Consider the following 230,155-nt stretch of genomic DNA (forward strand, 5'->3'; position numbering starts at 1 on the left):
TGCTCGTGCTCGACGACGCCACGAGCGCCGTCGACCCGCGCGTCGAGCAGGCGATCCTGCGTGGGCTCTCCGAGCAGGGCAGCCGCGCCACCACGGTCCTCATGGTCGCCTACCGGATGAGCTCGGTGGCGCTCGCCGACACGGTGGTGCACCTCGCCGACGGCGGCGTCGCCGCGGTCGGCTCCCACGACGACCTCATGGCCCGGGACCCCGGCTACCGCGAGCTCGCCACTGCCTACCAGGCCGAGGCGGAACGCCGCGAGCAGGCCGCGGACCAGGCCGGCAACGACGACGCGCTGCAGGAGGCTGCCCGATGAGCACCACGACGGCGGAGCCCGGGAAGGTCTCGGAGGACGAGCTCGACGCCAACGGCGCCCGCATCGAGTCGGTGAGCAGCCTCGGGGTGCTCGCGACGCTGCGGCGCGGCATCCAGCTCTCCCCTCAGATGCTGGACGGGGCGTGGATCACGCTCGGCCTGGCGGTGCTCGCGGCGGGCGGCAAGGTCGTGGTGCCGCTCGCGGTGCAGAGCACCATCGACGACGGCATCCTCGCCTCGGGCGGGCCGGACGCGGGACGCGTGGTCACGCTCGCGGTGCTCGCCGCGGTGGGCCTCGTGCTCGCCGGGGTGTGCGCGGCGCTGGTCAACGTGCGCCTGTTCCGCGCCACGGAGGCCGGGCTGGCGACGCTGCGCACCCGCGCGTTCCGGCACGTGCACGACCTGTCGACGCTCACGCAGAACACGGAGCGGCGCGGGGCGCTGGTCGCACGCGTGACGAACGACGTCGACACGATCTCGCTGTTCGTGCAGTGGGGCGGGATCATGCTGCTGGTCAGCATCCTGCAGATCCTCGTCGCCACGGCGCTGATGGCCTGGTACTCGCCCGTGCTGACGGTCGTGGTGTGGGTGTGCTTCGTGCCGATGTTCCTGTTCATGCGGGTGGGGCAGCGCAAGGTGAACGCCGCCTACACCCTGGTGCGCGAGCGGGTGGGCGCGATGCTCGGGGCGATCAGCGAGTCCGTCGTCGGCGCCGAGACGGTCCGCGCGTACGGCGTGTCCGAGCGGACCGGGCGGCGCGTCTCCCAGGCCGTCGAGGCGACCCGGCGGGCGCAGCGGCGCTCGATGGAGCTCGTCGCGCTCGTGTTCTCGTCGGGTGTGCTCGTCGCCAACCTGGTGCTGGCCGTCGTGGTCGTGCTGGGCGCGTGGCTCGGCATCGGCGGCGCGCTCACGGCCGGCGAGGTCGTCGCGTTCCTGTTCCTCGTGCAGCTGTTCACCGGCCCGGTGCAGATGGGCACGGAGATCCTCAACGAGATGCAGAACGCGGTGGCGGGCTGGCGCCGCGTCATCGCCGTCGTCGAGACGCCGGTCGAGGTGACCGAGGCGCCGGACGCCGTGGACCTGCCGCGCGGCCCGGCCCGCGTGACGCTCCGCGACGTGCGGTTCGCCTACCCGGGCGGGCCCGACGTGCTGCACGGCGTGTCGCTCGACCTGCCGCCGCGCACCAAGGTCGCCGTCGTCGGGCAGACCGGCTCCGGGAAGACGACGATCGCCAAGCTGGTGACGCGGCTCATGGACCCGGTCGGCGGGGCGGTCGAGCTCGACGGGACCGACCTGCGGCAGGTGTCGTTCGCGTCGCTGCGCGAACGGGTGGTCCTCGTGCCGCAGGAGGGGTTCCTGTTCGACGGGACGGTGCTGGAGAACGCCGCGTACGGGCTGCGCCCGGCGGCGGGCGTGTCCGGTGACGACCCCGCGGCGGTCCGCGCCGTCGTCACCGAGGCGTTCCAGGAGCTGGGGCTGTCCGACTGGGTCCGGACGCTGCCGGACGGGCTCGACACCCGCACCGGGCAGCGCGGCGAGGCGCTCAGCGCGGGCGAACGGCAGCTCGTCGCGATCGCGCGGGCGTTCCTCGCGGCCCCCGACCTGCTGGTCCTGGACGAGGCGACGTCGGCGGTCGACCCGGCGGCCGAGGTGCGGATCGCCCGCGCCCTCGACTCCCTGACGGCGGGCCGCTCGACCATCACGATCGCACACCGGCTCTCCACGGCCGAGGCGGCGGACCTGGTGGTCGTCGTGGACGACGGCGAGATCGTCGAGACGGGCCCGCACGCCCGGCTGGTCGCGGCGGGCGGCACCTACGCCCGCATGCACGCCAGCTGGGTCTCCCAGACGAGGTGACCGGCGGCGGGCCGGTCCCGTGGACCCCTGCTCGGTGTCAGCGGATCTCCAGGGACGCGGCCCGCATCTCGTCCTTGACCTGGCCGATCGTCAGGTCGCCGAAGTGGAACACGCTCGCCGCCAGGACGGCGTCCGCGCCGCCGCGCGCCGCCGCGACGAAGTCCGCCGGCGTGCCCGCCCCGCCCGAGGCGATCAGCGGGACGCGGACCCGCTCGCGCACGTCGGCCAGCATCTCCAGGTCGAAGCCCGACGCCGTGCCGTCGGCGTCCATCGAGTTCAGCAGGATCTCCCCCGCGCCCAGGGCCGCCGCCCGCTCGGCCCACTCCACGGCGTCGGTCCCGGTGCCCTCGCGCCCGCCGTGCGTGGTGACCTCGTAGCCCGACGGGGTCGTGGTCGCGCCGGTGACGCGGCGTGCGTCCACGCTCAGCACGAGGACCTGCGAGCCGAACCGCTGCGCGATCTCGGAGATCAGCCCGGGCCGCGCGATGGCCGCGGTGTTCACCCCGACCTTGTCCGCCCCGGCTCGCAGGAGCCGGTCGACGTCGTCGGCGGACCGGACGCCACCGCCCACCGTGAGCGGCACGAACACCTGCTCCGCGGTGCGCCGCACCACGTCCAGGGTCGTGTCGCGGCCCGCGGCGGACGCCGAGACGTCGAGGAACGTCAGCTCGTCCGCGCCCTCCGCGTCGTACCGGGCGGCGAGCTCGACCGGGTCGCCGGCGTCGCGCAGGTGCTGGAAGTTGACCCCCTTGACGACGCGTCCGGCGTCGACGTCGAGGCACGGGATCACGCGGATCGCGACAGACATCTTCATTCCCTACTTCTCGTCGGGCTGACCGTCCTGGACGGGCCGGTGCGCGTCCAGGATGTCGATCACGTACACCAGCGTCTCGCCGGCCAGCGGATTCTCCGTGCCCGCGTACGCCATGTCGGGCGGGACCACCAGCATCACCTGCGAGCCGACGGGCTGCTGGACCAGCCCGGCGTCCCAGCCCTCGATCAGCGCCCCGATCCCGACCTGCGCCGAGCGCGGCGGGGCGTCCTCCTCCCAGGTGGACTCCACCACCTTGCCGTCCGACCAGGTCACGGCGTGCAGCTCGACCGTGACGACCTGCCCCTCGCGCACCTGCGGCCCCCTGCCCTGGACGAGCGGCACGACCTCCAGGTCACCCGGCGGGTCCCCCCGCGGGACCTTCACGGTGGGCTCGCCGAGCTCGTCCCGGGTCACCTGCGGCAGGCCCGCGGGCGGGTCCGGCAGCTCGGTACCCTCCGCGTGCGTCGGCAGCACGTCGACCACGAGGAGCACCGGCACCTCCTCGCCGCCGGCCGTGTCCGCCTCCATCAGCATCACCCGGGCGCCGACCCGCTTGCCGCGGAGCGCCTCGAACAGATGGTTGCCGAGCGAGCTCTCCGCCATGCGGTAGGGCGCGGGCGCGCTGCGGAACGTGTTCTGCAGCTCGCTCCCGTCGCGGCCGTCCTCCGCGTAGACGTTCAGCAGCACCGGGCCGTCCCGCTCGAGCCGCTCGCCGGTGCCCGGCCACACGGTCCGCGTGGCCGGGCGCAGCACGCCGAACGGCTTCTCGTACTTCAGCCGCGGCGGCTGCCCCTGCGGTCCGTCGATGTCGAGCGGCGCCTGCGAGGCGGTCCCGGTCGGCGACGGGCCGACCTCGATCGGCAGGGAGGCCGGCGCGCACCCGGCGAGGACGGCGAGCCCGGCGGACGCGAGGACGGCGAGCAGACGGCGGGGCACCCGCCGATGGTATCCGGAAGCTCGGGCTACATGGACTCGATGAGGCGTTCCACCCGCTCGTCGACGTTGCGGAACGGGTCCTTGCACAGCACGGTGCGCTGCGCCTGGTCGTTGAGCTTCAGATGTACCCAGTCGACCGTGTAGTCGCGGCGGGCGTCCTGCGCGGCCCGCACGAAGTCGCCGCGCAGCTTCGCGCGCGTCGTCTGCGGCGGGACCGCCGTCGACTCGAAGATCTCCAGGTCGGTCGTGACGCGCTCCACCATGCCGCGCGCGGCGAGCAGGTTGTACAGGCCCTCGGTCCGGGAGATGTCGTGGTATGCCAGGTCGAGGCGCGCGATCCGCGGGTCGTCCAGCTCCAGGCCGTGCTTGGCCTGGTAGCGCTCGATGAGGCGCAGCTTGATCACCCAGTCCAGCTCGCGGTCCACCAGCGACAGGTCACCGCTCTCCAGCGCCCGCAGGCCCCGCTCCCACAGGTCGAGCACCTGCTTGACCACCGGTGTCGGGTCGGCGTGGCTCTCCACGAAGTCCCGCACCCGCTCGTAGTACTCGGTCTGGATCTCGACGGCGGTCATGGACCGGCCGTTGGCGAGCGTGACCGGGTGCTTGCCGGTGCGGTCGTGGCTGATCTCGCGGATCGCCCGGATCGGGTTCTCCAGGCTGAGGTCCCGCATCGGCAGGCCTGCCTCGACGAGCCGCAGCACCAGGTCGGTGGTCCCGACCTTGAGCATCGTCGTCGGCTCCGCCATCGACGAGTCGCCCACGATGACATGCAGCCGGCGGTAGTGCTCGGCGTCGGCGTGCGGCTCGTCGCGGGTGTTGATGATCGGCCGCGACCGGGTGGTCGCCGACGAGACGGCCTCCCAGATGTGGTCGGCCCGCTGCGACAGGCAGAACACGGCCCCGCGCGGCGTGGCCAGCACCTTGCCCGCGCCCACCAGGACCTGCCGGGTGATCAGGAAGGGCACCAGCACGTCGCTCAGCCGGGCGAAGTCGCCGCCGCGGCGCACGAGGTAGTTCTCGTGGCAGCCGTAGGAGTTGCCGGCCGAGTCCGTGTTGTTCTTGAACAGGTGGATCCGGCCGGGCAGGTCCTCGTGCTCGAGGCGCTGCTGCGCGTCCGCGACCAGCCCTTCCAGGATGCGTTCGCCGCCCCGGTCGTAGGCGACCAGCTGCCGCACGTCGTCGCACTCGGCCGTCGCGTACTCCGGGTGCGACCCGACGTCGAGATACAGCCGCGAGCCGTTGCGCAGGAACACGTTGGAGCTGCGTCCCCACGCCACGACCTTGCGGAACAGGTAGCGGGCGACCTCGTCGGCCGAGAGGCCGCGCCCGTCCTCGGCGGCGCAGGTGACGCCGTACTCGGTCTCCAGTCCGAAGATCCTGCGATCCATGGCGGTCCCTCCCTCATCGGTGCGTGCGGTGGTCGGTGGGTGGCGGCTGGAACGCGATCAGTCCTGGGGCGGCTCCTCGGACGGTCCGTCGCGCGGCGGTTCGGGGGTCCCGTCCTCCGCGTCCGGCTTCCCGGCGGACGGCGGCTGCTCGGACGGCGGCTGCTCGGGCGTCGGCTCGGGCGTCGGCTGCTCGGGCTCCGTCGGTTCGGTGGCCTGCGGTGTCGCGGTCCCGCCCGCGTCCCCGGAGCTGCCGTCCCCCGTGTCGCCGTTCTTCACGTCGCCGTCCGGCGTGCCGTCGCCCTCCGCGTCGTCCTTCGCGCCCTCGCCCTCCGCGTCGTCCTTCGCGCCCTCGTCCTTCGCGTCGTCCGGCGTGCCTCCGTCCGGCGCCTCGGCCAGCAGGTCGGCCAGAGTCTGCTTCGGCAGGCGGCGGAACGCGCGGCGCGGGCGCGCCCGCTCCAGGACCGCCACCTCGAGCTGGCCCGGCTCGATGGTCCGTGCCGTGGCGCCGTCGGACGACCCGAGGACCTTCACCGCGAGCCGCAGCGCCTCCCCGAGCGGCATGTCCGCGCGCCAGCCCTCGCCCACCTTGCGGCCGAGCTGCTCGGCCTGGCCGCCCATGACGACATGGCCGTGCTCGTCCGCGACGGTGCCGTCGTAGGTGAGCCGGTAGATCTGGTCGTCCTCCGCGGTCCGGCCGACCTCGGCGACGACGAGCTCCACCTCCAGCGGCTTGGACTCGGTGATGAACACGTTGCCGAGGATCTGCGCGTACGCGTTCGCCAGCCCGCGGGCCGTGACGTCCGAGCGGTCGTACGTGTAGCCGCGCAGGTCGGCGTACCGCACGCCGGCGACGCGCAGGTTCTCGAACTCGTTGTACTTGCCGACGGCCGCGAACCCGATGCGGTCGTAGATCTCGGAGATCTTGTGCAGCGCGCGGGACGGGTTCTCGGTGGCGAAGGCGATCCCGTCGTCGTACGCGAGGACGACGACGGACCGCCCGCGGGCGATCCCCTTGCGGGCGAAGTCCGCCCGGTCCTTCATGAGCTGCTCGGGCGAGACGTAGAAGGGCATGTTCATGCGAGGTACCCCCGTTCGCGCCGCTGGGCGACGATCTGCTCGGCGACGGCGGCGACGTCGTCGTCGGGCAGCCGCGAGTAGCCGTCCGCGGTGACCGTGGACACGACGGGGAAGATCCTGCGCACCGTGTCGGGGCCGCCCGTGGCGGAGTCGTCGTCGGCCGCGTCGTACAGCGCCTCGACGGCGACGGCGACCGCGCCGGCCGCCCCCAGGTCGGGCCGCCACAGCTTCTTCAGGGCACCGCGGGCGAACAGCGAGCCCGAGCCGATGCCGTGGTGCTCCTGCTCCTCGTAGCAGCCTCCGGTCGGGTCGTACGAGAAGATCCGGCCCTTGCCCCGCTCCAGGTCGTACCCCGCGAACAGCGGCACGACCGTCAGGCCCTGCATCGCCATCGGGAGGTTGCCCCGCAGCATCGTGGCCAGTCGGTTCGCCTTGCCCTCGAGGGACAGGAGAGAGCCCTCGATCTTCTCGTAGTGCTCGAGCTCGAGCTGGTAGAGCTTGACCAGCTCGATGCCGATCCCGGCCGCACCGGCGATCCCCACCGCGGAGTACTCGTCGGCGGGGAACACCTTCTCGATGGACCGGCTGGCGATCATCGGCCCGGACGTCGCACGCCGGTCACCGGCCATGACGACGCCGCCGCCGGCACGCCCGCCGTCACCGGGCGACCCGTCGCCGAACGTCACCGCCACGATCGTGGTGGCGTGCGGCGTCAGGTCGCCCCGGTGCCCGACGCCGTGATCCGGCGCACCGTACGCGCCGGGGCGGCCGACCAGGCTCACGCCCGGCATGCGGTCGGGCGCGTGCTCGGCGAGGAACTCGAAGAACGATGACGATCCCGGGCGCATGAACGCGTCCGGGAGTCCGTGACCGCGGCCGGCCGGGCCGCCTCCGAAGCCGTCCAACTACTGGCCACCCTTCTGCACGAAGCCACGGACGAACGACTCGGCGTTCGTCTCGAGCACGTCGTCGATCTCGTCCAGCAGCTCGTCGACCTCGTCGTCGCGCTGCTGCGACTGCCCCGCGGGGGCCGGGGCGTCTGCGGCGTCGTCGTCGGGGGTGCGGTCCTCGTGTGACGGATTGATACGTTCCTGACCGGCCATGATCGCCTCCTGGTATTACTCACGGCTGCCGCTGCTCTCGCCAGCCTAGGACCTTACGAGCACTTTGCGAATTATCCCTCGCCGGAAAGTCTCCGCAAAAGAGTCATGGCATCGGGACTTGCTTCCAGCAACGGCCCGACGATCGCCTCTGTTCCCCGCGCCGGATCCAGCATCGGGACCCGCTGCAGCGTCTGCCGGCCCCCGACGTCGAAGATCACCGAGTCCCAGCTCGCCGCCGAGACCTGGTCGCCGTAGCGCGCCATCACCTCGCCGCGGAAGTACGCGCGCGTGTCGACGGGCGGGTGGGCGACGGCGCGCGCCACCGAGCGCTCGTCGACGATCCGCTCGACGGCGCCCTTGGCCAGCAGCCGGTGGTAGATCCCGCGCTCCGGCCGCACGTCCGACCACTGCAGGTCCATGGCGTGCAGGCGGGGATGGTCCCAGGCCAGCCCGTCGCGCCGACGCAGGCCCTCCAGCAGCCGCAGCTTCGCGATCCACTCCACCTCGCGCGCGCAGGACGCCCGGTCCGTCGCCAGCCGCTCCAGCAGCGACGTCCAGCGCTCCAGCACCGCGTCGGAGTCCGGGTCGCTGCCCAGTGCCTTGAGCGACCGCGTGACCACGTCGGCGCACTCCCCCTGGATCTCCAGCGCCGTCATGGTCCGGCCGTCGGCCAGGTCCAGCGGCTCCGCCAGGTCCAGGTCGCGCGAGACCTGCTGGACCGCGGCCACCGGGTCCGCCAGCCGGAGGGCGCCGAGCTGCTTGCGGGCGTCCACACCGGCCTCACCGAGCTCGGTCAGGTGCTCCAGCACCCACAGGACCAGCGACGTCGTCCCCGTCTTGAGGTAGGTGGGCACCTCCATGCAGTTCGCGTCGCCGAGGATGAGGTGCAGGCGGCGCCAGCGCTGCCGGTCCGCGTGCGGCTCGTCGCGGGTGTTCACGATCGGCCGGCGCAGCGTCGTCTCCAGGCCGATCTCGGCCTCGATGTAGTCCGCACGCTGGGAGAGCTGGTAGCCGGCCTGCCCGCCCGTCGCGCCGAGGCCCACCCGGCCCGACCCGGTGAACACCTGCCGGGTCACGAGGAACGGCGTGATGAGCTCGGACAGCGTCGCGAACGACAGCGACCGGTCCACCAGGTAGTTCTCGTGGGTGCCGTAGCTGGCGCCCTTGCCGTCCACGTTGTTCTTGTACAGCACCGTCTCGCTGCCCGGGACGCCGGCCAGCGCGCGGACCGCAGCGAGCATGACCCGCTCCCCCGCGACGTCCCACCGCACGAGGTCCACCGGGTTGGTGACCTCGGGCGACGAGTACTCCGGGTGCGCGTGGTCCACGTAGAGCCGCGCCCCGTTGGTGAGGATGACGTTGGCCGCGCTCGGGTCGTCGTACTCCTCGGTGGCCGGGCGCTCCACGTCCTGCGGCGGCGAGCCGTGCCCGCCGCGCACCATCGGGATCTGCCCCGTGCCGGGCCGGCCACCGCCGACGACCGGCACCTGGCCGGTGCTCGGGCCCGACGGCGCCGGGAGCGCCGGGTCGTTCGTGATCATCGACGGGTGGGCGGAGGCCTGCTCGAGCCGGAACCCGCGGGCGTCCTGCAGCGGGTCCTCGTCGTCGTAGTCCCAGCGCGCCCTGCTGTGGGCGGCGGCGTCCCGGTCCGCGAGGGCCCGGTACGTCGTCACCACCTGGCTCGACAGCAGCATCGGGTTCGCCAGCGGACGACCCGGCTGCAGCACTCCGTACTCGGTCTCGATTCCCATCACGCGACGCACGCTCACATCACCCACACTATGTTGTCCGGAGCCGCCGGGTTCAGCCCTGCGGGCGCTCGCACCTCGCGTCCTCGGTCCTCGCCACGGGCCCGGGGGCCCGGGACCGGTCGGGTCGTTCTCCGACCGGCCCGGTCCCGGGTCACCGCGAACCTCACCACCGAGCCTCGTATCCCCAGGTCAGAGATATTGGCCGGTGTTCTGGACCGTGTCGATGGTGCGGGGTGCCGCGCCCTCGCCCTTCTTCTGGACGATGGTGCGGATGAAGACGATGCGCTCGCCCTTCTTCCCGCTGATCCGCGCCCAGTCGTCGGGGTTGGTGGTGTTGGGCAGGTCCTCGTTCTCCTGGAACTCGTCGACGCACGCGGACAGCAGGTGGTCGACCCGGATGCCCTTCTGACCGGTGGACAGGAAGTCCTTGATCGCGTTCTTCTTCGCCCGGTCCACGACGTTCTCGATCATGGCGCCGGAGTTGAAGTCCTTGAAGAACAGGGTCTCCTTGTCCCCGGACGCGTACGTGACCTCGAGGAACTGGTTCTCCTCGTCCTCGGAGTACATGCGCTCCACGACCGAGGTGATCATCCCGTCGAGCACCGCGGCCGTGTTGCCCGCGTACTCGGCGACGTCCTCGGCGTGGATGGGCAGGTCCTGGGTGAGGTACTTCGCGAAGATCTCCTTGGCCCCCTCGGCGTCCGGCCGCTCGATCTTGATCTTCACGTCGAGCCGGCCCGGGCGGAGGATCGCCGGGTCGATCATGTCCTCACGGTTGGACGCGCCGATGACGATGACGTTGTCGAGCCGCTCGACGCCGTCGATCTCCGCGAGGAGCTGCGGCACGATCGTGGTCTCGACGTCGGACGACAGCCCCGTGCCACGGGTGCGGAACAGGGACTCCATCTCGTCGAAGAACACGACGACCGGCATACCCTGGGAGGCCTTCTCCCGGGCGCGGGCGAAGATGAGACGGATGTGTCGCTCCGTCTCGCCCACGTACTTGTTGAGCAGCTCCGGGCCCTTGACGTTGAGGAAGAAGCTCTTCGCCGCCGGGTCGCCACCGCTGGCCTTCGCGACCATCCCGGCCAGGGAGTGCGCCACCGCCTTCGCGATGAGGGTCTTGCCGCAGCCGGGCGGGCCGTACAGCAGGACGCCCTTGGGCGGGCGCAGCCCGTGCTCCCGGAACAGGTCCGGGTGCGCGAAGGGCAGCTCCACGGCGTCGCGGATGGCCTCGATCTGCGGGCCGAGCCCGCCGATGTCGGCGTAGTCGATGTCCGGGACCTCCTCGAGGACGAGCTCCTCGACCTCGGACTTGGGCACCACCTCGAAGACGAAGCCGCTGCGGGTGTCCACGGTGAGCGAGTCACCGACCCGGAGCGGCTCGTCGGCGACGGAGCCGGCCAGGCGCACCACGCGCTCCTCGTCGGCACGGCCGACGACGAGCACCCGGTCGGCGCCGAGCAGCTCCTTGACGGTGACGAGCTCGCCGGTGGTCTCGTAGTCCCCGGCGGCCACCACCGTCATCGCCTCGTTGAGCTTGACCTCCTGGCCCGGGCTCAGCCGGGTCACGTCCAGGCTCGGGCTGGCCGCCACGTGCATCTTGCGGCCCGACGAGGAGATGTCCACGGATCCGTCGGAGTGCGCCCCCAGGAAGGTGGCGTACGTGCCCGGCGGCTTGGCCAGGTCGTCCAGCTGCTTCTTCAACTCGACGATCTGGTCGCGAGCGGCTCGGAGCGCCTCGGCAAGGCGCTCGTTCTTTGCGGAGAGGAGGGCAATCTGACGCTCGTAGTCGCGATTCGGCATCGATCCGTTATCGGGAAGGTTGTATCCACCTGAGTTCTCGGTCATGGCTTCCCCTCTCGGTAGGGCCCGGAAGGCGACCCTACGACGCGAACCGCCTCCGAGAACAGCACTGTAGGCGCAGTGTCTGACACTCCGGGAGGTAGAACGCCCGTCCGAGACGGCGCAGGTACCTGATCGTTACGCGCCGTTCACGTGGCGCGTGGTCCCGGGCGTACGTCCGCGAAAGAGGTGTTCGCTCTTGGCGGACCCGGCGCCGTCTCAGCCCGTGGGAAGCCCCTTCACCCTCCACCCCGGCCCGGCCCGGCCCGGCCCGGCGGCGCCGGGTCACTCCTCGGGCTTGCCGACCTCGCGGCGCACGCGCCGGATCTTCTTGGCGGAGACCTCTCGCTCGCCGAGCACGTCGTCGGTCCACTCGTCCGCCCACCCGGCGTCGACGGCCTGGTCCGCGGCCGCGCCGTCCGCCGTCGCGCGCACCGTCTTGGCGCCCTTGGCGGGGCGGCGCCGGCGCTCGGGCGGGGCGACGCCGTCGGCCAGGCGCCGCGCGGTGATGAGGAAGCCGGTGTGACCGACCATCCGGTGCTGCGGGCGCACCGCGAGGCCCTCCAGGTGCCAGCCACGCACGATGGTCTCGAACGCGGACGGCTCCGCGAACCGGCCCCCGGCCCGCAGGTCCTCGGCGGTGCGGGACAGCTGCGTGGCCGTCGCGACGTAGCAGATCAGCACGCCGCCGGGCACGAGCGCGTCGGCGACGACGTCGAGGTTCTCCCACGGGGCGAGCATGTCCAGCACGACCCGGTCCACGGTGCCGGGCCCGGCGACGTCGGGCAGGCGCTCGGCGAGGTCGCCCGTGTGCAGGTGCCACGCCGGGTGCGGACCACCGAAGAACGTCTCGACGTTGCCGCTCGCGATCGCGGCGAAGTCCTCGCGCCGCTCGATCGAGTGCAGCTCGCCCGTGTCGCCGACCGCCCGGAGCAGCGAGAGCGTGAGGCCGCCCGACCCGACGCCCGCCTCCACCACCCGGGCCCCCGGGAAGATGTCCGCCATGGTGACGATCTGGCCCGCGTCCTTCGGGTAGACGACGGCGGCCCCGCGCGGCATCGACAGCACGTAGTCGTTCAGCAGCGGGCGCAGCGCCAGGTACTCGACCTCGGCGGTGTTCGTGACGACCCAGCCCTCGGGCCTGCCGAGGAGCTCCTCGTGCTTGAAGTAGCCCTTGTGGGTGTGGAACGTGGCACCGGGCTTGAGGGTGATGGTGTGCATCCGCCCCTTGGGGTCGGTCAGCTGCACCTTGTCGCCCTCGCGGAACGGGCCACGACGCACGTCGGCGCCGGTCGCCGTGGGGCGGTTCTGGTCGGGGCCGCCGGGCTGCGCGGCACGCTCGTGGGTCGGAGAAGTCACGACGGACCATCCTACGTGCGCGCGGCAGGCAGGGCCCGCGGGCTCGGGCGACAGCAGGCCCGGGTCCGTCGCGATCGACGCCACCGCGGCCCTACGCCTTGCGGACCGCCCTCGCCACCGAGGCCAGGTCGAGGACACCGGTCACCCGGTCACCGTCGACCACCGGGACCAGGCGGGCGCCGCCCGACGACGCGGCCAGGTGCCGCAGCAGGTCCTGGCCGGCGACGTCAGGGCCGACGGAGCTCCTGGGCACGAACGGCACGGCGACGGCGTCGACCTGGGTCCGCTCGCGCGCCTCGGGCGGGACCGACTCCACGGCGTCGTCGTCGAGGACCGCCAGCGGCACGTCGTCGTGGCCCACGACGACGACGCGCGGCGCCACCCGACCCGGCTCGGCGGACGGCCGGACGGCGAGCGCGGCCGCCACGGTGGAGCCGATCGGGACGGTCACGACCTGGGCGGCGAGGCTCCCGGCCCGCAGCGAGGCGACGGCCTCGCGCCGCCGGCCGGCGGCGATGGCGCTGCTCGCACCGGCCCAGAGGAAGGCGGCCACGAGCACCGACCACAGCACCCTGTTGAGGTCCGGCCGCAACCCGTCGAGGAACGGGACGACCAGTGCCCAGACGAGGACGCCGACCGCGATGAGACGTCCGGTCCAGCCGGCGACGATCGTGCCCCGGCTGCGGGACCCGGTGACGGCCCAGACGACGGCCTCGAGGATCTGGCCGCCGTCCAGCGGAAGGCCGGGCAGCAGGTTGAAGACGCCGACGAACGCGTTGGAGAACGCGCCGGCGAACAGGAGGAGGGCGGGGACGTCGAGCCCGTCGGCGGACCGGGCGAGGAACGCGAACCAGAGGCCGCCCGCGAGCACGATGTTGGTCAGCGGCCCGACGACGGCGACCAGGATGCCGTCCAGCGGCCGGGCAAGACCTCCGGAGTAGGCGGTGTGGCCGCCCCAGAGCGTGATGGCGAGCTCGTGGACCTCCTGCCCGCGGGCGCGGGCGACGAGCGCGTGGGCCACCTCGTGCAGGAACACGGACCCGAACAGCATGAGCACGAACGCCGCGGCCACGAGGTAGGCGGTGGCGCCGAGGTCCGGCATCTGGCTCTGGGCGACCGGGGCGAAGACGAGGGTGAGCACCGCCGCGGCGACGAACCAGGAGGGCGTCACGATGACGGGCGCGCCCGCGATGCGCCCGAGCGTCCAGCCACGGGAGCGCGGGGGTGCGGGGCGTGCCGGTGGCGTGGTGTTCACCGGCACAGCGTATCCGCCGGTGCGGGCCGCATCGCGACCGGACGACGCGCCTGTGGACAACCGGTCGTTGTCAGTGTCTCCCCCTAGGGTTGGCGCCATGACCGTGATCGCACCTCCGTCCCGCCCGCCGGCGCTGTCCCCGTCCCGTGCGAGCGACTTCCTGCAGTGCCCGCTGCTGTTCCGGCTACGGACCGTGGACCGGCTGCCGGAACCGGCGTCGTCGGCGGCGACGCGCGGGACGCTGGTGCACTCGGTGCTGGAACGGCTGTACGACGCGCCGCTGGGCGAGCGCACGCCCGCGGCCGCGCAGGCGCTGCTGCCCGTCGAGTGGGAGAAGCTGCGGGAGACCGACCCGCGCGTGAAGGAGCTGTTCGCACCGGGCGGCGACGCCGAGTCGGAGGGCCTGGACAACTGGCTCGACGGCGCGGGCCGTCTGGTGAGCACCTACTTCACGCTGGAGGACCCGAACCGCCTGGAGCCGGCGGAACGGGAGCTGAAGGTGGAGACGCGGCTGCCGGACGGGCCGCTGCTGCGCGGCATCGTGGACCGCCTCGACGTGAGGCCCGACGACGGCGCGCTGCGGGTCGTGGACTACAAGACGGGCCGCTCCCCCAAGCCCCGTTTCGAGGAGAAGGTGCTCTTCCAGCTGCGCTTCTACGGGCTCGTGCTGTGGCGGGAGCGCGGCGTGGTGCCGAAGCTGCTGCAGCTGGTCTACCTGGGCGACGGGCAGATCCTGCGCGCGGAGCCCACGCGGGAACAGCTCGAGGGCGCCGAGCGCAAGGTGCGCTGGGTCTGGTCCGAGATCGAGAAGGCGGCCCGCAGCGAGACGTGGGAGCCCCGGCCCAGCAAGCTGTGCGACTGGTGCGCGCACCGGTCGGTGTGCCCGGCTTTCGGGGGCACCCCGCCGGAGATCCCGGAGGGCGCGGTCGAGCTACGGCTCGGGATCTCGTAGGCCCGCGGGCCGTCCCGCTCTCGCCGGCAGGATCGGGCGCTCCGGTGCGACGGTGACCGTAGGCCGGAAGGTGCGCAGCGTGGCCCACGTCGCGCCGAGCACGCCGCACACGCCCAGGAAGCCCGCCATGGCCGCGAGCGGCACGGGCTCCGCGTAGAGTCCTGGCTCCGCCGGCGTGGTCAGCTCGGCGACGAGCCAGCTGACGAGATCACCCGTCGCGACCGCGGCCCACAGCGGCACGAGCAGCCGTGGCCGCCGCGCGAGCCCGGCGGCCACGCCGAGGAGCACGGGGAGCACGACGGGGAGCAGATATCTCGGGTACATCCCGCCGCCCTCGGCGGCGTACAGCACCTGCGCAGAGGCGGAGACGACGACGGCCGTCCACGGCAGCAGGGCGACCAGCCACCGGTCAGCCGGACGCTCTCGGTCGTCGTGGACCGGCGTGCCCCCACGGCGGCGACGGTGCGTCAGCAGGGCGACGACCAGCGGGGTCCAGACGAGGAGGGTCGCCGTGACCACCAGGGTCGTCGCCGAGTAGGGCGTGGTCGGGGGGACACGGCCTGCCCACCAGAAGAAGTCGGGCAGGCGGGCCCAGGTGACCGGGTCGAGCACGACCTGCCACACGGGCCGCACGACGCGGTCCTGGTTCGCGAGCGCCCAGTCGAAGTGGGACCCCTGGAAGTTCCCGGTGAGGGCCAGGTTGCGTGCGTAGAACCAGCCGGAGGCGGCCAGCGCCGTCGCCGGCCCACCGAGCGCCAGCGCCACGACCGGAGCCCACCCTCCCCGCCGCTGCGCGGCCCGCACGGTCCCGGCCGCCACGACGAACGCCCCCACGACGACGGCGACGAGCGCCGCGGACAGCCGGGACAGCGAGCAGGCCGCCGCCAGCAGGCACAGGACGACGACGAGCCGCGCGGCGAGGCCACGCCGGATCGCCGTCGCGCCCACGCCGAACATCGTGGTCACGCAGAGGGTGGCGACCAGGTCGTTGAAGGCTGTCCCTCCCGCGTGGGCGACGACGGCCGCCAGGCCGGCCAGCAGGGCCACGAGCTGCGGCAGCACGCTCCCCGGGCGGCAGATCCGGCCTGCGCTCCACCAGGCCGCGAGCACGAGCCCGCCGGCCAGCAGGAGGTTCACCGTGCGGGCGGCGTACACCGCGGCCACGGGGTGACCGGCGTCGGCGAGCGGTCCGACGAGCCAGGAGACGAGCAGGTAGAACAACGGCGGGTGCTGGGCGGTCCACTGCACGGGGGCCAGGCGAGCGCCGTCGGGCCGGAGCCGGAGGCCCTCCTCGAAGACGGGGAGCCCGCCGTGCCACACCTGGTAGGCGTAGTCCACGTGCACCGGCTCGTCGCCGGTGGCATAAGGCGGGTCGGTGAGCAGGACGGTCAGCGACAGCAGGACCGCGGACACGACCGCCGCGCCGACCGCCGCGCGGTGCGGGTCCGCCAGGAGCCGGACGAGGGAGCGGGTCACGGGAGCCGGATCAGGTCGGCGTCGGCGATGTTGCGGAGCCGTTCCCGGCCGTGCCGTGTCAGCAGCAGCACCGTCATCAGGATCGCGACGGACATGGCTCCCACCATGATGAACAGGTAGGCACCGTGCAGCGACGAGTCCAGCGGCGCTACCAGGCCGGTGAGCACCACGACCGCGACGACCGCCGTCGTGCCGGCGCGCGACAGCCTGAGCGGCGCCAGGAAGGGGATCAGCCAGAGGAAGTACCACAGGTGCACCACGGGACTGAGCAGCAGCATGGCGCCGACGAGCAGCGCGGCTCCCCGGACCCCGTCCGCCGCGTCCCCGGTCGGCCGGCGCAGGGCGGTCCATCCGGCGAACGCGAGCAGGGCGACCATGGCGAGCTGCCGGAGCAGGTCCCGGAACAGGTCCGGCTCCAACCCGGTCCAGAGCGTCCCGGCCATCCAGTCGAGGGTGCGGCCGACGACGGTCGGCGGCGAGAGCAGGGTGTCGATGCTGGCCGGGACGCCCAGCGCCGAGACCCAGCCGACGCCGAGACCCCACAGGACGCCGCTTCCGACCAGGGTCCCGATCGAGACCGCGGCGACCAGCAGCAGGCGGTGCAACCGGTCGACGAGGAGCGCGCCGGCGCGGAGCGTGACCAGGACGACCACCACGCAGATCAGTCCGCCGGGCAGCTTCACGGCCGCGGCCAGGCCACCGAGCACGGCTCCGGGGACCCAGCCGTGCTCGACGGCGGCCACCAGCGCGGCGGCCATCAGGCCCACCATCAGCAGGTCGTTGTGCAGACCTCCGACGCCGTTGGCCATCATCAGCGGCGAGACGAGCACGAGGGCGGAGGCCAGGGCCGGGTTGACGCCCGTCCAACCGGCCATCCTCGGCACCGCCCAGGCCAGCAGAGCCAGTCCGGCGAGAGCCACGATCCGGTGTCCCACCACGAGCACCCACGGGTTGCCGGTCAGGCCGGCGCCGAGGTCGCCCACGATCAGCGGCAGGGGACCGTACGGCGCGGGCGTCTCCATCCAGCGGGGGTCGACGGCCTCCGCGACCGGTCCGGCGAGCGCCCCCGGGCCGTACTCGTACGGCGACAGCCCGACCTGGACGAGCATCCCCTGCGCGGCATACGACCAGCCGTCGCGGGAGAAGAGCGGCGGGGCCACCAGCAGCGGCAGGGACCACAGCACCGTGGCCCGGCGGACGAGCGCGAGCGCCGCGGCCCGCTGCGCTCCTTCGGCACCGGCGACCGCCCGGCACAACGCCAGCCAAGCGCCGGCGAGCAGGCCCAGTCCGAGCAGCACGACGCCGAGGCCCGCCATCCTGCCCGCGGTGTGCGCGCGCAGGGAGGCCAGCGGCTCGCCCGCCAGGATCGCCGCGGAGTCGGGCAGTGCGGAGACCACCAGCCCTCCGAGCAGGACCAGCACGCTTCCGACGACGCCACGGGTCAGCACGCTCGAAAGATATGGCCGGGCCGGTACGCGGTGCCGACGTGCGCACGAACAGCACGACAATCCTGCGTGTCCGGACCGAGAACACGCTGTGATCCGGGCGGTGACGCCGCCATGCCGTGGCGGTCGGGGCGGACACCGGTCAGGGCCTGCGGGCCGACGTCAGTAGCGGTCGACGACCTCGCCGGCGGCGATGCGGGAGATGAGGTCCAGGCCGACACCGTCGAGCGAGCGGAGACGGCTCAGGCCGGGACGCTCCTCGACCGGGACGACCGCCTCGACGCCGAGCGTGCGGGCGCCGCTCGCGAGCGCGGACCGGATGCCGACGGGCGAGTCCTCGATGGCGACGCAGTCCTCGGGCGCGACGCCGAGCCGCGCGGCGGCGGTACGGTACGGCTCCGGGTGGGGCTTGCCGTGCGTGACCTCGTCGCCGGGGACAATGGTCGCGAACGTGCCGTCCGGCGCGCCGTCGGCGACGCCCTCGGCCAGCTCGCGGTAGGACATCGTCACGATCGCGCAGGGCACGCCCGCCTCGTTCAGGGCGGCGAGCAGCGGCAGCACGCCCGGCCGCCACGGCACCTCCTGCGCGACCCGGGCCCGCACCCGGGCCCCGAGCCAGTCGACGATGTCCGCCGGCGCCATCGGCACGCCCGCGTCCCGCAGGATCCCCGCGCTGACGAGGAGCTGCTGCCCTACGAGCCGCATCGCGTCCTCGTGCGTCCAGGTGACGCCGTGAGCCCGGGTGAGCTCCTGCTCGGCGGCGATCCAGCAGGGCTCGGTGTCCACGAGGGTCCCGTCCATGTCGAACAGGACGGCCTTCGGCAGCGAGAGTGCCGGACGGTCGCGTCGACCTGCGGACTCATGGCCAGTGACGGTGTTCAGGGTGACTCCCACAGCTCGCGTGCGTCGATCGATGTGCGTCAGGAGCGTACTTGACCATCCGGCACCGGCACGTGACGCCCGGGCGACGAGCAGGTGTCCGTGCCGGCGGCCGGCGGACCAGCCGGACCGCCTCCGACGTGCCGCGGCTGCTGGGCGCACGTCGGGCTGGACTCCTTGGACAGCACGGACGGACTGCTGGCACGAGTGGGTGGGGAAGGCACCGACACCCCACGGCACGGTTGAATGGGACCCGACATGACGACCTACTTCACGTCCGACATGCACTTCGGGCACCTCAACATCATCCGCTTCTGCGACCGCCCGTTCGACGGGGTCGGGCAGATGAACGCGCGCCTCGCAGAGCTCTGGAACGACACCGTGTCCGAGCAGGACACGGTCTGGGTGCTCGGCGACGTCGCCCTCGGCGCCCTCGACGACTCCCTGTCCTGGATCGGCCGGCTGGCCGGGCACAAGATCCTGGTGCCGGGCAACCACGACCGCTGTTGGTCCGGCGACCGCAGCCTGCGCAAGGGATCCGACGAGGGCCGCGCCGCCCGCCGCGAGCAGGCCCGCGCCCGCTACCTGGGGGCAGGCTTCGCCGAGATCCTCGACGAGCCCGGCCGCTTCCCGGTCGCCGGCCACGCCGCCGCGGTCTCCCACTTCCCGTTCACCGGTGACTCCCACGGCGCGGACCGCTACGTCGAGCACCGCCCCGCCGACGACGGCGGCTGGGTGCTGCACGGTCACGTGCACGACACGTGGCGGCAGCGGGACCGGCAGCTCAACGTCGGCGTCGACGCGTGGGCCGGGCGCCCGGTCGCGGCCGAGACGCTCGCCGCGATGGTCGACGACGGCCCGCGCGACCTGGAGCCGCTCCCCTGGACGCGCCCCACGGGCCAAGCGATCGCGCGGGTAGGCACGAGCGTGAGGTAGGGGCGAGTGCTCAGGTAGGCGCCAGGGGGCGCTCCCCACGCCCCTACGTGAGCACTCGCCCCTACCTCGCCGTCGTCCCCTACCCGCGGGCTAGGGACGCATCTGCTCGGAGGACGCCTCCGCGCGGGCCGCCTCGAGCGTCCGCAGGAGCTCGTCCGACCGTTCGGAGTGCTCCTGGAAGCGGGTCGGGTTCCCGCGCGCCAGCCGGGAGCGGATCCGGGCCGCGCGCCGCGCCCCGGCGAGCGCCGCCTCGACGTCCCCGGCGCCGGCGCGCGCGACGGCGAGGTTCGTCAGCGCGAGCGCGAGGTCCGGCTCGTACGTCTCGGGCTGCGCCGCGGCGAGGTCGTCGAGCACGTCCGCGGCCTCCTGCGCGGCGGCGGTCGCGGCGTCGTACCGCCCGACGTCCGCGTACGTCCCCGCGAGGTTCGTCAGCGAGACGCCCAGCACCGGCAGGTGCTGGTGCCCCCCGCGTTCGGTCAGCCGCCGGCTGGCGCCCACCGCCTCCTCCGCCGGGTCGACGGCGTCCGGCGTGCGGTCGTTCTCCGCGAGCCGCGAGGAGAGGTTCGACAGCGACTTCACCAGGCCGGGCAGGTGCCGTTCGGGATGGACGGCCGCGAGCTCGCGGAGGATGCCGGTGGCCTCGTCCTCCGCCGCGAGCGCCTCGGAGACGTTCCCGAGGGCCGAGTGCGTGACTCCGAGGTTGGACAGGGAGGCGGCCAGGTCCGGCAGGTGCCGGTCCGGGTTCGACGCCGCGAGCCGGCGGCGGATCGCGACGGCCTCCCGCTCGCGCTCCAGGCCCAGGCGGCGCCGGCCGAGCTGCGCGTTCAGGATGCCGAGGTTCGACAGCGTCTGGGCGACGAACGGCAGGTAGCCGTCGTGCTGGTCGGCGAGGCCGCGGCGCAGCTCGAGCGCCTCGGCGGTGGCGCGGGCGGCCTCCGCGAGCCTGCCCAGCTCGCTCAGGCGCGCCCCGAGGTAGGACAGGGCGCTGGCCAGGTCGGGGGTGTAGCGGTAGGGGTCGTGCCGCACGAGCTCCCGGCAGGTCGCCACCGACTCCAGCGTGCACCGGTGGGCCTCGTCGGCGGCGCCCAGCTCGGCGTGCCGCTTGCCGAGGTTCCACAGCCCCTTGGCGAGCAGCGGGCGGATCTGCGCCGGTTCGTCGTCGGACACGGTGCGGGCCAGCTCGACGCCCTCGTCCGACGCCGCCAGCGCGTCCTGCGCCTGCCCGAGCTCGGAGAGCGTGCTGCCGATGTTCATCGCGGACTGCGCGAGCGCCGGCCGGTACCGGACGGGGTCCGCGGCGGCGAGCCCGCGGTACGCCCCGGCGCCGGCGAGCTCGTCCTCGAGCGCCTCGTCGAGGCGTCCGCGGAACCACAGCAGGGTGCCCCGCAGCGCGCGGGCCGCGGCGACGGCGGGTGCGCGAGCAGGGCTCGGGGCGGTGGCTCCTGGGGCGGCGGGGCCGGGCACGGTGGGGGTCGCGGTAGCGTCCGCCGGGGTGCCGGCGAGGAGCCGCAGGGCCGCGTCCGTGGCGTCGAGGGCCCGGGCGTAGTCGGCGTCGTACTTGAGGGCGTCGGCCATGACGAGGTGGGCCGCGGCCTGCCGGTCCGGGTCGTCGTCGAGCAGCGCGACGGCCCGCTCGGCGAGCGCCACCCGCGCACGCATGAAGGTGCCGGCCAGGTAGTGCGGGTGGCAGGCGAACGTCTCGAGCACGGCGGCCTCGTCGGGGAGCTGCGCGGTCACGCGGGCGTAGGCGTCGGCCACCGCGTCGCCCGACTCGTGCCGCATGCCCGACGACGCGACCTTCGCCAGCAGCCGGGCCGCACGGACCGCCTGCCCCGGGCTCAGGCCGGTCGTGGTCCGCTCGGCGAACCGCGGGGCCTGGGCGAGCGCGCGCTCGACCATCCGCTCGCCGGCCTGCGGGGACGACGCCGGTCCCGGCGCGCCGGTGCCGTCCTCGGTACCCAGGAGCATCGCCGTGACGAGATCGAGGCCGGCCGCGCCGACACCCGTGCCCGCGCCCGGGACGGCGTCGGTCACGGGTCGTTCCGGGGCGTCCGTCGGCTCGTCGACTGGGAGCTCGCGGACCGGCGAGGCGCAGAGCAGGTCGCGCAGGGCGGGCGCGCCGTGCTCCAGGCGGTCCCGCCAGACCGTCGTACCGCGGGCGAGCAGGAGGGCGCGGGTCCGGTCGTGGCCCTGCCGTGCGATGCCGAGGAGGAGCGCGCGCAGTGCGGGGAAGGTGTCGGCGTCGTCGACCACCAGGAGGCGGCGGTCGGCCGGCGCCTCGAGGGCCGCGCGGGCGTCCTCGTCCGTCCGGACGTGCAGCACCGTCCAGCGGCGGCGGGCCAGGCGCCGCCCGAGCTCGTGCGCGAGCCGCGTCTTGCCGACGCCCGCGGGCCCGGTGATCAACCGCACCGCGACAGGGCTCCGCGACCTCGTCCAGCGGAGCAGGTCCCGGAGCTCCGCACGGTGTGCGGCGGACCGGGGTTCCTGCCGGGGGGCCACCCAGGCCGCCCAGAGACGCGGGATCCGTGTGCGCTGCACAAGGGGGCGAAGGTCCACCACGTCAGTGAAGCGGACAATCACGGTCCCTGCCAGAAATGGGGCGATAAGCAGCAGTTGCGCGAAACCGCGTCATCTGGCAGCACGCTCGCCGGCCTGCAGCACGATCTCGGTGACGCCGGGTAGCGTTCTCGTACCGGCGAGGGTTCGGGAGCAGCGAGAAGAGGAGAGACCTGTGTCCGAGATCGACGAAGGACGTGGCGCGGGAGTCCCGCAGAGCGATGCGGCGGGAGTCGACGGAGCCGCGTTCCTGTCCGACCGGCCCGGCAGGTTCGACCTGGACGGCGACGGCGTGCCCGACGTGGAGACCGCCGACACCAACGGCGACGGCGTCGTCGACGCCCAGTTCGAGGACTATGACGGCGACGGCGTGCCGGACCTCGAGATGTACGACACCAGCGGCGACGGCAAGCCGGACTTCGTCCACGACGTGGCGGGCGGCGTCGAGTCGATCTCTCTCGACACGGACGGCGACGGCGAGGAAGACGTGCGCGACACGTTCCCGGCCTGAGGATCTGCCCGCGGGGCCCGTCCGGCTCGAACGCCTCTGCCACGGACTCGGCCGCGGGGGCGTGGACCAAGGAGGGCGCGGGGACGGTCAGGGTGCCGACCCTTCGGCTACCCGACCTCCTCACCGCCCTGCCCCCTACCAGCGAGAACACTCTTCTCCAGCCTCTGCACCAGCTCGCCCAGCGCCTGCCGCTCCCCCGGCACCAGATCGGCCACCAGCTCTTCCTCGTGCGCCAGCAGCCCTCGCACCGCCCGCGCCACCGTCTCGTGCCCGCGCTCCGTCAGCGTCACCGCGACCGCCCGCCGCGACGCCGCCGACGACTCCCGCGTCACCAGCCCCTCCCGCTCCGCCCGGCCCACCCGCTGCGAGATCGCGCCCGCGGTCACCAGGCACCGTTCCGCCAGCTCGCGCGTGGTGAGCGTCCACGGCTCGCCGGACCGGCGCAGGGTGCTGAGCAGGTCGAGCGTCGCCGGGTCGATCCCGAGGCGGTGCAGGGTCCGACGGCGTTCGTCGGCGAGCAGCTTCGCCACCCGCCACAGCGGCGTGATCACACCGATCGAGGACGTCGGCACGCCGGGCAACTCGCGGTCCCAGGCCGCGGCGATGTCCGCGGCGGGCACCGCGCCCGTGCCGTCGAAGGGGTACTCGGCCACGTCGACCTCCTGTACGTTTAGATCTAAATCTACCAGGAGGAGCATCCATGCCCCGTCTTGTCCTCGTCACCGGCGGCTCCGGCGGCATCGGCCGCGCCGTCGCCGCGCGGTTCGTCGCGGGCGGTGACGACGTCGTCATCACCGGACGCGACGCCGGCCGCCTCCGGGCGGCCGCCGAGGCCACCGGCGCCCGGCCGGTCCCGTGCGACGTGTCCCGGCCGGACGACGTCGCCGGCCTGGTCACGACGCTCGGCCCGATCGCCGTCGTCGTCGCCGTGGCCGGCGGCAACACCGACTTCGACGACAGCCCGCGCGACGCGCCCGGCGACACCGCACCGCCCGCACGCCTCGCCCGGACGGCCGCCGCCTGGCGGGCCAACCTCGAGGCGAACCTGATCAGCACGGTGCTCACCGTCGAGGGCGCGCTGCCGGCCATGGTCGACGGCGGCTCGATCGTCACGGTCGGGTCCATCGGCGCCGAGTACGCCGGCGGCTCCTACGGCGTGGCGAAGGCCGCCGTCCAGGCGTGGACGGCCGGGCTGTCCGCCCGGGTCGGCCCGCTGGGCCTGACGGCCAACTGCATCGCGCCGGGCTTCGTCGACCACACCGACTACTTCCGCGGCCACCTCTCCGACGAGCGCCGCGAGCGCCTGGTCGCCGCCACTCACGACGCGCGCGCCGGCGTGCCCGCCGACGTCGCGGGCCTGGCCTGGTTCCTCGCCTCCCCGGACTCCCGCCACGTCACGGGCCAGACTCTCGGTCTCAACGGCGGGGCGCACACGACCCGCTGACCCTCAGTCCGGGTCGGGGCGGCGCGTCCGCGCGCGGCCCCGCGGCTCGCCGTCCCCGCGGGGCTCGCCGTCCCCGCGGACCCCGGCGGGCGGCTCGGCGGCCGACCGGAGGCGGTGCGCCAGCACCTCGCAGCGTTCTGCGAGCCCGGCGGGCTCCAGCACCACGAAGGCGTGCCCCAGCAGCGGGACGTGCAGCAGCAACAGGTCCAGGTCGTGCCACGTCCATCCGCGTCGCGAGCTCGGGCCCGATCCAGGCGGGCTCCGGCGACCACACGATCGACTTCGGGTTCCCGGAGCCGACGCCGGCGCCGCTGACGACGATCGCGTGGCGGCTCGGGCACGTCGTCGTCGGGGTGCTGGCGGTCCGCAACGCGGCGCACTTCGGCGCCCCCGCGGCGTCGTACGAGTCCTGGGACTACGCAGGCGACGCCGCCACCGCGCTCGACCAGCTCGACGTGCAGGTCGACGCGTGGCTGGCAGGGGTCCGTGCGCTCGGCGACGATGGTCTCGCACGCCCGGTGGGCGACGCCGAGCCGTTCCCGGACGCACCGATGACGGAGCTGGTGCTGCACATCGACCGCGAGCTGATCCACCACCTGTCCGAGGTCTGCCTGCTGCGCGACCTCTACCTGCACACCCGCTCGCACCCGGACGGAGCATCACGATGAGCAAGGATTTCCAGGTCACCTTCGACGCGCACGACCCACGGAGCCTGTCGGCCTTCTGGCGGGAAGCGCTCGGCTACGTCCACCCGGGGCCGCCCGGCGTCGAGCTCGCGCCGGGCGACGACCCGCTCGCCGCCTGGGACGACTTCCTGGAGCGCGAGAACGTCCCGCCGGAGCTGCGCAACAGCGCCTCCGCCCTGGAGGACCCCGAGGGAGTCCGCCCGCGGATCTTCTTCCAGCAGGTCCCCGAGGACAAGGTCGCCAAGAACCGTCTCCACCTCGACATACGGACGTCGTCCGACCTCCGGGGCGACGAGCGGATGGCGGCGCTGGAGACCGAGTGCGAGCGCCTGGTCGCCCTGGGCGCCGGCCGCCTGCGCCGCTTCGAGCCGGACCTGCCGACGAGCATCGGGTTCATCGTGATGCAAGATCCGGAGGGGAACGAGTTCTGCCTCGACTGATGCGCCGGGACGCGGCGGGCAGTGGCATGGCCCCTGCCCGCCGCCCCACGCCCGGTCAGGTGGACCCGACCGGGCGGCCGGGTTCAGGATCGCTTGCGCAGCGCCCGGGCGGCCGCGATGACGATGATCGCGCCGAGGATGGCGAAGAGCCAGGTGGACAGCGACCAGAACTCGTTGAAGCCGATGCCGAACAGGACGCCGCCGATCCAGCCGCCGAGCATGGCTCCCAGCACGCCCAGCAGCAGCGTCATGAGGAAGCCACCCGGCTGCTTGCCGGGCAGGATGAAGCGGGCGATCACACCTGCGACCAGACCCAGGATGAGAAAAGCGAGGATGCCCATGGTGTTCCTCCGTCAGTCGTCGGTCGTTGCTCGGGTACACGGAAGCACCGATTCCGCACGACGGACGAAAACGTTACCCGATCGAGTCCGGATTGGGATGTATTCCCTACCACTGATTGACATCAGGAACCACTCGACGGTACTGGCCGCCGTCCGGGCCGGAGCGATCCGCGGGAAGGCCCCGATGTAGACCGGATGTAGGGCCCGCGTAGCCGCTCCGTGCACGCTCGGTCGTGGAAGTCCCACACCGAGCGAAGGAGCAGCGATGGAACGGACGAGGAATCGCGTCGGCACGGTCTTCGCGGCCGTCCTGGCCCTGGTCGGCAGCCTGCTGGTCGGCACGGTCGGCGCTGCGCCGGCACAGGCCGCCGCGGCCCGCAACGGCGTCTGCGAGAGCGGCGAGATCTGCTTCTACTACAACAGCGGCAACGCGGGGTCCATCTCGGACCACGCGGCCAAGGACCTCGGCAACTACGGCACCGACCCCGCCACCTGCTATGTCTTCCGCACGTCGGGCCGGGCCGGGTACAACCAGTGCATCAAGAACAACGTCGCCTCCGTGTGGAACCGCACGGGCAAGAAGGTGCGGGTCCACTACAACTCGTCCTTCGGCGGGACGTACGACGCCGTCGGCGCCGGGGCGAAGCGCAACCTCAAGGCTGCCGTCAAGAACAACAACGCCTCGCACGACGTGGCGCCCTTCCGTTCGTCGGGCGCGTGCAAGAACGTCTTCGGCAACCCCCGGTCCTGCGCCGGGGCGGTCAGCTGGGCCAAGGGCAAGCTCGGCGCCACCGGCTGGGGCGGCTACTGCGACCGGTTCATGGCCAACGCCTACGGGTGGTCCAACAGCGGCTCGCACACCGCCTACATCCACTGGACCCAGGTACCCTCCACGCACAAGCACGGCGGTGACCGGACGGTCCCGGCGGGCGGCCTGGCCTTCTTCAGCGGGGGCAGCAGCGGCGCCGGGCACGTGATGATCTCGATCGGGGGCGGCGAGTTCGCCTCCAACGACATCGACGGCTACAACAAGATCTCCAGGGCGACCATCGCGGAGGTCGAGAACGAGTGGGGACAGCACTACCTCGGCTGGGCCCAGCCCTGGTTCAAGGTGAACCACTGACCCGTGCCGTACCCAGCGCACCGCCCGTACCGACCGTCCCGAGCAGCGCGTGGCAGCGGGCCTCACCGTCCCAGAGGCCGATCCGGTGGAAGATCGCGGCGGCCTCCGTGAGGGCGTCGGTGGCCCGCCCGGTGTCCGCGTCGTCCAGCAGGATGGGACCCCAGCTCAGGAGCGTCGAGGCCGTGCAGTGTTCGTCGTCGAGGCCGCGGAACAGCGCGACGGCGTGCCCGAGGTCCGCCGCCGCCGCGGCGGACCTGCCCAGGCCGTGCTCGAGCAGGCCGAGGTCCCGCAGCGTGACCGCCTCCCGGTGCCGGTCACCGCTCGTCCGCGCGAGCCGGAGCGCCTCGTCGTACCAGGGTCGTGCCTCGGCAGGCCGGCCCTGGGCCACGAGCACCCGCCCGACCGCGCCACGCAGCAGGGCCTCCCGGGGCTCGTCGCCCGCGTCGACGACCGGGCCGAGGGCACGGTGCAGGCATGCGGCCGCCTCCGAGAGCCGGCCGCGGAACCGGTGCACCGTGGCCAGGCCCGCCACGGACATCGCGGCGCCGAGGCGGTGGTCCTGCGACTCGTACGCCCGGAGGGCGGCCCGCAGCTGCTCGGTGGCAGCGTCGAGCTCGTCGGCGTAGATCATCACCTGGCCGAGCCCGCGCAGGAGCGCGCCCCGCGCCGTCGGGCCCACGCCGGGCAGGCTCAGCATGAGCCGGGCACCGGTCCGCCAGTCGTCGTAGAGCGCCTTCTGGTCGTACAGGGGCGCCAGGGAGCCGACGAGCCGGGGGCCGGATCCGGCCAGCTCCCACGTGCGGGCGAGCCGCACGGCGTCGAGCAGCGCGTGCCGCTCGGCGGCGAGCCACGCGGGCGCGTCGCGGACGGCGAGCTCCGCGGGCCCGACGACGGCGCCGACGGCGTCCTGCACGGGCGCGGACGCCGGCGCGGCTGGCTCCCGCCCCAGCGGGTCGAACAGGCTCGGCGGCTGCCCCTCCCGCGCCCGGTCCGCGAGCAGTCCCCAGCCGCGCACCACCCGGTCCGCCGCGGGCCGGCACACCGCCGCGCCACGGCTCGTCGCGCGCTCGCGCGCGTGCACCCGGATCAGGTCGTGCATGCGGTAGCGGGCCTGGCCGACGGCGTCGTACCGGACCAGCTGGACCAGGCCGGCGTCCAGCAGGAGGTCCATGACGGGCTCGTGCTCCGCGGAGTCCACGAGGGCGCCGAGCACCCATCCGGGCTGGTCGTTCGGTCCCAGGAGCCCGAGCAGGTCGAAGGCGAGGGCCGCGTCCGGGGGCAGCGACCGGATCGAGAGGTCGACGCTGGCCCGCACGTCGAGGGCGCCGAGGCTCAGCTCGGCGAGGCGCCGTGACTCGTCCGTCAGCCGGGCGAGCATCTGCCGCAGGGGCCACGACGGCCGGCTGAGCAGCTTCCCGCCGGCGATCCGTACGGACAGGGGCAGGTAGCCGCACAGCCGCACGATCCCGCCGGCCTCCGCCGGCTCCCTCTCCACGCGAGCCCGGCCGACGATCTTCGCCAGGAGCGTCTCGGCGTCCTCGGGCTCCAGCGCGCCGAGCTGCAGGTGCCGGGCGCCGGGCAGGTCGGTGAGCCCGTTCCGGCTCGTGACGACGACGGCCGACTCCCCGTTCGGCGGCAGGAGCGCCTGCACCTGCCCGGCGTGCGCGGCGTCGTCGAGCACGAGCAGCGTGCGCCGCTCGGAGACCATGGACCGGAACAGCGCAGCGCGGGCCTCGACGGAGTCGGGCAGCGGGTGCCCGAACCGGCCGAGGCCGTGCAGCAGGGTGGCGAGCAGCTCGCCCGGCTCCCGCGGGGCGGGCGACGTGCCACCGAGGTCGAGGTGAAGCTGGGCGTCCGGGTACCGGTGCCCGACCAGGCGGGCGAGACGGAGCACGAGCGTCGACTTCCCGGTGCCGGGCGCGCCGCTCACGACGACGACGGCGGGCGCGTCGGCGCAGTCGTGCTCGTCGACGAAGCCCGCCAGGGCGGCGAGCTCGGCCGTCCGCCCGGCGAAGTCCGGGACGCCCGGCGGCAGCTGGCGGACGGGGCTCGCCGCCGCGGGCGCCGGACGGCCGGCGTCGGGCAGGTTCCGGTCCAGGATCTGCTGGTGGACGGCGCGGGTGGCGTGGCTCGGGTCTGCCCCGAGCTCGTCGGCCAGCGTGCGGCGGAGGCGGTCGTACTCGAGCAGCGCCTCCGCCGTGCGGCCGCTGCGGTGCAGCGCGACCAGCAGCTGGCGGCGCAGGTGCTCGCGGAACGGGTTCCGGCGCGCGTGGTCCTGGAGCTCGTCGACGACCGCCTCGTGCTCGCCGCGCTCGATCCGCGCCTGCAGCAGGTGCTCGACGGCCGTCATCCGCAGGTCCTCGAGGCGGACCGCCAGCGCCTGGGCGGCGGCGCCCGGCGACGCGCCGTCGAACGGCTCCCCGCGCCACAGCGCGAGGGCGTCGGTCAGCAGCTCGCGCGCCTCGGCGAGCCGGCCGGTGCGGAAAGTGTCCAGCCCCGAGCGCACCCCCGCCTCGAAGCGCAGGGCGTCGACACCGGCGTCGCCCGCCGAGAGCAGGTAGCCGGCGCCGCGGCGGGGGATGACGTCCGCACCGCCCAGCAGGCGCCGGAGCTTGCTGACATACCCGTAGACCTGGGTCGGCGCCGAGTCCGGCGCGTGGTGGGACCAGACGTCGTCGATGAGCTCGTCCACGGTCACCGGGTGCGGCGCGCGGGCGACGAGGCTGCCCAGGACCGACCGGCTCTTGCCCGTCACCGGGTACCAGGCCTCGCCGTCACTGATCTCCGGCGAACCGAGGATCCTGACCCGCATCGTGAGCATGCAGCACGCCCCCCAGCCGAGGGCCGGACCCCGGCACGACTTGATGGCGGAACTCGACCCTGGTCGGGGTCGAGACACACAGTGGCCAGCGCCGTCCAGGAAGTCAAGGGGAGATCTACCCGGGGTCGTGCGCCGTCACCGCGACGGCCGGCCGCGAGCCGTCGGGCCGCGGCCGGCCGCGCGCCCTCACGCCTCGGCGGGCACCTGCGCGACGCCCCGGGGCAGGACCTTGGCCGAGCCGAGCCGCGCCCACCCGACGAACGCGGCGAGCACGCCGAGGATGAGGACCACGGGGACGGCGGCGCCGTTGCCGACGGACATCTCGGCGACCGCCGCCCCGATCATCGTGGCCATGAGACCGAACGCCGCGACCGGCGTGAGGACCGGCAGGATCCGGGTCGCGGCGGGCAGGATCAGGCCCAGCGCGCCCAGCACCTCGGCCCAGCCCGCGATGTACATCAGTACCCCGGGCACCTCCGACATCTCCCCGAGCGCGGCCGGTGACGACATGGCCTTCGACCCACCGATGAACAGGAACGCGAGCGCCAGCAGTGCCGAGACGATCCACACAGCGATCTTCATGAGAATACCTTCCTGTAGGGCGTGCACACCTGGTGTTCCGCGCACTCCGGTGTGCGGGCACGGTCACCGGACCGCATGGGAGAAGTCAAGCAGTGATTCCGGTGGATTACTCCAGATTAGTACCACTAAGGCCGGAAATCATCGGCGGCCGGCGACCCAGGAGTGCGGCTCAGTCCACGGGCTCCAGCAGGAACAGCGGGATCTGCCGGTCCGTCTTCTTCTGGTACTCGCCGTACGTCGACCAGGTCGCCACGGCGTGCTCCCACCACTCGGCCCGCTCGTCGCCCGACAGCTCGCGCGCCGTGTACTCCTTGCGCACCGGCCCGTCCTGCAGCTCCACCTCCGGGTGCGCCCGGAGGTTGTACACCCAGACCGGGTTCTTCGGCGCGCCGCCCAGCGACCCGACGGCGAGGTACGCGCCGTCCCGCTCCACGCGCATCACGGGCGTCTTGCGGAGCTTGCCGGTCTTCGCGCCGCGGTTCGTGATCACGACGATCGGGTCGCTGCCGCCCCGCAGGGTGTTGGCCTCGGTGCCGTTCGATCCTTCGAAGGCCTCCACCTGGTCACGGACCCACCCCGCCGTGCTCGGAACATATTCGTCCTGTCGTTCGTTCATAACTGTTCCCAACGGCCCGAGACCACCGTTATTCCAGACCTGGCGTGGCCTCCGTGCCCGCCCGGGCCGGCAGGACAGACCCCGCCACGCCACGGGCGAACTCCCGCCGCACCTCCTGACGGAACCCATAAGGTGGTGGAATGACCGACGCGCAGTCCGAGCCGCACGAGCAGGCCCCCACCCCCCCGCGAACGGCCCGCAAGACCGTGCTCCTGGCCGCCTTCGAAGGTTGGAACGACGCGGGCGGAGCCGCCACCAGCGCGCTCACCCACCTGTCCGAGGTCTGGGAGGCGGAAAAGGTCGCCGAGCTCGATCCGGACGAGTTCCACGACTTCCAGGTGAACCGTCCCATGGTCGCGTTCGACGACGACGGCAAGCAGTTCATCACGTGGCCGACGACGTCGGTCTGGGTGGCCCGCCTGCCGGAGCGCACGGTCGTCCTGGTGCACGGCATCGAGCCGTCCATGCGGTGGCGCAAGTACTGCTCGGAGCTGCTCGGCATCGCGGCGGACCTGGGGGTCGAGTCGTTCGTGACGCTGGGCGCGCTGCTGGCGGACGTACCGCACACCCGGCCGATCCCGATGACCGCGACGTCGGACAGCACGGGCGTGCAGGCGGTGCTCGACATCGAGCCCAACACCTACACGGGCCCCACCGGCATCGTCGGCGTGATGCAGCACGAGGCCGCCGAGCGCGGCCTGCAGTCGGTGTCGCTGTGGGCGGCGGTGCCGCACTACGTGGCGAACCCGCCCTCCCCCAAGGCGACGCTCGCGATCCTGACGCGCATCGAGGAGCTGCTCGGCGAGTCCGTCGACATGCGCGACCTGCCCGACGACGCCGCCGCCTGGCAGCAGGGCGTCGACGAGCTCGCCAGCGAGGACACGGAGATCTCCGAGTACGTCGCCCAGCTGGAGGAGGCGAAGGACACCGCGGAGCTGCCCGAGGCGTCCGGCGACGCGATCGCCCGCGAGTTCGAGCGGTACCTGCGCCGCCGCGACATCGGCGGCAAGGACGGCAGGGACCAGGGCGGTCCTGGGGGTCCCGGCGGTCCTGGGGGTCCCGGCGGTCCTGGGGGCCCCGGCGGCCCCGGCGGTCCCGGGCCGGGCTGAGCTGCCCGCTCCGGGCTGCGCGCGCGAGGCGGCTGCGCTACCCGAAGAGCCAGGGCGCCGCGGCCCGCAGGGCGGCGTCCAGGTCGGGCCCCAGCGTCTGGACGTAGGTCCCGGTCATGTGGTCGGCGTCGCGGTAGGCGAGCACGTTGCCGACGACCACGTCGCAAGTCTCCGGCCCGCAGATCGAGTCCGTGAGGTCGACGTGCGTGATGCCCGTCGTGGCGGGCGCGTACCCGGGAGCGTCCGCGGGGAACGCGTCACCGAAGAGGTCGGCCCGCGGCACCGCGCAGGCCGCCGTCGCCTCGTCCCTCGGCCGGCCGTGCTGCTGCGCCAGGCAGCCGGGGACCTCCTGCTCGAAGCGCGGGGTGTCGCGCACGCCGATCACCGGGATCCCGGCGGCCGCCATCTTCTCCCACGCGGCCTCCTGCTCGGGGACGACGAAGTCCGGGCCGTCGGTCGAGGTCCGCGTGCTCTCCACGACGACGGCGTCGGGCCGGTCGGCCAGCACCCGGTCGAGCGCGGCGGCCGACCAGCCGACGCAGTACCGGTGGGAGGCCTCCGGCCCGACCGTGAGGCGACAGCCGTGCTTGAACATCGCCGTCATCTCCCAGCCCGCGCCGTCGGCCACCTGGACCCAGGCGTCGCCCCAGTGCTGGGTGTGGGATCCGCCGACCAGGTAGACGCGCCGGGTGGGCGCGCCCTGCTCGGGCGTGGCCATCACGCAGGTGACGACCTGGATCCCTGTGTTGTCGGAGTTGGCGCAGTCGGTCACGTGGCGCCCGTCCCGGCCCGCGATCCGCGTGGACGGCCGGAACGGGACGTCCGCGGGGCCGGCGGTGTCCGGGGCCGGCGTCGCGGACCGCAGGACGGCCGCGCCGGGATGGTCGGGCGACGGCGCGCGCAGCGCCACCAGCTCGGCGGCCTCCCGCTGCTCGATCCCTTCGGCGCTCGCCCACACGCCGCCGGCGAGCACGAGCGACAGCGCGCCGAGCACGGCACCGGCCGCGAGCCGGCGGTGCGGCACCGGCGGGCGGGCCGGCGGTGCGGGCCGGGCCGCCCAGCGCTCGACCGGCCGCGCGACCCACCGCACCGTCGCCCAGGCGAGCAGGACCGACACGAGCACGACGGCCGCGCCGTCGAGCACGCCCGCGCGGGGCCGGCCGGCGACGGCCAGCCACGCGATCAGCAGCGGCCAGTGCCACAGGTAGAGCGCGTACGAGACGGTCGCCAGCCAGCGCGGCACCGGGTTGTCCAGCACGCGGCTCAGGACGCCGAGCCGGGCGGTGCCCGCCGGACCGTCACCGGCGCCCGCCGAGGCGGCCTCGGCCGCGAGGAGCACCAGCAGCGCGCCCGCGACGGGGAAGAGCGTGGCGGGACCCGGGAAGAGCCGCCCGCCGTCGAACACGAACCCGCAGACGACGACCGCGGTCACGCCCGCCCACCCGGCGGCGGCGCGCAGCGGCGGGGCCATCCAGGCCCGTGCCGTGGCGAGCGCCAGCAGCCCGCCCGCGCCGATCTCCCAGACCCGCGCGAACGTGTGGAAGTAGGCGACCGGCTGGTCGACGGCGGCAAGCCGGACAGCGAAGGCGAACGACGCGGCGGTGACGAGCCCGAGGACCGTGGCGAACAGCCGCTCGGCGGTGATCGCGCGGCCCCGCACCCGGCGCACCCGCGCGGCGAGCGCCGCGCACCCGAGCGCGACCACGGGGAGCGCGGCGAGGTACTGCACCTGGACGGCGAGCGACCAGAAGTGCTGGAGCGGGCTCGCCTCCGGCCCGGCCGCGCCGTAGGCGAGCTCGGCGTCGATGAGCCGCCAGTTCTCCCAGCTTGTCGCCGACGCCGCCGCCTCGCGCAGCATGCTCTCCCAGCGGCCCGGCGGGAGCAGGGCGAGCGTGCCGGCGACCACGGCGAGCAGGACGGCCAGGGCCGTCGGGGCGAGCCGGGTCAGGTCGCGCGACCAGGCGCCGGGCACGGTGAGCCGCCCCGCCGTGGCACGGCGGAGCACGGCGCGCGTGGTGAGGAACCCGGAGATGACGAGGAACACGTCCACCCCGCCGGACACCCGCCCGGCCCCGAACACGTGGAACAGCACGACGAGGGTCAGCGCGACCCCGCGCAGCCCGTCGACCTCCCCGATCCGCCCGTGAGGGCTCGACGACGACGGGAGCGCCGCGCTCTTCGCCACCGCCCGGGTCAGAGACGGACGCCCAGGAGGGCGTTGACCGCACGGGAGAGGACGCCGGGAGCGCCCTCCTCGTCGGCGGTCGTGTCACGGCCCGGGACCAGGGCGTCCCGCGACCACGCGTCCACCGCGGCGAGCGCGGACGGGGCGTCGAGGTCGTCGGCCAGGGCGGCGCGCACGGCGGCCAGGGTGCCGTCGACGGCCGGGCCGCCGTTGCCGGAGACTGCCGAGCGCCACAGCTCCAGGCGCTCGGCGCCCGCGGCCAGGTCGGCGTCCGTCCACTCCCAGGCGGCGCGGTAGTGGTGGGCCAGGAGCGCGAGGCGGACCGCCATCGGGTCGGCGCCCTCCTCGCGGAGCCGGGAGACGAGCACCAGGTTCCCGCGGGACTTGCTCATCTTCTCGCCCTGGTAGGCGACCAGGGCCGCGTGCACGTGGGCACCGGCGACCGGCTCGCCGAGGGCGCGCAGGTGAGAGGTCGACATCTCGTGGTGCGGGAAGACGAGGTCCGCTCCCCCACCCTGGACGTCGAACGTGCCGCCGCCGGGCGGGGCGACGGCGAGGCCGAGCCCGTCGCGGGCGATGACCGTGCACTCGACGTGCCAGCCGGGCCGGCCGGGACCGAGCGGCCCGCCGTCCCAGGCGGGCTCCCCGGGGCGCTCGGCGCGCCACAGCAGCGGGTCGAGCGGGTCGCGCTTGCCAGGGCGGTCCGGGTCGCCGCCACGCTCGGCGAACAGGGTGCTCATCGTCGCGCGGTCGAGGCCGGAGACGTGGCCGAAGCCGGCATCGGCCGAGACGTCGGCGTAGACGTCGTCGCCGGTCACGCCGTCGTCGACGGGCGGGACGCGGTAGGCGGCGCCGGACTCCAGCATCGCGGCCACGGCCACGGCGACGTCGGGGACCGCCTCGACCGCACCCGTGTACACGTCCGGCGGGACGACGCCGAGCGCCGTCATGTCCTCGGCGAACAGAGCCTCCTGGTCGCGAGCGAGGTCCCGCCAGTCCACACCCGTGGCGGCGGCGCGCTCGAGCAGCGGGTCGTCGACGTCGGTCACGTTGGAGACGTACGTGACCCGCTTGCCGGCGTCGCGCCAGGCGCGGACCAGCAGGTCGAAGGCCACGTACGTGTTCGCGTGACCGATGTGCGTCGCGTCGTACGGGGTGATTCCGCAGACGTAGAGCCCGGCAGCTCCTCCGGGCGCGGCCTCGACGAGGGCGCCGGCCGAGGTGTCGTGCACCTGGACCTTGTCGGAGCTGCCGGGGATCTCGGGGATCTGCGGGCGGGGCCAGGAATGCACCCGCACAGCCTAGACGGTGTCAGAGGGTCGGCCTCACGCGGATGATCTTGCGGCGGAGCCACACGCGGCGCTCGCCGCCCATGTAGAGACGGGTCCTGGCGAGCTCCCAGCGGCCGTACTCGGCCTCGTCGGTGAGCAGCTTGCGAGCGTCGGGCACGCTCGTCGATCGGTCGATGGTCACGACCCGGTACTCGTACTGACCGTGCTTGCGCCACGTGGAGCCGTCACTCGCCATGCGTCACCGTCCCCGTCACAGCCGATAATTCGTCCGTCCATTGTGGCCGATCCCGCGCCGGGATCAAGCCCTCCGCCCCCGCGGGTCGCCCGGCCGCAGCAACGATTGCTCCTGACCGATACCGCAGGCCAGCGCACGGCAGTACAGTTCAATGCATGACCGTTGACCCGCGCGCCGCACTCGACCGCCTCGTGGCCGCACTCGAGGCCCACTACAACGCGGTCGCCACGAGACGGAGCGACGACGACCCTGCCGTCGACGACGCCTACGACGTGCTCGCCGACGCCTACGAGGTGTACGAGGACGCCATCGCCACGCAGTTCGGTGAGGTCACGCCCTTCTACCTCGCCGAGGACGTCGACGAGGACGACGACTCCGACGAGGACGAGGACGACGAGGACGACGACCTCGACTTCGACTTCGAGGACGAGCTCGCGGACGTCGACGACCCGGCCCCGGCCGAGCCGGCCCGCTGACACGGGTCCGGCCCGGACGGCTCGGTCACGACCCGGGAAGGGCCCCGGAAGCCGACTCCAGGTGGGCGCGGACGAACCAGTGGAACTGCTCGAGGTCGCGCAGGTGGCCGATGAGCAGGTCGTTGGTGACGTCGTCCAGGCCGGCCGTCTGGTCGGCCGCCTTGCGGTGGAAGGTGATCACCGACTCGTAGACGCCGTCGAGCGCGTCCAGGTGCTCGATCGCCGGGGCGCGCCCCAGCTTGTAGTCCTCCCACGTGCGGGCGGCCACGAGAGCACCCGGCGTGCCGACCGGGGCGACCCCGAGCGTCGCGATGCGCTCGGCGATCTCGTCCACCATCGTGCGCACCGCGTCGACCTGCGGGTCCAGCATCTCGTGGACGCCGATGAAGTGCGGCCCCACCACGTTCCAGTGCACGTGCTTGAGGGTGAGGTGCAGGTCGTTCAGGGCGTGCAGCCGGTCCTGGAGGATCTCGGCGACCTTGGCGCCCTCCTCGGGGGTGAGGGACGGGACGGTGTAACGGGGCAGCTTTGAGGACATCGCAGGTTCTCCCTTCCGATCATCCCGGCGGACCGGCTGGAGCCGGTCCGTGTCGGGTCCCTCCATCCTCACGCGCCGGGCCGCTGATGACCAGCCCGCTCGCCGACGCGGCGCCGATCACCAGCGTTCGGGGTAGCCGATCGGTGGGGCGGAGACGTCGTCCAGGGCGGCCAGCACCTCGGCCGGGAGGGTCAGGTCCGTCGCGGCGAGGCTCGTGCGCAGCTGCGCCGGGGTGCGCGCGCCGACGATCGCCGAGGCGACCTGGTCGCGCTCCAGCAGCCAGGAGAGCGCCACCTGAGCGGGGGCGCGGCCCAGGCCGTCCGCCGCGATGCCGACGGCGTCGACCACCGACGCCGCCTCGCCCTCCAGGTACGGCTGCACGAAGCCCGCGAGATGGTTCGACGCCGCGCGCGAGTCGGCGGGCGTGCCGTGCCGGTACTTGCCGGTGAGCACGCCGCGCCCCAGCGGCGACCAGGCCAGCAGGCCCATGCCGAGCGCGTCGGCGGCGGGCAGCGCCTCGCGCTCCGCGCCCCGCTGCACCAGGGAGTACTCGAGGCAGAGCGCGGGCAGGCCGATGTCGTCGCCGAGCAGCGAGGCAGCCCGCGCGGCCGCCCAGCCCGGGTGGTTGGACAGGCCGGCGTAGCGGGCCCGGCCGGACGTGACGGCCAGCCGGAGCGCCGAGCAGGTCTCGGCCAGCGGGGTGGCGCCGTCCGGGCAGGCCACGAGGAACAGGTCCACGTGGTCGGTGCCCATCCGCCGCAGCGACGCGTCGAGGGAGTCCAGGAGGACGCCCCGCGAGGCGTCGCGCCGCGTGCCGCCCTTCGTCGCGAGCACGACGTCGTCGCGCGCCACCTTCCCGGACAGGAGGGTGCCGATGACGTTCTCGGCGTCGCCCTCGCCGTAGGCGGCCGCGGTGTCGATCAGGGTGCCGCCGGCATCGAGGAAGTCGCGCGCCTGCTCGGCGGCGTCGAGCTCGTCGGTGTCGCGGCCCCAGGTCATCGTGCCCAGGCCGAGCTCGGAGACACGCAGCCCCGAGGCTCCCACCCTGCGGTGTTCCATGCTGGCAGGCTACCCGGCAGCGGGTAGGGTTACCGCCCGTGACGTCGTGGCAAGCCATCTTCCTGGGCCTCATCCAGGGTCTGACCGAGTTCCTCCCGATCTCCTCGAGCGCGCACCTGCGCATCACCAGCGAGCTGATCGGCGCCGGAGACGCCGGAGCGGCGTTCACCGCGATCACGCAGCTCGGCACCGAGACCGCCGTCGTCATCTACTACCGGCGGAAGATCGGGCAGATCCTCGTCGCCTGGTACCGCGCGCTGGCGGGGGCGAACGGGCCGGGCTGGCGGGCCCGCCTGGGGCTCGGCCCGGCGGCCGGGTCGGTCGACGTGCGGCACGCGCGGCCCGGCCTCAGCGTCGGCAACCCGGACGCGGCGATGGGCTGGTACATCATCCTCGGCTCGGTCCCCATCGTGGTGCTCGGCCTGCTGTTCCAGGACCAGATCGAGACGAGCCTGCGCAACCTGTGGCTCACCGTGGCCATGCTCGCCGGGTTCGGCGTGGTCATCCTCTGGGCCGACCGCACGGCCCGCCAGGAGCGCGAGCTCGAGTCGCTCACGCCGCGCAGCGCGATCACCTACGGGATCGCTCAGTCCCTCGCGCTCGTCCCGGGCGTCTCGCGCTCCGGCGGCACGATCGCCGCGGGCCTGTTCATGGGCTTCAAGCGCGGCGCGGCCGCGGACTACTCGTTCCTGCTGGCGCTGCCCGCCGTGTTCGGGTCCGGGTTCTACCAGCTGCTGAAGACCGTGGGCGAGCCGATCCCGGAGGGCGCACCGGGCTGGACGGAGACCATCATCGCGACGATCGTCGCGGGCGTGGTCGGCTACTTCGTCATCGTGGCGTTCCTGAAGATCGTCAAGAAGTATTCGTTCGCACCGTTCGTGTACTACCGCTTCGTGCTGGCCGCGGTGGTCGCGGGCCTGCTCGTCACGGGAACGCTCGACGCGAACGGCGGCGTCGGCGTCTGACCTGCGGCGCCCGCGGGCCCGCTGACGGGCCCGCGGGCGACCGTCAGCAGGTCGCCAGCAGACGGTCCAGGACCCGCGTGCCGAACTCAAGAGCATCCGTGGGGACGCGCTCGTCGACGCCGTGGAACATGCCCGCGAAGTCGAGGTCCGCGGGAAGCCGCAGCGGGGCGAAGCCGTAGCCGGTGATGCCGAGGCGGGACATCCACTTGTTGTCGGTGCCGCCCGAGAGCGTGTACGGCAGGACGGTCGCGCCGGCGTCCTCGGCCGAGATCGCGTCCACCATGGCGTCCACGAGGGACCCCGTGAACGGCACCTCGAGGGACCGGTCCTGGTGGATCGGCTCGACCCGCACGCCCGGCCCGGCCAGCTCCCGCAGCGTCTCGATGCCCTCGGCCTCGTGGCCGGGCAGCAGCCGCACGTCGATCGCCGCCGACGCCGAGCCCGGGATGACGTTCGCCTTGTACCCGGCCTCCAGCTGGGTCGGGTTGGACGTGTTGCGCACGGTGGCACCCACGAACTTGGCCGCCGGACCGAGCGCGGCGACCAGCTCGTCCACCATGGCCGGGTCCTCGGCGAAGCGGGCGACGTCGTACGGCAGGCCGGTGAGGTCCGCGACGCCGCGCAGCAGCGCGTCCACCGTCGGCGTGGGCGTGTAGGGCCAGGAGTACTTCCCGATCCGGGCGACGGCGTCGGCGAGCGCCGTGACCGCGTTGTCGTGGTTGACCTGGGAGCCGTGGCCGGCGCGGCCGTCGGCGAGCAGCCGCATCCAGGACAGGCTCTTCTCGGCGGTCTGCAGCAGGTAGGCACGGTGGCCGCCGACGTCGACGGAGAACCCGCCGACCTCGCTGACCGCCTCGGTCGCGCCCTCGAAGAGCTCGGCGTGCTCGGCGGTCAGGTAGCCGGCGCCGAGCCTGCCGCCGTTCTCCTCGTCGGCGAAGAAGGCGACGACGACGTCGCGGGCGGGCTTACGGCCCTCGCGCGCCATCTGCCGCACGACCGACAGGATCATGGCGTCCATGTCCTTCATGTCGACGGCGCCGCGGCCCCAGATGAGGCTGCCCTCGGGCTCGTGGGTGAGCTCGGCCGCGAACGGGTCGACGCTCCAGTCGGCGGCGGCCGCGGGCACGACGTCGAGGTGGCCGTGCAGCACGAGCGCGGGCCGGGTGCGGTCGGCCCCCTCCAGGCGGACGACGACGGACGCGCGCCCCGGCTCGGACTCGAAGAGCTCCGGCTCCAGGCCCACCTCGGTCAGCAGCTCCATGACGTACTCGGCTGCGGCCCGCTCCCCCGGCCCCTCACCCGTCCCGTAGTTCGACGTGTCGAACCGGATGAGGTCGCGGCAGATGCGGACCACCTCGTCCTGGGCAGCGAGAACGGGAGGGGCGGAGGGGGCGGTGTGCGGGGTCTCGGTCACGTCGCACACGCTACCCGCCGCGTCGACGAGCTCCCCAGCGGCACCCTCCTGCCGGGGGCGGTGCTGCGTCAGGCGTCCAGGCCGAGGCGTGCGAGCAGTGGCGCGATCCGCGGGTCGCGGCCGACCAGGTCGCGGAAGGAACGGCTCGGGTCCTGGGAGCCGCCGCGCGCCAGCAGCCGTCGCCGGAACGTCTCACCGTTCTCGCGGGTCAGGCCGCCCTGCTCGCCATACCACTCGACGGTGTCGGCGTCGAGCACCTGGGACCAGACGTAGGAGTAGTACGCGGCCGAGTAGCCCCCGCCGAAGACGTGGTTGAAGTAGGTGGTGCGGTACCGGGGCGGCACGGGCGCGAAGTCCACGCCGGCCGCCGCGAGCGCGGCGGCCTCGAAGCCGGCGACGTCGTCGGGCGAGGTGGGCACGTCCTCGGGGGCGAGCTGGTGCCACGCCTGGTCGAGCAGGGCGGCGCCGAGGTACTCGGTGGTGGAGAAGCCCTCGCCCCACTGGCGCGACGCGAGCATCGTGTCGATCCAGCGGGCAGGCATCGGCTCGCCGGTCTCGTGGTGCACGGCGAAGCCGGCGAGGATCTCCGGGTCCCACGCCCACATCTCGTTGACCTGGGAGGGGAACTCGACGAAGTCGCGCGGCACGTTCGTGCCGGACTGCGACGGGTAGCGCACGTCGGACAGCAGGCCGTGCAGCGCGTGCCCGAACTCGTGGAACATCGTGGTGACCTCGTCCCAGGAGAGCAGGGTGGGCTCCCCGGCGGGCGCCCGGACGATGTTGAGGTTGTTCACGACGACGGCCCGCTGGCCGAGCAGGTGGTTCTGGTCGACGAGGTTGTTCATCCAGGCGCCGCCGCGCTTGGACGCGCGCGTGAACCAGTCGGCGACGAACAGGCCCAGCCCGTGGTCCCGCTCCCCCGGCTCCGGGTGGTCGAACACCTCGAAGACGCGCACGTCCGGGTGGCAGCCGACGAGGTCGTCGCGCTCCGTGAAGGACAGTCCGAACAGCAGGTTCGCAGCGCGGAACACGCCGTCGTGCGCGACCCGCTCGAGCTCCAGGTACGGGCGCAGGAGCGCGTCGTCGAGCGCGAAGCGGTCCTTGCGCACCGCCTCGGCGTGGTACGACCAGTCCGCGGCCGCGACAGGCCCGCCGGCGAGCGCCTCGAGGTCGGCGTGCTCGGTGCGGGCGTTGGCGACGGCGGGCGGGGCGAGGCGCCCGAGCATGTCGGCGACGTTCCGGGTGGTGCCTGCGGTGGCGTCCGCGGCGACGTAGGCGGCGTGGTGCTCGTAGCCGAGGAGACGGGCGCGCTCGGCGCGGAGGCGGACCGTCTCCAGGAGGGTGGCACGGGTGTCGTGCTCGGTGCCGTCGGCGCCGCGGGCCTCGGCGGCGGCCTGGACGCGGGCGCGCACGTCGGCCCGGGCGAGGGAGGCCAGGACGTGCTGGTGGGTGAACAGCTGCATCTCGAGCAGCCAGCCGTCCTGCCCGCGGGACTCGGCGGCGGCCCTCGCACCGGCCCGGGCGCGCGCGGGCAGGCCGTCGAGCTCGGCCTCGTCGGTGATCAGGACGCTCGCGGCGTTGGCGCCGGCCAGGAGCTTGCGGCCGAACTCGGCCTGGAGGGTGGTGAGGCGGGCGTTGAGGGCGCGCAGGGTGGCCTGGTCGGCCTCGGACAGCTCGATGCCCGAGCGGCGGATGCGGGTGAGCAGCTGCTCCAGGAGGTAGGCGGTGTCGGGTTCGAGGGTGAGGACGCCGGCGTCCGCCTGCTCCTGGATGGCCCTGGCGCGTGCGTAGAGGCGGGCGTCCAGGTAGATGGCGTCCTCGTGCGCGGCGAGCTGCGGGGCGAGGCGTGCCTCGATCTCTTCCAGGCCGGGTGTGGCGTCGGCGGCCAGCTGGTTCCCGAAGACGCGCAGCGCCCTGCCCAGGAGCGCGCCGCTGCGTTCGAGCGCCTCGAGGGTGTTCTCGACGGTGGGTGGTGCGGGGCTGGTGACGATGGCCTCGACCTCGGCCCGCTGGGCGGCCATGCCGTCCACGACCGCAGGCTCGTGGTGCTCCTCGCGGATCGCGGTGTAGTCGGGCAGCTCGTACGGGAGCGTGGACGGTACGGAGTGTGGGTTGGCGAGGGTCGTCATGCGGCCCATTCTCACCCGCGGCGCCGCCCGGGACGCACGACGTCGCCCGGGCGGGACGGCAGTCCCTAGGATGGGTCCGTGGATCCGCTGCGACTCGTCGGCCTCTGGGACTTCCGCCGCGAGGTGCGCGACCATCTCGACGGCGCGGAGTACGTCGCCGTCGGCGAGGCGGCGTTCGACGCCGAGGACGACGACCGGATCCGCTGGGCCGAGCACGGCACGCTGCACGGCGCGGGGCGGACCACCCGGGTGAGCCGCACCCTGTTCCTCGTGCGTGGCACGGCCGGCTGGCGGGTGACCTTCGAGGACGGCCGGGACTTCCATTCCTGGACCGGCGGCGAGGTGGAGCACCCGTGCGGACGTGACCTCTACGACGGCCACATCGACACCCCGGCGGACGCCGACGCCCCCTGGACGGTCCGGTGGCGGGTGACGGGCCCGACCAAGGACTACACGATGACCTCTCGCTACGCCCGCCCTCCGGCCGACCGGTGAGGGCACGCGCCCCACGGTCGGCCGGACCGACGGCGGTCGGTCAGGCGGGTCAGAACCCTGCCGTGATCCTCGTGAACTCGAGGTCCTCCTGGTCGATGCCGCTGCAGTCGGACACGGCGCCACCGCCCGGGCACGGCCGGTCGCGGTTGACCGCCCAGTACGCGAAGCGGGTCACGCCCTGCGCGCTCGCCCAGTCGCGGATCTCGCTCCACTGCGCGGGCGTCGTCGTCTCGCCGACGTCGGACGTCCCGTTCATGCCCGAGATGCCCGCGTGGCTCCACGCCTCCTCGTCGGTCCAGCCGTTCGCGGCCCGGAGCTGGTCCTTGAGGCCCTCGGTCGCGGCCTTCGTGTCGGCCGCCATGTCGGAGCCGCCGAAGTCGAACGGCATGATGGTGTAGTTGTCGATCGGCGTGCCGAGCTCGGCGGCCCGCTCGATGAGGCGGGACCCGGCGCCGCCGGGTCCGGTGGTGGTCGTCGGGATCGTGACGACGGCACCCACGTCCGGGTTGTTCTCCTTGACGATCGAGATGCCCTGCAGGATGCGGTCCTGCACGGCGTAGTCCTCGAGCTCGTCGGTGTTCTCGATGTCGAAGTCGACGACGTCGACCTGGTGCGCGTCGATCACCTGCTGCACGGCGCCGGCGAACTCCTCGGGGCTCGAGCAGTTCGGGCCGAGCTTGTTGCCCTGCCACCCGCCGAACGACACCTGCACCTGGCCGCCCGCGGCGTGGATGGCGTCGATGGTCTGCTCGTCCACGCCGCCGTCGAGGGGGCGCTGGCCGTCCCAGGCGGGGGCGCAGCCGCCCGACGAGAGGATGAACGCCATGGTGAACGCCTCGATGCCGGTCTCGCTCATGACGGAGGTCGCGTCCTGCGGGTTGCCCCAGCCGAGGAACAGGTAGGGCGCGGCCGGCATCTTCTCCGTGACGGCCTGCGTGTCCTCGGCGGCGGCGCCGGCCTCGTCCGCGGTCGCGCCGATGACGCCGCTCGCCGCGATGCCACCGGTCAGGAGGACCGCAGCCGCAGCGCTGGCGACGGCGACCCGTCGTGATCTGATCTTCATGATGAGTTCTCTCCCAGCCCAGACAAGTTCGTAGCGAGAACGTATCCAGCGGGTGAATTCTCACGCATCAGGGGTACCACGTACCCGCAGCACCCGGCACCCGGCACCCGGTCAGCTCTCGCGCAGACCGCCGTCGCGGTCCAGGCGCAGCTCCCGGGTCAGGGCCAGCCGGTCCAGGAACGCGCGGTCGTGACTCACCACCAGCAGCGTCCCCCGGTAGGCGGACAGCGCCTCCACCAGGCGGTCCGTACTGGCGACGTCGAGGTTGTTGGTGGGCTCGTCCAGGACGAGGAGCTGGGCCGGCGGGTCCGCGAGCAGCAGGCGGGCGAGCGCGACCCGGAACCGCTCCCCGCCCGAGAGCGTCGCCACCGTCCGGTGCACCGCGGCGCCCCGGACGAGGAAGCGCGCCAGGCGGTTGCGCAGCTCGCCCGGCGGCACGTCCGGCGCACCCTCGCGGACGGCGTCGAGCACGGTCGCGGCGTCGTCCAGCACGTCGAGCCGCTGCGGCAGGTAGGCGGCCCGGTCGGTCAGGAGCGTGCCGGACGCCGCCGGGAGACCGGCGGGGACGGCACCGTCCGGGGCCGCGTCCGGACCGCGCAGCAGCCGCTCCAGGAGCGTCGTCTTGCCCGCTCCGTTCGGGCCGGTCAGCGCCACGCGCTCCGGGCCCTGGAGCACGTGCTCCCGGCCGTCCGCGCCGGTCAGCACGGCGATCCGGCGCCCGGCCGGAACGCCCGGGTCCGGCAGGTCGACGGCGATCCGGTCGTCGTCCCGCACCGCCCGCTCCGCCGCGTCCACCGCGGCCCGCGCCTCGGCGACGTGCGCGTCCGCCAGGCCGCGCCGCGCGCCCTGCGACCGCTCCGCCGAGTTCTTCCGCTCCCGGACGACCGCCGGGACGTACCGGCGGCTCGCGCGGTCCTTGCGCGCCTGCCGCTCGCTGTGCGCCACCTTCTCCTCCAGCGCGACCCGCTGCCGCTTCTCCCGCCGCAGCGTCTGCTCCGCGGCGCGCAGCGCCTGCTCGGCCGCCTCCTGCTGCACGTCCAGCCAGGCGCGGTACTCGCTGTACGGGCCGCCGAAGGTCGTCAGGGAGCCCGACCGCAGCTCCGCCGTCTCGTCCATCAGCTCCAGCAGCGCCAGGTCGTGCGACACGACCACCAGCGCCCCGCGCCAGCCGCGCACCAGGTCGTAGAGGCGCTCCCGGGCCTCACCGTCGAGGTTGTTGGTGGGTTCGTCGAGCAGCGCGACGTCCGCCCCGCGCAGCCGCAGGCCGGCGACCGCCGTGAGCATCGCCTCCCCGCCGGACAGCGTGCCGACGGTCCGGTCCAGGCCCGTGGGCAGGCCGGACGCCGCCAGCGCGGCGACAGCCCGTTCCTCCACGTCCCAGCCGTCGCCGACGACGTCGAAGAGCTCGGCGCGCACGTCCCCACCGGTGATCGCACGGACGGCGTCCACGGTGGAGCGCACGCCGAGCACGTCGGCGACGGTCGCGCCGACGTCGAGAGTGAGGCGCTGCGGCAGGTAGTCGGCGGTGCCGGCGACGGCGGCAGAGCCGGACACGGGACGCAGCCGCCCGGCGACGAGCCGCAGCAGCGTGGACTTGCCCGCGCCGTTGAGGCCGGTCAGCCCGGTGCGGCCGCGGCCGAAGGCGCCGGACACCCGGTCGAGCGCGACGGCGCCGTCGGGCCAGGCAAAGGTGAGGTCGCGCAGGACGACGGCAGGGTTCGAGACGGAGGAAGGCATGGCGAGGACTCCTGGGTGGCGTGCGGAACGCCGACGCCGGGAGCCCTTCCGTCCCGAGCCGGGCTCGGACGAGGGCAGGCGTCAGCGCGGGTCGGCTGCTACCTGGAGATCCGTCATCGCCATCCTTCACGTCACCCGTCTCACACGCGGACCTGCCCGCCGGGACCGCGGACAGCCTGCCATGCGCTCCGCAGGCCTGCAAGCTCGTTTCCGGGCCGGCGCCCCCGGTCAGACGGTGCCGGACTCCAGCATCGGTCCCGGCGACGACGGGTAGCCGGTCATCCAGAACGCGAAGATCCCGAAGAACATGAGGTACGCGACGAAGGCCAGCGCGACGAGGATCCCGAACGCGATCGACACCCAGCCCAGCACGATGCCCGCCGTCGCCAGCGTGCCGTTGTCCGCCTGCGCCGCGGCCACCGCGCGCCGGGCCTGGTGGCCGAGGATCACGGCGGGAACTCCCGCGAGGGGCCCGAACCCCGCCGCGACGCCGATGCAGCCGAAGATCAGCGAGAGGATCGCCAGGTCGTTCTTCGGCGGCCTCGGGTAGACGTAGACCGGCTGCGGAGGCTGCTCGTACGGTGACGGCTGCTGGTACTGCTGCTGCGGCGGCGGGGTTCCGCCCGGTGCGGGCTCAGGGTCGACCATGGACCCACGGTAGGCACCCCCGGGCCGTTTCGCCGGGCGGCGCGCGCACCCGGCTCTCGGATCAGGCCGCCCAGGCGATGTAGCCGTCGGGGCGCACGAGCATCGTGGTCGCGTCGCCGTCCGTGCGCCGGCCGACGACGGCGGCCTCCGCCCAGCTCGCGTACTGGGAGCCCGCGGGCGGGCCCGCCGGGGCGGCGCCCGCGCCCGGACCGTCGTCCCCCTGGACCAGGACGAAGCCGCCCGACCGGAGCGCCGCGTAGAGGCGCGTCGTGCCGCCGTCCTGCGCGGCGAGGGGGACGTCCGGCGCACGGCCGCCGACCAGCCGGTGCGCCCCGGGCGGGCGCCCGTACCGGATCCCGATGCCCGAGACCATCCCCATCATGCGGTAGCGGGCCGGTGGCACGTTCCCGGCGACACCCACGATGAGCACACCGAGGGTGCGCGCGAGAAGGCCCTTTCCCCGCGCCGCCCGGACCAGCGCGCCGCTGGCGCGCAGGACCATCCTGCCGACGGGGTGTCGCTCGGACTCGTACGAGTCGAGGAGCTTCTCGGCGGCCGGGCCCCGGGTGTGCCCCGACACCACCTGCGCCAGCTTCCAGGACAGGTTCGCCGCGTCCTGGAGGCCCGTGTTCATGCCCTGCCCGCCGGCGGGCGAGTGCACGTGCGCGGCGTCGCCCGCCACGAACACGCGGCCCACTCGGTAGTGCGGCGCCTGCCGCTCGTCCGAGTGGAACCGGGAGGTCCAGCGGGCCTCGATCATGCCGAGGTCGGAGCCGAGGGCCGCGCGCATGATGTCGCGCACCTCCTCCACGTCGAGCGGGGCGTCCTCCGGCACGTCGGTGCCGTAGCGCCAGCCGATGACCCGGTGGTAGCCGTCGCCGAACGGGGCGATGAAGCAGAAGGCGTCGTCCCGCACGGCGACCGTGATGACGTCCGACGGCGGCTCCGCGAGCCGCACGTCCGCCAGGACCATCGACCTGATCACGGCCCGGCCGGGGAACGGGAGACCGACGAGGTCGCGGACCGCCGAGTGGTGCCCGTCGCAGCCGACGACGTAGCGCGCGCGCAGCGACTCCGCGCCGTCGGGGCCGGTGAGCCGCAGGGTGACGCCGTCCTCGTCCTGGTCGAGGCTCTCGAGCTCGGTGCCGTGGGCGAAGGTGACGCCCTCGGCCTCGGCCCGTTCCAGCAGGACGCGCTCCACCTCGTACTGCGGGACCGCCAGGACCTGCGGGTACCGGGTGGGCAGGACGCCCAGGTCCAGCGTGAAGCGGTTGAGCAGCCGCAGGTTCTGGACCGACCGGCCCCCCGCGATGATCTCCTCGGCGACCCCGCGGGCGTCGAGCTGCTCCAGCGCCCGGGCGTGCACCGCGAACGCCCGCGACAGGTTGCTGATCCGCCGGGGGCGCCGCTCGACGAGCGTGGTGCGCACCCCGGCGGCAGCCAGGTCCCCGGCGAGCAGCAGCCCCGTGGGACCGGCACCGACGACCACGATCTCCGCCTCAGTGTCCACCATGGGGCACATGATGCCGGGTCGCAGGGCCGGCCGGAAGAGGACTGCTACGTCAGTACGTCGAGTACGACGCGTCGCCCTGGCTCACGGCAAGAGAGAAGACGACGACGTAGAAGACGATGAGCAGCACGCTCAGGCCGGTGCCGATCCAGCCGGTGATCACGCCGGCGAGTGCCATACCGTCGTTGTCCGCCTCACCCTCGCGCACCGCCCGACGGGCCTTGGCGCCCACCACGACCGCCGGGATACCGGCGAAGAAGCCGCACATGACGATGCTGACGATACCGAGCACCATCGCCCACACGCCGAGGCTGTTCTTGGGGTACGGCTGCCCCATGTACTGCCCCTGGTAGGCCGGAGCCGCCGGGTACGGGCTCGCACCCTGCTGCTGGTACGGCGAGGCCGGCTGCTGAGCCGGGGCACCGCCCGTCTCGTAGGGCGACGGAGGCTGCTGCTCGTTCGGCTGCTGGCCGTACGGGGACTGCGGATCGGGGCCAGGGTGATCTGTCGACATTCTTTTGGTGACCTTTCGCATTGATTGTCGGACCAATCCTACCGAGCCCGATACCTCTCGGCCGAAAACCCCGCCCGCGCAGAAGCACGCCGGGCGCCGGGCGCCGTCAGCTGAACCCTCCGTCGGCGGTCATCAGCGCGATGAAGACGACGAAGATCACGAACGAGGCCACACCGACCCACCCCGTCACCACGCCCGCCGTCCCCAGGTTGGCGTTGTCCGCCTCCCCGTCGAGCTGCGCCTGGCGCGCCCTCATCCCCAGGACGATCGCCGGGATGCCGATGAAACCGCCCAGGCCGCAGCACGCCACCAGCGAGGTCGAGCTGATGATGCCCAGCACCAGGGACCACACGGCCAGGCTGTTCCTCGGGAACGGGTGGACGCCGTACGGGCCCGGCTGGGCCGGGTACGGCTGCTGGTAAGGCTGCTGCTGGTAGGGCGACCCCTGGTAGGGCTGCGGGCCGTAGGGCGACTGCCGCGCGGGCGGGCCGTAGGTGGACGGGCCGTAGGCGGGCCGCCCGTACGGCGAGGCCGGCGGAGCCGGGCTGCCACCGGGCTGGTAGGGCGGCGGGACCTGGGTGTCGCCGGGCCGGTAGGGCGACGCCGGCTCGGGACCGGTCTGCTCAGGACCGGTCTGCTCGGGCGCTCCGGCCGGCGGCATCGGCTGCGTGAGCTCGGCCGGCGGTATCGGCTGCGTGGGCTCGTTCGACGGCGTCGCGTCGTGGCCGGGATCGTTCGTCGCCATGGTGGCAATGACCTCGTTGAATGTCGTTCTGATCCTGCTGGATGGCTGCGCGGCGTCAGTAGTTCGTGTCGGCCGTCTCCCAGACCGCCGGGTCGCCCAGGGTGCCGGCCGCTCCGAGGCCCAGGGCCCCGAGCCCGAAGATCACCGGGAGCACCACCAGGAAGATCAGTGCCAGGAGGCCCAGGCCGATGTTGATCCAGCCCAGAATGAGGCCGGCCGTCGCCGAGCCCGGGTTGTTCGCCTGCCCCTCGAGGACGGCCCGCCTGCTGGCATACCCGGTCCATACGGCGACGACGCCGAGGATCACCGGGCAGACGATCCAGCTGAGGATGCCCGTCACGAGCGACCAGGTGCCCAGGTCGTTCTTGGGCAGCGCCTGGACGTACACGGCGGGAACGGGAACCTGTCCGGGCACCGGTACACCGGGGTACGAGCCCGGCGCGGGCCGGCCTGCGTACGGTCCTGGCGCGGGCTGGCCCGCCCCGCTCGCGGGTCCGCCGGGCAGGGGCCCGCTACCGTACGGGCCCGGCACCTCACCACCCGCAGGAGGCGACGGCAGGTTCGGGTCGTTGCTCGACATGTGAGCCCTTTCTGGGTGCGGATGGCTGCGCCGAGCCTAGCGGTCCCCCGCTCCGGCACGGGCACTCACCCGCGCACCCGTCCCGGGCGCCCGCCGCCGGCCCGCAGGGTCAGTAGTCCGTGTCCATCGTGGCCCACATCGACGGGTCGTTCATGATGTCCTGGAACCCCGGGTTGTTCACCGCGGCGCTCAGCGCGACCGTGACGATGATGATCGCGACCACCGTGAGGACCAGCGACGCCCAGCCGAGGATGATGCCCGCGAGACCCATCCCACCGTTGTCGGCCTGCCCCTCGCGCACCGCACGGCGGGTCATGTGGCCGGTGACGATCGCCCCGATGCTCGCGATGACCGGGCAGATGACAAAGCTCGCGATACCCAGCACGAGCGACCAGACGCCCAGGCCGTTCTTCGGGTACACCTGTGCGTACTGCATTCCCCCGGGAGCACCCGGATAGGGCGAGGCAGGTGGCGGAGGCGTCTGGTACGGGGTGCCCGGCGGCGGGGCCCCGCCCGTCTGGTACGGCGACGGCGGGGGCGCCTGCCCGGGCTGCGGTTCACGGCCCGAGGGCTGCGGCGGCGTGCCGGGCTGCGGCGGGTCCTGGCCCGGTCGGTCACCACCCGTCGGCGGGTCGTACGGATTCGGCGATCCCGGTTCGTTGGTCGACATGCGCGACAGCCTCTCGCTCGCAGGGTTCCGGCAGTTCCGACCTTAACCAGCATCAACGCACTCGGCCCGGCGAATCGCCGCTGTCAGTCCTCCCGCCGCCAGGTCTCCACCTCGTGGATCACCCGGAACCCGGGCACGACCGCACGACCCGCAGGCCGCTGTCCAGCGTCCGCAGGAATGGGTGGCCGAGGCCGGAGGGTGTCCGGCGGGGTCCGTCGCGGGGCTGGCCCGCCGCGGACACCGCCGGACAGCGGCGTCACCGCGCGACGGCCACCGGTTCCGCCGCCGGTGAGGCGCTCTCGCTCGGCTCCGGCGCCGCGTCGACGCCGGCCTCCTCGCGCTGCGCGGGAGTGATCGGCGCGGGCGCGTCCGTGAGCGGGTCGTAGCCGCCGCCGGACTTCGGGAAGGCGATGACGTCGCGGATGGACGGTGCCCCGGCGAGCAGGCCGGCGATGCGGTCCCAGCCGAACGCGATACCGCCGTGCGGCGGGGCGCCGAACTTGAACGCCTCGAGCAGGAAGCCGAACTTCTCCTGCGCCTCCTCGGGGGCGATGCCCATGACGTCGAACACGCGCTCCTGCACGTCCCGGCGGTGGATACGGATCGAGCCGCCGCCGATCTCGTTGCCGTTGCACACGATGTCGTAGGCGTAGGCGAGGGCCGCACCCGGGTCCTGCTCGAAGGAGTCGAGCCACTCGGGCTTCGGCGACGTGAACGCGTGGTGCACGGCGGTCCAGGCCGAGTGGCCGAGGTCGACGTCGTCGTCCTCGCCGGTGGGCTTGAACAGCGGAGCGTCCACGACCCACACGAAGGACCACGTGCTCTCGTCGAGGTCGCCGGTCCGCTGGGCGATCTCCAGGCGCGCCGCGCCGAGCAGGGCGCGCGAGTCAGCGGTCCTGCCCGCCGCGAAGAACACGGCGTCGCCCGGCTGCGCGCCGGTCACCTCGGCGAGGCCCGCGCGCTCGGACTCGGACAGGTTCTTGCCGACGGGTCCGCCGAGCTCACCCTCCGCCGAGAACGTGACGTAGGCGAGGCCCTTGGCGCCCCGCTGCTTGGCCCACTCCTGCCAGGCGTCGAACTGGCGCCGCGGCTGCGCGGCACCGCCCTTCATCACCACGGCGCCGACGTACTCGGACTGGAACACCCGGAACGGCGTGCTCGCGAAGTAGTCGGTGAGCTCGACGATCGGGTTGCCGAACCGCAGGTCCGGCTTGTCCGTGCCGTACAGGCGCATCGCGTCGGCGTAGGTCATGCGCTCGATCGGGCGCGGGATCGCGACGTCGACGAGCTGCCAGATCTCGGCGAGCAGCTCCTCGGTCAGGGCGATGACGTCGTCCTGCTCGACGAAGCTCATCTCCACGTCGAGCTGCGTGAACTCGGGCTGACGGTCCGCGCGGAAGTCCTCGTCGCGGTAGCAGCGCGCGATCTGGTAGTAGCGCTCCAGGCCGCCGACCATGAGCAGCTGCTTGAACAGCTGCGGCGACTGCGGCAGCGCGTACCAGGAGCCTGGCGCGAGGCGCGCAGGGACCAGGAAGTCGCGTGCGCCCTCGGGCGTCGAGCGGGTCAGCGTCGGCGTCTCGACCTCGGTGAAGTCGTGCGCTTCCAGCACGCGCCGCGCGGCCCGGCTGACCTGGGCACGGAGCTTCAGCGCGTGCGCCTGCGACGGGCGGCGCATGTCCAGGTAGCGGTGCTTGAGCCGCGCCTCCTCGCCGATCTGCTCCGTGTCCGCGAGCGCCGTCGAGACCTGGAACGGCAGGGCCGCGGACTCGTTGAGGGTGACGACGGCGGTGGCCACGACCTCGATCTCGCCGGTGGCGAGGTTCGGGTTGGCGTTGCCCTCGGGGCGCTGCCCGACCTGCCCGGTCACCTGCAGCACGAACTCCGACCGCAGCGGGTGGGCGACCTCTTCGTCGCGGATGACGACCTGGGCGATGCCCGACGCGTCGCGCAGGTCGATGAAGGCCACTCCCCCGTGATCACGCCGGCGATCGACCCAGCCCGTGAGGGTGACGGTCTGACCGATGTGCTCGGCCCGCAATGAGCCGGCCGTGTGAGTGCGGAGCACGGAGAGAGTCCTTTCGTACGGAGGTCGGGGTGCCGCCGACCCGTTCTGAACCGTCTCGGACGATGGTTCGGGCGCACTTGCGGCACGTGGGGGCGAGTCTAGTCGCTGCGGCCGACACAGACCTTCCTCTCTCCACAGCCCCCGGTCCCCGGCGCGGACCTCAGGAAAGCACGGCCGGCGTCCACGGCTGCCCGGGCCCGATCACCTCGTGCGGCGACGGCGCCGGCGGAGGTTGCGCCACACCATCACGCCGGCGAGCACCACGGCCAGCAGCCCGAGCGGTGGCGCGGGGACGACCTGCCCGGTGGTCTCGCCCATCACGGTGAACAGGACCGCCACCGTCACGTAGAGCATGAGCGCGACGAGGGGCCAGCCGACGACGGGCAGCACCGCCCGCCCGATGCGCGCGCCGATGCCCGGGCGGCGCCTGCGTACCGGCTGCGGCCGCGGGACCTCGTCCGGGTCGCGGGTGGCCCGGACGACGAGGTGCGGCGGAACCCGGGAGTCGACCTGACGAGCCACGTTCTCGGGCGTCAGCCCGCGGAAGTGCGTGGGCTCCACCGCGACGCGGAACCCGTCCAGGCCGATCAGCCCGCGGCCGCCGTCCGCGTAGGCGATCATCACGGCGGTCTCGGCGAAGCGCACGGTGACGGCGCCGTACGGTGTCACGAGCGACACGCCGTCGGACCCCAGCCGGAGCCTCGCCTCGCTGTCCGACGCGTGGTAGGTGGTGCCCCCGACGGGCGCCGTGGACCACTGTGGCACGGACACCATGCCGGCCCAGTCGGCGTCGCGGCCGGGCACCTGCAGGAGCGCGTCCTCCCAGACCTGGCGGGCCACCCGGCGCACGTCGTCGGCCGTCACCGCCTCGATCTCGGCGAGGTACTGGTCGGGGCGGAGGCTCGGGCGGCCGAGGAGGAGGTCCACGGCCGCGCCGGGCAGCGTCCGCGCGCCGACGTCGGGGCCGTCGCACTGCTTGCGCGCCTGCTCCTTCGCGTTCTCCAGCTCCGCGGGGTCGATGCTCCCGAGCCGGAGCCGGGCGAGGGTGTCGACCATGCCGCCGACGACGGCGCTCTGCTTGTCGGGCAGCGCGTCGGCGGACAGCGTGACGACCGCGGACCGCGCGTCCCGGACCGTGTAGTCGGCGTCGGGCCGGTACGAGTAGCCGCCCTCCTGCCGCAGCTCCCGGAACAGGGCTCGGCCCGCGACGTGCACGAAGAGGCGCGCAGCCGTGGTCCGCGGTACGACGGCGTCCAGCATGACGCCGCCCTCGGCACCGCGGAAGTAGGCCGGTGTCCCGTCGGGGAGCGCGGAGGACGGCGCGGGCACCGGGTGGCGCTGCCCTGCCGGGAGCCGCAGATCGAGCCCGGCCGGGAGGTCGCCGACGGTGAGGAAGACGACCGCGTTGTCGCGGTTGAAGCGGCTGTGCGCCCACCGCCGCACGTCGTCGGTGCTCAGTCGGTCCAGCCCGAGCTCCCGGTACCCGGACAGACCGTAGGTCGAGGCGCCGTACCGCTCGATCCGCATGCGCCCGGCGACGGCGCCGCGGTGGCCCGCCTCCTCGGTGCGGAGGATCTCCTTCTCGGTCTCGATCCGGTGCGACGGGAGGTCCCGCAGGGCCGCGCAGACCCCGTTGAGGTACGCGACCACCTCCTCGAGGGTGCCGGTGGCGTGGAACATGGTGGTGGTGTCGTTGGTGACACCGTTGTGGTGGGTGTCGGTGAGGTTCTGGTCGAACAGGGCGAGGTGCTCCACGAGGTGCGTCAGACCACGTGTCGCGAGGGTCTCGTCCGCCTGCCCGACGCGGAACACCAGCCCGCCGGTCACCTGGTTCTCCCGCCACGGGGCGTACAGCACGGGGACGCCGTCCGCGGCGCCGGTGGAGACGGGGTGCGTGGCGCTCGGCAGCGCGGTCGACGACGGCGCTGTCATGGGGCCGGCGGCCTCCACACGCATCGCTCCGGTCCCAGCGGAAGTGCTCATCCTCGTCCCTCCGCCCGAAACGCCGCGGCGCGGTGCTTCCGGTACTCCAGCGCCGCGTCGCCGGTGTAGCCCCAGCAGCCTTCGGCCGGGCTCTCGCCCAGCGCCCGGAAGTGCGGTGCCGCCAGCGCGGGCATCCCGGCGAGGGCGAACGCCATCGCCAGGTCCGAGTGCACGGTGGCCGTGTAGGGCCCGGGCACGTGGTCCGGGTGCCAGACCGTGAGCGTCGCGATGTTCCTCAGGTCGTCCAGCACCGCCGGCTGGCGCAGATACCGCCTGCCGCCGCGGCGATCGCCCCACACCCAGTGCTCGAGGTGCAGGGTCACGCCCACGGCCGGGCTCAGCGTCCCGGGCGGCGCGCCGTCCCGGCACTCGGCGGCGAACGCGTGGGCGGCGTCCCACGAGCCGCCCCACTTGGGGCAGACCTGCTGCAGGAACTCGGCCTGCGCCGGGTAGCACCACGGGTCCAGCGCGCGGACCCGGTCGTAGCGCCTCCGTGCCTCGGCCGTGCCCAGCTCCAGGCCGCGCGCGATGGTGATCCGGGTCTCCCAGGCGGGAAGGTACTCCGGGTGGCGCGCGCAGGTCTCGATGAGATGCCCCTCGGCGCGGCGCAGCAGCGCGTGGAACTGCGTGAGCTGCCGCTCCGACACGTGCGCCGCGTCGTACGCGGACCGGATCCGCCAGCCCTCGGCGACGTAGCACCTGCCCAGCAGGGCCTGCGGGACCGGCGTGCCGCGCCGGCCCGCCACGTACCGGGCCAGCCGGTCCGCCAGTCCGGTGACGTCGCCGAGGCCCCGCACGGCGAAGAGCAGCTCGTCGCCCCGCAGCGCCTCCAGCGCGGTGGAGAGGCCGGCGAAGTCGTACGACCTGGCCCTCGCCCGGAGGTCTGCCAGCCGGGGCACCAGCGCCCACGGGTCGAACAGTGCGCCGGACAGCGCCGGCGAGCTCATGGGCCACCGCTTCCCTCGACGGCCCGCACCAGGGGCCCCGCCTCCCAGAGACTCATGTTTCCACCATCCGAAGACACCACATCGGCACGACCGGGTGCCGTACCCGAACGCGCAGAACGTAGCAGGGCGGGGAGCCCCGATCTGTCGTCCTGGCGTCCAGGCGAGAGCTTTCACCCGCCACGGACCAAGGTTCACCCGCAGCACCGGGCGGCTCGTGCCCACGGCGTACGCTGCCTCCATGCCTCGCACCATCGCCACGAACACCAAGGTCACCCGCGATGAGCTCGTCGACGTGCTGCGCACCCGGCGCAACGGCGTCCTCGTCACCACCCGCTCCGACGGACGCCCTCAGCTGTCCCCCGTGACGTTCGGGGTCGACGGCGAGGGCCGCGTCGTCGTCTCCACCTACCCCGACCGCGCCAAGGCGGTGAACCTGCGGCGCCGGCCCGAGGTCTCGTTCCTCGCGCTCGGCGACGCGTTCGACGACGCCTGGGTGCAGGTCGACGGCACCGCGGAGGTGCTGGACATCCCGGAGTCCGTCGAGCCGCTCGTCGACTACTTCCGCGCCGCCGCCGGCAAGGAGCACCCCGACTGGGACGAGTACCGCGAGGCCATGGTGCAGCAGAACAAGTCCCTCGTCCGCATCACGATCGACCGCTGGAGCCCGGTCGCCACGGGCGGCTTCCCGGCCCACCTCGCGGAGAGCTGACCCGGGCGGACGAGCCGCAGCGTCCTTGCCACCGCCGCATCCCCCGCCGCATCGCCGAGCCGTAGGAGGCCCGCCTTGGAGCTGTACGCCGACGTCGTCGCCCAGTACACCGAGTTCGCCGAGTACGCCGCCACGGCCGGCTCCCCCTGCTTCGAGCAGTGGGCGCGCGCGGTGGCCGCCGACGAGGAGGTCCTGCGATGGATCTCCGCCCTCCCCGGCATCAAGAAGCAGCCCAACCTCGTGTTCGCCGCCGCCCGGTTCCACGGCGTCGCGGCGCCCGGCCCGTACGAGACGCTGCGCGCGGCGCTGCTGGACGACGACGGGACGGTCCGCGCCACGATCCTGGAGCGCGCCACCCAGACGAACGAGGCCGGGCGCCTCGCGACGCTCGCACCGGTGTTCGTCCGGCTGTCGATCGAGGCCGGGCGCCGTCCCCTCGCGCTCGTCGAGGCCGGAGCGAGCGCGGGGTTGTGCCTCTACCCGGACCGGTGGGGGTACGACTGGACGGCGCCGCGATCCCGCGCGCCACGTCCCGCCGTCGTCGGCCCCGAGCCGCGGCTGACCTGCCCCGTGACCGGGGACCTCACGCTCCCGACCGCCCTGCCCGAGGTCGCCTGGCGCGGCGGCCTCGACCTGAACCCGCTGGACGCGCGCGACAAGGACCAGATGGCCTGGCTCGAGACGCTCGTCTGGCCCGAGCACGACGACCGGCGTGCGATCCTGCGGCACGCCGTCGAGATCGCCCGGACCGACCCGCCGCACCTGGAGCGGGGTGACCTCCTCGCGGACCTGCCGCTCCTGGTGGCCGACGCGTCGCAGCACGGCGAGGTCGTGGTGTTCCACAGCGCCGTCCTCGCGTACCTTCCCGCCGAGGACCGGGAGCGGTTCGCCACGATGATGCGACGCCTGGTGGCCGACGGCGCCTGCCGCTGGGTGAGCAACGAGGGACTGAACGTCGTCCCGAGCGTCCTGGACAGCGCCCCGGAGCCCCCGGACAGCACGACCTTCGCCCTGGCGGTCGACGGCCGTGCGGTGGCCTGGTCCCACCCGCACGGCCGCTCGATGCGCTGGTTCGGCTGACAGGGCCGGCCGGCGCCGCCGGGCCGGGCCCGGCGGCGCGCGGTCACCCCACCACCGTGAAGCCTGCCGTGAGCTGGTCCTCCCGGCGGGACGAGCTGCCCACGCGGAGCTCGAAGTCGCCGGGCTCGACGACGCGGTGGCCGGCCGCGTCCACGATCGTGCAGTCCGCGGCCGGGAGCTCCAGGGCCACGGTCAGCTCCGCACCGGGCGCCACCATGACCTGCCGGAACGTCTTGAGCTCCTGGTCCGCCCAGCTCACCGACGTGACCAGGTCGCTCACGTACGCCTGCACGGTCTCCAGGGCGGGGCGCGCGCCCGTGTTCCGCAACGTCACCTCGGCGCGCACCACGCCGTCCGGCGAGACCAGCGGCTCGGGCACCCGCAGGCCGTCGTACTCGACCGTCGTGTAGCTGAGCCCTTCGCCGAACGCGTGCGCGGGCCGCTGCGTGAGGTCCGCGTACCGGTCGCCGTGCTGGCCCCGCACCTGGTTGTAGTAGGTGGGCTGCTGCCCCACGTGACGGGCGAACGAGATCGGGAGGCGCCCCGACGGCTCGATCTCGCCGAGCAGGAGCTCCGCGAGCGCCCGGCCGCCCTGCATGCCCGGGTTCGCGGCCCACACCAGCGCGGCGGCGTCGTCCACGACCGACGGCAGGACCTGCGGCTTCGACGCCAGGAGCACCACGATCAGCGGTGTCCCGGTCGCGGCGACGGCCTCCAGCAGCGCGGTCTGCCCGCCGAGGAGCTCGAGGGTCGCGGTGGACCTGCCCTCGCCGACGAGCTCGATGCGGTCCCCCACGACGGCCACGACGTAGTCGGCGTCGCGGGCGGCGGCGACGGCCTCGGCGAGCTGCGCCTCGGCGACGGGCGCCGAGGTCACGACCGGCGGGCGCGGCTGCCCGTCGGGGAAGGTGTCGCCCTCGGGGTCGGGGGCGAGCTCCAGGATCTCGGCGCCGCGGGCGTACGTGACCTCCCAGTCGCCGGGCGTCCGCTCGCGCAGGCCGTCCAGGACGGTGGTGATCGTGTCACGGGGGTGCCCGTCGGGGATCCAGCCGGCCTGCCCGGAGTCGCCGGCCCAGTCGCCGAGCTGGGTCTGGGCGTCGTCGGCCAGGGGTCCGACGACGGCGATCCGCCGTGCGGGAGCGGTCCCACCGGCAGGCGCCGGTGCGGGAGCCGCCGGCGTCGTACCCGGGACCGCTGAGCCCGACGGTGCGAGGCCCGACGGCAGCGGCAGCGTGCCGTCGTTCCGGAGCAGCACCAGCGACCGCCGGGTGACCTCCAGGTTCAGCGCGGTGTGCTCGGGGGCGCCGACGACGGCCGCGATGCGCTCCGGCGCGGGCCGCCGCCGGTCCTCGAACAGCCCGAGCTCGAACTTCAGGGTGAGGATGTGCCGGACGGCCGGGTCGAGCTCGTGCTCGTCGAGGCGGCCCTCCGCGATGGCGGCGAGCGCCCCCTCGTAGAAGCCGGGCGTGGTCATCACCATGTCGTTCCCGGCGCGGACCGCCGCGGTGGCCGCGGCCGTGAGGTCGGGCTGGACCTGCTGCTCCCAGACCATGCGGCCCACGTTGTCCCAGTCGGTGACGAGGGTGCCGGTGTAGCCCCACTCGCCGCGCAGCACCTCGGACAGCAGCCAGTCGTTGACGGTGATGGGGACGCCGTCGATGGTCTGGTAGCCGAGCATGAAGGTGCGGCAGCCCTCGCGGGCGACGCGCTCGAACGGCGGCAGGTGCCAGCTGCGCAGCTTCCGGCGGGACAGGTCCGCCTCGGAGGCGTCGCGGCCGCCCTGCGTCTCGGAGTACCCGGCGAAGTGCTTGGCGGCGGCCAGGATGGCGGTGGGGTCGTCGAGGCCGTCGCCCTGGTAGCCGCGCACGGCGGCCGAGGCGAGCTCGCCGATGAGGTACGGGTCCTCGCCGAACGTCTCGTCGATGCGTCCCCAGCGCAGGTCGCGCCCGATACAGAGCACCGGGGAGAACGTCCAGTGGATGCCGGTCGCGCTGACCTCGACGGCGGTGGCACGCGCCATCCGCTCCACCAGCCCGGGGTCCCAGCTCGCGGCCATCCCGAGCTGGGTCGGGAAGATCGTCGCCCCCTCGAAGAAGGAGTGCCCGTGGATGCAGTCCTCCGCGACCAGCAGCGGGATCCGCAGCCGGGTGCGGTCGGTCAGCTCGTGCGCGGCGCGCACCCGTTCGGGCGAGGCGTGCAGGATCGAGCCGGCGTTGCGCCGCAGCACGTGGTCGTCGAGATCGTCCCGCGCGTCGAGCTGCAGCATCTGCCCGGCCTTCTCCTCGGGCGTCATGCGGGCTATCAGGTCCTCGACCCTGTCCGCGACCGGCAGAGCCGTGTCGAGGTAGGGCAGATCGATGACGCTAGTCACGCAGGGCTCCTCTTCGTTCGCTTCTTCAGCCGCTTCCGGAACCGGGCGCGCTCGCCCGCCGATCGCAGGCGTGGGTTGACGTACTCGTCGATGCCGAAGCTGATCAGGCTCAGTGCGGCGCCGAGCACCGCGATCGCGAGACCCGCGGGCACGTACCACCACCAGAACTCCGGGAACGCGCCGTTCTGCTGGGCCCAGTACAAGATTGTCCCCCAGTTCAGGTTGGTGATGGGGATGACGCCGATGAACGCGAGCGTGGTCAGCCCGAGCACCGCGGCGGTGACCGTGCCGACGAAGCTGGACGCGATCACGGCGGTGAGGTTGGGCAGCATCTCGACGGTGATGATCCGCCACAGCGGTTCCCCGTTGGCACGGGCGGCCTGCACGAAGTCCCGGGTCCGCAGCGACATGGTCTGCGCGCGCAGCACGCGCGCCCCCCAGGCCCAGCCGGTGATCGCCAGCACGGCGGAGATGAGGAACAGGCTCGGGTCGTCGTACTGCGAGGCCACGATGATCATCAGCGGCAGCGCGGGCAGCACGAGGAACACGTTGGACAGCGCGGACAGCGACTCGCCGCGCCAGCCGCCGAGGAACCCCGCGCTGACACCGATGATCACCGAGACGATCGTGGCCAGCACGCCCGCCGTGAGGCCCACGAGGAGCACGCCCCGCGTGCCGTAGGCGATCTGGCTGAAGATGTCCTCCCCGAGGTGGGTCGTGCCGAGCCAGTGCACTGCCGACGGCGGCTGCTTGAGCGCCGTGAAGTCCTTCTCCAGCGGGCCGTACGGCGCGATGACGTCGGCGAGCGCGGCGAGCAGCGCGAACAGGCCGAGGATGACGAGGCCCGTCACGGACTTGCGGTTGGTCAGCATGTCAGGACTCCCCCTGCCGGGTTCGCGGGTCGAGCACGGCGTAGGCGACGTCGGCCAGGAGGTTGGCGACGAGCACCGTCAAGGTGATGACCAGGAACAGGCCCTGCATCAGCGGGTAGTCCTTGGCCGTGGTGGCATCGAGCAGCAGCTTGCCGACGCCGGGGTAGGAGAACACGAGCTCCATGACGAGCGTGCCGCCGACGATGAAGCCGAGCGCGAGCGCGAAGCTGGACAGCTGCGGCAGCACCGCGTTGCGGGCCGCGTAGGCGAACACGACGCGGCGCCGGCTCAGGCCCTTGGCCTGCGCGACGGTCACGTAGTCCTCGTCCAGGACGGTGATCATCATGTTCCGCATCCCGAGCACCCAGCCGCCGAGGGAGGCGAGCACCACGGTCAGGGCGGGCAGCGTCCCGTGCACGATGACGTCCCCGACGAACTCGAGGCTCAGGTTCGGTGCCGTGCCCTTGGAGTAGGCGTGCGACGCCGGCAGCCAGCCGAGCCCGGTGGCGAAGATCGCGATGGCGATCAGGCCCATCCAGAAGTACGGGACCGCGGAGAAGAACGTCGCGACGGGGACGACGACGTCGCCGCGCCCGCCACGGAACCAGCCGACGAGCGTGCCCAGCGTCGTGCCGACGAGGAAGCTCAGCACGGTGGCGATGCCCACGAGCCCGACCGTCCAGGGCAGGGCGGAGCCGATCACCTCGGCGACCGGGGCGAGACCGTGGGAGAAGGAGCGGCCCAGGTCCCCGCTGAACAGCAGGACCCAGTAGTCGCCGTACTGCTGGGCGAGCGACCTGTCGGTGTCCAGGCCGAACAGGGTGCTCAGGGCGTCGGCCGCCTCCGGGCTGATCTGTCCCTGGTGCTTGGCCAGGTAGGCCTGGACCGGGTCGCCCTTGAGCATCCGCGGCAGGAAGAAGTTGATGGTGATGGCGGCCCAGGCAGTGAACAGGTAGAACGCCGCGCGGCGCAGGAGGAGTCTCACGAGCGGCTCCCGGTGGTCTGAGGTTCGCGACCGCCGCCGAAGTGCCGGTCGGGATCGGGTGAGGCGTCCCGCAGCGCTCGCGTGTACTCGTGCTGCGGGTCGAGGATGACGTCGTCGGCCGGGCCGCGCTCCACCACCTTGCCGTGGTGCAGCACGAGGATCTCGTCGCTGAAGTGGCGGGCCGTGGCCAGGTCGTGCGTGATGTACAGGACCCCGAGCCCGTCGGCCTCCTGCAGCTCGGCCAGCAGGTTGAGGACGCCGAGCCGGATCGACACGTCGAGCATGGAGACCGGTTCGTCGGCCACGAGCAGCGCCGGCCGGGACGCGAGCGCCCGGGCGATGGCGATGCGCTGGCGCTGCCCGCCGGACAGCTCGTGCGGCCGGCGGGTCGCGAGCTCCGGCTCCAGCCGGACGCGCTCCAGCAGGCGCGTGACCTCCGCGTCGACCTCGTCGCGGGGCACCACGCGGTCCAGCAGCAGCGGCCGCGCGACGTGGTGGTGCACCGTGTGGTACGGGTTGAGAGAGGCGAACGGGTCCTGGAACACCATCCGCACCTGCTGGCGGTAGGAGCGCAGGGCCTTGCCGCGGCGCGGGATCGGGGCGCCGTCGAGCAGCACCCGTCCCGACGTCTCCCGTTCCAGCTGCGTGATGATCTTCGCGATCGTGGACTTGCCGCTGCCGCTCTGCCCGACGAGCGCGACGGTGCGCCCGGACGAGATCGAGACGTCGACGTCGTCGAGGGCGAGCAGGTGGCCGGCGCCGCGTACGCGGTACCGCTTGGTCACCCCGGCCAGCTCGAGCGTGGTCATACCGTCGCCCCCTTCCGGACGAAGTCGCCGCGCGTGCCCGTGAGGCTCGGGAACGAGCCCAGCAGGCGCCGGGTGTACTCGTGCTGCGGACGGTGGTAGAGGTCGGCCGCCTCGCCGACCTCCACCACCTTCCCGGCACGCATGACCGCGATGCGGTCACTGATCTCGAGCAGGAGCGGCAGGTCGTGCGTGATGAAGACGACGGAGAACCCGAGCTCCTCGCGCAGGCGGGAGATCTCCTGCAGGATCTCCCGCTGCACCAGCACGTCCAGGGCGGTGGTCGGCTCGTCCATGACCAGCAGGCGCGGCCGCAGGGCGAGCGCCATCGCGATCATGACGCGCTGGCGCATGCCGCCGGACAGCTCGTGCGGGTAGGACCTCAGCCGGTCCTTGCCCACGCCGACCATGTCCAGCAGCGCCCCGCAGGTCTCGGTGCGCTCCGCCCTGCGCATCCCGGGCCGGTGCCTCGTGAACACGTCGGCGAGCTGGCTGCCGACCGTGAGCACGGGGTTGAGCGAGTTCATCGCGCCCTGGAACACCATGGCGACCTGGTCCCAGCGCAACCGGTCCATCTCCGGGGGCGGCAGGGTGGTCAGGTCGACGTCGGCGCCGTCGACGTCGTGCAGCAGCACCTCCCCCGCGGTGATCACCGCGGGGGGTCTCAGCAGCCGCTGCACGGCGTACGCCAGGGTGGACTTGCCGCAGCCGGACTCTCCGGCGAGGCCGAGCACCTCTCCCTGACCGACCGTCAGGGAGACGTCGCGCACGGCCTCGACCGGGGGGTCGACGTCGTAGGTCACGCTGAGGCCGGACACCGTCAGCACGGGTTCGCTGGTCACGCACACACTCCTGTCGCTCGAGGCCGGCGTTTCCGCGTCAGCCGGCCGGCTGCAGCGAGGTGAGGACCAGCACGGCCGACGGCTGCGTCGGGTCCGGGCTGGTGTACGGGTCCTCCTCGCCGGGCCAGCCGACGTAGCTGCGCGTGTTGTACTCGCCGATGAACGGGCGGTTGCCCACGGGCATGACGGGCACCTCCTCGACGAAGACCTCCTGGACCGCGTTCAGCGCCTCGGCTCGGGCCTCGTCGTCCGTGGCCGTGAGGTACTCGTCGAGCGCGTCGGTGGCCTCCGGGCTGTCGAAGCGGCCGAAGTTGTAGTCCGCGGCCTCGCCGGCCGGCTTGAGCCAGCGAGCGTCCATCGTGTCGCTGTACAGGTCGTACGGCGTGGCACCGGTGTCGGTCCAGTGCAGGATCGCCTGGAAGTCGCCCTCGCCCTTGGCCGCCCACCAGGTGTCGTCGTCCGGGGTGTCGATGGTCGCCTCGACACCGAGCTCCTTGGCGGCGTCCGCGATCAGGCTGATGCCCGTCACGTAGTCGCTCCAGCCCTGCGGCACGCTGAGCTCGAACGTCACGTCCTCGCCGTCGGGGTCGACCAGCGCGTCGCCGACGCCCTCGTAGCCGGCGTCCTCGAGCACCTGCCGGGCGCCCTCGACGTCGACGGCGTACTCCTGGCCGGCGAACTCCTCGGCGATGTACTCGTCACCGACCGGGGTGGGCAGCCCGGTCACCGACGTCAGCGCCGGCACGCCGCCCTCGCGGGCGATCTCGGCGTGCTTGTCGCGGTCGATGACCATGTTCATGGCCTGCCGGAAGGCGACGTCGTCGAACGGCTTCTCCTGCGTGTTGACGAACATGGCGTCGATGCCGAGACCGGCCGCCGCCCAGTAGACGTTGTCCTCGTCCTTGTCGACGTAGGCCGACTGCACGTTCGGGATGAACGCCTGCGCCCAGTCCGCCTCGCCGTTGGCCAGGGCCGTGGTCAGCGCGGTGTTGTCGTTGTACGAGACGTAGTAGAGCGTGGGCGCGGCGAGCTCGCCGCCCCAGTAGTCGTCGCGCGCCGAGAGCTCCACTGACTGCGAGGTGAACTCGGTCAGGGTGTAGGGCCCGGTGCCGACGGGCTCCGGGTTCTCGAACGTGGTCGGGTCCTCGACGTCGGCCCACACGTGCTCGGGGACGATGTGCCGGTGCAGCACCTTGTCCTGCTTGGCGTACATCGACGACTCGAACTCGATCGTCACCTGGTCGCCCTCGGACGTGACGTCGGCGATGCCGAGCGCGCCGGTGTCCAGCGCGGGCGTCTCGCGGAGCAGACCGAAGGTGAACGCGATGTCCTCGGCGCCGAACTCCTCGCCGTCGTTCCAGGTCACGCCGTCACGGGCGGTGACGGTGAGCGAGGTGTAGTCGCCGTTCCACTCGAGCTCGGAGGCGAGCCAGGGAGTGACGTCGTCGGAGGGGTCGACCATGTTGACGAACGCGAGCGGCTCGAGGATCGCGTTGACGTAGCCGAGCGTCAGGGCGGACGAGTCGCCGACCCACGGGTTGTTGGACTCGGTGGTGATCGCACCGTCGGGCTTGGCGATCGTCAGTGATCCGTCGCCGGAGGCTGCGGTGGCGCCGTCGCCGGAGCTACCGCCGGCGCAGGCGCTGAGCAGTAGGGCGGCGGCGAGCGTCGCGGCACCTGCCGCGACGGAGTACGAGGCCTTGCGCCTCGGTCGGGACGTCGGTGTCACGTCAGTACTCCTCGTCATCGAGTGGCTGTTGCGGAGAACTTACTACACTGTAAGTAACTTTGTGAAATACTGAGGGGGTGAAGATCTCCCGAGAGCCGGGGCGTGCCACCGCATACACTCGACGACGTACCACAACGATGCAGGACAGAGGTGTGAACACCCCGCGATGAACTCGACGACGCGACAGCCGCGACGCTCCCGGCCGGAGACCCTGGCCCGGCGTGAACGGATTCTCCAGGCGGCCATGGCGACCTTCGGCGCCCGTGGCTACAACAAGGGACCGCTCACGGAGATCGCGGACCAGGTCGGGATGACCCACGCCGGCGTGCTGCACCACTTCGGGTCCAAGGACCAGCTCCTGCTCGAGGTGCTCCGGTACCGCGACGAGAGCGACGTCAAGGACCTCGCGGGCCAGCACATCCCCGACGGGATCGACCTGTTCCGGCACCTCGTGCGCACGGCGCTGCTCAACGCGCAGCGGGCCGGGCTGGTGCAGGCGTACGTCGTACTCTCCGCGGAGTCCGTCACGGAGGGGCACCCCGCCCGCGACTGGTTCGTCGGACGCTACCGCACGCTGCGGCGCGAGGCCGGCGAGGCGTTCCGCGTGGTCTGCGAGGAGCGCGGCATCGACGAGCCCGACACGGTGAGCCGCGCCGCCACCTCCATCCTCGCCGTGATGGACGGCCTCCAGGTCCAGTGGCTCCTCGACCCGGAGCAGGTCGACCTCGCCGAGGCCAGCGCGTTCGCCATCGAGGCGATCGTCGCCCAGGTCCTCGACCCGCGCGAGGTCCTCTGACCCCGACGTGACGTCCGCCGGGGCGGCGGGCCGGACGACCGGCCCGCCGCCCCGGCGGACGTGCGACACGACGAGAGTCACGGGTCGATCAGGTCGTAGTCCTCGTCCATGACCGCGCCGCGGTGCGGCTTGTACAGGTCGTAGCCGCGCGGGTTGCACTGCAGACCGCCGTTGATGCAGTGCTCCACCAGGCGGCTCAGCACCTCCGGCTCCCAGGCGTTGACGAAGTCGTAGTGCCACGACTGGTCCGGCCCGCTCACCAGCTCGACGTCGGACATGTCACCGCTGGCCGGCCACGCGATCTTGAACTCCAGCATGGGTACCGCCACGGGATGGCTCATCGGGCACTGCCCGGAGACGGGATAGGCCATGTGGTCCGCCTCGGCGGGGGTCAGGTGCACCCCGTCCCAGCAGCTCGGAGCCTGGTACCGGATGTTCAGCTCCGTGCCCGGCGCGCAGTACGCGGGGATCTCCCAGTTGTTGGACAGGTCCCCGCACTCGAAACCTTCCACGGCGCCCGGCGCGTCACGGAACTCGTCGGGTGTGGCCATCATGTCGCCGGCGATGAACTGCAGGCCCTCCGGGAACGGCACGACCTGCGTGTAGTCCTCGATCCCGGACTTGTAGTACACGGTCATCGGGATGTCCGGCACGACGGGCTCGCCGGCCTTCGTCAGCGTCGGGAACCAGTACGCCGACCGGTCGTGCGGCACCGTGCAGGTGGTGTCCGGGTTGGCGTGCAGGCTGTCCGGCGTCGTGAACGCGTCCGTGGACTCGTTCCCGATGAACGTGTGCAGGTGCGAGCGCCCCGGCTCGCCGGGGAACACGATCGGGTCGTCCGGGCCGAGGTGCGAGAACTCGCAGTTCGCCTGGAACTCGTGGTGCGTCACCTCGTCGTCCGGGAACTCGGGCGGGTCCGCGGGCTCGCCCGGCTCGCCGTCGCCGAACACCTGGAGCTCCCACAGGGAGTAGCCGTACTGCGTCGCCCGCTCGGTACCGACGAGCTGCACGTACCGGCCCGAGGCCGCGATGTCGAACGACTGGTCGCCGCCCGTGCCGCCAGTGACGTCCGCGACGGTGGTCCACTCGCTGCCGTCGTCGGACACCTGGAGCGTGAACGCCGCGCCGTACGCGCCCTCCCAGGACAGGTCCACGCGGTCGAGCGGGTAGGACGCGCCGAGGTCGACGCGGATCCACTCGTCGTCGGACGGGTCGCTGGCCCAGCGGGTGCCCGCGTCGCCGTCGACGGCGAAGCGGGGCCCCAGGTTGTCCGCCTCCGAGCTGGAGGACGCGGTCAGTGCGCCCTGAGAGAGCAGCGTCCCGGGTTCGGCGGACGCGCCCGTGCCGGCCGCGACGACCGCGGTCCCGACGATCAGGGAGCCGACGGCGGCCCCGGCGAGCATTCTTTTCAAGGGTGATCTCATGGTTCTCCTCCGTGCCTCGTTGCGATGGAGCAGCTGTGTTCTCGCCGACGACATGTCGTCAGCTCTGGTAGATGCCGAGCTCGAACAGCGAGTAGCCCCAGTCCGTGCCCCGCTCGGTGAAGTTCAGCCGCACGTACCGGCCGGTCCCAGAGACGTCGAGGCCGTCCACCGCGCCGTCCCCGTCCGTCACGGTGCGGACCGTGGTCCACGAGCTGCCGTCGTCGGACACCTGCACCTCGTACCCGACGCCGTAGGCGGCCTCCCACACCAGCTGCAGATGGTCGAACGACCGCACCGACCCGAGGTCGACCCGGAACCACGCGGTCGGGCCCCACTCGCTCGCCCAGCGGGTCGTCGTGTCCCCGTCGACCGCCTGGCCCGGCGTGAAGTTCCCGTTGTAGGGGTCGAACGACGACGCCGTCACCTCGGCGCCCAGCGCGATGTTCTCGCCGTCGACCTCGGGGGCGACCACGCGGAACGACCGCGTCTCGACCCCGACGTTGCCCTGGCCGTCCTCGGCGAAGACGTAGACCTTCCACACCCCGAGCCGGTCCGGCGCCGCGACCCGGTACGTGCCCGGCGAGGTCTCAGTGAAGTCCGCCCGGGCGGTACCGCCCGATCCGTCGACGTACTTGCTGTTCAGCATGACCACCGGGGTGATGGGGTCGCCGTCTGGGTCGCTCATGTCCACCGTGACGGTGAACTCGTCGCCGGCGGTGACCGCCGTCGAGCCCTCCACGTCCATCGCCGTGATCTCCGGCGGCGTGTTCAGCGCCGAGGTGTCCACGCCCCACGTCCGGGCGATCGAGTAGTAGCCCAGCCGCTTGTTGTCACCGGGGATCACGTTGAACCACACGCCACCGAAGTCGCCCTCGATGCCGTAGTGGAAGAACGTCGCGCCCAGCGACACGCCGTCGTGCTCGCGCAGGCACTGCCAGGAACCGACGTAGGCGGCCCCCTTGTCCAGGTCCGTGGGCTCGTCCGGGACCCCGTTGACGTCGTCGGGCACCTCCCACTCGCCGGGCGCACCACCCTCCGTCAGCAGGTACGGGCGGTCGTAGCCGCCGGACTCCCAGCTCTCGCGGATGTTGCACACGTCGCCGTACGCGTTGACCGACAGCAGGTCGAGGTCCGGCGCGTTCCGCTCGAGGTACGGCCACGCGCCGACCCATGCGTCCGTGCTGGTCGTCGGGTGGTTCGGGTCCGCGGCGTGGACCGCCACGCTTACCTCGTTCACGAATGCCGCGTAGGCGTCCCGCACCTCTTCCAGTTCCGTGCCGGAGAAGCAGTCCCCCAGCCCGAGGATCGACTCGTTGCCGATGTTCCACAGGAGGACGCCCGGGTGGTCCTTGTACACGTCGACCCAGTGCAGGATGTCCGCCCTGGCCTCGGACTTGTACGCGTCGTCCGAGCGGTAGTCGACGCAGCCGCCCGAGCCCGGGCCGCCGCCCGGCAGCAGCCAGAACCCCATGACGACGCGCACGTCGTGCGCGGCCGCCGAGTCCAGCAGCTGCCGTGTGTCGTCTCCCGTGCCCCACGTGCGGATCGTGTTCGCGTTCATCGCGGCCAGCGTCGGCATGTAGTGGTCGGCCGTGTCGAACGACGGGCCCCAGGTGAAGCCGCGCACCGTGTACGGCTGTCCGTCCACCGCGAGGTCCCAGCTCCCGTTCCCGCCGGTCACCTCGACCGTGCTCGGGCCGCTGTCCGGGACCGGCACGTTCGGGTGGCCCGGGTCGACGAAGTCGGGATCGCCGGTCCCGCCGTCGCCGTCGCCCGGGTCGGACCCGTCGGAGACGCCGAAGACCCGCATCTCCCACAGCGACGTCCCGTACGCACCGTTCCGCTCCGTGGAGCGCATGCGCACGTACCGGCCGGAGCCGGTCACGTCGATCACGTCGTCACCGCCGTCCCCGGCGTCGGTGGCCGCGAGCGTGGTCCACATCGACCCGTCGTCCGAGACCTGGATGGAGTACGACGTCGAGTACGCCGCCTCCCAGTCCAGCTCGACCCGGTCCAGGTCGGCGACGTGGCCCAGGTCCACCTGCAGCCACTGCGGGTCGCTGAACTCGCTCGACCAGCGGGTGCCGGGGTCGCCGTCGAAGGCGGCGGCGGCCGGCGTGTAGTCGGGGTTCTCCGACGACGACGCCGTGGCGGACCGCCCCTCCGACAACAGCTCGGGTGCGCTCTGCGCGGGTGCCGCGGCGGTGAGGAACGCCCCGGTGAGCAGGACCGTCAGGCCTGCGGCGGACCACCGGGTGCGGCGGTCTCGGCCGGCGGCGGTGCCGGCGCGTGTGATGGTCATGGTTGCTCCATCTCCTAGGGCCCCGCACGCGCGCAGGACAGGGTTCGTCGTCGAGCCGATACCTCGTCGCTCCGGTGCGGCGAGATGTGGGAGAGCGCTCTTACCGGTCCCGAGTCTGCAAGGGGTTCGAGGCGCGCGTCAAGGGGGTGTCCCATCAAGTTCCGCCCGGCGGGGATTGGCTTTGGATGTGCTAGATGCGCTTTCGTGACGTTTTCTGCCGACCGGCGGGTGCGGTGTAGCGCCGAGAGTCTCGCCGAAAACCCCTGTCCGGCGCGCCCTCCGACTCCTTGGGCAAACGCTCTCACCCTGTTATCGTCGAGCCGTGACAGACGATCTGCGGCGGCCCGTGCCGACGCTCGAGGACGTGGCCAAGGTAGCGGGCGTGTCCCGCGCCACCGTCTCGCGCGTCATCAACGGCAAGCGCAAGGTCGCCCCGGCGGTGCAGGAGACCGTCCTGGAGGCCATCGCCGAGACGGGGTACGTCCCCAACCGCGCGGCACGGTCGCTCGTGACCCGCAGGACGGGCATGGCGGCCGTCGTCGTCTCCGGTTCCGCCGACGCCCCCGGCGAGGAGGCGGAACCGGCCCGGGTGCTCTCCGACCCGTTCTTCGGGCGGGTCGTGGGCGGGTTCGTGCGGTCGCTGCGCCGGCACGACGTACACCCCGTGCTCCTGTTCGCCGACACCCCCGAGGCCGAGGACCAGACAGTCTCCTACCTGCGACTCGGCAACGTCGACGGGACGCTGCTCGTCTCCACGCACGGCGACGACCCTCTCCCCGGGCGGCTGGTGGACGCCGGACGCCCCGTCGTGATGTTCGCCCGGCCCGCCCGGCCGATCCCGGTCAGCTACGTCGACCTGGCCAACGCCGACGGCGGACGCCTGGCCGCCCGGCACCTGCTCGACCACGGCTGCCGCTCCCCCGGCGTCATCTCCGGCCCGGTGGACGTGCCCGCGGCGCGCGACCGTACCGACGGCTTCCGCGACCTCGCCGCGCGCCGCGGCCACGCGTACGTCCCGAGCGTGGTCGGCGACTTCACGTTCACCGGCGGCGAGGCGGCCACCGCGCAGCTCCTGGCGGACGCGCCCGACGTCGACGGGATCTTCGTCTCGAACGACCTCATGGCCCAGGGCGCGCTCCACCTGCTGCGCACCCGCGGACGGCGGGTGCCCGAGGACGTGGCGGTCGTCGGCTTCGACGACAGCCCCGTCGCGACCCAGACCCGGCCGCACCTCACGACCGTCCGTCAGCCGGCCGAGCGGATGGCCGAGCAGATGGTGGACCTGCTCGTCGAGCGCATGGACGCGCCGGACCAGCCCGTCCGGTCGGTCATCTTCGACCCGGAGCTGGTGGTCCGGGACTCGGCCTGACGGCAACGTGCGGGCGCGGCAGCGGCCGGGCCGGGCACGGGTCAAGCCGAGTCGCGCACGACGAGCTCCGGGGCGAAGGTCACCACCTCGCCGGGCCCGGCGTCGTCGGACCCGCCGTTCTCGCGGGCGTCCAGGCCCCGCAGCAGGAGGTCGGCCATCGTCTCTGCCATGTCCTCGACCGGCTGGCGGACCGTCGTGAGCGGCGGGTGCGCCTGGGCGGCGGCGCTGGAGTCGTCGAAGCCCACCACGGCGACGTCCTCGGGCACGCGGCGCCCGGCGTACTGGAGGACCGTGCTGACACCGTCGGCCATCAGGTCGTTCCCCGCGAACACGCCGTCGACGTCGGGCACCTCGGCGAGCAGCTTCCGGGCGGCGGACTCCCCGCCCGGCCGCGTGAAGTCGGCGTCGGCGACCACCGGGCGGTCGAGCCCCGCCGCCGCGACCGCGCCGACGAAGGCGTCGAGCCGGGCGCGCATGAACGGCGCGTCGGTCGGGCCGGTCACGACGGCGAGCCGGACGCGGCCGGACGCCAGGAGGTGCTCGGCGGCCAGCCGTCCGCCGGCCGCCTGGTCCAGGTCGACCGCGGGGACGCCGTCGGGCATCGCGCCGCCCGGCACGCGCGCCGACAGCACCACGGGAGCACCCAGCCCCACCAGCCGGGCCGGCAGGGGGTCGTCGGCGCTGGAGGTGATGAGCAGCACGCCGTCCACGTGGCCCTGGCGCACGTACCGCACGACCTGGTCGTGGGCGGGCGGGTCGGCGGGCACGATCGCCAGGTGGATGTCCCGGGGCCGCAGCGCCCGTTGCGCGCCCGCCGTCACCCGGCCGAGGTACGGGTCGGTGAAGATGCGCTCCAGGAAGGGCAGGGGCGAGCGGTGGCCCGGCGGTTCGGACACCACCAGGGCCACCGACCCGGTACGCCGCGTCACGAGCGAGCGGGCGGCGAGGTTGGGGACGTAGCCGGTCTGCTCGATGGCGCGCCGGACGGCGTCGACGATCGCCGGGTCGACCGTCGTCACGCCGTTGATCACGCGCGAGACGGTCGCCCGGGACACTCCGGCCACGGACGCGACGACCTCGAGCGTGGGCCGCGGGGACGCTGACGACATGCGCCAGTTATACCCGCACCGCCCGCGCCGTGGCCGGACGCGTCCGCGCCGGGTGCGTCACTGGTAGACGCGGACGTAGTCCACGACCATCTCCGACGGGAACGGCGTGCTGCCGTCGGGCGGGCCGGGCCAGTCGCCGCCCACCGCCAGGTTGAGGATCAGGTAGAACTCGTGGTCGTAGATCCAGGGCCCGCGGGTGGACTCCACCACCGACTTCTCGGCGTAGAAGACCTCCGTGTCGTCCATGAGGTAGCGGATCCCCTCGCTGTCCCACTCGGCGGCGAACGTGTGGAAGCCGTCCGAGATCTTCGACCCGTCGGGCAGCTCGTAGCTGCCGCCGTACCCGCCCGCGCCGTTGTACGCCGGGGCGTGCAGCGTGGAGTGGGCCTCGTACGGCTCCTGGCCGATGAACTCCATGATGTCGACCTCACCGTTGTACGGCCACGGGCGGCCCTCCAGGAAGTCCGTGCCCATCATCCAGAACGCCGGCCAGAACCCCCGGCCCTCCGGCACCTTGAGGCGCGCCTCGAACCTGCCGTACTGCGCGTGGAACTTGTTCGAGGTGTTCATCCGGTGCGACGTGTACGACTGGCCCTGGTACGTCTCCTGGCGCGCCTCGATGACGAAGTGGCCGTCGCCGTCGTGCGAGCCGTTGCCCTGCTCCGTGTAGTACTGCAGCTCGTTGTTGTTGGGCAGGCCGGGGTCGATGGTCCACCTCGAGCCGTCCGCCGGGGTCCCGGCGGCACCGTCGAACTCGTCGCCCCACACGAGCTCGAGGTCGTCGAAGTCCGGGTCGGCGGGCTCCGCCGGCGGCTGCTGCGGCGCGCCGCCCGAGCCGTACACCTGGAACTCCCAGAGCGAGTAGCCGTACGGGCCGCTGCGGGTGTTCATGTGCACGCGGACGTGCCGGCCGTCGGCGTCGAGCGGGATGGTCTCCTTGAAGCCGCCGCCCGTCGTGGTGGAGTAGACGCTGGTCCAGGTGCTGCCGTCGTCGGACACCTCGATGTCGTACCCCGTCGCGTACGCGGGGTCCCACTGCAGCACGACGTCGCTGATGTGCGCCGCGGCACCCAGGTCGACGGCGATCCAGCCCTCGTCGGTCCAGCCGGTCTCCTCGTCCGTGGCCCAGCGGCTGGCCGGGTCCAGGTCGAAGGCACGCGCGGGCGTGCACTCCCAGCAGCTGGCGTCGTGCTGCGCGCTGGAGGCGGTGCCCGTCCTGCCGTAGGACAGGAGGGTGCCCTCCACGTCGGCGGGCGGCGGCGCGTCGTCGTCCGGCCCGAACACCTGGAGCTCCCACAGGGAGATCCCGTACGGGGTGGCGCGCTCGGTGGCCACGAGCCGGACGAAGCGGCCGGAACCCTCGACGTCGAGGTCCTCGTCACCGCCCGTCGAGGAGGTGGTCGAGTAGATCTCGGACCAGCCGGCGCCGTCGTCGGACACCTCGATCCGGTAGCCGGAGGCGTAGGCGGCCTCCCAGGCGAGGCTGACGGACTCGATGTCCCGGACGCTACCCAGGTCGACACTGATCCACTGGCCGTCGGACCAGCTGCTCGCCCAGCGCGTGCCGGGGTCGCCGTCGACGGCGGCGGCTCCGGTGCTCCAGTCGAACTCGTCGCTGGAGGTGGTGACGGGACGTTGCTGGGACAGGGGTTCGGCCGCTGCCAGGGCCGGTGGCACGGTGATCGCCCCCGTGACGAGTGCCGCGGCCGCTGCGGTGGCCGCGAGCAGGCGAGTTGTTCGCCGCATGACGTGCTCCTTCGAACGTCGGTCGGGTGGTGGGAGATGCTCAGAGAGCGCTCTCTCACCATCACCCTGGCGGAGCCGGACGATCTGCGTCAAGGGTTTCGGAGAAGTTCGCTGACAGGCGAGTAAGTAATCGCGCGGGTAGGAGACGACGGCGAGGTAGGGGCGAGTGCCCACGTAGGGGCGTGGGGAGCACCCCCTGGCGCCTACCTGAGCACTCGCTCCTACCTCGCGGTCGTGCCTACCCGCATGATCTCCAAGCAATCGGGGCGGAGGGCGGCCCGCGCTCAGAAGAGCGCCTGCTGGCCTGCCGGCACCTCCCGCGGCCCCGCAGCCGCCGAGGCCGGCGGGCGCGGGACGCCGGCGTCCCGCGCGGCGGGCAGGGAACCCGCCGGATAGGCACCCTCGTCGCCCCGCGCGCGCCGGTCACCGCCCGCCCCTCCGCCCGTGTCGCCGGCGTCGGACCGGAAGGCGGCGCGGCCGAGCCCGCGCTCGTCGAGGAGCGGCTCGACGCGCCCCCGGAGCCAGTCACGATAGGCGCGGTGCGCGTACGCGCGCTCCCCGAACACGCGCCGGTATCCGGCCGCGTGCTCGGGGAAGTCGCGGTCCAGCCACTCCAGGTACCACTCGCGGGCACCCGTGCGCAGGTGCAGGGGCAGCACAGTGACCCCGGTCGCACCGGCCTCCGCGACGGCGTCGAGCAGGCGGGCGAGGTGGTCGCGCGAGTCCGTGAGCCAGGGCAGCACCGGCGCGACCATCACCCCGCACGGCAGCCCGGCCTCCCGCACGGCCCGGACCAGCGCGAGCCGGGCGCGTGGCGTCGGCGTGCCGGGCTCGACCCGCTGCTGCAGCTCTTCGTCGGCGAACGCGAGCGAGATGCCGAGCCCGACGTCGACCCGCCGCGCCACCTCCGCGAGCAGCGGCAGGTCGCGGCGCAGCAGCGTGCCCTTGGTCAGGATCGAGAACGGCGTGCCGGAGTCCGCGAGCGCCGAGATGATCCCGGGCATGAGCCGGTACCTGCCCTCTGCGCGCTGGTAGGGGTCGGTGTTGGTGCCGAGCGCGACGGGCTCGCGGCTCCAGGAGGGCTTGGCGAGCTCCGCGCGCAGGACCTCGTCGGCGTTGACCTTGACGACCACCTGCGAGTCGAAGTCCGCGCCGGCGTCGAGGTCGAGGTAGGTGTGCGAGCCGCGGGCGTAGCAGTTGTGGCTGACGACGCCGTTCGCGACGAAGTCACCGGACCCCGTGGTGATGTCGACGAGCTCGCGCGCGTGCCCGAGGTCCTCGACCGCGGCGACGATCCGGCCGGGGGCCGTGCGCGCGAGGCGGCCGACGACGTCGACCGCACCCCGGCGCCCGACCCCGGGCCCCGGGCCGACGAGCCCGTCCCCGGGACGCAGCACCGGCCGTGCCGCGGTGCCGGCGGGCGGCTCCTGCGGCGCGTGCGCGACGTATCGCCAGCCGTCCTCGGTCAGGAGCCGGTGGTCGCCGCTCGCGACGAGGACGCTGCCGTCGGCCGTCGTGACCTGGTAGGCGTGCTTCACGGTGCGCCACACGTCCCGCACCTCGGTCTCGACGAGGACGCGGCGGCCGGCGTCGTGCAGCGTGCCGACGACGCGGTCGCCCGGCACGAGGGCGCCGAGGGGGCGTGACGTGCCGTCACCGAGCAGCACCGGCGTGGCCGGGCTCAGGCAGTAGCGGCAGGCGTGACTGCAGCCCCGGTACGGGTTGACGGTCCAGCGGAACGGCATCTGCGACGCGGCGGGAACCTTGGTCAGCGCGCTCCTGGCCAGGACCTCGTGGAACGTGACGCCGTCGAACTCGGGGGCGCGGACCGTGCGGACGAGACCCGTGGCCCGCAGCGCGGGCAGCCCGAGGCCCGGCAGCGCGCCGTCGTCCGTCGTGAGCTCTTGGCCTTCCCATCGCACCCCCTGATTCGAACACATGTTCTCTTGGTGCGCAACTCGTCTATTTGATCGCGTGGCATACGGCAGGGGTGATGGACATTTGGTATGTGAAGAACTGGACTATTTTCCATATTCACCCCCTAGGCTTCCCGGAACAACCCAGAGTCCGGTCGCGGTGCCCTCGTCCGCGGGGAACCACGACCGGGCGTCATCTTCTCCTGGAGGAAGCATGGCTCACCGCAACAAGACCGCGCGGCGGATCACCGCCGTCGCAGCCGGCCTCGCGCTCACCGGTGCCGGGGCGGTCGCGGCCCACGCGGCCACGTCCGCACCCGAGGGCGGGATCGTCGGCGCGAACGCGTCCGGTGCGATCGAGAACTCGTACATCGTCGTCCTCGAGGACGGGACGATGGCGACCTCCGAGGTCGACGGCAAGGCCGAGGGACTGGCCGGGAAGTTCGGCGGCTCCGTGCAGAACACCTACTCCACGGTGGTCAACGGCTTCGAGACGACGATGTCCGAGGGCGAGGCGAAGCAGCTCGCCGCCGACCCGGCCGTCGCGTACGTCGAGCAGAACGCCGAGGTCTCGATCGCGGACACGCAGGCGCCGACCCCGTCCTGGGGCATCGACCGGCTCGACCAGGACACGCTGCCCCTGGACGACTCCTACACGTACTCGAGCTCCGGCGCGGGCGTGACGGCGTACGTCGTCGACACGGGCATCCTCACCACCCACACGGACTTCGGCGGCCGCGCGGTGAGCGGTCTGGACGCGGTCGACGGCGACGACGACGCCACCGACTGCAACGGCCACGGCACCCACGTGGCCGGCACGGTCGGCGGCACCGAGCACGGCGTCGCCAAGGACGTCGACCTGGTCGCCGTGCGCGTGCTGGACTGCAACGGCTCCGGCACCACCGCCGGCGTCGTCGAGGGCATCGAGTTCGTCGCCGAGGACCACGCCGACGGCACCCCGGCCGTGGCCAACATGTCGCTGGGCGGCGGCTTCTCCCAGGCGCTGAACGACGCGGTCGCGGCCGCCGTCGCCGACGGCGTGCCCTTCGCCGTGGCCGCGGGCAACGAGTCGCAGGACGCCTGCAACACCTCGCCGGCGAGCGAGCCGTCGGCCCTCACGGTCGGCGCCACCGAGGAGACCGACGACATGTCGTACTTCTCGAACTTCGGCGAGTGCCTCGACCTCTTCGCCCCGGGCACCGGCATCACGTCGGCCTGGATCGACTCCGACGACTCGACGAACACGATCTCGGGCACCTCGATGGCCAGCCCCCACGTGGCCGGCGCGGCCGCGCTCGTGCTCGGCGCCGATCCCGCGGCCACGCCGGACGAGGTCGCCGAGACGCTCGTGAGCGGCGGCGTCGCCGACGCCATCCCCGACGCGGGCACCGGCTCGCCGAACGTGCTGCTGAACGTGAGCGGCATCTGACCCGGGCTCTCCCGGCTCCCGGGCGGCGGAGCCGCCCATGAGGCCAGGACGGCGGCGCGGGACCCTGGACCGGGTCCTGCGCCGCCGTCCTGCTGCCTGCTCCGCCGCCTACTGCGCGGGCGCCTCGGCGGGCACCACGCGCGGGTGCAGATCCCCGGACGGCGGGCTCCAGGTCGCGGCGTCCGCGTCGACCTGGTCGCCCGAGCGGAGGTCCTTGACCGAACCCACCAGGGCGCCGGGGACGGGCGACCCCGTGGCGCCGTCGCCGCCCGCTCCCCCGTCCTCGCCCGGGAACCAGACGAACGGGATCCCGCGCCGGTCCGCGTACTTGATCTGCTTGCCGAACTTCGCGGCGGCGGGCGCCACCTCGCAGGGGATGCCACGGGCCCGCAGGGCGGCGGCCGCGGCGTCCGACACGTGCCGCGTCCCCTCCGCCGTGACGGCGACGAGCACCGCCGTCGGCACCGCGCGGGTCGCGGCGACGAGACCGCCGGACAGCAGCCGCGACACGAGCCGGCTGACGCCGACCGACAGGCCGACGCCCGGGTACGTGTTCTTCCCGTCCGACGCCAGCGTGTCGTACCGGCCGCCGGAGCAGACCGAGCCGAGCTGCTCGTGCCCCACCAGCACCGTCTCGTAGACGGAACCGGTGTAGTAGTCGAGACCGCGGGCGATCTTCAGGTCGGCGACGACGACGCCCGGCGCGCGCTCCGCCGCCGCCACGACGAGCGCCTCGAGCTCACCGAGCCCCGTCTCCAGGAGCTCCGTCACCGCGCCGTACGACTCCGCCAGCGTGCGCACCTCGGCGACCACGGACGCGTCCGAGCCGCTGATGCCCGCGAGCGCCAGGCAGGCCTTGGCCTGGTCCTCGCTCGCACCGCACTCGTCGACCAGGAGCGCGGCGACCTTCTCGGGGCCGATCTTGTCGAGCTTGTCGATCTGCCGCAGGACGCCTTCGACGTCCCTCAGGCCGATGCCGCGGTAGAAGCCCTCGGCGACCTTGCGGTTGTTGACGAGGATGCGCACGGGAGGCAGGCCGATGCCGCGCAGCGCGCCGAACGCCTCCGCCATGACGAGCGGGACCTCGACCTCGTAGTGGTAGGGCAGCTCCCCGGCGCCGACGACGTCGATGTCGGCCTGGACGAACTCACGGAAGCGGCCGTCCTGGGGACGCTCGCCGCGCCACACCTTCTGGATCTGGTAGCGCTTGAAGGGGAACGCGAGCCGGCCGGCGTTCTCCAGGACGTAGCGGGCGAACGGCACGGTGAGGTCGAAGTGCAGGCCGAGCTGCTTGTCGCGCCCGGCGACGTCGGACTCCTCCTGGAGCCGGGAGAGCACGTAGACCTCCTTGGAGGTCTCGCCCTTGCGCAGCAGCTGGTCGAGCGGCTCCACGGCCCGGGTCTCGATACCGGCGAACCCGTGCAGCTCGAAGGTGTGACGCAGCACCTCGAGCACGTGCTGCTCGACGATGCGACCTTGCGGGAGCCATTCGGGGAAACCGGAGAGAGGTGCGATACGGGCCATGCGTCAGATCTTCCCACGGGCGTCCGACATCCGGCCCGCTCTTTCCACCGGCGGGCGGCGGGCGGCACGGGGCCGCGGGCGGGACCCGGCACGGACCCGGCCGGTTCGGCTCGCCCGGCGCGGCCCAGGCAGAATGTCCTGGCCCGCGATGCCTACACTGTCCCCGCACGGACTGCAACGGCCCACGGTCCCACGACGGCTCGAACGATCCGGCGGTTCGTGCCACCGAGAGCAGCGATGTGGAGAGGAGCCCGGCGACGGTGTCGACCAGCAAGCAGCGTCAGCGTGCCCAGCAGGCGAAGAAGGAGCAGGCGAAGCGGGAGGAGCGCCGGGCCGCCGCGAGGGCGCGCCGCCAGCGGCTCACCGCACTGATCGCCGGCGTCGCCGCGCTGGCCCTGGTGGCGACGTTCGTGGTCGCCGCGCTGGTGGGCTCGGACCCGGGCGACGCCGCCGCGGAGGCCGGGCAGTGCGAGCCGGGCAGCACCGACGCCCGCGAGGACCACGAGCTGCCCGGCGTCGACGTCGCCGAGGACCGCACCTGGACCGTCACGCTGAGCATGTGCGCCACTGGCGCCGAGCAGGACGTCACGCTCGAGCTCGACGGCGCCGCGGCACCGCAGGCCGTGGCCAGCTTCGTGGCCCTCGCCCAGGACGGCTACTTCGACGGGACCGGCTGCCACCGGCTCACCACGTCGGGCATCTTCGTCCTGCAGTGCGGCGACCCGACGGCCACCGGCACGGGCAGCCCGGGCTACCAGTTCGGACCCATCGAGAACGCCCCGGACGACGACGTCTACCCCGCCGGAACCGTCGCGATGGCGCGGCAGGGTGGCGACGGCGAGTCCATGGGCTCCCAGTTCTTCCTCGTGTACGAGGACTCCCAGATCCAGTCGGACGAAGCCGGCGGGTACACGGTCTTCGGAGAGATCACATCCGGCCTGGACGTCGTCCAGGCAGTCGCGGACGAGGGCGTGGCCGATGCAGGCGCCACGGACGGCGCACCTGCCGGCCCCGTCACCATCGAAGGAGTTGAGACCCAGTGAGCGAGAGCAACGAGCAGGGAAGCGGACCCGTCGAGGACGTGGCCGCCACCGAGCCCGCGGCCGAGACTCCCGAGACCCCCGCGGCCGAGACCGACTCGACGCCGGACGCCGCAGCCGAACCGGCCGAGGCCACGACCGCCCCGGCCGACGACGCCGGAGCCCTCGCGGACGCAGCGCCGGCGGACGGGGCGAGCGCGGACGATTCCGCGCCGGCCGTGGACGAGGCGACCACCGCCGCGGAGGACGAGGCGACGCCGCCCACCGGGACGGCTGCGCAGGAGCCGGTCACCGAACCGGTCACCGATACGGCTCCGGCCACCGGCACGGCTGCCGAGGAGCAGGTCGCCGAGGACGCCGCGGCCCACGAGCCCGCAGCCGACGACACCGCCCGGGCAGCGGCCGACGAGACCACCGGGCCCGCGGCCCCGGAGACGACCGGGGCAGCCCCGGAAACGGCGGCCGGACCCGCCCCCGAGGAGGACGAGTCCGGGAACGCGGAGCCCGAAGCGGTGAAGCCCGCCGAGACGGCTCCGGCCGCGGCAGAGCCCGCCGCTGCAGAGCCCGCCGCTGCAGAGGAGAAGCCCGCGGCCGGGCCCGCGGTGCCGAAGCCGTCGGCGATCCCGTCGCCCGCGGCGCTGGCCAGGCCCCGGCCGCCGAAGCCCGGCGCCCCGCACGCGGCGGGCCCCGCGGCCGCCGCGCAGTCCACGCCCACGGCCCCCGTGACGCCCGTCGTCCCGGTGCCCGACGACGCCGCGGCGTCCGCCGAGGCGGAGAAGCACGGTCGCGTGGCCGACGACGGCACGGTGTACGTCGTGGAGAAGTCGGGCGAGCGGGCCGTCGGCCAGTTCCCGGGGGTCGGCACGTCCGAGGCGCTGAGCCTCTACGTGCGGCGCTACCTCGACCTCGTCGCCAAGGTGTCGCTGTTCGAGGCGCGGCTCGACGGCGCCGACCTGTCGGTCAAGGAGATCGACCAGACGCTCACCAAGCTGGCGGACGAGACGGCCGAGCCGGCCGCCGTCGGCGACCTGGACGGGCTGCGGTCCCGCGTGGAGGGCCTCAAGGGCCGTGCGGCCGAGCGTCGCTCCGCCCTGGAGGCCGAGCGCGCCGCCGCGAAGGCGGAGGCCGTCACGGCGCGCGAGTCCATCGTCGAGGCCGCCGAGAAGATCGCCGCCACCGACCCGGCCAAGATGCAGTGGCGCCCCGCCGGCGAGGAGCTGCGGGCCCTCCTGGACCGCTGGAAGACGGCGCAGCGCGGCGGCCCGCGCATCGACCGCGGCACGGAGGAGTCGCTCTGGAAGCGGTTCAGCCACGCCCGCACCGCGTTCGACCGCGAGCGCCGACACTTCTTCGCCGACCTGGAGCAGCGCAACAAGGAGGCCAAGTCCGCCAAGGAGCTGCTGGTGTCGGAGGCGGAGGCGCTGTCCGAGAGCACCGACTGGGGCTACACCGCGGGCGCGTACCGCGACCTGATGTCCCGGTGGAAGGCCGCGGGCCGCGCGTCCCGCAAGGACGACGACGCGCTGTGGGCCCGGTTCCGGGCGGCGCAGGACAAGTTCTTCCAGGCGCGGGACCAGGTCAACGCGGAGCTCGACGCCGAGTACGGGGAGAACCTGAAGGTCAAGGAGACCCTGCTCACCGAGGCGGAGAAGCTGGTGCCGGTCAAGGACCTGGCGGCCGCGAAGAAGACGCTGCGCAGCATCCAGGACCGCTGGGACGAGGCCGGCAAGGTACCGCGCCGCGACATCCAGCGCGTCGAGACCCGGATGCGGGCCGTGGAGAACGCCGTGCGGGACGCCGAGCAGAACCAGTGGCGCCGCAGCAACCCCGAGACGCGTGCCCGGGCCGAGGGCGCGGCCGCGCAGCTCGAGTCGGCGATCGCGGAGCTGGAGTCGGACCTCGAGGCCGCCCGGGCCAAGGGCGACGACCGGAAGGCCACCGAGCTGGAGAGCGCCCTGGCCGCGCGCAGGTCGTGGCTGGAGCAGGTCGTCAAGGCCGCGGAGGACAGCAAGGCCTGACGCGCCGCGGCCGCGACGCCTGAGACGTCCGGCCGCAGCGCAGCACCGGGACGCGGCCCCGGCACCCCTGTGGACAGCGGGTGCCGGGGCCGCGTCGTGCCTAGGCTGAGGCGGTGCGCCTCGCCCAGCTCCTCGACCCCCGCCCCGCGTCCGTGCCGCTGGTGGTGACGCCGTCCGGTGTGGGCGGCCCCGCGGCCTGGCAGGACCTGCTGCGGCGCGGCGCGCTCGTCCCCTTGCGCGAGACGCCGCTGGGCGCCACCGACACGGCGGCCGTCGCCGCCGGCACGCGGGTGACGCCGACGCACCGCGCGCTCGCCGTCGCCACGCGCGCGGGCGGTGCGCTGCCGGCACGCGCCGTCGTCGCGGGCGCCTCGGCGGCCTGGGTGTACACGGGGCTGCGCGCGGGCGTCGCCGCGCCGCGCCTGGACGACGGAGCCGGGTCGCTCGAGCTCGCGCACGACGCCGGGGTGCACCGGCCCGCCGGCCCGGTGGGTGCGGTGGTGCGCTGCTCCCCCGGCCTGCCGCGTGACACGGTCCGTCTCGGTGGCGTCCCGGTCACGACGCCGGGGCGCACCGCCGCCGACGTCGCCTGCCGGCTCCCGTTCGAGCACGCCGTCCCGGTGCTGCTGGCGCTGGCGGCGGGGAGCCGTGACCTCGGTCCGGTGGACCTCGGCCGTGTGGCACGGGCCCTGGAGGTCCGTCGGCGCGTCGTCGGGCGCCCGGCCGCCCGCCGGGCCCTGGCGGCGGCGCGGGGCCGCCGTCTTGCGGGGTGAGCGGGATCCGCGACGCGGGCAGGACCACGCGGGCTGCACCCGGCCGGTCAGCGCGCGCGGTCCCTGTCGCGGCTCGGCTGGACCCGTTTCGGCTCGCCGGGCTGCTTCGGGTACTCGGGCGGGTACGGGAGGTCGCCCAGGCCCTCGGCCTCGTCGCGGTCGGCGAGGTCGAGCGCGGGGCGCAGGTCGCAGTCCAGGGCCGGGTCGCGATCGGCCCGCAGCGGCGCGAACAGGTCCCCCACCGCGGCGAGCCGGCCCGGCGCCGTCCGCACGTCGAAGTCGTCCGGGTGCACCTGGTCCACCTCGTCCCAGGTGAGCGGCATGGAGACGGTGGCGCGGGCGTTGGCGCGGACGGACCAGGCGGACGCGATGGTGCGGTCTCGCGCCATCTGGTTGTAGTCCACGAACACCTTCTCGCCGCGCTCCTCCTTCCACCACCTGGTGGTGACCTGCTCCGGCAGGCGCCGCTCCAGCTCGCGCCCGACGGCGATCGTGGCGCGGCGGGCCTGCGTGAACGTCCACTCGGGGGCGAGCGGCACGAAGACGTGCAGCCCGCGGCCGCCCGACGTCTTCGGGTAGCCGGTCATGCCCAGCTCGCTGAGCAGGTCCCGCAGGTGCGGCGCGACGGCTGCCGCGTCGTCGTAGTCGGTGCCGGGCTGCGGGTCGAGGTCGATCCGAAGCTGGTCGACGCGCTCGGTGGCGTCGTCGTCCGGGCCGCGGCGGACCGGCCACGGGTGGAACGTGAGGGTGCCGATCTGTGCCGCCCACGCGGCCACGGCGGGTTCGGTGGGACAGACCTCGTCCGCGGTGCGGCCCGACGGGAACGCGATCCGCGCGGTCTCGACCCAGTCCGGGGCGCCCTTCGGGATGCGCTTCTGGTAGAAGGCGTCACCGTGGCTGTCGGCGCGCGTGGCCATCACCGCGTCCGCCGACCAGCCCTTCGGCCAGCGTTCCAGCGTGGTGGGCCGGTGCAGGAGGGCGCCGGTGATGCCTTCCGCGACCGACACGAAGTACTGCACGACGTCGAGCTTGGTCAGCGCCGGCCCGGCGGCGGACCCGGGGAACACGACCCGGTCCGGCGACGACACGCGCACGGAGCGCCCGGCGACGTCGATCTCGACCGGCTCGGCCTTCTTGGCGGGAGGCATGTGCCCAAGGTACGCCGGGACGCCGACATCGACGACGCGGAGCTCAGGCGGTGGTGCCCGGCGCACCCGGCAGCAGCTCGCCCAGGTCGAAGCCGACGGGCTCGGCCAGCTGCTCGTAGGTGCACGACGACGGTTCACGATCCGGCCGCCAGCGCTTGAACTGGGTGGTGTGCCGGAACCGGGTGCCCTCCATGTGGTCGTAGCCGACCTCCAGCACCCGCTCGGGCCGCAGCGGCGTGAACGACAGGTCCTTCCCGCCGGTCCAGCGCGACACCGCGCCCGGCAGCCGGTCCGCCGCCTCGGCGGCGGGCTGCGCCTTCGCGGGGTCCGCCCAGCCGCTCCACGGGTGCTCGTCGGCAGCCGGCGTGCCCGGCTCGACCACCAGGTCCGCCAGCTCCTCGACGAGCGCGGCCCGTCGCGCCTCCGGGAACGACGCCGACACCCCCACGAACTGCAAGGCCCCCGGCCCCGTCTCGGAGGTGCCGGCGGACGGCCCCACGCCGTCGTACAGGCCCAGGAGGAGGGAGCCCAGGAGCGGGCGCGCGGGCGTCGAGGTCTTGTGCAGGCGGTATCCGGCCAGGACGACGTCGGCGGTGCGGGAGTGCTTGATCTTCGCCATGGCGCGCTTGTTCGGCTGGTAGGTGCCGTCCAGCGGCTTGGCCACCAGGCCGTCGAGCCCGGCGCCCTCGAAGACGTCGAACCAGCCTGCCGCGACCGTGGCGTCGAGGGTGCGCGGCGTGGCGAAGACGAGCGGGCCGCTCAGGGCGAGGCCGTCCAGGACCTCCAGGCGGTCCGCGAGCGGACGGTCCAGCAGGGCGTCGTCGCCGAGCGCGAGCACGTCGAACACGACCAGCGCGGCGGGCGTCGTCCCGGCGAGCACGGCCACGCGCGACGCGGCCGGGTGGATGCGCTGGGACAGCAGGTCGAAGCTCAGGTGGGACCGCCCCGCGGCGCCGCCGTCGTCGGGCACCTGCGCGATGACGATCTCGCCGTCGACCACGCACCGCTCGGGGAGCGCCTCGCGGACGGCGTCGACGACGTCCGGGAAGTAGCGCTCCATCGGCTTGCCGGTGCGGGAGCCGATGTGCACCTGGTCACCGTCGCGGTACACGATCGCGCGGAACCCGTCCCACTTCGGTTCGTAGACGTACGACGGCGGTGCGGGCGGCTCGGCCTGGGCGGGCAGCCTCGCCGCGCTCTTGGCGAGCATCGGCCGGACCGGGGGCGACACCGGCAGGTTCAGCTTCTCGGCGGACATGCCCTCAGCATCCCGCACGCCGCGGCCTTCCGCCGGGAACGACGTGCCCGGGGCCCCGGTGCGAGGCGGCGGGTCAGACCGGGAGCTGGGGGCGTTCGACCGGCTTCGTGCCGGTGATGCGGTGCACGTCGAAGACGCCCTCGACCTTGCGGACCGCCGCCAGGACCTGGGTGAGGTGGCCCGGCTCCGCCATCTCGAAGATGAAGCGGGACACCGCCAGACGGTCGCTGGACGTGGAGACGAACGCGGACAGGATGTTCACGTGGTAGTCGGACAGGACGCGCGTCACGTCCGACAGCAGCCGCGACCGGTCCAGCGCCTCCACCTGGATCTGGACCAGGAACATCGTGTTCGCACCGGCGGTCCACTCCACCTCGACCAGCCGCTCGGGCTGCTTACGCAGCCCGTCCAGGTTCACGCAGTCCGCGCGGTGCACGCTCACGCCCTGGCCGCGGGTCACGAAACCGACGATCTCGTCCCCCGGCACCGGCGTGCAGCACTTCGCCAGCTTGATCCACACGTCCGCCGTGTCCGAGCCCTTGAGCACGACGCCCGGATCGCCGGAACGCACCCGCTTGGGCGTGCGATTCCCGCCGCCGGGGCGCGCGGCCTCGGCGACGTCCTCCGTGGCGCCCTCGTCCCCGCCCAGGGCCTTGACGAGCTTGGACACCACGTGGGCCGCGGAGACGTGCCCCTCGCCCACCGCCGCGTAGAGCGCGGACACGTCGGGGTAGCGCATCTCGTCCGCGAGCCCGACGAGCGTCTCGTGCGTCATGAGCCGCTGGATCGGCAGGCCCTGCTTGCGCATCGCCTTGGCGATCGACTCCTTGCCGGTCTCGATCGCCTCCTCGCGGCGTTCCTTGGTGAACCAGGCGCGGATCTTGTTGCGGGCGCGCGGCGACTTCACGAACGCCAGCCAGTCGTGGCTCGGGCCGGCCGTCTCCGACTTGGACGTGAGGACCGCGACGACGTCGCCGTTCTCCAGCGTCGAGTCCAGCGGCACCAGGCGACCGTTCACGCGGGCACCCATGGTGCGGTGCCCCACCTCGGTGTGCACGGCATACGCGAAGTCGACCGGCGTCGCGCCCGCCGGGAGCGGCATGACGTCGCCCTTGGGCGTGAAGACGTAGACCTCGTCGCCGCCGATCTCGAAGCGCAGCGAGTCGAGGAACTCCGACGGGTCCGCCGTCTCCTTCTGCCAGTCCACGAGCTGGCGCAGCCACGCCATGTCCTGGGCGTGGGTGTCTTCCTTGACCTGGCCGCCGCCGTTGCGGTCCTTGTACTTCCAGTGCGCCGCGACGCCGTACTCGGCGCGGCGGTGCATGTCGTGCGTGCGGATCTGGATCTCCACGGGCTTGCCGCCCGGGCCGATCACCGTGGTGTGCAGCGACTGGTACATGTTGAACTTCGGCATCGCGATGTAGTCCTTGAACCGGCCGGGGACCGGGTTCCACCGCGCGTGCATCGCGCCGAGCGCCGCGTAGCAGTCGCGCACCGTGTCCACCAGGATGCGCGTGCCCACCAGGTCGTAGATCTCCGCGAAGTCGTGGCCGCGCACGATCATCTTCTGGTAGATCGAGTAGTAGTGCTTGGGCCGGCCCATCACCGACGCCTTGATCTTCGCCGAGCGCAGGTCGGACTCGATCTGCCCCCGGACCACGCCCAGGTACTCCTCGCGGGCCGGTGCGCGCTCGGAGACCAGGTGCACGATCTCGTCGTACACCTTGGGGTACAGGTTCTGGAAGGAGAGGTCCTCCAGCTCCCACTTGATCGTGTTCATCCCGAGGCGGTGCGCCAGCGGGGCGTAGATCTCGAGGGTCTCCCGCGCCTTCTTCTCCGCCTTGTGCGGCGGCACGTACTTCCAGGTGCGCGCGTTGTGCAGGCGGTCCGACAGTTTGATGACCAGCACGCGGATGTCCTTGGCCATCGCCACGACCATCTTGCGGACCGTCTCTGCCTGCGCGGCGTCGCCGTACTTCACCTTGTCGAGCTTGGTCACGCCGTCCACGAGCAGCGCGACGTCGTCGCCGAAGTCCTTGCGGAGCTCCTCCAGCGCGTAGTCCGTGTCCTCGACGGTGTCGTGCAGCAGGGCAGCGGCGATCGTGGTGCCCTCGAAGCCGAGCTCCGCCAGGATCGTGGAGACCGCCACCGGGTGCGTGATGTACGGGTCGCCGCTCTTGCGCATCTGCCCGCGGTGCGCGCCCTCTGCGGTGACGTAGGCGCGCTCGACCAGCGTCAGGTCGGCGCGCGGGTGGTTGCTACGGATGACCTGCAGCAACGGCTCGATCGCGGCAGGCGTGGACGAGCCGGCGCGGACCCCGAACCGGGCCAGCCGGTTCCGCAGGCCGGGCACCGGCGTGGGCGTCGAGGCTGACGCGGGCGCCGGCGAGACGTCGTTCTCGGCCATGTGCGTGCCTCCTAACGCCGGCGGGAATGGCTCAGTCTAACGGCCGTGGGGGTCTGACCCGGCCCTACGCCTCTCGCTGCGCGACGGACCCGACCCGCAGCAGAGTAGTCACCTCGTGGCCGTCGAGCCTCTCGCGGCCGTGAAGCGCGGCGAGCTCGAGCAGGAAGGCCAGGCCGGCGACCACGCCGCCGCTGAGCCGCACCAAGGACGCGGCGGCGGCGGCCGTGCCGCCGGTGGCCAGGACATCGTCTACGAGAAGAACACGCGCACCCGCCTCGAGTGTTCCCGACCGCAGCTCGATCGCCGCCGAGCCGTACTCCAGGTCGTAGTCGACCCGCTCGACCGGCGGCGGCAGCTTCCCCGCCTTGCGCAGCGGCACGAACCCGACGCCGAGCTTCGTGGCCAGCGGTGCCCCGAACAGGAACCCGCGGGCCTCGATGCCGGCCACCAGGTCGATCTCGCCGAGCGACCCCGCCGCGGCCACGAACCCGTCCACCACGTCGGCCAGGCCCGCCGCGTCCGCCAGCAGCGGGGTGATGTCGCGGAAGAGGATGCCCTCCTCCGGGTAGTCGGGAACGTCGCGGATCAGGGAGCGCACGCGCGCCGCCCTCCCCGGTTCGAGTCCGGGGAGGGCGGCGGGTGCGATGTCGTCGGTCACGGGAGGTGAGCCTACCTGCCGGGTCCCGGCGGGACCCGGCGTGCCGGACCTCAGCGGCGCTTGCGCCGCGGCTGCGCCGAGTGGCCCTGGTGGCCTCCCGGGATCAGCTGAGCGGTGCCGGCGGCCGCGGCGGCCATGGCGGCCTCCGAGGTGCCCTCGTCCACGAGGTTCTGGCGGGCGGCCAGCACCTTGGCCGTGTGCGCCTTGATCTTCGGGTCACCCTGCCGGAACGTGACGTCCAGCGGAGGCGCCAGGAAGATCGACGACGCGGCGCCGACGATGATGCCGACGAACAAGGACAGTGCCAGGTCCTTCAACGTGCCCGCCCCGAGCAGGAACGCGCCCACGAAGAGGATGCCGGCCACCGGCAGCAGGGCGACCACCGAGGTGTTGATGGACCGGACGAACGTCTGGTTCACCGCGAGGTTGGCCCGCTCGGCGTACGTGCTGCGCGTCTGGTCCAGGATCGACGCCGTGTTCTCACGCACCTTGTCGAACACCACGACCTTGTCGTAGAGCGAGAAGCCGAGGATCGTGAGGAACCCGATGATGGTCGACGGCGTGACCTCCCAGCCGATCACCGCGTACACGCCGGCGGAGACCAGCAGGTCGAGGACGACCGCGACGATCCCGGCCAGCGCCATGCGCCAGGCCCGGAAGTACAGCGCCATGAAGGCCGCCGCCGCCGCGATGAACACGAGCGTGCCGTACAGCGCCTTCATCGAGACGCTCTCTCCCCAGGTGGGGCCGATGAAGCCGGACGTCACCTCGCTGGCGGGCACGCCGTAGGCGTCGGCCAGCGCGTCCCGCACGCCGTTCAGCTCGCCGTCGTCGGTGAGCTCGGCGGTTTGCACGCGCATCGCGCCGGAACCGACCTGGGTGACGAACACCTCCTGGTCGGGCGCGACCGAGTGCACCGCGTCGATGCCCGTGTCCTCGTCGGTGGTCGCCGCGTTGGAGACGACGAACTCCGAGCCTCCGCGGAAGTCGATGCCGAGCTGCAGCCCGAGCAGCGCGATGATCGCGACCGACAGCGCCGCGAAGACGGCGACGATCGAGAACCAGATCCCGCGCTTCTGCATGATCGGGTAGGACCGCTGGCCCGTGTACAGGTCATTGCCCCACTGGGCGAAGTTGAACGCCATCAGAGCTGCTCCTCGTTCTTCGCGGCCTCCGAGGCCTTGCGCTCGGCGGCGCGCCGCTCCGCGATCGTCATCCTGCGGCCGTCAGCCGTCCGGAACGCTTCCGACGAGTTCGCGGCGGGCGGCGCGCTCTGCGGCTGCGCACCCGCGTAGGCAGGCGTGCGCTCGGCACCCTTGCGGGCCTCCTCGACGTCGTCCGACGGCGCGCTGCGCGCACCTGGCTGCCACTCGACCCGTCCGGCGCCCTTGTAGCGCGGGCCGGAGGAGATGTCGAGCCGGTCCGCGGACAGGCCCGACGCCTTGTGGCCGTTGCGGAAGAACGGGATCCGCTCGAGCAGCTCCATCACGGGGTGCGTGAACCAGATCACGACGAGGACGTCGATCACGGTGGTCAGCCCCAGCGTGAACGCGAAGCCGCGCACGCCGCCGACGGTCATGAAGTACAGGATGATCGCCGAGAGCAGGTTGACGGACTTCGCGGCGTAGATCGTGCGACGCGCACGGATCCACCCGCGCTGCACGGCCAGGCGCAGGGAGCGCCCGTCACGCAGCTCGTCCCTGACACGTTCGAAGTACACGATGAACGAGTCCGCCGTGAAGCCGATGGCGACGATCAGACCCGCGACGCCGGGCAGCGACAGGCGGTAGTCCATGCCCCACGACAGGAGCGCGATCGTCACGTACGTCATACCACCGGCGACGACGAGCGAGGCGATGGTCAGCAGGCCGAGCGCGCGGTACTGGAACAGCGAGTAGACGACCACGAGGATCAGGCCGATGAGGCCGGCGAAGAGCCCGCGCTGCAGCTGCTCGGTACCGAGCGTCGCGGAGATCTGGTTCTGCGACTGCACGTCGAAGGTGAGCGGCAGCGAACCGAAGCTCAGCTGGTTGGCCAGCGTCGCGGCCGAGTCTCGGGTGAACGTGCCGGAGATCTCTGCCTGACCGTTCGAGATGATGACGCCCGAGCTGAGCGAAGGAGCCGAGACGACCAGTCCGTCGAGCGTGATCGCGAACTGGTTCTGCGGGGACTGGAGGGCCTGCAGGCGCTCCGTGGTCTCGCGGAACTCCGCGGTGCCCTGGTCGTTGAACGTCAGGTTCACGACCCAGTCGCCCGTCTGCGTGCCGTTCGGGCCGACACCCAGGCCCGAGCTGGCGCCGCTCAGCTCCGTCCCTTCGACCTCGACCGGACCGAGGATGTACTTGGCGACACCCGTCTGGTCGCAGGTGACCAGCGGCAGGTCCGGGTCGCCGCTGCTGCCGCCCTCGAGGTTCTTCGGGTCCGTGCAGTCGAGCTGATCGGCCAGCTCCTGCACGGACGGCGTGATCTGGGCGAGGTCGCTCGCGTCGGTCGGGTCGATGTCCGCGTACTCCGCCGCGATCTTCTTCTGCAGCGCCTCGTCGGAACCCGACGCGGCGTCCGCGTCGGCGTTCTCGCCGTCCGCGTTGTTCTCGCCGTCCGCGTTCTCGGAGCCGGCATCGTCGCCGGACTCCTGCTCCGCGGCGGCGCTGGGATCGGGGGTCGCACGCGGGTCCGCCACGGTCAGCACCGGGCGGAACTTCATCTGCGCGGCCTTGGAGATCAGCGCGATCGTCTCGTCGTCCACCTCGCCGGGGATCTCGACGATGATCTGCCGGTCGCCCTGGACCGCGATGTCCGCCTCGGTGACACCGTTCGCGTCCACGCGCTGGCGGATCACGCCGACGGCCTCTTCCATGGCTTCCGGCGTGATGTCCGAGCCGTCGCTGGTGACGGCCTGGAGCACGATCTGGGTGCCACCCTGCAGGTCGAGGGCAAGGCCCGGGGCGAAGCTCGCCCCACCGGGATTGTCGCTGGAGCGCGCATCGAGCTGTGATCCGGCCACGAGCGCTGCGAAAGGCAGCAGCAACGTGAAGATCGTCATCAGGACGATCGTCCGGACCGGCCGCGAGCGCCGGTTGTCAGTCGCCAACTTGTCGTCTCTTCTCGGGTTGCGCGCCGCTCAGGCGGCGCGGGTTCGGCGCCGCTGCTGACTCACGCCCGCAGCGGCGCGGCCGTCACTTGCCGTCGGTGTCGTCGTCCTTGCGGCCCTGCTGGTCGCGGTACTCGCGCTGGGCGGAGTCGAGACCGGAGATGTCGTCCGGGACGTCGATCACGTCGGGGGCGATGGTACTGCCAGAACCTTCGGGCTCGGTGATCTCGGACTCGTCCGTGTCGTCCGGATCCTCGGCGACCGGCGTCGCGAACTGGGCCGGGACCTCCTTGACGGCCGGCATGACCCAGTCGGTCACGTGGCCGTCCGACGACTCGATGCGCACGATCTGCCGGTCGCTGTCGACGGCGACGACGACCCCGATCATCCCGGACTGGGTCATGACCTCGACGCCGGGCTGCAGGCTCTCGCGGAACTGGGCGGCGGCGCGCTGCTGCTTCCGGCTGCGGCTGGTCGTGAAGAAGAGCATCGCTCCGAGCGCGACGATGAGGATCAGGAATAAGGGGTCCACGATGGTCCAGTCAGTTCGGGGGCACGGTGTACCGCAACAGTCTAGGCGCCGAAGAGCGTGTCCGTCGTCGTCCCTGTGGACGACGTCGCACCGCCCGGCTGCGCCGGGGCTCCCGAGGGCTGCGGCGGGGTGAGGCCGAGGTGCTCCCAGGCCGACGGGGTGGCGACCCGGCCGCGGGGCGTGCGGGCGATGAGGCCCTCGCGCACCAGGTAGGGCTCCGCGACCGTCTCGACGGTGTCGGACTCCTCTCCCACGGTCGCCGCGAGCGTGGTGAGCCCGACGGGGCCGCCGCCGAACCGGGTGCACAGCGCCGTGAGCACCGAACGGTCCAGGCGGTCCAGGCCGATGGCGTCCACCTGGTACACCTGCAGGGCCGCCCGGGCGGCGTGCAGGTCGAGCGTGCCGTCGCCGCGCACCTGCGCCCAGTCCCGCACGCGGCGCAGCAGGCGGTTCGCGACGCGGGGCGTGCCGCGCGAGCGCCCGGCGATCTCGGCGGCGGCGTCGTACGCGACGCCGACCCCGAGCAGGCCCGAGGAGCGCAGGAGCACCTGCTCGAGCTCGTCCGGGGAGTAGAAGTCCATGTGGCCGGTGAACCCGAACCGGTCCCGCAGGGGCGCGGGCAGCAGCCCGGACCGCGTCGTCGCGCCGACGACCGTGAACGGCGGCAGCGCGAGCGGGATGGCCGAGGCGCCCGGGCCCTTGCCCACCACGATGTCCACGCGGAAGTCCTCCATCGCCGAGTACAGCAGCTCCTCGGCGGGCCGGGCGAGGCGGTGGATCTCGTCGATGAACAGCACCTCACCCTCCTCCAGGGAGGAGAGCACGGCCGCCAGGTCCCCGGCGTGCTGGATCGCCGGACCGGAGGTGATCCGCAGGTTCGAACCGATCTCGGCCGCGATGATCATGGCCAGGGTGGTCTTGCCCAGCCCGGGCGGCCCGGACAGCAGCACGTGGTCGGGCACGTTCCCCCGCGCCACGGCGGCGCGCAGCATGAGCGAGAGCTGTTCGCGCACCACGGGCTGTCCCACGAACTCCTCGAGCCGTCGGGGCCGCAGCGCCGCCTCGGCTGCCCGCTCGACGTCGTCGGCCATCATGCCGACGAGGCGCGTCTCGCCGTCTCCCGCGGTGTCCGGGACCGCCTCACCCACGGCTGCCCCCGAGCACGCGCAGCGCCGCGCGCAGCGTGGTGGCGACGTCCGCCGGGTCGACGACGTCGGCCCCCGCCTCCGCGAGCACCTTCGCCACGGCGTCCTCCGCCGCCTTGGCGGGCCAGCCCAGCCCGGTCAGCGCCTCCACGACCTGCCCGGTCCCTGCCCCGGCAGCGTCCGGCCCTGGCCCCGGGCCGGCGGCGGACGGTGCGCCCGCGATCGACGCGGACGGCGGGCCGAGCCGGTCGCCCAGCTCCAGGAGGATGCGCTGGGCACCCTTCCTGCCGATCCCGGGGACTCTCGTGAGCGCGGCGGTGTCCTCCGCGGCGACGGCGCGGCGCAGCACCTCGGGCGGGTGCACGGCGAGCATCGCGAGGGCCAGGCGCGGGCCGACGCCGCTGACGGTCTGCACGATCTCGAACACGTCGCGCTCGTCGGCGTCGGCGAAGCCGTACAGGGTCATGGAGTCCTCGCGCACCACCATGCTGGTGGCGACCCGCGTCTCCTCCCCCGCCCGCAGGCCGGCGAGCGTGCCGGGCGTGGCGTGCACCAGGTAGCCGACGCCGCCGACGTCGAGCACGGCGCGGTCCAGGGTCACGTGCTGGACGACCCCCGTCAGCGATGCGATCACGCCCTGCTCCTTCCGCGGTGGCTCGGTGATCGAGCGGGCCGGGCACGACCCGTCGAACGTCCGTGCGATCTTAGCGCGAGGTACCGGCACGAGCCTCGCATCAGCCGCTGCGGCGTGCCGCCTTCTCCGCGGCCGCCCAGGCGCGCTGCGCCGGGGTCAGCTCGTGCCGCTCCCCGCCCTGCAGAGCACCGGCGGGGCGCCACAGGTGACAGACGGCGAGCGCGAGCGCGTCCGCGGCGTCGGCGGGCCTCGGCGGTTCGTCGAGCCGCAGGATGCTGGTGACCATCTTCGTGACCTGCGCCTTGCCGGCGCGGCCGGAGCCGGTCACGGCGGCCTTGACCTCGCTCGGCGTGTGCAGGGCGACGGGCACGCCGCGGCGTGCGGCGGCGAGCATCGCCAGGCCGGCGACCTGGGCCGTGCCCATGACGGAGGACACGTTGTGCTGGGCGAAGACGCGTTCGACGGCGACGACGTCGGGCACGTGCTCCTCGAGCCACACGTCGAGCCCCTCGGCGATCCGCAGGAGCCGCAGGTCGACCGGCTGACCGGGTTCGGACCGGATCACGCCGACGCCGGCCATCGCGGCGCGCCGCCCGGGGAGGGAGTCGACGACACCGATGCCGCACCTGGTCAGGCCGGGATCCACTCCGAGTACGCGCACTCCCTCACGATCTCACGAACGTCCCGGGGCGCCGGGCACGCGCGCCGCACGGACGTGCCGCACCAACGTGCCGCGGCCCGCCGCGGGGCACCCGGGTGCGGGGCCGTGCGGCGGGCTCGGGCGGCCGTCACTCCTGCGCGTCGAGCGCCTCCATGACGTCGTCGCTCGCGTCGAAGTTGGCGTAGACGTTCTGCACGTCGTCGCTGTCCTCGAGGGCGTCGATGAGCCGGGTGATCTTCCGCGCACCCTCCACCTCGACCTCGACCTGCATCGACGGGTGCCACACCACGTCGGCGGAGTCGTAGTCGATACCGGCCTCCTGGATGGCCGAGCGCACCGGCACGAGGTCCGTCGCCTCGGACATGACCTCGATGACCTCGCCCAGGTCCGTGACCTCCTCGGCGCCCGCCTCCAGCGCGGCCTCCATGACCTCGTCCTCGCCCACGCCGTCGGACTTGGGCACGACGATGAGCCCCTTGCGCGAGAACAGGTAGGAGACCGAGCCCGGGTCGGCGAGCGAGCCGCCGTTGCGGTTGAAGGCGGTGCGGACCTCGGCCGCGGCGCGGTTCTTGTTGTCGGTGAGGCACTCGACCAGGACGGCGATCCCGTCGTTGCCGTACCCCTCGTACAGGATCGTCTGGTAGTCGACGGCGTCGGCGCCCTCGCCGGAGCCGCGCTTGACCGCGCGATCGATGTTGTCGTTCGGGACCGAGGTCTTCTTCGCCTTCTGGATGGCGTCGAAGAGCGTCGGGTTCCCGGCGGGGTCACCACCGCCGGTGCGTGCCGCGACCTCGATGTTCTTGATGAGCTTCGCGAAGAGCTTGCCACGCTTGGCGTCGATCGCCGCCTTCTTGTGCTTGGTCGTGGCCCACTTGGAGTGACCTGACATGTACCTGTTAACTCCTTCGCGAATCTTCGATGATGCGGGCGAACAGGCCGTGCACGCGCGCGTCCCCCGTGATCTCCGGGTGGAAGGCGGTGGCGAGCAGCGGGCCCTGCCGTGCTGCGACGATCTTACCGGCGGCCGCCACCTCGCGGCCCGCCGTGTCGGTGGCGGGGATCCGGGCGAGCACCTCGACGCCGGCACCGGCCTCCTCGATCCACGGCGCGCGGATGAACGCGGTCCGCACGGGGCCACCGCCCTCACCGTCCGAGACCCCCGCCAGCTCCAGGTCGGTCTCGAACGAGTCGACCTGCCGCCCGAACGCGTTGCGCCGTACGACGACGTCCATGCCGCCGAGCGTCTGCTGGTCCGCAGTCCCACCGATGATGCGGTCCGCGAGCAGGATCATGCCCGCGCACGACCCGTACACGGGCAGCCCTTCCTTGATCAGGGCGCGCAGCGGCTCGGCGAGACCGAAGAGGTGCAGCAGCTTGTCGATCGTGGTGGACTCCCCGCCCGGGACGACCAGCCCGTCCACCGCCTCGAGCTCGGTGGTACGACGGACGGGGACGGCACGGGCTCCCACGGTCTCGAGCGCCGCGGCGTGCTCGCGGACGTCGCCCTGCAGGGCGAGGACTCCGACGGTCAGGGTGCGTGTCACGGGAGTCGATCCTATGACGCCTCCGCCGCCCCGCCCTCCTCGATGTCCACCAGCACGTCCAGGGTCCGGGCGAGCGTGCCGCGCAGCCCGCGCTCCCGCGCGACCATCTCGACGCTCTCGTCGCGCAGGGCGAACGCCTCCCGCACCGCCGCGGTGGCCGCCTCGGCACGGCCCAGGCGCCGCAGCACGGTCGCGAGGTTCGTCAGCGCGACGGCGAGGCTGTCCTGGTGGTGCGGCCGCTTCGAGCGCGCCAGGTCCCGCAGCATGCTCACCGCCTCGGTGGCCGGGGCGACGGCGTCGAGCGGCATCCCCACCTCCGTCAGCCGCACGCCCAGACGGGAGAGCGACCGGGCCAGGTCCTCCTCGTAGCGGCCGGGCACACGGCTCGCGAGCTCCCGCCGCAGGCCGACCGCCTCCTCCTCCAGCGGCAGCGCCTCGGCGAACCGGCCGAGCCGCGCGTACGTGACCGCCAGGTTGGAGCAGGAGGTCGCGAGCATGTCGCGGTACCGCTGCGGGGTCTCGTCGGCCAACTCGCGGCGGATCCGCACGGACTCCTCCTCGAGCCCGGCCGCCTCGGCGGCCCGGCCCTGCTCCGACAGCAGGGAACCGAGCCCCGCCAGCGACCACGCGACCAGCCACCGCATCCCGACCGGGTCCTGGCGGGCGAACCGGCGACGGATCGCTAGCGCCTCGCGCGCGGCGGCGACGGCCTCGGCCGGGCGGTCGAGCTGCGCGGCCGCGTCGCTGAGGTTGGACAGCGCGAACGCCAGGTACTGCTCGTGCTCACCAGGACGCCGCAGCGTGAGCCGCCGCCGGATCTCCACCGACTCGCGCAGCCCGTCGATCACCTCGGTCGCCCGTCCGAGCTCGACCTGCCCCACCGTGTTCGCCAGCACGAGCGCGAGCATCGCCTCGTGCGCGGCAGGGTCCCGCAGCACCAGCCGGCGCAGCGTCGCCACCGACGCCGTGTGGCACACCTCCACCTGCTCGGGGCGGCCCAGGAAGTCGTACGCGACCGCCATCCCGTTCAGGGCGCCGGCGAGCACAGGGTCCGTCCACACCCGCTCCTCGGCGGGCGCGGCCCGGCACGCGGCTGCGACCTGCTCGGAGATCTGGAGCGACTCGGTGTACCGCCCCTTGCCGAACATCACCGCCGCGACGACGGTGCGGGCCCCGAGCAGCGGCGCACGATAGCGGTCCGGGTCGCGCCGGGCCAGCTCGCTCCACGCGTCGACGGCGACCGCGGGCGACGGGGGCACGTCGTCGTACCGTTCCGGCGCGCCCAGCGCCCGCGCCAGCGTCGCGATCGCGTCCGCCTGCTCCGGCGTCGCCGTCCCGTCTGCCCCGTACGGGCCGACGAGGGCGGTCAGCCGCTCCGCGAGCCCCACTGCCACGTCCCGCGGCAGCGGCCGGCGGCCGAACAGGCGCAGGACCTGGGCCAGCACCGCCGCGTCGTCGGGCAGGGCGTGGGCGACGCGTTCGAGCAGCACCGTCGCGAGGCGGCCGGCCTCGGGCACTCCCGGGTCGTCGACGTCGAGCCGGAGCGCGAAGAGCGCGACCCGGAACGCCTGCCGGGCGTCCAAGCCCGCGGTGCACGCCCGGACCTGGGCGGGGTCCGCGGCGAGCGTCCGCGCGACGTGCAGCTCGCCGAGCCGCCGCGGCAGGCCGGCGGGCCCCTGCCCGCGCAGCATCGCACCCGCGACCGCCTCGTCCGACGCGGTCCACGACTCGCGCTCCAGGGCGAGCAGCGCCCCGACCCCCCGCGACACGTCCGCGACGCCGCCGCGCAGGTGCGCCACCAGGGCAGCGGTGTGGACGTCCAGCACGGGAGCGGGCCCGGGCGCCTCACGCACCTCGGGCAGGGGGGTGCCCAGGGTGCGCCGCCTGCCCGTGTACCGGGCGAACGCGCGCACCGCGACCGACACCATCGTCTCGGCGGGCACCTGCGGCGGCGCGAGATGCACCTGCGACGTCGGCACCGGCTCCGGGCCGGCCCACAGGTCGCAGGCCCAGCGCAGCCTGGTCCACCACTCCCGTCCGGTGCGGCACAGCAGGACCACCCGCAGCCGCGTCTCGCCGGCGGCGAGGACTCCCAGCTGCTCGGACAGGTGCGGGTGCGCCCCGGCGTCGTCGACCACCACGAGCACGCGGCGGCCGTGGCAGGCGGCCGCGACCTCGGCGGGAGTGTCGTCCGGCTCGGGCCACACGCACGTCCAGCCGCGCCGGCGCATCCGGGCGGCGAGCTCGACGGCGAGCCGGGACTTGCCCGCCCCGCCCGCACCGGTGATGCAGCGCACCTGGATCCGAGGCCGCTCCCGGCACCAGGAGTGGAGCTCCTCGAGCTCGGCGTCGCGCCCCGTCAGCGGCACGACGCGGAGCGCCGGGTCGAGCAGCCCGGCCGCCGAGAGCTTCGCGCGGCGTGCGCGCAGGCGGCTGTCGGAACGGGAAGGACGCCACATGGTCACATTGAAGCCCATGAACGTCCTGTTCGCGCTGTGGTGGTGTGGCATCTGCGTGATCCGTGCCTCGGCAGCTCCAGGGCGATGTCCGCAAGCACGCGCACGGGCACGCAACGGCACGCCGGCTGCGCGCCACGACCTGCCTCAGACGCACAGGGCGACCACGGCCACGGTGTAGGTGAGCTGGTTCGACTCCGCCGACGCCCAGGTGGTGCCCGGGAACTCCCGTTGCGCCACGACCCAGAACGTGCCGCCGGAGATCGGCGAGGTCGTGGTGAACTGCGTGCCGGTCACCACCTCGGTGCTCGACCCGCCCGGGCCGTGGTGCACGACATAGCTCGTGGCACCGTCGACAGCGGCCCACTGGAACGTGACCGTGAGGACCCCGAGGGCCCCGCAGGTCGCGGTCGTCGCCGGGACGGCCCCTGTCCCGAGCGTCCCGGACCGGACCGTGCCCTGGTCGGTCCACCAGGCCCACGCGGGCACGGTGCCGGCGCCGAGCAGCAGCACGGCCAGCAGCACCGCCCCGGCCCGGAGCCGCGCGCCCCTCACGGCGCGCCCGCCTGCCGCGCCGTCAGCGCGAACGCGACGCTGGTGCTCTGGCCCTGCACGCTGCTCGGGGCGTCACCGTCCAGGCCCAGCTCCACGCACAGGCTCAGCGTGCCGTCCGCCGGGATCGTCACGTCCGTGAGGAACGGTGCCGGCGTGACCGTGACCGGCTGCCTCGTCACCACGGCCGTCCCCGAACAGGTGCCCCTGCGCAGCCCGTCCACCGTCGTGTTGGTGGGCAGGCCGTCACGAGTCACGGACAGCAGCAGGTCGGGACCCAGTCCTGCCGACGCCGCCACGGCCGTGCCGCTCACCGTCAGGTCCGCCGTGCCCGCGGCGCGCAGCACCACCGCCCGCGCCACGCTCTCCCCCGGAAAGGTCCCGGACAGCGTGAGCGTCGAGTGCGTCCATGTGCCGCCGGCCCCCACCAAGAACTGCTCCGACTCCGTCTCCCCGCCGGTCAGGTCCATGCTGCCCGATGCCATCGGGGGCGCCTGCGCCGTCGTCGTCGCGGTCCACCACGCCCAGGCCACGCCCCCGCTCGCGCAGAACGCGAGGACGAGCAGCGCCACGAGACCGACCCGGTACCGCGCCTCAACCACGACGCCTCCGCATCGCCACGCCCGCCAGCACGGCGGCCGCGGCCAGGAGCAGCAGCGGGAGCACGGTCGGACCGGTCGGCGCCAGCGACCCGTCGCACTCCGCCGCCTCCGGCGGCGCGCACGCACCGGACCCTCCTGGGCCCGGCACCGCGCCCGTACCGCCCGTGCCCGGAGGCCGGCCCGGATCCAACGCGGCCAGCTCGGTCAGCGTCACCAGCACGTCCAGCGGCACCCGCTCACCCTGCACCGCGTTCGTCGCCCCCGCCGCGAACGCCACCTCGACGCTCACCGGCACCACCTCGCCGGGCGCCAGGACGACCGGGGCCGGACGGGCGCCCGGGTCCCAGGGGGCGTCCCCGAACCGGGTGCGGAAAGACAGCTCTCCGGCCAGCTCCTCCGCCCCCGCACGCGGCCCCGGCTCCACCAGCACGTGCGCCTGCCCGCGCGCCCGGGAACCCGACTCGTTGCGCACGTAGAAGGTCGCCACCGACACGTCGCCCGGGACCCAGCGCAGGTCCTGGCCGAACAGTGGCGAGACGCTCTCCCGGGTCCACGTCTCGCCGTCGAGGCTCAGCCCCACCGCCGGCGCGGTCGCACCCGCCTCCGGCACGCGCTCCGCTGCCGACGCCGCCCGAGCCTGGAGCCCGGCCACCGTCACCACCCCGGCCAGCACGACCACGAGCGCCAGGCCCACCGCTGCCGGACCCGGTCCCGCGCCAGGCCCGGGAGCCGGCGCCGAACGCTTCACCGCGGCGGGCGCCGGTGCGCCGCCCGCCGGTTCGGCGCCGCCCGGCGCGCCGCCCGCCTCCTTCGGCTCCGCGCCGGGCTGCCGGCGCTCGCGGACCACCAGGACGACCTGCCGGGCCGCGTAGGCGAGCAGCAGCAGGACGAGCACGCCGACGACGAGGTCTCGCTGGCCACCGGTCAGCACGGCGCCGGCGCGCCCCAGGTAAGGCACGGAGTACCAGAGACTGCCCTGCAGCTGGACCGCGCGGACGGGGCGGACGTCGGCGGCGTCGTTGGCGTCCCCCCGGGTCACGAACGTGGGCTCGCCGGAGGTGGCCGAGCCCACGCCGACCACGCGGTGCGTGGCCACCGCCGGCTCGCCCGAGCGGAGCTGGTAGGTGACGACGTCGCCGATCCGGATGTTCGCCGGGGCCACGGGGCGCACGACGACGAGCGTCCCGGCGGGCAGCGCCGGCGCCATCGAGTCGCTCAGCACCACGTACGGGGTGGCGCCCGTCAGGCGGGGCAGAAGCACCCCGGCGACGAGAGCCGCTCCGCCGACCACGATCACGATCACCGCGACGACGCGCCCCACGAAGCGGAGCACGGTGCGCATGTCAGACTTCGGGCTCCGAGTGCGCCTGCGTCAGGGTGACCGTCACGGACGCGAGCGCGGCGACGAGCTGCTCCACCGTCGACTGGGACGCGTTCGTCGCCCCCGGCCCGTCGAACGCGACGCCCAGGTTCACCTCGACGGTGTCGCCGGCCGCGATCGGCGCGGGGAGCGTGGGCTCGGCGTCGTTCACCGTGAAGGTCGGTTCGTCGAGCGTGAGCTCGGCCGTCAGGGCGTTGTCCGCCTCCCAGGCAGGCGCACCCACCTCCACGGCGCCGAGGGCCAGGTGCTGCCCCTCGCCGCCGATCGTGTAGACGCACTCGAGGGTGACGGTGTCGCCGGGCACGATCGCACTGCCCCCGGTCAGCGGCGTGCCGTCGTCGAGCGTCCACTCGTCGTCGCACACCGAGCTGGTCACCGAGAAGCTGCCGGCGACGATGTCCGGTCCCTCGGCGGTGCCCTCCGCGGTCCAGAACGCTAGCGTGCCCGCCCCGCCGAGCAGGAGCACGGCGGCCCCGCCCGTGGCGATCGCTGCCTTCGTGAGTCTCTGCATGGTCCCCGAGCCCCCTGTTTCTCGTTGTCCTGCAGATTTCACAGTAGGCGGGATGACCGCCTCCCGCACGACGACGCCGTCGCCCGGGCGCCGCACCGCCACACCGGCGACGGTAATGTCCGTCCCGTCCGCCCGCCGGAGCGCCGACGCCGTTCGCAAGCCCGGAAGAGAATGTCCTTTACTCGCGCCCGGATCGCACGGTGACGGCGTCCTTGCGTGCTCCGTCCTTGGGCAGCTGACCCTCGATGTCGGCAAGCACGCGCACCGAGCGCGCAAGGTCGTCCCCGAACCGCCGCTGGTCCACGGCGGCGAGCCGGTCCCGGATCCGCACCGCCTCCCGCGCGGACGCCGCGGCCGAGACGTGCCGCCGCTGCTCCGCGAGCGCCACGGAGAGCGCGGTCAGCGCCGAGGCAAGGCCTGGCAGGTGCTTCTCCGGGTACTCCTTGCGGAGCTCGCGCAGCGCGCCGACCGCCTCGTGCAGGGGTCCGACAGCCTCCTGGGACCGGCCGAGGTCCGTGAGCGTCGCGCCGAGGTTGGCCAGCGCGGTCGCCAGGTCGGGGAGGTACTGCGTGCGGTCGTCCCGGGCCAGCCGACGCACGAGGGACACGGCCTCCTGCGTGGGGCCGACGGCGTCCTCGGTCCGTCCCATGTCGGAGTACCGCACGCCCAGGTTCGACAACGACCGGGCGAGGTACTGCCGGTGATGTCCCGCGGACTGCTCGGCCAGGTCGCGGCGGATCTCCACCGCCTCCTGCTCCAGCCGCAGGGCGTCGCCGAACCTCCCGAGCCGGGAGTACGTGACACCGAGGTTCGAGCACGACGTCCCGAGCTGCTCGCTGTAGCGGTCGGGAGACGCCTCGGTGAGCTCGCGACGGATCGAGAGCGCCTCCTCCTCGAGCGCCAGCGCCTCGTGCGGGCGCCCCTGCTCGGACAGCAGCAGGCCGACGCCGGACAGCGACCACGCGAGCTCGAAGCGCAGCCCCGGGGCACCCCCCTTGCCCACCGCGGACGCCGCTCGCACCGCGCGCCGGCGCAGCGCGAGCGCCTCCTGGCCGGCGGCCAGGGCCTCGGCGCCCTGGCCCAGCGCGGCGAGCGCGTGGCTGAGGTTCGACAGGCTGTACGCCAGGTGCCGCTCGAAGGCGTCCGGTCGCTTGCGGGCCAGCCGCCGCCTGATCGCAGCGGACTCGCGCAGGCCCGCCAGCGCCTCGGCCGGCCTGCCCTGGTTCACCCGGATCAAGAGGTTCGACTGGACGAGCGCGAGCGTCTCCTCGTACGCCACGGGATCCTGGCCGACCAGGCCGCGGAGCAGCTCGACCGCGCGGTCGTGGTACCAGCGGGTCGCGTCCACCCGGCCCGGCCGGCCGGTGGTCACCTCGAGCATGTACATGCCCCACGCCAGGTCCGGCTCCGTCCACAGGGCCTCGGCCTCCGGGACGGCGCTCCACGCGGTCACGCACTCGTCCACGAGCGCGGCCACCTCCCGGGACCTGCCCACCTTCGCCGACGTGACGGCCAGGTCGCGCTTCGCGCGCCAGAGCCCGACCCGGCAGCGCACCGGGTCGCGGTCCGCGAGCCGGCGCCACATCGCCTCGGCCAGCGCGGCGGGCTCACGGGCCTCGTCCCAGCGGCCCGCCTCGTCCAGCGCACGTGACCAGGCGCCGAGCGCCTCGGCCTCGCTCGTCGTGTCGCGGTGGCCGACGGGCCGGGCGTCCGCGGCGGGCCCGTCGTCGGCTCCTGCTGCGGACGGCACCGCCGCAGCCCCCTTCTCAGCCCTGGCCTGCGTCTCGGCGATCACCCGCACGAGCCGGGACGCCAGGTTCACCGCCTGCGCCACGGGGACCGGGCGCCGGGCGAACATCCGCAGGACCCGTTCCAGGTACTCCGGGTCGTCCGGCAGCTGGGGCATCACCCGCTCCAGGATCGCAGCGGTCAGCCGGCCCGCCCCGGTCACCGCCGGGGTGTCGATGTCCAGGCGGAACGCGAAGCGCGCGGCCGCGACCGCCTCGTCGGGCGTGAGCTGCGCGGTGCAGACCTCGGTCATCCCGGGTGCGGCGGTCAGCGTCCGCGCCACGTGCAGCTCGGCGAGCCGGTCGGGCAGCCCGCGCGGGTCACCGCAGAGCAGAGCCCGGGCGACCACCGCGTCCGTGTCCTCCCACCGGTCCCGCTCGTGGTCCAGGAGCGCACCGGGGCCCCGGACGACGTCGACCACGGCCGCGGCACCGTCCGTGTCCTCTCGGGCCAGGACCGCCAGGACCGCGGCGTGCACGTCGCCGAAGCGCGGCGGCTCCGCGTCGCCGGGCAGGTCGCCGATCATCAGGTCGGGAGTCTCCTTCCCGAGCCGGGCCGCGAACGCCGAGGCGGCGGAGTGGACCGTCCGGTCCAGGTCCTGGCCCGGCGGCCCGACGTGGGCGATCGTCGTCGGCGCCGACGACGGGTCCTCCGCCCACAGCGCGCTCGCCCAGCGCAGTCTCGTCCACCAGTGCCGGCCGGTCCTCGCGAGCAGCAGCACGCGCAGCCGGCTGACGTCCGCGCCGCGGAGCGCGCCGAGCTGGTCGGGGAGCCGAGGGAACGACCCGGCGTCGTCGACGACGACGAGCGTCCGGGCGCCGCGGCACGCCTCGGCCAGGTCGCGGGGGTCGTCGGCGGGGTCGAGCCGGACCGTGCGCCAGCGGCGCCGGGCCAGGCGGGAGCTCAGCTCCACGCCGAGCCGGGACTTGCCGCTGCCGCCCATACCGGTCAGGAGCCGGACCCGCACCGGGTCGGTACCTCCCGCCCAGGTGCCGAGCTCGGCCATCTCGGCGTCACGCCCGGCGAACGGCACGATCCGCAGCGCCGGATCGAGGAGGCGCACGGGACCTCCGTCGGGCAGCGAGGATCTCACCACCGACGACCTGCGGCCGTTCCAGCCATCTCGCCCGCGCACGCGCAACACGGGGGCAAGTCAACCGCAACCGGTGCACTCAGCACCAGGACATGCAGGTAACAACCGTGCGACGTGGGGGCGGAAGGGGACGGCACGGAGGAATCCGGCGCGGGCCGGGTCAGTCGTCCTGCCGGCCCAGATCACGAGTCGTGCCGTCCCAGCCGGCGGCGAGGACGTCGAGCACCTCCGGCAGCTCCGGCGGGAACACCTCCAGCGGCTGGCCGCGCAGCTCCGCGGCCGACAGCCACGCCAGGTCGTCCAGCACCTCACGCTCGACGTCCGTCCAGCCCGCGCGGTCCGGCGTGTGCCCACCGGTCAGGCGGGCGAGGAAGAACACCTCGTGCTGCCGGCAGGTCTCCGCGAAGAAGTCGAAGATGCCGGTGCGGGTGAGCACGGGACCGACCAGTTCGCCGGCCGACAGCGTCAGGCCCGCCTCTTCCCGGACCTCTCGCACCGCTGCCTCGACCGCCGTCTCCCCCATGTCGATGCCACCGCCCAGCGTGAACCACCAGGAACGTTCCGGCTGGTCCACGTCGTGGCCGCGCACCAGAAGCGCGCGGCCCTCCTCGTCCAGCAGGATCACGCGCGCCGCATCGCGCTCGCGGAGGCCGTCCGGCGCGGTGCGCCAGTCCGGGCCCAGAGAGCGGGTCAGACCGTCAGAGCTCATGGGGCACATCTTTCCAGGCGCGCGGGCGCCGGAACCTGCGCCCGGCCCCGCGACAGATACCGACTGATTGCGACATCACGCCAGATGAGCCGTCGGCTCGGTGTCGACGGCGGGCAAGTCACTGTTCTAGGGAAGGAGCCCCTTCTCGTAGGCCCAGGAGAACAGGCTCTCCCCGGAATCCACGGGAAGGTACATGTCCGTGGCAAGCAGGTCGTCGACGATCTGAGCCGCAACCGCGCGGTCACGATCCAGCAGAGCCTTGTACGCCTCGACAACGATCCAGAGCGTGTCGATCGTGGGGACCCCCAGACGATCCGCCTGCGCGACTCCCGCACGGTCGTCGAGTACCGCGATCAGGCCTCGGTGGTGGGCACAGGCAACGACCGCGCTCTCGCCGAGGTGTTGGAGCGGCCTGCCACCGAGCTGTGCCTTGATCTCGAGCTGGGTCCATGCCTCACCCTCGGTCAGCACGACCGTCGTCGCCCAGGCCACAGACTCCACCGGTACGATGTCCGGGTAGTTCTGGCACCCAGCCTCGATCTCCGATACGACCTCGCCTGGAACGAGCACGATCCCATCCGGCGCGAGTCGCGGGATGAGGTCGGCATGCCCTGCCCGGTGAAGGTGCGTGTACGTGCTCGTGTCCATGACCCAGCGCGTCGGCCCGGTCATGCGTGGCCCTCGAACGACCTCCGAAGGTCTTCGCGCGATCCGCCCACCATCGACGGCAGATCGTCGATGGTCAACGTCCCTCGCAGCAACTCGACCGCACGGTCGGCGGTCAGTCGACCGTCGGCGAAGCCGTTTACACAAGCAGATGCCAACTGCGGTGAGACGGACGGGACGGCCAGGTCCTCCAACCAGTTGAGACCAAGTCGGAGGTAGTCGCCGGCTCGTGGCTCGTTGACGCTCAACTCTTCCCGCTGCTCGTGCGTGATCAAGTCAAGGTTGCGAAGCTGTCCGATCGCCGCGGACCAGCTCACCTGGAACTCAGCTGCGACGAAGAGCGCTCGATCGCGAACCGGACGCGCATCGTGCTCGTTCCACACCCACGCGACTCCAGACCTTGGGGCCAGAAGATGGATCGCCAGGGCGTTGAGGAGCTTCTCGCTCTCCAAGGGGGCTTGGGCATCATAGGCGTCACCCGTGAGCCAGTGCGCGAGTTCATGGGCAAGAGTCATCCGGCGGCGCCCGGATGGCATGTCGCCGTTGATGACTGCGGCCCCGAGAGACTCCCCTCCCACTTCGACCTCCACGCATCCACCATCAGGGCCGCCTGGCCCGAGTGGCGCCACGAATGTGAACAGACCAAGTCTTTCAGCGAACGAGCCGATGTCCAGTACCGGCCCAGAGTCCAGGCCAAGCTGACGCCGGACGCTCTCCGCCATGCGTTCCGCCTGAACGTATGTTCGCGGGGTCCGCGCACCGTTCGCGCGCCCCGGCGAATGCAGAACCTTGAGCTCGACCAAGATCCGCAGGTCGGCAGCGAACTGCTCGATCTCAACATCCAGCACGTCGGTCGTGTCATGCGCAGAGCCCGATCCGCGCGTGTCTGTCCGTCGGCTGATGACAGACGGGAGCGCTGGTGCCACGAAGTATGAAAGTGGTCTCTGCACCGCCTCAGCAACCGCAACGAGTTCCTGGACGCTGAGGTTGCGCTCACCGCTCTCGAGCCTGCTGATTGCAGTCCTGTCCAGGTCAACTTTTCGGGCGAGACCATCCTGCGTCATTCTTGCAAGCTCTCTCGCTCGCGCCAGTCTCTGGCCGAGCAACACCTTGTCCATGTGTGTGATTTTCACACACCGAGCACTGCGGCGTCGACACCATGCCAGGACGGATCGGACCTCTCGAGGCCCCGACCCGCGACTCGTAGGGGTGTTCCGGGCTGCCGCCGTCAACGGGCGGCAGATCAGTTCCCTACTCTGCGACCGTAGCCGGGGTGAACCCAACTTCCGTCAGGACCTCGATGGCAGCTCCGCCGTCGCCATACACGACGGTCCCGCTCGCCCAATCCAGCTCGACGTCGTCCAGCAGCGAAAACGCTCCAGACGCCAGAGGCGCCGAGGCCCCGGCGGAACCTCGACCCCTCCGACATCTACGCTGCGCAGCCACCGGCTACCAGCCGCGCTCAGCCAGCCGCACCGGCTCCGGCTCCTCCTCGACGTTGATACCGACCATCGCCTCGCCGAGCCCTCGCGAGACCTTCGCGACCACGTCGGCGTCGTCGTAGAACGTGGTGGCCTGCACGATCGCCTTGGCGCGCGTGGCCGGGTCGCCGGACTTGAAGATGCCGGAGCCGACGAACACACCCTCGGCGCCGAGCTGCATCATCATCGCCGCGTCGGCCGGGGTGGCGATACCGCCCGCGGTGAACAGCACGACCGGCAGCTTGCCCTCGCGCGCGACCTCCGCGACCAGCTCGTACGGGGCCTGCAGCTCCTTGGCCGCGACGAACAGCTCGTCCTCGGGCAGCGAGGAGAGCTTGCGCAGCTGCTGACGGATCTGCCGCATGTGCGTGGTCGCGTTCGACACGTCACCCGTGCCGGCCTCGCCCTTGGAGCGGATCATCGCCGCGCCCTCGGTGATGCGGCGCAGCGCCTCGCCCAGGTTGGTCGCGCCGCACACGAACGGCACGGTGAAGCCCCACTTGTCGATGTGGTTCGTGTAGTCCGCGGGGGTGAGCACCTCGGACTCGTCGACGTAGTCGACGCCGAGCGACTGCAGCACCTGCGCCTCCACGAAGTGCCCGATGCGCGCCTTCGCCATCACCGGGATGGAGACGGCCTCGATGATGCCGTCGATCATGTCCGGGTCGCTCATACGGCTCACGCCGCCCTGCGCCCGGATGTCCGCCGGGACGCGCTCCAGGGCCATCACGGCCACGGCGCCGGCGTCCTCGGCGATCTTCGCCTGGTCGGGCGTGACGACGTCCATGATGACGCCGCCCTTGAGCATCTCGGCCATGCCGCGCTTCACGCGCGCGGTACCCACCTGGCCCACGCCAGCGCCCGTCGTCGTCTCGTCAGCCACCACTACCTCGCTCGTCCGGTCCGTACGGACGCCGGTCCGGCGTCCTGTCCTTCCGATCCTACGCGGCGGGTCCGACACCTCGGTCCAGGCCTTCCGGCATCCGGTCGTCCAGCTCCACGGTGCGCGGCACGGGCGCGCGTCCTGCCAGGTACGCGGCGCGCACGTACCAGCGGCGGCGCATCCGCCGCGCCTGGGCCACCGCCTCGTTGTGGAACCTGCGGGCGAGCGTCGCCCGGTACCAGGCCGCCGCGAGGGCGGCCGCCTGCTCCGCGGCCGGCCCGTCCCACAGCTCCGCGACCTCGGCCGCACCGCCCAGGGCCTCGCGCAGCACCGCGCTCAGGTTGCTCTCGGCGTCCTCCCGCGCGCCCGGCAGCCCGTCCATGGTGAGCGGCCGCGCGCCGGTCTCCCCCGGGCCCGCGTCGTCCAGCGCCACGTAGGCGGCGTCGGCCACCACGAGGGCCGACGCCGGATCCATCCCGCCCGACGACGCCAGGTCCACCGCCGCCCACGCGCGGCGCACGAGCTGCGCGTCCAGCGCGCCCCGCGACCCCGTGACCTTGCGGTGCAGCCGATCCAGGCGAGAGGCCACCCGCCAGGCCGCCCACGCCACGACGGCGGCGGCGGCCACGAGCGACCAGGACGCGATCTCCGACCAGGTCATCGCCGCCCCCGCCGGACCCTGCCGAGCACGTCGCGCACGCTGCCGCCCAGGGCCGCGAAGGGAGTGCGGGCGCCGGCCACGTCGCCCGCCGACAGCACCGTCTCGTAGACCGCCAGCACCTGCCCGGTCACCACCGACCAGTCGTACCGGCCCGCCGCAGCGCGGGCCCGCGCACGGTACCGGGCGCACCGCCCCGGGTCGTCCACCAGCGCGAGCACCTCGGCCGCGAGCGCGTCCGGGTCGCCGGTGGCGAAGAGCGCTCCCGCCGCGCCGTCGGCCAGGACGCGCCGGAACGCGCCGAGCCCGCTGGCCACGACGACCGACCCGGCGCTCATGGCCTCGACCAGGACGATGCCGAACGACTCGCCGCCGGTCTGCGGCGCGACGTACAGGTCGGCGGAGGCGAGCAGGGAGGCCTTCTCGCCGTCGGTGACGCGGCCGAGCAGCTCGACGGCGCCGGCCCGGTCCCCCAGGGCGTCGCGCACGCGGTCGGGAACGGCCGTGCCGCTGCCCGCGACGAGGAAGCGGGTGCGGGGCAGCCGGTCGAGGACCACCCCGGCGGCGGCGAGCAGGACGTCCAGGCCCTTGCGGGGTTCGTCGAGCCGGCCGAGGAACGCGACGGTGGGTGCGCCGGTGGCGCCCTGCCAGGCGGGGCGCCGCGGCGCGGTCGCGAAGTCGCGCGTGTAGACCCCGTTCGGGATGACGACGGCGTCGCCGCCGAGGTGGTCGACGACGGTGCGGCGCGCGTCCTCCGACACGGCGATGCGCGCGGCGATCTTCTCGAGGCCGGGCCCGGCCAGCGGGAACGCGGCCTGCAGCGTTCGGGAGCGCGGCATCGAGGTGTGGAAGGTGGCGACGACGGGCGCCTCGGCATGGCGCAGCGCCAGCATGGCGACCGACGGTGTCATGGGCTCGTGCAGGTGGACGACGTCGAACCCGCCCTCGGCGAGCCAGCGCCGCACGAGGCGGGCGGTCCTGGGCCCGAACGTGAGCCGGGCGACCGACCCGTTGTAGCGGACCGGCACGGCCCGGCCTGCAGGGACGACGAACTCCGGTACGGGCGTGGTCTCGGACGCGGGAGCCAGGACGGACACGTCGTGCCCGGCGGCGCGCAGCGCCCGGGCGAGGTCGCGCACGTGGAACTGGACGCCGCCGGGGACGTCGAACGAGTAGGGGCACACGAGCCCGACGCGGAGCGTGCGGCTGCGGGTGCCGCGGCGCTGGGTGGGACGCAGGTCGAGGCGGCGGCGCCGGTCAGGCACGCGCGGTCCGGTCGCCGAGGTCCTCGGTGAAGACCCGCTGCAGCATGTGCCAGTCGGCGGTGTGCTCGGCGATGCTGCGGCCGACCACGTCGACCCAGCTCTGGGTGAGGATCCGCACGCGCTCCGCGCGGGGCAGGGTGCGGTCGGGGACGACGACGGCTTCGTGGAAGGTGATGACGATGCCCCAGGGCCCGCCCGCGGCCCGGCGCCGGGCGCCGCAGAGGCGCTCGTAGTGGATGCCGACGGGCAGCAGCGGCACGTCGGCGTCCAGCGCGAGCGCGGCCGGCCCGACGGCGACACGTGCCGGGTGCCCGAGCAGGTCGACCTCGATGCCGCGGAAGGTGAGGTCACGGTCCGCCAGCAGGGGCACGACGCGGTCGCCGGCTCGGGCGCCGGCGACGAGGGCGTCGAACACGCCGTCGTCCCCGAGGCCGAGCGCGGTGATGCCGATCGACCGGCGGAAGTCGACGAACAGGTCGAAGAGGTCGGCGGGGCGCAGCTTCTCGGCCACGGTCAGCACCGGCGCGAGGTGCGAGGAGCCCCAGGCCCCGGCCAGGTCCCAGTTGCCCAGGTGGCCGAGCGCGAGCGCGACCGCGCCGCGCCGCTCGGACGGGGTCCCGGGCCCGTCGAGGTCGAGGTGCGGACGCAGGTTCTCCTCGTACCCGACCGCGCGGACGCGGGCGGCCAGCCGCTCCGGGCCGAGGGCGTGCAGGCTGAACGCCTCGCGGAAGTACCGCATGTAGGAGCGCATCCCGGCGCGGGCCAGCCGGCGCACGTCCGCCTGGTCGAGGTCCGGGCGGACGCGCGCGTAGTTGGCCTCGAGCCGCCGCACGCCGTGGGTGCGGCGCAGCCAGGTGACGTCGGCGACGACGGCGAACAGCGCGCGCAGCAGCGGCTCGGGCACCTGCGGGGCGTGCTTCCAGGCGAACACGTACGCACGCGTGATCGGGTCTGTCATCGATGGGCCTTCACGAGAGCTGGCGGCGGACCGTGCTCACACGCTGCCCGACGGTGACCGCGCTCGCCACCGCGAGCGCCGTGAGCGCGGTCGTGGCGACCACCATCGGCACGCCGGCGTCCGTGAACGTGAAGGGCCCGAGCCCGACCACGAGCCGGTCGGCCCGCTCGGCGACGCCGGTCTTCGCCGTCGCGCCGGCGGCCTCCGCGCGAGCCCGGGCGTAGGGGACGATGCCGCCGAGCGCGAGACAGGCCACGGACGCGATGGCGCCCCAGGTGGCGTGGGGAACGTCCGGGTGCAGCAGGAAGTAGCAGGTGATGCCGGCGAACACGGCGCCGTCGGACACGCGGTCCAGGGTGGAGTCCAGGAAGGCGCCCCACGCGCTGGACCGGCCCGACAGGCGCGCCAGCACGCCGTCGAGCGAGTCCAGGAGAGTGAAGAACCCGACCAGGAGGCCGCCGAGGAGGAGGTGCCCGAGGGGCAGCAGGGTGAGTGCGAGCACCGTGACCACGACGGTGCCCGTGATCGTGACCGCGTCCGGTGTGACACCGAGGCGCAGGAGCAGGCGAGCCACCGGGGTGAGCACGGTGGTCATCAGACTGCGAAGCCGACCGAACATCTCCGCCTCCGATCCCACGGCGCCGCTGCTCAAGTATGCCGGGGGGCGGCCTCCTGGCCCGGCCACGCCTCGGCGAGTCGGCGCCTGGTGTCGGCGAGCAGCTCGGGCAGGGACTTCGTCTGCGCCACGACTGGCAGGAAGTTCGAGTCCCCCGTCCAGCGTGGTACCACGTGCTGGTGCAGGTGTGCCGCGATGCCGGCGCCGGCCACCTCACCCTGGTTGACGCCCAGGTTGAACCCGGCCGGGGCGTACGCGGCGCGGGCGGTGCGGATCGCCGCCTGGGTCATGGCGGCCAGCTCGACGGTCTCGGCGTCGTCGAGGTCCGTGTAGTCGGACACGTGCCGGTAGGGCAGCACCATCATGTGCCCCGAGTTGTACGGGTAGAGGTTGAGCACCACGTAGGTTCGCTCCCCGCGGGCGACGACGAGGCCCTGCTCGTCGTCGCCCTGCGGGATGCGGCAGAACGGGCACCGGTGCGCCGAGCCGTCCACGGGCTTGTCCTGCCCGCCGATATAGACCAGGCGGTGCGGGTTCCAGAGGCGCTGGTAGTGGTCCTCGGGCGGGCCGAAGGCACCGGCCTCGTCGGTGGCCGACGGGTCCGCCGGCGACGGGCCGGGGGCCGATCCTGCCGGTACCCCCGCACCCGGCGCCGCGCCGTCTGCCGTCACGTCCACGCTGCCGGCCGCGTCAGACCTGCGCCCGGTCGCGGACCGACGCCACGATCCGCTCGACCGCGTCCGCGACGGGCACGCCGTTCTCCTGCGTGCCGTCGCGGAACCGGAACGAGACCGCGCCCGCCTCGGCGTCCTCACCGCCCGCGATGAGGGTGAACGGCACCTTCTCCTTGGACGCGTTGCGGATCTTCTTGGCGAAGCGGTCGTCGGTCAGGTCGACCTCGGCACGGATGCCGCGGGCGGTGAGCCGGGTGGCGACGTCCTTGACGTAGTCGTCGAACGCCTCGGCGACCGGGACCAGCTTGACCTGGACGGGCGCGAGCCACACGGGGAACGCCCCGGCGTAGTGCTCGATGAGCACCCCCATGAACCGCTCGATCGAGCCGAACTTGGCGGAGTGGATCATCACCGGCTGCTGCCGGGTACCGTCGGCGGCCGTGTACTCCAGCCCGAAGCCCTTGGGCTGGTTGAAGTCGTACTGCACGGTACCCATCTGCCAGGTGCGGCCGATGGCGTCCTTCGCCTGCACCGAGATCTTGGGGCCGTAGAACGCGGCGCCGCCCGGGTCGGCCACGAGCTCCAGGCCGGTCTCGCGCCCCACCTGCTCGAGGATCGCCGTGGCGGCGGCCCAGTCCTCGTCGGAGCCCACGAACTTGTCCGGCTTGGAGTCGTCCCGCGTGGACAGCTCCAGGTAGAAGTCGTCCAGGCCGAAGTCGCGCAGCACGCTGAGCATGAAGTCGAGCAGGTGCTTGACCTCGCCGGGTGCCTGCTCCGGGGTCACGTACGAGTGCGAGTCGTCCTGCGTGAGGCCGCGCACGCGGGTCAGACCCTGCACGACGCCGGACTTCTCGTACCGGTACACCGACCCGAACTCGAACAGGCGCAGCGGCAGCTCCCGGTAGGAGCGCCCGCGCGAGGCGAAGATCAGGTTGTGCATCGGGCAGTTCATGGCCTTGAGCCGGTACTTGGACCCCTCCAGGTCCATCTCCGGGAACATCGTGTCGGAGTAGTACGGCAGGTGCCCCGAGGTGTGGAACAGGCCGTCCTTGGTGATGTGCGGCGTGCCGACGTAGGAGAAGCCCTCCTCGATGTGCCGCTGGCGGACGTAGTCCTCCATGACTCGCTTGATGATGCCGCCGCGGGGGTGGAACAGCGGCAGGCCCGAGCCGACCTCGTCGGAAAAGCTGAAGAGGTCCATCTCGGCGCCGAGGCGCCGGTGGTCCCGGCGCTCGGCCTCGGCGAGGCGCTCCTGGTAGGCCTTGAGCTCGTCCTTGCTGGGCCAGGCGGTGCCGTAGACGCGCTGCAGCATCGGGTTCTTCTCGCTGCCGCGCCAGTAGGCGGCGGCGGAGCGCATCAGCTTCATGCCGTTGCCGATGAGCTTGGTGTTCGGCAGGTGCGGGCCGCGGCACAGGTCCTGCCAGACCACGGTCTCGCTCTCGCGGCCCAGGCCGCGCACGTTCTCGTAGATGGTCAGCTCGCCGCCGCCCACCTCGACGCTCGCGCCGTCCTGGTCCAGGTCGGCCGTGTCCGCCTCCTCGCCGGAGCCCTTGATGCCGATGAGCTCGAGCTTGTAGGGCTCGTCGGCGAGCTCCGCGTGGGCCTCTGCCTCCGTGACCACGCGCCGGCGGAAGGTCTGGCCCTCCTTGATGATGCGGCCCATCGCCTTCTCGAGGGCCTTGAGGTCCTCGGGGGTGAACGGCTCGGCGACGTCGAAGTCGTAGTAGAAGCCGTCCTTGACGGGGGGCCCGATGCCGAGCTTCGCGCCCGGGTTCACCTGCTGCACCGCCTGTGCGAGCACGTGCGCGGCCGAGTGCCGCAGGACGTCGAGCCCGTCCGGCTCGTGGACCGACACGGGTTCCACCACGGCCCCGCCGGGGATCTCGCGGTGCAGGTCCCAGAGTGTGCCGTCCACCCGGACGACGACCACGTCCTTGCGGTCGCCGTACAGGTCGGCGCCGGTGGTGGGCACCGTGGTCGTCGTCGTCGCCTGGCTCTCGGTGACGTCACCGGGGGTGAGGTCCTGCTGGGTGGGCGGCGATGCGACGTCGGACACGGACGGTCTCCTTCAACGATCTGACCCCCGCAGAGACGAGGGGCGCCGCCCTGCCTGGACGACGCCCCTCGATCGTACCGATCCGAGCGCCTCCGGCGAACTCGATACCTGTCCGTGGTTCAGCAGGTCACTCGCCCTGCTGGTGCGCTCCGTCACCCTGGCGGCCTGCGCCCCGCGGGCCGGGCTCGGCGTCGAGCCGGCGATCCTGTTCCTCGTCGCCCCCGGCGGCGGGCTCGGTGGCGGCCTCCGAGGCATGTCCCGAACCGGCCGCGTCCGGCGCCTCGTCCTCGCCGCCCCATTCCTTGGCCTTGCCTGCGAGGCCGTCGATCGCGCCTCTGGCCTGCTCCGGGGCGACGTCCTTGAGCTTGTCGGTGACCTTGTCCACGTTCTCGTCCGTGGCGAGCTCCCGCACCTTGGCGATGGTGGCCGGATCGGTCGCCAGCTCCTTGGCCTTGTCGAAAAGTCCCATTGTTTCTCCTCCTGCGGAACGCAGGCACGTCGGTGTCGTGTGATTCCCTGCCGGCGACGGGACCTCCGTCGTCGCGGCGAAGGTATCCAAGACGGACGAAGACCGCATCCCGAACGAACTTGGTCGTTCCAGGATGCGGCCTTGGGGAGTCAGCGGACGTGCTCCTGCCCGCGCGGCGTCGTCGCCCGGATCACTTCTCGCCGAACTCCCTGGCCTTGTCGGCGAGCCCGTCGATCGCGCCGGACGCCTGGTCCGGCGCGATGTCCTTGAGCTTGTCCGCCGCACCGTCGATGTTCTCGTCGGTGAGGTGCTCCTTCACCGCGTCGATGTTCTCCGGGTCCGAGGCCATGTCCTTGGCCTTGTCGAAGAGTCCCATGTCTGCCTCCTTGCGCCGAGGGCACAGGCGCGCGTCACGCCCCCTGTGGGCGGCGGATCGCCCGCCACCGGTCCCGAACGTATGCCGCGGGAAGTGGGCTCGCCACCCGGCGGAGGGGTTCAGCGCTCTACGCGAATCCGCTTCACGAGCGCCTCCCGCGCATCGTCCTCCAGTCCGCCGTGCGCGAGGTACTCCGCGATCGAGCCGTACCGGGAGCGCAGCTCCGTCAGCGTCTCGAGCATGACGTGCCGCGTCGAGGGGACCTTCCGGTCGTGGTGCAGCCAGCCGGGGAGCTCGTCGGCGTCGGCGGCCTCGCCCGCCGCCAGGCGCGCGGCCGCCCGTTCCGCGTGGAGCGCGCGGTACCTGTCCTGCACCTCGGCGAACCGTGCGTAGCGGGGAGCGAGGCGGGCGTTGGTGAGCTCGTAGTCGTCGGCGATCAGCTCGTCGTCGACTCCCGCCAGGGACAGCGCGAAGGCGACCACGAGACCCGTGCGGTCCTTGCCGGCGGCGCAGTGCACGAGCACCGGCCCGTCGGGAGCGGCCGCGATGGCGCCGACCGCCCGTGCGAACAGCTCGGGCCGGCGTTCCAGCATGCCCGCGTAGAGGTGGGCCCACGGCCCCTCCTCCGGATCGCCCACCTCCTGGACCGGCAGGTTCAGGTACTCCGGGGCGCCGAGGGCCACACCGCCGTCGGCGCTGCCGAACGGGTGCGGGTACTCCACGGTCTCGACCGGCCGTCGCAGGTCGATGATCCGTGCGGTCCCGTACGCGCGCGCCGCCTCGACGCCGTCGGGCCGCAACCAGCTCAGCGACTCCGACCTGAGGAGGGCGCGCTCGGGCACGACACCGCCGCCGGCCAGCGGCATCCCGCCGAGGTCGCGCGCGTTGAGCAGGCCTGCCCAGTCCAGGTGCAAGGGTGTGTAGGAGGTCACGACGCCGAGCGTAGACGGGGACACCGACACCACCGAAGACCTCCTGTGGACGACGACGACCCGGGTGCCGGTCCCACCACGTAGAGTTTTCTGCCATGGACGGACTCGGACAGGTCATGCGCGTCGTGCGCACGAGCCTGCTCGCGTCCACGTCGCTCAGCCTCGCCGCGATGGCGCACAGCCTCGGTGGTGGCGACCTCCCGGGTACCGGCGCGATGGCGGCGCTCGGGATCCTGACGGTCGCGGCCTCGGGCGTCGCCGCGCAGGCACGGCCGCGCGCCTGGATACTCGTACCGTTCCTCGGCGCGCTGCAGCTCTTCCTGCACCAGGCCCTGAGCTGGTCGGCCGCCGCGAGCGCCGCCGCCGGCCCGGGCACCGTGCCCTCCCCCGGGCACGCCGGGCACCACGCCGCAGCGGTCGTCACGGCGTCGGGCATGGTCGCCGCGCCGTCGGACCACCTCATGAACCCGCGGATGCTCGCCCTCCACACGGGCGCGATCCTGACCACGGCCCTGCTCATGACGGCGGGCGAGCGCACGGCGCAGGCCGCCCTGCAGGTGTTCCGGCACGTCCTGCCCGCGCTGGCCGCGCCCCGCCACGTCCCGGCCCGGCCCCGGCCGAGGTCGCACCCGCGTCCGGCGACCCTGCCGGCGCCGCTGTCCGTGCTCGTGGTCCGGAGCACGCCCCGTCGCGGGCCGCCGGCCGCGCTCACGGCCTCTGCCTGAGCCCGTCCCCCGCGTCCGCTGTCCTGCGGCCGTGCGGTGTCGCGCGGCCGGGTGAGGCCGACCCGGAGGCCACGCACCGGTGCGCTCCGCACGGTGGGACCTCCCGCACAGCGGGGGCCTCGTCCCGCGCGACCTCCCCGACCCTTACCTCCCGTACGCCGTGCCCTGGTGCCGCCGCGCTCTGCCGCCGCCGGGCGCCTCGGCGTGCTGTCTAGAGAGCAGAGAGACCATGAACCGCTGCACCACCATCCCCCGTTCCCGTGCCCTGGCCGCCGTGGCCGTCGCCGGGCTGACGCTGCTGCCCGCGGCCTGCACCGCCGGGTCCACCGCCGACCCGGCGGACGCCGCCACGTCCGGCGCGGACGCCGCGGCGCTGACCGTCGAGGACCCGTGGACCAAGGCGGTCGGCGACGGCATGACCGCCGTCTTCGGCACCCTCACGAACACCTCCGACCACGACGTGCACGTCGTCTCGGTCGAGACCGACGCCGCGGAGTCCGCCGAGCTGCACGAGTTCGTCGACGACGGCGGAACGCCCGTCATGCAGGAGGCCGAGGGCGGCTTCGTCGTCCCCGCCGACGGTTCCCTCGAGCTGGAGCCCGGCGGGAACCACCTGATGCTGATCGGTGTGACCGACCCGCTCGAACCGGGCGAGGAGGTGACCGTCGTCGTCGCCGCGGAGGACGGTTCCGAGGTGGAGATCGCCGCCCCGGTGCGGTCGTTCGACGGCGCGGACGAGGACTACGACCCCGGGCACGGCGAGGACGAAGGGTCCATGGACATGGACATGGACCACTCGGACGACGGGGACGAGGGCTCCATGGACATGGACCACTCCGGGCACGACGACGCCGCGGGCTCCGACTCCGGGGAGGACATGTGACCGGCGACCGAGCCGGCACGGACCGAGCCGACGCCGACAGGGCCGCTGCGGACGGAGGCCCGGCGGACACGGCCGGAGCCGCCGCCACGTCGCGCCGCGGATTCCTGCGGGGCGGGGCGACGGTCCTCGGTGGCGCGCTCGGCGGGGCGGCGGTCACGCTGGGCGGCACGGCCGCGTGGAGCGCGGCAGGTCCGTCGTCGGGCGCCGACGGTCCGGCGCCGGACCGGGCGGGCCGGGCGACGGTCCCGTTCCGCGGCCCGCGTCAGCCCGGTGTCGGCACCCCGCCGCAGGCGTTCGCGACGCTGGTCGCGCTCGACCTGGCCGACGGTACGGACCGTGAGTCCCTCGTGCGCCTGATGCGGATCTGGACCGACGACGCGGAGCGGCTCATGGCCGGGGAGGCCGGGCTGACGGACACCGAGCCGGAGCTCGCGGCCGTCCCGGCACGACTGACCGTGACCGTGGGGTACGGGCCGGGCGTGTTCGCCGCCGCGGGCCTGGCCGGCCGCACCCCCTCGTGGCTGGGGCCGCTGCCGGCGTTCGGCGTCGACCGGCTCGAGGACGCCTGGTCCGGCGGCGACCTGCTGCTGCAGGTCTGCGCCGACGACCCGGTCACGGTCGCCCACGCCGTGCGCGTGCTGGTGAAGCAGGCGCGGACGTTCACGCGGCAGCGCTGGCGCCAGCACGGTTTCCGCAACAGTCCCGGCACCGTCGCGCCCGGCACGACCTGGCGCAACCTCATGGGGCAGGTGGACGGCACGCGGAACCCCGACCCGGCGACCGACCCGCAGCTCGTCTGGCACGCCGACGACACCGCGGGCTGGCTGGCCGGGGGCACGTCCGTCGTCGTGCGGCGGATCGCGATGGACCTGGACGGCTGGGACGCGGTCGACCGCACGGGGCGGGAGAACGCCGTCGGGCGCCGGCTGGACGACGGCGCGCCGCTGACCGGCGGACGCGAGCACGACGAGCCCGACCTGGAGGCCGAGGGACCGAACGGGTTCGGCGTGATCGACGCCGCGGCGCACGTGCGCCGGTCCCGGACCGACGATCCCGGCGAGCGGTTCCTGCGCCGCCCGTACAGCTACGACGACGGGCCGGACGACGCCGGCCTGCTGTTCGTGACCTACCAGGCGGACGTCGACCGCCAGTTCGTCCCGGTCCAGCGCCGGCTCGACGAGCTGGACCTGCTCAACGAGTGGACGACGCCGGTCGGCTCGGCGGTCTTCGCCGTGCCGCCGGGCGCGAGGCAGGGCGAGTACCTCGGCCAGGCGCTGCTGGAAGGGTGACGGCGACGCCGGGCCGGCTGCGACCACCGCTACCGCCGGCCCGGCTCGTCACGCCCAGGGACGATCCCGCCCCTTCCCGTCTCGACACCCACGGCTTCTCTGACTAAAGTCAGCGATATGTCGATCGACTCCCAGACCGCCGTCGTGCGGCGCTTCAACCGCAGCTTCACCCAGCGCATCGGCGCCCTGGAGGACTCCTTCCTCGGCATGGGCGCTCCGCTCGGCACGATGCGGCTCCTGTTCGAGGTCGGCACCCGTGCGGGGACCGTCGCCGAGCTACGCGCCCGCACCGGTCTCGACTCCGGCTATCTCAGCCGCCAGCTCAGGCGCCTCACCGACGACGACCTCGTCACCCTCGAGTCCGACCCGTCCGACCGGCGCCGGCGCCTCGTGAGCCTCACCCCGTCCGGCCGGGCACGCTGGGAGGAGCTGGAGCTCCGCTCCGCCGAGCGCGCCCGCACCCTGCTCGAACCGCTCACCGCACGGCAGCGCGACCGCCTCACCCGTGCCCTCGCCGAGGCCGACCTGCTGGTCCGCACGGCCGGCACCGCGTTCGAGACGGTCGATCCGCTGTCGGACGTCGCCCGGGTCGCCGTCGGGCAGTACGTCGCCGAGCTCGCGACGCTCTTCCCGTTCGACCCCGGCGAGCCGTCCGAGCAGGACGCCGCCGAGCTGCGCCCGCCGTCGGGCCGGTTCGTGCTGGCGTCCGAGGACGGCGCGCCGGTCGCGTGCGGCGGCCTGCGGGACCTGGGAGACGGCGTGGCGGAGATCAAGCGGATGTGGGTGCACCCGGACTGGCGCGGCGCGGGCATGGCGTCCCGCCTGCTGCGCCACCTGGAGGGCCTCGCGGCCGACGCCGGCCACCGGCTCGTCCGCCTGGACACGAACGAGCACCTGACGACCGCGATCGCGATGTACGACCGCTCCGGATACCGCCGGGTCGACCGCTACAACGACAACCCGGACGCGACCCACTTCTTCGAGAAGCCCCTGACCTGAGCCGCGGAGGCCGGCGCCGGACCAGGACACAGAAAAGGCAAGGAGCCACAGCTCCCTGCCATGATCAGAATATAGCGAGCAGGGGGTCTTGCGGCAAGGCCCCCTCTGTCGAGGAAGATCGTCCGGCCCGGCCGGCTTCCGTGATGACGGACGGCACGGTGACGGCGGACGGCACGAGACCCGCGCGCACCGTGCACCCGCCTGCCGGAGCGCATCGTCTCGAACGGGGGAACCTCATGATCGACGTGATCGTCGCCGGCGGCGGGCCGACCGGCATGATGCTGGCCGGTGAGCTGCGGCTGCACGGTGCTCAGGTGCTCGTGCTGGAGAAGGAGCGGGAGCAGCCACAGACGGTCCGGTCGCTGGGAATGCACGTGCGCAGCATCGAGATCATGGACCAGCGCGGCCTGCTCGACCGCTTTCTCGCGCACGGCACGGCCTACCCGGGAGCGGGGCACTTCGCCGCCATCGACAAGCCGTGGCCGGACTCGCTGGACACCGCGCACGCCTATGTCCTGGGCATTCCCCAGCCGGTCACGGACCGGCTCCTGGCCGAGCACGCCGTCGAGCGCGGCGCGGAGGTCCGGCGCGGCAGCGAGGTGACCGGGCTGAGCCAGGACGACGACGGGGTGGAGGTCGAGCTGGCCGACGGCTCGCGGCTGCGCTCGCGCTACCTCGTCGGCTGCGACGGCGGCCGCAGCACGGTCCGCAAGCTCCTCGGGATCGACTTCCCCGGCGCACCGGCCGAGGTGGAGTACCTGCTGGGCGAGATGGCGGTCACGATGCCGCCGCAGGAGGTGGCGGCGATCGTCGCCGAGGTCCGCGAGACCCAGAAGGGATTCGGCCTCGGCCCGTCCGGCGACGGCGTGTTCCGCGTCGTCGTCCCGTCTGCCGGGGTGGCCGAGGACCGGTCGGCGCCGCCCACGCTCGACGAGCTCCGGCAGCGGCTGCGCCACTACGCGGGCACCGACTTCGGCGTGCACGCGCCGCGCTGGCTGTCCCGCTTCGGCGACGCCACCCGGCTCGCCGAGCGCTACCGGAGCTGCCGCGTCCTCCTGGCCGGCGACGCTGCCCACGTCCACCCGCCGATGGGCGGCCAGGGCCTGAACCTCGGGATCCAGGACGCGTTCAACCTCGGCTGGAAGCTGGCCGGCGAGGTCCGCGGCTGGGCGCCCGCCGGGCTGCTGGACAGCTACGAGGCGGAACGCCGCCCGGTCGCCGCCGACGTGCTGAACAACACGCGCGCCCAGGCCGAGCTGCTCTCCACCGCGGCCGGCCCGCAGGCGGTCCGCAGCCTGCTGACGGAGCTGATGGACTTCGACGACGTCAGCCGGTACCTGATCGAGAAGATCACCGCGATCGGCGTCCGCTACGACCTCGGCACGGGCCACGAGCTGCTCGGGAGGCGCCTGCGCGACCTCCGCCTGACGCAGGGACGCCTCTACGAGCTCCTGCGGGACGGCCGCGGTATGCTGCTGGACGGGACGGGCAGCCTGTCCGTGGCGGGCTGGGCGGACCGCGTCGACCGCGTCCTCGACACGAGCCAGGACGTGGGCGCCCCCGCCGTCCTGCTGCGCCCCGACGGCCACGTGGCCTGGGCCGGCGACGACCAGGCGGACCTCACCGACCGCCTGCGCGCCTGGTTCGGCGCCCCCACCGGAACGCCGGAGACCCCCGCAAACCCTTAGCCCACGAACGGGTGGGACGCCGGACGCCACCGGACCCCCCACCGCACCATGGCGAAGGTTCAGGGGTGTGCCCCCGGTCCGGGGCGGCTCCGTCCCCACAGGAACGACGAGACGGAGTGGTTCGGCCATGCCGAACCACTCCGTCGATCCGTCTCGTGGGCGATACAGGACTCGAACCTGTGACCTCTTCGGTGTGAACGAAGCGCGCTAACCATCTGCGCCAATCGCCCCTGGCGGGGTTGTGGTGAGCGATACTGGGATCGAACCAGTGACCTCTTCCGTGTCAGGGAAGCGCGCTACCGCTGCGCCAATCGCTCGAGGTACGTGCGAGGTGGGTACGGGATTCGAACCCGTGTATACGGCTTTGCAGGCCGCTGCCTCGCCTCTCGGCCAACCCACCGTGAGGATGCTCCTGCAACGAGCACGGGAGCGGGCCTCCGAGCGGACGACGAGATTCGAACTCGCGACCCTCACCATGGCAAGGTGATGCTCTACCAACTGAGCTACGTCCGCATAGCCGGACCTCACGAGTTTCCCCGTGCGCTCCGGCGTGGTCTGAACATTAATCGAACATCGGTGTGGCCGTCCAATCGATTCCGCGGCGCTAGCGTGGACGACGTGTCCCCGACCCTGCGCCGACCGGCGAGAAGCCGCACCGCCCCAACGATCCCCGGCACCCGTGGCGTGACCGGGAACACGGGCTGGGCCACGTTCGGCGGGCGTGTCGCGACCCACGTGGTGCGCTGGGTCGACCTGGACGCCGAGCCGGAGGCGCTCGCGCGGGGCACGTGGTTCGTCGTCGCGGACTTCGAGGGCAGAGCCCGGGCATGGCAGTTCCTGGACGTGTCCCCGGCGCCGGGGACGACGTCGGGCCGGAGCGGAGCGCCCGGCCAGGCGGCGCCGTCGGACCTGGACGCCCGGCACCCGCGGCCGGCGCCCGCGCCCTGGACCGGCCCTGCTCCCGGCGCCTGGACCAGCTCCATGGACCGCGCGGCCTACGAGGCCGCGGTGCGCCGGATCCGCGAGCACGTGCGCGAGGGCGACGTCTACCAGGCGAACCTCTGCCGGGTCCTGTCCGCCCCGCTGCCGCTCCGCGCCGGCGCCAGCGACGGCGACGGCGACGGCGCCCTCGCCGAGCCCGACGCCCGCGCTCTCGCGGCACGCCTCGCCGCCGGCAACCCCGCCCCGTACGCGTCCGCGATCCACGTCCCCGCCGGGACGCCCGGCGCCGACGGCCCCGACCTCGACCCGGTCTGGGTGGTCAGCGCGTCCCCGGAGCTGTACCTGTCGCTCGGCCCGGACGACGGCTGCCCCCGCCCCGAGGGCGAGGACGGCTCCGGCCACGCGGACGGCGCGGGAGACGCGGACGGCGCTCACGGCGGGCACGGACCCGTCGTCGCCTCCGGCCCGATCAAGGGCACCGCCCGCACCCCGGACGGCCTCACCGACAAGGACCGCGCCGAGAACGTCATGATCACGGACCTCGTCCGCAACGACCTGCAGCACGTCTGCCGGCCGGGCACCGTCGAGGTGAGCGGGCTGCTCGCCGTCGAGCACCATCCCGGGCTCGTGCACCTGGTCTCGCGCGTGCGCGGCGTGCTGTCCGGCGACGTCGCCCGCGACCCGGGTCTCTGGCGGCACCTGCTGGCGGCGACGTTCCCGCCGGGATCAGTGTCGGGGGCGCCGAAGTCGTCGGCGCTGCGGATCATCGGCGAGCTCGAACCCACCCCGCGCGGGCCGTACTGCGGTGCGATCGGCTGGGTCGACGGGGACGCGGGGACGGCGTCGCTCGCCGTCGGCATCCGGACCTTCTGGTGGGAGCGCGGGGACGACGACGGCGCGGGCGTGCTCCGCTTCGGCACCGGTGCCGGCATCACCTGGGGCAGCGACCCGGCCGGCGAGTGGCGCGAGACCGAGCTGAAGGCGGAACGGCTGGTGGGGCTGGCGTCGTCGGGCCCCGCACCGGCGGTTTCGCCACCCGCAGCGACGAGAGGCAGGATGAGCCCATGACGCAGACGGTGATCTGGACGGACGGACGGCTCGTGACCCCTGGCGAGGGCACGATCAGCGCGATCGACCACGGCATCACGGTGGGCGACGGGGTGTTCGAGACGTGCGCCGTCTTCGACGGCCAGGCGTTCGCCCTCACGCGCCACCTGAAGCGGCTCGCGCGGTCCGCCGCAGGCCTGGGACTCGCCGCGCCCGACGAGCAGCAGGTGCGCGACGGCGTCGACGCGGTCCTCGCCGCCGGGCCCGCGGCCGGGCGGCTGCGGATCACGGTGACCGACGGCGTCGGGCCGCTCGCGTCCGGACGGTCCGACGGGCCGCAGACCGTGGTCGTCGCCGCCGGACCCGCGACGATCCGCGCCGAGGGACGGGCGGTGCGCTCGCCGTGGACCCGCAACGAGCGTTCGGCCGTGGCGGGGCTGAAGACGACGTCGTACGCGGAGAACGTCGTCGCGCTGGCCGACGCCGTCGCCAGGGGCGGCGACGAGGCGGTCCTCGCCAACACCCGCGGCGAGCTGTGCGAGGGGACGGGGTCCAACGTCTTCCTGGAGCGCGACGGCGAGCTGGTGACGCCGCCCCTCTCGTCCGGCTGCCTCGCCGGGATCACCCGCGAGCTGCTGCTCGAGTGGGGCGCCGAGGCCGGTCTCCCCGTGCGCGAGGCGCGGGAGGGCGAGCTGGCGTTCGACGTGCTCGACGACGTCGCCGACGGGCGCTCCCACCTGCTCCTGACCGGGTCCGTGCGGAACGTGCAGCCCACGACCTGGCTCGACGGCGTCGACCTGCTCGCCGGCGAGCTCTCGCGCGCCGCGCGAGACGTGTTCGAGAAGGTGCGGCTCGACCGGATCGACCCCTGACGAACGGGCGTGGCGGGCGGTCCGCCGGGTGCTAGGATCGCTGCGCACGACCAGGGGCGATTGGCGCAGATGGTTAGCGCGCTTCGTTCACACCGAAGAGGTCACAGGTTCGAGTCCTGTATCGCCCACCCCACAGCAGACGGAGCGGCCCGGCGAGACCGGGCCGCTCCGTCTCGTCTGTTCCCGGCGCGCGGGCCGGGAACGGTCAGCGGACCGGTGCGCCCGGGCCCAGCGGGATCCCCAGGGCCCACCAGGCGAAGAACAGGGCGCTCCAGGCCACGGTCATGCACACGGCCAGCGGCAGCGTGTAGGACGCGAGGGTCCCGATGCCGGCGTCCTTGCGATACCTCTGCAGGAAGCCGAGCGCCATGATGAAGTACGGGCTCATGGGCGTGATCGCCGTCGAGCCCGAGTCCGCGATACGGAACAGCGCCTGCGTGGTCTCGGCGGGCACGGACAGCAGCATGAGCATCGGCACGACGATGGGCGCCGCGATCGCCCACATGGCCGACCCGCTCGTCACGAGCACGTTGACCACGGACAGCAGCGCGAGGACCGCCAGGAAGACCACCCAGATCGGCACCCCGCTCGTCTCCAGCGCCTCCGCCGACCGCACCGCGAGCACGTCCCCGATGTGCGTCCAGTCGAAGTACTCGAGGAACTGCGCGATCGCGAAGAACAGCACCAGCACGGGCGCCATCTGGCGCACGCCCTCCGCCATGAGCCGCGGCACGTCCGCCACGGTCGAGATGGCGCCGGACCGCCACCCGTACACGATGCCCACCAGGGCGAAGAGCACGGCCACGATCGCCGCGATCCCGTCCAGGAACGGCGACTCGGTCAGGCTTCCGTCCGGGCCCCGCAGTGGCGACGCCGGCGGCAGCACCGTCGCGGCGACCAGGACGAGCGCGCCGATGCCGGACAGGACCGCGGCACGCAGCGCCGAACGGTCGCGCGGGGAGAGCTCGAGGCCCACCATGTCGTCCAGGTCCGCGTCGGGATCCGGGTCCAGGTCCGGGCGCCTGGCCAGGACGAGGCGCGTCACCAGGGTGATCACGAGGGCGAGCAGCACCGACGAGGCGATGTTGAAGAACCAGTTGCTCACCGGTGAGACGTACGCCGCGGGATCGATGATCCTGGCGGCCTCGGTGGTGATGCCGGCGAAGATCGCGTCGTTCGGCGTGGGGATCGGGCTCGCGTCGTAGCCGGAGGCGATCGACGTGTACGCGACGACGACACCGAGGATCGGCGACCTGCCCACCGCCCGGAAGGCGAGCCCGCCCAGCGGGACCAGGATGATGTAGGCGGCGGCGCTGGCCACGTGCGAGACGGTGCCCGCGAAGGCGACGGCGAATACCACCCACGACACCGACACCCGCGACACCGACACCTTCATCGCGGCCGACAGGAACCCCGTCCGCTCGGCGATCGCGACGCCCATCATGACGGCCACGATCGTGCCCATCGGTCCGAACCCGGCGAAGTTGTCGACGGCCGTGGAGACAGCCATGGCCAGCCCCGCACCGCTGAGCAGGTTCTGGACCACCACCTCCTCGCCGTCGGCGGGCGAGACGACCGAGACCCCGGCCGCCGCCATGCCCGCGCTGGCGACCGCGACGATCGCGGCCAGGATCCAGAACAGCCAGAACGGGTGCGGCAGCGCGTTGCCCACCCGCTCGACGACCGCGAGCGCCCGCAGCACCCGTGGCAGCTCGTCCTGCTCGGTGGCCGGTGCGGTGCCGGGCGCTGCGCTCATGAGGCGCTCCCCGGCCGCACGTGCCCGCCCGCGACGCCGGCCGGGAGCCGCTCGTCACGCAGGAACTCCCACATCACCTCGTGGGCCTCGATGCTGTGCGTGGCGTACCCGCCGCCGGAGTAGCTGTCCTCGCCGGGCCAGGTGTGGCCGCCGCCGAGGATCGCCACGTGGGTGACGTCGGCTCCCGCGGCGCAGCCGGTCCAGCGGGAGGTCGTCACGTCGAACGCCGTCCGCTCGGTACGGGGCTGCCCCGTGCATCCGTTCCGTCCCGCCCAGGCGGCCACCCACCCGGGGACGGCCGGGAGGCCCCGGCCGGCGTCGCCGTCGTACGGGATGGTGGCGTCGTCGGTGCCGTGGAAGTCGATGACGGGCACCGCGCGGCCGGGCTCGCAGGTGGGGTGCCCGGTGCCGTAGAAGGCGCCGGCGACGGGTGCGACGGCGGCGATCCTCGTGGACAGCTCGCACGCCAGGATGCCGGCGAAGCCCGCGCCGTTGGACTTGCCCGTCGCGTACACGCGACGGGTGTCGACGCACAGGTCGTCCTCGAGCAGGTCGAGGACGTCGTTCGTGTAGGCGACGTCGTCGACGCCGGGCGCCGAGTAGGGCGCCCCCTCCCAGGCCTGCCGGTCGCCGTCGCCGGTACCGACGACGCCGTTGCCGTACGCGACGATCGCGGGGAGCGCGTCGAGGCCGGAGAACGCCTCGGTGCCCTCCCCCGTGCTGCCCCTGCCGTGGAACACGAGCACCACCGGCCAGGCGCGATGGCTGCGGTAGCCGTCCGGCAGGTGCAGCCGGACCGTGCGCTCGCGGCCGCCGCCGGCCAGCGTGCGCAGCACGCTCGTCCCGGCGTCCTGGTCCGGGTCGGTGCCGCACCCGGCCGAGCCCCGGGCGACGTGGGGAGCGCTGCCCGACGACGGCGCGGCGGCGGGTTCGGCGGACGCCGCCCCGCCCGCCGGCACGGCGGCGAGCAGTGCCGCGGCGAGGACCGGGGCCAGCCGGCGCTGCCACCGCCGGGTGACGGGGTGCGCACCGGGCGGAGCCGGCGCGGTGGGCGGTGCGGGTGGTGTGGGCCCGTGCGCTGTTCGTGCTGTCGACGTTGACATGCGAGTCCTTCCGTGGTTCCGATGAGGGCCGCCCCCGCGTGTGCGGGCATGACGGCATGGACACCTGGCGTTGCCAGGTGCGTCGGGGGTGGTCGGTCGTGCCGCGCGGTGCGGGCCCTCCCGCGGTGCGGCCCTACACGGCGGGCCACTCCTCGATGAAGCCGGTGATCCGGGCGACGATGGCCGTCACGATGGCCGCACCGTCCTCGGCGGTGGCGCGACGGGGGTCGCCGAGCACGCCGTTGGGACTGAGCCGGTCGTACGGGAGGGTGAGGGCGGGGTGCACGTGGCGCCGTGCGGCACGCCCGGTGTCGTCGAGCTGGTCGGGGGTGGTGGTACCGGGCTCGAGCCGGTCGGTGTGCACCAGGTGGGGTGCGATGTGCAGCATCTGCGCGGTCTCGGCCTCGCCGGAGTGGCCGTGCACGGCGCTGGGTTCCATGGCGGCGACGGCGTCGCCCGCCAGGGAGGTGAGGGGCGTCCAGGCGAGCTGGAGGCCGGGATGGGTGACCAGCAGGTCCTGCGCGACGGTGGTGAGCGCGGCGTTGTTCCCGCCGTGCCCGGTGATCACGAGGATCCTGGCGAAGCCGTGCCGGTACAGGCTGGTGGCGTACTCGCGCACGACGGCGGCGAACGTCCCGGTGCTGAGCGACACGGTGCCGGGGAACGCGAGATGGTGCGGTGAGACGCCGACCGGGACGGACGGCCCGATCAGGACCCGGTCGCCCAGGCCGGCGGCGACCTGCTCGGCCACCGCCTCGGCCCGCACGAGGTCGGTCCCGAGCGCCATGCCCGGTCCGTGCTGCTCCAGTGCGCCGGCGGGGATCAGGACCACGGCGCCGCGCGCGGCGCCGTCGGCGGCCTCGCGCGTCGTCAGGTCGGCGAGGCGCGGGGGTGCGGACCGTGGCGGCGCGCTCATCGCTCACCCTCGCCGAAGTCGGCCGACTCCACGGACTGGAGGATCGTCTCCAGGTGCGCGCGGGTCAGCGAGCCGGCCGCGGCGCGGTCGCCGTCGCGCACGGCGGCGAGGATCTCGAGGTGCTCGGCGTGGTCCCGTTCGCGGTCGTCGTACCGGAAGCGGATCTCGGTCTGCTCGGTGGCGCGCACGTGGAGCAGTGCGTCGACGGTCTCGCGCAGCAGGTTGTTGCCCGACGCCGCCGCCAGCTCGACGTGGAAGTTCAGCGCGGGCCGGACGCCGCGCACCGGCGGTCGCAGCGCGGTGGCGGCGGCCGCCTCGAGCCGCTGCAGGGCTGCGGCGTCGCGAGCGGCGGCCGCCGCCGCGGCGATGCCGGGTTCCAGCACCAGGCGCGCCTGGACCAGCTCGGTCACCGCGGCGCGCGTGATGTGCGGGCGATGCGGGTTGGCCAGGACGGTGCGCTCGATGCCCGCGCCGATGTACGTCCCCGAGCCGTGCCGCAGCTCGACCGCGCCGGTCGCCTCGAGGCGCCGCAGCGCCTCCCGCACGGTGGGCGTGGTGACGTCGAACCGCTTGGCGAGGTCACGGGAGGACTCGAGCACGTCGCCCGGTCCGAGTCGCTCGGTGCGGATGAGCCGGACGATGTCGTCCGCGAGCTGCTCCGAGAACGAGGCTCTACCTTGAGTCATGGAAAGTGACTAAATCACTTAGCCAATCTCGCGTCAAGAGTGTCCGGAGCAGACGCTACCGAGCCGCGGGCCGATCCGCCCCGACCGGTCGCCCTCGGCGACGGCCGCGGGTGTGACCGACACCTGCCCGCGAAGGTCGGGTTCGATTGGACCTTCACCTGCTCCGTCGCGTAATCTTCTCCGAGCACCGGTTCCCTCAGAGCGAGCCGGAGAAGCGCGGACGTAGCTCAGCTGGTAGAGCATCACCTTGCCATGGTGAGGGTCGCGAGTTCGAATCTCGTCGTCCGCTCTGACGTGGGTGAGAGCCCTCGCGGTGGGTTGGCCGAGTGGCGAGGCAGCGGCCTGCAAAGCCGTACACACGGGTTCGAGTCCCGTACCCACCTCGCGCGATTGGCGCAGCGGTAGCGCGCTTCCCTGACACGGAAGAGGTCACTGGTTCGATCCCAGTATCGCGCACGAGACGGAAAGGCGGAGTGGTTCCGGCGGGGCTGGACCCACTCCGCCTCGTCGTTTCCGGCCGCCGCGCCGCTCTGTCGCCGTGCACCTCCCGGGCGTACCGTCGGTGGCATGTGCCGCAACATCACGACCCTGCGCGGGCTGGAACCGCCCGCTACCGACGAGGAGATCACCGCCGCGGCGGTGCAGTTCGTCCGCAAGGTGACCGGCGTGACGAAGGTGAGCGACTCCACCCGCGAGCCGTTCGAGCGAGCCACCGGCGAGGTCGCCGAGATCGTGACCCGCCTGCTCGACGAGCTGCCCGCCCGCAGGCAGCCGCCACAGACCGTCCCGCCGCTGCGCCGCGCCGAGGTCCAGGCCCGCATCGCCGAACGGCAGCGCGCCCGCGAGGAGCACGAGCGCATGCACGAGCTCGGCGTCGCCCACGACCACTGAGGCCGCGGACGACGCCGTCGTCGTGCCGGGTTCGTCCGGCAGACCTGCCGGCGTCCGAGGCGTCAGCCGTCCGGGCCCGGGGGCCGCGGGGCCGTGTCGTCCTCACCGCCACCCGCGTCCGGCGGCGGGGGCGGGGGCGGGGGCGGGGCCACGCAGGCCAGCGCGTGATCGGGGCTGTAGGTGGTGGTGTAGGAGCGCTCGATGGCGACCGCGCCCGTGTCGATGCGCTTGACGGTGCGGTTGATCGTGATCGTGAAGCCCGGCTGACCACCCGGGTAGGACACGCACCCGGCGTCCGAGCTCGTCACCACGCCCGGCGGGACGACGTTCCGCTTCTCGCCCACGACCCAGGTGTTCACGAAGAACTTCTTGCTCCAGATCCGCACGTGCAGCTGGTTGTCGGCCACCCAGGACTGCAGCACGGCCCCGTACGGCGTGTTGTTCCGCACCTTCATGTCCTTGCTGCCCACGGCGATCGTCGCCTCGTGGCCCGCCGGATAGCGCTCGAACCAGTACGAGTGCGGATGGTGCTCCACGTCCTCGAACCCGGCGATCATCGCGGCGTTGTACGTGGTCGTCGCCATCTGCGACAGCCCGCCACCGACGCCGTCGATGTGCTGCCCGCCGATGATCATCCCCGACGCCACGTACCCGTTCGCCAGGCTGATCGGCGACAGCGCCTCCACCAGGGAGAACGTCTCCCCCGGGCGGATCAGGTCACCGCTGATCATCTCGGCGCCCCGGACCAGGTTCTGCGTGCGGACGCCATCGCTGGTCAGCGGCGTGGAGAACTCGGCGACGATCTGATCGACGCCCATCTCCCGCAGCGCCTGCGTCGAGTTCTCCGGCGTCTGCTGCACGATCTTGAGCGTCGCGGTGCGGTCGTCGCCGAGCGCCGCCTCGCGGATGGCGCGCCGGGTCTGCTCGTCGTCGAGCGTGGTGCCGAGGTTGCCACCGACGATCTCGGGCTTGCCCGAGGCGAAGCTGAACTGGGTGACGTCCGGGACCTGGAGCAGGTTGTCGGTCCGGTCCACGATCACCTGCGTCAGCCGGGTGCTGTCGAACCGCGCGGCGAGCGCACCGTCCTTCGCCACGAAGCTCACCGCCGACGCCAGCGCCTTCGGCGGCAGCGTCACCCGCTGGTCACCGACGCTCACCTGGACCGGGCCGGACACGACCTTCCCGGCCCGCGCGAGTGCGGCGTCGACCTCCTCCTGCGTGATCTCCGGCGCGACGGTCTCGGTCGGCAGCTCCACGGGACCGTCCGTGACCAGCCATGCCGACGTGATCGCCCGCCCGGCCGCGTCGGGGTCGATCCGCGTCCCGTCCTGGGCGGCGGTCGGGGTCGGCTCGACGCCCGCGAACTCGAGACCGCCCTCGACCGGCGGGACCACCATCGAGTCCTCCAGGCCACCGACGGCGGTCGCGAACGCCTCGTCGTTGACGCCGAAGACGACGTCGCCCGGGCCCGCACCGAACAGGTGCTCCCACATCCGGGCGGGGCTGAGGCTGAAGCCGGTGAGCGCGTCGGCGGTCGCGGTCGCGTCCACGGACAGCCCTGCCGAGACCGGGTCGAGCGTCGTCGTCGCCGTGCCGGCGGCGAGCTCGATCTTCTTCGTCGTGGCCTCCGCGAGCGCCTCGTCCAGCACGTCGGCCGCCTCCGCGGCCCGCAGCCCGCCGACGTCGGTGCCCGCGACGGTGGTGCCCTTCGGCACGACGCCCGCGACCGTCGCGGCAGTGATCGTGTAGGCGAGGGCCAGGACGAAGACGGCCGAGACCGTACCGACCACGACGCGGCGGTTCCGGGTCGCGACCTCGGCGGGGTCGGCGGTCCGCCGACCGTCCGGGCCGACACCGGTCCACCACGTCCGCAGGTCCCGCACCCACCCGGCCACGACGGCGCGGGCGGAGCCGTCCGCCCGGCGCGAGGCATGGGCGGGGGCACCGGTGTGCGTCGGCTGGTCGCCCGCGGGCCGGGGGAAGGAGAACGGAGACGGTTCGGCCTGCGGCCCGGTGGTGCGGGCGGGCTCCGGTGGGAGCGTGGGCTTCCAGGCCGGCACCGGTGCGCGTGCGGGCTCGGGCTCGGGTGCCGGCTCCGGGGCTGATCGGGGCCCGGGCTTCCCGGTGGGATCGGGTGCGGGCTCGGACCCGGTCTCCGGCGCCGGCGCGGTAGGCGCTGGGCTCACCCTGGCGGCGTCCTTCGTCGCGGCCTCGACGAGCGCGAGGGCGATGACCTGCACGTCGATCGGACCGGTGAAGGTCGTGCCGTCCTTGGCCCCCTCGGACCCGCCCGCGACGGCGGGCGCGGCTCCGGGCGACCCGGCCCCGTCCGGCGCACCGTCGGCATCGGTCCCTGGCTCGGCACGCTTCGCCTGCTGGGCTCCGCGCTCCGGCCGAGCACTGCCCGGTCCGTCGTCGCCCGGTCCGTCGTCGCCCGGCTCACCGTCCGCAGCCTCGTCAGGCCTCGCCTCCGCAGCCTCGTCCGGCCCCGCCTCCGCGGCGTCGCCCGGCCCCGCCTCCGCGGCGTCGCCCGGCCCCGCCTCCGCGGCGTCGCCCGGCTCAAGGCCCGCGGCGTCGCCCGGCTCAGGGCCGGCAGCGTCGTCCGCGGCAGTCTCCCCCGTCTCGGCGGCGGGAACCGTCACCGAACCGTCCGGCGATTCGTTCTCCGGCGCGTCGTCGTCGGGTACTTCGGTGCTCGCCTCGCCGTCGTCGGCGGCCTCGGGCTCCGGGCCGTCCCCGCCCGGCCCGTCCTCGTCGGTATCGTCCTCGGAGGGCACCTCCACGCCCGGCTTCTCGTCGGTCTCCGTGTCCTGCGGAGGCCTGTCCTCGGGCGGCTCGTCCGGTTCCTGCTGCGCCGATCCCGGTTCTTCCGGTGTCGTCGGATCGAGCGTTGTCGAGCGCTCCGAGGGTCGGTCCATCAATCGATCTCCGTGCTGTTCACGAGGGGGGAAGAGTGGAGCGATTCTCGCAGACCTGGCCGACGCCTCGGTTCACCTCGGCCGCCGGTCGGCACCCACCTCGATGAGGCGCGGCATCCCCGGCGGCGCGACCCTGCTGACCGCCAGGTAGCGCGCTTCCGCACGGTGCAACCGGATGTGCTCGTCGAGGGACCAGTCGGGCCCGTTGGTCAGCACCATCCCGCAGGAGCAGTCGATCTCGGCCCGGCCGCCAGCCAGGTGCCGCAGCTCCCCCACCGTCACGTGCGACGCGCGGGCATCGGCCTTGGCACGATGCATCGCGGCGCTGACGGGCACGGTGTTCTCCACGGCGCCCAGGCTACGTGCGCGCGCCTCGGCCGTGCACCATCGCACGTACGGCGCGCACGGCCGCCGCCCGGACACCGGCGTCCACGACGGTCGGTCCCGGTCGACCGGGCTACAGCTCCTCCGGGTCGTCCCAGGACACCCCGCTCGAGTCCCCCGACATCGGGTGGAGCTCCTCCGCCGCCAACCGCTTCGGCGCCTTCGTGGCGTCCCCACCACCCAGCAGCTCGCTGCGGGTGGGCCGCCGGGCCCTCGGGCGCGGCGCGATCCGGGCGTACGACGCCACGGACTCCTCGCCGGGCTCGAGCCGAACCGTCATCGGCACGTCCACGTCCGCACCGGCCTCTACGTCGGATCCGTTCGCCTGCGACTTGCCAGCCTCGGTCACCATGGAACGGATCCTCGCAGCGAACCCTGAGCACTGCCCGCGCAGAGCGAGCAGCACCACGGTCACAACACGCCCTCGACACACTGTGTTCGCACTCTGACCAGCAAGAACACTCAGTCCCGCGAGGTCGTGCCCGTGTCGCGCGGCCGGACATCACGACACAGAGCGAACGTGCTGGGCCCGGCCGCCCGGCAGGTGTGATGATGCTCCACATGCAGACCTGGCCCGGCCGCCCGTATCCCCTCGGGGCTACCTTCGACGGCACCGGCACCAACTTCGCCCTCTACACCGGCGTCGCCGAGCGCGTGGAGCTGTGCCTCGTGTCCGACGACGGCGGTGAGACCCGCGTCGACGTGACCGAGGTGGACGCGCACGTCTGGCACGTGTACCTGCCCGGCGTCGGCCCCGGGACCCGCTACGGCTACCGCGTGCACGGACCGTACGACCCGGTCCGCGGCCACCGCTGCAACCCTGCCAAGCTCCTCCTCGACCCGTACGCCAAGGCGATGGACGGTGACCTGGACGGCGACCCGGCGCTCTTCTCCTACCCGCTCGACCGCCCCGCGGAGTCCACCGCGCGCGACGCCGTGCCGACGACGTCGGACTCCGCCCGGCACACCATGACCTCGGTGGTGGTCAACCCGTTCTTCGACTGGGGCCACGACCGCCCGCCGGCCACGGACTACCACGACAGCGTCATCTACGAGGCGCACGTGCGCGGCATGACGATGCGGCACCCGGACGTCCCGCCCGAGCTGCGGGGCACCTACGCCGCGCTGACGCAGCCCGCCGTGCTCGACCACCTGGCGAGCCTCGGCGTCACCGCGCTGGAGCTCATGCCGGTGCACCAGTTCGTCACCGACCCGTCGCTGCAGGCGAAGGGCCTGAGCAACTACTGGGGCTACAACACGATGGGGTACTTCGCCCCGCACAACGGGTACGCCGGGTACGGCACCCGCGGCGAGCAGGTCATGGAGTTCAAGGCCATGGTCAAGGCCATGCACGAGGCCGGCATCGAGGTGCTGCTCGACGTCGTCTACAACCACACGGCCGAGGGCAACCACCTCGGCCCCACCCTGGGCTTCCGCGGCATCGACAACGCCGCCTACTACCGGCTCGTCGACGACGACCCGGCGCACTACTTCGACACCACCGGCACGGGCAACTCCCTGCTCATGCACTCCTCGGCGGTGCTGCAGCTCGTCATGGACTCGCTGCGGTACTGGGTCGAGGAGATGCACGTGGACGGCTTCCGGTTCGACCTGGCCGCCACCCTGGCCCGGCAGTTCCACGAGGTGGACCGGCTGTCCACGTTCTTCGACCTCGTCCACCAGGACCCGGTGATCTCCCAGGTCAAGCTGATCGCCGAGCCGTGGGACCTGGGTGCCGGCGGCTACCAGGTGGGCGGGTTCCCGCCGCTGTGGACCGAGTGGAACGGGCGGTACCGCGACACCGTGCGCGACTTCTGGCGCGGGGAACCGGCCACCATCCCCGAGCTCGCCAGCCGCCTCACCGGCAGCAGCGACCTCTACGAGCACACCGGCAGGCGGCCCGTCGCGTCGATCAACTTCGTCACGGCCCACGACGGGTTCACGCTCACCGACATCGTCTCGTACGACGAGAAGCACAACCAGGCCAACGGCGAGAACAACGCCGACGGCGAGAGCCACAACCGTTCCTGGAACAGCGGCGCCGAGGGCCCCACCGACGACCCGGGCGTCGCACGGCTCCGCGCCCGCCGGCGGCGCAACTTCCTCGTCACGCTGCTGCTGAGCCAGGGCGTGCCGATGCTGTCCCACGGCGACGAGATCGGCCGCACCCAGCAGGGCAACAACAACGTCTACTGCCAGGACAACGAGCTGTCCTGGATGGACTGGGAGAACCAGGACAAGGACCTCCTCGACTTCGTCCGGCGTACCGTCCGCCTGCGCCGTGACCACCCGGTGCTGCGCCGGCGCCGCTTCTTCGACGGCACCCGCGTCGGCGGCCTCGCCGACGTCGAGTGGCTCGACCTGACCGGCGCCCGGATGGACGACGCCGACTGGCACACGTCCTACGCGCGCACCGTCACCGTCTTCCTCAACGGCGACGCGATCACCGAGACCGACGGCCGCGGCCGGCCCATCGCCGACGACTCGTTCCTCCTGCTCCTCAACGCCCACTCCGAACGGCTTGACTTCACGCTGCCGCCGGCCGACTACGGCACGACGTGGACGGTGGAGCTCGACACCGACGACAACGCCGTGCCCGGCACCCGGATCGGCGCGGGCACCGTGCTGCCGGTGACGGGGTACAGCGTCGTCGTGCTCACCCGGCCGCGCGCGGACGCCGGCGGCGCCGACTGACCGGGCCGGGTTCTCGGCGCTGCCACGACACCGAGGAGGAAGCCGCACCGATGTCTCCCCGTCGCCGTTCGCGCCGCTCCTGCGGCATGGTGCGGCCCCGCTGCGGCCGGCCGGCCCGGAGACGGTCTGGCTCGCGCAATGGGCACTCACCGGGGCGATCGATGTCGCCTCGGCCGCTCCTGGTCCAGGACCTCGTGCTCCCCGATGGCGACGCCGCGGCCGCGCCGACTCGCTCTTCCGGCGCAGCGGACTAGGCTGGCCGCCGTGACCGGACCGAGCTCGGAACCCTCTTTCGGGTCCCCCCCACCTCCCGGCACCGCACCCGAGTCGTCCGTCCCCGGCCGGCGCCCCGTGGTGTGGGCGCCTCATGCGCGCGTGGTCGAGGTCCTGCTGCCCTACGACCCGGGCGAGGAGCCCGAGCACCTGCCCCTGCGCCTCGTCGGCGCCGACCACCCCGGAAGCTGGGGAGCCGACGTCGACCTCCCGCACGGCACCGAGTACGGCTTCTCCGTGGACGGCGGCCCGCTCCTGCCGGACCCGCGCTCCGTGTGGCTGCCCGACGGGATCCACGGCCCCAGCCGCGTCTTCGACCCGACGGCGTACGCGTGGTCCGACGGTGCGTGGTCGCCGCCCGACCTCACCACCGGCGTGCTGCTGCACGTCGACGTCGCCTCCTTCACCCCCGGCGGCACGTTCGACGACGCCGCCCACCATCTCGTGCAGATCGCCGACCTCGGCATCGACGGCATCGAGATCGCGCCCGTCGCCGCCTTCGACACCGGCGAGGGACCGTCGGGCGGCGTCCGCCTGCACTCCGTCGCCCAGGCGCTCGGCGGCCCCGCCGGCCTGCAGCGCCTGGTCGACGCCGCGCACCGGGCCGGGCTCGCCGTCGTCCTCAACGTGCCCTACCGGTGGGCGGTCACCGACGGGCTCGGCCTCGACGCGTTCGGCCCCTACTCGGCCGGGTACCAGCCCTCCCGGCCCCGCACCCGGGTCGACGACCAGCTCGCCGCCACCCGCGCCGCGCAGGCCATGCGCCCGCGCACCGGCCAGATCCCGCTGACCCGCCCCCGCACCGGGCCGATCAACCTCAGCGCGGCCCTCGGCTCGGCGCGGCCGCGCCGGCCCGGGCAGATGCCCGCACGGCTCACCTCCGGCCCGGCGATGCGCACCGACGCCACGCTCACCCGCATCAACCTCGACGGCAGCGGCAGCCTCGGCCCCCGCGGCTTCCTCATCGACAACGCGCAGCACTGGTTCCACACGTTCCACCTCGACGGGATCGTGCTCGACGCGCCCGCGCTCGCCGACCGCGCCCAGATCCCGTTCGTCCAGGAGCTGGCCGACTCGGTCGTGCACGAGGGCGAGCGGACCGGCCGCCGGTACGCGCTCTACCTCGACGGTCCCGGCCTGAGCGACCGTCTCACCAGCAGCGTCGCCGGGCTGCTGCTACAGCCCGGCCGGCCCGAGCACATGGCGACCGTGCGCATGCTCGCCGAGACGCTCGCGCCGTCCGTGCGCCGCGCCGCGCGCCAGGGGCCCCGGCACAACCGGCGGAACGTGCGCCGCGCCGGGGCCGCCGTCGTGGAGGACATCACCCGCCTGCCCGGCGCGATGCTCGCCGTGCCGTGGGCGGACGAGGAGAGCCCGGCCCGCGCGCTGCTCGACATCGACGACGTGGACGTCCGGGCCAGCCTCCTGGCCTTCGCCGCGCTCGCCGGCACGCCGCTGGTGCTGGACACCGAGCACGTGCCCGTCGTCCCGCGCACACCCGACGAGATACGCCTGACCAGGTGGGCCCGCACCCTCCTGCGTGTGCGCCGCACCATCGCCGCCGAGCTGGAGCTGCCGCTCGACATCCGCGCCTCCACGGACTCGACGGTCTTCGCCGCGGTGCGAGGGCGCGGCGCGCTGGTCCTGAACACGTCGGGGGCGCTGGCGGCGCTCCGGCTCTCCACGCTGCTGCGTCCGCACGAGGGCGCGATCAGCGCACCGGCGCCCGAGGAGTTCCGCCTGCAGGCGGCCTGGGAGCCCGGTGCGACGCGTCTGGTCGGCGACACGCTGACGGTGCCGCCCCGCATGGTCGCGGTGCTCAGGGCGGACTGACGAACGCCAGGGGTCAGCGCCGGGCCCCGGCCTGCTTGCGGCCCTCCTCGGCCAGGGCGCCCAGCCGCGACAGCGCGCGGTAGTACTTCTTGCGGTACCCCCCGGCGAGCATCTCCTGGGTGAACAGGCCGTGCTCCCCCGTGCCGCCCAGCAGCACCGGCACGTCCCGGTCGTACAGCCGGTCCACGAGCACCACCAGCCGCAGCGCGACGTCCTGCCGCGTCACGCGCCGCACGCCGGTGAGCGCCACCAGCTCCACGCCGTCGAGCAGCGCCCCGTACCGGGAGGGATGGACGGTGGCGAGGTGCCCGACGAGGTCGTCGAACACGTCGAGGGTGGCGCCCGCGCGGCCGGCGGCCGCTGCGGCGACCTCCGTGTCGGGCAGCGGCTCCGCGTCCGTGACCATGACCCGGTGCCGGTAGTCCTCGCCGTCGACCCGCAGCACCTCGAAGCGCGCCGCGAGCGCCTGGATCTCCCGCAGGAAGTCCTCGGCGGCGAACCGGCCCTCGCCGAGGGCGTCGGGCAGCGTGTTGGACGTCGCGGCGAGGGCGACGCCGCGGTCGGCGAGCTCGCGCAGGAGGCGGGACATGAGGGTGGTGTCGCCTGCGTCGTCGAGCTCGAACTCGTCGATGCACACGAGGCGGCGGGCGGCGAGCGCGTCCACCGTGGGCAGGAACCCGAGCGCGCCGACGAGGTTCGTGTACTCGACGAACGTGCCGTAGGTGACCGAGCCGGCGCCGAGCTCCTCGGTCACCGCGTGGGCGAGGGAGGTCAGGAGATGGGTCTTGCCGACGCCGAAGCCACCGTCGAGGTAGACGGCCGGGGCCGGGGGCCTCTTGCGCAGGAGCGCGAAGGGGCGGGGCCGCCCGCCGGCGACGATCTGCGCGGCCGCCTCCTCCAGCCGCGCGAGCGCGCGTGCCTGGCTGGGGTGGCCGGGGTCGGCGCGATAGGTCGAGAACCGGGCCGAGGCGAAGTGGGGCGGCGGGACCATGTCGTCGACGAGCCGGTCCACCGGCACCTCGGGCCGCACCCCGGTCAGTGCACGGGTGCTGCCGGGGACGTGGTGGTCGGTGATGGTCACGCCCACCCACGTTACCGCCGCCCGGCGCCGCTCCCACCTTCTGGAGAGCAACCTCACACGCGAGCACCGCCGCGCCGCCGCCGTCAGTGCGCGTGGACGACGGCGGAGGCGGTGGGCTCGTCCAGGATCCTGGCCAGGGTCGCGGTGACCGTCGCCGGAGGGACCGTGTGCTCCGGGGCGACGTTGCGGTCGTCGCCGGCGACGGCATGGTCGATGACGAGCTCGTGGAACCGGACCCGGCGGCGGGCGTCCGGCGGGCCGGCACCCTCCGGCGTGCCGTCGTCGTCGGCCGGCCCCTCCTGCGGCAGCCCTTCCTCCAGGCGCAGGACCCGCACGAGCATCGCCAGAGCGGCACCCGTGACGTTGATCGGGCCCGAGCCCCTCATCGGCACGGCGCGGGCGGCCCCGTTGAGGACGACGTACGCGGGAAGCGGGTCCGTGGCTTCACGCAGGAGCGGCACGAGGGAACGGGCCGCTGCCAGGTGGGCGGTGAGGTGGCTGTCGAGGGTGTTCCGCCAGCCGTCGAGGCCCGGCTCGTCCAGCAGGCGGGCGCCCAGGTGCCAGCCGCCGATCGAGGCGACGGCCCCGCCCGGGACCGAGAGCTCCTCACGCTCGCACAGGTCGCGCACCGCGGCGCCCAGACCCTCCGTGTCCCCGTAGATCACGGGCCAGACCAGCCCCGGGCCCGGACCGCCGTCGGACAGCAGCCCCTCGGGGAGCGGCCTGCGCGAGGCGGCGAGCACCGTCCGGCCGGCGCGCGAGAGCCCGGCGGTCAGCCGGCTTCCGACGTAGCCTCCGGCACCGGCCACGACCACGGGTGACGACGTCATGGCCCGACGCTACCGGGCCCGGGGTGCGCCGGTCAGGGGATGGACACACCCTGGCGCGCGCGGCGCGCGCAACTAGGCTGGCGGTGACCCGACCGTCCGCACGACACAGGAGCGCACATTGTCAGCACGAGCACAGATCGGTGTCACCGGCCTGGCGGTCATGGGCCGCAACCTGGCCCGGAACTTCGCCCGCAACGGGTACACGGTGGCGGTGCACAACCGCTCCTACGCCCGCACGGAGTCCCTGGTGAAGGAGCACGGTGACGAGGGCGACCTCGTGCCGGCGGAGTCGCTCGCGGACTTCGTGGCGTCGCTGGAGCGGCCACGCAAGGTGGTCGTCATGGTCAAGGCCGGCGGTCCCACCGACGCCGTCATCGACGAGCTGGTGCCTCTCCTGGAGGAGGGCGACATCGTCGTCGACGCCGGCAACGCCCACTTCCCCGACACGATCCGCCGCGAGCAGGCGCTCGCCGCCAAGGGTCTGCACTTCGTGGGCACGGGCGTGTCCGGCGGCGAGGAGGGCGCGCTCCTCGGGCCGTCGATCATGCCGGGCGGCACGGCCGAGTCGTACCAGTCGCTCGGCCCGATCCTCGAGAAGATCTCCGCCCACGTCGACGGCGTGCCCTGCTGCACGCACGTCGGCCCCGACGGTGCGGGCCACTTCGTCAAGATGGTGCACAACGGCATCGAGTACGCCGACATGCAGCTCATCGCCGAGGCGTACGACCTGCTGCGGAACGGCCTCGGCGCGTCCGCGGCCGAGATCGGCGACATCTTCGCCGAGTGGAACACGGGCGACCTGGAGTCGTTCCTCGTGGAGATCACCGCCGAGGTGCTGCACCACACCGACCCGGGCACCGGCCAGGCGTTCGTCGACATCGTGCTCGACCAGGCCGAGCAGAAGGGCACCGGCCGCTGGACCGTGCAGAACGGGCTCGACCTCGGCGTGCCGATCACCGGCATCGCGGAGGCCACGTTCGCCCGCTCGCTGTCCGGCTCCGTGCCGCAGCGCCAGGCCGCTGCCGGCCTGCCCGCACACACCGCGGGCTGGGAGGTCAAGGACCGGGAGGCGTTCGTCGAGGACGTGCGGCAGGCGCTCTACGCCTCGAAGGTGGTCGCGTACTCGCAGGGCTTCGACCAGATCGCGGCCGCGTCGGCCGAGTACGGCTGGGACGTGGACCGCGGCGCGATGGCCCGCGTCTGGCGCGGCGGCTGCATCATCCGTGCCCGCTTCCTCAACCGCATCACCGAGGCGTACGAGCGCGACGCCGAGCTGCCGCTGCTCCTCGCCGACGAGTTCTTCTCCGACGCGATCGACGCCGGTCTCGCGTCCTGGCGCCGCATCGTCGCCGGTGCCGCCCAGGCGGGTATCCCCACGCCGGCGTTCTCCTCGTCCCTGGCCTACTACGATGCGGTGCGCGCACCTCGACTCCCCGCGGCCCTGGTCCAGGCGCAGCGGGACTTCTTCGGTGCGCACACGTACCGTCGCACGGACCGCGACGGCACGTTCCACACCGACTGGTCAGGTGACCGCACGGAGGCTGAGGCGTGAGGGGATTCCCCACGGAGCTGGAGACTGGGGGCGGCGAGGCGCCGCCGTCGCCCGTGAACGGCGACAACACGATCGCGGTGGGGGTCGGCGGCGACGTCGGCACCTACGCGCTCGTGCGCGCGTTCCACGAGCAGTACGGGATCAGGGGCGTCGTCCTGTCGACGGTCGCGACCCGGCCGATGCAGGACTCGGCGATCGTGGAGAACGTCGTCGTCCAGGGCCTGGACGACACGGAGACGTTCCTGTCGTCGCTGGAGGGCATCGCCCGGAAGCACGCGGGCAAGCGGCTCGTGCTGCTGACCAACGCGGACTGGTTCGTCCGCGAGGTCATCGTGCACCGCGGGCGGCTCGAAGCGGCCGGGTACGTGACGCCGTACCCGAGCCTGGAGGTGCTGGAGCAGGTCTCCAGCAAGGAGGGGTTCGCGCAGGTGTGCGACCGGCTGGGGATCCCGACGCCGCGCACCGTCGTGGCGGACATCCCGAAGCTCGCCGCGCAGGGCGGGCGGCCCGCCGTCGCGGAGCTGGAGCTGGACCTGCAGTTCCCCCTGATCGGCAAGCCGTCGAACAGCGCGGACTGGCACTACGTGTCGTTCCCGGGCAAGGCGAAGATCCACCACCTGAGCTCGCGCGAGGAGCTGGACGAGGTGCTGGGGCACCTGGTCGACGCCGGGTACCCCAGCGCGTTCCTGGTGCAGGAGTTCATCCCGGGCGACGAGACGCAGATGCGCTCGCTGACCGCGTACCGCGACTCCTCGGGCACGGTGACGCTGCTGGCCACGGGGCGGGTGCTGCTGGAGGAGCACACGCCGGGCACGCTGGGCATCCCGGCGGCGATCCTGGTCGAGCCGTACGACGACGCGATGGAGGCCGCCACGCGGTTCCTCGACGCGACGGGCTACGTGGGCTTCTCGAACTTCGACTACAAGCGGGACCCGCGCACGGGCAAGCACGTGTACTTCGAGGTGAACCCGCGGATCGGGCGGAACAACTACTACGTGACCGCCGGTGGCGCGAACGTGGCGCGCGTGCTCGTCGAGGACCAGCTGCTGGGCCGGCCGATCCAGCCGGCGCGGGCCACGTCCGAGGTGCTGTACACGGTGGTGCCGTTCGGGCTGCTGCTGAAGTACGTCCTCGACCCGGACCTCCGGGCGCGGCTCAAGCGCCTCAAGGCCGAGGGCAAGGTGGTGAACCCGCTGAAGTACGACCACGACACGGGCATGAAGCGCCGCCTGATCGTGGAGGCCATCACGCAGAACTACCGGCGCAAGTACGCCCAGCACTACCCGGAACCGACGATCACGGGGTACTGACGTCCACGCCGTACGGAGCGCCTCGCGGGAACGCCCCGCGAGGCGCTCTCACGATCTGAGCACGGAGGGCGGACGACGTCCGCGTGGCTGCCGGGGAGTCGGCCGGGCCGCGCGTACGGTGCAGGGGTGAGCAACGATGTGCCGGCTGAGTTCGCGGCCGCCCTCGCCGATCTGCGCGGCCAGGGTGCGCGGCCCGGGGTGCACGTCGAGGAGATCGCCGCCCCCGTACGCGTCGCCCCGTACAGCGTGGCCCTGTCCGGCGAGATCGCCGACTCCACCGGGGACGACGACGAGCCCGTCGCCACGGGACGGTTCGTCGTCCTGCACGATCCTGACGGGCAGGAGTCCTGGCAGGGCACCTTCCGGATCGTCACGCTGGTACGCGCCACGCTGGAGCCCGAGATGGCCGCCGACCCCCTGCTGGCCGACGTCGCCTGGTCCTGGATCCCCGAGGCGCTCGACCTCGCCGGCCTGCGGCCCGGCAGGGACGCGCTCGCCGAGGGCGGCACCGTGACCCGCGTGCTGTCGAAGAGCTTCGGGGCGCTGTCGAGCACCCCCGACGCCGTCGACCTGGAGATCCGCGCGTCGTGGACGCCCGCCGACACCCGTCTGGGCGCACACCTGCGGGCCTGGACCGCACTGCTGTCGACCGCCGCCGGCGTCCCGCCCCTCCCGGCCGGCGTCACCGATCTCACCAGGAGGTTTACCGACCGCTCCCAGCGCCCGCATACGGTGGGCCCATGAACGAACCCCCTGCGTCCAGCACCGAGGACGGCGCAGCAGTGACACCGCTGACGGAGCCGGCCGGGGGCCTGCCTCCGGTGACCACCCGCCCGGACGAGCTCGAGAAGATCGCCGACGCGTTCGCGCGCGGGACGGGCCCCGTCGCCGCCGACGCCGAGCGCGCCTCCGGCTACCGCTACGGCCAGGCCACCTATCTCGTGCAGCTCAAGCGCGCCGGGGCCGGGATCGCCCTGATCGACCCGGTCGCGCTCCCCGACCTCTCCGCCGTCGGCGAGGCCGTCGGCGACGCCGAGTACGTCCTGCACGCCGCGTCGCAGGACCTTCCCGGCCTGGGTGAGCACGGCCTGCGACCCACGCGCGTCTTCGACACCGAGCTCGCGGCCCGCCTGCTGGGGCTCGAGCGCGTCGGCCTGGCCGCGGTCGTGGCCGAGACGCTGGGGCTCGGCCTGGCCAAGGAGCACTCCGCCGTGGACTGGTCCACGCGCCCGCTGCCCGAGGACTGGCTGCGCTACGCGGCGCTCGACGTCGAGGTGCTGGTCGAGGTGCGCGACGACCTGGCCGCACGGCTCGACGCCGCGGGCAAGTCCGAGTGGGCGGCCCAGGAGTTCGAGGCGGTGCGCACCGCGCCGCCGCCACCCCCGCGCGTCGACCCGTGGCGCCGCACCTCCGGGATGCACGTGCTGCGGAACCCGCGCCAGATCGCCGTCGTCCGCGCGCTGTGGGAGGCGCGGGACGCGACCGCCCGGGCCCGCGACGTCTCCCCCGGCCGGGTCCTGCCGGACCGGGCGATCGTCGCCGCCGCGCGCGCGATGCCGCGCACCGCCGGCCAGCTCGTGGACCTCCACGAGTTCGCCGGCAAGGGCACGCGACGCCGCGCCGGGTACTGGCAGCGCGCCATCGACGAGGCCCGGGAGCTGCCCGGCGACCAGCTTCCCTCGGTGCGCGGCCCGCGCACCGACGGCCCGCCCGCGCCGCGGCTGTGGAGCGACCGCGACCCGGTGGCGGCCCGGCGGCTGAAGGACTCCCGGGACCTCCTGGCCGGTGTCTCGGAGCGGCTGTCGGTGCCGGTGGAGAACCTGCTGCAACCGGACGCGCTGCGCCGCCTGTGCTGGAAGCCGCCGGAGCCCGCGGACGCCGCCGCGATCGCGGAGTTCCTGCGGGGGCGGCGCGCCCGCGAGTGGCAGATCGGCCTGCTGGCGGCGGCGCTCGCCGAGACGTTCTCCGACGTGCGATGACGCGCTTCTTCGTCGATGTGGGTGGTCCTCGATAGAGTCTGACCATGCCAGCCTCAGCCACGCCCTCCTCAGCCACGCCTGCCACCGATTCCGTCTCCGTGGAGGTCGTCTCCGACCGCACCGCCTGGGACCGTGAGGTGAACGGGCTCGGCGGCCACCCGCTGCAGCTCTGGGGCTGGGGCGAGGTCAAGTCGGCCGGCGCGTGGACCGCGCACCGTCTGCAGGTCATGTCGGACGGCCGCACGGCCGGGCTGGCGCAGATCCTGGAGCGGACCCTGCCCGCGCAGTTCAAGGCGCTGACCTACGTGCCGCGCGGTCCGGTCGTGGCGCACCTCGACGGGGCGAACACCATGCGGGCCGTCTTCGGCGTGGGCGATTCCGCCACGCGCGACGTCGTCACGAACGCCGTGACGGAGTGGGCGCGGGAGAACATCGGCGGGGTCGGCATCACCATCGAGCCGGACTGGCCGGTCGGCACCCGGATGGAGCTGCCGAACCGCAGGTACGCACCCAACCCGGTGCTGTACCCGTCCACGCTGATCCTCGACCTGCGCAAGAGCGAGGACGAGCTGATGTCCGCCATGTCGAAGAAGACGCGGCAGTACGTCCGCAAGTCGCAGCGCGAGGACCTGGAGTTCCGCGAGGTGACCTCGGTCAAGGAGATCGAGAGGTGCCTCGCGATCTATCACGAGACGGCCGAGCGCGCCGGGTTCGGGCTGCACTCCGACGGCTACTACCACCTCGTGAAGTCCGAGCTCGGCCGTTCCGCGCCGATCTTCGCGGCCTTCGCCCGCTCGTCCGACGGCGGCCCGCACGACCGTCCCGTGTCGTTCGTGTGGTTCGCGGCGTCGAACACGACGTCGTTCGAGCTCTACGGCGGCATGAACGACGACGGCATGAACCTGCGCGCCAACTACGGCCTGAAGTGGCACGCCATCTGCGCGATGAAGGAGCGCGGCGTCATCCGCTACGACGTCAACGGGCTGCTGAACGACGGCATCTCGAACTTCAAGCGAGGCTTCGCGAAGCACGAGGACGAGCTGGTCGGCAGCATCGACGTGCCGTTCTCCCGCTGGTACAGCACCTGGAACAGCGCCCTGCCGACGGCCAAGAAGGTGGTCCGCAAGCTCCGCGGCACCCGGTGACGGCAGGACGAGGCCGAAGGAGCGAGCAGGGCACCGCGTGAGACTCCATCTCAGTCTGCCGCGAACTCAGTCTCGATCGGGCTAGGCCTTTTACCGATACCCGGGGTAGCGTGTATCGCAGCACCGAGCGGCGTCGCTGAGGGACGCCGCCGTCCGATCAAGGAGCTGCCCATGACGGCCACACCTGCGCCCACGCGCCGGACCGTACGCGACGTCGTCTTCGTCGACGGCGTCCGCACCCCGTTCGGCAAGGCGAAGCCCGACGGCCTGTTCGCCGAGACCCGTGCCGACGACCTGGTCGTCAAGCTGGTCCGCGAGCTGCTGCGCCGCCACCCCGAGCTGCCCGCCGAGCGCATCGGCGAGGTCGCGATCGCGGCGACCACCCAGGAGGGTGACCAGGGCCTGACCCTCGGCCGGACGGTCGGCGTCCTCGCCGGCCTGCCCAGCACGGTTCCCGGCTACGCGATCGACCGCATGTGCGCGGGTGCGATGACCGCCGTGACCACCACCGCCGGGTCCATCGCGATGGGCGCCGCCGACATCACGATCGCCGGCGGCGTCGAGCACATGGGCCGTCACCCCATGGGTTTCTCCGCCGACGTGAACCCGCGCTTCGTGTCCGAGAAGCTCGTCGACCCGCAGGCCCTCAACATGGGCGTCACGGCCGAGAACCTGCACGACATGTTCCCGCAGCTCACCAAGGAGCGTGCCGACGCGTACGCGGTGGGCTCCCAGGGCAGGTACGCCAAGGCCCTGGCCAACGGCAACATCGACCCGGACCTCGTCCCGATCGCCGCCCGGTCGGCCGAGCAGGGCTGGGGCCTGGCCACCGCCGACGAGTTGCCCCGCCCCGAGACCACCCTCGAGGGCATCGCCGACCTCAAGACGCCGTTCCGTGCCGGAGGCCGCGTCACCCCGGCGACGTCGTCCCCGCTGACCGACGGTGCCACCGCGGCCGTCCTCGCGGCCGGCGACACCGCCGCCGAGCTCGGCCTCTCCGTGCGGATGCGCATGGTGTCCTACGCGTTCGCGGGCGTGGCCCCCGAGATCATGGGCTACGGCCCGGTCCCCGCCACCGACAAGGCGCTGGCGAGCGCCGGCCTGAGCATCGAGGACATCGGCCTCTTCGAGATCAACGAGGCCTTCGCCGTGCAGGTGCTCTCGTTCCTGGACCACTACGGCATCGCCGACGACGACCCGCGCGTCAACGCGTACGGCGGCGCGATCGCGATGGGGCACCCGCTGGCGTCCTCGGGCGTACGCCTCATGACCCAGCTCGCGCGCCAGTTCGAGCAGCACCCCGAGGTGCGCTACGGCATCACCACGATGTGCGTGGGCCTGGGCCAGGGCGGCACCGTCGTCTGGGAGAACCCGCACCACGCCGACTACTCCGGCCACACCAGCAGCGAGGAGAACGACAAGTGACCGCACCCGAGAACGCCCCCGCCGAGCGCGTCACGCACGCGCTCGTCCGCGACGTCGCCCTCCCCGGGGGCGCCGGCACCCTCGCGCTGGTCACGCTGGACAACGGCTTCGACCACACCAGACCGAACACGCTCGGTCCGCAGGGCATGGCCGAGCTCACCGCCGCCCTGGAGAGCGTGCGCGAGCGCGCCGCGGCCGGCGAGCTCGCCGCGGTGGCCGTCACCGGCAAGCCGTACTTCCTCGCCGCCGGTGCCGACCTCAAGGGCGCGCAGGCCATCACCAGCCGCGAGGACGCGCTCGAGCTCGGCCGCGCGGGCCACCGCGCCTACTCGATCCTGGGCGACCTGCGCGAGCAGCACGGCGTGCCCACGTTCGCCTTCGTCAACGGCCTGGCCCTGGGCGGCGGCCTCGAGGTCGCGCTGAACTGCGACTACCGCACCGTCGCGTCCGACGCGGGCGGCCTCGGCCTGCCCGAGACGTCCATCGGCCTGGTCCCCGGCTGGGGCGGCGCCTACCTCGTGCCGCGCCTGGTCGGCATCGAGAAGGCCATCGACGTCATCTTCACGCGGCCCGCGTCGCAGAAGCCGTACAAGCCCGCCGAGGCGCTGGAGATCGGCCTCGTCGACGCGCAGCTCGACGCCGCGGACTTCCTGGAGCAGTCGATCGTCTGGGCCACGAAGGTGCTCCGGGGCGAGGTCGAGGTCGCCCGTCGTGAGCTGGACCCGCAGCCCGTGTGGGACGCCGTGACGGACGGGGTGCGGCAGCACCTGCGGGCGACCGTCGGCGACTCCCGCCCGGCCCCGTACCGCGCGCTGGACCTGGTCACGGCCGCTCGCAACGCCACCCGCGAGGACGCCTTCGTCGCCGAGGACGAGGCGCTGGCCGACCTCATCATGTCCGACGAGATGCGGGCGAGCGTGTACGCGTTCAACCTGGTCTCCGGCGGCAAGAAGCCCCAGGGCGCACCGGACCCGCAGCTCGCCCGCCCGGTGCGGCGCGTCGGCATCGTCGGCGCCGGTCTCATGGCGGCGCAGATCGCGCTCCTGCTCGCCCAGCGCCTGCAGGTGCCGGTGGTCATGCGCGACCTCGACCAGGAGCGCGTCGACAAGGGGCTGGAGTTCGTGCGCGGCACGGCCGAGAAGCTCGTGCGGCGCGGCAAGATGTCGCAGGCCGCGGCGGCACGGATCGTCGGCTCGGTGTCCGGCACCACCGACATCGGCGAGTTCGCCTCCTGCGACTTCGTCATCGAGGCCGTCACCGAGGTCATGGGCCTCAAGAAGAAGGTGTTCGCGGAGCTCGAGGGCATCATCGCTCCCGAGGCCGTGCTGGCCACCAACACGTCGGCGCTGTCGATCACGGAGATGTCCGCGGACCTGCAGCACCCCGAGCGGGTCGTGGGCATCCACTTCTTCAACCCGGTCGCCCAGATGCCGCTCGTCGAGGTGATCCACGCCGACAAGACCTCCGACGAGGCGCTCGCCACGGCGTTCGCCGTCACCAAGAAGCTGCGCAAGACCGCCGTCCTGGCGGGCGACCGTCCCGGCTTCGTGGTGAACCGCCTGCTCATCCTCGTGATGGGCAAGGTGCTCGAGGCCATCGAGAACGGTACTCCGGTCGACGTGGCGGACCACGCGCTCGCGCCGCTCGGCTTCCCGATGCCGACGTTCGCCCTCACGGACCTCGTCGGGCCCGCCGTCGCGGACCATGTGCTCACCTCGCTGCGCGAGGACCTGGGCGACCGCATCCCGGCGTCCCCCGGCCTGAAGAAGATCGTGGCCGACGGCACGCCGATCGTGCTCGACGCCCCCGCCAAGGGCCTGCCGAAGCCGGTCGACCCCGCCGTGCAGGCGACGTTCGGCGAGGCGCTCGAGCCGGGCACCACCGGCCGTGACGGCACCCCGGTGCTGGACGGCCCCGGGGTGCTCGACGCGGTGCTCACGGCGACCGCCACCGAGGTCGGCCTCATGCTCGACGAGCAGGTCGTCGCCAGCCCGCAGCAGATCGACCTGTGCATGGTCCTCGGCGCCGGCTGGGGCTTCCACACGGGCGGCATCACGCCGTACCTGGACCGCACGGGCTACAGCGAGAAGGTCCTGGGCCGCCGCTTCCTCCCGGACGGCGTGGCCAACGTCCCGGCCTGACCCTCCGACGCGGCGCGGCCTCGGTGGTTCCGTCCCAGGACGGGCCGCCGAGGCCGCGCCGCGTCGGCGGTGACGCACCGCCTCGGTGCAGCACCCGACATGTCGCGCTATCGGCCCTGAGCCGGGTATATCGTCCGGGCCATGGTGATCGCGAAGCGGCAGCAGCGGCCGCAGTTCGTCGTCTGCGGTGACGGCCCCCTCGCCTTCCGCGTCTCGTTCGCCCTCAGCACGCGCTACCAGGGCGACGTCACCGTGATCCTGCCCTCCGCGGGCTCGAAGCACGGCACCCAGATGGCCGCCCTGGAGCACGTCCGGATCGTGGAGTCGGTCCGCCCCGACGACGACGCCTTCCGCCTCGCCCGCCTCGGCGACGCGGACGCCGTCGCGCTCCTGGACCAGGACGACGCGGGGAACATCGAGACCGCGCTCCTGGTCAACGAGCTCACGCCGGGCGTGCGCCTCGTGGTCCGGTTCTTCGACGACGAGCTCGGCGCCGGCCTCGCGGACCACCTGCCGAACTGCGACGTGCTGTCCGCCTCGAAGATCGCGGCCCCGCCGCTGGTCGCGCTCGCCCTGGGCGAAGCCCGCCACCTGGAGGTGCCCGGCATCGACCTCGTGGTCGGCAAGCCGAGCCAGCTGCCCGGCGAGCCGCTGTTCACCCTCGCGGCGCTCGACGGCGACAAGACCGTGGTGCTGCCCGGCACCGGCGGGCTGGACCGGCGCGTCGTCGTCGGCGACGCGCCGCCCGACCCGGAGCCCGAGAAGCGCAGGCACCGGCCGAACGGCCGCGTCTGGTACTTCGTGCGCCAGAACCTGAACCGGTACGTCTGGTACGCCCTCGCGGTCCTGACGCTCGTGGTCGTCGCCGGGACGACGCTCGTGTCCCTCACCGAACCGGCCCCCTGGCCGCTCGCGTTCTACGGGGTCGTCCTCAGCACCCTGGCCGGCGCCGACCCGTCCGACGGCACCCCGCTCGTCACCGGGGTCGTGGAGGTGGTCGTCACGGTGATCAGCGTCGCCGTGATCCCCCTGCTCACCGCCGCGCTGGTGGACGCCGTCGTCCGCGCACGGCTCGCGGCGGCCACGTCGGGGCCCGGGTCCCCGATGGCGGGGCACGTCGTCGTGGTCGGCCTCGGCGACGTCGGGACGCGCGTCCTGGCCACGCTGCTGGAGCGCGGCATCCCCGCGGTCGCGGTCAACCTGCGCGACGACGGGTCGCGCGGCATCCCCTTCGCCCGCGAGCACGGCGTCCCGGTCGTGATCGGCGACGGCCGGAGCGCGGACGTGCTGCGGGCCGCCCAGGTCGGCACCGCCCGCGCGATCATGGCGATGACCAGCGACGACCTCGCGAACATCGGGATCAGCATGGCCGCGGACTCGGTCGAGCGCGACCCGGCGGACGGTGGGCTGCGCCGCGTGCTGCGCCTCTTCGACGAGGACTTCGCCCGGCGCGTCCGCGGGCTCGTCCCCGGCTCGGCCCCGCGCAGCGCGTCCGCGCTCGCCTCCCCCGCGTTCGCCGCCTCCGTGATGGGGCCCGACGTGCTCGACACCGTGCCGTTCCGGGACCGCGTCCTGCTGGTCGCCGAGGTCCCGATGCACGCGCACAGCGAGCTCGAGCAGCGCCAGGCGCGGGAGGTGGACGTGCCGGGCGAGGTGCGGCTGCTCGCGGTCCGCCGCCGCTCGAAGGGGTTCCGGACCGACGTGTTCCTGCCCGCGGCGACCAACCCGCTCCAGCACAACCATCGCCTCATCGTCATCGCGACGCGCACGGGCCTGGAGCGCCTCCGAGCCCGGACGGCAGCCCCGGAGGACTGAGCACGGCGTGCGGGACGACGCGCGAGCGGTCCCGGGCCGGCGAGGAGCTGTCGGCCGCCCGGCCGATCAGGCGCCTACCAGGGTCTCCTGGTCGCGGGACTCGCGGTCCGCCTTGTAGGTCGCCACGTCGCCCGCGTCGAAGCAGATGTCCTCGCCCACCATGTGGAAGTCGAGCTCGCCTGCCTCGAGGAGGTCGATGACGTGCAGGGATGACACACCCAGTCGGCGTGCGGCCTCGGCCGCCGTCAGGTCCCCGTGCTGATCGGAGCCGGCTGGGTCGGATGCTCGTTCTTCTGTGAAGTCGCTCACAGGAAAAGTCTTGCGCAACGCGGCTCCCCGAGTCCAGTCGAAACGCTACGAGAACCGAGTCCTGTCGAAGAGGTTCTTGGTCTTCACCCGCTGCACCGCGCCCGGCGGTAGTCGCCACGTCCGGCCTGGCTGTCCGGCCGGCGCGTCCGATCACCGCGTCAAGCCACCACGTCGGGTCACCGCGCCGCGACGGGCTCCGTACCGCCGCTCCGGCCGCCGGCCGCCGGCGCTCCCCCCGAGCCGCCCGCACCGAGCCGCTCGCGCTCCTGCTCGACGATCGTCCTGCCGAGCTCCGCCTCGGACGGCGCGGACGCACCCGCCTCGGGCTCGTTGACGGCGACCGCCAGGTCCGAGGTCTCGGTGATCTCCGACTGCCGTGCGAACTGCTCGAACAGCGCCGCCTTCGTGTCGAGGATCTCCATCATGCGCTGGTCCACGGAGTCGGCCACGAGCAGGCGGTGCACCTGCACGGTGCGGGTCTGGCCCATCCGGTGCGCGCGAGCCACCGCCTGCGCCTCGATGGTGGGCTTGACCTGCGGCTCGCAGAAGATCACCACGGACGCCGCCTGCACGTTCAGCCCGACACCTCCGGCCGTGATCTGGCTGACGAGCACGTGCGGCCCGTCCGGCGCGGACAGGCTGTCCACCATCTCCTGTCGCTCGGCCACCTTCACCCGCCCGGTGAGCGGGCCGACGGCGACGTCACCCAGCAGGTCCATGACCTGCTTCAGCACGTCGAGGAAGTACGAGAAGACGATGACGCGGCGCCCGTTCTCGACGGCCTCGTCGACGAGCGCCCGCAGCCGTGCGAGCTTCGCCGAGTCGTCGGCCCGCTCGACGGCGAACGCGGCGCGGCGCATCGCCATGAAGTTGCCGTCCGAGACCGCCTCGCGGTAGGCCGCACCGTCGGCCGGGCCGAACTGCTCCCACTCCTCCACCTGGACGAGGTCGGGCAGCTCGGTGAGCACGTCCTCGGTGTTGCGGCGCAGGTAGGCGGGCGCGACGATGCGCCGGAACGCCTGCGCGCCGGACAGGTCGGCGTGGGGGTCGAGCTGCTGCGCCACCGCCGGCTGCAGGTAGCCGACCATCGCCTTGAACTCCGCGACCTTGTTCTCCATCGGCGTGCCGGACAGGAACAGCACGCGGTCGGCCCGGTCGGTCCACGAGCGGACCGACTTCCCGCGGAGGGTCTCGGGGTTCTTCACGTAGTGCGCCTCGTCGACCACCATCAGGGTCGGGCTCATGTCGTCGGGCAGGTCGAGCCGGGCCAGCATCTCGAACGTCGTCACACCGACGCCGCCCCCGGAGACCCACGCCCCGGCCGCGGCGTCGCGGTCGTTGCCGTGCATCACCACGGCCGGCAGGTCGGAGTGCGTGGTGACCTCACGGGCCCAGTTCGTCACGACGCTCGCGGGGCACACCACGAGGAAGTGCGCCGGCCCGTCCTCGGCGGGCCGGGTGGCCGTGAGGTGCGTCATCGTCGCGAGGGACTGCATCGTCTTGCCGAGGCCCATCTCGTCGCCGAGGATCGTGCGGCGCTGCACGAGCGCGTATCTCGCACCGAAGGCCTGGTAGGCACGCAGGTTCGCGTGCAGGAGGGAGCGGTCCAGGGGCTGCGCCTCGACCCGGCGCACGACGTCGGCCGGCAGGAAGCCCTCGGCGGCCTCGTGGTCGTCACCGAGGTCCACCACCTGGCTGAGCAGGCCGTAGTACTCGGCGGACCGCCGCTCGAAGTCGTCCCACACGCCGTCGCCGCTGCGCCGCCCGACCGCGGCCCGGACGCCGCGTGCGGCGCCGGCCAGGTCCGGGGAGGACGCCGACAGCGCGTTCCGCAGCGCCGCGATCGCGGCGGCCGCTTCCGCGCGGGCGGCGGTGTCCGCGAACAGCCGGCGCCACCAGCGCGTCAGCGCCTGCGCCGCACCGATGTACTGCGGCAGGACGGCGTGCAGGCGCCGTGCGTCGTCGTAGTGGCGGTGGCGGGCGTCCGTGACGGCCCCGAACATCCGCAGCGAACGCACCAGGTCGGTGGCGTACGGGTCGTCGGGGTCGACGTCGATCCGGAACCGCAGGTCGTCGTCGACCTGGTCCGCCAGCTCCGTGGCCGCGGCGACGGCGGGACGCGCCGTCGTCTCGCCGATACCGGCGTCCACCAAGCCGTCGACGCCGGCCACGAGCACCTCGGGGACGTTGCGGAAGCCCTTCTTGCGCAGGACCGCGACCTTGAGCTTCTTGCGCCGCTTCTCGAGCTCCTCGACACCGACGGTCCGCAGCTCGGCATGCACGCGTACCTGGCGCGCAGTGTGATAGGCCTCTCGCACCTTCTCTCGGTAGGGGCCGTCGGAAGCCAGGAGCAGCCGCGCGTCGGCCAGCCGGGCGGACGCCTCGTCCACGGTTCGCCGCGCCTCGCGGCTCTTGATCGGAGCACCAGAAGAAGTCTCAGTCATCGCGGCGTCAGCGTACCCGCCGTGTCCGACATTCCCCTCACGCCCACCTGGACGGCGGCTGCGCCGCTTGGCACACTTTTTCTAGCAGCCTCGTGGCCCTGACCGCTGCCCGCACCGCGTGCCGGCTCGTCCTGACGGCGAGGGCGGCTCGGCCCTGGGAACAACGGGATGGGCGCCGCGGCGAGACGGTCAGGGGATGAAGCGCTCCCAGGCCGGGGTCGCCGGCGTGGCCGTGAAGTCCATCCGGACCCGGCCGGGCTCGCGGGCCAGCGCCAGGAGGGTCGCCGACGTCGACGCGAACACCCGGCCGTCCGGCAGGTCGTGCCGCACGACGAGCGCCCGCGGGTCGTCCCCCGCCAGCCCGTCGCCGCGCAGCAGGCCCTCCCAGTCGCCCCACCACTGCGCGGTCGAGGCGGGCGAGGCCTGCCCGCCCGCGAGGTCCGACGGCGACGGAGCGTCGCGCCCCGCGAGTGCCGGAGCCGTCCCGTCCTCGGGCCGCCGGGCATCCGGCGACGGCTGTCCCGGCCGAGGCCGCCCTGAGTCAGGCCGCCCCGCCCGTGCGAGCAGCGGCGCGAAGTGCGGCACCAGCGGGTCGGCGGCGACGTCGATCCCCTCGTTGGTGACGACGTGGTCACCGGGCGGGATCTCGATGTCGCGCACCTCGCGGCCGTCCCACGAGATCAGCCGCGCGCCGTCGGCGTCCGCGACCAGCAGGTGCACCACCTCGTACGCCCGCAGCTCGTCCGCACCGGGCGGCCCGGCGGTGAGCGCCCGCAGGGGCAGCCGTCCACGGCTCGGTCGCCGACCCGACGGCGGAGCCCCGGGCGGACCCTGCTCCAGCCGGTCCACCAGCCGCCCGTTGAGCACGGCGGCCACGCCCGGCTTCCCGCGCCCGGCGGTCAGGCCGTCCCGCACCGCCAGCCAGGTCCCGCCCGCGAGGCGGTCCAGGCCGCCCACCAGCCCCGGACCCTCCTCGGGCCAGTACTCTCCCGGCGGCTCCCACGGGCGGTCGGTCAGCTCGTCACGGACGGCGGCGAGCAGGAGCGGCCACTGGGCCCCGGGATCCAGACGCAACAGGACGGTGCACACGCCTGCACCCTATGCGCTCGGCGGCTCGACCCGGCGTACGCACGGCGAGCCGCCGACGCACGGGCCCGGCCCGCCTCGCCCGGCAGCCGCGCGCCGCCGCAGTCTGCGCGACCGTCCCGCCACGCCCGGTCAGCGCTGCCCGGCCGCGCCACCGGGCCGGCCGCGCGCCGCCGGTCAGCCCTGTGCGAGTGCCGCCAGCGCGTCGCGGACCGCGTCCGCGCCGGTCACGCGCTGCGCGGCCGCGATCTGCTCGCGGCTCGCGTGATCGAGGAACGCCGTGTCCAGGCCCACGTGCACGTGCGGGGTCCGCACGCCCTGCTCGCCGGCGCGCTGCGCGAGGAGGGAGCCGACGCCGCCGTCGGACACGCCGTCCTCGACGGTGACGACGAGGTCGTGCTCCCCGGCGAGCTTGACGAGGGCCGGAGGGACCGGCAGCACCCAGGTGGGCGCGACGACGGTGGTCTCGAGGCCGTGCTCGGCGAGCGCGGACCCGGCGTCGAGGCCGGCACGCGCCATGGCGCCCACCCCGACCACGAGGACGCGCCGCGCGGGGACCGCTCCCGCGCCGCGCCCCCCGGGCCCGGCGGCGGGCATCGCCGCGAACCGTCCGACGACGTCGACCTCGTCGAGGGTCTCGACGGCCGGCACCTCGTCCCCGACGGCACCCTTGGGGTAGCGCACGACGGTGGGGGCGTCGTCGATGTCGACGCTCGCGCGCAGGGCGGCGCGCAGGGTGGGCTCGTCGCGGGGGGCGGCCAGCCGCAGGCCGGGGACGATGCGCAGCATGGCCATGTCCCACATGCCGTTGTGGCTGGCGCCGTCGATGCCGGTGATGCCGGCGCGGTCGAGCACGAACGTGACGCCGGCCCGGTGCAGGGCGACGTCCATGAGGACCTGGTCGAACGCGCGGTTCAGGAACGTGGCGTAGACGGCGACGACGGGGTGCAGCCCGGCGTACGCCATGCCGGCGGCGGAGGTGACGGCGTGCTGCTCCGCGATGCCGACGTCGAACGTGCGGTCGGGGAACTCCTTCGCGAACGGCGCGAGGCCGACGGGATGCAGCATGGCCGCGGTGATCGCCACGACGTCCGGGCGGCGGCTGCCGATCCGCACGATCTCGTCGGCGAACACCTTCGTCCAGCCGAACCGGGACTGCGCGACGGGCAGGCCGGTCTCGGGGTGGATGACGCCGACGGCGTGGAACCGGTCGGCGATGTCCTCCTCGGCGGGCTTGTAGCCGCGGCCCTTCTCGGTGATGGCGTGCACGATCACGGGCTTGCCGTACGCCTTCGCGCGGCGCAGGGCGTGCTCCATGGCGGCGGTGTCGTGCCCGTCGACGGGGCCGATGTACTTGATGCCCAGGTCCTCGAACAGGCCCTGCGGCGCGATGACGTCCTTGATGCCCTTCTTGAAGCCGTGCATCCAGCGCCAGGCGAAGCGTCCGGGCGGGCCGGAGCGGTGCAGGGCGCGGGTGGCCCAGTCGAGGAACGCCTCGTAGCCGCGCGTGGTGCGCAGCGTGTCGAGGTGGTTCGCGAGGCCGCCGATGGTGGGCGAGTAGGACCGGCCGTTGTCGTTGACCACGACGACGAGCCGGCGGTCCGGGCCCTCCGCGATGTTGTTGAGGGCCTCCCAGGCCATTCCGCCGGTCAGGGCACCGTCGCCGATGACGGCGACGGTGTGGCGGTCCTCGCGGTGCGCGACGACGTTCGCCTTGGCGATGCCGTCCGCCCAGGACAGGGCGGTGGACGCGTGGGAGTTCTCGACGACGTCGTGCTCGGACTCGGCGCGCGACGGGTAGCCGGACAGGCCGCCCTTCTGCCGCAGCCGGGAGAAGTCCTGGCGGCCGGTGAGCAGCTTGTGCACGTAGGACTGGTGGCCGGTGTCGAAGACGAAGGCGTCGCGCGGGGAGGAGAAGACGCGGTGCATGGCGATCGTGAGCTCGACGACGCCGAGGTTGGGGCCGAGGTGCCCGCCGGTGCGGGAGACGTTCTCCACGAGGAAGTCGCGGATCTCCTGCGCGAGCTCGCTGAGCTGGCCGGGCGTGAGCCTCCGGACGTCCTCGGGCGAGCTGATGCCGCTCAGCAGTGCCATGTCGTTCCTTCCTCGCGGTGCGCGTCCCCCTGCGGGCCGCTCCCGCACGGTGTCGTGCGCCGTCACCACTCTGCCACGCACGACAGGGAGTCATCGTACGTACCCGGGCGCGGCAGGATGAACCGCTGCGCCCGGGGTCCCGACGACCGCTCGACAACGCACACACGGCCATCGCCAAACAGACATAGTCTGGATTCGTGCGATTCATCCAGGGCCACGAACCGTCCCACGACCTCACGTACGGCGACGTCTTCCTCGTCCCGTCCCGTTCCGGCGTCTCCTCGCGGTTCGACGTCGACCTCGCGGCGGACGACGGGTGCGGCACCACGATCCCCGTCGTCGTCGCGAACATGACCGCCGTCGCGGGCCGCCGGATGGCCGAGACCGTCGCGCGCCGCGGCGGCATGGCGATCCTGCCGCAGGACGTGCCCTCCGAGGTCGTCGCCGACGTGGTGGCCGGCGTCAAGGCGAAGGACCCGGTCGTGGAGACGCCGGTGGTCGTGGCGCCCGAGGACACCGTGCACACCGCCCTGACCCTGCTCGGCAAGCGCGCGCACGGCGCGGCCGTCGTCGTCGAGCAGGACCGGCCCGTCGGCGTGGTGACGGAGGCCGACTGCCTCGACGTGGACCGCTTCGCCCAGGTGAGAACCGTCATGACGGCGGACCCTCTGCTCATCGGCGCGGAGACCCTGACCGGCGGGGGACGTCCTGCCTCGGCGGTCACGACGAGCGGGCTGGAGCGGGCGTTCGACCTGCTGCACGCCGCGCGGCTGCAGTTCGCGCCCGTCGTGCGCGACGGGGTGCTGACCGGGGTGCTCACGCGCAAGGGCGCGGTGCGCTCGTCGGTCTACACGCCCGCGCTCGACGGCGCCGGGCGGCTGCGCGTGGGAGCGGCCGTCGGGATCAACGGCGACGTCGCCGCCAAGACGAAGGACCTGCTCGCGGCCGGGGTGGACGTGCTCGTGGTGGACACCGCGCACGGCCACCAGGACCGGATGCTCGCCGCGCTCGACGCCGTGCGCTCCGTGGACCCGTCCGTGCCGGTCGTGGCCGGGAACGTGGTGACCGCGGCCGGCGTGCGCGACCTGGTCGCGGCCGGGGCCGACATCGTCAAGGTCGGCGTCGGGCCGGGTGCCATGTGCACGACGCGGATGCAGACCGCCGTCGGGCGCCCGCAGTTCTCCGCCGTCCTCGAGTGCTCGGCGGCGGCACGCGAGCTCGGCAGGCACGTGTGGGCCGACGGCGGTGTGCGGCACCCGCGCGACCTCGCGCTGGCGCTGGCCGCCGGGGCGTCCCAGGTCATGATCGGGTCCTGGTTCGCCGGGACCTTCGAGTCGCCCGGCGACCTGCGCGAGGACGGCAAGGGGCGGCTGTACAAGGACTCGTTCGGCATGGCGTCGGCGCGCGCCGTCGCGGCCCGGACCGCGGGCGAGGGCTCGGCGTTCGCCCGGGCTCGCAAGGCGCTGTACGAGGAGGGCATCTCGACCGGGCGGATGTACCTGGACCCGCAGCGGCCCGGCGTCGAGGACCTGCTGGACGAGATCACGTCGGGCCTGCGGTCGTCCTGCACGTACGCGGGTGCGCGGTCGCTGGCGGAGTTCGCGGAGCGTGCCGTGGTCGGCGTGCAGTCGGCGGCGGGCTACGAGGAAGGGCGGCCGGTCGAGACGAGCTGGTGAGGCGGGGCGGGGCGGCGGCGGTTCCCGGCCCGGTCGTCCCACGGGTTAGCCTCACGGGGTGAGCACGCCGTCCGCCACCTCCCCCGCACGACACCAGCTCCTGGCGCTGGCCGGTGCCGGCTTTCCCGGGCCCTGGCAGCACGAGCGGGGCGGCTTCACCGGGGAGGCACGCCCCGCCGCCGTACTGATCCTGTTCGGCGTGCTCGACGGGCTCCCCTCCGACCACCACGCCCAGGCGGAGGCGGTCCGCGACGACCTCGACGTCCTGCTGCTGGCCCGCGCGGCGACGCTGCGGTCCCACGCCGGCCAGGTGGCGTTCCCCGGCGGACGCGCCGAGGACGGCGAGACCATGGTGGACGCCGCGCTGCGCGAGGCCGAGGAGGAGACCGGGCTCGACCCGTCCGGCGTCGAGGTGCTCGGCGCGTTCGACCCGCTGCCGATGCCCGTGTCGAACCACGTGGTCACGCCGGTGCTGGGCTGGTGGGCGAAGCCGACACCCGTGGGGGTCGTGGACGAGGCGGAGTCGTCGCACGTCTTCCGGGCTCCGGTCGCGGACCTGCTGGACCCGGCGGCGCGGGTCACGGTGGTGGTCCGGCACGCGGGCCGCATCTACCGGGGCCCGGGCTTCCAGGTGGCCGACGGGGCCACGACGCACCTGGTGTGGGGCTTCACGGGCGGCGTCCTGGACGAGCTGTTCGACGCCCTGGGCTGGACCGAGGAGTGGGACCGCACCCGTGAGCTGGAGCTGGCGCGCCCGTGACCCGTCGGTGCGCGACACCGGCCGCCGACGCGGCCGGTCCGTGATGGAATGACCTCCAGACCGATCTGCCGATCACTCACCCGATCGCTCACGGAGCGATCGACCGCCCGCCGGACACCGCCCCGAGGAGACACGTGGTCGCCGCCGATCTTGACGTCACCGTCGACCTGGCCCGCGCGCTCCTCGCAGAGCAGCACCCCGACCTCGCGGCCCTCGGGCTGGAGGTCGTCGCGCACGGCTGGGACAACGTCATGCTGCGGCTCGGTCCGCTGCCCGACGGCGGTCACCTGGCACTCCGGCTCCCCCGGCGCGAGGCCGCCGCCCACCTCGTCGAGCACGAGCAGGCCGCGCTCCCCCGCCTCGCGCCCGCGCTCGGCCCGACCGGGATCACGTTCCCCCTCCCGGTGCGCACCGGGAGGCCGAGCGAACGTCTCGGGTTCCCGTGGTCGTGGAACGTCGTGCGGTGGGTCGACGGCGTGACCGCCTCCCGCACCCCTGTCGCCGGCCGCACCGCGTGGGCCGGGGACCTCGCGAGCTTCCTCGTCGCGCTGCACCTCCCGGCGCACGACGCCCCGGCGAACCCGGTCCGCGGGACCCCCCTGGCCGCACGGCCCGACGCCCAGCACCCGGACGCGTTCGCCGCCCGCCTGGAGCGGGTCCCGGTCGCGCTGCGCGACGCCGCGACCCGCATCTGGCACGACGGCCTCGACGCCCCCGCCCACGCGGGGCCGCCGGTGTGGCTGCACGGCGACACGCACCCGGCGAACCTGGTGGTCCGCCAGTCCGTGGACGGCGCCCAGGTGCTCGCCGCCGTCGTCGACTTCGGCGACGTGACGTCCGGCGACCCCGCGGGCGACCTCGGGACCGCCTGGCTCACCTTCGACGCCGAGGGGCACACCCGCTTCCGCGCCGTCGTCGACGCGGGCGCGCGGGACGGCCGCGGCTGGGACGAGGCGACCTGGACCCGTGCCCGTGCCTGGGCGCTGCTGTACGCGACCAACATGCTGGCGCACCCCGACGAGCACCCCCAGATGGTCCCGATCGGGGAGCACGGGCTGCGCCGGCTGCTGGTCGACGGCGCCTGACCGCGCCAGGGAACGGCGGCGACGGTCCCACGACGTCCGCCGGCCGCACGCCGGCGGCCAGCGAGATGGTCGGTCCGTCCGCGAGTGATCGGCAGATTGAACTGCCGGTCACTCACGGACGGACCGACCGCACACCCGAACGGCCGGTGCGGGCGTGCCGTCGTCCGGGGGTGGTCACGGCGCGGCTCGGCGCAGCAGTGCCGGGTCCGCGCCGCGCGACTCCAGGAGCGTGCGGACCGCCGTCTCCGCGTAGGTGTACGACGACTCGTCCTCGGTGAGCAGCGAACGGTCGTTCGCGGCGCTGAGCAGCGCGTTCACCTCGAACGCCACCTGCCGCGGGTCGGTGCCGGAGGCGAGCTCCCCGGCGCCGGCCGCGAGCTCGACCTGGTGCGCGAGGTATCCCTCCCAGTCGGCCTGCGCCGCGACGACGGCGTCCCGGACCGGGCCCGGCCGCATCTCGTACTCGACCTCGACGGTGCGGAAGAAGCACCCGCCCCGGAACACCCGGCGCCGTGAGTAGTCGATCCAGCAGAGCACCAGCGCCCAGACCCGCGCGAGCCCGCGCTCCGCGTCCCTCGCCGGGACGATGACCGCGTCGGTGTAGACCTCCCGCGCCCGCGCCACGACGGCGAGCTGCAACCCTTCCTTCGAGCCGAACAGCCCGGCGATCCCGCTCTTGTTCACGGGCGCCGACGCCGCCAGCCCGCCGAGCGACAGCGTGTCCAGCCCGCGCACGGAGGCGTCCTGCACGGCCTGGTCGAGCACGGCACGGCGGGTGCGGTCGCCGCGGGCGCGGCGCAGGTCGGCGGTCATGGTTATCAGTGTACGACCGTTCGCACATGTTGTACGGTTGAGAAACAATCCGATCGATCGTTCAGATACTTGGCTCAGCCACTCCGGGAGGACCCCGTGCCCACCTTGCGACCCCTCGCCCACCTGCCCGCGCCGCTCGCCACCAGGATCGCCGCCTGGGCCGCCTTCCGGCTCGGGCCGCGCGCCACCGTGCGGCCGCACGAGCGCGAGGTCCATCAGGCGTCCCGCCGGAGCACGCTCAGCCATGCCACGAGCTCGGCCCGGCCGGTGGACGTCGTCGTGCACACGTGGGGCGACCCCGGCGCTCCGGCCGTGCTGCTGGTGCACGGCTGGCAGTCCCGCGCCTCGTTCTTCGCACCCTTGGTCGCCGACCTCGTGGCCGCCGGCCGGCGCGTGGTCGGGTACGACGCCCCGGGACACGGCGACTCCGGCGGCACACGGCGCACCCTCGCCGACGACGTCGCGATCATCCACCGGCTGTCCGGCGCGGAGGCCGGCGGCTGGGACGGCGTCGTCGCGCACTCGGCCGGCGTGCTCGCCGCCGGGGTCGCGCTCGCCGACGGCGCGCCCGCGCACCGCCTCGCGGGCCTGTCCGGCATCTCGTCGATCACCGCGATCACCGACGGGTTCTTCGCGCTCACCGGCACACCACCGGCGCTGCGCCGGCGGTACGACGACGTCGTCCGCCGCCGCTTCCCCGACGAGCCCGACCTCTACGAGCGCTACGACCTCACCCGCCGCCCGGTTCCCGCCGCGATCCCGGCGCTGTTCGTGCACGACGCCGCCGACCGGCACGTGCCGCACCGCCAGTCCGAGCTGCTCCTGAGCGCGCACGCCGGCTCGGCCGAGCTCGTGACGACCACGGGGCTCGGCCACAACCGGGTGGTGCGGGACCAGGAGGTACGCCACCGGACTGTCGCGCACATCACCGCCATGAAGCCCAGTAACCTTCCCTGACCTGCACTTTTCTTCTACACTGCTGTCGCGTTCGTCCGGCTTGCTGGATTTCTTCCAGTGCCCGGCCGTCCGGCGTCCGCGACCGACGGGTGAGGGGAAGCATGTCAGCCGAGTACGTCAGCGACGGCTTCATGGTGGCCGTGGTCCTCGCGGTCCTCGGCGGGGTCTGGTTCGCCTGGTCGCAGCGTCATGTCCGGGGCCTGTGGATGCTGCTGCCGATCGTCGGCACCGTGAGCGCGGTGGTGATCGCGGTCAGCGGCGTGATCGACGTCGTCGGCACGTGGGGCTCCGGCAGCGCGGTCGACGGGAGCGTCGTCGGCCTGTACGTCGTCGCGCTCGCGCTGCAAGGACTGATCACCCGGGTGATCACCGGGTTCCTCTCGTCGCGCGGCCGCACGAACCTCGTCCCCACGACCGTCGCCCTCTCCCTCATCCTGCACCTGGTGGTGCTCGCCGAGCTGTTCCGGGCGAGCGACCTCTACCTCGTCGCGCTGGTCTGCCTGGCTGCGACCCTGCTGGCCTGGCCGCTCGCGGGGCTCGTGCGCCTGATGACGGCGAGCGGGGCCGCCCCGGTCCACGCGACGACCGGCATCCTCATGGGCACGGTCCTCCTCGGCGCGGCGGCCCCGGCGCTGCTGTGACGTGCCCGTCTACCAACCCTGGCCGCCCGGGGGCAGCACCGTCCGGCCGATCGGGCCCGGGTTCCAGGCGACCTCCCAGTGGTAGCCGTCCGGGTCGGTGAAATAGCCCGTGCAGCCGCCCCACTCCCGGTCCTGGGGCGCATGCGGGATGCTCGCGCCGGCCGCCGAGGCCGTAGCGAGGACCGTGTCCACGTCCCCGCGAGCCGGGACGTTGTGGGCGAGCGTGACCGGCGCGACGCCCGGGCCCTGCTGCACGGCACCGACCTCCTGCTCGAACTGGTCACGCGCCCAGAGCGAGAGCATGAGGTGCTCACCGGTCCGGATCATGAGGACGCCGCCGGGCTCCTCGAGCTCGGGCGTCCAGCCCAGGCCGTCGACGTAGAACGCGCGCGAGACGGCGACGTCCCGCACGGCGAGCGTGATGAAGCTGATGCGCTGGTCCATACGCCGACCCTGCCACTGGTGTCTGACATCGGTAGGTGGCACCGGCGGCCCGTCACCCCTGGGTGTCCAGCGTCCGCCTCTGGGGGTAGACCGTCTCGCCGCGCGCCAGCATCGCGACGAACTTCGTGACGTTGCGGGTGTGCGCCTCCGGCGTCTTGAGGTTGGCCAGACGGACCAGGATCGCGTAGCGGTTCTGGCTGCTGAGGATCTCGAACATCGCGGCCGCACGCGGACTCTCCGCGAGCGCCGCGGCGAGCTCGTCGGGGACCTGGATGCTCTTCGGGCCCTCGTAGGCGGCGTCCCAGCGGCCGTCGGCCTTCGCCTCCTCGACCTCGTTGGTGCCGCGCGGCCGCATGCGCCCCTCGGCGTCGAGCCGGGCCACGATCCCGACGTTGCGCACCGACCACAGGCTGCGCGCCCGCCGCGGGCAGAACCGTCGTCGCGTCGTCACGTCGTCGCGGCGGCGGCTCTGCCCGTCGATCCACCCGCTGCACAGCGCCTCCTCGAGCGCGGCCTCGTGGTTGAGGGTGGTGGGCGCGTCCTTGCCCTTCTTCGCCAGGATCAGCCACACGCCGTCGGACGTGGACTCGTTCTCGTCGAGCCACGCCCGCCAGGCCGCGGCATCGGCGACGGTCAGCTCAGGATCGTCGATCATGCGGGCACCGTACGCCGGGACACCGACAGTCCCGCGAGCGCACGGCCCCGGCCGGTCGCCGTGGTCGACGCGGCCGGCGCCGCCGGCCGCCGCGAGCCGTCAGCCGTCGTGCTCCGTCATGAAGGCGAGGATCTCCTCGTCCACCGCCTCCGCCTGCTCGAACGGGAGGGAGTGGGTGGCTCCGGGCCACAGGCGCACCTCGGACTCGCGCAGGTGCTCCTGCGCGAACCGGACGGCCGCCTCCGGGTCGCTGTGCACCTGGCCGTCGCCGGCCATCGCCGCGTAGACGGGGACCGGCAGCGCCCGGAGCTGCTCCGCGGTGAAGGTGGACGGCGTCGGGCGCCGGGAGGCGTAGTGCTCGGTGCCCGCGGCGATCATCCTGGTCATCGGGTCGTCCTGGTCGATCTCCTGGACCCCGCCGATGTCCGCCAGCGCCGCGTCGCGCCAGCTCTGGGGCAGGAAGGTGATCGCGCTCGGGATCGAGCGCACCACGATCTGCCAGGAGAAGCCGCCGAAGGTCTGGACCGGGTCGAGCAGGCTGAGCGAGGCGACGCGTGCGGGGTGGTGCACGGCGTAGTTCATGGCCGACCATCCGCCGAACGAGTGCCCCACCACGTGCGCCCGGTCGACGCCGAGCGCGGCGAGCGTCTGGTCCACCCACTCGGCCTGGGCGGCGGCGCCGTCCAGCGGGACGGACTGGGTGCTCATCCCCGCGTCGCCCAGGGCGTCGAGGGCGTACACCGGGCGCTCGGCCATCAGGTCCGGGAGGTTCGTCTCCCACATCGGTGCGCCCGAGCCCCAGCCAGGCAGCAGCACCACGGGAGTCCTGCCCGCCCGGGCCGCGCGGTCGTCGCCCGACCCGGTGAACAGGTAGGCACGCACCGTCCCGTAGCCCGTGTCCACGTCGTCGGTGCGCGCGGGCTCCGGCAGCGTCGCCATCACCTCCTCGTACGCGGTCGTGTACGCGGCCCGCCCGTCCGCGCTGCGCCACGCACCGATCGCCGGACCGCCCGGCGCGGCCAGCAGCACCACGTTGACCAGGAGCGAGACTGCGAGGACGGCTCGCACGGCGATCCTGCGCCGGCGCGACACCGGCGCGCCCGGCGCGTGCTTCCCGAGCTGCTCGCCCGTCGGACTCTCGTTCTGCTCGACCATGACAATACACTTGCACCGCAAAAGCGGCGGCGCAAGCACCGCCGTGAAAGGATCGCCCCGTGCCCCGGATCGTCGACCACGCGGAACGTCGTCGCGAGATCGTCGTCGCCGTCTGGGCGCTCGTCGCGCGGCGCGGGTTCGAGGGCGTCACCCTGCGGGCCGTCGCCGCCGAGGCCGGGATCTCGGTCGGGCGCGTGCAGCACTACTACTCCTCGCGCGCCGAGCTCGTGCGCGACGGCTGCCGCCACATGCTCGACGAGGGACGCTCCCGGTTCGCCGCCCGGATCGAGCCGCTGCCGCCCCTCGAACGCCTTCGCGCCCTGGTGCACCGCGCCGTCCCCACCACGCCGGAGTGGGCGCTGGGCACCATCGTGTGGCAGGCGTACCAGGCCAAGAGCGTCGACGACGCCGAGATCGCCGCCATGGTCGGCCACGCGCACACCGACGCGGTCCGCCAGGCCGCCGGATTCATCGACGACGCCCGCCGCGACGGCACCCTGGCCGACGGCGAGCAGCCCGCCGGCCTGGCCCTCCGCCTCCTCGCGACGTCGGAGGGCTATGCCGCGCGCGTCGTCGTCGGCAGCCTCGCCGCCGACGCCGCCCTGCGCTCCCTGGACCGCGACATCGACACGCTCCGCCGCTGACCAGGGCTGCCGGGGGGCTATCCCGACCTCCTACGCTGGCGCCATGGTCGAGGACAGGAAGGCGAGCAGGCTCGAGCTGCTGATCGGGTGGATGCGGCGGTGGGGGCGCTTCGCCCGCGTCGCGCGCGCCGCCACACGGAATCCGCTGGGGCGCCGGGCCGGCGTCGTCCTGCTGCTGCCGCTGGCGCTGCTGGTGCTCGTGGTGGTGGCGATCGTGCGGGTCCTGGCCGGCTGAGGCCGCCCGGCCGCCGGCGTCGGGCCCGTTCGTGACGGAGAAGTATCTTGACATCAAGATACATGCGGTATGCTCGCAGGAGCAGCCCGGCCTAGGCTGGGCGGAGCCCCCAAGACTGCCGTCGGGCCGGCGCGTACGCGCAACCGGGTACCCGGCGGCCCGCAAGCCCCGCGAAGGAGCCGTAGTGAGCAGCGTGGACACGTTCGGATCGAAGGGAACGCTGGAGGTGGGCGAGAACGCCTACGAGATCTTCCGGCTGTCGGCGGTGGAGGGTGTCGAGCGTCTGCCGTACGCGCTCAAGATCCTCGCCGAGAACCTCCTGCGCACCGAGGACGGTGCCAACATCACGGCGGACCACGTGCGCGCGCTCGCGTCGTGGGACCCCGACGCCCAGCCGGACACGGAGATCCAGTTCACGCCGGCGCGCGTGATCATGCAGGACTTCACCGGCGTGCCGTGCGTGGTCGACCTGGCCACCATGCGCGAGGCCGTCGCCGACCTCGGCGGCGACGCCACGCGGATCAACCCGCTGTCGCCGGCCGAGATGGTCATCGACCACTCGGTGCAGATCGACGTCGCGGGCACCACGGACGCGTTCGCGCGCAACGTGGAGATCGAGTACGAGCGCAACCACGAGCGCTACCAGTTCCTGCGCTGGGGCCAGACGGCGTTCGACGACTTCAAGGTCGTCCCGCCGGGCACCGGCATCGTGCACCAGGTGAACATCGAGTACCTGGCGCGCACGGTGATGACGCGCGAGGTGGACGGCGTGCTGCGGGCCTACCCGGACACCTGCGTCGGCACCGACTCCCACACCACGATGGTCAACGGCCTGGGTGTGCTCGGCTGGGGTGTCGGCGGCATCGAGGCCGAGGCGGCGATGCTCGGCCAGCCGGTGTCGATGCTCATCCCGCGCGTGGTCGGCTTCAAGCTGAGCGGCTCCATCCCGGCCGCCGTGACCGCGACCGACGTCGTGCTCACCATCACGCAGATGCTCCGCGAGCACGGCGTGGTCGGCAAGTTCGTCGAGTTCTACGGCGAGGGCGTGGCCCAGGTGCCGCTCGCGAACCGCGCCACCATCGGCAACATGTCGCCGGAGTTCGGCTCCACGGCCGCGATCTTCCCGATCGACGGCGTCACCGTCGACTACCTCCGCCTGACCGGCCGCTCCGAGGAGCAGCTCGCGCTCGTCGAGGCGTACGCCAAGGAGCAGGGCCTGTGGCTCGACCCCGAGGCCGACGAGGCGCAGTACTCCGAGTACCTCGAGCTGGACCTGTCCACGGTCGTCCCGTCGATCGCCGGGCCGAAGCGTCCCCAGGACCGTATCGAGCTGTCGCACGCGAAGGCCGCGTTCACGCGCGACCTGCCGAACTACGCACCCGGGGTCACGGACCGCGTCGACGAGGCCGAGAAGGAGTCGTTCCCCGCGTCCGACTCGCCGGCCATCACGCCCAACGGCCGCAAGCACGTGCACGTCACGGACAGCGCGGGCAAGGAGTTCGAGCTGTTCCACGGCGCCGTCGCGATCGCCTCGATCACGTCGTGCACCAACACCTCGAACCCGTCGGTCATGCTCGCCGCGGCGCTGCTGGCGAAGAACGCGGTCGAGAAGGGCCTCCTGTCCAAGCCGTGGGTCAAGACCTCCATGGCACCGGGCTCGCAGGTCGTGACCAACTACTACGAGAAGGCCGGTCTCTGGCCGTACCTCGAGAAGCTGGGCTTCCACCTGGTGGGCTACGGCTGCACCACCTGCATCGGCAACTCCGGCCCGCTCGACGAGAAGGTCTCGGAGGCCGTCAACGAGCACGACCTGTCCGTCGTCTCGGTGCTGTCCGGCAACCGCAACTTCGAGGGCCGCATCAACCCGGACGTCAAGATGAACTACCTGGCGTCCCCGCCGCTGGTCATCGCGTACGCGCTGGCCGGCACCATGGAGTTCGACTTCGAGCACGACCCGCTGGGCCGCGACGAGGCCGGCAAGCCGGTGTTCCTCAGGGACATCTGGCCGGCGCCGGACGAGGTGCAGGCCACGATCGAGTCCTCGATCGACCGCAAGATGTTCGAGTCGGACTACGCCGACGTGTTCGCCGGCGACGACCGCTGGCGTGCGCTGGACACCCCCGAGGGCGACACGTTCGCCTGGGACCCGGAGTCCACCTACGTGCGCAAGCCGTCCTACTTCGACGGCATGGGCATGGAGCCGGCCCCGGTCGAGGACATCACGGGCGCGCGGGTCCTGGCGAAGCTGGGCGACTCCGTCACCACGGACCACATCTCCCCGGCCGGGGCGATCAAGCCGGACTCCCCCGCGGGCGTGTACCTCGCCGAGCACGGCGTGAGCCGCCGCGACTTCAACTCCTACGGCTCGCGCCGAGGCAACCACGAGGTCATGGTCCGGGGCACGTTCGCGAACATCCGCCTGCGCAACCAGCTCCTGGCCGCGGAGAACGACGGCGCCGGCGTCGAGGGCGGCTTCACGTACAACTTCGTGAAGAACGCCCCGGACACCATCTACGACGCCGCGCAGGACTACGCCGCGGCCGGCACCCCGCTCGTGGTGCTCGGCGGCAAGGAGTACGGCTCCGGGTCCTCGCGCGACTGGGCCGCCAAGGGCACGAAGCTGCTCGGCGTGAAGGCCGTCATCACCGAGAGCTTCGAGCGCATCCACCGCTCGAACCTCATCGGCATGGGCGTGCTGCCGCTGCAGTTCCCCGACGGGGAGTCCGCCGCGTCGCTGGGCCTGGACGGGACCGAGACATATGACATCTCGGGCATCACGGCGCTGAACGACGGCGCGACGCCGTCCACGGTGGCCGTCAGGGCGACGAAGGCCGACGGCACGACCGTCGAGTTCGACGCCGTCGTGCGCATCGACACCCCGGGCGAGGCGGACTACTTCCGCAACGGCGGCATCCTGCAGTACGTGCTCCGGGAACTTGTCGGTAGTTGAGCTGATCGGCTCGGATACGAGACGACCTGGTGGCTGACACGCCGACACCGGGTCTCGCGCCAGAGTCTCACACAAGCGCCCCGTCAGACTTCGGTCTGGCGGGGCGCCGGCGCTGTGTGGCCCCGAGTCCGTCATGCGTTGTTCGGGGCGGGAACCTGACCCATCCGGCTACTTCGCTACTGCGCTACTTCGTCTCGTTGGGGTGCGCAGTGTGGACCTGCTCCAGGTAGACGGTCCTGCCATCGACGTAGAACCACACCCGTGCAGTGCCCCGTGCTGTGGGTTTGTGCTGCCACCGCTCGAAGGTACGGCCGCTCCGGGTGATCGTGCCCAGGGCTCCCTCGAGCCGGTAGTTGGTCGAGGTCGGCGTCAGAGGCGTGCGGGTGAGGAAGTCCACGTCTCGCTCATGGGATTCCTGATCGTCGCCACGAGGTCGCGCCAGCCCTTCTCGGACTGCTTCGAGGCGAACTTCAGTACGTACTCCGACTTCTTCGCCGGCCGCGGGACGAGGGTCTCTCTGGGCACAGGTCAGGGACGCTCAACGATCGCACTGGCGTCATCGTTCTCGTCGAGCCACTCAACCGGCTGAGCGCCCAGACCTGCGGCGATTGCCGTGGCCGTCTCGCGCCAGCTGGTGAGTTTGGCGATCGCCAGGTGCGGCTGATGTGTCGAGAAGGACGCCCGCGCGGCGTCGATGAGGTCCCGAGCACACGCTTCCCGGTCCTGAACGCTCAGCGCATACATCCATGGGTATCGACTTGCCATGCGCTCGCTCAGCGGGCCGTCCTCGAGCGTCACCGTGATGAGCGCGGCGGCGATGTGCAGGAGTTCCGCCCGAGCATCGGCTTCGCGCTGGGACATGAGCACCAGGGACTCGCCGTCGCGGCGGGTCACCGTGACAGGGTGGTCCTCCGCCTCGGCGAAGACTTCAGCCGAGTGCTTGCTCAGGTCCGAGGAACGCCTGGTGGGCACTGGAAAGTCAGCCGCGAGTGTCATGGCCCGACCATATTCGGATCGTGTTCGGAAGTCCAGCAGATCGGCAGCACGGTCCTTCGTGTGCTTGCGTGAAGGGCTCCGGCGTCGGCGAGTTTCACGTGTCGCCGCCACACTCATCTATGGGAGTCCCGTGCCGCGTTCCCGCAGGACACACCCCCACGGGGAAGGCACCGGGGCCGTCGTCGTCCACCTGGCCACCTGTCCGAGACGGACGCGCACGCACCGCTGCCCGACCGGTGCCGCGTCGCGCTCGCCGACGGCGAGCCCGGCCGCCGCCTGGCGTCGGTCCCGCTCACGCCGCCTGGCGTCCCGCTCGCGCCGCCTGGCGTCAGTCCCGCTCCAGCACCGCCACCGCCTCCACGTGATGCGTGTGTGGGAACAGGTCGAACGCGCGCAGGGTCGTCAGGTGGTAGCCCGCCTGGGCGAAGTAGCCGACGTCACGGGCGAGCGCCGCGGGGTCGCAGGCCACGTACACGACGCGCGCCGGGGCCCGGTCGACGATCGCGGCCACGACGTCGCGCTTCGCGCCGGCGCGCGGCGGATCGAGGACGACGACGTCGGCCCGGGCGGGGACCGCGTCCTCGTCGTCCCCCGTCAGCACCCCGGCCACGTCCCCGGTGACCAGGCGCACCTGGTTCAGCTCGTGGGCGTTGCGGCGCGCGTCCCGGACCGCGCCGTCGTCACCCTCGACCGCGACGACCGTGCCGCTCTCCCCCACCGCGGCGGCCAGCGGGAGCGTGAACAGGCCGGCGCCGGAGTACAGGTCGAGCACGGTCGCCCCGGCGACGTCGCCGACGGCGTCGAGCACCGCCTGCGAGAGCATCCCCGGCGCGGCGCGGTGCACCTGCCAGAACCCGTCGGCACCCACCCGGTACGAGAACGTCCTGTCCTCCTGACCGCCCGGCAGCCGGACGGTCACGGCCTCCTTGACGGCCCGGCGCGCGTTCGCCCGCGAGTCGACCCGCCCGCGGTGCCACGGCTCGCCGTCGACCAGCACGAGCGGCTCCCCGCCACCCGCGCCACCGCCTGCCGGCGCCCCGGCCGGCGCCACGAGCTCCACCCGCGTGCCCGGCGGCCAGCGCCGCTCGAACAGCCCTTCGGCGGTCGCGAGCGCCGCGACCTCGGCGGTCGCGAGCGGCATGCCTGCGGGCAGCGGGTCGAGCGCGACGACGTCGTGGGAGCGGAAGCGGTGCATGCCGAGGCGGCCGTCGTCGTCGGCCACGAGGTCGATCCGGGTGCGGTAGCCGAGCCCGCCCGCGGCGTCGTCGCCGGGTACCGGCTCGACGGTGAGGCCGTCGAGCAGCGGGCCGTCGTACCGGGCGATGCGACGGAGCTGGTCGGCGAGGACGCCGGCCTTCCACGCACGCTGCACGGGGAGCGCGACCTGCGAGAGCTCGCCGCCGCCGACGCCTCCCGGGCCGGCGGCCGGCCAGGCGGGCTCCACCCGGTCGGGCGAGGCGTCGAGGATCTCGACGGCGTCGGCCCGCCAGAAACGTGACCCGGTGCTCGTGACCCGCGCGCGCACGCGCTCGCCCGGCAGGGTGTGCCGCACGAACACGACGCGGCCCTCGTGGCGGGCCACGCAGTGCCCGCCGTGCGCGACGGAGCCGATCTCCAGCTCGAGCATCTCTCCGACGCCGGGCACGTCGCTGACGCGGGGCTCGCGGCGCGGCGGCCTCCCGGGACGGGAGCCGAGGCGGGGGCGGGAAGGTCGGGTGGTCATGGCAGCTGCCTCCTACGGTGGGTGTCGACACCCTCGAGTCCGGTCACTCCGGCCGACGAGGCGAGCTGCCACGGCACGGACGCCACGACGACGCCCGGGGTGAACAGCAGCCGCCCCTTGAGGCGCAGCGCCGACTGGTTGTGCAGGAGCTGTTCCCACCAGCGGCCCACGACGTACTCCGGGATGTACACGACGACGAGGTCGCGCGGGGACTCCCGGCGCACGGATCGTACGTACTTCAGGACGGGCCTCGTGATCTCGCGGAAGGGCGAGTCGAGGATGCGGAGCGGGACGGGCAGGTCGAGCGCCTCCCACTCGCGGGTGAGCCCAGGGAGGTTCTCGCGGTCCACCCCGACGGTGACGGCCTCCAGTGTATGCGGCCGCGACGCCCGCGCGTAGGCCACGGCGCGCAGGGTTGGCTTGTGCACCTTGGACACGAGCACGATGGCGTGCACGCGGCTGGGCAGGGCGCGCACGTCCTCCTCCCGGGCGGTGGTGAGCGCGAGCTCCTCGCTGACGCGGTCGTAGTGCTTGCGGATGCCTCGCATGATGGCGAACAGGCCGACGATGGCCAGGATCGTGATCCACGCGCCGTGCGTGAACTTCGTGACGAGCACGATGACCAGGACGGCGGAGGTGGCGACGAGGCCGATGGCGTTGATCACCCGCGAGCGCCGCATGCGGGTGCGGGCGTCGGCCCGGACCTCGGTGCGCAGCTCGCGCGACCAGTGCCGCACCATGCCGAGCTGGGAGAGCGTGAACGAGACGAACACACCGACGATGTAGAGCTGGATCAGGGCGGTGACGTGCCCCTCGAACGCGACGACGAGGACGACGGCGGCGGCGCCCAGGGTGAGGATGCCGTTGGAGAACGCGAGCCGGTCACCGCGGGTGTGCAGCTGGCGGGGCAGGTAGCCGTCCCGGCCGAGGATCGAGCCGAGCCCCGGGAAGCCGTTGAACGCGGTGTTCGCGGCGAGCAGCAGGACCAGCCCGGTCACGGCGACCACGAAGTAGAACACGAACGGGACGCCGGAGAACACGGCCTCGGCGAGCTGGCTGATGACCGGGTGCTGGTTGTAGTTGGCGGGCAGCGGCTCGCCGTCGAGCGTGAGCTGGGTGTGCGGGTCCTCGGCGTACCGCACGCCGGTGGCCTGGGCGAGGACGACGAGCATCATCAGGGTGGCGGCGGAGATCACGCCGAGCATCGCGAGGGTGTTGGCCGCGTTGCGCCCCTTGGGCTTGCGGAAGGCGGGCACGCCGTTGCTGATCGCCTCGACGCCGGTGAGGGCGACGGCGCCGGAGGCGAACGCGCGCGCCACGAGGAAGGCGCCCGCGAGGCCGACGAGCCCCTGGTCCATCTGGGCGGCGGGCACGATCTCGAACTCGGCGCTCTCGGCCGCCGGGAGGCTGCCGGTGTAGTACCGGATCGTCCCGACGACGGCCATCGCGCCCATGATGCCCATGAAGCAGTACGTCGGGACGGCCAGCACCCGGCCCGACTCGCGGACCCCGCGCAGGTTCATCAGCGTGAGGAACACGACGATGCCCACGGCGACCAGGACCTCGTACCCGCGCAGCGCGGGCAGCGCGCTGGCCGCGTACTGGGCGCCGGAGGACACCGACACCGCGACGGTGAGCACGTAGTCCACGAGCAGCGCGGAGGCCACGCCCAGGCCCGCCGTCGGCCCCAGGTTCTTGGTGACGATCTCGTAGTCGCCACCGCCGGAGGGGTAGGCGCGCACGTTCTGCCGGTACGAGGCGACGACGACGAGCAGCATCAGGCCGACGGCTGCGCCCACCCACGGCGAGATCGCGGTGGCGGTGAGGCCAGCGACGGCGAGCATGAGCAGGATCTCGTCCGGCGCGTACGCCATCGAGCTGAGCGCGTCCGACGCGAACACCGGCAGGGCCACCCGCTTGGGCAGCAGGGTGCGCCGGAGGCTGTCGCTCCGCATGGGGCGACCGACCAGCAAGCGCTTGGTCGCATCGATAATGTCTGACACGTTGGACGATGCTATGCCCAAAGCGGGGTAGTGGCGCCGTCAGGCGTGCGGCGAGCGGATATCCACCGATCGGCGGACCGACGTGACCGGCCGTGCCTGCCCCCGCGGCGCCCCGCAGCGGGTAGCGTTCCCTTCGTGCACTTCGTGATCATGGGTTGCGGCCGGGTCGGGGCCACGCTCGCGCAGAACATCTCCGAGCGCGGGCACTCGGTGGCCGTCGTCGACCAGAACACCGACGCGTTCCGCCGTCTGCCCTCGGACTTCGCGGGCAAGAAGGTGACGGGCGTCGGTTTCGACCGGGACACGCTGGTCCAGGCCGGCATCGAGGAGGCGTTCGGGTTCGCCGCCGTCTCCGACGGCGACAACTCCAACATCCTGTCCGCGCGGGTCGTGCGCGAGACGTACGGCGTGGACAACGTCGTCGCCCGCATCTACGACCCGCAGCGCGCGGAGATCTACCAGCGCCTCGGCATCCCCACGGTCGCCACCGTGCGCTGGACAGCCGACCAGGTGCTGCGCCGCATCCTGCCGCTCGGCTCCACGGACGAGTTCCGCGACCCGTCCGGCAAGGTGCGGATCGCGCAGATGGACTACCACGCCGGCTGGATCGGCACACCGCTGCGCCACGTCGAGCGCGCCACGGGCGCGCGCGTCGCGTTCGTCTCCCGCTTCGCGGAGGGCATCCTCCCGGACGACCGCACGGTGCTCCAGGAGAACGACCTGCTGCACCTCATCATGCGGTCCGACGCCGCGGACGACGTCGAACGCGTGCTCACCACCGCACCGAGCGAGGAGGACGAGTGATGCGGGTCGTCATCGCCGGCGCCGGGTCCGTGGGGCGGTCGATCGCCCGGGAGCTGCTGAGCCACGACCACGAGGTCCTGCTCGTGGACCGCAACCCGCTGGCCATGCGCGTCGCGCAGGTTCCCGAGGCCGACTGGCTGCTCGCCGACGCCTGCGAGCTGTCCAGCCTCAACGACGCGGACGTCGAGACCGCCGACGTCGTCGTCGGTGCCACCGGTGACGACAAGGTCAACCTCGTGTTCTCGCTGCTGTGCAAGACGGAGTTCGGCGTGCCCCGCACGGTCGCCCGCGTGAACAACCCGAAGAACGAGTGGATGTTCGACGAGTCCTGGGGCGTGGACGTGGCCGTGTCGACGCCGCGCATCATGACCGCGATGGTCGAGGAGGCCGTCGCGGTGGGCGACCTCGTACCGATCTTCAGCTTCCACCAGTCCGCCTCGGACATCCTGGAGCTCACGCTGCCGGACGACTCACCGCTGATCGGTACCCGCGTCGGTCAGATCGAGTGGCCCGAGGACACGGCGCTGGCCACGATCGTGCGCGACGGGCGGCCCGTCGTGCCCAGCGACGACGACGCGCTCGAGGGGCACGACGAGCTGCTGATCGTCACGGGTGCCGGCGTCGACCGGGCTCGGCTGCAGCGCCTCCTGACAGGACAGGCCTGATCACGATCCAGCACCCGAACAGCACGAGCGCGAACAGCGGCACGCCCAGCACCAGGTGGAACGTGCCGAGCCAGCCGACGGTCCCGGCGAGGTAGAGCGGCGTCTTCACCGCGAGCCGCAGGGCGAACATCGCGACCCAGAGCCAGGTCGCGATGGTGTAGGCGCGCACCTTCGCCGGGTCCTGACGCCAGACGGTCAGCGCGGCGAAGGGGCTGGGCTCGTCGTCGGCCCGGTCCCGGCCGGAGGGCTCACCGGGCGCGGCGTCCGAGGACGGCGCCTGGTCCGCCTCCGCGTTCTTGCGCACCTGGTCCGGGGTGAGCCCCGAGGCCAGCGCCTCCACGAACAGCCCGATCGCCGGCCAGCGCACGAGGATCGAGACGAGCATCGCCACCAGGTAGGCGGCATTGGTCCACAGCGCCCAGACGAACACGTTCTCGGCGTCGCCGGTGCGCCACGCCCACACGGCGCCGATCACGACGCCGACCAGCCCGCCCAGCGCCGTCGTCAGCGGGGTGCGCTGCACGAGCCGCACCACGGTCGCCGCGACCGCGACGGCGAGGGACGCGACCAGCGGGACCAGGAGGTCCTGCAGGATCACGAACAGCACGACGAACACCACACCCGGCGCGACGGACTCGGCCATGCCCCGCACACCGCCCACCGCGGCCAGCGGGGAGAACTGGTCCCCGGTCACCGCGGCGAGACCACGGCCCCCGGGGGCGGGAGCGGGCTGGTCGCGCTCGGCGGCGAGGTCAGGATCGGTGCGGTGCGTCATGGGAACAGTCTGCCGTGCCGGCGGGCACCCGGACCACCGACGCGGCCCGACGACGCGAGAGAGGTCAACGGGGAGCGCCCGTCAGTCGCCCGGGCGGGGACGGAGCTCGTAGCGGGGGTTGAAGATCGTGCGGTGGCCGTGCACGTCGGACACCATGCCCTCGACACGGAGGCGGCGGCCCGGCTCGATGCCCGGGATCGAGCGGCGGCCGAGCCAGACCAGGTCGAGGATGCCCGACCCGTCGTACAGCTCGGCCTCGACCGTGGGCACGCCCTCCCGCGGCCGCAGCACCACGGAGCGCAGGATGCCGGTGACGCTGCCGCGGCGGCGCGCCTCCAGGCAGTCCACGGCCGTGCAGCCGGCGTCGCGCGCCGCGACCGCCCGTTCCCGGACCGCCTCGTGCTCGTCGTTGGAGGCCAGCACCCCGCGGACCGCCGATCGCAGACCCATGCTCGCCTCGCTCAGCCGATCTGGGTGATCTCGGGGCCGCGGCGCAGAGGGTTGAAGTCGGCGGCGTCGGGCCGGGTGCCCGCGGGCGCGGTCGGCACGCCGTCGGCCGGGGCCCCGGCCCCGGCCTCCGTGGTGGCGGCGCTCTTCTGGCGCGGCAGGGTCAGCGTGAGCAGGTCCCGCGGCGGACGCGGGCTGTCGTCGCGCACGACGACGACGTTGGCGAACACCGACTCCAGCGGCTTGGCCGCCTCCTTGTCGAGCGCCGCCTTCCCGGCGATCACGCCGCGCACGAACCAGCGCGGCCCGTCGACGCCGATGAACCGCGCGGGGCGGGTGCGCGGCGACCCGTCGGGCGCGGTCGCCGGCATGTGCACCAGCAGCTCGCGGCCGAACACGCCCGGCACGTCGTCGACCGATCCGCCCTGCCGGGCGACCGAGTCGGCGATCTCCGTGCGGATCTCGTCCCAGATGCCCGCGGACTTCGGGGCGGCGAAGGCCTGCAGCTGCAGGCTGGAGCCACCGAGCGCGGCGGTCACGCCGGTGACCCGCTGCGTCTTCTTCTCGATCTCCATGCGCAGCTCGAGCCCGGGCAGCACCGGCAGCCAGATCGCGCCGAGATCGACCCGGGGACCGGGCTTGTCGACGTCCTGACGGTCGAACGGACCGTGCGCCGGGCCCGACTGCACCGCATCGGCCGCTGCCTGCGGCTCGGGTTCGGGCGTCGTCGCCTTGGCTCCACGTCGGAACAGACCCACTTGGCCACCATCTCCTCTCGGGTGGGCGCCTGCTGCGCACCCAGCGATCTACTTTAGTCCCGCTTGCTGAACGCCGGGGCAACGCCCCCGCGACAGGTCACGCTCCCCGGCGATCCGGGCCCGCGGGCCCCACCGGCCGCCCCGGCGGGCCACCCCCGGGCGGCCTGCCGGGCGGCCCCGTCAGGCGCCCGACGCGGCCCAGCCTCCGCTGGACCCGAAGCCGCCTGCGCCGCGCGCGCTGCCGGGCAGGGTCTGCGCGGGCAGGAAGCGGGCGCGCTCGACCTTCTGGATCACGAGCTGCGCCACACGGTCGCCGCGCGCCAGCCGCACGGCCTCGTGCGGGTCCGCGTTCAGCAGCGTCACCTTGATCTCGCCGCGGTAGCCGGCGTCGACCGTGCCGGGCGCGTTGACGATCGTCACGCCGTGCCTGGCCGCCAGGCCGGACCGCGGGTGCACGAACGCGGCGTACCCGTCGGGCAGCGCGATGGCGACCCCGGTCGGGACCATCGCCCGGCCTCCGGGCGGCAGCTCGACGTCCTGCGTGGTCACGAGGTCCGCGCCGGCGTCGCCCGGGTGGGCGTAGCCGGGGACGGGCACCGCGTCGTCGAGCAGCTGGATGAGCACGTCCACGGTGCTCCCGTGGTTGGAGGGGGCCGGGCTGGTGGAAGGACCAGCGGCGTCGTCGTGAGGCACGCTGCGAGGGTACGGGATGATGTCCCCCATGACCTCCCGCACGACCCCCGAGTTCCACGAGCGCCTGCTGCCCGGACCGGGGGGCTGGCTCGGCACCGCCGGGCTCGGCGTGATCGGCGGGATCGTGGTGTGGCCGCTCGATCCCCCGCTGGGCGTCGCGACGGGAATCCTGGTGTGCGTCCTGGCGGCAGTGGCGCTGGCGACGACGTCGCCCGTGGTGCGGGTGAGCGCGGGCGTGCTCCAGGCAGGCCGGGCGGGCGTGCCGCTGTCGCTGCTCGGCGAGGCGACGCCGCTCGATGCCGACGCGATGCGCTGGGAGCTCGGCCCGGGCCTCGACGCGCGGGCCTACGTCTGCCTCCGCGCCTGGGCGCGCACGGGCGTGCGGGTCTCCCTGGAGGACCCGGACGACCCGGTCCCCTACTGGCTCGTCTCGACCCGGGACCCCCGGGCCCTGGTCGCGGCCCTGGCCAAGGAAGCCTCCAGCGGGGCATGAGCGCGGCTCCGGTACGACAAAGGCTGCCACGTCCGACGTGACAGCCTGGTGTCGAAACTCCTCGCGAGGGTTGCTCGCGTCGCGCGCTGGGTCAGGCAGCGGCGCACTCCGTGCAGATGGGCTGACCGGCGTGCTCGCCGGCAAGCTGGCTGCGGTGGTGCACGAGGAAGCAGCTCGAGCAGGTGAACTCGTCCGCCTGGCGCGGCAGCACTCGGACGGCGAGCTCCTCGTTGGAGAGGTCCGCGCCCGGAAGCTCGAACCCTTCCGCTGCTTCGGTCTCGTCCTCGTCCACGACGCCGGAGGACTTGTCCTGGCGTCGAGCCTGCAGCTCCTGGATCGAGTCCTGCTCGACGTCCTCGTCGTTCTTGCGAGGGGCGTCGTAGTCAGTTGCCATGTGCGTCTCCGTGGATGGTCTGTCGATGGGTGCACGCTGATAATGCGTGGCACCCTGGATTTGTTCCCGAACGGGCGAACGGATTCTGCACCAGATTTTCGCGCCGCGCGACATGTATCGGTGTTAATCGCGTCACGTCTTGGCTGACCTGCCCCGACGGGCGGTCTGACCAGCCCGCCGACGTGCCGGGCTCCCCTTCGGTGAACGGGATTCGACCAGAAGCGTTTCACAACGTGACACAGTTGCGGCGCGATCCGTACCACCGCGCGGATCGCGAGCGGGGCGGCGCACCCGCGGCCGGGCCGCCCGGGGCCGGCCATACCCTTTCAAGAAACCCTTTTCGGTGCTCGCCGGGCTCCTCGCCCCGCCCTGGTCCCCGGTTCAGCCCTCGTCCGCGTTCGCGGCCTCGAGGATCTTCGCGAGCGGCGCGACGAACTCCTCGGCACCCGCCACGACCATGTCCCCGGTCGCCGCGCGACCCCGCAGGCCCGTCAGGACGGCACCCGCCTCGGTCGCCACGAGGGCGCCCGCCGCCATGTCCCACGGGTTCAGCCCGCGCTCGTAGTACAGGTCCAGCGCCCCCTGCGCCAGCAGGCACAGGTCGATGGCGGCCGAGCCCAGCCGGCGGATGTCGCGCACCTGCGGCAGCACGTGGGTCAGCACGACCGCCTGGGACGCCCGGCGCTCGGCGTCGTACCCGAAACCGGTGCCGACCAGGCACTCCCCCAGCGACGCGGGGCGCGACACCCGCAGGGGCGCGCCGTCGCGCGTGGCGCCCTCGCCGAGCCCGGCGGACCAGGTGACGTTCTCGGGCACGGAGTGCACGGCGCCGGCGAGGATCGTCCACTCCGCCGGGTCGGGCGGCCCGGCGACGACGGCGACCGACACGGCCCACCCCGCCATCCCGTACAGGTAGTTGACGGTGCCGTCGATCGGGTCGACGACCCAGGTGAGCCCACTCGTCCCGGCCACGTCGTCGCCCTCCTCGCCGAGGATGGCGTCGTCGGGACGCTCGGCGGCCAGGATGCTGCGCAGCAGCTCCTCCGACGCGCGGTCCATCTCGGTGACCGGGTCGGTGCCGGTCGACTTGGTGGCGGCGACCTCGACCGTCGCCGGCCGGCCGTCGCGCACGAGCGTTCCGGCGGTGATCGCGAGGCGCTCGGCGAGAGCGCGCAGGCCCGCGATCTCGATGTCGGGGGGAAGTGGGGTTTCGCTCACGATCGCCATCTTGCCGGAAATGCCGTTCCCACGAATTTCGCTGTTCATCCGGCAAAACCTGGTTCATCGTGATAAAGCATGTACTGAGACCTCTCCGTGCGGGAATGGCTGCGGCCTGCTCCGAGAACCCGGCGACCCGGTCGGTGGGGCCCCGCGGCTACGGGAAGCTCGGCGCGCCTCTTGGTCGAATCCGGTCGATGGTGGCAGTCTCGCAGGTGCACGCGGATCTTGCGGAGGTAGAACGATGGACGAGCTCGAGCTCGTACGGCTGCACGAGGACGGTGACCGCCTGGTCGTCACCGGCCCCGACGGCGCCGAGCACACGCTGCCCATCACGGACGCCCTGCGTGCCGCCGTGCGCGGCGACCGCTCGCGGCCGGAGTACCGGAGCGTCGACGAGGAGCTCGCCATGCGCCCGAAGGACATCCAGGCACGGCTGCGCGCCGGCGCCACGGCCGACGAGCTCGCCACCGAGTCCGGCATGCCGCTCGAGCAGATCCGCAGGTTCGAGTACCCGGTGGCCTCGGAGCGCGAGCACGCCGTCGGGAAGGTCCGCTCGAAGGCCGTGATGGCCGACGACGGCGGCACGGCGACCATCGGGGACCTCGCCGACAAGCGCCTGCGCGAGCGCGCGAGCGACCCCGCGGGCGGCGACTGGACAGCGACCCGCGACGGCGTCGCGCCGTGGGTGGTCACGCTGCGGTTCGACGTCGAGGCCGGCGAGCGTGTGGCGCGCTGGTCCTTCGACCCGCGCGGCGGCGGGGTGACCGCGCTCGACGACGAGGCCCGCTGGCTCGCCCTCCCCGAGGACGACGGCACCCCTGTCTCCCGCACCGTGACGGCGCTGCCCCCCACGCGCGGGTTCGGCCGCGCGCCCGCGGTCGACGACCAGACCGACCTGCTGCTCGACGGCCTGTCCGAGCGCCGGGGCCAGCGCCCGCAGCGCAGCACCGAGCCCGTGGACCTCGACGCCGGGGAGCTCGACCTGGACGAGCTGTCGCCCCGGCGGCGCCGGCCCGACGGTCCTCCGCCGCCCGCGCCCGTGGAGCCGCCGGTGCCCGCGACGCCGCCCGCCGCCGAGGCACGGCCCGCCGGCCCGTCCGGGGACACACCGGCCGAGACCGACCCGGCCTCGGCTCCGGCCGCCGTCGTCGACCTCGGGACCCGGCGGGGCAAGGGCGGGGCGCCGCCCGAACCCGGCCAGCAGCCGCACGAGGAGCTCGGGTGGGACGGCCCGAGCCGGTGGGAGATCCCCGGCCCCGACGACGACGGCGAGCGCCGCCCCCGCACCGCCGCGCTGAAGACCGGCGGGCCGCTCACCGGCGCCATCCCCAAGGCGCTCGCACCCGCCTCCGCCAAGCCCGCCCGGGGTGAGGGAGGCGCCGAGCAGAGCACGGGGAGGGGCACCGGCGAGCCCGCGGGGGCCGGCACGCGCCAGGGCGCCTCGACCGGCACTCCGGACCCGCGAGACGCGCGCGAAGCCCGGCCGTCCGCGGACCAGGCGGGTGCCGACAAGGCGAAGCAGTCCGCGCGCCGCCGCTCGGCACGGCGGGGTCGCGCCCAGGTGCCGAGCTGGGACGAGATCGTCTTCGGCTCCCGCCCCGAGAGCTGACGCCGCTCTCCGCCGCGAGCCGACGCCGGCCCCCGGCGCCGCCGGGCTCGGTCCTGAGGTGTCGCCGGGCTCGGTCAACGACAGGGCACGGCCGCCGCCGGGCTCGGTCCCCAGGGCGCGCGGCGTCGCCTCCGCCGGGCCGTGATCCGCGGCACCGGACCACGAACTGGCCCGCACGTCCCGGTCGATGGGACAATGACCTGGTGCCTACCGCCCCTGTCACCGCGACGCGCAAGACGCTGAACACCCGACTCCACCGTGCCGGGTACTACCCGCAGCTGGTCTCCGACCTGCTCGAGGTCGCGCTCGCCGGCGAGGACGTGGTGGCGCACCTGGTGCAGGCCGAGACCACGTTCGACTCGGAGGTCCGCCGGCACCTGACGGTCCTGGTGCTCACGCCGACCCGGCTGGTCACCGCGCACGTCGACGACCAGCCGGCCGACGAGGACGACGGCCGTCCCGGCCAGGCCGCGGCCACCACCGAGGCCGTGCCGTTGCAGGAGATCCGCTCGGTCGCACTCACGCACATCATCGGCGAGCCGGAGAAGCACCCCGGCGGCGCGTCCCGGCTGGAGCTGAACCTGGCGATCGGCTGGGGCGGCGCACACCGCATCGAGCTGGAGCCGGCCACGTGCGGCGACGCGAACTGCACCGCGGACCACGGCCTGACGGGCCAGTCGCTGCCGGACGACGTGATCGTGCGGGTGTCGTCGGCGGCCGAGGGCGAGGACGCCGTCCGCGCCGCCACGGAGTTCGCCCAGGCCCTGTCGCGGGCCACCGCCGCGTGAGGCCGCAGACCGACGAGGCCGGGGTGCCGGCACAGGCCGCCCTGCCCGCCGGGCTCGTCGCGCCGTCGTACGACCTGACCGGTCTGGCGGCCGTGCTCCCGGCCGCCGCGGGCGCGCTCGGCCACGAGCTCACGACCGCGACCGGGCTGGACTCGCGCGCGGCGGTCGACGCGCTCGTCGGGGGCGGCGGGTTCGGTGCGGTCACCCGGTGCGTCGTCGTCGTCGTGGACGGGCTCGGGACGCACAACCTCGCCGATCGCGGCGGACACGCCCCCACGATGCGCGGCCTCCTGCCCGAGGCCCGCACCCTCACCTCCAGCTTCCCGAGCACGACGGCGGCCGCCCTGGGCACCCTCGGCACCGGCACCGGGCCGGGCCGCACCGGGCTTCTCGGCTACACCCAGCGCAACCCGGCCACGGGCGGGCTGGCCACGCTCGTGTCCTGGCAGGAGCAGTCCGACCCGTACCGGCGCGGGCCGCGGATGTCGCGGCCGTTCCCCGTCGCGCCGCGCGACCTGCAGCGGGAGCCCACGGTGCTGGAGTCGCTCGTGGCGGGCGGCGTCGGCGTGACGGCGCCGGGGCCGGAGAAGTACCAGGGCTCGGGCATGACGGTGGCGGCGCTGCGCGGTCCGGAGTACGTCGTGACGGGCACGCGCTTCTCCGACGCCGTCGACTCCACCGTGGCCGCCCTGCGCACGCGGGACGGCGCCGAGCGGCGGCTCGTCTACCTGTACCAGGGCGCCGTGGACAAGGCCGGGCACAGGCACGGCTGGACGTCGGCGCAGTGGGGCGACGCGTGCGAGGACACCGACCACGAGCTGCGCCGCCTCCTGCGCAGCGTGCCGCGTGGCACGCTCGTGCTGGTCACGGCGGACCACGGGCAGGTCACCACGGACCCGGCACGGCAGCACGACGTCGCCGCCGACCCCGTGCTGTCCGACGGCGTCGCGCTGCTCGGCGGGGAGCCCCGTGCCCTGCACGTGTACGCGCGCCCGGGCGTCGACCCGGCCGACGTCGCGGCGCGCTGGACGGACCGGCTGGGCGGCGACGCCGTCGTGCGGCTGGGCGGCGACGCGGTCCGCGAGGGCTGGTTCGGTCCGGTGGCCGGCCCCGGTGCGGACCTGCCGGAGCACGTGCGCGACGCCGTGGGTGACGTGGTGGTCGCCGCGACCGGGGGCGAGGACGGGGCGGGGGCCGCGACCGTCGTCGACGCGCGCCTGCACTCGCCGGCGGCGCGCGCCATGCCGGGCGTGCACGGCTCGCTGTCCCCGTACGAGATGCATGTGCCGCTGCTGTCCGCGGTGGCCTGAGACACCGAGGAGCACCGTGGCCGAGCTCGTCTTCTTCACCGGGACCATGGACTCCGGCAAGTCCACCCTCGCCCTGCAGACCGACCACAACTACACGGCGCGCGGGCGGCGCGGACTGATCTTCACGCGCGGGGACCGGGCGGGGGCGGCGCGGCTGTCGAGCCGGCTGGGGCTGGAGGTGAACGCCCGCGAGGTGTTCGACGACACCGATTTCTGGGTCGAGCTCCACGCCGAGCGGCAGGAGGGACGTCCCGTCGACCACGTGGTGTGCGACGAGGCGCAGTTCTACTCGCCGCGGCAGGTGGAGCAGCTCGCGCGGCTGGTCGACGAGACCGAGATCGACGTCTTCGCGTTCGGGATCACCACCGACTTCCGCACCCGCCTGTTCCCGGGGTCCGCGCGCCTGTTCGAGCTGGCCGACCGCATCGAGGTGCTGCAGGTGCAGTCGCTGTGCTGGTGCGGGGCGCGCGCCACGCACAACGCGCGCACGGTCGACGGGATCATGGTCACGGAGGGCGACCAGGTCGTCATCGGCGACACCGCGGACGACGACCACACCGGGGCCGACCGCGCCGCCGGGCCGGGCACCGGCGTCGACGAGGGCACCGGCCCCCGGGGCGACGGCGGCCACGGAGAGCACGACCAGCCGGGAGACCACGGGGACCACGGGGACCACGGGGACCACGAAGGCAGCATCCGGGCGGCGACCGCCGGCTCCGTCGCCTACGAGGTGCTGTGCCGCCGCCACCACATGCGCCGCATGACCGCGAGCACGGCCCGCCGCCGCAGCACCGCCACCGAGTCCCTCTGGGCCTGACCCCACCGTGCTGAGCGTTGTTCAATAGGCTCTCGCGGACCTTTCGGGGACGGATAAACGGATTCGATCCCCTGCTGAAGCTCGCTCAGCAGCGGGTCAGGGGATGAGGCGGGCGGCGATGTCTAGGGTGGGGGTCTCGAAGTGGGAGTCGTCGCGGACCACCTGGGTGCCGCCCAGGTGGCCGAACATGACGCGGCCCTGGGCGGCGTCGCAGCCGTAGGGGTCCGTCACCGAGTTGACGAAGACCAGGTCACGGGCGTTCGCGCGGATCCTGGGCCAGTCGTAGGACTCCTGGAGCACCGGCTCCTCGGACTCGTTCGGCCGCGTGCAGTATCCGGCCACGAGCACCGCCTGGGCGACCGGGCCGTCCAGCCTCTCCAGGAGCGCGAGCAGGAGCGCCGCGCCGCCGGAGTGGCCCACCAGCACGGTCTCCTCGTCGAACGTGTGCGCCGCGAGGACCTCGGGCAGCATCTCCGCGACCGGCTCGATGTTGATGCCGGGATGGTGCGGCACCTCGACGTCGTACCCGCGCGCGGCGAGCCGGTCGCCGAGCCACCGGTACCAGAGCGCCCCGGGTGACGCCCCGGTCCCGTGGAAGATGATGGCGTTGCGTGACATGTCATGCTCCTGCCGCTCGTGACCGCCCGCCGACACGGTCGGCCCGTCCCGCAACCGACCGCCGGCCCGATCCGCCCCGGGAGAACCCCCGGACGTGATGGGTCCCCCGGCAGCGACCCCGGACGTGGTCGGTCTTCTGGTGAGAGATCGGTCGTTCAATGTACCGACCTCTCACCAGAAGACCGACCACACCGCGGAGACGTGGCGCACTACTCCGGGAGGGCTCTGCGGAGGGGGTCCGTGCGGCGGGTCGCCGGGTGGAGGCGGACCGTGGCGTGGAGGACCGACGCGCCCTGTTCCGCGACCGTCACCGGGTACAGCTCGAGCGCGGCCAGCTCCGGGAGGTCGTCCGCCAGGATCGAGACCCTGGCCAACACGTCCTCCAGCGCGGCCACGTCCGCCGCCGGCGCCCCCTGGTAGCCGAACAGCCGCGGCGCGGTCCGCACCCCGCGCACCATCCGCGCGACGTCGACGTCCGTGAGCGGCGGCACCCCGTGCGACACGTCGTCCAGCAGGTCGGTGGCGTCGCCCGCCAGCCCGAACGAGACCACCGGCCCGAACAGCTCGTCCTCCCGGCTCCGGATCACGCACGCGACCCCGGGCGGCGCCATCTGCTGGACCTCCAGCACCGGGTCGACGGCCGGGACGAGCGAGCCGGCGGCGGCCTGCATCCGCGCGGCGTCGGCGCGCAGCTCGGACTCCTCGGCGATGTCGAGCTTCACGCCGCCCAGGTCCGCGCGGTGCCGCAGCGCGGGGGTCGCGATCTTGAGCGCCACCGGCCAGCCCAGCTCGTCGGCGGCGGCCACCGCCTCGTCGGGCGAGGCGACCGTCCGCTTTCCCCAGAGCCCTATCCCGTAGCAGGCGAGCAGCTCGGCGGTGCGGCCGTCGTCGAGCAGCACGGGTGCGGCCGCGCTCTGCCCGGCCGTCCTCTCCCCGGCCGCGCCGTCCCCGAGAGCGCCCTCCACGATCTCCCGCGCCCGGGCGCGGTCCACGCCCTCGGCGCGCACCGGTCCCCCGTGGTCCTGCTGGCGCCATCGCGCATACCGTGCCAGCGCGCCCAGCGCCCACACCGCGTCCTCGGGCGTGGAGAACGCGGGGACCCGTACGTCGCCCGAAGCCAGCACGTCCGGCATCCCGTGCAGCCCGAGCATGCTCGCCACCGTGGTCCGGCCGGTCCGGGCCGCCGCGGCGGCCACCGCGCGCGCGATCCCGTCGGACCGTGGCACGACGACGGGCACGTCGACCACGACGACGACGTCGCAGGCGTCCGGTGCGTAGAGGGTCCCGACCGCGCGCGCGACGTCGTCGTCGGACGCCCCCGGGACCAGCGCGACCGTCTCCGCGACCTCCAGGCCCGCCGCGCCGCACGCCTCCGACACCAGCGTGAGCAGCGTCGGCGACCCCGCCAGGATCCCCACGCGCGACCCGCCGGGCAGCGGCTGGTGCGCCGCGACCTGCGCGACGTCCATGAGCTGGTGGGTGTTCTCCGCCCGGATCACGCCCGACTGCCGCAGCACCTCGTCCAGCATCCGGCGCGGCGCCCGGGTGGCCCGCACGACGTGCCCGGGCGGCACGACGTGTCCCGACCGCCCCGCGACCACCACGACCACCGGCTTGCTCGCCGCGAGCCGGCGCGCGATGCGGGAGAACTTGCGCGGGTTGCCGAGCGTCTCCAGGTAGAGGCAGACCACGCCGGTGCCCGGGTCGTCGTGCCAGTACTGCATCAGGTCGTTGCCGGACACGTCCGCGCGGTGCCCGGCCGACACCAGCGACGACACCCCCAGCCCGCGCCGCATCGCGGTCGCGGCCAGCGTGACCGCCGCCGGGGCCGACTGGCAGAACAGCCCGACCACTCCCCCGGGCGGCGCGTGCTCCGCCAGGGACGCGCGCAGCCGCGCGCCGGGCACGTTGGTGATCAGCCCGTACGACGCCGGGCCGACCACCCGCATCCCCGCCCCGTGCGCGACCCGCAGCAGCTCGCGCTGCCGGGCCAGCCCGTCCTGCCCGGTCTCCGCGTAGCCGCCCGAGAGCACCACGACCCCGCGAGCGCCCCGGACGGCCGCGCGCCGCACGGCCTCGATCGCGCGCCCGGGCGGCGCGGCCACGAGCAGCAGGTCGATGTCGTCGACGTCGTCCCAGCTCGCCGCGCGCACGACGGCCGACGACGGCACCGCCGGCTCGTCGAGGACGCCCAGGACGACGAGCTCGGTGTCGCCGGGGTCGGCGTGGTGGGACGCGACGACCCGGGCCGCCTGGAGAGCCTCCAGCGACCGGTGCGGGTCCGCCCCGCCGTCGTCGTGGCCGAGGGGGCCCGGACCGACGAGCAGGACGCGGCGGGCGCTGAGCAGCCCGGCCATGGAGACGGCCTCGGCGCGGTGCTCGCGGTCGGCCATGACCTCACGGGAGCGGTCGGTGGGGTCGAGGTCGACGCCGACGGTGACGAACCCGTCGTCGAGGTGCTGCTCGGTGACGTACCCGGCCTCGCGGAAGACACCGAGCATGGCGCGGTTCTGGGGCAGGACCTCGGCGACGAAACGGCGGATCCCGCGTTCGCGGGCGGCGTCGGCGATGTGCTCCAGCAACACCGAGCCCAGGCCGCGGCCCTGCACGGAGTCGGCGATGTTGAACGCGACCTCGGCGGTCAGGGGCCCGGGGCCGGGGACGACGTCGAAGCGCGCCACGCCCAGGATCTCCTCGCCGGGCGCGGACGAGGGGTCCGCGCCGGGCGCATCGGCACCGGGCACCTCCCGCACGGAGGCGCCGTCCGGCGTCGCCGCGGGGCGGACCGCGACCAGCGCCGCCCGGCCGACGTGGTCCACCGTGACGAACTGCCGCAGCATCCGCGCCGGGATCTTGTTCAGCGCGGCGAAGAAGCGGTAGTAGGTGGACCGCTCGGACTGGGACATCTGGAACCGCTGCAGCCGGTCGGCGTCGTCGGGCCGGATGGGGCGCAGGTGGGTGGTGCTGCCGTCGCGCAGCACGACGTCGGCCTCCCACTCCACGGGGTACGGTGCGGCTGCCGGGGCCGCCGCGGCGTCGTCGCTCACACGGCCCAGGCTAGCCGCGCGCGCCGGTGCGGGCCCGGCGCCCTCACGTCATCGCGTCATCGCGTCCTCGCGTCCTCGCGGTCGCGCGGTCGCGCGGTCGCGGCCGGCCTGCGCCGGCGAGAGTTCCTGGTACCCGAGCCCACGGGTGCGCGGTGCGTCCGACGTCCGTGTCGGTGAGTCGATGTAGGTTTGGCCCTGTCACGCCGCGCCCCACCCGGGACTGCGCGCGACACGTCCCCGTCCACCCTTCCCGCAGGAGCCCCAGAAGAATGGCTCGTAAGCCGTCGTCCGCCCCGCTCGACGAGAGCGAGATCCACGAGAAGATCGTCGACATCGACGTCTCGGCGGAGATGGAGTCCTCGTTCCTCGAGTACGCGTACTCCGTCATCTACAGTCGTGCCCTCCCGGACGCGCGCGACGGCCTCAAGCCGGTGCAGCGCCGCATCCTCTACATGATGGCCGACATGGGGCTGCGCCCCGACCGCGCCCACGTGAAGTCGTCCCGCGTGGTGGGCGAGGTGATGGGAAAGCTGCACCCGCACGGCGACATGGCGATCTACGACGCGCTGGTGCGCCTCGCGCAGGGCTTCTCGCTGCGGCTGCCGCTGGTCGACGGGCACGGGAACTTCGGTTCGCTCGACGACGGCCCGGCCGCGCCCCGGTACACGGAGGCCCGCCCGGCGGCGTCGGCCACGGCGATGACGGCGGACCTCGACGAGGACGTCGTCGACTTCGTGCCGAACTACGACAACAAGCTCACCCAGCCGGACGTGCTCCCCGCGGCGATCCCGAACCTGCTGGTCAACGGCGCCTCCGGGATCGCTGTCGGCATGGCGACGAACATGCCGCCGCACAACCTCGTCGAGGTGGTGGCCGCCGCGCAGCACCTCCTGAAGAACCCGGACGCCACGCTCGAGGACGTGCAGCGGTTCGTGCCGGGCCCGGACCTGCCCAGCGGCGGCAAGATCGTCGGGCTCGACGGCGTCCGTGACGCCTACCGCACCGGCCGCGGCACGTTCCGCACCCGGGCGACGGCGCGCATCGAGAACGTCACGCCGCGACGCCGCGGCATCGTCGTGACCGAGCTACCGTACGCGGTCGGGCCGGAGAAGGTGATCGAGAAGATCGCCGACGGCGTCAAGGCCAAGAAGATCCAGGGCGTCACCGCCGTGCAGGACCTCACGGACCGCACGCACGGGATGCGGCTGGTCGTCGAGGTGAAGGCGGGCTTCGACCCCGAGGCCGTGCTGGAGCAGCTGTACCGCACGACGCCGCTGGAGGACTCCTTCGGCATCAACAACGTCTCGCTGGTGGACGGGCAGCCGCGCACGCTCGGGCTGCTGGACCTGCTGCGCGTGTGGGTCGAGCACCGCATCGTCGTCGTGCGGCGGCGGTCGGAGTTCCGCCTCATGAAGCGGCAGGAACGCCTGCACCTGGTCGAGGGCCTGCTCGTCGCGATCCTCGACATCGACGAGGTCATCCAGGTGATCCGGACGTCCGACGACGCGTCGATCGCCCGCGAACGCCTGAGGGGCGTGTTCGACCTGTCGGAGGCGCAGGCCGGCTACATCCTCGATCTCCAGCTGCGCCGCCTGACGAAGTTCTCGCGGATCGAGCTGGAGAAGGAGCAGGAGGAGCTGCGGCTCGAGATCGCGAAGCTCGAGGAGATCCTCGGGTCGGAGAGCGTGCTGCGCCGGCTCGTGTCGAAGGAGATGGGCGACGCCGCGAAGACGTACGGCACGCCGCGCCGCACCGTCCTGCTGGACGCCGCGGGCGGGAGCGTCGGGTCCGCCGCCCCGGCCGTGCGCGGCAAGCGGGGCGCGCTGGACGACCTGAACCTGGAGATCGCGGACTCCCCCACCCGGGTGGTGCTGTCCGCGACCGGGCTGCTCGCCAGGCTGACCGACGTCGCGCCCCTGTCCCGCGAGGGCAACCGCGCCGCGCACGACGCGCTGCGCGCCGACTGCGTGGGTACCACCCGCGGCGAGATCGCGCTCGTGACGTCGCACGGACGAGCGGTGCGCGTCCCGGTCGTGGAGCTGCCGACCCTGCCGCCCACGGAGGGCGCGCCGTCGCTGTCCGGCGGGCTGCCCGTCTCGGAGCTCGTGGAGCTCGCCGCCGGTGAGACCGTGCTGGGGCTGCTGCCCCTGACCGAGGACGCGCCGACGCTCGCGCTCGGCACCGCCGCGGGGATCGTCAAGCGGGTGGCGAGCAACGACGTCCCGAAGAGCGGCGACGACTGGACGGTCATCGGCCTGAAGGACGGCGACGAGGTGGTGGGCGCCACGCTCGCCGCCGACGACGACGAGCTGGTGTTCGTCTCGTCCGACTCCTCCCTGCTGCACTTCCCGGCCTCCGTGGTACGCCCGCAGGGCCGGTCCGCCGGCGGCGTCGCGGGCATCAAGCTGGCCGCGGACCAGAAGGTGGTGTTCTTCGGCGCCGTGGCCACGGGGACGGAGGCGTCGGTGGTGACGATCGCCGGGTCCGCGGACGCGCTGCCGGGTGTCGAGGCCGGCATGAGCAAGGTGACGCCGTTCGAGCTGTACCCGGGCAAGGGCCGCGCGACGGGCGGCGTCCGCTCGCAGCGGTTCCTCAAGGGCTTCGACGGGCTCGTCCTGGCCTGGGTGGGCGCGGCCCCGCCGCGCGCGCTGGGCGCGGGCGGCCAGCCGGCGGACCTGCCAGAGGTCGACGCCCGCCGCGACGGATCGGGCGTCCCGCAGGAGACCCCGATCTCCGTCGTGGGCTGACGTGGGCTCCGGTACCCCCACGTCGCCCGCTCGCCGGCGTCCGTCCGTCTGGCCCGATCGTGACGTGATTGACTGCGGCACATGGTGACCGACGAGCTGTACGAGTTCTCCGCCGACACCGCCCGGATCGACCCGGAACGGGTGCACACGCTGCTCGCGGAGCACGCCTACTGGGCCGCCGGCCGGCCCCGCGCGGTGCAGGACGCGGCGATCGCGAACTCGCGCAACTACGGGGCCTACGCGAAGGAGTCGGGCGAGCTCGTCGGCTATGCCCGCGTGGTCACCGACGAGGCCACCTTCGCCTGGCTGGCCGACGTCGTCGTCGACCCCGGTCACCGCCGCCGCGGCCTCGCCCGCCTCCTGGTCGAGGGCATCCTCGCCGACCTGGACCCCATCGGCCTGAAGCGCGTCCTCCTGCGGGCCTCGGACGAGGGCCGCGCCCTCTACGAGGAGCTCGGCTGGACGACGGTACCCAGCCCGCACGAGTGGATGCAGCGCGGCACGGGCTGACAGGCTGCCGGGCCCGCGCCGGCCGGGCGGTACCGGCAGGCAGGCGTCAGCGGTGCGGTGCCACCGCCCGCACCCCGCAGGCCGCCGTCCGCGCCGTCCGCGGGAAGTGAGGTCAGCCTGCCGCGCCTCCGGCCCCGGGCGCCGTCAGGTCCTTGCCGAACCAGCGTTCCGCGTAGGCGGCGTCGTTGTACGGGGCGATCTCCGCGTAGCCGAGGCGGGCGTACAGGGCCCGGGCCTCGACGAGGTCGTGGCGGGTGTCGAGCACGATCCGACTGGCCCCCAGCTCGCGCGCCGCGTCCTCGGCCGCGCCGACCAGGAGCGCCGCTCCCCCGCGGCCGCGGAAGGCCGGCCGCACGTAGACGCGCTTGAGCTCCGCCGTGGTGGTGTCGCGGAGCCGCGCGCCGGCCATGCCGGCCGGGTCGCCGTCGTACCGCGCGACAAGCAGCCCGCCCGACGGCGCCGCGAGCCCGTCGCCGTCGTCGGCCGCGATCTCGCGCTCCAGCTCCGCTGGATCGGTGTCGCGCCCGTGCTCCCGCCGGTACCACCGGTCGCTGACCTCGGTGTAGTAGTCGCGGAACAGCGCGGCGGCGACGGCGGACGTGACGGGCTCCCGCGCCGTCGTCCACGCCCCTCGGCTCGCGCTCATCGCAGGAGCAGCTCGCGCAGCGCTCCGGGGGAGCCGACGACGACGCCCGCGCCCGCCTCCTCCAGCTCGCCCGGCGCGCCGTAGCCCCACGCGGCGCCGATGGTCGGGAGTCCGTTCGCGGAGGCCGCGTGCACGTCGTGCTCGCGGTCGCCGACCATCACGGCCCGGGCGCCGGCCTGGTCCCCGCCGGACTCCGCGAGCGCCCGGGCGACGACCTTCTCCTTGCCCGTGTGGTGTCCCGCGCCCTCCAGGGCGGGGCCGAAGACGGCGTCGATCCCGCCGGTCAGGTACGCGTCCAGGGCGTGACGCTCGACCACGGGGCGCGCCAGGACCTGGGGCTTGGCGGTGGCGACGGCGAGGGACACGCCGGCGTCGCGGAGCGCGGCGAGCAGGTCGGTGACGCCGTCGAACACGCTGTTGTCATGCAGGCCGCCGGCGTCGAGCTCCCGCCGGTAGACGGCGACGACGGCCTCGGCCTGCTCGCCCGCGAGCCCGGTCCGGGCGAGGGAGAGCCCGAGCGGCGGCCCGACGAACGTGCGCAGCTCGGCGTCGCCGGGCACGGGGAGCCCCGTCTCGGCGAAGGCGGTGCGCAGGGAGGCCACGATGCCGGGCGCGGAGTCGATGAGGGTGCCGTCGAGATCGAGGAGCACGTGCGTGGGGCGGTCGGAGGGCAGGGGGATCGTCACGGCACCGAGCGTACGGGCCGTGGGCGGCCGGCCGGGTGATCAGTCCGCGGGAGACGCCTCGGTCCGCTCGTCCGGGGCGAACACGGCGTGCCAGTCGTCCTTCATGCTGACGACCGTCCAGCCCAGGCGCCGCGCCGTGACCGTGACGGGCTCGTCGGACGCGAAGGTCTGCGCCTCGCCGGCGTAGGCGAACTCGCGGTCCGGGTCGTCGTGGTCCAGCAGCAGCGAGAGGTGCGGCCCCTTCGCGGCGGCCGCCCACTCGAGGAGCTCCCGGTCCCCCGCCGAGTTCCCGGCGGCGAGCACCGGGGGCCTGCCGAGCTGGGTCTGGATGTTCGCGACCTTGGCGCTGCCCTCGTTGACGTCGCCGAGCACCCGGGCCGTGCGCCGTGGGACCGGGCGGCCGCGAGCGTCCTCGCCCACCTCGTAGGCGATCATCGTGCCGACCACCCGCTCGGGCGGCACGCCGTACAGCTGCTGGCTGATCGACCGGACGAACTCGGTGCCACCCCCTGTCACGACGCCGACGGTGAAGTCCCGCTCCCGCAGGGCCGCGAGGAGCTCGAGCATCGGGCCGTAGCGGACCGCGGCCAGGGGACGGTCGAGGGTCGGGTGGGTGGCGGAGCGGAGGAACGTGCGGACCTCGCGGGTGAACGCCCGCGGGTCGAGCCCCTGGAACAGGCCGGCGAGCGCCAGCGCCACGCGTTCGAGCCCGATCTCCCCGATCGCCCCGGCGTCGCCTCCGAGGACGGCCCGGAACTCGGCCTCGTCGGCGAGCTCCGGCGCGTCCCGCACCCGCCGCCGCAGGGCGTCGGCGTAGAACTCGTACTGCACGTACGTCGGGCGTTCGCACCACAGGGTGCCGTCGTTGTCGAAGTAGGCGACGCGGTCCTCCGGCGGGATCGACGTCGCGTCCGCGAGGAAGCCGAGCAGGGCGTCCCGGGTCGGCCCGGCCCGCCACGACGGGAGCGCTTCCCCGCGCGAGCCCGTCACGCCCTCCCCGGAGGCGCGGCGGCCGTCGTCGACCACGTCGGGGTCCCGGGCCCCGGGGCGGAGGTCACGGCGGGGCCCGGGGCGGGGCGGGGTGGCGGGGGTCATGGGGCCAGTGCCAGGAGGGTGGCGGTCGGCGGGAGGGTGGGGGGCGTGTCGTTGCGGACGCAGCGGAAGCCGACGTGGCTCATCCCGGTGTCGACCGCCAGCGGGCGACGGGCCGCGGGGCGGTAGCGGAGGCAGTACGTGTCGGCGCAGAGGAAGGACCCGCCCTTGATGACCTTGCGCGGGACGGCGAACTGCGGCTGGCGCGGGTCGCGGCTCGTGCCGGCGTCGCCGCCGCGCGGGTTCACCGGTGCGCAGCACGGTTCGAGAGCGGCGTCGGGGTGCCGGTCGGTCCACCAGTCGCCGGTCCACTCCCACACGTTGCCCGCCATGTCGGACAGGCCGTAGCCGTTCGGCGGGAACGATCCGACGGGCGCGGTGCGCAGCCAGCCCGACTCGCCGGTGGACCGCCACGGGAAGTCCGGCCCGTCCCAGGTGTTCGCCAGGATCTCGCCGTCGGGCCGGGGCTCGTCGCCCCAGGTGAAGGCTGCCTGGTCGAGACCTCCGCGGGCGGCGTGCTCCCACTGGGCCTCGGTGGGCAGGTCGGCGCCGGCCCAGGCGGCGTAGGCCGCGGCGTCCTCGTGGGCCACCTGGACCACGGGGTGGTCCCCGCGGTCGTCGACGCCGGACCCCGGCCCCTCGGGACGACGCCACGACGCGCCCGGGACCCAGGTCCACCACTGGCTGAGGTGGCGCAGGTCGACGGGGCCGGGTGTCGGGGTGAACACCATCGACCCCGGTACGAGGTGCTCGGCGGGCGCGCCCGGGAAGAGCGCCGGGTCCAGCGGCCGCTCGGCCACCGTCACGTAGCCCGTCGTGGTGACGAACACGTCGAACTGCGCGTTCGTCACCGCGTGCCGGTCGATCCGGAACCCGTCGACCCGCACGGGGTGCGCGGGCCCCTCCTCCGGGTAGTGGTCGTCGGAGCCCATCGTGAACAGCCCGCCGTCGAGCCGGACGGTGCCGTCCACGACGCCGTCGGCCCGCGGACCGCCGACGCCGTCGACCCGGGTCGTCATGCGCTCGGCACCCCCGCCTCCAGCTTGGCCATCACCTGGTCGATGCTGAAGGACGACGGCGTCTGGCGGGCGGGGAACTCGAGCAGGGTGGCGAGCATCTTGGCGACGTACGCCTGGGCGGGCACGAGCAGCCAGACGTGGTCCAGCATCCAGTCGAAGTACGTGTTGGACGTGATGTCGGCCCGCTCGAACGGGTCCGTGCGCAGGTTGAAGATCTTCGGGGCGCGCAGCTCCGTGTACGGCTCGATCCAGATGTCGAGCGTTCCCCGTGCCCGCTGCTCGAGGAAGACGACCTTCCAGTTGTCGAACCGCAGCGCGGTGAGATCGCCGTCGTCGGACACGTAGAAGAAGTGCCGGCGCGGCGACTCGCCGGCCGCGCCCGTGAGGTAGGCGAGCTGGTCGTAGCCGTCCAGGTGGACCTTGTACCGCTTCCCGGCGAGCTCCGTGCCCGCCCGCAGCTTCTCCGCGACGGCGGGCTCACCCGCCGCCGACAGCAGCGTCACGAACCAGTCGTCGTGGCTGACGATCCCGTTCAGCACCGTTCCCGCGGGGATCCGGCCCGGCCAGCGCACCATCGCCGGGACGCGGTACGCGCCCTCCCAGTTGGAGTTCTTCTCGTTGCGGAACGGGGTCATCCCGGCGTCCGGCCAGCTGTTCATGTGCGGGCCGTTGTCCGTGGAGTACATGACGATCGTGTTCTCGGCGACGCCGAGCCGGTCCAGCTCGTCGAGCAGGCTGCCCACGATCTCGTCGTGGTCGAGCATCGTGTCGTGGTACTCGGACTGCCAGCGACCGGCCCGCCCCTTGCTCTCCGGCTTGCCGTGGGTGCGGAAGTGCATGTGCGTCGAGTTGAACCACAGGAAGAACGGCTGGTCGTCGGCGCTCTTGTCGCGCATGAACCCGAGGGCCGCGTCCCGGAACTCCTCGTCGACCGTCCGCATCCGCTCGCGGGTCAGCGGGCCGGTGTCCTCGACGCGCTGGGTGCCGTCCTCGTTCGCCCAGGCGTGCAGCACGCCGCGGGGCCCGAACCGCCGGCGGAAGCCGGGGAAGTCCTCGGGCGTCGGGTAGTCGTCGAGCTCCGGCTCCTCCTCGGCGTTGAGGTGGTACAGGTTGCCGAAGAACTCGTCGAAGCCGTGCATGGTCGGCAGGTGCTCGTCCCGGTCCCCCAGGTGGTTCTTGCCGAACTGGCCCGTCGCGTAGCCCTGCTCCCGCAGCGCCGTCGCGATCGTCGGGTCCTCGGCCTGCAGCCCCAGCTCCGCGCCGGGCATACCGACCTTCGTGAGACCGGTCCGGTACGGGTTCTGCCCGGTGATGAACGCCGCACGGCCCGCGGTGCAGCTCTGCTCCCCGTAGTAGTCGGTGAAACGCGCGCCCTCGGTGGCGATCCGGTCGATGTTCTCCGTGCGGTATCCCATCACGCCGTCGGAGTAGGCGCTGATGTTGGTGATCCCGATGTCGTCACCCCAGATGACGAGGATGTTCGGCTGGTCGGCCACGATGTCTCCTTCGGTCCGAGGTCGCCGCCCGCGGCGGCGGGCGCGGGGCGGCGCCCGCCGCCGCGGGCGCGACGTCCGTGCTCCATGGTCGGCAGGACGAGCGGAGACGGGCTTCCCCCAGAACGGGTGAGCCCGCCCCGTCGGGGCGTAAAGTCACGGATGTGACTCTCAAGATCGGCTACAAGGCATCTGCAGAACAGTTCGGGCCCCGTGACCTCGTGGACTTCACGGTGCTCGCCGAGGAGACCGGCCTGGACAGCGCATGGGTCTCGGACCACTTCCTGCCCTGGCGCGCCAAGGGCGGCCACGCCCCGTCGGCCCTGGCCTGGCTCGGTGCGGCCGGTGAGCGGACCGAGCGGATCACGCTCGGCACGAGCGTGATGACGCCCACCTTCCGGTACAACCCGGCGGTGGTCGCGCAGACGTTCGCCACGCTCGCGCTGCTCACGGAGGGCCGCGTGATCCTCGGCGTGGGTTCGGGCGAGGCGCTCAACGAGATCGCGGTGAGCGGGCGCGAGTGGCCCGAGTTCAAGGAGCGGTTCGCGCGGCTGCGCGAGGCGGTCACGCTGATGCGCCGCCTGTGGACCGAGGAGTCCGTGGACCACGACGGCGACTACTACCAGCTCGTGGGCGCCACGATCTACGACCGGCCCGAGAACCCGGTACCGGTGTACGTCGCGGCGGGCGGCCCGATGGTCGCCCGGTACGCGGGCCGCGCGGGCGACGGGTTCATCTGCACGTCCGGCAAGGGCATGGAGCTGTACACGGAGAAGCTCCTGCCCGGCGTCGCGGAGGGCGCGGCGAAGGCCGAGCGCGACCCGGCCGGGATCGACAAGGTGCTGGAGCTGAAGATCTCCTACGACCGCGACCCGGCCGCGGCGCGCGAGAACACCCGGTTCTGGGCTCCACTGTCGCTCACGCCGGAGCAGAAGCACAGCGTGACGTCGGCGCAGGAGATGGAGCAGCTCGCGGACGAGCTGCCGATCGAGCAGATCGCCAAGCGCTGGATCGTCGCCTCGGAGCCGGAGGAGGCGGTCGCGATGATCCAGCCGTACGTCGACGCCGGCCTGAACCACCTCGTGGTGCACGGTCCGGGCGGCGACCAGCGCCGCTTCCTGACCCAGTTCGGCGAGGACGTCCTCCCGCTGCTCAAGCGGCTCTGAACCGGCGGGCGTCCCCGCGCCCGTCCTCAGGCGTCAGGTCACGGCGCCTGCCGGACCCGGTGCGCGCCGCCCGGACCTCCGCCCCCACCCGCACGGCCGTGCTCGGCCGACGGCAGCTCCAGGGTGGCGGTGAGGCCGCCGCCCTCGGCGTTCGGGCGGAGCGTCAGCGCACCGTCGTGGGCCGCGGCGGCCGACACGATCGCCGGCCCGAGCCCGTGCCCGGACCCGCGGGTCAGCGCGCGGCCGGTGCCGCGCACGAACGGCTCGGCGAGCGAGTCGACGCACGACGACGGCACCGGGTGGTACGACTTCGTCGACTTCGAGATCGTCTGGGAGATCCTCACCGATGATCTCCCCGTCGTCGCGGATCGCGTACGGGACCTGCCGGGCCCCGCGCTACAGATCGATCCACGCCATGCGTGAGCCGAGCTCCTTCTCGTAGCCGAGGGCCGCGTACAGGCCCACGGCGCCCGTGGGGTTGGCGGTGTCGACGTCGAGCGCGGCGTACTCCATGCCGTCGTCGGCCATCGCGCGCATCGCGGCGGTCACGACCGCCGGCGCCAGGCCGCGGCCCCGGTAGGCGCGGCGCACGCCGATGTTCGCGGAGTACCCGAACGTGAACCCGCGCACCTCGAAGTCCTCCGGGTACCTGGCCGCGATCTGGTACGCCACGACGAGCGCCTCTCCCGCGCGCAGCGCCGCCGCCGTGTCCTCGTCGGTGTCCGGGGACGCGAGCAGGGCCGGGACGTCGGGCTCGTCGTCGACCACCACGTGCGTCCACCGCGGCTCGAACATCGTGCGCTGACCCGTCCACTGCTCCCGGGTGGTCGGCTGGCTGCCCCAGTGGTCGCGGAAGGCGTCGTTGCGCGCGAGGCGCGTCGCCTCGTCGAGCTCGGCCGTCCACGGGAGCAGCCGCAGCGTGCTGCCCGACGGCGGCGCGGCCGGCGACGGGACCGGCGCCGACAGGTCGCGGCGCAGCGACGAGTAGTACCGCATCACCACGAACCCCGCCCGCTCGTAGAAGTGATACGTCGACGCCGGCGCGTCGTCCTCCCAGAACACCCGGAACGACGCCGGGACGCGCACGTCCGCGAGCGGGCACGCCGCCAGCTTCTGCCGCCCGCGCGCCAGCTGCCAGGCCATCAGCTCGCGCCCGATCCCCTCGCCCCGTCGTTGCGGATGGACCCCGCCGGAGAGGTGGACACGGGCCTCCGTCGTGTCGCCGGGCGGGACGTCGACCTCCGCGCAGGCGCGGAGGACGCCGCCGGAGGCGTCCCGTACCCGGCCACCGTCGTCGTCCTCGTCCGGAACGCCGTGGTCCCCCGCAGCCTCGAACCCGAGGAGGAAGTCCGCGTCGAGGTCGCGGTGCGGCGCGGCGAGGTCCTCCTCGATCTCGGCGAGCGACCAGCGGAAGGACGCGCCGTCGGCCACGGCGATGTCGTTCAGGAGCCCGCGGATCGCGGCCGCGTCCTCGCGGCGGGCGCCACGCCAGGTCAGCCCGCCGGCCGTGATCCGGGGCAGCGCCCCGGGCGCGGCGGCCCGCTGCGCGACGGTCTCCGAGGGCACGGCGGGGCGGGGGGCTTCGGGCACGAAGGCGTCGGCAGCGCTCATGCTCTCCACGGTAGACGGGCCGGCGGGGCCGGTCACCGGAATTTGGTCCGGTACGGCGGCCCCGCCGGAGGCCCCGCGGCTCCGCGGCCGGCCCGGCCGCCGGCGGCACGGGCGGACTCTGCCCGGAGCGCCGCCGGCCGCCGCCGTCAGGCGGCGGCGGTGACGCCGTCAGGCGGCGGCGGTGACGCCGTCGAGCAGCGCGACCTCCTCGTCCGACAGCCGGATGGCGCCGGCCGCGACGTTCTCCTCCAGGTGGGCGACGTTCCCCGTGCCGGGGATGGCCAGCACGTGCTCGCCGCGGTGCAGCGTCCAGGCGAGGCGGACCTGCGTGGGCGTCGCGTCGTGCGCCTCGGCGACCGTGGCGATCGCTGCCGTGCCCGTCGCGTCCGGCTCGCCGGGGAAGGCACCGGGGACCCCTGCGCCCATGGCGAAGAACGGGACGAAGGCGACACCGTGCTCGCGGGTCAGGGCGACCAGGTCGTCGTCCGCGCGCTCGGTCAGGCCGTACCGGTTCTGCACGGCGACGACGGGCGTGACCTCCAGGGCCTCCGTGAGCTGCTCCGCGGAGACGTTGGAGATGCCCACGTTCCGCAGGAGGCCCGCCTCGCGCAGCTCGACCAGGGCGCCCAGGTGCTCGGCCACGGACCCGGACTCCTTGCCGAGCCCCGAGCCCCAGCGCAGGTTCACGACGTCGAGGTGGTCGGCGCCGAGCTCGCGGAGGTTCTGCTCCACCTGGGTGCGCAGCTGGTCCGGCCGGGCGTAGGGCGCGAACTCGCCGTGGCCGTCTCGGGACGGGCCGACCTTCGTGGCGAGCACGAGCTCGTCCGGGTAGGGGTACAGGGCGGTGGAGATCAGCTCGTTGGCCGAGCGCGTGGGCAGGAAGTAGAAGGCGGCGGTGTCGATGTGGTTGACGCCGAGCTCGACGGCGCGGCGCAGGACCGTGACGGACGTGTCCCGGTCGCGGGGCGCGGGGTCCCACGGCATGCCGGTCAGGCGCATCGCGCCGAAGCCGATCCGGTTGACGGTGCGGTCGCCGAGCCGCCAGGTGCCGGCGGCCTCGGCGGTGGGTGCGGGTGTGGTGCGGGCGGGGTGCTCGATGGTCATGACCTCAGCCTGGAACGCGGCCCGACGGAATCTCTCCGGCTGGCAGCTTGTTGCCACGACCGGCAGGGCCACCCCGGGCGAGAGGAGAGTGGACACCATGCCGACCCGTACCCCGACCACCGACACGGTCACCGTCGTGCGCGGCGAGGAAGAGGTGTTCCGCCGCACGGCGCACCTGTTCGCGGCCGCCAGCGAGATCACCTGCGCGGCGAACCGGCTCGCGAGCTGGGGGCTGCACGCCGGCCCGGGCACCGCGGCGGTCCCGCGCCAGCCCAGCCACGACGCCCGCGCCCGGAAGATGTTCCGCACCGGCATGCTCCTCGAGCCCGCATGGGCCGGGCGCCTGGCAGCGGTCAACGAGCATTCCGGCGTGGACGTCCGCGTCACCACCCAGGAGCTGAACGAGACGATCATCCTCGACGGCCGCGTCGCGATCCTGGCCGGCGACCAGAGGACGGGTGAGCGCACCTACAGCATCATCACCCGCCGGGAGACGGTGCAGGCGGTGAGCTCGCTGTTCGAGGCCGCCTGGCAGTCGGCCACCGACCTGGCGGTGCACGACACCGAGGTGGCCGAGGTCCGCCTGCTCGCACCCCAGGTGCTGGACCTGCTCGGCCAGGGCGTCAAGGACGAGACCGCCGCCCGGGAGCTCGGCCTGAGCGTGCGCACCTACCGCCGCCGCGTCGCCGAGCTCATGGCCGCCCTGGGCGCCGGGTCCCGCTTCCAGGCGGGCGTCCGGGCCCGCGAGCTCGGGCTGGTCTAGGACGGGCGCACGTCCGGACCCGGTCGGACGCTGCGGTCCCAGACCGCGAGCGACCCCGCCCCCCGTGGAGCGGCGCGGGCTACGCTGCGAAGCGTGACCTCTCCCTCCATCTCCCCGGCACCGCCCATGCCCGAGCGGGCCGCCGCCCTGCTCGACGCGATGCGTACCCGCGTGGTCGTGGCCGACGGCGCGATGGGCACCATGATCCAGCAGGCCAACCCCACCCTGGCGGACTACCAGGACATGGAGGGCTGCAACGAGATCCTCACGGTCACCCGCCCGGACCTGATCTCGGGTATCCACGACGCCTTCCTCGAGGTGGGCGTGGACGCGATCGAGAGCAACACGTTCGGCGCCAACTGGTCCAACCTGTCGGACTACGGCATCGACGACCGCATCCGCGAGCTGGCCCGCGAGGGCGCGGCCCTGGCCCGCGCGAGCGCCGACGCCCACACGACGCCCGACCGTCCGCGCTGGGTGCTGGGCTCGATGGGCCCGGGCACGAAGCTGCCCAGCCTGGGCCACACCACCTACGCGCACCTGCGCGACACGTTCGCCGAGCAGGCGGCGGGCCTCATCGAGGGCGGCGCGGACGCGATCCTCGTGGAGACGAGCCAGGACCTGCTCCAGACGAAGGCGGCGGTCTCGGGCTCGCGGCAAGGGATGGCCGACGTCGGCCGGAGCGTCCCGATCCTCGCGTCGGTCACGGTGGAGACCACGGGCACGATGCTCATGGGCTCCGAGATCGGCGCGGCCCTGACCACCCTCCAGGCGGTCGGCGTGGACGCGATCGGCCTGAACTGCGCCACCGGCCCGGACCAGATGAGCGAGCACCTGCGCCACCTGGCCCGCCACGCGGAGATGCCGGTCATGTGCCAGCCGAACGCGGGGCTGCCGGTGCTCGGGGCGAACGGCGCGTCGTACCCCCTCACGCCCGACGAGCTGGCCGCCGCGCACGAACAGTTCACCCGCGAGTTCGGGCTGGGCCTGGTGGGCGGCTGCTGCGGCACGACGCCGGAGCACCTGCGCCAGGTGGTCGACGTCGTGCGCGGCAACGCCCTGCCGGACCGCCGGCCGGAGCGGGAGAACGGCGTCGCCTCCCTCTACTCGCACACCGACCTGCACCAGGACGCCTCCTTCCTGGCCATCGGAGAGCGCACCAACGCGAACGGCTCCAAGGCGTTCCGGACCGCGATGCTGGAGTCCCGCTGGGACGACGTCGTGGACATCGCCCGCGCCCAGACCCGCGACGGCGCGCACCTGCTGGACGTGTGCGTCGACTACGTCGGGCGCGACGGGGTCGACGACGTGCGCGAGGTGGTCTCGCGCCTGGCGAGCGCGTCGACGCTGCCGCTGGTCATCGACTCGACGGAGCCCGAGGTGATCCGCGCCGGGCTGGAGCTGCTCGGCGGGCGCGGCGTCGTGAACTCGGTGAACTTCGAGGACGGGGACGGCCCGTCGTCGCGCTTCGGCCGCATCATGCCGGCGGTGGCGGAGCACGGGGCCGCCGTCGTCGCGCTCACGATCGACGAGGAGGGGCAGGCACGGACGGCCGACGGCAAGGTAGCGATCGCGACCCGCCTCGTCGAGACCCTCACGAAGGACTGGGGCCTGCGCGTCGACGACATCATCGTGGACTGCCTCACCTTCCCCGTCGCGACCGGGCAGGAGGAGACCCGCCGCGACGCGATCGAGACGATCGAGGCGATCCGCGAGATCACCCGCCGCTACCCCGGCCTGCACACCACGCTGGGCGTGTCGAACGTGTCGTTCGGGCTGAATCCGGCCGCGCGCACGGTGCTCAACTCGGTGTTCCTGCACGAGGCCACCGAGGCCGGCCTGGACAGCGCGATCGTGCACGCGGCGAAGATCCTGCCGCTGGCCTCCATCCCGGACGAGCAGCGTCAGGTGGCGCTGGACCTGGTGTGGGACCGGCGCACGTACGACGACGCCGGCGAGCTGACCTACGACCCGCTGGCCCGCCTGCTGGAGCTGTTCGAGGGCGTCGACACCGCCGCCATGCGCGACGCGCGCGCCGCGGAGCTCGCCGCCCTCCCCGTGGGTGAGCGGCTGGCCCGCCGCATCATCGACGGCAACCGCAAGGGTCTGGACGACGACGTCGAGCAGGCCCTCGGAGATGGGATGAAGGCGCTGGACATCGTCAACGACCACCTGCTGGAAGGCATGAAGGTGGTGGGCGAGCTGTTCGGCAAGGGCGAGATGCAGCTCCCGTTCGTCCTGCAGAGCGCGGAGGTGATGAAGACCGCCGTGGCGCTGCTGGAGCCGCACATGGAACGGGTCGAGGGCGAGTCCGGGTCCAAGGGCACGATCGTGCTGGCGACCGTGCGCGGCGACGTGCACGACATCGGCAAGAACCTGGTGGACATCATCCTCACCAACAACGGCTACACGGTGGTGAACATCGGCATCAAGCAGCCGATCTCCGCGATGATCGAGGCCGCCGAGGAGCACGGCGCCGACGTGATCGGCATGTCCGGCCTGCTGGTGAAGTCGACCGTGGTGATGAAGGAGAACCTGGAGGAGCTGTCCTCGCGCGGGATGGCGAAGCGGTGGCCGATCCTGCTGGGCGGGGCGGCGCTCACGCGGACGTACGTCGAGGACGACCTCGCCGGTATGTTCGACGGGACGGTGCGGTACGCCCGCGACGCGTTCGAAGGGCTGCGGCTCATGGAGCCGCTGGTCAAGGTGGCACGCGGGGCGTCGGTGGACGAGGTCGGGCTGCCGGCGCTGCGGACGCGGCGGCACAACGTGGTCAAGGTGACCGAGACGGCGGTGGAGGACCTGCCGGAGCGGTCCGACGTCGCGACGGACAATCCCGTGCCGGAGCCGCCGTTCTGGGGGACACGGATCGTCAAGGGGCTGCAGCTCGCGGACTACGCGGCGTTCCTCGACGAGCGCGCCACGTTCATGGGGCAGTGGGGGCTGAAGCCGGGGCGCGGCTCAGGCGGCGCGAACGGTCCGGGCGGCGCGGGCGGGACGACGGCGGACCTGGCGCCGGCCACGTCCTCGGCGTCGTACGAGGAGCTCGTCGAGACCGAGGGCCGGCCGCGGTTGAAGGAGTGGCTGGACCGGATCCGCACGGAGTCGATCCTGGACCCGACCGTGGTCTACGGGTACTTCCCGGTGTGGTCGGATGGGGACGACGTCGTCGTCGCGCACCACGGGCCCGGTCTGGCCGGACTGACGGCGCCCGACGGCGGGTCCGGCGGCGAGCCGGGCACCGAACGGCTGCGGTTCACCTTCCCCCGGCAGCGCCGCGACCGGCACCTGTGCCTGGCGGACTTCATCAAGCCGCGCTCCTGGGTCGAAGAGACCGGGAAGTACGACGTGCTGCCCGTGCAGCTCGTCACCGTGGGCGACTCCGTGGCCGCGCACACCGCGAAGCTGTTCGAGGGGAGCCACTACCGCGAGTACATGGAGCTGCACGGCCTGTCGGTCCAGCTCACCGAGGCGCTGGCGGAGTTCTGGCACGCGCGGGTGCGCGGCGAGCTCGGGTTCGCCGACGAGGAGCCGAGTGACGTGGAGGGGATGTTCAAGCTGGAGTACCGCGGGGCGCGGATGTCGCTCGGATACCCGGCGTGCCCGGAGATGGAGGACCGGCACAAGATCATGGAGCTGCTGCGGGCCGAGCGGGTGGGGGTGGAGCTCAGTGATGAGCTGCAGCTGCATCCGGAGCAGAGCACGGATGCGCTCGTGTTTCATCATCCGGAGTGCAAGTACTTCTCGGTGTGACTTCCGGGGGCGTCGGCGTCCGACCTGGTGGAACCCGTTCTGGCTGGTCAGAGCCCCGGACGGATCGCCAGGACTCCCTTACCCAGGCGTCGCTGGGCGTACCTCAGCGTACCAATCCGTGTCGCATTCGTGTCAGGATTCGGAGCTTCGGGATCGAGATTCGGAGCGTGGCACGCATCGAGGCTCTGACCTGCGCAGATACCGGGTGGGCGTGGCGCTAATGGGTTCCTCACCTGGGGCTTCATGACGCCTGCCGCGCGGCACAGCCCGAAAGACGCCGAGTTAAGAGCCGCTCGTTCGCGTGGGCTCCGCGCCCAGCGTCCGGACCGGATGAGTCTTCAGCGTCGTCGGCAGAGGCAGGCGAGAGAGTCCGCCTCATGAACGACAGCTACCCCACGCGCACACGGGTCCCTAGAACGGCCCACTCCCCCTGGACCGCTTCGCACGGGTACGTTCGACGACCTTGCGAGCTCCGCTGTGATTCATCCGCCAGCGGGCGACGGCGAGGCTCACGTCAAAAACCAAGGCGGCACGTTCGTCGGTGGCGTTTGCTCGGGCGAGCCCCAAGGCGGCGTCGTAGGGGATAAGTATCTCACCGGAGAGCCAGTCGGCTTCGGCTTCCTGTTCGCCGCCAAGTCCACACTTCCTCTCGTCGGACAGCGAGAAGGCGAACTCGTGTTCAAGGACGACATGGGCGAGTTCGTGGCACATCGTCGTGCGCCTACGGGTTAACGGCTGAGCGTCGTTCTCAAGGATGACAACTCCTGTGCCGGTCGGGATCAGCGCGCCGGACAGCGTGCTTCCGTCCGCCTTCAGGAGGTGGTCTCGCGCTTCGCCCCCAAGCTCACTGAGCTGGACGACGGGAATGCCATACGCTGCTGCGAACGCATAGGGGTTGAACGGCGCGTGAGCATTGAGGCCGATCTCCTTCCGGAGCTCCAGCGCGAGGTGCTTCGCTTCGGTCTTGAATCCACGACGCACGGGTCATCCCTTGGCCCGCGCACGCTCGACGGTCAGACCGATCACCTGCTGCAGGTAGTTGATGTCGGTCTCGCTGAGGTCCTTCCTGGCGCGCAGAAGAGGCGCGAGTTGTGCCATGAGATCAGGTTCGCGTGCGTCGTTGACGATGTCGTTGCCGTCGCGTTTGAAGAACTGCTCGGCAGGGAGACGGAGCCACGCGATGATCGTCGCGAAGCCGTCCGTGTCGGGCTTTAGACCGTTACCGAGCCTGGAGAGCAGCGAGGGACTGACCCCGATCTCACCAGCGAGAGCCCGCCAGGACATCTGCCGCTCCTGACGCGCTGCATCCAGGGCTGAATACAGCGCGGCTGTGTTGATCGTCGTCTTGGCCATACGCTCAGTGTGTCAGATCCGCAACATCATGTCACGCTCGATACGCTGTGTTAGCATTGAAACGCAACGTCGAGTGTGGAACATGCGGTTGGGGGCGAGGGCCTCCGCGGGCAAGCACTGGGCGTAGCGCCATCGTGGGTGGTACACGACAGTCACTACCAGGATCGGAGGGCCTAATGGCTCACCTCAAGCAGCAGTTCAAGGATGCGCTGAGCTCGATCGAGCCCGGCGACGACAAGACCAACGCACCGGAAGCGCATCGGCTCGTTCGCGATGCCCTCGAAGCCGACTCGACGCTCGCGGAGTATGGCGTTAGCCCGGTGCTGATCGGCTCATACAAGCGCAACGTGTCGATCAAGCGGATCAAGGACGTCGACGTCTTCGTACGCCTGCCCGATCTCCCGGTCGACGTCACGTCCCGGGACATCCTGGACAGGTTCTTCAAGGTGCTGCACGCGGAATTCGGCGCCGATGCCGAAGGACACCGACGCACGAAGCGTCAGGACCGCAGTCTCCAGGTCTCCTTCCCAGAGTTCGACCTGTATGTCGACGCAGTGCCTGCCCGCCCGTACTGGGACGACGAGTCGTGGGAGATCCCGCAGAAGGGTGACTTGAACAAGTGGGTGCGCACCAACCCCGATGAGCTGACCTCGCTGTCGAGCGAGATGAACGCCGCCCATGACGACTTTTACGTACCGACGGTCAAGCTGCTGCGCCAGACCCGCCGTACCTTGCTGGGCGTCGGGAAGAAGCCTGGGGGGTTCTTCTTCGAGATGGCGACCTACCAGGCATTCGCGTCCGGCGCCGTGTCAGGAAACGATCAGGCGGAGTACTACGTCTCCGCAGTCCAGGAGGTCAGCACCATCGTCGACAACTTCGTGAGCTACGGCATCGGAGTGAACGACCCCACGCTGCCTGGGCAGACCATCCAGATCCGCGCAACCGACGACGAACTGGACGCCGCACGGACACGTTTCGCAGACGCCGCGGCCTCGGCCAAGGAAGCACTGGCCGAAGAGGACGAGGGCAAGGCCGCGCTGGCGTTCCGAAAGCTGCTCGGCAAGGACGGCGACGGAGACACCGTCCTTCCGATGCCACCCGGTTTCAACGAGAACGGCAGCAAGCGCGCAGCCGCGATCTCGGCCGGCGCCGGTGCGGTCCCGGCCGGCGCCAGGACCTTCGGGTGAGCATCGACAAGTTCGACGACTACGTTGCCTACTCGCGCCAGCACTTCGAAGAAGGCCTTGTCCGCGCCGGCTTCGTGGAAGCCGTCACCGGGTGGCAAGGTCCGATTCCGCACGCCGCCGGTACGACCTCGGTCCTCATCAGTCTGCCGGCCGGATTCCCGTTTCACCCCCCGCGGGTCACGCCGGTCGATCAGGATGCTGTGCCCTGGTCTTGGCATCGAGAGCTCAGCGGGGCGCTGTGCCTGGTCGCCGAGGACGATCACGAGGGCCTGTGGTGGACGGACGCCGCGGCGTTCCTCGAACACGTCACGGAGTGGTTCGAACGAGCCGATGCCGGATGGGAGGACGATCGTCCTGACCTCGACCTCGACAGGTACTTCCACACCTCCGAGGACACCCGCCTCTACGTCTACGACGACCTCGCAGCACACCGGAACAGCTTTGTCCGGTTCCACCCGTCGAGGAACGACACGATGCGGATCGGACTCGGAACCCGCCCCACGAAGCCTTCCAAGAACAAGAAGGATCGGTTCGGGTACGTCGTCGATCTCGGTGATGTCGGCGTGCCGCCACGGAACTGGGATGACCTCTCCGCCCTGATCGACCCCGCAGTAGACCGGAAGATCCGCCAGCACGTGATCACCGTCCTGGTCTTGCTCTTCCGACGGGGCGACCATGATGGCGCGGTCGTGGTGGAGGTGTGGCCAACCACCACCGGTGATATCGCGGTCAGACGGCTTCGCTCGGGCGCGGACACCAAGGCGGCCAGATCTGCACGCGCGGGCCTCCTTGCTCCCGAACTCAGTACGTGCCGAGTCGCAGTCGTTGGTGCCGGTGCTCTCGGCTCGTTCGTCGCGGACATGCTTGCACGATCCGGCGTGCGTCAGCTCACCCTCGTCGATGGCGACGTCGTCATGCCCGGCAACCTCGTCCGCCACCTGGTCGCCTCAGATACTGTCGGAATGGCGAAGGTTAAGGCCGTCAAGCAGCACCTCGTTGATCGCCATGACGTCCGGGCTGGCGATGTCGACGCGCGCAGTCTCGCCCTCACTTCTGGCGCCGACGCCATGGACCTGCTGCGCGAGCACGATCTCGTTGTGAACGCCACTGCCGACTTCGCCACGACCGCCTTGCTTCACACCGCCGCGGAATCGCTGGGGACGCACCTCCTCTCGACAGCGCTGCAGAACAGCGGCACGACGTATCGCATCGACGTCCTTCCGCCTCTCAACGAGGCGGCTGTGCTTCCTTCCTCGACGATCGACGTCGAGAGCGGGCCCGTGGAACTGTTCGAGGCCGGCTGCGGAAGCCCGATATCTCCGACGCCACCGCACGCGGTGATCGAAGCGGCAGCAGCAACGGTGCGTCACGCCGTTGGGCTGCTGGTGAAGAGTCCCCTACATCCGTCCGGGGAGGTACGGCATATGACGCCTGTCCCGAAGAGGGAACATTCGTGACTAGGCCATCGCCACGCATCGAGCTGCACTCCGATGCTGCACTCGACCTCATCGCCTCCGAGACCGCGCAGCGTTGGCCCAGAGAAGCAGGCGGCATCCTTCTCGGCTACCGGGAAGACAACACCGTAGTCGTCACACATGCCCTGGTCATCGACGGACAACCGGCGACCACTGATCGGTACATCCGCGACGACGTCAAAGCCAACGCACTACTGGCCGACTTCCTAGCCACCCGAGCCGACGACGATCCAACGGGCTATGTCGGTGAGTGGCACAGTCATTCTGCGCCCACTGCGCCAAGCCCGACAGATCTCGCTGCCATGCGCGCCATCGCCAGGACCAGCGAGAACCCGATCGCGCTGCTGGTCCATGTCCCTAGCCACACCGCCCCTTTCTTCGGCCTGGTCGCTCAACGGCAACGATTGGGACGCGTCACGACGAAGAACGCGACGGTCTCGCTCCCACCACCAAGGTTTCAGCGGCTGCGCCCGTTACCGGCGGATGCCGTCCGGGGCGACGGGCCGGTGTTCATCTCCTACCGGCAGTCAGACGGCAGCAGACAGGCTGAGTCACTCGAGCACCTGCTCCGAGCCGCTGGTCTCGTCGTCTGGAGAGACCACACCGACCTGCGCCCCGGCACGACGACCGATCGCCTCGAACAGGCCCTCACCCAAGGACTGTCTGCTGCCGTACTCGTCGTGACGCCCGAGATCGCCTACAGCAACATCGTCCGAGAACGTGAACTACCGCGGCTGCTACAACTCGACGACGACGCTGCTTTCAGCCTGTGCATCGCGAACACGATCGCCAGGACTGGCAGCAGTTCATCGTGCGACTACGCCGCCCCGGACAGGCTCCTCAGACTCACCCCCGCACGCAAGCTCGCCGACAAGAAGCAAAGCAACATGCTCGACGCTGCAGGCGAGACCGAGATCGTTCGCGACCTGCTTATGCACCGAGTAGAGCAACTCGCCAGCGATATCCGCAGCACCAGGCGCCCCTTCACCATCCGCATCCAAACTAGGCCGACCCCGTTTGCAGCCGATGCAGACGACAACGACCTGCACATCCGCATCAACTCCGCCGAGGACGGACGCCTCCCTTCACCTGTCGGGCTCAGGCTGCTCCAGACCACGCTGCCTCTCATCAGTGACGCCGTCTATGCCGCCGGCACGCGAACCGTCCGGGTGTCTGGCGGGGCCCATCTCTCCGTAGCTCTCGCGCTTGGAACAGCTCTGCCCGAAACCAAGATCGGAAACATCGAGGTCGTCGACGTCCGCGAGGAGCCGTGGAAGTCCACCCCAAGCAGCGACGACCCGTTCATCAGCAAGCTGCATACCGAGCCGGCCCCTGTCGTCCGCGCGCCAGCGCCCGGCAGCCACGACCGGGTTGCCGTCTTCGTGAGCCTGACACCTGAGCCCGATCGCACAGCGTTCAAGCGGCTCATCCGTGATTCCGTCGACGGATTCACCGCGGCAGCGCTCATAACCCTCGACAGCCCGAACCGCATCGACTCGCGAGAGGCCCCGCGACTCAGTGCGGAGGTCGCACGCGAGATCAGGCGCCTTGGCGCCGCCGATGGACGTGCAGAGATGCACCTGGCGTTCCACGGCCCATACCCAATGGCCGTTCTCGTCGGGCGCCATCTCAACACCCTACGAACGGTCGTCTACGAGTGGGACAACTCGATTGGCGATGTCGCCAGCTACAGGCCAGCGCTCACCGTCGAGCCCGGCGTCACCGGCGGACCGATCACCGAAGTTCTCCTCGATCAGTAGCACAGTAATCAGCGCCAACAACCACTGGGTCGCCGGAAATCAGGTTCAGCGGTTTCGGCGGAAGCGGACTGCCAGCGCTGGCGCGAGCTCGCCCTTCTTCAAAGGGTATGCCTCTGCCACGTAGCGGTACTTTCCGTGGCAACGCCACCTCGATAGGTTTGCGCTTCAGACTCTGCCACGGCATGGCCTTATCGACGCCCCCTCTTGCGCTTCGCGGCACGCTCTGCGGCTCGACGACGTTGCGTCATCTGCGCTCGCGTCTCCATGTCGCTGGGCGTCTGAAGCGACGCGACCCACTCGGCAAGGATGTCCGGTTCCACCTCGGTCTGCCCCGAGTCGTATGACGCACCGATGAGCTCACCGGTTGGTTCGTCGTACACGAAGGAAGCACCGCGTTTAAAGCCGAGTTGGTGTTTCTTCGCCACCATGTAGGCGTGGGCGCGTTGGACGACCTTCTCGCCGTCCATGGCCTCGGGGCGCGTCATCCACACAAGCAGCCAGCCGTCCTGCTTGTTGAAGCCCCAGGGGATGGCAATGCTCCTTGGCTTGCCGTTCGGAGCCGGATTGCTGGTCAGCTTGACCGGATAGGCCGCCAGTTGCCGTTGGGCGTCCGACGAACCCTCAAGGAGCGTCGCCCCCATACTGAGCCACCCGAAGACCCCGTTCTCTTGGAGCCAGTCGATGAGCGGGACTAGCGGCGAGGGAACCATGCGCGGCTTGGGTACGGTGTCATCGACATTTGCTCCCGCTGGAGGGTGGAGCGAGTAGTACCACGCATCGAGTTCGTCTGTGTGGCTCGTGACGAGTCCAGGGGTCTGTTTCTTATAGCGGCGCACGTCGGCGGTGCGAGGCTGACCAAGCCACGGCATCTCCCGTACGGCCACTGCGGGGTCGGGTTCGACGTAGAGCCCCATCCGGAAGAAGAGCAGGAAGAGGTCCAACTCATCGACGGCCATGAACATTTCTGTTGCCAGAGGGTCGGTGCGGCGGCGCATGTATAGAAGGAACTCAGCCGGGCGATCGACGAGTTGCGCGATGAGGTCGAGGTCGTTGAGGGAGACCGTCCAAGGAATGTTGTCCGCCTGGAGAAGTCCTGCGCCGACCAACCTGGCGGTTGCTGTGCCAATGGCTGGCATGTCGTCGAGGCTCGTGACGACAGAGTGGACTTCGCGGACGTCGGAGAGGTCGAGCCACGTCCCGTCACGGAGACGCAGACCGTGATCGCCGACGATCCGCTGCTTCATTCGCCCGGCCTGCTCCGCTCCCTTCGTGATCGCAGCCGCAAGGTTGCGGCGGAGCGGGTTCAGTTCGCCAGTTCTTGAGCGGTCGCTGAGGGGAACGGCCTTGTCTTCGACGATGAACGCGACATCGTGGAAGATGAACAGGTGATCGCCTTCGACGAGCTTTGTGTAGTCCGTGGGGCTACCCACTGCCTCGGACGCATCCGCGGGCACGAAGTACTCGACGCCGTGGTGCTCGGAGATCCCAGGGACAAGCTTGCGGAAGAGATCCGCGATGCGTCCCTCCAGGTACTTCCCCCTATGGGCTGCATATGTGTCCCAATGAGCCGTGCCCTTCAGGGCATCTTCGAGGCCCGACTTCACCGCATCAGCGATGAGCGCGGGGTGGACGGTCATCACTAGGTCGTCTCGAGAGACGAGGGGGTGTGCGCGCAGCGGTGAATTGCCGTCCAGGTGGGTCCGCATGGCTGCACCTACCCCGTTGGGCGGGGCGGGTGCAGTGAAGAACTCAGCTATCTTGGTGCCTACCGCCGCTGACAGCCCCGCTCGGGCTGCAACGTCAGCGACAGAAGCGCCTGCCTGGACAGCGGACGGGTTGAAGAAGCCACTGAGCCCGTCGATTGCAGAGCGCTTCTCCCCATCCGTCGGGACATGCTCCGAGCTCATGTCGATCGAGTTGAAGGCGTCAGCGAGACCTTGTCCTCGCGCGTTGAACTGGTCCACCTGCATCTGATGGCAAATGTTGAGAAATAACAACGCATCTGCTACGCCAAATCCCAGGACGCTTCGTATCCCAGCGTCGACATCCTCCGCGCCAAACAACCCCCGGAGTGCCTCGTCGTGCATGTCGGGGTAGGAGGTTCCTCGCATCCAGCGGCCGTTACCACGAACAGCGGCGGCCACTCGTGCCATGTCGTCGAGATTATCGGCCGCGAGCATGTCGCGAACTCCGGCTAGATTAAGGACCTCATAGGCAAGGGGGATCAATTGCTCACCGATTACGCCGCACAGGTCCTGGTCAACGCGCTTGGCATCGTGCCCCCCATCCAGTTCAGACGCTGCGCAGAGGAGTGCGATAGCCATGATCTCGGAAATAGCAGGGCCGCTCTGCGCGTCGGCCGACGGCATGACGCCCACAGGGACGAACGGTAGGGTCACCATCCGGATCACCTCAAGCGTCCCCAGCGGGTCGTAGCCAGCAAGTCCCTTCACAAGCTGCTTCGCTGCGTCGTTGATGCGCTTCTCAACCTCAGCCTGAGGTGCGGTTGCCTTCAAGACGTCCGCCAGCAACTCAGCCGTATTGAAGGCACCGTCGAGCACGATCTCGACGTGCTGGTCCACGCGCCCGACCGGGGGCCTGGAGCCACGTGCCTTCTTCCGCCGGTTCCGTGAGGACTTGGATGCCATCAGAACGGATCTTCCCCTTAGCCCGACGCTTTGCCCGATCTCCGTTTTGGAAGCTGCTCCTTCGGTTCGGCGAGCCTCGCACAATTGCGGGAGCAACGTAGGCCACATGAGGGATGCTATGTGTTTCCGCCAAGCCTGACCAGGATGAAATCCCAGTCCAGAGGCCACTTGTGTTCCGCGTGCGTAGCGCGAGTAGGAGGCCGGGGCAGCCGGCGGGCCGGCTCCTACAGGCTCGGCCCGGTTGTCTCCTGTTGGGCGTTCGACGCTCTCAGCATTGCACGTTGATCCAGCACGGACCGGGAGTCTTCGCGAACTCGTCCAACGGCAGCCGGGGTACCTGCTGCGACGAACTGCGGCTGGTGCCTGTGAGCTGAGGTCTTCGTCGCCCGGCGAAGCCGAGCAGAGAGCGCGGCGCAGGGGTTGTCCGCATCGAGTAGCGTCCGCCGCCCGGCCAGCCTCGGCAGAAGCCGTTCGACGTCCCAGCCGCAAGCCTCGGCGCGGCGCAGCTCACGGCGCAAGGCATCGAACGATGTCGCGCGGCTCGTGTCGAGACCCGCTCCGCCGCCGAGTCGGCCGCCGTCAGGCTGCAGGTGGGCTTGAGCCTCCTCGTGCGTGAAGCCTCCGGCGACCAGCGCGGCAGCCACGACGCGGGCCCAGCGGGGTCGCTGGGCGACGTCGGTGATGTGGTCGTACTCGGCGATCAACCGTGCCCGGCCGGTCCACGTCTCGCGTTCGGCCTCGGCGGCCTGGTGGGCGGAGAGTTCGGCGCCGCGGTGCTGCAGGACGCCATAGAGGGTTGCCTGGTAGGAGACCGTGTCGTCGGGGCCGGTGTGGTTGGCGTCGGGTCGGTCGGTCGCGATGTAGGCGAAGTTGCCTGCCCGGCCGCGGGTCACGGCGACGTACAGGTTCTCCCGGGTGGTGGTCACGGTGAGCAGGGCGTGCGTGGTGTCGACGGTCATGCCTTGGGCGCGGTGTGCGGTGACCGCGTACCCGAGGTCCAGGTGCGCCGCCACGTACGCGGCGGGCAGCATGACGGTGTCCGCGAGCCGTTTCGTGCCGCCGACGTCGACGCGTCGTACATCCAGGGATCCGTCGCGGTGGACGGCGGTGACCTGCCAGCGGTCGCCGTTGCGGACGAACCCGCCGGTGACCAGGTCCCGGACTGTGGTGAGCTGGCGCCGGTTCTTGCGGGTGATGACCAGGTCACCGGCCGAGCCTTCGAGGCCGTCGGCGAGCCGCACGGCGCGTCCGGCATCCGTCTGCCCGGCCAGGATCCGGTCGGCGCGAGCACGCTGGTTCAGCTCGCGGACCGTCTCGGCAGCCTCCGCGATCAGGAGTGTCGCCGTGCCGCCTGTGAGGTCGTGCTGCCAGGCAGTGTAGGCGTCGTCGATCATCGTCTCGGTCTCGCCGCCACGCAGGCGCCCGTGCTTGTCATAGGTGTCGATGACGTTCGTGTCGCCGTCGCGCAGCTGGAGGCTTGCCGTCCTCTCCCACGGGTTGGCGAACCGGTGCACCTCGGTCAGCTCGGCGACGACGGCGCCCCCGTCCGCCGTCGCGGTGCGGCGGTGTTCGACGAGTAGGTCGAAGGCGCCGCCGGCGTCGACGGACTGGAGTTGGGCGGGGTCACCGACGAGCACGACCTTCGCGCCGGCCGCGGCGGCGAGACCGGTGATCTGGTCGAGGGTGGCGGTGTCGGCCAGGGCGGCCTCGTCGATGATCACGAGTTGGTTCTTCGTAAACGCAGCACGGCCGTGGCCGTGCTCGTGGAGCCATTTGGCGGTGTTCTCCGCTCGTAGCCGCAGTTCGCTCGACAGCACCGACGCGGCGGCGGCCGACGGCGCCAGGGCAACGACGGACGCCTTGCCGAACCGAGCGGCCCAGGTGCGGCGCAGCGCGCGCAGGGTGGTGGTCTTCCCGGCGCCGGCGGGCCCGACCAGCAGGTCCACACGGCGCCCGGAGGCGACGAGCTGCTGGACGGCGCGCCGCTGCTGCGGGCTGAGCAGCCTCCCGTCGCGGCCAACGGCCTTCGGGACGGTGCGAAGGTCCAGTCGCGCGGCCGTGGGGTCGTCGCTGAGCGCCAGGACCCGGTCCTCGGCCTCCAGGGTCCGGGTGCTGGTAAACAGCGTGTGGTGGCGGGGAAGCAGCCGCGAAGTTCCGTCCTCACGCTGCAACGCGGCCGGCGTGACCGCCACCTCGGGCGGCGTGAGCGCGACAGCGTGCGCCTCGGCCTGCGCGACGATCGCGGCAATGACCTGTTCCCGGTCAGCGGCTGTCTGCAGGCGCCAGCCCATGGTCTGCCGATTGGCCTCAGCCCACAGGTTCCAGTGCGTGAACGTCGTCTTCTTCGCCGCGACACTGTGGAACGTCGCGACGGCAGCGCGCTCGACGGCGTCGGCCGGAACCTTGTCAGCGGCGAACTCGCGCACCGTCCGCGTGCTGGTGAGGCCGCGGACCAGAGCGGCCGGATCGTCGTCCGACGCCCCGAGGTTCGAAAGGACTCGCGCGGCACGGGCCCGCCAACCCACCGTAAGATCCGCGAGCGAGTGGATCTGCTTCTCCGGGCGGGTCTGCAAGGTCGCCTGAGCGCGAAGCTTGATGACCGTCGTCTTGGACGGACGACGGCCGTGCGTCGCGATGTACTGGGCGATGAGGCGGTCCTTGGCCTGGTTGATCGCGTGCGACCGGGTCGAGAACTCCTCGATCAGTTCCTCGCCGATACCCGCGATCTCCCACTGCGGATTGCGCTCGCGGCCCCGTTCGCGCAACTCCCATGAGAGACCGAACGTGCCGGAGAGGCGGTCCATGAGCAGCGCGTCGTACTGCTCCGAGGCGGCCACAAGCGCACGGTGTAGGGCTCTGGAGTCCAGGCTCCGCCACAGGCCGTCCGAGACAGCCTTGACCTTGTTCGACACGACGGCATGCGTGTGCAGCTGCGGGTCGTTCGAGCGGGAATCGTAATGGTCATACGCCGTCACGATCAGGCCGTGCACGTCCTCCTGACAGATCCCGCCAGACCCCGTACGGGTCGCTGCGACCTCACGCTCAAGGAAGTCGATGACCTCCCCCATCGCCGCATGATGGGCGCCTGCGATCAGGGCCTGGGTGCCCGCGTCGGCCAGGGCCCACAGCACCGAGACCGACTTCGGAACCGAGAACGTCAGATCGAACCCGGCCACCGCGGACTTCGGGCCCACCTTGCGCTCCTCGGCGTGGATCCTCGCGGCGGCTGACGCGCGTTCCTCGTCGGTGAGGTCCGCGGGCAGGGCCTCGATCCGCGCCGCGATGCGCTCCGGCACGGTCGCGAACTGCTGGTAAGCGCGCCCCAGAGACTGGCCGGTAACCGGGTCGCGCCCGGTTCCGAGCAGCCGGGCGAGCTGCTGCTCGGTGACCTGGTCACCGACGCCGACCCGCGCTCCATCGGCCCCGAGCTGAGCTACACCCTTGCCCAGCCACCGCCCCGGAGGCGTACCAGGGTTCGCGTAGTAGCGCGTCAACGCATCGACTGCGGTGAGGTCGCCGTCGCCTTGGACGACCGAGCACAGCAGGTACTTGTAGCCGCTCCCAGCCGACATGACCCGCATCGAGACCGTCATGCAACCAGGTGCGTTCACACCGTCATCACCGAGCCGGACCAGTCCGTATCGCCGGACCGCAGGCCCATTCGATGCGGAGCCCGCCATCAAGGACATGTCGACGGGGAGGCGAGATCCTTCAACAAGTGATCAGCGATTCAGACCGGTATATTCCGGTACATGTCGGATTGGATCGAGTACACGTCGCGGTGGCACGACACGTGGGAGATTGTCGGTGCCATCGCGTCAACGATCGGATCCGCGGCTACCGTGGGAGCCGTTGTGGTCGCGCTGCTGCTTGGCCGACAGGAGGCTCGCGCCCGCGCTGAGGCGCAAGAAGCGGAGCTCGACCGGCTTCGCCAGGAACGCGATGAAGCTCGGGCCGAGCGCGATAGGGCGGAAGAGGCCACGCTCAGACGAGAACGCGAAGCCCAGGCACGCCGAGTCGTCGTCCAAGACGTCATGACCGTCACGAAGGGCAACACGGAAGCGAATGAGGTCGAGGCTGGAGTCCACAACTTCTCGGACATGCCCGTCTTCGATCTAGCGCTCTTCTGCCCGTCCCAACGCCGCCAGCCAAATCGCGGCCCTCAGGTTGACGCCCTTCCTCCCGGCGGGTCACGTTCACACAGTTTCCGAGGCGTTGATTCGACAAGCGTGTCGTACGTGACGTTTCGTGATGCCTTCGGTCTTGGCTGGGAACGCCGCGCGGACGGAAGCCTGCGTGAGTTGAGCGTAGCTCCGCGAGCACGACAGTTCATCTGGCCGGAGGAGACCGAGCCTGAGCTCGTGGCGCCCAGCGAGAGACCCAACGGCTGAGGAGCAACCTCATCCCCCCCGGCGGTCGGTACGCCCTCGCCTGCAGCTGCTCGACGACTGGTGCCACCTCGTATTCGAGGTGAGTGAATGCTGTCCGGGTCCTCCGGCTGGCGGTTCGCGGGAGGCGGGGCCGTCGTCGCCGGCTCAGCCGCCTATGCTCGCGGGATGTTCGAGTTCGAGGTGCAGAGCTGGCGGAGGGTTCGGGTGCGGCTCGGGTCCTGGCACTTTCGGACGTGGCGTTCGTACTGGATGCGTCTGCCGAAGGGGTACCGGTCGCCCGAGACGGTCTACGAGGTCGTCCTGCTCGCCGAGGACGACAACGTGGTCGCGCAGATGGGCGCGTTCTTCGATCTGCAGACCGCTGAGGCGTGCCTGGCCCGATACGAGCCGGAGGTCCGGGAGCGGATGGCGATCAACTACGTCGGTGTCCACTCCCGGCTCGAGGACTGGGAGTTCGACCTGTAGCGACCCATTAATCCGCGACCCAGATCAGGCCTCACACGTCTACTCAGAGTGAACTCGCCCCCGTTTAGCGTCGCGTGCCAGACGTGTCGGGCAGGTGAGGGTAGGCGGAAGGGCGAGGCAGTGAGCTGGGTGGGATGGAGGAGCTGAGGCGGGGTGGTAGGCAGGATCGGGACGGAGGGACGTGGGGCGGGAGTCAGAGCGAGTGGTAGGGCAGCGGGATGGGCGACGGGCGGAATGGCGAAGTGGTCAGCGGATGGAGCCACAGCGGCTGCGGGCACGCCGGGTGGAGTTCGACATTTGTTCGGCAGCACCGCATTCCGCTGGCTGAACCGCCTCGGGTTCGTTGGAGAGTTTGGAGTGGCTCAATGCCTGGCGAGGACGCATCAGTCATATCAGCAGCGCAGTTGAACCCCACAGCGTCATTGGCCTGGCAGTCGCCGTGCGAGGGCTGGGATCTGTTGGATCTTGGCCGCGGGCATCTCTGCCCAGGTTATGCCCGCAGGGCGCTTGCGCTCTGAGCACTGGATGACCTGGGTGGGCGTGACGATCAGGTCGACGTGGAAGTCGTGCGTCGTCTCGGGGATCGGCTCGTCCACGATCTGGAGGTCGTGGACGGTGGTCACTATGACGGTGTCGGGCCCGATGAGTCCGGCTGACGCGAGCAAGGCTGCCTCGATGTCCGAGTAGCCGGCTCCCTTCCCAATGCGGGCTCCGGTACGGGAGGCAGCGACACTGCTGGTCACGATCAGGTCGACGGGCTGCATCTGGTCGACGTCGACCCGTGGGGCGATCTGCGCGGCCTGGCGCCGGTCTGCTGCCACGTCGGCCGGGACTGACAGCGCGGCGGCGTCGAGCACGTAGAACGGTTCGGTCTCGGCCAGCTTCGGCACCGCCATGTACAACAGCTTTCCTGCCGTGAGCGCACGGGCCCGCACGGGCTGCTGCGCGGCATCAGGGACTGCCTTGACGACCGCAGCGTTGCGCCATTCCGCCAGAGTCGCGAGCCGCTCGGCCGCCTGATCTGCGCCGATGAAGTCGGGGATGCGACCGTGCGTATCGCCCTTGACTGCGCCCGCCCGCTCCAGGCGGTCCCACACCATCGTGCGGATGTCCTGCTTGGCGCGGGCGAGCACGTCGGCGTTCATGGTCTCCTCCAAGATCAAGTACTGATGAGGGAGTACAGCCTTTCACGCACGTCCTGGACGTCATTGACCATGCGCCACGGCTGTAGTTCGCGGCCCGCCTGGAACGCGATCGTCATCCCACCGCCGCCTTGGTTCGCCTCAACCAGATCGATTGCCTCATGGAGCACGGTCGCGGCCTCGTCTGGCAGCCCCTGGCGGATGAGCGCGAGCGAGATGTTTCCCGTCACGATAGCTCGCGACTTTGAGCCCGCGCCCAACTGCGTCCTTGCCTCTTCAAGGATCGGCTGCGCGCGCGAGCCGTCTCCGAGCGAGAGGTAGCAGGACCCAGCGAGCCGGTCGAACGTCGCGGGCGAGAACCACGCAGAGGCGGGATCGTCGTCCACCGTTCGCCCGAGTCGTGTCTCGGCGGCTGCGAGCGACCGCTCAGTTTCGCGGCGCTTACCGAGCATCGCGAAGCTCTCGGCGGCATGGAGCAGACCGAGCCCGGTGAGGACGTTGCTCGAACGCTCAGCCAGTTCAGCAGACTGTTGCGCCAGCTGGAGCGCAGCAGCTGGATCCTTGTCGCTGTAGAGCGACAGATAGCAGCTTCGCAGCAACGCGCCCGCCTGTGTCACGGGGTCGCCGACACGGTGTGCGGCAGCGATAGCCCGGTTGAAGTACTGGCGTGGGCTCCGTGACTCCTTGCGCTGCGAGGCATCCCAGACCACCTTGCCCATGAAGATAGCGGCCTTCGCTTCGATCGAGTCGACGTCGCGTGCGGGCGAGCCTGCCTCTCGGGCCGCCGCGACGCGAGCGAGCATGTCGGCTGCATCAGCGAGCAGCACCGCCGACGCCTCGGTGTCGTACCGCGTCTCGATGGTGTCGAGGTACGCGCCGAGTACGACGATGTTCGGCTCAGCGGATTCGACCGTCGCGGAATGTGCCTCCGCCACCACCAGCAGGTCCGCGAGTTCTGCCGGATCTGCCTGGAGGGCTTGGGCCAGCATGGGTCGTAGCCACGGAGTCGGCTCGACGCTGCCGTACTCCCAGCGGGCAACGGTCGAGCGGTCGACCTGAAGTTGTTCCGCCAGCGTCTCTTGCGTGAACCCCAGCATCTTTCGACGCGCGGCGAGCAGTTGGCGGCGCGTCCGCCCACTTCCTGTCATCACACCGCCCCCTTGATTCATGGCGTTTCCCCAGGTCAACCGTCTGGTGCAACAACGGTGCAACAAGCCTGCCGCAAAGGGTCCCTGGGAGCGACCCTCCGCGCCGCGTTCCATGGATACGGAGCGCCGTTGACAGTACGCCAACCGCTCTGGATGTCGCCGCCCGGCGGCGTTCTGGCCCGCCCTGACAGGGCACATACGGGAGGTCGAGATGCAGGACACGCTCAGCTACGAAACGCCTGTGGTCGCGGACCTCGGTTCGGTGGCCGAGGTGACCCTCGGCAAGTACGCCGAGGACTCGCAGGACGAGGGTCGCTACTTCGAGTGATCCATCCATGGGAGCGGGGTCGACCGGATCGGCCGTCCCCGCTCCCTGTGCGGGAGAGGAGCAAGGCAATGGTGTGGTTGGCTGGTGCATCTACCTCGATCCAGGGGCCATACGACGCACGTTTGCTATGGGGTGGCCCTCGACCGGTCTGGGCCGTCGATGAGCCGCAGCGGTCGGCGGTAACGGCTCGCACCGTCGAGGATGGCACCTACCGTCTCGGCGTCGTCGGGGATGTCTGGCTGACGGGCGACGAGATGGCCCATGGCCTGGCACTCGTTCGCCAGGGTGACTGGCGGGCGCTCACCCGCTGGGCGGGCTCCTACTGGGTCGTCGCGGACAATGGCACGCGCACGATCGTCCTCACCGACCTGTGCGGGCAGCGCCCGGTGTACTACGCCCAGCTGGGCAAGGCCGCGGTCTGGGCGACCCAGGCCAAACCGCTCGCTGCGCTCGTCGGAGCACCCGTCGACCACAGCGCCATCCTCCGGCGACTGGTGACACCCACACTTGGCGACTTGGTCGGCGCCGAGACGACGTTTACCGGAGTGACGCGGGTACCAGGCGGTCACGCACTCACAGTCACGGCCGGCTCGTCTCGCATCGACCGCTACGAACCTGAGACGCAGGACGCAACGTTCCCGGAAGCCACCACGATGCTCCGCGACGCGCTGACCACCGCCGTCGATATCCGGGCCGCCAGCAGCTTCGGCCCGCTCACGGCTGATTTCTCCGGCGGCCTCGATTCCACCACGGTGGCATTGCTGGCCGCGCAGGCCGGTCAGGACGTACTGGGTGTCACGCTCGCTGATCGCCTGAGCCCGAATGACGACGTCCCCTACGCGGTGCTGGCAGCCACAGCCGAGCCACGTATCACGCACCACGTGGTGTCGCCCGACCCGACTCCGGCGTTCTTCGACGACCTCCTTGACGCCCCGGCCACCGATCAGCCGCACTCCGACGCGGCGCGCTGGGCACGCAAGTGGTCGTACCAGCGTCATGCCACGGCGGCAGGCAGCACGCTCCACCTCACCGGATCGGGCGGTGACCTGTTGCTTGCCGCCCCGGCGACCTGCTTGGCCGACCTGGCTGCGCGCGGCAGTCACCTTGCCCTCTGGCGCGCTGCCATCGCCCGGGCTCGGCTCCGGCACCACCCGGTCTACCGCGTCATGCAGACGGCCCACCGGCTATCCCGGCAGTCCTACAGCGCCGCGCTGCAGGAGCTGAGCCAGACGATCCGCTCGGCCGAGCGGTCATCCCTGCCGCGACGCCAGCCGGCGTGGTTCACGCCGACAGGTGTCGCTGCATGGCTCACGCGTGATGCGCGCCATGACCTGAGCGCCGCGATTGCCGACCTGGCCGAGCAGTCTCGCGACGCCGTTGAGCCGCTGAGTGGCCGCCGAGCGTGGGGCGAGGTGCGCGAGTTCGGCACCTATCAGGCAGAGCTCAACGCGCAGGCCGGTTCACTGGGGCTGCGGCTGCAAGCACCGTTCCTGGACAACGAAGTCGTCCGCGCGTGTATGGCGCTGCCCGTCCATCTCCACAACGACCCGCACCGGCAGAAGCCGCTGCTCGCAGCGGCGCTGCGCGGGCTCGCCCCGGACGTCGTCCTCGATCGACGGACAAAGGGCGTCTACGGCGCGGCCGGCTATATCGGCGTCGCGCGGAACATCGACGCCATCCGGAGTCTGGTCGAAACCTCGGAACTGGTCGCCACCGGCCTGCTTGATGGCACCGCGCTGGCCCATGACCTGACGCTGGCCGCCGCCGGTATTCCAACGCGCTTTGCCGCACTCGAGTCAGTGGTGACGACCGAGCTGTGGCTCAGTCAGCACCGCCCCGACGCACGCACACCACGCTGGGAGATGGCTGCTCATGCGTACTGAACCGCTGACACACCTGCGCCCTGCCCGCCATGTCCGAGCGACGATCACGGACCATGGCGGCATGGTGCTCGACCTCCGCGGCCGTGGACGCTGGCACGCCCTCAGCCCGGTCGCATGTCTCTGGTGGCAGTACCTCGGCGCTGGCCTGACCGTTGCTGAGACCGCCGACCTCGTCGCCGCCCGCTACAGCGTCGCCCGAGAGCGCACCCGGTCCGATGGCGACGAACTGGTGCGTGACTTGCACGAGCGCGGTCTACTTGTCGCGTCGCGCCGCCCGCGAAAGGAGCGCCCCTTGTGAGCATCCCGATGGCAACCCAGGTGGCGCCAGTTCGGCCGGCGCTCGGCCTGTCCGTGGCCGCCGTTGCCGGGCTCGCGGCAGCGGTCCTCATGCTGCGTCTCCTCCCGCTTCGTACCGTGCTCACCCTCGCCGCACTCGTCAAGTCCCTGGCACCACGACGCGCTACCCGCGCCGAAGCAGCGAACGCCATCGCCGCTCGCAACTGGGCCGCCTCCCACTACCCAGGAAGGGCAACATGCCTGGACCTGTCCCTCGCAGCGCTGCTCACCACCGCGTTCCGCGCACTCTGTGTCGACTGGTGCATCGGCTGCCGCTTCAACCCCAGCGAGTCTCACGCCTGGATCGAGGCTGACGACGGCCCAGTCGGTGAAGACAACCTGTTCGACGATCCGTTCATCGTCACCGTCCGCATCTGAACGCCCACGAGAGGAACCTCCCACCGATGAACACCAGCACCGCCTCAACGGTTGCCGAAGCTGCCCGCTCCATCCCCGCTGAGTTCTACCACGGCGCAGACGGCAAGGCTGTACGACCCTGTACCCCATCGCGTGTCACGCTGCGCCACCTCCGCATGCTCGACGTCCACCCCGGCATGCGTGTCCTGGAGATCGGCACCGGCTCCGGCTACTCGGCTGCCCTTCTCTCGCAGCTCGTCGGCCCGAGCGGCACGGTCGTCACCGTTGACATCTCGGCCGATCTGTCCGAACGCGCGGCCCGCCTGTTCGCGGAACATGGCCATCCAGCACGCGCCGTCCACGGCGACGGACTACTTGGCTGGCCCGAGGACGGACCCTATGACCGCATCTTTGTCGGCACGACACCGCCGACTATCCCGGCCGCATGGTTCGACCAGCTGGCGCCCGGCGGTGTGCTCATCACCGGCTGCCTGCTGTCGACACTGCCGGGCGCCTACGCCGTCGCTCACATCAACAAGGTAGGCGACGACGCATTCGACGTGCTCGTGGATGCCGGGGGCTACACGCCCACGATCGGGGACGAGAAGCCCCGAGCCACCACCTACGTCAGAGCCAACGACGACCCCCGCTTCGAGCTGGCGACAAACGCGGCGCTCGAGCCCGACACGGCCAGCGCCCTGCTCGACGCCCTCCGCATCGGCAAGGCCGAACAGTGGGTCACCAGCCCAGGCGAGTTCCTTCACTTCAAGAACTGGCTCTTCGCGCTCAACTCCGAAGGACTGCTCGTCGCCACGACCGAACTCGGTCCGGGCATCGGACTCGGCTCCCTGGGCGGCGAGCCCGACGCCGCATTCGTCACCGAGTCTCACATCGTCAAGCGCCCCACCCAATCCGACGCCGCGGAACGACTGAGCGCCCTCATTGCCCAATGGCGCACCGCCGGCTCCCCGTACACCCACGAGCTTCCCGCACACATCGCCCGCACACGCGACGGCTACGCCGTCGTGATCCAGGTAGACGGCTGACGGGCGCGACATGCTTGCGTGGATCTCTGCTGTACTCGGCGCGACCAAGGCGCGACGCCCTCCGGACCGTTGCTACTGCCACTGCGTTCGTTTCGCGAGTGGTCAGCACTGCATGAGCGCGACGGCAGACTGCCACGGCCCGGAGAGGCGTCCGCGCTCCGCGACATGTTCGGCACGGACGCCTCCCATCTGCGCCTCCTACCAGGACAGGCCCCCCGCCTACCTCGTCTGGGAAGGCTGACGGAGTTCAGGCCGCAAAGCCCGCCTCCGCGAGCAGGGCGTCCCGGTTCGCCAGCACGAACTCCTTGAGCGCAGCCGGCTTGAGGTCGATGGCCACAAGGGAGTCGTCGCTCAGCGGCACGTAGTCCAGGTCGTAGCCGCCACGCTCGGGCTTGCTGAACTCCGACCCGTACCGCTCGGTCAGGTTCAACGACGTCAACCGCGCAATGAAGAAGTACTGGATCGCCACACCCGCATCCGTGAGATCCGACGAGACGAACACCTGCTGGTACCCGCCGGCCGTCGCGCCAAGTTCCTCAGCCAGCTCACGGCGCAGGGCATCCTCGACCGTGGCGTCCGCCTCCTCGACGCCGCCGCCGGGCGACGTCCAATACGGCGCCTGCCCCGGCTTGGTCCGCTTGATCAGGACCAGCCGGCCGTCGTCGTCGATCACAATCCCCCGGGCTCCCCGACGCCCGACCTGGATCCCCACAGCAGCGCTCATCCGTCGTCTCCATCTCCTTGTACGAGCGGCGTCACCGACCCTGACATCGGCAAACCACCACGCTAGCGACCACAACATGCCTGCGCGCCCGGGCGTACATGGACGGTTCGACGCGTGTTCAGCAGGTCTGGCTGTTCAGGGCCAGGTGATCGTGAGGCGTCCGTGCGGCCGCTCGACGGTGGTCATCCGGCTCGGCCGTGACCGGCAGATGTTCGAGCGGGACGTCGTCGCCGACGTCCGGGCGTCCTCCGGCTCATGCAGATGCGCCATTGAGCAACGGTGGCGACGCTGGGGCGGTTCTGACCTGCGCCGACGGGTTCTGCGCCGTTTCTTGACGCGGTTTCTCCATGCGGTTTCGGCCGGTTCCAGGTGCCAGCGTGGCGGACACGGACTTCCGTCAGCCAGCTGAGACCGGCCGCCGCACTCGTGCCGTGGTCACGATCGAAGGATCGGGCAATTCGACCATCGTGGGTTCTGTTGATTCAACATCCCCGGAGAAGCCGGGCGAAGAACCTCGCCTCAGTCTCGTTCTCGCCTTCGTGCGCCTGCGCCGACCGACGCTCGGCGCTTCGACGGCCGCTCCGATCACGCCGTCACGAACGAACCGAAGCGCGGCAGAGCGGTGAGCCCGACACCGCTGTTGCGGCCGTGACCTCGAATGAGACCACGGCCGCACCCGTGAGGGAATCAGCCCGCGCCCGCGGCAGCGCCGCTCAGCCCGGAGGCTGTCCGCTACACGACGCGAAGGTGCCCGCGGGCGCGCCGCGACGTGATCGGGACGTCCGCCGCAGTTGCCCCGCCCTGGACGACGTCGGGGGCCGAGGACTCAACGAGCCCCTGGAGCACCGCCGCGGCCGTGCGCGCGATGGTGCGCACCGGGAGGTGTGCGATAGGTATGGCGTGTCTACCAGACCTGCGCACTCATGCCCGGCAGGATGGCCGATATGAGGTCGACCGAGGACCGTCCGTGGGACACGCCGAGCGGACGCAGTAGAAGACGTTGTTGCACGACGTTGGCCGGCGGGCGGGACGCCGGGTCGGCGTGCGACCTAGCATCGCATCGGTCGCAACGGTTCGCGGACTGATCCGCATGGAGTTCGTGACCACACTCGTCGGCGTCCTGCTCGGCGCTGGCCTAACTTGGCTGGTCGGACACGGGCAGCGACGATCGGTCAGGCGTCGAGAATCCGCCTACCTATCGATACGAATCGTAGTCGCACTGGATGAGCTCGTGGTTGGATGTGCCCGCGCTGTCGGTACCGGGCCTTACGGCGATGATCACGAGCCGAGTTTTCCATTGCCGACGGAACTCCGTCTTCCGACCGACGGAAACTGGGAATCGCTGGACCCCCGCGAAACGGCAGAGTCGATGCGACTGGCTGCGTACGTTGGTCACGCCTTCGAATCAGTCCGCATTTCGGGATGGTACGACCCGGAGAGTGGGAGCGACCAAGCCGACGACCTGTATACGGCCATCGCGCTCCGTGCGGACCGGCTCGCCACTGATTTGCGGAAGAAATACAAAATATCGGAGCGCGATCTCCCCAACAACTGGGACCCGCTTGAACAGATTCTTGCCGTTCGAGGCAGGATAAATGAGCGGGCTACTCGGTGAGTTCTAGCCATAGCGGGCGGTGGTCGCTGAGAGACGCTTCTATGTCTGTCAAACCGGGAGGGCGATGGCGTTTTCCCTGGTCAGGATTCTGTGGATTGCGGGTGAGGTAGAGCTTGACCTGTCGGCGGACCTCGCGGTGGTTAAAGCCTTCTGCGGTGCGTTTGGGCACGTAAGAGCGGGTCTCGTCATGGATGCGCATGCGAACGAGGCGGCGATGCGCAGGGCATTGTTCAGGTGGCGGTCGCCTCCGCGGTCCAGGCGATGGCGCTCGGCGTGGCTCCGACTCTGTGCGTCAGGTCACCGAACGCATGCACATTCCACGTCCCGATCAGCAGACTCTTGGCCGCCTTGGCTGGGATCTCGGCGTCGAGTGGGCGCACATCCGGTCGACGTCACTGGTGACGTTACCCGGAACTGGTCCGGGCGGTGGTGCGGCGCTCGTGGTCATGCCACGCTCCCCAACGCGGCTCAGGGCCGGTTAGATGAATTCGAGACGCCTGAATAGCACCTCGGGGCGACTATCCGTCGCCCCGGCTCCCAGAGCATCCCGGGCTGGCCACTCCCCCACGCCGGGGCCGAGGTGCGCTGCTCCATCTGCCTGGCACCTGTTGCGCCTGCTCACTTTGGGTAGCCTTCCGAGCCGGACGCAGAGTCCAGGCACGGCCGTGGGCTGCCGTAGCCGCTGCTCTGCGCGGTCGCCGGGTCGGAGCTCCCGGGTGACAAGACTGATCAAGAGCCGCATCCTGAATGCAGGTCATGTGCCCATGCCGCGACCGCCGGGACGGGACCACCGAGAGGTCAAACGATGCCTGTCGCACCACAACCCGATGACGCCGCTACCCAGATCATCGCCATCGGGAAGCGTCTGCTGCCCAAACTCCCGCACCTAATCGGCGACGCGGCCGTGCCCATGGCACGTGAGCTGAGTGCCCTGCTCAAGATCGCAGACCAGGGCACACCTCGTGTCGCCGAAGCTATCGTGACCGTGCTGAAGAGCAACCCGACCACGCGCTCGGAACTCTCCACGCTCCTGGGCAAGGATCCCGAGGCTCTTCGTGACCTGATCTCCGGACTGCCCGGGATTCCGCACGGTGCACCAGCAAGGGTTTATGAATGCCCGAGATGCTCGTACACCTGGCCGATCTATGAGGAAGGCGAGCCCGTGCCCCCTTGCCCCAACGGCCACGGCAGACTCGGCTGAGGGTGCACGTTGTTCAGCCTGTGGTCGACCCTCGGCGGGAAGGTTGCCGAGCGGTACTCCGAGTTGCTCCTGTCCCCCGCGCTCGGATTCTGGTTCGGCGGCATGCTTGCCTACGCCTACGCACGAGGCTGGCGTTCCGTGGCGGACTTCTGGATGACAGACCTCGGCGAAGCCAGCATCGTCATTCAAGTCTCTGTGGCGGTGGGCGCGCTTCTTCTCGTCGCCGGCTCGGCGAAGGTCGTCGAGTGGTTCACGCCCCCAATGCTGCGACTGCTCGAGGGTTACTGGCCAGCCCGGGCCGACCGTATCGCATCATGGCTTGTCGGCCGGCGTAGGCGGCGGATTGACCGCGACGCCGCGAAGTGGCGCGATCTATACCGATGCCGCGAGACGCACACCGTGTCGGAAGCACGCGAATTCCGGCGGATAAACACTCGGCGCTCAATGGTGCCGCCCTCCCCGGGCGATCGGATGCCCACCGGCGTGGGCGACGTCCTGCGTGCAATGGAGGCGCGTCCACGGCACCGGTACGGCCTCGACGCCGTGATCTGCTTCCCACACCTGTGGTCCGTCCTGCCGGAGCACGTGCGTGCCGACCTGGCCGGCGCACGCAGGCAGGTGGACGACGCCACGCGCCTGATCTGCTGGAGCATCCTGTTCTCGGTTTGGATGCCACTCGCATGGTGGGCTCTCATTCCTGCCGCCCTCGGCGCACTCGTCGGGTACCGGTCCGCCCTCGCGTCCGCACAAGAACTGTCCACGCTGGTCCAGTCCGCCTTCGACCTGTACCGCGGCCTGCTCTACGACGCTGTCGGCGCCGAGCGACCGAAGTCACACAAAGCGGAGCTTGCCGCCGGGACAGCCCTTACAGCCTGGTTCGAACGCGGATACGACCCCCGGTGAGATCACAACACAGGCCTGCTGGGTGGACGGGAGCCGCCAATGCCCATGCCACACCATCGCCTACACAGAGCTGGCGCTGGCTGAGGCCACCATCGTGAGGGATCAGAGAGCACCTGCTGCGGCAGCGCTCGACCCGACGTTCGTGCATTACACCACGCGCAGGTGCCCCCGAGAAGCTCGCCGCGACGCGATCGGGACGACCGTCGCAGTCTCTGCGTGTTGGCCGCCGTCGGGATCGGAGGATTCCGCGAGTGCCTGGAGCACGTCGCGCACATCCGGAGCGACGTCGCGGCGAGCGATGTAGTGCAGTTGCGTGATCCCCTGCGGCTTGTGGCCGAGCACCTGGCCTGCGACGTGGTCCCCGTACTTCTCGGCGATGGCGGTCGCGGCCGTCGACCGGAGCTTGTGGAAGGAGACGCGGTGCGGGTCGAGCGTTCCATTCGACTTCTCGACGATCCGATCGACGATCTTCCCCGCGTTGCCCGCGTTCCAGGCAGTGCCGTTCCGCGTGGGGAAGACCCAGCCGGAGGGTTTAGCGTCGTCGGGTCGAATCCTGACCAGTGCTTCGACGACCGCGGGTGGCAGGAGCACGGTCCGTTTGCTGAACTCGGTCTTCGGCGCCTCTTGGCGGAACGCTCCCTTGCCGGTCAGCTCCACCTGGGTGCCCGAGACCGACACGGTCGGCGACGGGCCTTCGAGCACGAGATCGCCCCAGCGCAGCACGACCGCCTCACCGACGCGCAGCGCGGTACCGAGCAGCAGCACGAGCAGCGTGTCGAGGTTGCTGGCCGTGACCCGCGTGATCTTCAGCGTGGGCTCGTCACGCAGAATCCTTCGCATGGTCTGCAGTTCCTCCGCCTCCAGGGCGACCGGCCGCGGGTCGTGCCGTCGCACGGGCGAGACGCCCGCCATCGGATCCGTCAGCAGGATCCCGAGCCGCACGGCCGATCGGAACGCACCGCGCAGGGCGACACGGATCTCCTCGGCACGCCCGCGGGAGATGCGCTTGTGACCGTCGAGCCACTGCTCCAGGGCAAGGGTCGTGACCTCGTCCAGAGGCAGGTTCCCGATGCCCCCATCCTCCGCGCAGACGTAGTTGATCGCGCGCTTCGTGTGGACGAGCGACTGAGGCCGCGGAGGCGTCTCGCCCCGGCGCTCGGTGGCATCGGGACGCGACCAGAACGCCGTCGACTCCGCCTCGAGCCGGTTGTACCAGTCCCAGCACAGCTCGCCGACCGTCGCCACGCTCGCGACCACCGTCGTGCCGAGGAGCTCGTCGATCTTGTCCTTGCAGTTGTCCTTGGCGGCCTGCTTGGTCGGGCCGGTGGCGGACGTCGTGCTCTCCTCGCCGAGGAGGTTGCAGTACCGCACGCGAGCCCGCCAGCGTCCGTTGGCCTGCTTCGAGGCGCTGATGTTCCCGTGGGTGCCGGGCTTGAGCTTCTCCATCACGACACCGCCTTCGACTCGCTCCACTCCAGCAGGTCGCGCGGGTCGTACCGCACGTGCCGGCCGTGGTGCCGGTAGCGGGGGCCGACGCCCTCGTAGCCCGAGCGGCGCCACTTCTCCAGGGTGTGGACCGAGACGCCCAGCAGCTCCGCGGCCTGCTCCGGCGTGAAGTACCCCGTCACGGGAAGCGTGACGTGGCGAGAAGGCTGACGGCCCCGGTGGTGCTTGCGGCTCATGCACCTCAGGGGCGCAAGGCGTGTCGCGCGCGGCCGTCCCCTGGCGTCCCGGACGTCTCGCGCCCGGCAACGGACTTCGGAATGCGTGTCCAATTCGTGTCACCTCGCGGTGTCACGAACGCGTTCCTGCAGGTCAGAGGACAATCAACCGGAAAGCAAGTACTTCTCGGTGTGACTTCCGGGGGTGCTCGCGGCCGTGCAGGTCCGACGGGTCCTCACAGTCAGGCGAAAGGGATCTCTGCACGTGGGGATCACGAGATCCATGGCCCCGAGTCGCCGTCCTCCTGCGGGCGTCGTGGTGAGGGGCCCGAGACTCCCGTCGTCGCGGGCCCCGGCAGCCGGGCCGTCTGCGGCACGTGACACCACCACCGCGACCGTGATCGCGGGCAGGCACTCGGTGGGGCTCACGCCAGCCAGCGGTCTCGATGTTCCGCCACGAACTCGTCGTCGCACAGCTCTGGATAGGCAGCGACGACCCGGCTGATCTCCTCCGACTGCCCGGGGGACAGCACTTCACCTCGGTCGAGGCACCATGTGCCGGCGAGGAGGCCCTGCCTCCGCAGGACCTCGTGGATGCCGGGCACGCAGCCCGCGAAGCGGTTCGCGACGTCGAAGATGGCCCCGTTGGCGTCGGTGAGCATCGGTGCGAGACGTGCGAGGTCGGCACGCTCGGCGTGATCACCGGCCTGCGCGCGACGAGCCCGGGCATGCACGGACACGGCC

General features: G+C 72.7%; 201 protein-coding genes, 8 tRNA genes and 1 pseudogene (2 of these 210 cut by a window edge). 75 read left to right on the forward strand and 135 right to left on the reverse strand.

Translation table 11 applies throughout. The features are described from left to right. Together ACYU96_RS11975 and ACYU96_RS11980 are read left to right on the forward strand one after the other, a co-directional pair. A protein-coding gene (locus ACYU96_RS11975; RefSeq protein ID WP_460754605.1) for an ABC transporter ATP-binding protein crosses the window boundary here: on the forward strand, positions 1-317 show its 3' end. Its footprint begins 1,543 nt before the window's first position; only the last 317 of its 1,860 coding nucleotides appear in the window; its start codon lies beyond the left edge, outside the window; the stop codon is at positions 315-317. Next, on the forward strand, positions 314-2,173 hold the full coding sequence (locus ACYU96_RS11980) for an ABC transporter ATP-binding protein (protein ID WP_460753452.1): 1,860 nt from the start codon (positions 314-316) through the stop codon (positions 2,171-2,173). The genes ACYU96_RS11975 and ACYU96_RS11980 overlap by 4 nt, the downstream gene beginning before the upstream one ends. A gap of 37 nt (positions 2,174-2,210) precedes the next feature. Here the strand turns inward: ACYU96_RS11980 and hisF are convergent, their stop codons facing one another. The 10 genes and pseudogenes from hisF to ACYU96_RS12030 form a co-directional block, all read right to left on the reverse strand. Beyond that, complete coding sequence (gene hisF / locus ACYU96_RS11985) at positions 2,211-2,981, reverse strand: imidazole glycerol phosphate synthase subunit HisF (RefSeq protein ID WP_460754608.1); 771 nt, start codon at positions 2,979-2,981, stop codon at positions 2,211-2,213. A gap of 9 nt (positions 2,982-2,990) precedes the next feature. After that, complete coding sequence (locus ACYU96_RS11990; protein WP_460753455.1) at positions 2,991-3,923, reverse strand: FKBP-type peptidyl-prolyl cis-trans isomerase; 933 nt, start codon at positions 3,921-3,923, stop codon at positions 2,991-2,993. Between the two features lie 26 nt (positions 3,924-3,949). After that, complete coding sequence (pafA, locus tag ACYU96_RS11995; RefSeq protein WP_460753457.1) at positions 3,950-5,311, reverse strand: Pup--protein ligase; 1,362 nt, start codon at positions 5,309-5,311, stop codon at positions 3,950-3,952. A 387-nt stretch (positions 5,312-5,698) separates the two neighbouring features. Continuing rightward, positions 5,699-6,388, reverse strand: a pseudogene (gene prcA / locus ACYU96_RS12000) (proteasome subunit alpha); the annotation flags it as partial. Further along, the gene (gene prcB / locus ACYU96_RS12005; RefSeq protein ID WP_460754609.1) at positions 6,385-7,236 is read right to left on the reverse strand and encodes a proteasome subunit beta; all 852 of its coding nucleotides are present in this window, start codon (positions 7,234-7,236) and stop codon (positions 6,385-6,387) included. The gene prcB and the pseudogene prcA, both read right to left, overlap by 4 nt. 57 nt (positions 7,237-7,293) lie before the next feature. Then, entirely contained in the window at positions 7,294-7,491 is a 198-nt protein-coding gene (locus tag ACYU96_RS12010; protein ID WP_460753460.1) for a ubiquitin-like protein Pup, read from the reverse strand. Between the two features lie 71 nt (positions 7,492-7,562). After that, positions 7,563-9,242 carry a depupylase/deamidase Dop gene (dop, locus tag ACYU96_RS12015; protein WP_460754612.1) on the reverse strand — a complete coding sequence of 560 codons (1,680 nt, stop codon included), beginning with the start codon at positions 9,240-9,242 and terminating at the stop codon, positions 7,563-7,565. Positions 9,243-9,431: 189 nt separating this feature from the next. Then, the gene (arc, locus tag ACYU96_RS12020) at positions 9,432-11,093 is read right to left on the reverse strand and encodes a proteasome ATPase (RefSeq protein WP_460753463.1); all 1,662 of its coding nucleotides are present in this window, start codon (positions 11,091-11,093) and stop codon (positions 9,432-9,434) included. A gap of 279 nt (positions 11,094-11,372) precedes the next feature. Then, positions 11,373-12,446 carry a tRNA (adenine-N1)-methyltransferase gene (locus ACYU96_RS12025; RefSeq protein ID WP_460753465.1) on the reverse strand — a complete coding sequence of 358 codons (1,074 nt, stop codon included), beginning with the start codon at positions 12,444-12,446 and terminating at the stop codon, positions 11,373-11,375. Between the two features lie 91 nt (positions 12,447-12,537). Next, complete coding sequence (locus tag ACYU96_RS12030; RefSeq protein WP_460753468.1) at positions 12,538-13,701, reverse strand: site-2 protease family protein; 1,164 nt, start codon at positions 13,699-13,701, stop codon at positions 12,538-12,540. A 97-nt stretch (positions 13,702-13,798) separates the two neighbouring features. Between ACYU96_RS12030 and ACYU96_RS12035 the strand changes: the two genes are divergently transcribed. After that, positions 13,799-14,653, forward strand: coding sequence for a RecB family exonuclease (locus ACYU96_RS12035; RefSeq protein WP_460753471.1), 855 nt, complete (start codon positions 13,799-13,801; stop codon positions 14,651-14,653). Here ACYU96_RS12035 and ACYU96_RS12040 read toward each other — a convergent pair. From ACYU96_RS12040 to ACYU96_RS12050, 3 genes are all read right to left on the reverse strand, one after another. Continuing rightward, the gene (locus ACYU96_RS12040; RefSeq protein ID WP_460753474.1) at positions 14,633-16,129 is read right to left on the reverse strand and encodes a hypothetical protein; all 1,497 of its coding nucleotides are present in this window, start codon (positions 16,127-16,129) and stop codon (positions 14,633-14,635) included. The genes ACYU96_RS12035 and ACYU96_RS12040 overlap by 21 nt on opposite strands. Further along, the gene (gene mptB / locus ACYU96_RS12045) at positions 16,126-17,577 is read right to left on the reverse strand and encodes a polyprenol phosphomannose-dependent alpha 1,6 mannosyltransferase MptB (protein WP_460753477.1); all 1,452 of its coding nucleotides are present in this window, start codon (positions 17,575-17,577) and stop codon (positions 16,126-16,128) included. Before mptB ends, ACYU96_RS12040 begins: the two co-directional genes overlap by 4 nt. 159 nt (positions 17,578-17,736) lie before the next feature. Next, positions 17,737-18,468, reverse strand: coding sequence for an HAD family hydrolase (locus tag ACYU96_RS12050; protein WP_460753480.1), 732 nt, complete (start codon positions 18,466-18,468; stop codon positions 17,737-17,739). Between the two features lie 243 nt (positions 18,469-18,711). Between ACYU96_RS12050 and ACYU96_RS12055 the strand changes: the two genes are divergently transcribed. Next, a complete protein-coding gene (locus tag ACYU96_RS12055) occupies positions 18,712-19,389 on the forward strand; it encodes a metallophosphoesterase (protein ID WP_460753482.1) in 678 nt (225 codons plus the stop codon). Between the two features lie 90 nt (positions 19,390-19,479). Here the strand turns inward: ACYU96_RS12055 and ACYU96_RS12060 are convergent, their stop codons facing one another. Beyond that, on the reverse strand, positions 19,480-21,945 hold the full coding sequence (locus tag ACYU96_RS12060) for a tetratricopeptide repeat protein (RefSeq protein ID WP_460753485.1): 2,466 nt from the start codon (positions 21,943-21,945) through the stop codon (positions 19,480-19,482). Positions 21,946-22,120: 175 nt separating this feature from the next. Here ACYU96_RS12060 and ACYU96_RS12065 point away from each other — a divergent pair, with 175 nt between their 5' ends. Then, entirely contained in the window at positions 22,121-22,456 is a 336-nt protein-coding gene (locus ACYU96_RS12065) for a hypothetical protein (protein ID WP_460753487.1), read from the forward strand. 107 nt (positions 22,457-22,563) lie between these two features. Here ACYU96_RS12065 and ACYU96_RS12070 read toward each other — a convergent pair whose 3' ends face one another. Further along, a complete protein-coding gene (locus tag ACYU96_RS12070) occupies positions 22,564-23,109 on the reverse strand; it encodes a MarR family winged helix-turn-helix transcriptional regulator (protein ID WP_460753489.1) in 546 nt (181 codons plus the stop codon). Between the two features lie 47 nt (positions 23,110-23,156). Here ACYU96_RS12070 and ACYU96_RS12075 point away from each other — a divergent pair, with 47 nt between their 5' ends. After that, positions 23,157-23,900 (forward strand): SDR family NAD(P)-dependent oxidoreductase, encoded by a 744-nt coding sequence (locus ACYU96_RS12075; RefSeq protein ID WP_460753491.1) that lies wholly within the window; start codon positions 23,157-23,159, stop codon positions 23,898-23,900. Between the two features lie 3 nt (positions 23,901-23,903). Here ACYU96_RS12075 and ACYU96_RS12080 read toward each other — a convergent pair whose 3' ends face one another. After that, the gene (locus ACYU96_RS12080; RefSeq protein WP_460753494.1) at positions 23,904-24,101 is read right to left on the reverse strand and encodes a hypothetical protein; all 198 of its coding nucleotides are present in this window, start codon (positions 24,099-24,101) and stop codon (positions 23,904-23,906) included. A gap of 152 nt (positions 24,102-24,253) precedes the next feature. On the opposite strand from ACYU96_RS12080, the gene ACYU96_RS12085 reads away from it, so the two are divergent. Together ACYU96_RS12085 and ACYU96_RS12090 are read left to right on the forward strand one after the other, a co-directional pair. Then, a complete protein-coding gene (locus ACYU96_RS12085) occupies positions 24,254-24,568 on the forward strand; it encodes a DinB family protein (protein WP_460753496.1) in 315 nt (104 codons plus the stop codon). Beyond that, complete coding sequence (locus tag ACYU96_RS12090; RefSeq protein ID WP_460753499.1) at positions 24,565-25,026, forward strand: VOC family protein; 462 nt, start codon at positions 24,565-24,567, stop codon at positions 25,024-25,026. The genes ACYU96_RS12085 and ACYU96_RS12090 overlap by 4 nt, the downstream gene beginning before the upstream one ends. A gap of 83 nt (positions 25,027-25,109) precedes the next feature. Here the strand turns inward: ACYU96_RS12090 and ACYU96_RS12095 are convergent, their stop codons facing one another. Next, positions 25,110-25,367, reverse strand: a complete 258-nt coding sequence (locus tag ACYU96_RS12095) for a GlsB/YeaQ/YmgE family stress response membrane protein (RefSeq protein WP_460753501.1) — start codon at positions 25,365-25,367, stop codon at positions 25,110-25,112. A gap of 265 nt (positions 25,368-25,632) precedes the next feature. Here ACYU96_RS12095 and ACYU96_RS12100 point away from each other — a divergent pair, with 265 nt between their 5' ends. Beyond that, on the forward strand, positions 25,633-26,490 hold the full coding sequence (locus ACYU96_RS12100; RefSeq protein WP_460753504.1) for a peptidase inhibitor family I36 protein: 858 nt from the start codon (positions 25,633-25,635) through the stop codon (positions 26,488-26,490). On the opposite strand, the gene ACYU96_RS12105 is transcribed toward ACYU96_RS12100, so the two are convergent. The 3 genes from ACYU96_RS12105 to ACYU96_RS12115 form a co-directional block, all read right to left on the reverse strand. After that, complete coding sequence (locus tag ACYU96_RS12105) at positions 26,474-29,311, reverse strand: AfsR/SARP family transcriptional regulator (protein WP_460753506.1); 2,838 nt, start codon at positions 29,309-29,311, stop codon at positions 26,474-26,476. The two genes, ACYU96_RS12100 and ACYU96_RS12105, sit on opposite strands and share 17 nt — an antisense overlap. Before the next feature lie 186 nt (positions 29,312-29,497). Continuing rightward, a complete protein-coding gene (locus ACYU96_RS12110; RefSeq protein WP_460753509.1) occupies positions 29,498-29,893 on the reverse strand; it encodes a DoxX family protein in 396 nt (131 codons plus the stop codon). Between the two features lie 169 nt (positions 29,894-30,062). Further along, on the reverse strand, positions 30,063-30,509 hold the full coding sequence (locus ACYU96_RS12115) for a nitroreductase family deazaflavin-dependent oxidoreductase (RefSeq protein WP_460753512.1): 447 nt from the start codon (positions 30,507-30,509) through the stop codon (positions 30,063-30,065). 140 nt (positions 30,510-30,649) lie between these two features. On the opposite strand from ACYU96_RS12115, the gene ACYU96_RS12120 reads away from it, so the two are divergent. Then, the gene (locus ACYU96_RS12120; RefSeq protein WP_460753515.1) at positions 30,650-31,618 is read left to right on the forward strand and encodes a PAC2 family protein; all 969 of its coding nucleotides are present in this window, start codon (positions 30,650-30,652) and stop codon (positions 31,616-31,618) included. A gap of 37 nt (positions 31,619-31,655) precedes the next feature. Here ACYU96_RS12120 and ACYU96_RS12125 read toward each other — a convergent pair whose 3' ends face one another. From ACYU96_RS12125 to ACYU96_RS12135, 3 genes are read right to left on the reverse strand one after another with little or no spacing between them, the layout of a single operon-like run. Next, on the reverse strand, positions 31,656-33,803 hold the full coding sequence (locus tag ACYU96_RS12125; protein ID WP_460753517.1) for an acyltransferase family protein: 2,148 nt from the start codon (positions 33,801-33,803) through the stop codon (positions 31,656-31,658). Positions 33,804-33,811: 8 nt separating this feature from the next. Further along, positions 33,812-35,095, reverse strand: a complete 1,284-nt coding sequence (gene mshC, locus ACYU96_RS12130; RefSeq protein ID WP_460753520.1) for a cysteine--1-D-myo-inosityl 2-amino-2-deoxy-alpha-D-glucopyranoside ligase — start codon at positions 35,093-35,095, stop codon at positions 33,812-33,814. A gap of 19 nt (positions 35,096-35,114) precedes the next feature. After that, positions 35,115-35,330 carry a DUF5703 family protein gene (locus ACYU96_RS12135; RefSeq protein WP_460753523.1) on the reverse strand — a complete coding sequence of 72 codons (216 nt, stop codon included), beginning with the start codon at positions 35,328-35,330 and terminating at the stop codon, positions 35,115-35,117. A 155-nt stretch (positions 35,331-35,485) separates the two neighbouring features. On the opposite strand from ACYU96_RS12135, the gene ACYU96_RS12140 reads away from it, so the two are divergent. Then, the gene (locus ACYU96_RS12140; protein ID WP_460753526.1) at positions 35,486-35,806 is read left to right on the forward strand and encodes a primosomal protein; all 321 of its coding nucleotides are present in this window, start codon (positions 35,486-35,488) and stop codon (positions 35,804-35,806) included. Between the two features lie 25 nt (positions 35,807-35,831). On the opposite strand, the gene ACYU96_RS12145 is transcribed toward ACYU96_RS12140, so the two are convergent. Further along, positions 35,832-36,344 carry a Dps family protein gene (locus tag ACYU96_RS12145; protein ID WP_460753528.1) on the reverse strand — a complete coding sequence of 171 codons (513 nt, stop codon included), beginning with the start codon at positions 36,342-36,344 and terminating at the stop codon, positions 35,832-35,834. 117 nt (positions 36,345-36,461) lie between these two features. Further along, positions 36,462-37,403 (reverse strand): aldo/keto reductase, encoded by a 942-nt coding sequence (locus ACYU96_RS12150; protein WP_460753531.1) that lies wholly within the window; start codon positions 37,401-37,403, stop codon positions 36,462-36,464. 38 nt (positions 37,404-37,441) lie between these two features. On the opposite strand from ACYU96_RS12150, the gene ACYU96_RS12155 reads away from it, so the two are divergent. After that, positions 37,442-38,368 carry an undecaprenyl-diphosphate phosphatase gene (locus tag ACYU96_RS12155; RefSeq protein WP_460753533.1) on the forward strand — a complete coding sequence of 309 codons (927 nt, stop codon included), beginning with the start codon at positions 37,442-37,444 and terminating at the stop codon, positions 38,366-38,368. 43 nt (positions 38,369-38,411) lie between these two features. Here the strand turns inward: ACYU96_RS12155 and ACYU96_RS12160 are convergent, their stop codons facing one another. Beyond that, positions 38,412-39,782 carry a M20/M25/M40 family metallo-hydrolase gene (locus ACYU96_RS12160; RefSeq protein ID WP_460753536.1) on the reverse strand — a complete coding sequence of 457 codons (1,371 nt, stop codon included), beginning with the start codon at positions 39,780-39,782 and terminating at the stop codon, positions 38,412-38,414. Between the two features lie 68 nt (positions 39,783-39,850). Next, positions 39,851-41,920, reverse strand: coding sequence for a M3 family metallopeptidase (locus tag ACYU96_RS12165; RefSeq protein WP_460754614.1), 2,070 nt, complete (start codon positions 41,918-41,920; stop codon positions 39,851-39,853). A 69-nt stretch (positions 41,921-41,989) separates the two neighbouring features. Here ACYU96_RS12165 and ACYU96_RS12170 point away from each other — a divergent pair, with 69 nt between their 5' ends. Then, entirely contained in the window at positions 41,990-42,406 is a 417-nt protein-coding gene (locus ACYU96_RS12170; RefSeq protein ID WP_460753538.1) for a DUF6314 family protein, read from the forward strand. A gap of 49 nt (positions 42,407-42,455) precedes the next feature. On the opposite strand, the gene ACYU96_RS12175 is transcribed toward ACYU96_RS12170, so the two are convergent. The 11 genes from ACYU96_RS12175 to ACYU96_RS12225 form a co-directional block, all read right to left on the reverse strand. Beyond that, positions 42,456-43,469, reverse strand: coding sequence for a glycoside hydrolase family 18 protein (locus ACYU96_RS12175; protein WP_460753541.1), 1,014 nt, complete (start codon positions 43,467-43,469; stop codon positions 42,456-42,458). Between the two features lie 111 nt (positions 43,470-43,580). Next, positions 43,581-45,206 carry an ABC-F family ATP-binding cassette domain-containing protein gene (locus tag ACYU96_RS12180; RefSeq protein ID WP_460753544.1) on the reverse strand — a complete coding sequence of 542 codons (1,626 nt, stop codon included), beginning with the start codon at positions 45,204-45,206 and terminating at the stop codon, positions 43,581-43,583. Between the two features lie 228 nt (positions 45,207-45,434). Further along, positions 45,435-45,854, reverse strand: coding sequence for a DUF4190 domain-containing protein (locus tag ACYU96_RS12185; RefSeq protein WP_460753546.1), 420 nt, complete (start codon positions 45,852-45,854; stop codon positions 45,435-45,437). A 61-nt stretch (positions 45,855-45,915) separates the two neighbouring features. After that, positions 45,916-47,367, reverse strand: a complete 1,452-nt coding sequence (locus ACYU96_RS12190) for an FAD-dependent oxidoreductase (protein WP_460753549.1) — start codon at positions 47,365-47,367, stop codon at positions 45,916-45,918. 49 nt (positions 47,368-47,416) lie between these two features. Continuing rightward, complete coding sequence (locus tag ACYU96_RS12195; RefSeq protein ID WP_460753550.1) at positions 47,417-47,878, reverse strand: DUF4190 domain-containing protein; 462 nt, start codon at positions 47,876-47,878, stop codon at positions 47,417-47,419. A gap of 106 nt (positions 47,879-47,984) precedes the next feature. Further along, positions 47,985-48,623, reverse strand: a complete 639-nt coding sequence (locus ACYU96_RS12200; protein WP_460753553.1) for a DUF4190 domain-containing protein — start codon at positions 48,621-48,623, stop codon at positions 47,985-47,987. A 55-nt stretch (positions 48,624-48,678) separates the two neighbouring features. Further along, complete coding sequence (locus tag ACYU96_RS12205; protein ID WP_460753556.1) at positions 48,679-49,203, reverse strand: DUF4190 domain-containing protein; 525 nt, start codon at positions 49,201-49,203, stop codon at positions 48,679-48,681. 109 nt (positions 49,204-49,312) lie between these two features. Continuing rightward, the gene (locus ACYU96_RS12210) at positions 49,313-49,873 is read right to left on the reverse strand and encodes a DUF4190 domain-containing protein (protein ID WP_460753558.1); all 561 of its coding nucleotides are present in this window, start codon (positions 49,871-49,873) and stop codon (positions 49,313-49,315) included. A gap of 256 nt (positions 49,874-50,129) precedes the next feature. Next, positions 50,130-51,938 (reverse strand): aspartate--tRNA ligase, encoded by a 1,809-nt coding sequence (gene aspS, locus ACYU96_RS12215; RefSeq protein ID WP_460753560.1) that lies wholly within the window; start codon positions 51,936-51,938, stop codon positions 50,130-50,132. A 201-nt stretch (positions 51,939-52,139) separates the two neighbouring features. Next, positions 52,140-53,921: a M16 family metallopeptidase gene (locus ACYU96_RS12220; RefSeq protein ID WP_460753562.1), complete on the reverse strand. Its 1,782-nt coding sequence runs from the start codon at positions 53,919-53,921 to the stop codon at positions 52,140-52,142. Further along, positions 53,918-54,868 (reverse strand): hypothetical protein, encoded by a 951-nt coding sequence (locus tag ACYU96_RS12225; RefSeq protein ID WP_460753565.1) that lies wholly within the window; start codon positions 54,866-54,868, stop codon positions 53,918-53,920. Before ACYU96_RS12225 ends, ACYU96_RS12220 begins: the two co-directional genes overlap by 4 nt. Before the next feature lie 238 nt (positions 54,869-55,106). On the opposite strand from ACYU96_RS12225, the gene ACYU96_RS12230 reads away from it, so the two are divergent. Further along, on the forward strand, positions 55,107-55,577 hold the full coding sequence (locus ACYU96_RS12230) for a PPOX class F420-dependent oxidoreductase (protein WP_460753567.1): 471 nt from the start codon (positions 55,107-55,109) through the stop codon (positions 55,575-55,577). A gap of 75 nt (positions 55,578-55,652) precedes the next feature. After that, complete coding sequence (locus tag ACYU96_RS12235) at positions 55,653-56,657, forward strand: DUF2332 domain-containing protein (protein WP_460753570.1); 1,005 nt, start codon at positions 55,653-55,655, stop codon at positions 56,655-56,657. A 43-nt stretch (positions 56,658-56,700) separates the two neighbouring features. Here the strand turns inward: ACYU96_RS12235 and ACYU96_RS12240 are convergent, their stop codons facing one another. From ACYU96_RS12240 to ACYU96_RS12265, 6 genes are read right to left on the reverse strand one after another with little or no spacing between them, the layout of a single operon-like run. Further along, entirely contained in the window at positions 56,701-59,028 is a 2,328-nt protein-coding gene (locus ACYU96_RS12240; protein ID WP_460753572.1) for an exo-beta-d-1,3/1,6-glucosidase, read from the reverse strand. Further along, positions 59,025-59,900: an ABC transporter permease gene (locus tag ACYU96_RS12245; protein WP_460753575.1), complete on the reverse strand. Its 876-nt coding sequence runs from the start codon at positions 59,898-59,900 to the stop codon at positions 59,025-59,027. Before ACYU96_RS12245 ends, ACYU96_RS12240 begins: the two co-directional genes overlap by 4 nt. 1 nt (position 59,901) lies before the next feature. Continuing rightward, positions 59,902-60,885: an ABC transporter permease gene (locus ACYU96_RS12250; RefSeq protein ID WP_460753577.1), complete on the reverse strand. Its 984-nt coding sequence runs from the start codon at positions 60,883-60,885 to the stop codon at positions 59,902-59,904. Beyond that, on the reverse strand, positions 60,882-61,694 hold the full coding sequence (locus ACYU96_RS12255; protein ID WP_460753580.1) for an ABC transporter ATP-binding protein: 813 nt from the start codon (positions 61,692-61,694) through the stop codon (positions 60,882-60,884). The genes ACYU96_RS12250 and ACYU96_RS12255 overlap by 4 nt, the downstream gene beginning before the upstream one ends. Beyond that, positions 61,691-62,533 carry an ABC transporter ATP-binding protein gene (locus tag ACYU96_RS12260; protein ID WP_460753583.1) on the reverse strand — a complete coding sequence of 281 codons (843 nt, stop codon included), beginning with the start codon at positions 62,531-62,533 and terminating at the stop codon, positions 61,691-61,693. The genes ACYU96_RS12255 and ACYU96_RS12260 overlap by 4 nt, the downstream gene beginning before the upstream one ends. A gap of 37 nt (positions 62,534-62,570) precedes the next feature. Then, positions 62,571-64,262, reverse strand: coding sequence for an ABC transporter substrate-binding protein (locus ACYU96_RS12265; RefSeq protein ID WP_460753586.1), 1,692 nt, complete (start codon positions 64,260-64,262; stop codon positions 62,571-62,573). A gap of 166 nt (positions 64,263-64,428) precedes the next feature. Between ACYU96_RS12265 and ACYU96_RS12270 the strand changes: the two genes are divergently transcribed. Beyond that, entirely contained in the window at positions 64,429-65,058 is a 630-nt protein-coding gene (locus ACYU96_RS12270) for a TetR/AcrR family transcriptional regulator (protein ID WP_460753588.1), read from the forward strand. Positions 65,059-65,135: 77 nt separating this feature from the next. On the opposite strand, the gene ACYU96_RS12275 is transcribed toward ACYU96_RS12270, so the two are convergent. Continuing rightward, complete coding sequence (locus ACYU96_RS12275) at positions 65,136-66,482, reverse strand: DUF1996 domain-containing protein (RefSeq protein WP_460753590.1); 1,347 nt, start codon at positions 66,480-66,482, stop codon at positions 65,136-65,138. A 58-nt stretch (positions 66,483-66,540) separates the two neighbouring features. Continuing rightward, positions 66,541-68,784, reverse strand: a complete 2,244-nt coding sequence (locus ACYU96_RS12280) for a discoidin domain-containing protein (protein WP_460753593.1) — start codon at positions 68,782-68,784, stop codon at positions 66,541-66,543. 322 nt (positions 68,785-69,106) lie between these two features. On the opposite strand from ACYU96_RS12280, the gene ACYU96_RS12285 reads away from it, so the two are divergent. After that, positions 69,107-70,153 (forward strand): LacI family DNA-binding transcriptional regulator, encoded by a 1,047-nt coding sequence (locus ACYU96_RS12285; RefSeq protein ID WP_460753595.1) that lies wholly within the window; start codon positions 69,107-69,109, stop codon positions 70,151-70,153. A 41-nt stretch (positions 70,154-70,194) separates the two neighbouring features. Here ACYU96_RS12285 and ACYU96_RS12290 read toward each other — a convergent pair whose 3' ends face one another. The 3 genes from ACYU96_RS12290 to ACYU96_RS12300 form a co-directional block, all read right to left on the reverse strand. After that, on the reverse strand, positions 70,195-71,262 hold the full coding sequence (locus ACYU96_RS12290; protein WP_460753598.1) for a LacI family DNA-binding transcriptional regulator: 1,068 nt from the start codon (positions 71,260-71,262) through the stop codon (positions 70,195-70,197). A 57-nt stretch (positions 71,263-71,319) separates the two neighbouring features. Next, positions 71,320-73,008, reverse strand: coding sequence for a discoidin domain-containing protein (locus ACYU96_RS12295; RefSeq protein ID WP_460753601.1), 1,689 nt, complete (start codon positions 73,006-73,008; stop codon positions 71,320-71,322). A gap of 284 nt (positions 73,009-73,292) precedes the next feature. Next, on the reverse strand, positions 73,293-74,948 hold the full coding sequence (locus ACYU96_RS12300; protein WP_460753604.1) for an Rv2578c family radical SAM protein: 1,656 nt from the start codon (positions 74,946-74,948) through the stop codon (positions 73,293-73,295). 190 nt (positions 74,949-75,138) lie between these two features. Between ACYU96_RS12300 and ACYU96_RS12305 the strand changes: the two genes are divergently transcribed. After that, on the forward strand, positions 75,139-76,353 hold the full coding sequence (locus ACYU96_RS12305; protein WP_460753607.1) for a S8 family peptidase: 1,215 nt from the start codon (positions 75,139-75,141) through the stop codon (positions 76,351-76,353). Between the two features lie 108 nt (positions 76,354-76,461). Here ACYU96_RS12305 and hisS read toward each other — a convergent pair whose 3' ends face one another. Further along, a complete protein-coding gene (gene hisS / locus ACYU96_RS12310; RefSeq protein ID WP_460753609.1) occupies positions 76,462-77,877 on the reverse strand; it encodes a histidine--tRNA ligase in 1,416 nt (471 codons plus the stop codon). Between the two features lie 260 nt (positions 77,878-78,137). On the opposite strand from hisS, the gene ACYU96_RS12315 reads away from it, so the two are divergent. From ACYU96_RS12315 to ACYU96_RS12325, 3 genes are all read left to right on the forward strand, one after another. Then, positions 78,138-78,920 (forward strand): peptidylprolyl isomerase, encoded by a 783-nt coding sequence (locus ACYU96_RS12315; protein WP_460753612.1) that lies wholly within the window; start codon positions 78,138-78,140, stop codon positions 78,918-78,920. Beyond that, entirely contained in the window at positions 78,917-80,935 is a 2,019-nt protein-coding gene (locus tag ACYU96_RS12320; RefSeq protein WP_460753614.1) for a DUF349 domain-containing protein, read from the forward strand. The genes ACYU96_RS12315 and ACYU96_RS12320 overlap by 4 nt, the downstream gene beginning before the upstream one ends. 113 nt (positions 80,936-81,048) lie before the next feature. Beyond that, positions 81,049-81,708 (forward strand): hypothetical protein, encoded by a 660-nt coding sequence (locus ACYU96_RS12325; RefSeq protein WP_460753616.1) that lies wholly within the window; start codon positions 81,049-81,051, stop codon positions 81,706-81,708. Between the two features lie 47 nt (positions 81,709-81,755). Here the strand turns inward: ACYU96_RS12325 and ACYU96_RS12330 are convergent, their stop codons facing one another. The 31 genes from ACYU96_RS12330 to ACYU96_RS12480 all read right to left on the reverse strand — a co-directional run bounded on the left by ACYU96_RS12330 (position 81,756) and on the right by ACYU96_RS12480 (position 114,912). Beyond that, positions 81,756-82,856, reverse strand: a complete 1,101-nt coding sequence (locus ACYU96_RS12330) for a DNA polymerase domain-containing protein (RefSeq protein WP_460753619.1) — start codon at positions 82,854-82,856, stop codon at positions 81,756-81,758. 43 nt (positions 82,857-82,899) lie between these two features. Next, positions 82,900-84,099, reverse strand: a complete 1,200-nt coding sequence (locus ACYU96_RS12335) for an ATP-dependent DNA ligase (protein ID WP_460754617.1) — start codon at positions 84,097-84,099, stop codon at positions 82,900-82,902. An 88-nt stretch (positions 84,100-84,187) separates the two neighbouring features. Continuing rightward, complete coding sequence (locus ACYU96_RS12340; protein WP_460753622.1) at positions 84,188-86,521, reverse strand: RelA/SpoT family protein; 2,334 nt, start codon at positions 86,519-86,521, stop codon at positions 84,188-84,190. Between the two features lie 64 nt (positions 86,522-86,585). Beyond that, positions 86,586-87,179, reverse strand: coding sequence for an adenine phosphoribosyltransferase (locus ACYU96_RS12345; RefSeq protein WP_460753624.1), 594 nt, complete (start codon positions 87,177-87,179; stop codon positions 86,586-86,588). 50 nt (positions 87,180-87,229) lie between these two features. Then, positions 87,230-88,324, reverse strand: a complete 1,095-nt coding sequence (gene secF / locus ACYU96_RS12350; RefSeq protein ID WP_460753627.1) for a protein translocase subunit SecF — start codon at positions 88,322-88,324, stop codon at positions 87,230-87,232. Next, a complete protein-coding gene (gene secD / locus ACYU96_RS12355) occupies positions 88,324-90,222 on the reverse strand; it encodes a protein translocase subunit SecD (protein WP_460753630.1) in 1,899 nt (632 codons plus the stop codon). Before secD ends, secF begins: the two co-directional genes overlap by 1 nt. Positions 90,223-90,355: 133 nt before the next feature. Then, entirely contained in the window at positions 90,356-90,802 is a 447-nt protein-coding gene (gene yajC / locus ACYU96_RS12360; protein ID WP_460753632.1) for a preprotein translocase subunit YajC, read from the reverse strand. Between the two features lie 41 nt (positions 90,803-90,843). Continuing rightward, positions 90,844-91,896 (reverse strand): Holliday junction branch migration DNA helicase RuvB, encoded by a 1,053-nt coding sequence (ruvB, locus tag ACYU96_RS12365; RefSeq protein ID WP_460754620.1) that lies wholly within the window; start codon positions 91,894-91,896, stop codon positions 90,844-90,846. 46 nt (positions 91,897-91,942) lie between these two features. Continuing rightward, positions 91,943-92,581 (reverse strand): Holliday junction branch migration protein RuvA, encoded by a 639-nt coding sequence (gene ruvA / locus ACYU96_RS12370; protein WP_460753635.1) that lies wholly within the window; start codon positions 92,579-92,581, stop codon positions 91,943-91,945. Positions 92,582-92,681: 100 nt separating this feature from the next. Next, on the reverse strand, positions 92,682-93,242 hold the full coding sequence (ruvC, locus tag ACYU96_RS12375; RefSeq protein WP_460753638.1) for a crossover junction endodeoxyribonuclease RuvC: 561 nt from the start codon (positions 93,240-93,242) through the stop codon (positions 92,682-92,684). A 127-nt stretch (positions 93,243-93,369) separates the two neighbouring features. After that, positions 93,370-94,131 (reverse strand): YebC/PmpR family DNA-binding transcriptional regulator, encoded by a 762-nt coding sequence (locus tag ACYU96_RS12380; RefSeq protein WP_460753640.1) that lies wholly within the window; start codon positions 94,129-94,131, stop codon positions 93,370-93,372. 7 nt (positions 94,132-94,138) lie between these two features. Then, positions 94,139-94,786, reverse strand: coding sequence for a pyridoxal 5'-phosphate synthase glutaminase subunit PdxT (gene pdxT, locus ACYU96_RS12385; RefSeq protein WP_460753643.1), 648 nt, complete (start codon positions 94,784-94,786; stop codon positions 94,139-94,141). A gap of 11 nt (positions 94,787-94,797) precedes the next feature. After that, the gene (locus tag ACYU96_RS12390) at positions 94,798-97,245 is read right to left on the reverse strand and encodes a tetratricopeptide repeat protein (RefSeq protein ID WP_460753645.1); all 2,448 of its coding nucleotides are present in this window, start codon (positions 97,243-97,245) and stop codon (positions 94,798-94,800) included. A 144-nt stretch (positions 97,246-97,389) separates the two neighbouring features. Then, positions 97,390-97,797: a hypothetical protein gene (locus tag ACYU96_RS12395; protein WP_460753647.1), complete on the reverse strand. Its 408-nt coding sequence runs from the start codon at positions 97,795-97,797 to the stop codon at positions 97,390-97,392. After that, positions 97,794-98,396 carry a hypothetical protein gene (locus tag ACYU96_RS12400; RefSeq protein ID WP_460753650.1) on the reverse strand — a complete coding sequence of 201 codons (603 nt, stop codon included), beginning with the start codon at positions 98,394-98,396 and terminating at the stop codon, positions 97,794-97,796. The genes ACYU96_RS12395 and ACYU96_RS12400 overlap by 4 nt, the downstream gene beginning before the upstream one ends. Then, on the reverse strand, positions 98,389-99,738 hold the full coding sequence (locus ACYU96_RS12405; RefSeq protein WP_460753652.1) for a signal peptidase I: 1,350 nt from the start codon (positions 99,736-99,738) through the stop codon (positions 98,389-98,391). Before ACYU96_RS12405 ends, ACYU96_RS12400 begins: the two co-directional genes overlap by 8 nt. Position 99,739: 1 nt before the next feature. After that, positions 99,740-100,288, reverse strand: a complete 549-nt coding sequence (locus ACYU96_RS12410) for an alternate-type signal peptide domain-containing protein (protein WP_460753655.1) — start codon at positions 100,286-100,288, stop codon at positions 99,740-99,742. A 178-nt stretch (positions 100,289-100,466) separates the two neighbouring features. Continuing rightward, on the reverse strand, positions 100,467-103,139 hold the full coding sequence (locus tag ACYU96_RS12415; RefSeq protein WP_460753658.1) for a tetratricopeptide repeat protein: 2,673 nt from the start codon (positions 103,137-103,139) through the stop codon (positions 100,467-100,469). Between the two features lie 190 nt (positions 103,140-103,329). Beyond that, positions 103,330-103,878 (reverse strand): NUDIX hydrolase, encoded by a 549-nt coding sequence (locus ACYU96_RS12420; RefSeq protein ID WP_460753660.1) that lies wholly within the window; start codon positions 103,876-103,878, stop codon positions 103,330-103,332. A 126-nt stretch (positions 103,879-104,004) separates the two neighbouring features. Continuing rightward, positions 104,005-104,526, reverse strand: coding sequence for a hypothetical protein (locus ACYU96_RS12425; protein ID WP_460753663.1), 522 nt, complete (start codon positions 104,524-104,526; stop codon positions 104,005-104,007). 20 nt (positions 104,527-104,546) lie between these two features. Then, the gene (locus tag ACYU96_RS12430; RefSeq protein ID WP_460753665.1) at positions 104,547-105,662 is read right to left on the reverse strand and encodes a helix-turn-helix domain-containing protein; all 1,116 of its coding nucleotides are present in this window, start codon (positions 105,660-105,662) and stop codon (positions 104,547-104,549) included. A 331-nt stretch (positions 105,663-105,993) separates the two neighbouring features. After that, positions 105,994-106,908, reverse strand: coding sequence for a pyridoxal 5'-phosphate synthase lyase subunit PdxS (pdxS, locus tag ACYU96_RS12435; RefSeq protein WP_460753667.1), 915 nt, complete (start codon positions 106,906-106,908; stop codon positions 105,994-105,996). A 58-nt stretch (positions 106,909-106,966) separates the two neighbouring features. After that, a complete protein-coding gene (locus ACYU96_RS12440) occupies positions 106,967-107,569 on the reverse strand; it encodes a hypothetical protein (protein WP_460753670.1) in 603 nt (200 codons plus the stop codon). Beyond that, positions 107,566-108,804 carry a glycosyltransferase family 4 protein gene (locus tag ACYU96_RS12445; RefSeq protein WP_460754622.1) on the reverse strand — a complete coding sequence of 413 codons (1,239 nt, stop codon included), beginning with the start codon at positions 108,802-108,804 and terminating at the stop codon, positions 107,566-107,568. Before ACYU96_RS12445 ends, ACYU96_RS12440 begins: the two co-directional genes overlap by 4 nt. Positions 108,805-108,823: 19 nt before the next feature. Continuing rightward, a complete protein-coding gene (locus ACYU96_RS12450; protein WP_460753672.1) occupies positions 108,824-109,789 on the reverse strand; it encodes a phosphatidylinositol mannoside acyltransferase in 966 nt (321 codons plus the stop codon). A 10-nt stretch (positions 109,790-109,799) separates the two neighbouring features. Continuing rightward, the gene (gene pgsA / locus ACYU96_RS12455; RefSeq protein ID WP_460753675.1) at positions 109,800-110,384 is read right to left on the reverse strand and encodes a phosphatidylinositol phosphate synthase; all 585 of its coding nucleotides are present in this window, start codon (positions 110,382-110,384) and stop codon (positions 109,800-109,802) included. A gap of 53 nt (positions 110,385-110,437) precedes the next feature. After that, positions 110,438-111,076 (reverse strand): HIT family protein, encoded by a 639-nt coding sequence (locus ACYU96_RS12460; RefSeq protein WP_460754624.1) that lies wholly within the window; start codon positions 111,074-111,076, stop codon positions 110,438-110,440. A gap of 19 nt (positions 111,077-111,095) precedes the next feature. Beyond that, positions 111,096-113,135 carry a threonine--tRNA ligase gene (gene thrS / locus ACYU96_RS12465; RefSeq protein WP_460753678.1) on the reverse strand — a complete coding sequence of 680 codons (2,040 nt, stop codon included), beginning with the start codon at positions 113,133-113,135 and terminating at the stop codon, positions 111,096-111,098. A 127-nt stretch (positions 113,136-113,262) separates the two neighbouring features. Continuing rightward, positions 113,263-113,604, reverse strand: coding sequence for a hypothetical protein (locus tag ACYU96_RS12470; protein WP_460753680.1), 342 nt, complete (start codon positions 113,602-113,604; stop codon positions 113,263-113,265). Positions 113,605-113,794: 190 nt separating this feature from the next. Next, complete coding sequence (locus ACYU96_RS12475) at positions 113,795-113,980, reverse strand: hypothetical protein (RefSeq protein ID WP_460753683.1); 186 nt, start codon at positions 113,978-113,980, stop codon at positions 113,795-113,797. Between the two features lie 119 nt (positions 113,981-114,099). Continuing rightward, the gene (locus ACYU96_RS12480) at positions 114,100-114,912 is read right to left on the reverse strand and encodes a tyrosine-protein phosphatase (RefSeq protein ID WP_460753686.1); all 813 of its coding nucleotides are present in this window, start codon (positions 114,910-114,912) and stop codon (positions 114,100-114,102) included. Positions 114,913-115,007: 95 nt separating this feature from the next. Between ACYU96_RS12480 and ACYU96_RS12485 the strand changes: the two genes are divergently transcribed. The 5 genes from ACYU96_RS12485 (at position 115,008) to rox (ending at position 120,496) form a co-directional block, all read left to right on the forward strand. Beyond that, on the forward strand, positions 115,008-115,637 hold the full coding sequence (locus ACYU96_RS12485) for a hypothetical protein (protein ID WP_460753689.1): 630 nt from the start codon (positions 115,008-115,010) through the stop codon (positions 115,635-115,637). 229 nt (positions 115,638-115,866) lie between these two features. Beyond that, positions 115,867-116,520, forward strand: coding sequence for a copper chaperone PCu(A)C (locus tag ACYU96_RS12490; protein WP_460753692.1), 654 nt, complete (start codon positions 115,867-115,869; stop codon positions 116,518-116,520). Beyond that, positions 116,517-117,809, forward strand: coding sequence for a Dyp-type peroxidase (locus ACYU96_RS12495; protein WP_460753695.1), 1,293 nt, complete (start codon positions 116,517-116,519; stop codon positions 117,807-117,809). The genes ACYU96_RS12490 and ACYU96_RS12495 overlap by 4 nt, the downstream gene beginning before the upstream one ends. 117 nt (positions 117,810-117,926) lie before the next feature. Continuing rightward, positions 117,927-118,808, forward strand: a complete 882-nt coding sequence (locus ACYU96_RS12500) for a bifunctional helix-turn-helix transcriptional regulator/GNAT family N-acetyltransferase (protein WP_460753698.1) — start codon at positions 117,927-117,929, stop codon at positions 118,806-118,808. A gap of 236 nt (positions 118,809-119,044) precedes the next feature. Beyond that, on the forward strand, positions 119,045-120,496 hold the full coding sequence (gene rox / locus ACYU96_RS12505) for a rifampin monooxygenase (protein WP_460754627.1): 1,452 nt from the start codon (positions 119,045-119,047) through the stop codon (positions 120,494-120,496). A 156-nt stretch (positions 120,497-120,652) separates the two neighbouring features. Here rox and ACYU96_RS12510 read toward each other — a convergent pair. The 4 genes from ACYU96_RS12510 to ACYU96_RS12525 form a co-directional block, all read right to left on the reverse strand. Beyond that, positions 120,653-120,726, reverse strand: a tRNA-Val gene (locus tag ACYU96_RS12510). Positions 120,727-120,738: 12 nt separating this feature from the next. Next, positions 120,739-120,813, reverse strand: a tRNA-Val gene (locus tag ACYU96_RS12515). A 12-nt stretch (positions 120,814-120,825) separates the two neighbouring features. Then, positions 120,826-120,896 (reverse strand) — tRNA-Cys (locus ACYU96_RS12520). 40 nt (positions 120,897-120,936) lie between these two features. Then, a tRNA-Gly gene (locus ACYU96_RS12525) sits at positions 120,937-121,009 on the reverse strand. Between the two features lie 171 nt (positions 121,010-121,180). Between ACYU96_RS12525 and ACYU96_RS12530 the strand changes: the two genes are divergently transcribed. The 3 genes from ACYU96_RS12530 (at position 121,181) to ACYU96_RS12540 (ending at position 123,485) form a co-directional block, all read left to right on the forward strand. After that, positions 121,181-122,506 carry a chorismate-binding protein gene (locus ACYU96_RS12530; RefSeq protein WP_460753701.1) on the forward strand — a complete coding sequence of 442 codons (1,326 nt, stop codon included), beginning with the start codon at positions 121,181-121,183 and terminating at the stop codon, positions 122,504-122,506. Further along, entirely contained in the window at positions 122,503-123,357 is an 855-nt protein-coding gene (locus ACYU96_RS12535; protein ID WP_460753704.1) for an aminotransferase class IV, read from the forward strand. The genes ACYU96_RS12530 and ACYU96_RS12535 overlap by 4 nt, the downstream gene beginning before the upstream one ends. A gap of 54 nt (positions 123,358-123,411) precedes the next feature. Continuing rightward, positions 123,412-123,485: transfer RNA gene (locus ACYU96_RS12540), tRNA-Val, on the forward strand. Between the two features lie 77 nt (positions 123,486-123,562). On the opposite strand, the gene ACYU96_RS12545 is transcribed toward ACYU96_RS12540, so the two are convergent. The 4 genes from ACYU96_RS12545 to ACYU96_RS12560 form a co-directional block, all read right to left on the reverse strand. Beyond that, complete coding sequence (locus ACYU96_RS12545; RefSeq protein WP_460753707.1) at positions 123,563-125,113, reverse strand: AbgT family transporter; 1,551 nt, start codon at positions 125,111-125,113, stop codon at positions 123,563-123,565. Continuing rightward, positions 125,110-126,216: a CE1 family esterase gene (locus tag ACYU96_RS12550; RefSeq protein ID WP_460753709.1), complete on the reverse strand. Its 1,107-nt coding sequence runs from the start codon at positions 126,214-126,216 to the stop codon at positions 125,110-125,112. The genes ACYU96_RS12545 and ACYU96_RS12550 overlap by 4 nt, the downstream gene beginning before the upstream one ends. Positions 126,217-126,349: 133 nt before the next feature. After that, a complete protein-coding gene (locus ACYU96_RS12555; protein ID WP_460753712.1) occupies positions 126,350-127,132 on the reverse strand; it encodes a creatininase family protein in 783 nt (260 codons plus the stop codon). Then, positions 127,129-127,818 (reverse strand): FadR/GntR family transcriptional regulator, encoded by a 690-nt coding sequence (locus ACYU96_RS12560; protein WP_460753715.1) that lies wholly within the window; start codon positions 127,816-127,818, stop codon positions 127,129-127,131. Before ACYU96_RS12560 ends, ACYU96_RS12555 begins: the two co-directional genes overlap by 4 nt. A 216-nt stretch (positions 127,819-128,034) precedes the next feature. On the opposite strand from ACYU96_RS12560, the gene ACYU96_RS12565 reads away from it, so the two are divergent. From ACYU96_RS12565 to ACYU96_RS12580, 4 genes are all read left to right on the forward strand, one after another. Beyond that, a tRNA-Gly gene (locus ACYU96_RS12565) sits at positions 128,035-128,107 on the forward strand. A 23-nt stretch (positions 128,108-128,130) separates the two neighbouring features. Continuing rightward, positions 128,131-128,201 (forward strand) — tRNA-Cys (locus ACYU96_RS12570). Position 128,202: 1 nt separating this feature from the next. Further along, a tRNA-Val gene (locus ACYU96_RS12575) sits at positions 128,203-128,274 on the forward strand. 111 nt (positions 128,275-128,385) lie between these two features. Further along, positions 128,386-128,709, forward strand: a complete 324-nt coding sequence (locus ACYU96_RS12580) for a DUF2277 domain-containing protein (protein ID WP_460753718.1) — start codon at positions 128,386-128,388, stop codon at positions 128,707-128,709. A gap of 62 nt (positions 128,710-128,771) precedes the next feature. On the opposite strand, the gene ACYU96_RS12585 is transcribed toward ACYU96_RS12580, so the two are convergent. The 3 genes from ACYU96_RS12585 to ACYU96_RS12595 all read right to left on the reverse strand — a co-directional run bounded on the left by ACYU96_RS12585 (position 128,772) and on the right by ACYU96_RS12595 (position 132,363). After that, a complete protein-coding gene (locus tag ACYU96_RS12585) occupies positions 128,772-131,627 on the reverse strand; it encodes a VanW family protein (RefSeq protein WP_460753720.1) in 2,856 nt (951 codons plus the stop codon). Between the two features lie 72 nt (positions 131,628-131,699). Continuing rightward, positions 131,700-131,975 (reverse strand): hypothetical protein, encoded by a 276-nt coding sequence (locus tag ACYU96_RS12590; protein ID WP_460753723.1) that lies wholly within the window; start codon positions 131,973-131,975, stop codon positions 131,700-131,702. A 109-nt stretch (positions 131,976-132,084) separates the two neighbouring features. Then, positions 132,085-132,363, reverse strand: coding sequence for a hypothetical protein (locus tag ACYU96_RS12595; protein ID WP_460753726.1), 279 nt, complete (start codon positions 132,361-132,363; stop codon positions 132,085-132,087). A 209-nt stretch (positions 132,364-132,572) separates the two neighbouring features. Between ACYU96_RS12595 and glgX the strand changes: the two genes are divergently transcribed. Continuing rightward, positions 132,573-134,705, forward strand: a complete 2,133-nt coding sequence (gene glgX, locus ACYU96_RS12600; protein ID WP_460753728.1) for a glycogen debranching protein GlgX — start codon at positions 132,573-132,575, stop codon at positions 134,703-134,705. Between the two features lie 375 nt (positions 134,706-135,080). Further along, entirely contained in the window at positions 135,081-136,811 is a 1,731-nt protein-coding gene (locus ACYU96_RS12605) for an alpha-amylase family protein (RefSeq protein WP_460753731.1), read from the forward strand. Positions 136,812-136,824: 13 nt separating this feature from the next. Here the strand turns inward: ACYU96_RS12605 and zapE are convergent, their stop codons facing one another. Next, entirely contained in the window at positions 136,825-137,802 is a 978-nt protein-coding gene (gene zapE, locus ACYU96_RS12610) for a cell division protein ZapE (RefSeq protein ID WP_460754630.1), read from the reverse strand. A gap of 173 nt (positions 137,803-137,975) precedes the next feature. Beyond that, complete coding sequence (locus tag ACYU96_RS12615) at positions 137,976-138,722, reverse strand: hypothetical protein (protein WP_460753734.1); 747 nt, start codon at positions 138,720-138,722, stop codon at positions 137,976-137,978. A gap of 118 nt (positions 138,723-138,840) precedes the next feature. Here ACYU96_RS12615 and gndA point away from each other — a divergent pair, with 118 nt between their 5' ends. From gndA to ACYU96_RS12655, 8 genes are all read left to right on the forward strand, one after another. Continuing rightward, positions 138,841-140,274: an NADP-dependent phosphogluconate dehydrogenase gene (gene gndA, locus ACYU96_RS12620; protein WP_460753736.1), complete on the forward strand. Its 1,434-nt coding sequence runs from the start codon at positions 138,841-138,843 to the stop codon at positions 140,272-140,274. Further along, positions 140,271-141,584 (forward strand): carboxylate--amine ligase, encoded by a 1,314-nt coding sequence (locus tag ACYU96_RS12625; protein ID WP_460753739.1) that lies wholly within the window; start codon positions 140,271-140,273, stop codon positions 141,582-141,584. Before gndA ends, ACYU96_RS12625 begins: the two co-directional genes overlap by 4 nt. Before the next feature lie 126 nt (positions 141,585-141,710). After that, positions 141,711-142,328 carry a DUF3000 domain-containing protein gene (locus ACYU96_RS12630; RefSeq protein WP_460753741.1) on the forward strand — a complete coding sequence of 206 codons (618 nt, stop codon included), beginning with the start codon at positions 141,711-141,713 and terminating at the stop codon, positions 142,326-142,328. Continuing rightward, on the forward strand, positions 142,325-143,563 hold the full coding sequence (locus ACYU96_RS12635; RefSeq protein WP_460753744.1) for an HRDC domain-containing protein: 1,239 nt from the start codon (positions 142,325-142,327) through the stop codon (positions 143,561-143,563). The genes ACYU96_RS12630 and ACYU96_RS12635 overlap by 4 nt, the downstream gene beginning before the upstream one ends. A 44-nt stretch (positions 143,564-143,607) precedes the next feature. Continuing rightward, positions 143,608-144,708: a lipid II:glycine glycyltransferase FemX gene (locus tag ACYU96_RS12640; RefSeq protein WP_460753747.1), complete on the forward strand. Its 1,101-nt coding sequence runs from the start codon at positions 143,608-143,610 to the stop codon at positions 144,706-144,708. A gap of 171 nt (positions 144,709-144,879) precedes the next feature. Beyond that, positions 144,880-146,133 carry a thiolase family protein gene (locus ACYU96_RS12645; protein ID WP_460753750.1) on the forward strand — a complete coding sequence of 418 codons (1,254 nt, stop codon included), beginning with the start codon at positions 144,880-144,882 and terminating at the stop codon, positions 146,131-146,133. Continuing rightward, the gene (locus tag ACYU96_RS12650) at positions 146,130-148,274 is read left to right on the forward strand and encodes a 3-hydroxyacyl-CoA dehydrogenase NAD-binding domain-containing protein (RefSeq protein ID WP_460753752.1); all 2,145 of its coding nucleotides are present in this window, start codon (positions 146,130-146,132) and stop codon (positions 148,272-148,274) included. The genes ACYU96_RS12645 and ACYU96_RS12650 overlap by 4 nt, the downstream gene beginning before the upstream one ends. Before the next feature lie 141 nt (positions 148,275-148,415). Then, positions 148,416-150,089 (forward strand): NAD-binding protein, encoded by a 1,674-nt coding sequence (locus ACYU96_RS12655; protein ID WP_460753754.1) that lies wholly within the window; start codon positions 148,416-148,418, stop codon positions 150,087-150,089. A 66-nt stretch (positions 150,090-150,155) separates the two neighbouring features. Here ACYU96_RS12655 and ACYU96_RS12660 read toward each other — a convergent pair whose 3' ends face one another. The 4 genes from ACYU96_RS12660 to dxs form a co-directional block, all read right to left on the reverse strand. Beyond that, entirely contained in the window at positions 150,156-150,398 is a 243-nt protein-coding gene (locus ACYU96_RS12660; RefSeq protein WP_460753757.1) for an excisionase family DNA-binding protein, read from the reverse strand. A 176-nt stretch (positions 150,399-150,574) separates the two neighbouring features. Then, positions 150,575-152,842 (reverse strand): DEAD/DEAH box helicase, encoded by a 2,268-nt coding sequence (locus ACYU96_RS12665; RefSeq protein ID WP_460753760.1) that lies wholly within the window; start codon positions 152,840-152,842, stop codon positions 150,575-150,577. Positions 152,843-153,031: 189 nt separating this feature from the next. After that, entirely contained in the window at positions 153,032-153,931 is a 900-nt protein-coding gene (locus ACYU96_RS12670; protein ID WP_460753763.1) for an NRDE family protein, read from the reverse strand. 174 nt (positions 153,932-154,105) lie between these two features. Continuing rightward, complete coding sequence (gene dxs, locus ACYU96_RS12675) at positions 154,106-156,022, reverse strand: 1-deoxy-D-xylulose-5-phosphate synthase (RefSeq protein WP_460753765.1); 1,917 nt, start codon at positions 156,020-156,022, stop codon at positions 154,106-154,108. Between the two features lie 197 nt (positions 156,023-156,219). On the opposite strand from dxs, the gene ACYU96_RS12680 reads away from it, so the two are divergent. The 3 genes from ACYU96_RS12680 to ACYU96_RS12690 all read left to right on the forward strand — a co-directional run bounded on the left by ACYU96_RS12680 (position 156,220) and on the right by ACYU96_RS12690 (position 159,543). After that, positions 156,220-157,698: a GuaB1 family IMP dehydrogenase-related protein gene (locus tag ACYU96_RS12680; RefSeq protein ID WP_460753768.1), complete on the forward strand. Its 1,479-nt coding sequence runs from the start codon at positions 156,220-156,222 to the stop codon at positions 157,696-157,698. Between the two features lie 58 nt (positions 157,699-157,756). Next, a complete protein-coding gene (locus ACYU96_RS12685; protein WP_460753771.1) occupies positions 157,757-158,458 on the forward strand; it encodes an NUDIX hydrolase in 702 nt (233 codons plus the stop codon). Positions 158,459-158,592: 134 nt separating this feature from the next. Further along, positions 158,593-159,543, forward strand: a complete 951-nt coding sequence (locus ACYU96_RS12690) for an aminoglycoside phosphotransferase family protein (RefSeq protein ID WP_460753773.1) — start codon at positions 158,593-158,595, stop codon at positions 159,541-159,543. A 174-nt stretch (positions 159,544-159,717) separates the two neighbouring features. Here ACYU96_RS12690 and ACYU96_RS12695 read toward each other — a convergent pair whose 3' ends face one another. After that, positions 159,718-160,356: a TetR/AcrR family transcriptional regulator gene (locus ACYU96_RS12695; protein WP_460753776.1), complete on the reverse strand. Its 639-nt coding sequence runs from the start codon at positions 160,354-160,356 to the stop codon at positions 159,718-159,720. Between the two features lie 96 nt (positions 160,357-160,452). Here ACYU96_RS12695 and ACYU96_RS12700 point away from each other — a divergent pair, with 96 nt between their 5' ends. Further along, entirely contained in the window at positions 160,453-161,313 is an 861-nt protein-coding gene (locus tag ACYU96_RS12700; RefSeq protein ID WP_460753779.1) for an alpha/beta hydrolase family protein, read from the forward strand. A gap of 101 nt (positions 161,314-161,414) precedes the next feature. Beyond that, positions 161,415-161,954 carry a hypothetical protein gene (locus tag ACYU96_RS12705; RefSeq protein WP_460753782.1) on the forward strand — a complete coding sequence of 180 codons (540 nt, stop codon included), beginning with the start codon at positions 161,415-161,417 and terminating at the stop codon, positions 161,952-161,954. A 9-nt stretch (positions 161,955-161,963) separates the two neighbouring features. Here the strand turns inward: ACYU96_RS12705 and ACYU96_RS12710 are convergent, their stop codons facing one another. From ACYU96_RS12710 to ACYU96_RS12720, 3 genes are all read right to left on the reverse strand, one after another. After that, entirely contained in the window at positions 161,964-162,398 is a 435-nt protein-coding gene (locus ACYU96_RS12710) for a VOC family protein (protein WP_460753784.1), read from the reverse strand. A 52-nt stretch (positions 162,399-162,450) separates the two neighbouring features. Then, a complete protein-coding gene (locus ACYU96_RS12715; RefSeq protein ID WP_460753787.1) occupies positions 162,451-163,053 on the reverse strand; it encodes a YdeI/OmpD-associated family protein in 603 nt (200 codons plus the stop codon). A gap of 99 nt (positions 163,054-163,152) precedes the next feature. Continuing rightward, the gene (locus tag ACYU96_RS12720) at positions 163,153-164,208 is read right to left on the reverse strand and encodes an alpha/beta fold hydrolase (protein WP_460753790.1); all 1,056 of its coding nucleotides are present in this window, start codon (positions 164,206-164,208) and stop codon (positions 163,153-163,155) included. A 59-nt stretch (positions 164,209-164,267) separates the two neighbouring features. On the opposite strand from ACYU96_RS12720, the gene ACYU96_RS12725 reads away from it, so the two are divergent. From ACYU96_RS12725 to acnA, 3 genes are all read left to right on the forward strand, one after another. Next, positions 164,268-164,852: a TetR/AcrR family transcriptional regulator gene (locus tag ACYU96_RS12725; RefSeq protein ID WP_460753793.1), complete on the forward strand. Its 585-nt coding sequence runs from the start codon at positions 164,268-164,270 to the stop codon at positions 164,850-164,852. Positions 164,853-164,895: 43 nt separating this feature from the next. After that, on the forward strand, positions 164,896-165,087 hold the full coding sequence (locus ACYU96_RS12730) for a hypothetical protein (protein WP_460753796.1): 192 nt from the start codon (positions 164,896-164,898) through the stop codon (positions 165,085-165,087). 184 nt (positions 165,088-165,271) lie between these two features. After that, positions 165,272-168,037 (forward strand): aconitate hydratase AcnA, encoded by a 2,766-nt coding sequence (gene acnA / locus ACYU96_RS12735; RefSeq protein ID WP_460753798.1) that lies wholly within the window; start codon positions 165,272-165,274, stop codon positions 168,035-168,037. A gap of 184 nt (positions 168,038-168,221) precedes the next feature. Here acnA and ACYU96_RS12740 read toward each other — a convergent pair whose 3' ends face one another. From ACYU96_RS12740 to ACYU96_RS12760, 5 genes are all read right to left on the reverse strand, one after another. Further along, positions 168,222-168,434 carry a hypothetical protein gene (locus ACYU96_RS12740; protein ID WP_460753801.1) on the reverse strand — a complete coding sequence of 71 codons (213 nt, stop codon included), beginning with the start codon at positions 168,432-168,434 and terminating at the stop codon, positions 168,222-168,224. Next, the gene (locus tag ACYU96_RS12745) at positions 168,407-168,562 is read right to left on the reverse strand and encodes a hypothetical protein (protein ID WP_460753804.1); all 156 of its coding nucleotides are present in this window, start codon (positions 168,560-168,562) and stop codon (positions 168,407-168,409) included. Before ACYU96_RS12745 ends, ACYU96_RS12740 begins: the two co-directional genes overlap by 28 nt. A 3-nt stretch (positions 168,563-168,565) precedes the next feature. Beyond that, positions 168,566-169,033 (reverse strand): prevent-host-death protein, encoded by a 468-nt coding sequence (locus tag ACYU96_RS12750; protein ID WP_460753806.1) that lies wholly within the window; start codon positions 169,031-169,033, stop codon positions 168,566-168,568. A gap of 328 nt (positions 169,034-169,361) precedes the next feature. Continuing rightward, positions 169,362-170,756 carry a class I SAM-dependent RNA methyltransferase gene (locus ACYU96_RS12755; protein WP_460753809.1) on the reverse strand — a complete coding sequence of 465 codons (1,395 nt, stop codon included), beginning with the start codon at positions 170,754-170,756 and terminating at the stop codon, positions 169,362-169,364. After that, complete coding sequence (locus tag ACYU96_RS12760) at positions 170,753-172,759, reverse strand: APC family permease (protein WP_460753811.1); 2,007 nt, start codon at positions 172,757-172,759, stop codon at positions 170,753-170,755. The genes ACYU96_RS12755 and ACYU96_RS12760 overlap by 4 nt, the downstream gene beginning before the upstream one ends. Before the next feature lie 150 nt (positions 172,760-172,909). Between ACYU96_RS12760 and ACYU96_RS12765 the strand changes: the two genes are divergently transcribed. Together ACYU96_RS12765 and ACYU96_RS12770 are read left to right on the forward strand one after the other, a co-directional pair. After that, the gene (locus ACYU96_RS12765; RefSeq protein WP_460754633.1) at positions 172,910-173,563 is read left to right on the forward strand and encodes a potassium channel family protein; all 654 of its coding nucleotides are present in this window, start codon (positions 172,910-172,912) and stop codon (positions 173,561-173,563) included. Further along, a complete protein-coding gene (locus ACYU96_RS12770; RefSeq protein WP_460753813.1) occupies positions 173,563-174,228 on the forward strand; it encodes a potassium channel family protein in 666 nt (221 codons plus the stop codon). Before ACYU96_RS12765 ends, ACYU96_RS12770 begins: the two co-directional genes overlap by 1 nt. Here the strand turns inward: ACYU96_RS12770 and ACYU96_RS12775 are convergent. The 4 genes from ACYU96_RS12775 to dut all read right to left on the reverse strand — a co-directional run bounded on the left by ACYU96_RS12775 (position 174,170) and on the right by dut (position 176,931). Continuing rightward, complete coding sequence (locus ACYU96_RS12775; RefSeq protein ID WP_460753816.1) at positions 174,170-175,003, reverse strand: DUF3159 domain-containing protein; 834 nt, start codon at positions 175,001-175,003, stop codon at positions 174,170-174,172. The two genes, ACYU96_RS12770 and ACYU96_RS12775, sit on opposite strands and share 59 nt — an antisense overlap. Before the next feature lie 81 nt (positions 175,004-175,084). After that, positions 175,085-175,453: an OB-fold nucleic acid binding domain-containing protein gene (locus tag ACYU96_RS12780; RefSeq protein ID WP_460753819.1), complete on the reverse strand. Its 369-nt coding sequence runs from the start codon at positions 175,451-175,453 to the stop codon at positions 175,085-175,087. Between the two features lie 11 nt (positions 175,454-175,464). Continuing rightward, positions 175,465-176,208 (reverse strand): DUF3710 domain-containing protein, encoded by a 744-nt coding sequence (locus ACYU96_RS12785; RefSeq protein WP_460753822.1) that lies wholly within the window; start codon positions 176,206-176,208, stop codon positions 175,465-175,467. A gap of 180 nt (positions 176,209-176,388) precedes the next feature. Next, positions 176,389-176,931 carry a dUTP diphosphatase gene (gene dut / locus ACYU96_RS12790; protein ID WP_460753824.1) on the reverse strand — a complete coding sequence of 181 codons (543 nt, stop codon included), beginning with the start codon at positions 176,929-176,931 and terminating at the stop codon, positions 176,389-176,391. On the opposite strand from dut, the gene ACYU96_RS12795 reads away from it, so the two are divergent. After that, positions 176,930-177,394 (forward strand): DUF3093 domain-containing protein, encoded by a 465-nt coding sequence (locus tag ACYU96_RS12795; protein ID WP_460753827.1) that lies wholly within the window; start codon positions 176,930-176,932, stop codon positions 177,392-177,394. The genes dut and ACYU96_RS12795 overlap by 2 nt on opposite strands. A gap of 91 nt (positions 177,395-177,485) precedes the next feature. On the opposite strand, the gene ACYU96_RS12800 is transcribed toward ACYU96_RS12795, so the two are convergent. Next, positions 177,486-177,788 (reverse strand): DUF4193 domain-containing protein, encoded by a 303-nt coding sequence (locus tag ACYU96_RS12800; RefSeq protein WP_460753830.1) that lies wholly within the window; start codon positions 177,786-177,788, stop codon positions 177,486-177,488. 381 nt (positions 177,789-178,169) lie between these two features. Further along, positions 178,170-179,015, reverse strand: a complete 846-nt coding sequence (locus tag ACYU96_RS12805; protein WP_460754635.1) for an inositol monophosphatase family protein — start codon at positions 179,013-179,015, stop codon at positions 178,170-178,172. Between the two features lie 235 nt (positions 179,016-179,250). Between ACYU96_RS12805 and sepH the strand changes: the two genes are divergently transcribed. The 4 genes from sepH to ACYU96_RS12825 all read left to right on the forward strand — a co-directional run bounded on the left by sepH (position 179,251) and on the right by ACYU96_RS12825 (position 183,533). Continuing rightward, a complete protein-coding gene (gene sepH / locus ACYU96_RS12810; protein ID WP_460753833.1) occupies positions 179,251-180,618 on the forward strand; it encodes a septation protein SepH in 1,368 nt (455 codons plus the stop codon). Positions 180,619-180,821: 203 nt separating this feature from the next. Continuing rightward, on the forward strand, positions 180,822-181,406 hold the full coding sequence (locus ACYU96_RS12815) for a DUF5998 family protein (protein ID WP_460753836.1): 585 nt from the start codon (positions 180,822-180,824) through the stop codon (positions 181,404-181,406). Continuing rightward, a complete protein-coding gene (locus ACYU96_RS12820; RefSeq protein ID WP_460753839.1) occupies positions 181,403-182,716 on the forward strand; it encodes an alkaline phosphatase family protein in 1,314 nt (437 codons plus the stop codon). Before ACYU96_RS12815 ends, ACYU96_RS12820 begins: the two co-directional genes overlap by 4 nt. 16 nt (positions 182,717-182,732) lie before the next feature. After that, the gene (locus ACYU96_RS12825; protein ID WP_460753841.1) at positions 182,733-183,533 is read left to right on the forward strand and encodes a thymidine kinase; all 801 of its coding nucleotides are present in this window, start codon (positions 182,733-182,735) and stop codon (positions 183,531-183,533) included. A 96-nt stretch (positions 183,534-183,629) separates the two neighbouring features. On the opposite strand, the gene ACYU96_RS12830 is transcribed toward ACYU96_RS12825, so the two are convergent. Both ACYU96_RS12830 and ACYU96_RS12835 read right to left on the reverse strand, forming a co-directional pair. Continuing rightward, positions 183,630-184,151 carry an alpha/beta fold hydrolase gene (locus ACYU96_RS12830; RefSeq protein WP_460753844.1) on the reverse strand — a complete coding sequence of 174 codons (522 nt, stop codon included), beginning with the start codon at positions 184,149-184,151 and terminating at the stop codon, positions 183,630-183,632. A gap of 209 nt (positions 184,152-184,360) precedes the next feature. Beyond that, complete coding sequence (locus tag ACYU96_RS12835) at positions 184,361-187,207, reverse strand: GNAT family N-acetyltransferase (RefSeq protein WP_460754638.1); 2,847 nt, start codon at positions 187,205-187,207, stop codon at positions 184,361-184,363. A 260-nt stretch (positions 187,208-187,467) separates the two neighbouring features. Between ACYU96_RS12835 and ACYU96_RS12840 the strand changes: the two genes are divergently transcribed. Beyond that, positions 187,468-189,945, forward strand: a complete 2,478-nt coding sequence (locus tag ACYU96_RS12840; protein WP_460753847.1) for a DNA gyrase/topoisomerase IV subunit A — start codon at positions 187,468-187,470, stop codon at positions 189,943-189,945. An 81-nt stretch (positions 189,946-190,026) separates the two neighbouring features. Continuing rightward, on the forward strand, positions 190,027-190,455 hold the full coding sequence (locus ACYU96_RS12845; RefSeq protein ID WP_460753850.1) for a GNAT family N-acetyltransferase: 429 nt from the start codon (positions 190,027-190,029) through the stop codon (positions 190,453-190,455). A gap of 112 nt (positions 190,456-190,567) precedes the next feature. Here ACYU96_RS12845 and ACYU96_RS12850 read toward each other — a convergent pair whose 3' ends face one another. The 5 genes from ACYU96_RS12850 to ACYU96_RS12870 are packed head-to-tail and all read right to left on the reverse strand — an operon-like array spanning position 190,568 to position 195,394. Beyond that, positions 190,568-191,101 carry a GNAT family N-acetyltransferase gene (locus ACYU96_RS12850; protein WP_460753853.1) on the reverse strand — a complete coding sequence of 178 codons (534 nt, stop codon included), beginning with the start codon at positions 191,099-191,101 and terminating at the stop codon, positions 190,568-190,570. Next, positions 191,098-191,787, reverse strand: coding sequence for an HAD hydrolase-like protein (locus ACYU96_RS12855; RefSeq protein WP_460753856.1), 690 nt, complete (start codon positions 191,785-191,787; stop codon positions 191,098-191,100). Before ACYU96_RS12855 ends, ACYU96_RS12850 begins: the two co-directional genes overlap by 4 nt. Before the next feature lie 39 nt (positions 191,788-191,826). Further along, the gene (locus tag ACYU96_RS12860; protein WP_460753859.1) at positions 191,827-192,882 is read right to left on the reverse strand and encodes a haloacid dehalogenase-like hydrolase; all 1,056 of its coding nucleotides are present in this window, start codon (positions 192,880-192,882) and stop codon (positions 191,827-191,829) included. Next, the gene (locus tag ACYU96_RS12865; RefSeq protein WP_460753861.1) at positions 192,879-193,898 is read right to left on the reverse strand and encodes a formylglycine-generating enzyme family protein; all 1,020 of its coding nucleotides are present in this window, start codon (positions 193,896-193,898) and stop codon (positions 192,879-192,881) included. The genes ACYU96_RS12860 and ACYU96_RS12865 overlap by 4 nt, the downstream gene beginning before the upstream one ends. After that, a complete protein-coding gene (locus tag ACYU96_RS12870) occupies positions 193,895-195,394 on the reverse strand; it encodes an arylsulfatase (RefSeq protein WP_460753864.1) in 1,500 nt (499 codons plus the stop codon). The genes ACYU96_RS12865 and ACYU96_RS12870 overlap by 4 nt, the downstream gene beginning before the upstream one ends. Positions 195,395-195,555: 161 nt before the next feature. Between ACYU96_RS12870 and fgd the strand changes: the two genes are divergently transcribed. Further along, a complete protein-coding gene (gene fgd, locus ACYU96_RS12875) occupies positions 195,556-196,557 on the forward strand; it encodes a glucose-6-phosphate dehydrogenase (coenzyme-F420) (protein ID WP_460753866.1) in 1,002 nt (333 codons plus the stop codon). A 38-nt stretch (positions 196,558-196,595) separates the two neighbouring features. Here fgd and ACYU96_RS12880 read toward each other — a convergent pair whose 3' ends face one another. The 3 genes from ACYU96_RS12880 to ACYU96_RS12890 all read right to left on the reverse strand — a co-directional run bounded on the left by ACYU96_RS12880 (position 196,596) and on the right by ACYU96_RS12890 (position 199,272). After that, positions 196,596-196,901 carry an ATP-binding protein gene (locus tag ACYU96_RS12880; RefSeq protein ID WP_460753869.1) on the reverse strand — a complete coding sequence of 102 codons (306 nt, stop codon included), beginning with the start codon at positions 196,899-196,901 and terminating at the stop codon, positions 196,596-196,598. A gap of 52 nt (positions 196,902-196,953) precedes the next feature. Then, entirely contained in the window at positions 196,954-198,168 is a 1,215-nt protein-coding gene (locus tag ACYU96_RS12885; protein ID WP_460753872.1) for a GNAT family N-acetyltransferase, read from the reverse strand. Between the two features lie 168 nt (positions 198,169-198,336). Then, positions 198,337-199,272, reverse strand: coding sequence for an oxidoreductase (locus ACYU96_RS12890; protein WP_460753875.1), 936 nt, complete (start codon positions 199,270-199,272; stop codon positions 198,337-198,339). Between the two features lie 97 nt (positions 199,273-199,369). Here ACYU96_RS12890 and ACYU96_RS12895 point away from each other — a divergent pair, with 97 nt between their 5' ends. Both ACYU96_RS12895 and metH read left to right on the forward strand, forming a co-directional pair. Then, positions 199,370-200,035, forward strand: coding sequence for a helix-turn-helix transcriptional regulator (locus tag ACYU96_RS12895; protein ID WP_460753877.1), 666 nt, complete (start codon positions 199,370-199,372; stop codon positions 200,033-200,035). Between the two features lie 126 nt (positions 200,036-200,161). Further along, entirely contained in the window at positions 200,162-203,788 is a 3,627-nt protein-coding gene (metH, locus tag ACYU96_RS12900; RefSeq protein WP_460754641.1) for a methionine synthase, read from the forward strand. A gap of 411 nt (positions 203,789-204,199) precedes the next feature. Here the strand turns inward: metH and ACYU96_RS12905 are convergent, their stop codons facing one another. After that, positions 204,200-204,769, reverse strand: coding sequence for an ImmA/IrrE family metallo-endopeptidase (locus tag ACYU96_RS12905; RefSeq protein WP_460753880.1), 570 nt, complete (start codon positions 204,767-204,769; stop codon positions 204,200-204,202). 3 nt (positions 204,770-204,772) lie between these two features. Continuing rightward, positions 204,773-205,141 carry a transcriptional regulator gene (locus tag ACYU96_RS12910; protein WP_460753883.1) on the reverse strand — a complete coding sequence of 123 codons (369 nt, stop codon included), beginning with the start codon at positions 205,139-205,141 and terminating at the stop codon, positions 204,773-204,775. 176 nt (positions 205,142-205,317) lie between these two features. Between ACYU96_RS12910 and ACYU96_RS12915 the strand changes: the two genes are divergently transcribed. The 3 genes from ACYU96_RS12915 to ACYU96_RS12925 are packed head-to-tail and all read left to right on the forward strand — an operon-like array spanning position 205,318 to position 209,563. Beyond that, entirely contained in the window at positions 205,318-206,328 is a 1,011-nt protein-coding gene (locus ACYU96_RS12915) for an SMODS domain-containing nucleotidyltransferase (protein ID WP_460753885.1), read from the forward strand. After that, positions 206,325-207,785: a HesA/MoeB/ThiF family protein gene (locus tag ACYU96_RS12920; protein WP_460753888.1), complete on the forward strand. Its 1,461-nt coding sequence runs from the start codon at positions 206,325-206,327 to the stop codon at positions 207,783-207,785. The genes ACYU96_RS12915 and ACYU96_RS12920 overlap by 4 nt, the downstream gene beginning before the upstream one ends. Next, a complete protein-coding gene (locus tag ACYU96_RS12925) occupies positions 207,782-209,563 on the forward strand; it encodes an SAVED domain-containing protein (RefSeq protein WP_460753891.1) in 1,782 nt (593 codons plus the stop codon). Before ACYU96_RS12920 ends, ACYU96_RS12925 begins: the two co-directional genes overlap by 4 nt. A 188-nt stretch (positions 209,564-209,751) precedes the next feature. On the opposite strand, the gene ACYU96_RS12930 is transcribed toward ACYU96_RS12925, so the two are convergent. The 3 genes from ACYU96_RS12930 to ACYU96_RS12940 form a co-directional block, all read right to left on the reverse strand. Continuing rightward, positions 209,752-212,145 (reverse strand): hypothetical protein, encoded by a 2,394-nt coding sequence (locus tag ACYU96_RS12930; RefSeq protein ID WP_460753893.1) that lies wholly within the window; start codon positions 212,143-212,145, stop codon positions 209,752-209,754. Positions 212,146-212,435: 290 nt separating this feature from the next. Beyond that, positions 212,436-215,783, reverse strand: coding sequence for a MobF family relaxase (gene mobF, locus ACYU96_RS12935; RefSeq protein ID WP_460753896.1), 3,348 nt, complete (start codon positions 215,781-215,783; stop codon positions 212,436-212,438). Positions 215,784-216,029: 246 nt separating this feature from the next. Continuing rightward, the gene (locus ACYU96_RS12940) at positions 216,030-216,299 is read right to left on the reverse strand and encodes a hypothetical protein (RefSeq protein ID WP_460753899.1); all 270 of its coding nucleotides are present in this window, start codon (positions 216,297-216,299) and stop codon (positions 216,030-216,032) included. A gap of 468 nt (positions 216,300-216,767) precedes the next feature. On the opposite strand from ACYU96_RS12940, the gene ACYU96_RS12945 reads away from it, so the two are divergent. Next, positions 216,768-217,067 (forward strand): hypothetical protein, encoded by a 300-nt coding sequence (locus ACYU96_RS12945; RefSeq protein ID WP_460753902.1) that lies wholly within the window; start codon positions 216,768-216,770, stop codon positions 217,065-217,067. A 419-nt stretch (positions 217,068-217,486) separates the two neighbouring features. Here ACYU96_RS12945 and ACYU96_RS12950 read toward each other — a convergent pair whose 3' ends face one another. After that, entirely contained in the window at positions 217,487-218,212 is a 726-nt protein-coding gene (locus ACYU96_RS12950) for a 5-formyltetrahydrofolate cyclo-ligase (protein WP_460753905.1), read from the reverse strand. Between the two features lie 14 nt (positions 218,213-218,226). After that, positions 218,227-219,378 (reverse strand): helix-turn-helix domain-containing protein, encoded by a 1,152-nt coding sequence (locus tag ACYU96_RS12955; protein WP_460753908.1) that lies wholly within the window; start codon positions 219,376-219,378, stop codon positions 218,227-218,229. Positions 219,379-219,568: 190 nt separating this feature from the next. Here ACYU96_RS12955 and ACYU96_RS12960 point away from each other — a divergent pair, with 190 nt between their 5' ends. The 5 genes from ACYU96_RS12960 to ACYU96_RS12980 all read left to right on the forward strand — a co-directional run bounded on the left by ACYU96_RS12960 (position 219,569) and on the right by ACYU96_RS12980 (position 223,307). After that, positions 219,569-219,685, forward strand: coding sequence for a lasso RiPP family leader peptide-containing protein (locus ACYU96_RS12960; protein WP_460753911.1), 117 nt, complete (start codon positions 219,569-219,571; stop codon positions 219,683-219,685). A gap of 68 nt (positions 219,686-219,753) precedes the next feature. After that, the gene (locus ACYU96_RS12965) at positions 219,754-221,568 is read left to right on the forward strand and encodes an albusnodin/ikarugamycin family macrolactam cyclase (RefSeq protein ID WP_460753914.1); all 1,815 of its coding nucleotides are present in this window, start codon (positions 219,754-219,756) and stop codon (positions 221,566-221,568) included. Positions 221,569-221,629: 61 nt separating this feature from the next. Next, a complete protein-coding gene (locus ACYU96_RS12970; RefSeq protein WP_460753917.1) occupies positions 221,630-221,866 on the forward strand; it encodes a PqqD family protein in 237 nt (78 codons plus the stop codon). Continuing rightward, the gene (locus ACYU96_RS12975) at positions 221,863-222,282 is read left to right on the forward strand and encodes a lasso peptide biosynthesis B2 protein (RefSeq protein ID WP_460753919.1); all 420 of its coding nucleotides are present in this window, start codon (positions 221,863-221,865) and stop codon (positions 222,280-222,282) included. The genes ACYU96_RS12970 and ACYU96_RS12975 overlap by 4 nt, the downstream gene beginning before the upstream one ends. Positions 222,283-222,308: 26 nt before the next feature. After that, positions 222,309-223,307, forward strand: a complete 999-nt coding sequence (locus tag ACYU96_RS12980; RefSeq protein WP_460753922.1) for a protein-L-isoaspartate O-methyltransferase family protein — start codon at positions 222,309-222,311, stop codon at positions 223,305-223,307. 247 nt (positions 223,308-223,554) lie between these two features. On the opposite strand, the gene ACYU96_RS12985 is transcribed toward ACYU96_RS12980, so the two are convergent. Together ACYU96_RS12985 and ACYU96_RS12990 are read right to left on the reverse strand one after the other, a co-directional pair. Continuing rightward, entirely contained in the window at positions 223,555-224,109 is a 555-nt protein-coding gene (locus tag ACYU96_RS12985) for an NUDIX domain-containing protein (protein WP_460753925.1), read from the reverse strand. Positions 224,110-224,166: 57 nt separating this feature from the next. Further along, positions 224,167-224,301: a hypothetical protein gene (locus ACYU96_RS12990; RefSeq protein ID WP_460753927.1), complete on the reverse strand. Its 135-nt coding sequence runs from the start codon at positions 224,299-224,301 to the stop codon at positions 224,167-224,169. A gap of 820 nt (positions 224,302-225,121) precedes the next feature. Here ACYU96_RS12990 and ACYU96_RS12995 point away from each other — a divergent pair. From ACYU96_RS12995 to ACYU96_RS13005, 3 genes are all read left to right on the forward strand, one after another. Next, on the forward strand, positions 225,122-225,646 hold the full coding sequence (locus ACYU96_RS12995) for a hypothetical protein (RefSeq protein ID WP_460753929.1): 525 nt from the start codon (positions 225,122-225,124) through the stop codon (positions 225,644-225,646). Positions 225,647-226,451: 805 nt separating this feature from the next. Then, a complete protein-coding gene (locus tag ACYU96_RS13000; protein ID WP_460753932.1) occupies positions 226,452-226,847 on the forward strand; it encodes a hypothetical protein in 396 nt (131 codons plus the stop codon). 9 nt (positions 226,848-226,856) lie between these two features. Beyond that, positions 226,857-227,750: a hypothetical protein gene (locus ACYU96_RS13005; RefSeq protein WP_460753933.1), complete on the forward strand. Its 894-nt coding sequence runs from the start codon at positions 226,857-226,859 to the stop codon at positions 227,748-227,750. A gap of 147 nt (positions 227,751-227,897) precedes the next feature. On the opposite strand, the gene ACYU96_RS13010 is transcribed toward ACYU96_RS13005, so the two are convergent. The 3 genes from ACYU96_RS13010 to ACYU96_RS13020 form a co-directional block, all read right to left on the reverse strand. Continuing rightward, positions 227,898-229,196: a site-specific integrase gene (locus ACYU96_RS13010; RefSeq protein ID WP_460753936.1), complete on the reverse strand. Its 1,299-nt coding sequence runs from the start codon at positions 229,194-229,196 to the stop codon at positions 227,898-227,900. Next, on the reverse strand, positions 229,196-229,432 hold the full coding sequence (locus ACYU96_RS13015) for a helix-turn-helix domain-containing protein (protein ID WP_460753938.1): 237 nt from the start codon (positions 229,430-229,432) through the stop codon (positions 229,196-229,198). Before ACYU96_RS13015 ends, ACYU96_RS13010 begins: the two co-directional genes overlap by 1 nt. 404 nt (positions 229,433-229,836) lie before the next feature. Next, a protein-coding gene (locus ACYU96_RS13020) for a dihydrodipicolinate synthase family protein (RefSeq protein WP_460753940.1) crosses the window boundary here: on the reverse strand, positions 229,837-230,155 show its 3' portion. 728 nt of this gene lie beyond the right edge of the window; the window shows 319 of its 1,047 coding nt (coding positions 729-1,047); its start codon lies off the right edge, out of view; the stop codon is at positions 229,837-229,839.

The organism is Myceligenerans cantabricum (assembly GCF_054777735.1).

Excerpts from the sequence above, each read along its gene's own strand:
- ACYU96_RS11980 (WP_460753452.1), top strand. The coding sequence starts at position 314 with ATGAGCACCACGACGGCGGAGCCCGGGAAGGTCTCGGAGGACGAGCTC.
- hisF (WP_460754608.1), bottom strand. The coding sequence starts at position 2,981 with ATGTCTGTCGCGATCCGCGTGATCCCGTGCCTCGACGTCGACGCCGGA.
- pafA (WP_460753457.1), bottom strand. The coding sequence starts at position 5,311 with ATGGATCGCAGGATCTTCGGACTGGAGACCGAGTACGGCGTCACCTGC.
- prcB (WP_460754609.1), bottom strand. The coding sequence starts at position 7,236 with ATGCGCCCGGGATCGTCATCGTTCTTCGAGTTCCTCGCCGAGCACGCG.
- ACYU96_RS12010 (WP_460753460.1), bottom strand. The coding sequence starts at position 7,491 with ATGGCCGGTCAGGAACGTATCAATCCGTCACACGAGGACCGCACCCCC.
- dop (WP_460754612.1), bottom strand. The coding sequence starts at position 9,242 with ATGGGAATCGAGACCGAGTACGGAGTGCTGCAGCCGGGTCGTCCGCTG.
- arc (WP_460753463.1), bottom strand. The coding sequence starts at position 11,093 with ATGACCGAGAACTCAGGTGGATACAACCTTCCCGATAACGGATCGATG.
- ACYU96_RS12035 (WP_460753471.1), top strand. The coding sequence starts at position 13,799 with ATGACCGTGATCGCACCTCCGTCCCGCCCGCCGGCGCTGTCCCCGTCC.
- ACYU96_RS12055 (WP_460753482.1), top strand. The coding sequence starts at position 18,712 with ATGACGACCTACTTCACGTCCGACATGCACTTCGGGCACCTCAACATC.
- ACYU96_RS12075 (WP_460753491.1), top strand. The coding sequence starts at position 23,157 with ATGCCCCGTCTTGTCCTCGTCACCGGCGGCTCCGGCGGCATCGGCCGC.
- ACYU96_RS12090 (WP_460753499.1), top strand. The coding sequence starts at position 24,565 with ATGAGCAAGGATTTCCAGGTCACCTTCGACGCGCACGACCCACGGAGC.
- ACYU96_RS12095 (WP_460753501.1), bottom strand. The coding sequence starts at position 25,367 with ATGGGCATCCTCGCTTTTCTCATCCTGGGTCTGGTCGCAGGTGTGATC.
- ACYU96_RS12100 (WP_460753504.1), top strand. The coding sequence starts at position 25,633 with ATGGAACGGACGAGGAATCGCGTCGGCACGGTCTTCGCGGCCGTCCTG.
- ACYU96_RS12105 (WP_460753506.1), bottom strand. The coding sequence starts at position 29,311 with ATGCTCACGATGCGGGTCAGGATCCTCGGTTCGCCGGAGATCAGTGAC.
- ACYU96_RS12110 (WP_460753509.1), bottom strand. The coding sequence starts at position 29,893 with ATGAAGATCGCTGTGTGGATCGTCTCGGCACTGCTGGCGCTCGCGTTC.
- ACYU96_RS12115 (WP_460753512.1), bottom strand. The coding sequence starts at position 30,509 with ATGAACGAACGACAGGACGAATATGTTCCGAGCACGGCGGGGTGGGTC.
- ACYU96_RS12120 (WP_460753515.1), top strand. The coding sequence starts at position 30,650 with ATGACCGACGCGCAGTCCGAGCCGCACGAGCAGGCCCCCACCCCCCCG.
- ACYU96_RS12135 (WP_460753523.1), bottom strand. The coding sequence starts at position 35,330 with ATGGCGAGTGACGGCTCCACGTGGCGCAAGCACGGTCAGTACGAGTAC.
- ACYU96_RS12140 (WP_460753526.1), top strand. The coding sequence starts at position 35,486 with ATGACCGTTGACCCGCGCGCCGCACTCGACCGCCTCGTGGCCGCACTC.
- ACYU96_RS12145 (WP_460753528.1), bottom strand. The coding sequence starts at position 36,344 with ATGTCCTCAAAGCTGCCCCGTTACACCGTCCCGTCCCTCACCCCCGAG.
- ACYU96_RS12150 (WP_460753531.1), bottom strand. The coding sequence starts at position 37,403 with ATGGAACACCGCAGGGTGGGAGCCTCGGGGCTGCGTGTCTCCGAGCTC.
- ACYU96_RS12165 (WP_460754614.1), bottom strand. The coding sequence starts at position 41,920 with ATGGGCCGCATGACGACCCTCGCCAACCCACACTCCGTACCGTCCACG.
- ACYU96_RS12175 (WP_460753541.1), bottom strand. The coding sequence starts at position 43,469 with ATGAAGATCAGATCACGACGGGTCGCCGTCGCCAGCGCTGCGGCTGCG.
- ACYU96_RS12180 (WP_460753544.1), bottom strand. The coding sequence starts at position 45,206 with ATGCCTTCCTCCGTCTCGAACCCTGCCGTCGTCCTGCGCGACCTCACC.
- ACYU96_RS12185 (WP_460753546.1), bottom strand. The coding sequence starts at position 45,854 with ATGGTCGACCCTGAGCCCGCACCGGGCGGAACCCCGCCGCCGCAGCAG.
- ACYU96_RS12190 (WP_460753549.1), bottom strand. The coding sequence starts at position 47,367 with ATGGTGGACACTGAGGCGGAGATCGTGGTCGTCGGTGCCGGTCCCACG.
- ACYU96_RS12195 (WP_460753550.1), bottom strand. The coding sequence starts at position 47,878 with ATGTCGACAGATCACCCTGGCCCCGATCCGCAGTCCCCGTACGGCCAG.
- ACYU96_RS12200 (WP_460753553.1), bottom strand. The coding sequence starts at position 48,623 with ATGGCGACGAACGATCCCGGCCACGACGCGACGCCGTCGAACGAGCCC.
- ACYU96_RS12205 (WP_460753556.1), bottom strand. The coding sequence starts at position 49,203 with ATGTCGAGCAACGACCCGAACCTGCCGTCGCCTCCTGCGGGTGGTGAG.
- ACYU96_RS12210 (WP_460753558.1), bottom strand. The coding sequence starts at position 49,873 with ATGTCGACCAACGAACCGGGATCGCCGAATCCGTACGACCCGCCGACG.
- ACYU96_RS12220 (WP_460753562.1), bottom strand. The coding sequence starts at position 53,921 with ATGAGCACTTCCGCTGGGACCGGAGCGATGCGTGTGGAGGCCGCCGGC.
- ACYU96_RS12225 (WP_460753565.1), bottom strand. The coding sequence starts at position 54,868 with ATGAGCTCGCCGGCGCTGTCCGGCGCACTGTTCGACCCGTGGGCGCTG.
- ACYU96_RS12230 (WP_460753567.1), top strand. The coding sequence starts at position 55,107 with ATGCCTCGCACCATCGCCACGAACACCAAGGTCACCCGCGATGAGCTC.
- ACYU96_RS12245 (WP_460753575.1), bottom strand. The coding sequence starts at position 59,900 with ATGCTGACCAACCGCAAGTCCGTGACGGGCCTCGTCATCCTCGGCCTG.
- ACYU96_RS12255 (WP_460753580.1), bottom strand. The coding sequence starts at position 61,694 with ATGACCACGCTCGAGCTGGCCGGGGTGACCAAGCGGTACCGCGTACGC.
- ACYU96_RS12270 (WP_460753588.1), top strand. The coding sequence starts at position 64,429 with ATGAACTCGACGACGCGACAGCCGCGACGCTCCCGGCCGGAGACCCTG.
- ACYU96_RS12275 (WP_460753590.1), bottom strand. The coding sequence starts at position 66,482 with ATGAGATCACCCTTGAAAAGAATGCTCGCCGGGGCCGCCGTCGGCTCC.
- ACYU96_RS12280 (WP_460753593.1), bottom strand. The coding sequence starts at position 68,784 with ATGACCATCACACGCGCCGGCACCGCCGCCGGCCGAGACCGCCGCACC.
- ACYU96_RS12290 (WP_460753598.1), bottom strand. The coding sequence starts at position 71,262 with ATGTCGTCAGCGTCCCCGCGGCCCACGCTCGAGGTCGTCGCGTCCGTG.
- ACYU96_RS12295 (WP_460753601.1), bottom strand. The coding sequence starts at position 73,008 with ATGCGGCGAACAACTCGCCTGCTCGCGGCCACCGCAGCGGCCGCGGCA.
- ACYU96_RS12300 (WP_460753604.1), bottom strand. The coding sequence starts at position 74,948 with ATGTGTTCGAATCAGGGGGTGCGATGGGAAGGCCAAGAGCTCACGACG.
- ACYU96_RS12305 (WP_460753607.1), top strand. The coding sequence starts at position 75,139 with ATGGCTCACCGCAACAAGACCGCGCGGCGGATCACCGCCGTCGCAGCC.
- hisS (WP_460753609.1), bottom strand. The coding sequence starts at position 77,877 with ATGGCCCGTATCGCACCTCTCTCCGGTTTCCCCGAATGGCTCCCGCAA.
- ACYU96_RS12330 (WP_460753619.1), bottom strand. The coding sequence starts at position 82,856 with ATGCCTCCCGCCAAGAAGGCCGAGCCGGTCGAGATCGACGTCGCCGGG.
- ACYU96_RS12340 (WP_460753622.1), bottom strand. The coding sequence starts at position 86,521 with ATGGCCGAGAACGACGTCTCGCCGGCGCCCGCGTCAGCCTCGACGCCC.
- secF (WP_460753627.1), bottom strand. The coding sequence starts at position 88,324 with ATGGCGTTCAACTTCGCCCAGTGGGGCAATGACCTGTACACGGGCCAG.
- secD (WP_460753630.1), bottom strand. The coding sequence starts at position 90,222 with ATGACGATCTTCACGTTGCTGCTGCCTTTCGCAGCGCTCGTGGCCGGA.
- ruvB (WP_460754620.1), bottom strand. The coding sequence starts at position 91,896 with ATGATGGCCGACGACGTCGAGCGGGCAGCCGAGGCGGCGCTGCGGCCC.
- ACYU96_RS12380 (WP_460753640.1), bottom strand. The coding sequence starts at position 94,131 with ATGTCAGGTCACTCCAAGTGGGCCACGACCAAGCACAAGAAGGCGGCG.
- ACYU96_RS12390 (WP_460753645.1), bottom strand. The coding sequence starts at position 97,245 with ATGTGGCGTCCTTCCCGTTCCGACAGCCGCCTGCGCGCACGCCGCGCG.
- ACYU96_RS12405 (WP_460753652.1), bottom strand. The coding sequence starts at position 99,738 with ATGCGCACCGTGCTCCGCTTCGTGGGGCGCGTCGTCGCGGTGATCGTG.
- ACYU96_RS12410 (WP_460753655.1), bottom strand. The coding sequence starts at position 100,288 with ATGCAGAGACTCACGAAGGCAGCGATCGCCACGGGCGGGGCCGCCGTG.
- ACYU96_RS12420 (WP_460753660.1), bottom strand. The coding sequence starts at position 103,878 with ATGAGCTCTGACGGTCTGACCCGCTCTCTGGGCCCGGACTGGCGCACC.
- ACYU96_RS12425 (WP_460753663.1), bottom strand. The coding sequence starts at position 104,526 with ATGGACACGAGCACGTACACGCACCTTCACCGGGCAGGGCATGCCGAC.
- ACYU96_RS12430 (WP_460753665.1), bottom strand. The coding sequence starts at position 105,662 with ATGGACAAGGTGTTGCTCGGCCAGAGACTGGCGCGAGCGAGAGAGCTT.
- ACYU96_RS12440 (WP_460753670.1), bottom strand. The coding sequence starts at position 107,569 with ATGACCTGGTCGGAGATCGCGTCCTGGTCGCTCGTGGCCGCCGCCGCC.
- ACYU96_RS12450 (WP_460753672.1), bottom strand. The coding sequence starts at position 109,789 with ATGACAGACCCGATCACGCGTGCGTACGTGTTCGCCTGGAAGCACGCC.
- pgsA (WP_460753675.1), bottom strand. The coding sequence starts at position 110,384 with ATGACCACCGTGCTCACCCCGGTGGCTCGCCTGCTCCTGCGCCTCGGT.
- ACYU96_RS12470 (WP_460753680.1), bottom strand. The coding sequence starts at position 113,604 with ATGGGACTTTTCGACAAGGCCAAGGAGCTGGCGACCGATCCGGCCACC.
- ACYU96_RS12475 (WP_460753683.1), bottom strand. The coding sequence starts at position 113,980 with ATGGGACTCTTCGACAAGGCCAAGGACATGGCCTCGGACCCGGAGAAC.
- ACYU96_RS12485 (WP_460753689.1), top strand. The coding sequence starts at position 115,008 with ATGGACGGACTCGGACAGGTCATGCGCGTCGTGCGCACGAGCCTGCTC.
- ACYU96_RS12490 (WP_460753692.1), top strand. The coding sequence starts at position 115,867 with ATGAACCGCTGCACCACCATCCCCCGTTCCCGTGCCCTGGCCGCCGTG.
- ACYU96_RS12500 (WP_460753698.1), top strand. The coding sequence starts at position 117,927 with ATGTCGATCGACTCCCAGACCGCCGTCGTGCGGCGCTTCAACCGCAGC.
- rox (WP_460754627.1), top strand. The coding sequence starts at position 119,045 with ATGATCGACGTGATCGTCGCCGGCGGCGGGCCGACCGGCATGATGCTG.
- ACYU96_RS12535 (WP_460753704.1), top strand. The coding sequence starts at position 122,503 with ATGACGCAGACGGTGATCTGGACGGACGGACGGCTCGTGACCCCTGGC.
- ACYU96_RS12545 (WP_460753707.1), bottom strand. The coding sequence starts at position 125,113 with ATGAGCGCAGCGCCCGGCACCGCACCGGCCACCGAGCAGGACGAGCTG.
- ACYU96_RS12550 (WP_460753709.1), bottom strand. The coding sequence starts at position 126,216 with ATGTCAACGTCGACAGCACGAACAGCGCACGGGCCCACACCACCCGCA.
- ACYU96_RS12555 (WP_460753712.1), bottom strand. The coding sequence starts at position 127,132 with ATGAGCGCGCCGCCACGGTCCGCACCCCCGCGCCTCGCCGACCTGACG.
- ACYU96_RS12560 (WP_460753715.1), bottom strand. The coding sequence starts at position 127,818 with ATGACTCAAGGTAGAGCCTCGTTCTCGGAGCAGCTCGCGGACGACATC.
- ACYU96_RS12580 (WP_460753718.1), top strand. The coding sequence starts at position 128,386 with ATGTGCCGCAACATCACGACCCTGCGCGGGCTGGAACCGCCCGCTACC.
- ACYU96_RS12585 (WP_460753720.1), bottom strand. The coding sequence starts at position 131,627 with ATGGACCGACCCTCGGAGCGCTCGACAACGCTCGATCCGACGACACCG.
- ACYU96_RS12595 (WP_460753726.1), bottom strand. The coding sequence starts at position 132,363 with ATGGTGACCGAGGCTGGCAAGTCGCAGGCGAACGGATCCGACGTAGAG.
- glgX (WP_460753728.1), top strand. The coding sequence starts at position 132,573 with ATGCAGACCTGGCCCGGCCGCCCGTATCCCCTCGGGGCTACCTTCGAC.
- zapE (WP_460754630.1), bottom strand. The coding sequence starts at position 137,802 with ATGGTCCCGCCGCCCCACTTCGCCTCGGCCCGGTTCTCGACCTATCGC.
- ACYU96_RS12615 (WP_460753734.1), bottom strand. The coding sequence starts at position 138,722 with ATGACGTCGTCACCCGTGGTCGTGGCCGGTGCCGGAGGCTACGTCGGA.
- ACYU96_RS12635 (WP_460753744.1), top strand. The coding sequence starts at position 142,325 with ATGAACGAACCCCCTGCGTCCAGCACCGAGGACGGCGCAGCAGTGACA.
- ACYU96_RS12640 (WP_460753747.1), top strand. The coding sequence starts at position 143,608 with ATGCCAGCCTCAGCCACGCCCTCCTCAGCCACGCCTGCCACCGATTCC.
- ACYU96_RS12645 (WP_460753750.1), top strand. The coding sequence starts at position 144,880 with ATGACGGCCACACCTGCGCCCACGCGCCGGACCGTACGCGACGTCGTC.
- ACYU96_RS12655 (WP_460753754.1), top strand. The coding sequence starts at position 148,416 with ATGGTGATCGCGAAGCGGCAGCAGCGGCCGCAGTTCGTCGTCTGCGGT.
- ACYU96_RS12665 (WP_460753760.1), bottom strand. The coding sequence starts at position 152,842 with ATGACTGAGACTTCTTCTGGTGCTCCGATCAAGAGCCGCGAGGCGCGG.
- dxs (WP_460753765.1), bottom strand. The coding sequence starts at position 156,022 with ATGGCACTGCTGAGCGGCATCAGCTCGCCCGAGGACGTCCGGAGGCTC.
- ACYU96_RS12695 (WP_460753776.1), bottom strand. The coding sequence starts at position 160,356 with ATGACCGCCGACCTGCGCCGCGCCCGCGGCGACCGCACCCGCCGTGCC.
- ACYU96_RS12705 (WP_460753782.1), top strand. The coding sequence starts at position 161,415 with ATGTCAGCCGAGTACGTCAGCGACGGCTTCATGGTGGCCGTGGTCCTC.
- ACYU96_RS12710 (WP_460753784.1), bottom strand. The coding sequence starts at position 162,398 with ATGGACCAGCGCATCAGCTTCATCACGCTCGCCGTGCGGGACGTCGCC.
- ACYU96_RS12715 (WP_460753787.1), bottom strand. The coding sequence starts at position 163,053 with ATGATCGACGATCCTGAGCTGACCGTCGCCGATGCCGCGGCCTGGCGG.
- ACYU96_RS12720 (WP_460753790.1), bottom strand. The coding sequence starts at position 164,208 with ATGGTCGAGCAGAACGAGAGTCCGACGGGCGAGCAGCTCGGGAAGCAC.
- ACYU96_RS12730 (WP_460753796.1), top strand. The coding sequence starts at position 164,896 with ATGGTCGAGGACAGGAAGGCGAGCAGGCTCGAGCTGCTGATCGGGTGG.
- ACYU96_RS12750 (WP_460753806.1), bottom strand. The coding sequence starts at position 169,033 with ATGACACTCGCGGCTGACTTTCCAGTGCCCACCAGGCGTTCCTCGGAC.
- ACYU96_RS12755 (WP_460753809.1), bottom strand. The coding sequence starts at position 170,756 with ATGACCACCCGACCTTCCCGCCCCCGCCTCGGCTCCCGTCCCGGGAGG.
- ACYU96_RS12765 (WP_460754633.1), top strand. The coding sequence starts at position 172,910 with ATGGGTTGCGGCCGGGTCGGGGCCACGCTCGCGCAGAACATCTCCGAG.
- ACYU96_RS12770 (WP_460753813.1), top strand. The coding sequence starts at position 173,563 with ATGCGGGTCGTCATCGCCGGCGCCGGGTCCGTGGGGCGGTCGATCGCC.
- ACYU96_RS12775 (WP_460753816.1), bottom strand. The coding sequence starts at position 175,003 with ATGACGCACCGCACCGATCCTGACCTCGCCGCCGAGCGCGACCAGCCC.
- ACYU96_RS12780 (WP_460753819.1), bottom strand. The coding sequence starts at position 175,453 with ATGGGTCTGCGATCGGCGGTCCGCGGGGTGCTGGCCTCCAACGACGAG.
- ACYU96_RS12795 (WP_460753827.1), top strand. The coding sequence starts at position 176,930 with ATGACCTCCCGCACGACCCCCGAGTTCCACGAGCGCCTGCTGCCCGGA.
- dut (WP_460753824.1), bottom strand. The coding sequence starts at position 176,931 with ATGGGGGACATCATCCCGTACCCTCGCAGCGTGCCTCACGACGACGCC.
- ACYU96_RS12800 (WP_460753830.1), bottom strand. The coding sequence starts at position 177,788 with ATGGCAACTGACTACGACGCCCCTCGCAAGAACGACGAGGACGTCGAG.
- ACYU96_RS12805 (WP_460754635.1), bottom strand. The coding sequence starts at position 179,015 with ATGGCGATCGTGAGCGAAACCCCACTTCCCCCCGACATCGAGATCGCG.
- sepH (WP_460753833.1), top strand. The coding sequence starts at position 179,251 with ATGGACGAGCTCGAGCTCGTACGGCTGCACGAGGACGGTGACCGCCTG.
- ACYU96_RS12830 (WP_460753844.1), bottom strand. The coding sequence starts at position 184,151 with ATGTCACGCAACGCCATCATCTTCCACGGGACCGGGGCGTCACCCGGG.
- ACYU96_RS12840 (WP_460753847.1), top strand. The coding sequence starts at position 187,468 with ATGGCTCGTAAGCCGTCGTCCGCCCCGCTCGACGAGAGCGAGATCCAC.
- ACYU96_RS12845 (WP_460753850.1), top strand. The coding sequence starts at position 190,027 with ATGGTGACCGACGAGCTGTACGAGTTCTCCGCCGACACCGCCCGGATC.
- ACYU96_RS12850 (WP_460753853.1), bottom strand. The coding sequence starts at position 191,101 with ATGAGCGCGAGCCGAGGGGCGTGGACGACGGCGCGGGAGCCCGTCACG.
- ACYU96_RS12860 (WP_460753859.1), bottom strand. The coding sequence starts at position 192,882 with ATGACCCCCGCCACCCCGCCCCGCCCCGGGCCCCGCCGTGACCTCCGC.
- ACYU96_RS12865 (WP_460753861.1), bottom strand. The coding sequence starts at position 193,898 with ATGACGACCCGGGTCGACGGCGTCGGCGGTCCGCGGGCCGACGGCGTC.
- ACYU96_RS12885 (WP_460753872.1), bottom strand. The coding sequence starts at position 198,168 with ATGAGCGCTGCCGACGCCTTCGTGCCCGAAGCCCCCCGCCCCGCCGTG.
- ACYU96_RS12890 (WP_460753875.1), bottom strand. The coding sequence starts at position 199,272 with ATGACCATCGAGCACCCCGCCCGCACCACACCCGCACCCACCGCCGAG.
- ACYU96_RS12895 (WP_460753877.1), top strand. The coding sequence starts at position 199,370 with ATGCCGACCCGTACCCCGACCACCGACACGGTCACCGTCGTGCGCGGC.
- metH (WP_460754641.1), top strand. The coding sequence starts at position 200,162 with ATGCCCGAGCGGGCCGCCGCCCTGCTCGACGCGATGCGTACCCGCGTG.
- ACYU96_RS12910 (WP_460753883.1), bottom strand. The coding sequence starts at position 205,141 with ATGGCCAAGACGACGATCAACACAGCCGCGCTGTATTCAGCCCTGGAT.
- ACYU96_RS12915 (WP_460753885.1), top strand. The coding sequence starts at position 205,318 with ATGGCTCACCTCAAGCAGCAGTTCAAGGATGCGCTGAGCTCGATCGAG.
- mobF (WP_460753896.1), bottom strand. The coding sequence starts at position 215,783 with ATGTCGGCTGGGAGCGGCTACAAGTACCTGCTGTGCTCGGTCGTCCAA.
- ACYU96_RS12945 (WP_460753902.1), top strand. The coding sequence starts at position 216,768 with ATGTTCGAGTTCGAGGTGCAGAGCTGGCGGAGGGTTCGGGTGCGGCTC.
- ACYU96_RS12950 (WP_460753905.1), bottom strand. The coding sequence starts at position 218,212 with ATGAACGCCGACGTGCTCGCCCGCGCCAAGCAGGACATCCGCACGATG.
- ACYU96_RS12955 (WP_460753908.1), bottom strand. The coding sequence starts at position 219,378 with ATGAATCAAGGGGGCGGTGTGATGACAGGAAGTGGGCGGACGCGCCGC.
- ACYU96_RS12960 (WP_460753911.1), top strand. The coding sequence starts at position 219,569 with ATGCAGGACACGCTCAGCTACGAAACGCCTGTGGTCGCGGACCTCGGT.
- ACYU96_RS12965 (WP_460753914.1), top strand. The coding sequence starts at position 219,754 with ATGGTGTGGTTGGCTGGTGCATCTACCTCGATCCAGGGGCCATACGAC.
- ACYU96_RS12970 (WP_460753917.1), top strand. The coding sequence starts at position 221,630 with ATGGTGCTCGACCTCCGCGGCCGTGGACGCTGGCACGCCCTCAGCCCG.
- ACYU96_RS12980 (WP_460753922.1), top strand. The coding sequence starts at position 222,309 with ATGAACACCAGCACCGCCTCAACGGTTGCCGAAGCTGCCCGCTCCATC.
- ACYU96_RS12985 (WP_460753925.1), bottom strand. The coding sequence starts at position 224,109 with ATGTTGTGGTCGCTAGCGTGGTGGTTTGCCGATGTCAGGGTCGGTGAC.
- ACYU96_RS12990 (WP_460753927.1), bottom strand. The coding sequence starts at position 224,301 with ATGGCGCATCTGCATGAGCCGGAGGACGCCCGGACGTCGGCGACGACG.
- ACYU96_RS12995 (WP_460753929.1), top strand. The coding sequence starts at position 225,122 with ATGGAGTTCGTGACCACACTCGTCGGCGTCCTGCTCGGCGCTGGCCTA.
- ACYU96_RS13000 (WP_460753932.1), top strand. The coding sequence starts at position 226,452 with ATGCCTGTCGCACCACAACCCGATGACGCCGCTACCCAGATCATCGCC.
- ACYU96_RS13010 (WP_460753936.1), bottom strand. The coding sequence starts at position 229,196 with ATGGAGAAGCTCAAGCCCGGCACCCACGGGAACATCAGCGCCTCGAAG.
- ACYU96_RS13015 (WP_460753938.1), bottom strand. The coding sequence starts at position 229,432 with ATGAGCCGCAAGCACCACCGGGGCCGTCAGCCTTCTCGCCACGTCACG.